The organism is Novosphingobium sp. BL-S-24 (assembly GCF_055521575.1).
Genome location: NZ_CM145488.1, coordinates 1,636,177 through 1,840,000 on the forward strand (window position 1 = coordinate 1,636,177; position 203,824 = coordinate 1,840,000).

Here is a 203,824-nt window from a genome sequence, read left to right on the forward strand (position 1 = left end):
ATGCTGGAGCGCGCTCAGGCCGCTGGTGATCTGCGCGGCGCTCGTATCCTTAAGCGAATCCTTGACGATGAAATTCGGCATGTTCGATTCGGCGCAAATCATTTCGCCGTGGTTGCGCAAACGAGTGTTCAGGACACTGCAGACCTGTGGAAATCGCTAGTTTTTCGTTACTATCGCAGTAACTTGAAGCCACCGTTCAACGATTCAGCGCGGCTTGCTGCCGGTCTACCGCGCGATCTTTATGCGGCTCTTGCTCATCAGGAACCAAAAAGCATAAGCCTTTTGCAGCGAGAAGGCGGGGGGTTCCGACCATCTCCATAACCTAGGCACGGCGCTCGATAGAGGTTGCCGCGCTCAAACAACGTCGCGCTCCTCGGGTTGCACTGGGCGCAGCGGCGGATAGTAAGGTATTGCGAGTGGTCGTAACGAAATTCTTCGCCAAGTTCCGCGCAGTGACTGGTCTCTTCGTCGCAGCAGGTCTTACCGTGGCCGCCCATCCTGCCATGGCCAACAGCAGCGCCGCCGCCGATATTTCAGGTACTCTTCGTTCGCAGACGGCGAACCAGTCGGTCACTGGCGGTGAGGACGAGCAGTTCCGTCAGCTTTTCAGCTCATGGCAGAATTTCGAAGAAACCGGCCTTGCCGCCGCCAAGCCGAAGCCCGCCGTAGCCGGTAGCTTCGCATCCATCGCAATCCCTTCGCGCAACCCGCTCGCCATGGAGCGTATGACCAGCACGTTCGGCATGCGGGATCACCCCATTCTCGGCGGCCGTCGCGCTCACAAAGGCGTCGATCTTGCTGCCCCCACCGGAACCCCGATCTACGCTACTGCAGACGGCACCGTCAGCCGCGCATCGTGGTTCAGCGGTTACGGTCTCTACATCGCCCTCGAGCATGGCGGTGACATGCAGACCCGCTACGGTCACATGTCGCGCCTGAACGTCGCCGAAGGGCAGCACGTTCGCAAGGGCGACGTCATCGGCTTCGTCGGCAGCACCGGCAATTCCACCGGTCCGCATCTCCACTATGAAGTGCGTGTAAGCGGTGAAGCGGTAAACCCCATTCCTTACATGCAGACCGGCATCGCCGTTGCTGATGGCAGCGCCAAGGGCGGCTGATCTACCGGACTTGAGTTTGAGAGGGGAAGGGGCGGCTTGCGGGCCGCCTTTTCTTTGCCTGTTTTAATTCCTCACGCCACTATGCCCAACGATGGCACACCAGCGAGAGGCGCGTTCCAAATCGGGCCGTGCTCACCTATACCGCGCGTCCAAACATCCGCATTGGTTGAGCATGACAAAGACCGGCTTTCGCCCCACTCCGAATTTGCGTGAACGCCGCAGCAAGCGGTGCGCCCGGTTCGCTCTGACGGATTCGCGGGATGTGGAAATCCCGGTGATCGTGCGCGATGTCTCCGCAAAAGGCATCAGCGCCGCCGCCCTCGGGTCACCGCCGTCAATCAACGAGGTAGTCCGCGCCAACCTTGAAGATGGCCGTGAGTTGTGGGGTCTGGTTCGCTGGCAGGACGGCAACTTGTTCGGCGTGGAATTCGATACGCGACCCGAAACCTGACGCCCTATACCTCGTGGAAGTTCAGCGTTGCGTTGAGGATGAAGACGATTGTCCCTGCACACATGGAAACAACCACCCGCGCGACCAGATAGTGAAGTTCGATAGGACCGGTCAGCAGAGCGAAACCGCCCAGGATGATCGCCAGCCCGATAAGCGCGTTGCCAAGAAACAGGACATAGCCGCTGAAAAGGCCGCGATCGCTGTCCTTGAAAACCCACAGCCGCGCGAGAACGTAATTGAGCGCGTTGGCGGTCAGGAAGCCGATGGTCACGGCTACGTACTTGTCCACGCCCAGCTTTGAAACCATGGCCCAGATCAATGCCATGTCGATCAAAAAACAAAAGGTAGAGGCAACCGCGTTGCGCAGGAACAGCACTGCTCCGTGACGACTGAAAAGGCCCGGGTGGTCACGACCGTCCGGGTGCCGGTGCAGGGAACGCGAAATGAGCATTGCTTGGCCAACTCTGACGATGGAAACTTGTTTCCCCTAAGCGACATCAACATTACCGCAGTGCGGCAAGACGTGACGGGTGTCAGTTGCCCGGACAGGGGTCAGAGCTGTCGTTTTTCCAGCTTGCGGGCAAGCGTGCGGCGATGCAGCCCCAGCCGCCGGGCGGTTTCCGATATGTTGAAATCGCATTCGACCAACGTCTGGTGGATGTATTCCCATTCCAGCGTCTTGATCGAACTTTTGCGCCCTTCGAGGGGCACACTAGCATCCCCGCGCAAACTGATGAACGCGGCTTCTATGTCATCGGTATTCGACGGTTTGGCGAGATAGTGCGCCGCGCCCAGCTTGATCGCCTCCACCGCCGTGGCGATGCTGGCATATCCGGTGAGCACGACAATCCGCGTCTGCGGCGCATGGGCGTGAAGCGCTTCGACCACTGACAGGCCCGATGCCCCGCCCAGTTTCAGATCGACTACCGCAAAGTCGAAGCTGTCCGCCCTATACAGCGCCTCCGCTTCTTCGGGACTGCCAGCGGAGGCCACGCGGTATCCCCGGCGTTCGAAAGAGCGGCGCAAGGTCCGTGCGAACGTGGGGTCATCCTCAACGATGAGCAGGCTCGATCCGGGGCCAATGGCCTGGTCTTGCGCAGCGTCTGTATCGCTCATGCGTTGCGGTCCAATGCGGGCGCGGAAGGGCCCGACATGGCCAATGTAGCAAGCGGGATCGACAGTTGCACGCTCGCTCCCCCGTCACGCCTGTTCTCGACCGAAACCGACCCGCCCAGCTTGCGGATCACGTTCACCACCAGGAACAGGCCAAGACCACCGCCGTCCCTGCCCTTGGTCGAGGCATAAGGCTGACCGATGCGGTCCTGCATCTCCGGCGCGAACCCGGGGCCGCGATCGTTGATGGTCAGGACCAGGCTAGCCCCATCAACGCCGTGATCCAGCCACGCCTCGATCACCACGAGTTCCGAGGACACTTCCATGGCGTTGTCGATGACGTTGCCGATGACCTGTCGTAGGCCCGGATCGGCGATGATGGTGAGATCACCCTCGTCCGTGCCGAGGCGATCCAACAGCCGCAGCTCGCCCGGAATGCGCGCCCGCCATTCGTTGGCGATGTCCTCCACGAAGGCCCGCACGCCGGTGACGGCAGGATCCACGCCGCGTACCTCACCGGCCGACATCAGGATGCCGGAGACGATCGTCTTGCAGCGTTCCAGTTCGCGGCGCACGTCGGTCAGGTCAGCGGCCATGTCGGGGTCGCTGGCGATCGCGGGTTCGCGGCTCCAGTCGCCCAGGATCACGGAGATCGAAGACAGCGGCGTGCCCAGTTCGTGCGCCGCCCCCGATGCGAGCAGGCCCATGCGGATGATGTGGTCCTCCTCTGCCGCCTGCTGGCGGAATGCAGCCAGTTCAGCGTCGCTCTGCCGCCGGTTGCGATCCAGCCGGACGACGAAAACGATCAGCAGCACCGCCGCAAGCACAAAGCAGAATAGGCTGCCCAGGATGTAAAGGCGAAAGGGATCGTCGGCATGCAGCGGCGGCAGTCGCAGGGGCACATAGCGCCACGTCAGCAATGCCATGCAAAGGCAGGCGTTCAGCGCGACCAGCCAGCTCCAGCGCGCCTCAAGGATGATCGCTCCGATGACGATCTGCAGCAGGAACAGGAACGTAAAGGGGTTGGTCGCCCCGCCGGAATGATACAGCTGCCAGCACAGCGCGACCACATCGACCATCAGTGCGGAGAACAGTTCCCGTTGGGAGAAAGAGCGGCGGCGTTTAACCAAGCTGGTGGCGACAAAATTGAACACCATCAGCAGGAGAGGCGCGATCAGCAACGGCGCAAGAGGAAGCTTCACCTCCAGCGCCGCCGACACGATGATGATTGTCGCCAGCTGACCGAAGACCGCGATCCAGCGGAGCTGAGTGAGAAGGACGACGCTGGATCGGCTCGGCGAACTTCCCGCCATTCCCGGCGGCGCGACGAACGCCGCGATCCGGTCGATCATGCGCGCCGCCAGACGTAGACGAGCGCACCGGCTGACAGCAGCGCCATCGCAAACCAGGTGATCGCATACGTCAGGTGGCTGTCGGGAAAGCGGATCTGGGTGAGACCCCCCACGGGCCTGACGCCAGCAGGCCCAGACTGCTCCGCCCGTTCCGTCTGCGCATCGATGAAAGCGGGGGTGACCTTGCCGATGCGCCGCGCGGAGGCCAGGCCATCGACGTCGCGCGAATACCAGCGATCGTCGACAGGGCGATTGGATTGCAGAAAGCTGCCGCCCGGCTCGGTGGCGCGCAGCAGGCCGGTCAAGGTCACGCGAGTTTGGGGAGTTGAACCGGCGACCGCGCTGACCTTCGTCCCCTCCGGCACGAACCCCCGGTTGATCCAGACCTTCCTGCCATCATCGAGCCGCAGGGGCGTCATCGTCCAGTACCCGGTTCCAAGTTCGGTCAGCGCGCGCACCAGTGCGGTCGCCTGGGGATCGTAGCGCCCCGATACGCGAACGCGAAGATATTCAAGGCCCCCCGCTGCGGGAGCGCCCAGCCGATCGTCCGTGGGAAGCGCCACCGGATCGGCGCGTACGCGTGCTTCCACCCTGGCGATCAGCGCATGCTTCCAGTGCATGCGCTGGACCTGCCATGTCCCCAGCGCCACAAAAGCGGCAATCGCCACAACCAGAAGCGCGGCAAGCCCGATGGGCCGCCGCGCTTTGGAAGACGTCTGGGATTGGCCCACGGTCAGGGCATCTGGCTCATGTCATGGGTCATCGGCATCATGTTGTGATTCAAGTGATACATGACCCACAGCGATCCCGACAGCGCGATCACGACGACGACGATGGTGAAGATCAGCGCCATCACCGTCCATCCGTTCTCAGACTTGGTGTTCATGTGCAGGAAGTAGATCATGTGGACCACGATCTGCACGATCGCGAACGCCATGATCACGAGCGCAGTCGCCTGCTTATCTCCGATCGCGCCGGTCATCACCAGCCAGAAGGGGATGGCGGTCAGCACCACCGACAGCAGGAAGCCGATGACGTATTCACGCAGCGAGCCGTGCCCGCCTTGCTCCATCGTATCATGCTCATCTGCTTCGGGATGCGGATGCGCGGCGGCCTGGTTGTGATTGTCGGGGTGGGCCATCACAGCATTCCCATCAGGTAGACGAAGGTGAAGACGCCGATCCAGATGACGTCGAGGAAGTGCCAGAACAGTGAAAGGCACATCAGTCGGCGCTGGTTCGCGGGGATCAGGCCCCTCGTACCGATCTGGGCGACCAGCGTGAACAGCCATATCAGGCCGAACGTGACGTGCAGTCCGTGCGTGCCGACCAAGGAGAAAAAGGCGGTGAGGAAGCCCGAACGCATCGGCGTCGCGCCTTCATGGATCAGATGATAGAACTCGTACAGTTCGATCCCCAGGAACGCCATGCCAAACACCGCCGTCACCAGCAGCCACGCCTGCGTGCCGCCCTTGCTGCCCTTTTCCATCGCCAGCATGGCAAAGCCGTATGTGATGGACGAGAACAGCAGCATCGCGGTGTTGAGCGCCACCAGCGGCAGTTCGAACAGGTCCTTCGGTCCCGGCCCGGCGGCGTAGCTGGAGCCCAGCACGCCATAGGCCGCGAACAGCATCGCGAAGATGAGGCAGTCGCTCATCAGGTACATCCAGAAGCCCAGCATGGTACTGCCGCCTTCGGGATGGTCGTGCTCGTTCAAGTCATAGAACGCGGCCTGCAGCTGTTCCTGGCTCAGGTCGTGGGACTTGGCCGATGCGGGTATCGTTGCGCTCATGGCTCAGGCTCCCGCAGCGGCCAGCTGGCGGGTCCGCGCCGCCTCGGTCTGCTCGACCGTCTCGACGGGGATGTGATAGTCCCGCTTGTAGTTGAAGGTGTGGACAATCGAATAGCCGATGATCCCGGCGAACGAGATCGCAGCAAGCCACCAGATATACCAGATCATCGCAAAGCCGCAGGCAATCGACAGCGCCGCCAGGATCAGCCCGGTGCCCGTGCTCTTGGGCATGTGGATCGGGCGGAAGCCGGTGGTCGGACGCTCCACGCCGCAGCGCTTCATGTCGTCCCACGCGTCGATGTCATGGATGATCGGCGTGAAGGCGAAGTTGTATTCCGGCGGGGGAGAGGACGTCGCCCATTCCAGCGTGCGGCCGTCCCAGGGATCGCCCGTTTCATCCTTCAGCTCCTCACGCTTCCAGATGGACACCGCGAACTGGACGAGCATGGCGCCGATGCCGCCCGCAATCATCAGGGCGCCGAACGCCGCGACGAGGAAGTAGGGCTGCAGCGATCCGTCGTCGAACACCCGCATGCGCCGGGTCACGCCCATCAGGCCAAGGATGTAGAGCGGCATGAAGGCGAACCAGAAGCCAGGAACCCACAGCCAGAAGCTGACCTTGCCCCAGAACTGGTTGAGCTTGAAGCCGAACGCCTTGGGCCACCAGTAGTTGATCGCCGCGAAGATGCCGAACAGCACGCCGCCGATGATCACGTTATGGAAGTGGGCGATCAGGAACAGCGAGTTGTGCAGCACGAAGTCCGCTGGCGGCACGGCGAGCAACACGCCGGTCATCCCGCCGACGGTGAACGTCAGCATGAAGGCGACAGTCCACATCATCGGCAGTTCGTACCGGATGCGCGCGCGGTACATCGTGAACAGCCAGTTGAACAGCTTGGCCCCGGTGGGGATCGAGATCACCATCGTGGTGATGCCGAAGAACGAGTTGACGCTGGCGCCGGACCCCATCGTGAAGAAGTGGTGCAGCCACACGAGGTAGGACAGGATGGTGATGACCAGCGTCGCATAGACCATCGACGAATAGCCAAAGAGACGCTTGCCGCAGAAGGTCGCGGTCACTTCCGAGAATACGCCGAACAGCGGAAGGATCAGGATGTAAACCTCAGGGTGGCCCCAGATCCAGATCAGGTTGACGTACATCATCGGCGATCCGCCGAAGTCGTTCGAGAAGAAGTTGAAGCCCAGATAACGATCGACCGAGAGCATCGTCATCACCGCCGTCAACACCGGGAAAGCGGCGACGATCAGGATGTTAGTGCACAGCGCGGTCCAGGTGAAGATCGGCATGCGCATCATGGTCATGCCGGGCGCGCGCATCTTGACGATGGTGGCGATCAGATTGACGCCTGACAGCAAGGTCCCGACGCCCGCTATCTGCAGGGACCATATGTAATAGTCCACGCCGACCCACGGGCTGTAGGCAAGGTTCGACAGCGGCGGATAGGCCAGCCAGCCGGTCTGCGCGAATTCGCCGATGAACAGGCTCATCATGACCAGCACCGCGCCGGCGGTGGTCATCCAGAAGCTGAAGTTGTTCAGGAACGGGAAGCTGACGTCGCGCGCACCGATCTGCAGCGGCACGATGTAGTTCATCAGGCCGGTGACGAAGGGCATCGCCACGAAGAAGATCATGATCACCCCGTGCGCGGTGAAAATCTGGTCATAGTGGTGCGCGTTGAGGTATCCCTCGTTCCCGTTGAACGCCATCGATTGCTGGATGCGCATCATCACCGCGTCGGCGAAGCCGCGCAAGAACATGATCAGGCCCAGCACCATATACATGATGCCGATCTTCTTGTGGTCCACGCTGGTGAACCATTCCTTCCACAGGTAGCCCCACAGCTTGAAGTAGGTGAGCCCTGCGACGAGCGCCGCGCCGCCCAGCGCCACGACCACAAACGTCGCGAGCACGATCGGCTCCTGCGGAAGGGCGTCAAGCCACAGGCGGCCCAGCAGCGGGCTCCAGTGCGAATGGTCTACGGCTTCGATTGCCATGATAGTGTCAGTTCCGGGTATTCAGGGAAACATGGGCGGGCTTGTCGGTCGAAACGCGCGCGGGCATCTCGTCGCGGTTACCCAGTCCGATCGATTGCGGTGCGGTCAGGCCCGCGCCGTTGAGCGAGCGCATGTCGCTCGGCGCGTAGACCGTACCGTCGGGCGCAGTGCCCGGGATCTGGCGGCAGAGCGCCCGCACCCAGGCGAGTTCACGGCGCACGGCGTCGGTCGGCGCGGCATTGGCCTCGACACTCGCCTGTCGGCCGTTTTTGTCGTATTCCAGCATCGAGACGTTCCGGATGCCGGCTTTGCCAAGGCCACCGCGGGCGTCGATCGCTATCATCTCGCTCATGCACATCTTGCCCGGCTCGACACACATGTCGACGATCGCCTTGTAGAGATCGGGCTCGACGCCAGAGAAGCGGATGGCGGGCACCTTTTCGCTGGGCTTTTCCAGTTCGAGGTACGTGACGCGGTTGAGCATGCCGCCCATGGGCTTGCCGCTCGGCGCGTCGGGCAGCGGGGTATCCGCCGTTTCGCCCGGGGTGCGGTGCTGCTCGGGCGCAGCCTTCACTTGCGCCACCCACTTGTCGAAGTCAGCGTCGGAGACGGAATTGGCCGCGAAACGCATGTTGGAGAAGCCGGCGCCGGAATAATTGGCCGAGAAACCTTCGAACTTTCCGGTCTTGTTCATCACCGCATGCAAGCGCGTTTCCATCCCCGGCATGGCGTAGATCTGGCCCGCCATCGCCGGGACGTAGAACGAATTCATCACGCTCGACGACGTGATCTTGAACTGGAGCGGGCGGTTCGTCGGTACGACCAATTCGTTGACCGTGGCGATGCCCTGCTCGGGGTAAATGAACAGCCATTTCCAGTCGAGCGCCACCACGTTCACTTCCAGCGGCTTCGCATCCTTGGCGACCGGCGTTTCACCATCGATCCGGCCCACCGTGCGATAAGGGTCCAGCAGGTGGGTGCTCACCCAGGTCACTGCGCCAAGGCAGATGATGATCAGCAGCGGCGCGGTCCAGATCAGCAGTTCCAGCTGCGTAGAGTGGTCCCAGTCCGGCTCGTACTTCGCGTCCGTGTTCGACGCACGGTACTTCCACGCGAAGATCACCACCGCCGCCATGACCGGAATGACGATCAGCAGCATCAGCAAGGTCGAGATGACGACAAGGTCGCCCTGCTGACGCGCCACGTCGCCCGCCGGGTTCAAGACGACCGTATTGCAGGCGCCAAGCGCACCGATCAGGCCAATGGCTGAAAGGCAGCGCACGTTGAGGATGCGACGCAAGCCGATGCCAGAAGCGAATCGGCGGCGGTTCAGACGGAACTGGAGCGGGTGCATGACGCTGCGCCTAGGCTCGTGCTGCGATTGCGAACATAGGACATTTTGTCCAATCCCCTTCAGCTGCGGCAAAGTCGATAGGCAACCGCTGTAAAGCAAAGGCGCATGTTGCGCCGCAAAGCGATTCGCGGACGCGTGGAGACTTTCGCCCGACCGCGTGTTAGTACCAGACAAAGGCTGCGAGACGCCAGATGAGCACTGCCCCGATTCCCACCCGCGAGGACCTCGGCCTGCCGACGTTCAAGGCGCTGCATAAAATCTCTCCGGCAGAGATCGCGATCGGTGTGATCATCGGGCGCACGTCCGAATTCTTCGACTTTTTCGTGTATGCCATCGCCTCGGTGCTGGTATTCCCCAAGCTGTTCTTCCCGTTCGTCGATCCGCTGACGGGAACGCTCTATTCCTTCGCCATCTTCGCCCTGGCATTCATCGCCCGTCCGATCGGATCACTGGTCTTCATGGCCGTCGACCGGGCCTACGGGCGGGGGGTGAAGCTGACGATCGCTCTGTTCGGGCTGGGCGGATCGACCGCCGCCGTCGCGTTCCTTCCCTCGTACGAAACGATGGGCATGACCTCGGTCTGGCTGCTGGCGCTGTGCCGCATTGGTCAGGGCTTTGCGCTGGGCGGGACGTGGGATGGGCTGGCATCGCTGCTGGCCCTCAACGCGCCGGAAAATCGCCGCGGCTGGTACGCGATGATCCCGCAGCTTGGCGCACCATTCGGGCTGATCGTGTCGAGCCTCTTGTTCGCGTTCATGATCTACACGCTGCCCGCGGCGGACTTCCTCGACTGGGGCTGGCGCTATCCGTTCTTCGTGGCGTTCGCGATCAACGTCGTTGCGCTGTTCGCTCGGCTACGCATCGTGGTGACCGAGGAATTCCAGAACCTTTTCGAAAGCAAGGACCTTCAGCCGGTCAGCGTTACCGGCACGGTATCGCGCGAATGGCGCACGATCGTCATCGGCGCGTTCGCGCCGCTGGCAAGCTTCGCGCTGTTCCACATGGTCACCGTGTTTCCGTTGTCCTGGGTGTTCCTGTTCACCAGCGAAGCACCCACCGGCTTCCTCCTGATTGAGGCGCTGGCCGCTGCCTTCGGCGTGGTCGCCATGATCTTCTCGGGCCGCCTTGCCGATCGTTACGGCCGACGGACCCTGCTTGGCGCGTGCGCCGTGGGCATCGCGGTGTTCAGCGGCTTTGCTCCGCAGTTGCTGGACGGCGGCGCGGCGGGCGAAATCGTCTTCATGATCTCCGGCTTCATCCTGCTTGGTCTAGCGTTCGGGCAGTCCTCGGGCGTCGTTTCCTCCGCCTTCGCGACGGAGCACCGCTATACCGGCTCGGCCCTGACCAGCGACCTTGCCTGGCTGTTCGGAGCGGGCTTCGCGCCGTTGGCCGCGCTGTTGCTGTCGGTAAAGTTCGGCCTCATCGCTTCGGGCGGCTATCTGCTGTCCGGCGCTTTGGCGACGCTGATCGCGCTGTGGTTCAACAAGGAACTGGCCAGCCGCTGATCCCGGCGGCCGAACTCCGGCAAAGCCACTTGGCAGGGCGCGGATCGGACGCCTAACACCGACGCGATGATCCGCACTCGCTTCGCCCCCAGCCCTAATGGCCCGCTGCATCTGGGCCACGCCTATGCCGCGCTCGTCGCCCACGACACGGCGCGCCAGCATGGGGGCGCATTCATTCTGCGGATCGAGGATATCGACGGCGAGCGCAGCCGCCCCGAACTGGTCGATGAATTCCTTGCCGATCTGCGCTGGATGGGCCTCGGATGGGATGAGGAGGTCGTCTTCCAGTCCCACCGCCTGAGTCGCTATGCCAAGGCATCCGAGCGGCTGAAAGCATCAGGCCTGCTCTATCCCTGCATCTGTACCCGAGCGGAAATCGCCGCCGCCGCGACCCAGGTCGGGCCGGATGGACCGATCTACCCCGGCACCTGCCGCCACCGTGCGGTCGATCCCGAGCGGGCAGCATGGCGGCTGGATGTTCCCCGCGCGATGGCGCAAACCGGGCCCCTCACCTGGCACGACGAAGTGGCGGGACTGCAAACCGCCACCCCGCAGATTTTTGGTGATGTGGTGCTGGTGCGCAAGGACCTTCCCGCAAGCTACCACCTCGCCGCCACGCTGGACGATGCGGCGGACGGCATCACCCTCGTCACCCGCGGGATGGACCTGTTCGCCTCCACCCACATTCACCGTTTGCTGCAGGCGCTGCTGGATCTGCCGGTCCCCGAGTGGCTGCATCACCCGCTGCTGATCGAGCCAGACGGGCGCAAACTAGCGAAGCGGAGAGGGGCGCCGTCACTGACCGACAGACGCTATGCGGGCGAGGACGGTTTAGCCATCGCACAGATGCTACGGGATGGACGCTTGCCCGCTGGCATTTCCCTGTCACAAGGCTTACATCATAGCCCATGAACTATATCCTCATCCCCATCATCGTCGTGCTGGTGATCATGGTCGTGATCAGCCTGGTTCGCGGGATCGTCGCCTTCCTGAACAGCACCAAGGAAGACCTCAATCGCGACCCCGCCGCCACGGGTCCCTCCGCCAACCAGCTGCTGCAGAACAAGATGATGTTCAACCGCATCAAATATCAGGCGGCGGCGGTGCTGGTCTGCGCCCTGTTGATGGCGATGGCCCGCTAAGCGCACGTCTGGCGATTGATCCACTGGCCCGCTGAGCCGGGCAGGCGCGGCGTGGTGGCAACTGCCCCGCCCGAACGACGATGGGAAATGATGTGGTCCGGCTCAACAAGATCTACACGCGCACCGGTGACGACGGATCGACCGGCCTGGTCGATGGTTCGCGCCTGCCCAAGCACGCCGCCCGGATGGAAGCCATCGGCGCGGTGGACGAAGCGAACAGCGCGATCGGTCTGGCCGTGTGCTCGCTTGTCGCGACCCCCCATGCCGCCAGCCTCACCCGCATTCAAAACGATCTGTTCGACCTTGGCGCGGACCTCGCCACGCCGGGGGACGACTTCACGCCGGGCGAGATGACCCTGCGCATCGTGCCGGAGCAGGTCGAATGGCTGGAATCGGCTATCGATGCGGTGAACGAACACCTCGATCCGCTGCGCAGCTTCATCCTGCCCGGCGGCAGCGAGGCAGCCGCGCGCGTCCACATCGCCCGCGCGTCGACGCGCACGGCGGAACGACGCGCAACGGCATTGGCGGCGGTCGATCCCGTCAATCCTGCCGCGCTGGCCTACATCAACCGGTTGAGCGATTACCTTTTCGTCCTGGCCCGGGCGGTCAATTCGGGCGGGGCTGACGATGTCCTGTGGGTTCCGGGGCAAAATCGCTAGGTTCCCTCAACGCGTGCAAGCCGCTACCGAGCGCCTGCATCATTTGAGAGGAGTTTGGCAGTGCAGACAGTCGGCATCATCGGCGCAGGCATCATGGGCGCGGGCATTGCCCAGACCGTGGCGAGCAAGGGCATGGACGTCGTCCTTACCGACGTGAGCCTGGAAAACGCTGAAAAAGGTAAGGCCGGCATCGCCAAGAACCTGTCCAAACTCGTCGCCAAGGAAAAGCTGACTCAGGCCGATGCCGATGCGCTGCTGGCCCGGATCACCCCGGTGGCCGACTATGCCGCGATGTCGAACTGCGATCTCATCATCGAAGCCGCGACCGAGCGCGAGGACATCAAGCACAAGATCTTCGAGGCCGCCGGCAAGGTGCTGGGTGCCAACTCGATCATGGCATCGAACACCAGCTCCATCCCCATTACCCGCATGGCCGCCAGCTCGCCCGACGCCACGCGCTTTTGCGGCCTGCATTTCTTCAACCCGGTGCCGGTAATGGGTCTGGTCGAAGTGATTCCCGGCCTCGCCACGTCGCAGGACACCATTGATCGCATGAAGGCGTTCGGTGAGAAGCTGGGCAAGACGGTGGTTCTTGCCGGGGACGAACCCGGCTTCGTCGTCAACCGCATCCTGTGCCCGATGCTGAACGAGGCGATCTTCGTGCTCGGCGCCGGGATCGGCTCGGTGGAAGACATCGATGCCGGGTGCAAGATCGGCCTCAACCATCCGATGGGCCCGCTGACGCTGGCAGACTTCGTGGGCCTCGACACGCTGTACGAGATCATGAAGGTGTTCCACTCGACCACCGGCGATCCGAAGTACCGCCCCGCCCCGCTTCTGCAGAAGTACGTGGAAGCAGGCTGGTATGGCCGCAAGTCGGGCAAGGGCTTCTACGACTATTCTGGCGAGACGCCCGTACCGTCGCGGTGATGGTTGAGCGGTGGGCGCTGATGGGCGCCCACCGTTAGACAGCCATTTGCCCATCGAGGGGGCGCGAGAAATACCCCCTCGCCTCCCCGCAATTGATCAATCCGCGATGCCGGCCGCAGCGAGGACCGCGCTGGTCAGCACTTCCGGCGCAATGGCGGTCATCGGTACGATCTGCACCGGCTTCTCCATCCCCAGCAGCATCGGCCCGATGGTGGTGGTCCCACCGATTTCGCGCAGCAGCTTGGCCGAGATGTTGGCTGACTGCAGCCCCGGCATGATCAGCACGTTGGCCGGTGCCGACAAGCGACTGAACGGATAGAGCGCCATCACCTTGCGGTTGAGCGCGGCATCCGGTGCCAGTTCGCCTTCATATTCGAAGTCGGGCTGTTGCTGATCCAGGATCTGGATCGCCCCGCGTGTCGTATCCAGCCACTTGCCTGCCGGATTGCCGAACGTGGAATAGCTCAGGAAAGCTACGCGCGGTTCGTGGCCCAGCTTGCGCGCAACCGATGCGGTTTCCGTGGCGATGACGGCCAGTTCTTCTGCGGTCGGGCGCTCGTTGATCGTGGTGTCGGCCATGAACACGGTGTGGTTCTTGCCCACCAGCATGTGGATGCCGAACGGCAGCTTGCCCGGCGCCGGGTCCAGCACGCGGCGCACTTCCTTCATCGACTGGGCGAAGGGGCGCGTCATGCCGGTGATCATTGCATCGCCGACGCCCAGCTTGAGCAGGCCGGACGCGAAGATGTTGCGGTCCGTGTTGACCATGCGCTGTACGTCGCGATGAAGGAATCCGCGCCGCTTCAGCCGTTCGTAGATCATATCGACCATGGGCGAGACGTGCTCGGACACCATGGAGTTTTCGATGTGGAAACTGTCCGGGTTGGGCACGCCCAGCTCGGCCATCTTGTCCAGGATGACCTGGGTACGACCAACCAGCACCGGCTCGCCATAACCGAAATCGCGGTACTGGATCGCCGCGCGCAGGACCACTTCGTTGTCCGCCTCGGCAAAGATGACGCGCTTGGGGTTGGCCTTCACCTGCTCGTAAACGCGGGTCAGCACCGACGTGGTCGGGTTGAGGCGCGCCTTGAGCTGATGGCGATAGGCTTCGAAATCCTCGATCGGCTTCTGCGCGACGCCCGATTCCATGGCCGCACGAGCGACCGCCATCGGCACCACTTCCATGAGGCGCGGATCGAACGGCGCGGGGATGATGTAATCGCGTCCAAAGACCTGGGTCTCGCCGCCGTAGGCCGCCGCGACGTCTTCGTGCACCTGCTCGCGCGCCAGTTCGGCAATCGCCTGCGCGGCGGCGATCTTCATCTCTTCGTTGATCGCGGTCGCCCGTACATCAAGTGCGCCGCGGAAGATGAAGGGGAAGCCCAAGACATTGTTGACCTGGTTGGGATAGTCCGAACGCCCGGTAGCGACGATCGCATCGGGGCGCACCGCTTTGGCTTCCGGCGGCGTAATTTCGGGGTCCGGGTTCGCCATCGCAAAGATGATCGGCTCGGGCGCCATCTGCTTGACCATGTCCGGCGTGATTGCGCCCTTGGCCGACAGGCCCAGCACCACGTCCGCGCCGACGATAGCTTCGGCCAGAGTACGCCGATCGGTGGTGACCGCATGCGCGGACTTGAACTGATCGACCCGCTCACGTCCAGGATAGATCACGCCCTTGGTATCGCAGACCAGCACGTTTTCGTGGCGCACGCCCATCGACTTGATCAGTGAAGTGCAGGCAAGCGCCGATGCGCCCGCGCCGTTCACCACGACCTTGACCTCATCCAGCTTGCGCCCGGTGATGAGGCAGGCGTTGATCAGGCCTGCCGCCGCAATAATGGCGGTGCCGTGCTGATCGTCGTGCATGACGGGAATGTTCATGCGCTCGCGCAGAGCCTGCTCGATGATGAAGCATTCCGGCGCCTTGATATCTTCCAGATTGATGCCGCCGAAGCTCGGCTCCATCATGGCGATGGCCTCGATCAGGGCCTCGGTGTCCTCGCTCGCGAGTTCGATGTCGATCGAATCGACGTCGGCAAAGCGCTTGAACAGCACGGCCTTGCCTTCCATCACCGGCTTGGATGCCAGCGCGCCGAGGTTGCCCATGCCAAGGATCGCGGTGCCGTTGGAAATCACCGCGACGAGGTTGCCCTTGGCGGTATAGTCGTACGCCGTGCCGGGATCGTCGGCGATGGCCTGCACCGGAACGGCGACGCCGGGCGAATAGGCAAGGCTGAGGTCACGCTGCGTGGCCATCGGTTTCGACGCGATGATCTCGATCTTACCGGGACGAATCGTCTGGTGGTAAAACAGCGCTTCACGGTCGGTGAACTGCACCTTGCTCTTTTCGGACAAACGTAAATCTCCCGGTTGCGCCTGGCCCACTACCGAAAGTTGACGCGACGCGATAGGGGAAAGGCGCGGTGGGACGCTTCCCTTACCAATGCCCGCCCCGCTAACGCGGAAGCCATGACTGCCAGCGCGACTCCGATGATGGCCCAGTACCTCGCCTTGCGCGAGCAGGCCGACGACTGCCTGCTGTTCTACCGCATGGGCGACTTTTTCGAACTGTTCTTTGATGATGCCAAGGCAGCCGCGCAAATTCTCGACATCGCGCTGACGACACGTGGCGAACATCAGGGCCAGCCGATCCCGATGTGCGGCGTCCCGGTCCATGCGGCCGAAGGATACCTGGCGCGATTGATCAAGGCAGGATGCCGGGTCGCCATTGCGGAACAGACGGAAACCCCGGCGCAGGCCAAGAAGCGCGGCGGGTCCAAGGCACTGGTTGCGCGCGACATCGTGCGGTTCGTCACCGCCGGTACGCTGACCGAGGAAGCGTTGCTGGAGCCGAGGCGCGCGAACGTGCTGGCCGCCGCCTGCGAGGTGCGCGGCGTGATCGGTATCGCCGCCTGCGACATTTCTACAGGGCGAATGGAACTGGAGGAGTGCGCGCCGGACCGTCTTTCGGCAGCATTGGCCCGGCTTGGCGCGAGCGAGCTGGTGGTGCCTGATGGCTGGGGCGATGCCCCGGAAAGAGGGATCGCGCGATCCGCACATGAATTTTCGTCGGACGGTGGCGAAGCTCGGTTGAAGCTGATTCACGGGGTCGCCACGCTGGACGGGTTCGGCGCGTTCTCGCGTCCCATGCTGGCGGCGGTCGGCGGTCTTATCGCCTATCTCGACCACGTCGGGCGCGGCAATCTGCCGCTGCTGCTCCCGCCCGAAGCGCGCGCCGGGGACGCGACGCTGGCGATGGACGAGGCGACCCGGGCCAGTCTGGAAATCCTTGAATCGGCGCAAGGTGGCCGCAAAGGCAGCTTGATCGACGCCATAGACCGCTGCGTCACCGGCGCCGGCGCGCGTCAGCTGGCGGACGACCTGTCCGCGCCGCTTACCGATCGCATCGCCATTGCCGAACGGCTGGAGCTAGTCGAGTGGCTGCACGATAACGCGCTGTTGCGTGACGATCTGCGTAGCGCCTTGCGCGCCCTGCCCGATGTCGGTCGAGCCTTGGGCCGGATCGTTGCCGGGCGCGGATCACCGCGCGATCTGGGGCAGTTACGCGACGGACTTTCGGGCGCGCGCCGCATCGCGGACCGACTGGCGACGCTGAATGGCGTGCCGGTGCTCCTGGATCGGCTGACGCCCGATCTTGGCGGCCACTCTTCGCTGATCGACCACCTCACCCGCGCGCTGGTGGAAACGCCGCCGACCGAGCGTGGACAGGGCGGATACATCGCCAGCGGATACGATGCCGCGCTGGACGAACTGCGGGTCATGTCCGGCAACGCCCGCCGCGCCATCGCTGCGCTGGAAGCCCGCTATCGCGAGGAAACTGCGACCCCTTCGCTCAAGATCAAGCACAACAACGTGCTGGGATACTTCATCGAAGTGCCGCAGCGCCATGCCGACAAGCTGATGGAGCCGCAATGCGGCTTCACCCATCGCCAGACGATGGCCGGGGCCATGCGTTTCAACGCGCTGGCCCTGCACGAGGAGGCGGCCCGGATCACCGAGGCGGGCGGCCATGCGCTGGCGGCCGAGGAATCGCATTTCGAGGAACTGGTGGCTCTGGCTGTCGCCGCCCGCCAGTCGATTGCCCGCACCGCCGCCGCACTTGCCCGAATCGACGTGGCGGCCGGACAGGCGGAACGGGCGGCGGAAGGCGGTTGGACCCGCCCGCAAGTAGTGGACGGCATCTCTCTCGACATCGAGGGCGGGCGTCACCCCGTGGTGGAAGCGGCGCTGAAGGCGCAGGGCGAGAGGTTCGTCTCCAACGACTGCCGCCTTGCGACTCATGATCGGCTGTGGCTGATCGGCGGCCCCAACATGGGCGGCAAATCCACCTTTCTGCGCCAGAATGCGCTGATCGTGCTGCTGGCTCAGGCCGGGGGATTCGTGCCGGCAAAGTCGGCGCGGATCGGGATGGTCGATCGCCTGTTCAGCCGGGTCGGTGCGTCGGACAACCTTGCGCGCGGGCGCTCCACCTTCATGGTCGAGATGGTGGAGACCGCCGCCATTCTCGCCCAGGCCACGGCACGCAGCTTCGTGATTCTCGACGAAGTGGGGCGTGGCACATCGACCTACGACGGACTGGCGCTCGCCTGGGCGGTGGCTGAGGCAGTGCACGAAACCAATCGCTGCCGATGCCTGTTCGCCACGCACTACCACGAACTCGCACGGTTGGCCGAAACCTGCGAAGCGCTGTCGCTTCATCATGTCCGGGCGCGGGAGTGGAAAGGCGATCTGGTCCTGTTGCATGAACTTGCCGACGGTCCAGCCGATCGCAGTTATGGGCTTGCCGTTGCGCGCCTAGCCGGGGTTCCTCCCAAAGTTATCAGCCGGGCGAAGTCGGTGCTGGATAAGCTGGAGAAAGGCCGGGCGGAAACCGGAGGGCTGGCAGCGGGATTGGGCGACTTGCCGCTGTTTGCCGCCGCTCAGGAAACCCGCGAAACGCAGTGCGATAGCTTGAGGGACAAACTTCGCGAGATGGATGTCGATGCCCTTGCCCCGCGCGACGCGCTGGAAATGCTGTACGATCTGAAGCGTGAGGCGGGTAACGAACCTTAAGGATCGGCGCGTATCATGGCGCAATGATCGGACCCAAAATCTCAACCGTATTCCGCAGCCGATGGAATGCGCTGTTCTGGTCGGCGGGCGTACTCCTTACCGCCTATTGCTCGGTCCCCTCTCCCGATGAAAAGGACGATCCGGCGGTGAATGTCGATGCTGCCCGGCAGGTAGCGCAACTGCTGAACGCGGGGGCGGATACCAAGTAGCACCGCCCCGCCCGCTCATCAGCTATCGTCGTCGGCGAACTCGTCATCAGCGGCATTGCGCTTGCCATAGCGCCCTTCCAGATCGTCCATCGTCTCTTCGCCGTCGTAGGCGGACATGTCGATGGCGCCGCTGGTTTCCATCTGGTTCATGTGATCGACGATGTCGGTGATGTCATCCTCGTCCTGGATGCCACCCTTCACCTTTTCGGTGTCGCCCAGGCCGGCATTGCTGGTGGAACGACCATTCGCGCCATCGGCTACCGACTGTGCCTGAGTGTCTTCCTCTTCCTGCTCGTCATTGAAAGTCTCGGGCGCGAGGTCGTCGGGACGTTCGGTCATGGGAATTCTCCTTCGCAGGAGATAACGGCGCGGCGAACCCGGCGGTTCCTTGCCCGCGCAGCTTACTTGCGTCGATAGCGGAAGTACCACACCTCGTGGCCGTAGACCGTGCGCGCCTTGTTCTCGTACCGCGTTTCAGGCCAGCCGCCAGGGCGCACCTGAAAATCGCGGGGCTTGTCGCATAGCCACTCGAACTGGTCGGTGTGGCGCTGCATCACCATCAGCGCATGGCGAACGTAGACGGCATGGTCGGTGCCAAAGCGGAACTCGCCGCCAGGCTTCAGCTTGGCGGCGAACATGTTCACCGGGCCATCGTTCATCATCCGCCGCTTGGCATGGCGCGCCTTCGGCCAGGGATCCGGGTGGAGAAGATAGAGGAATGACAGCGACCCGTCTGGAATGCGCGACAGCACTTCGAGCGCATCGCCATGATGGATCCGCACGTTGCCGATGGGCGGGTGCGCGCCGTTATCGCCGCTGACGTGAAGCAGCGCCTGCGCCACGCCGTTGAGGAACGGCTCGGCACCGATGAAACCGTGATCCGGCAGCAGATCAGCGCGGAACGCCATGTGCTCCCCGCCGCCGAAGCCGATCTCGAAATGCAACGGGCGATTGTCGCCGAACAGCACGTCCGTCGTGACCGCACCCTCGGCAGGCACGGCAATGCGGGGGAGCAGGTCATCGACCAACCCCTGCTGTCCGGCGCGCAGGGGCTTGCCCTTGGCGCGGCCATAGAGGCGGTTGAGCGTGGTCGGATCGCCGGGTTTGTGTGCCGTCATGGCGCGCGCCACTGGCATTGGCAGGCGCTCAGGTCAATCCGCGCGGGAGGCGAAGGTGGAGAAGTTGCGCAGCGCAACTGTCTAGCCGAACCAACCACATCCAGAATGTCATCAGAAAACCAAACGGCCCGCCCCGGTGGGGGCAGGCCGCCTGATCCTGCAAGGGGTGCAGGGTATCTGAAAGGGGATCAGGCCGCTTCGGCAGCCTCGTCTGGATCGCGCAGGACATAGCCGCGGCCCCAGACGGTTTCGATGTAATTCGCGCCGCCGCAGGCATGGGCCAGCTTTTTGCGCAGCTTGCAGATGAACACGTCGATGATCTTGAGTTCCGGTTCGTCCATCCCGCCGTACAGGTGGTTGAGGAACATTTCCTTGGTCAGCGTGGTGCCCTTGCGCAAGCTGAGCAGTTCCAGCATCGCGTATTCCTTGCCGGTCAGGTGGACGCGGGCGCCATCGACTTCGACCGTCTTGGCATCAAGGTTGACGACCAGCTTGCCGGTGCGGATGACCGACTGCGAGTGACCCTTCGAGCGGCGCACCACGGCGTGGATGCGGGCGATCAGTTCTTCGCGGTGGAACGGCTTGGTCACGTAATCGTCGGCGCCAAAGCCGAACGAGCGGACCTTGCTGTCCATTTCCGAAATGCCCGACAGGATCAGCACCGGCGTCTGCACTTTGGCGACGCGCAGTTTCTTGAGCACGTCATACCCGTGCATGTCGGGAAGGTTCAGGTCGAGCAGGATGATGTCGTAATCGTACAGCTTGCCCAGATCGAGGCCTTCCTCGCCCAGGTCGGTAGAATAGACATTAAAGCCTTCCGCCGTCAGCATGAGCTCGATAGCCCGGGCCGTGGTCGGTTCATCCTCGATCAGCAGCACTCGCATTGGGTCTTTTCCTTCTAGCCCCATGTCCCCGGCGCTTGCGCGGGCTTGGCGGACATTGCCGTGTATTAACCATATGACCTATGAAGGTTAAAGGTTAATTTGCCGTAAACGCAGGTGCCACCCGTAAAATGTTGCATAGATAACTCGGCGGGCAAGTCACTGCGTGTGGCGCACCTTTTGCGCCATTGCAGTCGATAACGACCAAGTCTGGTTAATGTTAAGGATGGCTGCAAAGAATTGGCAAAGTACTTCGCGCTGCTTTTGCTACGCGGCGGTTTGCGCGGGCACCTGCATCGTCTGCCGCGCCTTGCGGGGCTGCGGCAAAGGCTGCGAAATGCGCTTGAGGTAACTCCACAAGCCGCACTGCAGGCCGATCAGCATCAGGATGAACGGCTGGAATGCGATGCCGACGAACAGCGAGCCGATCAGATAGACCACCTGCGCCAGTTGCAGGGCAACGGCCAGCGGGGCCACCCATGATTCGTCGGGATCGGTCCGATTCTTCCAACGGCGGCGAATCAGCTCCATCTGGATCAACCCTGATACCTGCAGCAGAAGCCACAGGGCCAGGCCGGGATAACCCTGCTCTCCCAGCATCTCGAAATAGCTGGAGTGGAAAGCGCGGCCTTCCTCGACCACCTTCGTCTTCACGACGGAGACGGTATCGCCCACTTTCTGGCGCGACACGGTATCGTAAGAGACCTTGCTGGACAGGTAGACTTCAAAGCCACCGCCGAAGGGATGGTCCTTGGCGTAGGCCATCGTCCATTTCCACACCCCGATTCGGGTGCTGGCGGACTGGTCGGACTTATGATCCTCGATCGTGTTCATCCGCGCGAGGAACGATTGCGGCAGGAACGGCAGCACGACCACCACCGCCAGAGCCATCCCGGCCGAGATCAGGATGCGGTGCCGCGCCGTGCGCAAATACAGCGCACAAAGTATCGCCAGGCACACCAGCCCGGTGCGCGCCTGCGTTCCGATCGGGATCAGCGCGCAGGCGAAGATAAGGGCGGCAGTGAAACTCCACACGCGCCAGTCGGGCGGGAATATCGCCCCATGCCGCGCCAGCCAGACGGCCACGGGAATCAGCGCAATGGCCACGCATGACAGGATCGAGCCTTCGTACAGGCCGGTGTTGTTCTCCACGAAGATGCGCAGCGTGCCATAGCCGCCCCCGCCCATCGCCGTCTTGATCCCGCCGTCGATAATCAGCGCGCTGGCCGAAAGCACCATCGCCAGCGCAACCGCCTCGATCCGCAGCCGCGTACGCAAGGTGAGCGGCAGGAACAGCGCGAAAACCAGCGCTTTCCACACCCAGCCCCACTTGGTCAGCGCCTCCACCGGATAGTCGGCACGATACGTGGTCACCGCGCAGTACAGAAGCAACAGCCCGATCAGGGCCTGTCGCCAGGTGAATCGCGAATCGGTCTTGTCGTCGAACACGACCCAGCCGAGGAACGCGGCGGCGAAGGCAATCAGCGATGTCGGCAGCTGCGTAAGGAAGCCCCACGAGATGATCTGCGGCGCGACGATGTCGACATACAGATAGCACAGCACCCAGATAAACGGGCGGCGGAACCCCAGCAGGATCAGGCTTACGAAAAAGCCCGTCAGCCCCAGATTAAGCATCACCGTCCGATTCGGATTCGGGGCGGGACGGCAGTTTCATCGTCCTCGGAGCGCGCCGCATCGGAGGGCGATCGGTTTTCGCAGGCGGCGGCGGTTGCAGTTCGCGGCGCGGCTCCACGTCCAGTTCGGGCCGCCACAGCAGTCGCCATGCAGCCAGAAGCAGCAGTCCGTGTGACAGGGCGAGGGCGAGAATGTCGACCATGGTGGACCAGCGATAGAGAGACGGGGTTGACGGCGCGTTAAGCGTTGCAGACTAAGCAATGCGGCCATGACCCGCATCCTCCATGTACTAGACCACTCGCTGCCGATCCATAGCGGCTACACCTTTCGCACCCGCGCCATCCTGAAGGCACAGACGGCGTTGGGTCTGGACGTGCGCGGCGTTACCGGCCCACGCTACAACGTGGTGGGGGATGACCCGGCGCGCGGTCCAGAGGACCATGACGGCCTGATCTTCCACCGCTCGACCGGCAGCCCCTCCGGCCCGCCGGGCCTGCGCGAATGGCGGGAAATCGGGATGCTGGCCAAAGGCATAGAGCGCGTGGTGCGAGACTGGCGGCCGGACGTGATTCATGCCCACTCGCCGGTCCTGTGCGGGCAGGCTGCCTTGCGCGTGGCGCGCCGCCACAAGATCCCGCTGGTCTATGAAATCCGCGCTTTTTGGGAGGATGCCGCCGTAGGCAATGGGACCGGCACGCACAATTCGCTGAAGTACCGCCTTACTCGCATGATGGAGAGCCACGTCGTGCGAAACGCCGACGCGGTGGTGACGATCTGCGACGGCCTGCGCCAGGACCTGATCGCGCGCGGGACGCCCCCCGCCAAGATCACCGTCATGCCCAATGGCGTGGACCTTGAGCTGTTCGGCCAGCCCTTGCCCCGCGATCCCGAACTGGCGCGCGAACTGGGCTTCACCACGGCGGACGGCGATTCCGTCCCGGTGATCGGCTTCATCGGCAGCTTCTACGATTACGAGGGGCTGGATATCCTGATCGAGGCGATGCCGCGTTTGCTCGCTCGTCAGCCCGAAGCGCGGCTGCTGCTGGTGGGCGGCGGTCCACGGGAGGATGCGCTGCAAGCACAGGCTGCAGCCTCTCCCGCCGCCTCGGCGATCCGCTTCATCGGACGAGTGCCGCATCATGAAGTCGATCGTTATTATGCGCTGTGCGATGTCATGGCCTATCCGCGCAAACGCAGCCGCCTGACGGACCTTGTCACGCCGCTGAAACCCCTGGAAGCGATGGCGCAGGGCAAGCTCGTCGCCGCGAGCGACGTGGGCGGCCACCGCGAACTGGTGAGCGACGGCAGCACCGGAGTCCTGTTCGCTCCCGACGATGCCGACTCGTGCGCCGATGCTCTGGCCCGGCTGCTGGAACAGCGTGATTCGTGGGACGCTTACCGCCGCGAAGGGCGCAAACACGTTGAAAACAGCCACGATTGGGCGCGAAACGCGGCTCGTTATCCTCTCGTTTACCAAATGCTGGCAGCACAAGATGCTCAAAGTGGGCTAAGGGATGCAGCCTGAAGTGCTAAAGGCCTTCGCAGCGACTCACCCAGCCTGAAAGATAACACGGGGTAAGATCAGTGGCCGAGCAAGAACGCAGAAAAGCTGGCGCAGAGCCGATCAGCCGTCACCCGCTGTTCCCCGTGATCGTGGCCCTGTGGGTCGGTGCGCTGTTCGGCCTTGCCAGCATTGCCGTCAGCCCGTCAGCGATAGAAGGGCTGGTAATCGCGACCGGCATCGATAAGGTCCTGCCGATGGCAGCGCCCCCGCTAGGTTCCACGATGCGCATCATGCTGGCGCTGGGGATGACCGCGATCGGCGCGGCGATCGGCCTCGTGATCGCTCGCCGTGCCGCCGGTACGCCCCGCGCGCCCGAGCGTATCTCTATGGATGCCGCTGCCGCTATCGAGTCAGAAGCCGCGGCCGAAGCCGAAGCCGTCAGCGACGCTCCCGTGGAAGAGGAACAGGCCGAGATCTTGAAGCCAGGCGGTCGCCTTCCCGGCCGTCGCCGCGCGCTGGCGCTGGATACCCAGGAGCAGGACGAAGCGCCGGCCGCCGAAGAACGCGCGCCGATGCCCGCTGTCGATCCGCAAATCCTGAACGTCGCCGAATTCGACATCGATCATTTCGACCAGCCCGAGCCTTCGCCTGCTTTCCGCCCAGCACCCGTCGCGCGCGAAATCAGCATTGCCGACGATGATCTTGCCCTGCCCGCCTGGCTCGAAGCGGAAACGCCGCGCCACGACGCTGAAGGGCCGGCGCCATTCCAGCAGGTTTTTCAGGCCCACATCACCAACCCCGACATCGTGGCCGAACTGGACGAAGAAACGACGGAGGCCGCCGCGCCCCCGCCATTCGCCAGCCGCCTGTTCGAAGCATACTCGCGCGAAGACGATGCCGAGCCTGCCCGCCCCGGCTTCCAGTCGCTGCCGCGCCTGCATGCCGTGCCGGACTCTACGGAGCAGCGCTTCGAACCAGAGCCAGTGGCCGCTGAATGGGTAGAGCCGGTTGAAGCGGTGAACGACGATGTCGAACCGGAAACGCAGCCGGAACCCTTTGCGCAGGCCGAACCCATGCCACAGGCTGAGGACGAGGCTCCTGTCGAAGCACCCCGCCCCCGTGCCTCCAACTGGATCGCCGACGCCGATCTTGACGATCTGTCGCCTGTCGAACTGCTCGAACGCCTGGCCCATGCGATGGCGATGCGCCGCGAGGAAGCCCGCCGCGCAACCGAAGCCGCTGCAGCGGCGGCGTATATGCCAGAACCTATCGTCGCCGAATTCACGCCACTGCGCGAAGTGGCGCCGCGCTCCGAAGACGATGCGCCATCATCGTTCGAAACGCTGACACCCCCGCCATTCGCCGCACCCGCGCCGTTCCTCACTCCGTTAATCGACAGCGTCGTGGCGCCGGAGGCAACGATCGAGACAATCGTCGAGGCCGAGGAAGACGAGGCAACAGATCAACCCGCCGTGGTCCCTGCAGCCCTGCGTCCGGTCGGCTTCGGTGCCGCCGATGAGGCGGAGTTCCACGACGAGGCGCTGCCGGGCTACCTGCCGCCGCGCCACATCGGCCTGACCGCCGTCGATACCACGTTCGAATCGGATAAAGAGGGCGACGTGCATGCCGCCTTCAACCCCGCTCCCTTCCCGCTCAGCCCGTTCACGGTGCAGGACTCCGGCGATGACGAGGACGATGGTGTTCTGGAACAGGGCTACTCCTCCCTCCTGAACCTGTCGCGCCAGTCGTCGGCCCACTTCGTCCGCGCCGATGAAGCGCACGACGACACCGTCGATCACGAACCCGCGCAGGACATGCTCGGAACCGACACCTCCACCGCCCTTCCATTCGCCCGCCCCACGCTGGCGACTCCTGTTGCGGATGAAGGCGAAACGATCCAGGCTGCGCCCGAACCGGCAGAGCGCCTGTTCGATGCCCCCGCCTCCACCGCGCAGGAAGCGAACGAGCGCGCCCTTCGTGACGCGCTTGCCACGCTCCAGCGGATGAGCGGCGCCGCCTGATCTAACCAACCTGATCGCAGCGCACACGCGGCCACAAACACCTTGAACCCCGTCCGGCGATTGCCCGGGCGGGGTTTCGCCATAATAAAATGCCTCAAATTTCGGCATTCAGGCATTCATTCCTGCGCAACTCCCCTCATCGCAGTTGCAAAACCGTCCCTCAATCGTCATGGGGACCGTGGGGTCACTTTGTCGCGTGGGGTCGTCGCACGATTCGTACGCGCCAGCGGGTATGTCCGGTGAACCTCGGCCAAAAAAACGACAGGATGGGTTGATATCGATGGGATTTCCTAAGCCCCAGGGCCTTTATGACGCGCGCAATGAACATGACGCCTGTGGCGTGGGCTTCGTCGCCCATATCAAAGGCCAGAAAAACCACGCGATCATTACCCAGGCGCTGGAAATTTTGAAAAACATCGACCACCGCGGGGCGGTGGGCGCCGACCCGTTGCTGGGTGACGGCGCAGGTATCCTTACCCAGATTCCCGACCAGCTTTTCCGCACCTGGGCCAATGGCGCCAGCGTGGAACTGCCGGCTGCGGGCGACTATGCCGTCGCCATGTGCTTCCTGCCGCAGGACAAGGCGGCGCAGGACTTCATTGTCGCCACCTTCGAAAAGTTCATCAACAAGGAAGGCCAGCATCTGATCGGCTGGCGTGATGTGCCGGTGACGATCGACGGCCTTGGCAAGACCGTGCTCGAATCGATGCCGGTCATCCGCCAGTGCTTCGTCGGACGCGGCGAGAACTGCGCCGATCAGGACGCGTTCGAGCGCAAGATCCTGGCGATCCGCAAGCAGACCCAGAACCCGCTTCAGGCCTTGGCCGTCAAGCATGACCTGCCCGGCCTGACCGAACTGTACATGCCCAGCTTCTCCAGCCGCACGATCGTGTACAAGGGGCTGCTGCTGGCAACGCAGGTCGGCTCGTTCTACGACGATCTGCGCAACCCGGAATTCGTGTCAGCGCTCGGACTTGTCCACCAGCGGTTCTCGACCAACACGTTCCCAAGCTGGAAGCTGGCGCATCCGTTCCGCTTCATGGCGCACAACGGTGAAATCAACACCGTTCGCGGCAACGTGAACTGGATGAACGCCCGCCGCCGCACCATGGAAAGCGAGCTGCTCGGCGCCGATCTGGACAAGATGTGGCCGCTGATCCCGCATGGCCAGTCGGACACCGCCTGCCTCGACAACGCGTTCGAACTGCTGCTTGCCGGCGGCTATTCGCTCGCCCACGCGATGATGATCCTCATACCCGAGGCATGGTCCGGCAACCCGCTGATGACGGCGGAACGCCGCGCGTTCTACGAATACCACGCCGCGCTGATGGAGCCGTGGGACGGCCCTGCCGCCGTCGCCTTCACCGACGGCCGCCAGATCGGCGCCACGCTGGATCGCAACGGCTTGCGGCCTGCGCGCTTCCTCGTCACGGACGACGACTTGTGCGTCATGGCGTCCGAAAGCGGCGTTCTTCCGATCAAGGAAGACAACATCGTGCGCAAGTGGCGCCTCCAGCCCGGCCGCATGCTGCTGATCGACTTCGAGGAAGGTCGCATCATCGAGGACGAGGAAATCAAGACCAAGCTGGCCGAGGCCGAGCCTTACGAAAAGTGGCTCGACCAGGCGCAGTACAAGCTTGCCGACCTCGACGTGATCGAGCCGGAACTGGCCGAGCTGCCGATGGCGACGGGCACCCTGCTCGATCGCCAGCAGGCCTTCGGCTATACCCAGGAAGACATCTCCCGCTTCCTGGAACCGATGGCCGTGAACGCCGACGATCCTTTGGGGTCGATGGGCACCGACACGCCGATACCGGTGCTGTCCGCCAAGTCGCGCCTGCTCTACGATTACTTCAAGCAGAACTTCGCCCAGGTCACCAACCCGCCGATCGACCCGATCCGCGAGGAACTGGTGATGAGCCTGGTGACGATGGTCGGCCCGCGCCCCAACCTGCTGGGCCACGATGCCGGCACGCACAAGCGCCTGGAAGTAAGCCAGCCGATCCTGACCGACCTTGGCCTGGCCAAGATCCGCTCGGTGGAAGCCGCGCTCGACGGCGCGTTCCGCACCGGCACGATCGACATGACCTGGGATGCCAAGTCCGGGGCCGAAGGTCTTGAGCAGGCCATCAAGGAAATGTGCTGGGCCGCGACCGAGGCGGTGCTGGCGGACAAGAACATCCTGATCCTGTCCGACCGTGCGCAAGGTCCGAACCGCATCCCGATGCCCGCTCTGCTGGCGACGGCGGCGGTGCACCATCACCTCGTCCGGCAGGGCCTGCGCATGCAGACCGGCCTTGTCGTCGAAACCGGCGAAGCGCGCGAAGTGCACCACTTCTGCGCTCTGGCGGGCTATGGCGCGGAAGCGATCAACCCCTACCTTGCGCTCGAGACGATCGAGGCGATCCGCGTGCGCAAGAACCTGCCCGTCTCGGCGGATCAGGCAGCGAAGAACTATGTCTACGCCATCGGCAAGGGCATCCGTAAGGTCATGTCCAAGATGGGCATCTCCACCTACCAGTCGTACTGCGGCGCGCAGATCTTCGACGCGGTGGGCCTGACCACGGCGTTCGTCGACAAGTACTTCACCGGCACGTCCACCACGATCGAGGGCGCAGGCCTGCTGGAAATCGCGGAAGAAACCGTGCGCCGCCACGTGGCTGCCTATGGTGACGACCCGATCTACAAGAACATGCTGGACGTGGGCGGCATCTACGGCGCGCGTGTGCGCGGCGAGGAACACGCCTGGACCAGCACCAACATCGGCCTGCTGCAGCACGCCGTGCGCGGTAACGTCCCTGAAAAGTACAAGGAATTCGCGCAGACCATCAACGACCAGTCGGAGCGCATGCTCACGATCCGGGGCCTGATGGAATTCGTGCCCGGCCAGTCGATCCCGCTGGAGGAAGTCGAACCGGCAAGCGACATCGTCAAGCGGTTCGCCACTGGCGCGATGAGCTACGGCTCGATCAGCTGGGAAGCACACACCACGCTGGCGCTTGCGATGAACCGCATCGGCGGCAAGTCCAACACCGGCGAAGGCGGCGAGGATCCGAAGCGGTTCAAGGCGCTGGAAAACGGCGATTCGATGCGCTCGTCGATCAAGCAGGTCGCATCGGGCCGCTTTGGCGTCACCACCGAATACCTCGTCAACGCCGACGACATCCAGATCAAGATGGCGCAGGGTGCAAAGCCCGGCGAAGGCGGCCAGTTGCCCGGTGACAAGGTGGACCGCACGATCGGCGCCACCCGCCACTCGACCCCGGGTGTCGGCCTCATCAGCCCGCCGCCGCACCATGATATCTACTCGATCGAAGACATCGCGCAGCTCATTCACGATCTGAAGAATGTGAATCCGACCAGCCGGGTCTCGGTCAAGCTGGTGTCCGAAGTGGGCGTTGGCACCGTGGCGGCAGGCGTTTCCAAAGCGCGTGCGGACCACATCACGATCTCCGGCTACGAAGGCGGCACCGGCGCGTCGCCGCTGACGTCGCTGACGCACGCGGGCTCGCCGTGGGAAATCGGTCTGGCCGAAACCCAGCAGACGCTGCTGCTCAACAACTTGCGCAGCCGCGTGGTGGTACAGGCCGACGGCGGCCTGCGCACCGGTCGCGACGTTGCCGTGGCGGCGCTGCTTGGCGCCGACGAGTTCGGTTTCGCCACCGCCCCGCTGATCGCGGCAGGCTGCATCATGATGCGCAAGTGCCACCTCAACACCTGCCCGGTGGGCGTGGCCACGCAGGACCCGGTCCTGCGCAGCCGCTTCACCGGCCAGCCTGAGCACGTGATCAACTACTTCTTCTTCGTCGCCGAAGAACTGCGCGCGATCATGGCCGAGCTGGGCTTCCGCACCATCCCCGAGATGGTCGGCCGAGTCGATCGCCTGAACATGAAGCGCGCGGTCCAGCACTGGAAGGCCAAGGGCGTCGATCTGTCGAAGCTGCTCCATCAGGTGCCGCTGGGTGACAGCCCGTCGCTCAACTGGTCGCAGACGCAGGATCACGGGTTGGAGCATGCGCTCGACAACCAGCTGATCGCCGCCTCGACCAGCGCTCTCGAACACCGCGAGGCCGTGCGCATCGAAAAGCCCATCATCAATGTCAACCGCACGGTCGGCGCGATGCTGTCGGGCGAAGTGGCGAAGCGGTATGGCCATGCGGGCCTGCCGGACAACACGATCAACGTGAAGCTGACCGGCGTCGCCGGCCAGAGCTTCGCCGCCTGGCTTGCCCATGGCGTGACGCTGGACCTGACGGGCGATGCCAACGACTATGTCGGCAAGGGCCTGTCCGGCGGCCGCGTGATCGTGCGCCAGCCCGGCCATGTCGATCGCGATCCCACCAAGAACATCATCGTCGGCAACACCGTGCTCTACGGCGCGATTTCCGGCGAAGCGTTCTTCAACGGCGTGGGCGGTGAACGGTTCGCCGTCCGCAACTCGGGCGCCATCGCGGTCGTCGAAGGCTGCGGCGATCACGGCTGCGAGTACATGACCGGCGGCGTGGTGACGGTGCTGGGCAAGACCGGCCGCAACTTTGCGGCAGGCATGTCCGGCGGCATCGCCTATGTCTATGACGAGGACGGTCAGTTCGAACAGCTGGTCAACGGATCGATGGTGGACCTCATCCGCATCGCGCCGGATGCCGAGGAGGACGAAGGCACCGGCCGTCCGCAACAGCGCACCGTCTCGGTCACCGACCTTGGCATGGGCGATCCGCTGCGTCACGACGCGGAACGCCTGCGCATCCTGCTCGAACGCCACCACCTGCACACCGGCTCCAAACGCGCACGTGCCTTGCTCGACGACTGGTCGAACACGCTGGGCAAGTTCGTCAAGGTGATGCCGCGCGATTATGCCAAGGCCCTGCGCCAGCAGGAGGCGGAACGCCTGGAAGCCGCCTCGGTCGCAGCAGAATAAGATTTAGGATCGCATTGAAATGGGTAAGGAAACCGGCTTTCTCGAGCTAGACCGCCACGATCGGACCTACGGCCCGGTCGAGGAGCGCCTCAAGAACTATAACGAGTTCGTCGTTCCGCTGTCGAAGGACGCGCTGAAGGACCAGGCGTCGCGCTGCATGAACTGCGGCGTGCCGCACTGCCACACGGGTTGCCCGGTCAACAACATCATCCCGGACTGGAACCACCTGGTCTACGAAGATGACTTCCGCAACGCGCTGGAAGTGCTGCATTCGACCAACAACTTCCCGGAATTCACCGGTCGCATCTGCCCCGCCCCGTGCGAGGCGGCCTGCACGCTCAACATCATCGACGAGCCGGTGACGATCAAGTCGATCGAATGCGCCATCATCGACAAGGGATGGGCCGAAGGGTGGGTAACGCCGCAGATCCCGGCGCGCCGCACCGGCAAGTCGGTCGCGGTCGTCGGATCGGGACCGGCGGGCATGGCCTGCGCCCAGCAGCTTGCCCGCGCCGGTCACTCGGTGACGGTGTTCGAAAAGAACGACCGCGTCGGCGGGCTGATGCGCTACGGCATCCCCGACTTCAAGATGGAGAAGCACCTCATCAATCGCCGCGCGGCGCAGATGGAAGCCGAAGGCGTGGTGTTCAAGACATCGACCGAAGTGGGCGTGACCGTCTCGGTCGCCTCGCTGAAGGAGAACTTCGACGCGGTGGTCTTCGCGGGCGGTGCCGAGGAAGCGCGCCGCCTCGACATTCCCGGCGCGGAACTGCCCGGCGTTCGTTTGGCGATGGAGTTCCTGACCCAGCAGAACAAGCGCAACGCGGGCGACGATGAACTGCGCGCCGCTCCGCGCGGCACGATCTCCGCCAAGGACAAGCACGTCATCGTCATCGGCGGCGGCGACACCGGTTCGGACTGCGTGGGCACGTCCAACCGCCAGGGCGCGGCATCGGTCACGCAGCTGGAAATCATGCCCAAGCCGCCGACCATGGAAAACAAGGCGATGTCCTGGCCGTTCTGGCCGCTCAAGCTGCGCACGTCGTCCAGCCACGAAGAAGGCGCGGATCGCGACTGGGCAGTGCTGACCAAGCGCGTGATCGGCAACAACACCGTCTCGGGCCTCGAATGCGTTCGGGTCGAGTGGGTGGACGGCAAGATGCAGGAAGTCGAAGGCAGCGAGTTCACGCTGAAGGCAGACCTCATCTTCCTGGCGATGGGCTTCACCGGACCGCGCCGTCCGGGGATGATCAACCAGTCGGGCGTCGAACTGGACCCGCGCGGCAACGTGAAGGCCAATGTTATCGAATACCAGACGAGCGATGAAAAGATCTTCGCGTGCGGCGACATGCGCCGGGGTCAGTCGCTAGTCGTCTGGGCGATCCGCGAAGGCCGCCAGTGCGCCCGCTCGGTCGATCTGGCGCTGATGGGCGAAAGCCAGCTTCCGCGCTGATCGAGACGGCATTTCAGGAAAAGGGCGTGCCGAAAGGTGCGCCCTTTTTCGTTGAGGCGCGACGTTTGCCTTACCCCTTTCCTCACCCTGAAGTTATCTCATCACCAGTCGATCGTGCCGCGGCCATGCTCCGCCAGAAACGCGTTTGCCTTGCTGAAATGGCGGCAGCCGAAAAACCCCGAATAGGCCGACAGCGGGCTGGGATGCCGGGCGGTGAGCACGAGGTGGTGGCTCTGCGCCAGCCCCGGAACACGCATCGCTTTCTTGCGGGCATGGCTGCCCCAGAGCATGAAGACGCACGGCTCAGGCTTGGCGGCGACCGCCGCGACGGCGGCATCGGTTAGCGCCTCCCACCCCTTGTTCTGGTGCGATCCGGCCTGCCCGGCCTGCACGGTCAACGCGTTGTTCAGCAGCAGGACGCCCTGCCGCGCCCAGTGCTCCAGATTGCCGTGGCCGGGCGCAATCACCCCGCAGTCGCTGGCCAACTCCTTGTAGATATTGACGAGCGACGGGGGCACGCGCACCCCGTGTTGCACCGAAAACGCGAGGCCGTGGGCCTGCCCCGGCCCATGGTAGGGGTCCTGCCCCAGGATGACGACGCGTACGTCGTCCAGCGGTGTGAGTTCGAATGCCGCCAGCCGGGAGCCGCGCGGGGGGAAGATTTCCTTACCCGCCGCCTCTTCAGCCTGCAGCCATCCGCCCAGCTTGCGGGCCTCCGGCGTTTCCAGCACCGGATCGAGCGCGGGCGCCCAACTTGGCGGGATCGTGGCAGAGGCGCTTGGCGTGAGGGGTGTTGCGGTCATGTCCTCAGCTTTCGAAAAACCGGTGGGGCAGGCTACACAAGGCGCCTGCGCCATTGCGAAACAGCGGCCCAGTCCCTAAGCATTTCCTGACTATGGCTGTCCATCTCCACGAAGAAGATCTCCCCGAAGGCGTGCTCGCGCCGGGGCCCGTCGCCGTCGACACCGAAACGATGGGGCTCATCACCCCGCGTGACCGGTTGTGCGTGGTCCAGATTTCCGACGGCAAGGGGGATGAACACCTCGTGCGGTTCGCCGCCGGCAGTGCCTATGATGCGCCGAACCTGCGCGCGGTGCTGGCCGATCCGGCACGCCTGAAATTGTACCACTTCGCCCGGTTCGACCTTGCGGCGATAGAGCACTACCTTGGCGTCACCGCCGCGCCGGTGTTCTGCACCAAGATCGCGAGCAAGCTGGTGCGCACCTATACCGACCGCCACGGCCTAAAGGATCTGGTGCGTGAACTGCTGGGCAAGGAAGTGTCCAAGCAGCAGCAGTCGAGCGACTGGGGCGCCCCGGAATTGACCGACGCGCAAAAGGACTATGCCGCGTCTGACGTGCGGTATCTCCATGCAATGCACACCATTCTGGTCGAGCGGTTGGCGCGCGAAAAGCGTACCGAGATCGCGCAGGCATGCTTCGATTTCCTGCCTGCCCGCGCCCGGCTCGATCTGGCGGGATGGCCCGACCACGACATCTTCAGCCACGAAGCAGCCTGACCCCCTCCTGAGAGTTTCCTGAACCGCCATGTCCCAAGAAGCCGTCCAGATCCGCAACCGCCGCCGGCACTTCGCCGCGCCCGGCGGCTCGCACGATCGGCTGATCGGCTTTCTGGCAAAGGCGCTTCCGGCGGCGATCGGCGTCGTGGCGGCAGTCATGATCCTTGTCCCGCTTTCCCCGCGCGGAGAGATCAGCTTTCTGCTGGACCGCAACAAGGTGGCGATCACCAAAGAGCGGTTGCGCGTCGCCGATGCCGCCTATCGCGGCAAGGACGACAAGGATCGCGGCTTCGTGGTGACGGCGGGGACGGCAGTGCAGCGCGCCGCGGCGATACCGGTGGTGCAGATGCAGAGCCTGAAGGCACTGATGAATTTGAACGACGGGCCGGCGCAAATCGTCGCCCCCAACGGCGTCTATAACTACGACACCGAGAAGATCGACGTCTCCGGCCCGGTCAACTTTTCCGCCCCCGACAACTATCGCATGACGACGCGCAACGTCACCATCGATGTGCGCAACAAGCAAGCGGTGGGTACTGGCGGCGTGGACGGCACGGTAAGCACCGGGACGTTCCGCGCCGATTCGATGAAAGCGGATCTGGAAGACCGCACCGTTGTACTGGAAGGCAATGCCCGGCTGCGCATGACCCCCGGTAAGCTGAGGATACCTGAATGACGCCCGCCGCCCGTTTCCTCACGCCCCCCCGTGCTGCTTTAATGACACGTGCTGCCCTGATGACATCGGTGATGGTGCTGTCCGCGCTGGCCGGATCGCAGCAGCTTGGGGCGCAGGTGCTCTCCGGCCATAACTCGAACGCGCCGGTGGACTATTCCGCCGATCGCATCGAACTGCAGGACAAGCAGAACCGCGTGATCCTGTCGGGCAATGTCGATGTAAAGCAGGCCGAACTACGGCTACGCGCGGCCCGCACGGTGGTGAACTTCACCAATGCCGGGTCGATGCAGATTCAGCGCATCACGGCCAGCGGCGGCGTCACCGTCAACCGCACGGACGAGACGGCGACGGGCGATGTCGGCGTCTACGACTTCAACCAGCGCATCATCACGATGACCGGCAACGCCACGATCAAGCGCACCAATGGCGATACCTTGCGAGGCGCCCGGCTGGTGGTCGATCTGAAGAGCGGCGTGTCGTCGGCTTCGGGTGGGCCGGGCGGCCGCGTGTCGGGCACGTTCTCGGTGCCCAAGCAGAACAGCAACTGACGGCGCGATCGGCAGCGACGCCCGTGTTCAAAAGGCCCTGTCGTGCACCAGCACGCGCAGGGTCAGCAGCACGATCTGAATGTCGCGCATGACGGTCCAGCCTTCCAGGTATTCCAGATCGGCCTGAAGGCGGTTCACCAGATCCGCTTCGTGATCGGTCGCCCCGCGAAATCCGCGCACTTGCGCCAGGCCCGACAGGCCGGGCTTCAGCGAATGGCGCTGCCAGTAACGCAGGTCCACTTCCCAGAACAGCTTGTCTCCGGCGAGTGAACCGGTGGCGTGCGGACGCGGGCCGACCAGGCTCATGTCGCCCATCAGCACGTTGAACAGCTGCGGCAGTTCGTCGATGCTGGTGCGCCGGATAAAGCGCCCGAGCGGGGTAATCCGCTGGTCATTGCGCGATGCCGAAACGCAGCCGTCGCGATCGCACAGGGCCTGGGTCATCGACCGGAACTTGTACATCGAGAAGAAGCGGTTGCCCCGGCCCATCCGGCGCTGGGTGAAGAACACCGGCCCGCCGTCCTGCAGCTTGATCGCCAGCGCCACGGCCAGCAGCAGCGGCGCAAGGGCGACGACCGCGCCGCCCGCCAGCAGAAGGTCGAACCCGCGCTTCATCGCGCGCTGGCGCAGGCCCAGCGGCCCCGCCGACACCATCAGCAGGCCATGCCCGGCATTCACCCGCGCGCCCTGAGCGCCCAGCCGGGCCACTTCATCGTCCAGCACTTCGCCATCGACGTTCGCGCCTTTCAGCATCATCGCCCAAGCCGCGCGCTGCGCCACCGGGCAACTGACGATCACCCGGTCGATATTGCGCAGCACCAGCCCCAGCCGGTCGAGTGCGTTGGGATCGTTGAGGTTCGGCCGCAGGCCCATCGCCTTGGCGGATACCCGCAGCACCCCGTGCAGCATCACCGTGGGGCCGCCATCGTCGATCACCAGTTCATTGAGCACGTTGTCACCGCAGCGCCAGCGCACCAGGGCGCGCATCTGCAGCCGCGCGCCGATCATCACCAGGGCGGCGCACATCGTGCCACCGACGAGCCCCATGTGCGATATGCCGGTCTCTACGCGGATCATGGCCTCGATGAACATCACCGCAGCCACCGCGATCAGCAGCGCCGTGAGTGCGCGCAGGATACCGGACCAGGCTTGTTGCAGTGAAACGGTGGAATAGGAACCGTTATACAGGGCCAGCGCCAGGAACAGCGGCATCACCAATTGCAGATGCAACGCGGTAGTGCCCAGCGGCATATGACCGCCCCACAGGACGTAACCGATCGCGCCATAGCCGATCAGGACCGCCACCACATCGACCATCACGAGCATGAGGTAACACTGCAAGCGTCGCCGTTCGCGCGAGGGGGCCATCAGCAGATCGTCATAACCAGTGCGCTCGGCAAAGAGCGGCCCCGTGGCGAATGGCGCGTTCATCGGCCCCCGTACTCCTGGCCGCGCCGATCCCGCACCTGAGGCGTGCTCTCATCGGCAATCATGGCGGTTCCATGCTGCGGCAGGCTCAGTATATCGCCCTAAAAAACGGCCCGGCAATCGAAAACGCCGGTTTTAGCGCCGCGTGGTATTTGTACGTTCTCTTAATTCAGGACGGGCGGTTCGGGCTATCGCAAGTAGACCGTCAGACAACAGAAGTTCTGCATCCTGACTATTCATAAGGAGTAATTGGTGCAGGGAAATAAGCCTTGCCACCAAACGTTCCAGCTTATGCCCGCGCCACACCTGAAGTTGTGCGGTCAAGGCCGCCTGATCTTTCCAGAAGATGCGCCGGGCGCCCGCTTCCGCCTTGACGAAACCGGCGACGTCGCGCCCGTCCCCCAGGCGCGCGGCCATCCCCGCCAGTTGCGCGGCGCGGCGTTCGAACGCCAGCAGCAGGCCCACCGGATTGATGCCCTGTTCGCGCAGGCGACGCAGTTCCGGGCCAACGGCGTTGCGCTGTCCGCCCAGCACCACGTCCACCATCGCTCCGAACCCGTCATCCTCGGTAGAAGCGCCTACCGCGTCGAAATCAGCCATCGAGACGGGACGCGGCGTTTCGGGCGATGCATCGAGGTACAACGCCAGCTTGGTCACTTCCGACCGGGCGATGCGCGTGTCCAGCCCCGCGCCGCGACCGATCTTCTCGGCAATCTCACTGCCCATCTTGAGCCCGGCGGCGTTGGCCATTGCTCGCACTGCTGCCGTGACGGAAGCAATGTCCGGCGGATAGAACATCGTGACCAGCCCGTCGGGCCGCGGCGCCAGCAGCTTCGCGGTGCGCGACTTGTCGGTCGCCCCGGTGGCCACGATCAGGACCGGGCAACCGTCCACGTCGTTGTCCAGCAGGGTCTGCACCGCGTCGTGGGCGTCATCGCCCTGCGCGCGCACCCAGATGTGGCGCGCGCCGCCGAACAGCGAGGTGGAGCGCGCCTCGTCCCCCAGCTTCACCGGATCGCGTTTCAGTTCCGCACCGGTCATCTCGACCCGCTCGCCGGGATCGGGGAGCAGCGAAACGATCCGCAGCGCCGCGTCGATCGCGCTCGATTCGTCCGGCCCGCAGAAAAAGAACACGCGCGCCTCGCGGGCGGCGCGGCCCGCCAGAGTGATGAATTCCTTCTGGTTGGCCTTCATGGCCGCCGTCCCCGCGCGCGCTTACTGCCGGGTATCGCCGCGCAGGCGCAGCGCGACATTGGTGACGATGCGGTTGGCCACGTCCTTGGCCATGTTTTCAAGTGCGGTCTGTTCCGCCGCGATCGTCGCATAGTCGGAAGAGACGACGTCGATACCGGCATCCGATCCGGCCGTGGCGTCCAGCACGATTTCCCCGCTGCCCACGTCCACCAGCTGATACCGCGCGCGCAAGGTGCGCCGTTCGCGGCCCACGGTATCATCGGAGAGCAGCGCGAAGCTTTCCAGCTTGTCATCCAGGCGAATGTCCAGGCGATAACGCGGCGCGGTCTTGCCGGACGCGCTCAGCTGATCGACCAGCGCGTTGCGCACCAGCCACCCGGCCCGCCCTTCGATCGCGGAAACCTCGATCCCGGACAGCCCGCGCGCGACGGCGGCATTGCCACCGCCCGCGTACATCGGCTGCAACCCGCAGCCGGACAGCGTCAGGCCAGCGATCGCGAGAGCGACAAGAGCGGTTGGCCCCTTCACGCGCGCCACTTTATGCAACGAGATTGACCAGACGGTCGGGCACCACGATCACCTTGCGCACTTGAGCTCCATCCAGGGCACGCTGCACCTTCTCGCTGGCAAGGGCAAGCGCCTCCAACGTTTCCTTGGGCGTACCCTTGGCGACGGTGACGGTGTCGCGCAGCTTGCCCTTCACCTGAATCGCAACGGTGACTTCATCATCGACGAGCAGCGCGGGATCGACCGGCGGCCATTCCGCATCAGCGATCAACCCGTCGCCGATCGCGGCCCAAGCCTCTTCCGCCAAATGCGGCATCATCGGCGAGACCAACAGCAGCAGGGTTCGGATCGCGTTGGAGCGGCTGGCCGAAGGAGCCGCCTTTTCCGTCGCACCGGTCAGTTCGTAGATGCGCGCGACGGCTTTGTTGAAGCCCAGCGCCTCGATGTCGCGGGCGGCGGCATCGACGGTCTGGTGGACCTTGCGATCGAGTGCCTTATCGTCGCCGGTTGCGGCGGCATCGTACTGGCCGAACAGCCGCCACAGGCGCTGCACGAACCGGCCGCAGCCTTCGATCCCGGCTTCGGACCATGGCAGGTCGCGTTCCGGCGGGCTGTCGGACAGCATGAACCAGCGAATCGCGTCGGCGCCGTATGTCGCGACGATCTCGTCCGGATCGACCACGTTCTTCTTCGACTTCGACATCTTGATCACGCGGCCGACGTCGATCGGCGCGCCATCGGCCTTCAGCGTCGCGCCATCGGCGGTGCGATCCACCTCGCCCGGGGCGAAATAGACGGGCTGGCCGTTGGCATCGTTGATGCGGAAGTACGTTTCGTGCGTGACCATGCCCTGCGTGAACAGGCTGGCGAACGGTTCCTTCACCTCGATCTCGCCGATGCGGGCCAGCGCACGGGTCCAGAAACGGGCGTAGAGCAAGTGCAGGATCGCATGCTCGATCCCGCCGATGTACTGCTCTACCGGCAGCCATTCCGCGATCTTGGCCGGATCGAACGGACGGTCGCCGGGCTGGCTGGCGAAGCGCAGGAAATACCACGAAGAATCGACGAACGTGTCCAGCGTGTCCGTCTCGCGCCGGGCGGGATGGCCGCACTGGGGGCAATCGACATGCTTCCAGGTCGGGTGGCGCACCAGCGGGTTGCCGGGCGTCTGGAAATCGACGTCTTCGGGCAGGACGACGGGCAGGTGCTTCTTGGGCACCGGCACCACGCCGCAGACCTCGCAGTGGATGAACGGGATCGGCGTGCCCCAATAGCGCTGGCGCGAAACGCCCCAGTCGCGCAGGCGCCACACCGTCTTGCCCTCGCCCCAGCTCTCGGTTTCGGCGCGGGCGATGACGGCGGCCTTGGCCTCTGCCACGCTCATGCCGTCGAGGAAGCCGGAATTGACAAGCACGCCGTCGCCCGCTTCGGCCTCACCGGCAAACGGCTTGTCCGCCTCGGCCGCATCCGCCGCGACGACGCGCACGATCGGCAAATTGTACTTGGTGGCGAATTCGAAATCGCGCTGGTCGTGACCGGGGACGGCCATCACCGCGCCGGTCCCGTAGTCCATCAGCACGAAGTTCGCGATGAAGACCGGCAGCGCTTCGCCGGTGAACGGATGGCGCGCCGTGATGCCGATGTCGAAGCCCAGCTTCTCGGCCGTTTCCAGTTCGGCAGCCGTCGTCCCGCCCTGCTTGCACAGGGCGATGAAGTCCTCAACCTCGGGACGGCCGACGGCGGCAGCCTGTGCGATCGGGTGATCGGCAGCGACGGCAACGAAGCTGGCGCCGAAGATCGTATCGGGGCGGGTGGAGTAGACCTCCACCGTTCCCCCGGTCGAAAGGTCGAACTTGAACTGCAGCCCCTGCGACTTGCCGATCCAGTTCTCCTGCATCGTGCGGACCTTTTCAGGCCACTTGTCGAGGGTGGACAGACCGTCCAGCAGCTCGTCCGCGAAGTCGGTGATCTTGAGGAACCACTGCGAAAGCTTGCGCTTTTCCACCAGCGCGCCCGAGCGCCAGCCGCGCCCGTCGATCACCTGTTCGTTGGCCAGCACCGTCTGGTCGACCGGGTCCCAGTTGACCGCCGATTCCTTGCGATAGACCAGATCGTGCTCATAAAGGTCGAGGAACAGCGCCTGTTCGTGGCCGTAGTATTCCGGCTCGCACGTCGCGATTTCGCGGCTCCAGTCGAGCGCGAAGCCAAGGCGCTTCAACTGCGCCTTCATGTTGGCGATGTTCTCGCGCGTCCAGCCGCCGGGGTGGACGCCCTTTTCCATGGCCGCGTTTTCCGCCGGCATGCCGAACGCATCCCAGCCCATCGGGTGAAGAACTTCGTGCCCCCGCATCCGCTTGTAGCGGGCCAGCACGTCGCCCATCGTGTAGTTGCGCACGTGACCGATGTGGATGCGGCCCGACGGATAGGGGAACATCTCCAGCACATAGCTGCGCGGCTTGGAGGACGTATCGTCGGCGCGGAAGCTTTGCGCTTCGTCCCACGCGGCTTGCCACCGCGTGTCGGCCTGAGCCGGATCGAACCGCTCGGTCATGGGGTATTCTCTCCTACCGCTCCGAAACGACGCGGCGCGTGATCAAACAAAAATCAGCCGACCGAATCGCGGCGCAGATCGCGGGCGCGGGTCAGGATGATGTCTTCCAGCTTCTGCACGGTAGCCGCTTGCACCGGAGCAGGAGCCCAGCCGCCGCCTTGCGCCACTTCACGCACGGCGGTGACTTTCAGCGCATCGGCACGCAGATCCTGATCGAGGATCATGATCGATACCTTCACGCGCTCGGTCGGGGTTTTCGGGTTCACGTACCAGTCGGTGATGATGACGCCGCCCGCGCTGTCCGACTGGAGCAGCGGCATGAACGACACCGAATCAAGGCTGGCGCGCCACAGGTAGCTGTTCACGCCGATCGTGGTGACCTGCGAAGGGGCCAGCGTGGCCTGCTCCTTCTTTCGGCCGCCGCCGCACCCGGACAGGGCCAGCGCCGCCACGGCGCACACGCCCGCGATCACGACATTACGCACGGTAGGAAGGCGGGTATCGGTGCTGCCTGTCATTGTCATTCCCAATTTCATGCCAGATTCGGATGCTGAACCCAGATTCGCACAAGCAAAGCAGGTCGCACCGAACCTTCGTCAATGGTCTCTATAGCCGCCGCTGGCCGGGCGGCAAGAGCGCCCGAAACCTTTGCGCCCCTGGCGACTTGACCTAAGCTATCGACACACTGAGCGCTGGCTGAACGGCGCGGCAGGCTTCACCGTTTCTCGGATGCTCAGGACGTGTTAATACGCGATTGTCGACAAGCATCGCGGCAGACACCGAAAAAGCCGCACGGGACAGGGATTTGAAAGAGGTTACGGGGCGTTACGATGAGCAATGAGCGGAGCAGCAGCGCGACAAGCGGCATGGCAGGCAGCATGCTGCTGGCCGGGTGTGTCGGCCTTCTTGCCCTGCCCAGCGCCGTCCTTGCCTTCTCCACCAACTTTTCGGACGCGGGCAGTCATATCGGCCAGATCGATTCGGCTTCACCGGAATCGACCGCCGAAAACCTCAGCCTCGCCATCGCCATGCGTTCGCTTGCCAAAGGGCAGTCCTTCCCCTTCACGCCCGCCGGCACGCCCAATCGCAAGGATCGCGCCGTGACGGTCGCCGTGCGCGTGGGACCGGAAGCGGCACAGGCCATCATCGTTCGCGGCCGCGTTCCCGCCGCGCCGGACACCAGCGACAGCGGCGGCCTGCGGATCGCCTCCACCACGTTCAACCTGGGCGTATCGCGCGGGTACCAGAACTTCGCCCAGACCTTCGTGCCGCAACCCTCGGCACGCCCCATGGCCGAATTGCCGGACCTCAAGAAGTTCAGCCTTTCCCCCGGCACCAACGCCAAGGACGAACCGCGCTTTTCCCGCCGCGTCTCGGTTGACGACAAACGCCCGACCGGGCGGGCACCGCGCACGTTCTCGGGTGACAACAGCGACGTCGATGTCGGCGGCGCCTACCGGGTGACGGACCATATCGATGTCACCGCCGGGGTGCGTTATTCGCAGGACCGGGAGCGGTTGGTGCCTCTGACCGATGGACGTCAGGACAATCAGGCAGTTTACGTAGGCACGCAGTTCAAGTTCTGACGTGAGCAACGCGAGTTGCGCTTTGCGCATGTATGACAAAGGGTTGTAACCCGATATTCTTGGTTTTGCGGTCTTGCCGCCGTCATATTCAGCCCATAGCACTGTGTTTGGTTGAGGTTTGAACAGCGAAAGGCTTGATATGGCACGCGTTGCGATTGTTACCGGCGGAACTCGCGGGATTGGTAAAGCCGTATCACTGGCGTTGCAGGAAAAAGGGCATACCGTCGTCGCCAATTATGCGGGCAACGATGAAAAGGCCCGGGCCTTCACGGAAGAGACCGGCATCGTCGCCTATCGCTGGGACGTGGGCGACCACGAAGCCACCCAGGAAAGCTGCGACCGGATCGCCGCCGAAGTCGGCCCCATCGATATCGTCATCAACAACGCGGGCATCACCCGCGATGGCGTGCTCCACCGGATGAGCTTCGATGACTGGAACGATGTCATGCGCATCAACCTTGGCGGGTGCTTCAACACGGCGAAGGCGACGTTCCCCGGCATGCGCGACCGCGGTTGGGGACGCATCGTCAACATCGGGTCGATCAACGGCCAGGCCGGGCAGTATGGGCAAGTGAACTATGCCGCCGCCAAGTCCGGCATCCACGGCTTTACCAAGGCGCTGGCTCAGGAAGGCGCCAAGTACGGCGTCACCGTGAACGCCATCGCGCCGGGCTACATCGATACGGACATGGTCGCCGCCGTGCCTGCGCCGGTTCTGGAAAAGATCGTTGCCAAGATCCCAGTCGGTCGCCTTGGCAATGCCTATGAAATCGCGCGCGGCTGCGCGTTCCTGTGCTCGGAGAATGCCGCGTTCGTCACCGGCTCGACGCTGAGCATCAACGGCGGCCAGCATATGTACTAAGGATGTGCAGGCGCCGGGGTGTCCGGCGCCTGCCACTACGCGCGAGCCGTCAGAAGGAGCGTTTCTTCACGCGTCCTCGCCGAACATTTCGCCGATCACGCAGACCGGGCAGTTTTCATCCGCTTCCCCCGCAATGGCATCGACCATTCGGGTGATCACGGGCGCTCGCGACGTGACGATGGCCTCTGCCGGACGGGGCTGGCGCTTTGCCAGATCAGCGGCCCGTTTCGCCGCCTCTGCCAACGGGTTGACGATGGGAACCGGTGCTTGTGCCGAAATACTCGCGGCCATGGGCGACATGCAGGTGCAGCCGAGCAGGATGGCTTCCGCCCCCTTGGCCACGGCCTGATCGATGGCAGCAAGTACGCGGCCAAGGATCGTAGCATCGACGCCGTTGACGCGGGCAAGGTAGCCGTCCGGCCCCGAAACCTGTTCCACGTCGCCTTCTTCACCCGCATTGTAGATGCCGACGCAGCGATGCGTCTGTCCTTGCTCCACCAGTAGTTCTTCGGGCACGAAGTTCATCGAACGGGGCCAGACCGTCACGATCGCGAAGCGGCCATGGCGCGCGGCCGCGCTGATACCGGCCTCTCCCGCCCCGACCACCGGGATCGCCAGACCACTGCGCAGAGCATCAAGGCCGTAGTCGCCAAGGCTGTCGATCGCGAGGGCGTCAACCCCGGCGGCGGCGGCGCGCAGACCCGCTTCCAGATGGCCGATGGCCTGCATCGTGCGCTCGAGCGGGGTGGATGGAAACGCGCCCACCCGCGATGGCCAGGCCGACAATTCCGCGCCGACCGGCAGATCGGAATGAAGTTCAGGCCGCACCCGAGGGTTGATCCCCGGCACTGTACCGAGCAAGCCCAGCCGCATGTCATCCTCCTCACCAAAACGAAGCCGCTTGGTAGGGCACTGCAGGTGACGGAGACAATGATTTTCGGGACCGGAGCCGGTTCGACGGCCCACGAGGGGACCGGCCGACCGCCGATTTTCCTACATTGGGGCCAGTCGCTATACTCCCGTCCGCTCTTTCACACCGTCGATTCGATCGCTTACGGACGACCCCGCGCGCGGTTGTGTTTCATCAACTAAACCCCGGCGCATCCGTCCGCCGGTGCCGCTTGGCGGCGGGCACAAAAAAGGGCCGCGGTTTCCCGCGACCCCTTTTGCAAGCCGAAGTTCTGGAAGCGATTAGCGCTTCGAGAACTGGAAGCTACGACGTGCCTTGGCGCGGCCGTACTTCTTACGCTCGACGACGCGCGGATCGCGAGTAAGGAAGCCGGCAGCCTTCACGGCGGCACGCAGGGCAGGCTCGTACTTCGACAGGGCCTGGGCGATACCGTGCTTCACAGCGCCGGCCTGGCCCGAAAGGCCACCACCCTTGACGGTGGCGATCACGTCGTACTGATCTTCACGGCCAGCGACCTGGAACGTCTGGTTGATCACCAGGCGCAGGGTCGGACGAGCGAAGTACACTTCCTGGTCGCGGCCGTTGACGGTGACCTTGCCCGAACCGGGCTTGATCCACACGCGAGCCACGGCGTCCTTGCGGCGACCGGTGGCGTAGGCACGGCCCTGGGCATCGATCTGCTGCTCGCGCAGCGGAGCGTTCGACACCTTGGGAGTGGGAGCAGAGGTTTCGTCAGCGTTTACAGCAACGTCGCCGGTGATGTCCTTGAGGTCGGACAGGCTCTGAACGGAATCGGTATCAGACATTACGCGCCCACCTTGTTCTTGCGGTTCATGGAAGCGACGTCGAGCGCTTCGGGCTGGGTGCCGCCATGGGGATGTTCGGTGCCGGCATAGAGGTGCAGAGCGCGCATCTGGGCGCGGCCCAGCGGACCACGGGGGATCATGCGCTCAACCGCCTTCTCAAGCACGCGCTCGGGGAAGCGACCTGCAAGGACCTTGTCCGCGGTAACTTCCTTGATGCCGCCGGCATAACCGGTGTGCTTGTAGTAGGTCTGCTGCTTGAGCTTGTTGCCGGTGAAGCGCACCTTCTCGGCGTTGATGACGACGACGTGATCGCCGCAATCAACGTGCGGGGTGAAGCTCGGCTTGTGCTTGCCGCGCAGGAGGTCTGCAATGACGACCGCGAGACGGCCAACCACCAGACCCTCGGCATCGATAAGATGCCACTTCTTTTCCACCTCGGCCGGCTTGATCGACCGGGTGACCTTCGTAAGCGCCTTCATGGCTGGTCTATCCCTATGTATTTCGAGCGCCAGCCGTCAGAACGAATCTGCAAGGTTGCGCGGAAGGCGGCCAATTCGTCCAAAACCCCTCGTAAGTCAAGCAGACTGCCGGTTTGCAGAGAGGTATAATGATACCGTTAGGTTTGCGGCAGGTGGTTTCCGGTCGCAGGCCGACGCCCAACCCCATGCGCGCCCCATGCCGTCGCCGCGACCAGAAGCGCGCCGCACAGCTGATGGGCGACGGCCAGCCACAGCGCTACGCCGGACCAGACCGTGACGATTCCGAGCAACACCTGGACGCCGAATGCACTGTGCAGGGCGATCGACGCCTTGCGGTCGTTGCGTGCCCGCAACCGGCGTCCCATCATGACCAGCAGGACCACCACTACCCAGGCCCACCAGCGGTGGACGAAGTGAGTAAGGTAGGGATCGTTGACGAGGGCGTGGAAGAAGCCTCTCGCCCACTCGACACCCTCAGGGAAAAAGCGCCCCTGCATCAACGGCCATGCATCCCAGTTGTGCCACCCAGCGCCGGCCACAACGCCCGATCGCAACCCCGCGACCATCGCGCCCATGAACAATTGGAAGACCAGAGCGCCCAGCACGATCAGTCCGAAGCGGGTGAGCCTGGCCGGCGGCTCGCCGCGCTTCAAGGCCTTCAGGTCGAGCGCGGTCCACACCAGTCCGCCCAATGTCAGCAAGGCGACGAGCAAGTGCGCGGCAAGACGGAAATGGCTTACCCGGTCCAGCGCCTCGGCGCTGAGGCCGGAGGATACCATCCACCAACCGACCACGCCCTGCAGCCCGCCCAATGCCAACAGCGCCAGAAGCCGGGGCTTGTATCCGCCCGGGATCGTGCGCCTGAACCAGAACCATGCCAAAGGCAGCGCGAAGACCAGCCCGATCACCCGGGCAATCAGCCGGTGCGCCCACTCCCAGAAGTAGATGAACTTGTAGTCCGCCAGCGTCATCCCGGCCGGGCCGTTCACGTCGATATATTGGGGGATACGCTTGTACGCTGCAAATTCCGCCTGCCACTGCGCATCGGTCAACGGCGGAATTGCGCCGGTCAGCGGCTTCCACTGCGTGATCGACAGCCCTGATTCGGTCAGCCGAGTTATCCCGCCAATCGCCACGATAAGCACGACCAGCGCCGCCACGCTCAGCAGCCAGCGCACCATGGGATCGATGTCGTCGCTCGTACCGATCAGCGGGCGTCCGTCGTTCACTCTCATGCGTCAGCGTCTCTCACCATGGAGCATCCCTGCGATCTTGAGGCGGTTTAAGCAATACCCCCTCTAGAGTTCGGATCGCGACAGCATCAAGTCTTGCGCAATGATACAACATAACATAGATGGCAGAAATGCGCACCGCCATCATAGCGATTCGAAACCGATTGGATCGGGCCGGCATCATTCTGAGCGGCCTGTGTGCCGTGCATTGCGTTTTAGGTGTCGTCCTTGTCGGGATATTGGGCTTTGGCGGCGAAGCGCTGCTTTCGCCAGAGATCCACCGTATCGGTCTTGGCATCGCGCTGGTTGTCGGCATTGTTTCGCTTGGCTTCGGGGTCGCCCGTCATGGCCGGGTCGCCCCTCTGGTGATCGGCGCGATCGGTCTTGCGCTGATGGGAGCGGCCATCCTTGTCGGCCACGGCCTGCCCGAAGCAATCCTGACGATCCTTGGCGTGACCCTTGTCGGCCTTGCCCACATTCGGAACTTGCACGCCGCGCACTGAGCGTTATGGCGCAACCGCATGGCTGACGAACTTCTGCTTACCGTGAATGGTGAGCCCCGCAGAATTGCGCGAGGCTCGAGCATTACCGATCTCGTCACCAGCCTTGGGCTGGATCCAAAAAAGGTCGCGGTGGAACGCAACGCTGAAATCGCTCCCCGCTCAACATTGGGCGACGTGATCCTGGCGGATGGCGATGTACTGGAAATCGTGCATTTCGTCGGCGGCGGCTGACTTTCCGTTTCCACGCCCCATATCCAACGCTCCTGAAAGGATGCGCCCCGTGATTGATACCCCTGCCGATATTTCGACTGCCGACACCTGGACTGTGGCAGGCCGCACGTTCACGTCGCGATTGATCGTGGGAACCGGCAAGTACAAGGACTTTCAGCAGAACGCCGCTGCCGTGGAAGCCAGTGGGGCCGAAATCGTCACCGTCGCCGTCCGCCGGGTCAACGTATCCGATCCCTCGGCACCGATGCTGACAGACTATATCGATCCCAAGAAGATCACGTATCTGCCCAACACCGCCGGCTGCTTCACGGCCGACGATGCGATCCGCACCCTGCGTCTGGCTCGCGAAGCCGGAGGATGGGATCTCGTAAAGCTGGAAGTGCTGGGCGAGGCGCGCACGCTCTACCCCGATATGCGCGAGACGCTGAAGGCAACGGAAGTGCTGGCCAAGGAAGGCTTCCAGCCGATGGTCTATTGCGTCGATGATCCTATCGCCGCGCGCCAGCTGGAAGAAGTGGGCGCCGTCGCGGTTATGCCTCTGGGCGCTCCGATCGGTTCGGGCTTGGGGATCCAGAACAAGGTCACGGTCCGCCTGATCGTTGAAGGCGCTAAGGTTCCGGTGCTGGTGGACGCAGGCGTGGGAACTGCATCGGAAGCGGCTGTGGCTATGGAACTTGGGTGCGACGGTGTACTGATGAACACCGCCATTGCCGAAGCCAAAGACCCGATCCGCATGGCCCGCGCGATGAAGCTGGCGGTTCAGGCGGGGCGCGATGCCTATCTCGCGGGCAGGATGCAGACCCGCCGCTACGCCGATCCGTCCAGCCCGCTTGCTGGCCTTATCTGACGTCCAGCGGACCAGCGTTTGTGCGAAAGCGGTACATTTCGTGCTTTTCGTCTGCGATGGTAAACTTGTCAGTAAGAAAACTCGTGCTTTAATCGGTCATGTGGAGGGAAAGGCTTTCACGGCACGGGGACCACGATGATGACCCAACCAGGTTCTGCTACGCTAGCGATCAATGAATTGCGCGAATTCGCAAGCTTTTCGGCGTGCGAGCAGCGGTACATCCGCCGCAGTCTGGATATCGGCCTAGGCCGCCAGGATGCGCTCACATTATGGGCACGCGATTCGGACGAAGCCGATTCGATACGCGGCCAGCATATGGCCTACGAATTGCTGGCGGACCTTCGCGACATGCGGCCGGACGATATCGGGTTTGACGATATCGAAGTGTTCATGGGAAAGCTGATGACCGTCGCAGCCTACGATCTGGCCCAGGAAAAGATCACCTGCTTCTCGGCATTTCGGTTCTTGTACGAACGCCTTCTGGGGGCTTGGGTTCGCCCGTGGCTGCCCGCTGCGTTCTGCGGTGCGGGCGCCTTGCCGCATATCCTGCCTGACCGTCGGCGCGATTTGCTTCACTCCATCAGCGAAGCCGCGGCCACCGCGCCCGGCTGGTCGGATCGCGAACCCAGCTTCTTTCCTGAGTTCATCGAAAAGGAAATCGCCTGAGCGCTGGTGCTCAGGCGGCGACCTGCGCGTCGGGAGACTGGCAAGCGATAGAGCTGCCTCTGGCGTTTGCGACCATGTTGCGGACGTAGTCCAGTTTGACCACGATCGCGTCCGACAGATGAAAGGGGTAAAGGTCCGGCAGGCCCATCGATCGATTGATCGCGTTCATGGCGAATGACAGCGGCCCCATTGCTTCCACCAAGGCATGCGTCGTTGCGGTGTAGGGATCAAAGTTCGGCCTTACCTGCCGGCCTTTACGCTGTCCGGGCATCGCCAGCGACAAATCGAACCCGGTAGCTGCAGCGGTGACGTCAACGATGTGGAGGTAATGAGCGAACGTTTCCGCGAAATCCTCCCAGGGGTGTGACGTCGCGTAGAAACTGACGTAGGCGTCGGTCCAGACTTTCGACTTCCCGTTTCCGTAGTGAGCCTTCAGGCTTGCCTGATAATCAACCCGCTCGTCACCGAAGACCCCGCGAAACGCTTCCAGGGCAGCGACATCCGGCTCTACCAGACGCGACCAGTAATGATGGCCGACCTCATGGCGAAAGTGCCCAAGCAGCGTGCGATAGGGTTCTCCCATCGCGTTACGCATACGCTCGCGTTTGGCGTCATCTGCTTCGATCAGGTTGAGGGTTATCAGGCCCCCATCATGACCGGTTGTGATTTTGGGCGTTCCAGCCTTTTCCGCCACCGGATCATACAGAAAATCGAATGCCAGACCCTGCGTTCCTGCTTTTGCCGTTGCTTTGGTTTCGAGCGGAAGCCCCAGCTTGATCAGCGAATGGAAAAGCCGCCGTTTGGCTTCTTCGATCTTCGCCCAGCGCTTTGGCACCGAGGGTTCGGACAGATCGGGGATGGTGCGATTATGGCGGCATGCCCGGCACATCGACGTATGATCATGCGTATCGACCAACCAATTGCAGATCTGATAGGCATTGTTGTTGCCGCATACGACGACGTCGGCAGTCTTGCCCTCCGCATCACGCCACACCGTCGCATTGTCCGCCAGAAAGCGGAATCCATCGATAGCGGGGTCATACCCGAGGGTCGCGTTACAGCCGGGGCAGACCCGAACTTCGAAATGATTCAATCGGCTGCAATTGGGACAGGCAAAGGCGCGCATTCGGCAATTTTCCGGCAATAATTAGCATCTGTTTGCTGTCCCAACTCCGCGAGGGCCCATGCCGTTGCCAATTTTTATTATGTTATTCGCCGCACAACCCATTCCAGTGTGGGCCGCGGAGCCGCTTTGGACCGCGCTCACACTTTGTATAATGCGTCCAACCTTGCGCCGTAACGCTCCTTCAATTTGTGGCGGCGGATCTTCAGGCTAGGCGTCATCTCTTCGTTCTCGATCGAGAAAGGCTCGTCCGCGAAGGCGAACTGACGAACCTTTTCGATGACCGATATGTCCGCATTCACGCGATCGATCGCGGCACGAAGTGCAGCGCGAAAAGTCGGCAGATCCTGCAATTTGCGAAAATCGAACGTGTCGCCGTTGTCTCGCGCCCATTGCAACGCCCAGTCGGCATCCGGCACGATCAGTCCGACGATATAGGGGCGGCGATCTCCCGAAACCAAAGCCTGCGCTATCTCGGGCTGCAGGGTCAGCATGGACTCGATTTTTTGCGGAGAGACATTGTCGCCCTTGTCGTTGACGATCATGTCCTTCTTGCGATCGGTGATGGCGATCCGGCCCTTGTCGTCGAAATGGCCCACGTCCCCGGTATGAAGCCAGCCGTCCTTCAGCACATTGGCACTGGCAGCCTCGTTCTGCCAATAGCCGTCCATTACCAGTTCGCCACGAACGAGGATTTCTCCATCCTCGGCAATGCGAACCTCCGCTCCGCGCAGCGGTGGACCGACCGTGTCAAACTTGACGCCCGCTGAAGGTCGGTTGCAGCTGATGATCGGGCCAGCTTCGGTCTGGCCATAGCCCTGCAACAAGGTCAGCCCCATCGCATCGAAGAACACCCCGATCTCAGGATTGAGCGGCGCGCCACCCGAAACCATGGCCTTGATCCTGCCACCAAAGCGCGCCCTGACTTTGGGACGCAAGGTGCGCTCGATCAGCAGATCTATGGGATAATCCATGATCTTGCGCTTTCCGGCCTGACGGCGTGCTCCCCCCGCGACCGCCCAATCCATCAGTCGGTTCGCGACCACGCCCTGCTTTTCGATCTGGCGCATGATTCGTGTCCGCAGAACTTCGAACAGGCGAGGCACCACCACCATCACGGTGGGGCGAACTTCTTCGATATTGGCAGCGAGTTTGTCGAGACCTTCCGAATAATAGATCTGCCCGCCTAGGCCGATCGGCAGAAGCTGTCCCCCGGTATGCTCGTAAGCATGGCTCAGGGGCAGGAACGACAGGAAAATTTCCCGGTTTTCCGGCCCTTGGTCCCATCCGAAATCCTGATCGATGACCTGAGCAGCGCCGGCCACATTGGAAAGCAGCATCCCATGATGCTGGCGCACCCCACGCGGCGCTCCGCCTGTGCCACTGGTGTAGATAATGCAGGCGAGATCACGGCGACCGATCTTGGCGATACGCTCATTCACTTCTGCCCGAGCCGCTGACGCATCGCCGTCGAGCAGGCTGGCCCACTCACGTGTGTCGAAGGTGCCACCCTGTAATGATACAAGCGGTTCAATACCGATTACATGGCGGCACATGTCGGTCTGGACGATGGCGGGCAACAAGATGCGTCCCAGCTTTGCCGTCGAGACTATTGCCGCCCGCGCGCCGGAATTCTCCAGGATATGAATATGATCGCGGGTCGTGTTGGTGGTGTACGTCGGCACGGTGACGCACCCTGCCGCCATGATCGCCAGATCGGCAATGCACCACTCCGGCCGGTTTTCCGATACGATCACCACACGCTCGCCCGCCTGAAGCCCCAGACGGCGCAGTGACGATGCCAGCAGGCAGACCCGTCGGGCAGCCTCGGCCCAGCTTATCGCGACCCAGTTTCCATCCCGTTTCGCCCAAAGCATGGGCACGTCGCCCAAAGCATCGGCGCGAGCGAGGAACAGCGAGACGACGTTTGCGCTCCTGTCGAAGTCGGCGATTTCCAAGGCGGCCCCCATCTCAGCGTTCTGTGCGTGCAACGTCTAGGGTCGGTTGCAGGTTGCGGCAACCGGCCCGTGGGATTGCGTCCGAGCCGGCCTTACTCCGAAAGTGCTACACCTTCGCTTCGTGGATCGCCTGCACCCGAAAGTCTCCCGTTCACCACTTCGACCGCGTTGGTCTTCAACGGCATGTCTGCACTTTTGACCGAAGCATGCCCCAGATTGACCAGCGCCGGGATCATTGCCTCCAGCTTAGATCCTTTTTCCACGGTCACGGTGTCGGTCGGTGCATATAGCACGGGGAGATCGAGTGCCTTTGCGACTGGCAGCTTCCAGTCCAGCACCCCGATCAGGGCGCGTATGACCTGCACCGGGATCGTCGCACCACCGGCCGCGCCGACCACGAAGAGCAGCTTCCCATCGGCCCCATAGACGAGCGTCGGCGCCATTGAACTGCGCGGGCGTTTCCCGCCTTCGACCCGATTGGCGACGATCACGCCATCCTTGCTCGGCACGAAGCTGAAGTCGGTCAGTTCATTGTTCAGATAAAAACCGCCGACCATCAGACCCGAACCAAAGGCGCTTTCGATGGTCGATGTCCAAGACGCGGCGTTACCCTGTCGATCGACGACGACGAAATGCGAGGTTCCACGCTCTGGCGGCCCCTCACCGGCCGCCAGATGTGGGGCGGGCAGACCCGCTGACACCGCAGCCATTGTCCGGTCCGCCGAAATAAGCGCCCCGCGCTGGCGCAGATAGGCGCGGTCGAGAAGCGCATTGACTGGAACCGAAACGAAGTCCGGATCGGCCAGAAACAGTTCGCGGTCGGCGTAGGCAAGCCGCTGCGATTCCGCGATCAGGTGCCAGGCAACCGGCGAATCCGGACCCAGCGCCGATAGATCGAAACCCTCCAGCTGCACCAGGGTCGCCAGTACCGTCGTTGCCCCGGACGATGGCGGCCCCATGCTACAGATCCGGTAGACGCGGTATTTCGCGCAAACTTCGGGCCGGGTCTTGGCCGTGAACCCGGCGATGTCCGCCCGCGTCATCTTGCCATCGGATGGAGTTTCCGCCGCAACCTTAGCCGCGATCTGCGTCGTCAGATCGCTGGCATAAAAGCCATCTGCACCTCGACGCGAAAGCATCGTCAGGGTTTTGGCCAGCGCCGGATTGTGAATAACGGAACCGATGGGGACCGGCTCACCATTTGGGCCATAATAAAGGGCACGCGCTTCGGAGGCATGGGCACCGGAATCCGGACTGCGCGCCAGCGAATCGTACCCGCGCTTACTCAGGCGATAGCCATCACGAGCCAGCTTGATCGCCGGCTCGAACAGTTCTGCCCACGATAGCTTTCCGTACGCGGCATGAAGCTTGGCAGCGAGTGCGATATTGCCGGGGACGCCCACACTCAATCCGCCGACTACGGCCTGCCTGAACGGCAAAGGTTGTCCGGACTGGTCGAGGAACCTCGAAGGGGTAGCCGCCTTTGGTGCCGCCTCTCGTCCATCCCAGGATTGGACATGACCCTGCTCGTCGCCCAGCATGACAAAACCGCCGCCGCCAATCCCCGAGCTTTGCGGCTCCACCACCGTCAGCGCCAGCATCGTTGCGATCGCGGCGTCCGTGGCACTGCCGCCACGCCGAAGAATGTCCACGCCGGCCTGAGCTGCCCTTGGGTCGGCGGCGCTCACCATGCCGGCATCGAAGACGGCAGGGGCGCTCGCGGTTATGGGAGGGCGAGTGACGGACGTCGCACAGCTAGCGAGCGCCAGAGCGAACGGGGCAAGGATCCCCAAGGTCAGACTTCTGGACATTGCAGGAGTGGTTATTCGTTTCCTACCGCTTCTGCAATCGACGCAAAGCCATCCCGCTTCATCAAGTCGACCAAACCCTTGCAAATTGCACGGGCAATCGTCGGGCCTTCATAGACCATCGCACTGTAGAGCTGCACCAAGCTGGCCCCTGCCCGGATACGGTCCCATGCGTCGTGAGCCGTAGCGATACCGCCGACGCCGATCAGCGGGACCGCACCCCCCGTCGCCTTGCGGAAATCGCGCAGGCGCTGCTGGGCAAGATCACGCAGCGGCGCGCCGGACAGCCCCCCGCTCTCGTCACGATGCATGGACGATAGCGTCGGCCGCGATATGGTGGTGTTGGAAACAATCAGAGCGCCCAGTTGCCTGTCGATGGCAATCCTGGCGATGGCATCGATATCGGCCGGCTCCAGATCGGGAGCGACCTTGAGGAAGATCGGCGGACGACGGCTATCGCCGCATGCGTTGTCGCGCGCCTCGATGACCGCGTCCAACAAACCGGTGAGCGCCGATTCGTCCTGCAGGGCACGAAGGCCGGGCGTGTTGGGACTGGAAATGTTGACTGCCAGATAGCTCGCCAACGGGGCCATCAGCTTTGCCATAATGGCGTAATCCGCCACCCGATCGGTCGAGTCCTTGTTTGCCCCGATATTGATGCCGACCACGCCGGATTGGCCGGCCCGGGCTTCCAAACGATCGATAGCAGCCTTGGCGCCGGCATTGTTGAATCCCATTCGGTTGATGACGGCACGATCTTCTACCAGCCGGAACAGCCGGGGCTTGGGATTGCCGGACTGCGGCAGTGGCGTGATCGACCCAACCTCCGCGAATCCGAACCCGAGGCCCAGCAATGCGTCGGGCGCATCCGCATTCTTGTCGAACCCGGCGGCCATGCCAACCGGATTGGGGAAGGAGACACCCGCCACTGTCGTATTCAAGGATGCCGGAACCGAAGGCGGCGCGGAGGGGGACAACCTCAACGCGGACAAGGCTAGACCATGAGCCTTTTCTGCATCGATTCGAAAAAGGGCGGGCTTGATCAGTGAGTACAGCACGGTGTGGCGCATAAACACGGAAGCACTGTTGCTCAAATGCTTCTTTGACGGCCAAACGACTTTCGGAGTGCCACGGGGGACGAAATGCCGCCGCGAGTTGTCGCGTTTATACAATGAATTGCGTCAGCCGCCGCATACACGAATATCGCGACCCGAAGGGCTCGTCACGCTACGCGTTCGAGTTCTTTATAACTTCAAGCGGCTATCGACCTTGCGCCGGTAGCCGCTTTTTTTCGTCCGTGGCAGCAACAACAACGCGGTCGCGGGCGATGGAACAATCCGCAACCTTTATGCCATGATCAGGGCATGACATAAGATGGACAGCCGCCCATCTCGGCTGAAATCCGCCATTGAAACTGAGCGTCCAAGCCATTAGGTGAAATCGGAGCGAATTGCTCGCATTCAGAATCGCCTTGGAAATTTCATTTATGCGCCTGTCCAGTATGGCAGATTATGCTGTCATCATCATGTCTGCTGCTGCGAAGCATTGCGGCACGTGCGCGGTAATGGAACTTGCAGGCCCAACGGCGTTGCGCACCCGCGGGCGCGTTTCCGCCGCCCAACTGGCTGAGGAAACGCATTTACCGGTGCCAACGGTGCAGAAGATCGTCAGCAAGCTGACCGCCGCAGGGCTGATGCGCTCGTCGCGAGGCGCCGGGGGCGGCCTCAAGCTGGCGCGTCCACCTGCAGCAATTTCGCTTGCCGACATTGTCGAGGCAGTGGATGGGCCGATCGCGCTGACGGCCTGCCTCGATCCGGTGCGGAACGATTGCACGCTGGAAGACAATTGTAACGTGAAGGGTCACTGGCCGCAGGTGAACGCCGCTGTGCGCGGCGCGCTTGCCCAAGTTGCGTTGACCCAACTCGTCAAGGAAGTTTGAATGACCGAGGATACGACACGCATCGCCGAGCTGGACGCTCCCCTGCGCGATCAGGCCGCGCATGACGCGGCCGCGCGCGTGGCTGATTACGAACACGGCTGGTCATCGGACATCGAGCAGGAATACGGGCCCAAGGGTCTGTCAGAGGATACGATCCGCTTCATCTCGGCCAAGAAGGACGAGCCGGAGTGGATGCTGGACTGGCGGCTGAAGGCATACGCTCGGTGGCTGGAAATGACACCACCGGACTGGGCGAAGCTGAACGTCCCGCCGATCGACTACCAGGAATCCTACTACTGGGCTGCTCCCAAGAAGAAGGACACGCTGGCCAGCCTGGATGAAGTCGATCCGGAAATCCTTCGCGTCTACGAAAAGCTTGGCATTCCGCTGGAGGAGCAGAAAGTGCTCGCCGGGGTTGAAGGCGCGCGCAAGGTCGCTGTGGACGCAGTGTTCGATTCGGTGTCGGTAGCCACCACGTTCCGCAAGGAACTGGAGCAGGCAGGTGTCATCTTCCGCTCCATCTCTGAAGCGATCCGCGAATTTCCCGAAATGGTGAAGAAGTGGCTCGGCCGCGTCGTGCCGGTGAACGACAACTATTTCGCGACGCTCAACTGTGCGGTCTTTTCGGACGGGACATTCGTCTACATTCCCGAAGGCGTCCGCTGTCCGATGGAACTGAGCACGTATTTCCGCATCAACGCGGAAAATACCGGCCAGTTCGAACGCACGCTGATTGTCGCCGAAAAGGGCAGCTACGTATCCTATCTGGAAGGCTGCACCGCCCCGATGCGCGACGAAAACCAGCTTCACGCCGCCGTGGTCGAACTGGTCGCGATGGAAGATGCGGAGATCAAGTATTCAACCGTCCAGAACTGGTATCCCGGCAATGCCGAGGGCAAGGGCGGCATCTACAACTTCGTGACCAAGCGAGGCCTGTGTCAGGGCGCCCGCAGCAAGATCAGCTGGACTCAGGTGGAAACCGGCTCTGCGATCACGTGGAAGTACCCTAGCTGCGTCCTTAACGGAGAGGATTCGGTCGGCGAGTTCTATTCGGTCGCCGTGACCAACAACTACCAGCAGGCCGATACCGGCACGAAGATGATCCATAACGGCAAAGGCAGCCGTTCGACGATCATCTCGAAAGGCATCTCTGCGGGCAAATCCAACAACACTTATCGCGGATTGGTCCGCGTGGCCGCCAATGCCGAAGGCGTGCGCAACTTCACGCAATGCGATTCGCTGCTGCTCGGCAAGGAATGCGGCGCGCACACGGTGCCGTATATCGAAGTGCGCAATCCCAGCGCCCAGATCGAGCATGAGGCAACGACCAGCAAGATCAGCGACGATCAGCTGTTCTATGCCATGCAGCGCGGCCTCGACACTGAAAGCGCCGTGGCGTTGATCGTCAACGGGTTCGCCAAGGAAGTGCTGCAGCAACTGCCGATGGAGTTCGCGGTCGAAGCGCAGAAACTGCTCGGAATCAGCCTGGAAGGAAGCGTGGGTTGATCACCCTCGCCCCGGCCACATCCATGAATGACACAAGGACTTCTACCATGACCGCCGCCCGCAAGACTTTGGGCATAAGCCTCGCCTCGGGCGCTCCGAAGGCCGACGTGAAAGCCAACTTCGCGGCGACCGGTGCGCGCTTGGAAACGCTGAAGGAGCGCGCGCGCGATCAGCGGCGCAATCCCACCGAAGCGCAAAAGGCCCTGTGGTCACAGCTTTCCGGCTCGAAGCAGGCAGGCGTAAAATTCATTCGCCAGTCGGTCGTCGGATCGGCCATCGTCGATTTCGCCTGCCCGTCGCGCTGGATCGTGATCCAGTTGAGCGCTGAGGAATCAAACCCCGACGTCAACGAGCTTCAGGACCGGAAGCTGACCGAAGTCGGCATCCGCGTGCTGCGCTTTTCCGAAGACGAAGTGCTGGCCGGTGTCGATGCCGTCATGCGCGAGATCAACGTCGAACTGGCCGTGCCTTTTGACAAACGCAATGCCCGCAAGAAAGTCGCTGCGCATTCCGGCGCGAACTTCATGAGCGACGAAGGATGACCATGCTCGAAATCAACAACCTCCAGGCCACCGTCGCCGACAAGCCGATTCTCAAGGGTCTCTCGCTGACGATCAATCCCGGTGAAATCCATGCAATCATGGGTCCGAACGGTGCCGGCAAGTCGACTCTGGGCTACACCCTCGGCGGGCGTCCTGGCTACGAAGTGACCGGGGGATCCGCCACGTTCGAAGGGCAGGACCTTTTCGAGCTGGAGCCGCATGAGCGCGCTGCCGCAGGCCTGTTCCTTGGATTCCAGTATCCAGTTGAGATTCCGGGCGTGTCGTTCGTCCAGTTCCTGCGCGAAGCAGCCAACGCTCAGCGCAAAGGGCGGGGCGAGGAGCCACTGTCCGGCGGCGAGTTCCTGAAGCTGGCGCGCGAGAAGGCCGCGTTGTTGCGCATGGACATGGACATGCTCAAGCGCCCGGTGAACGTTGGCTTTTCGGGCGGCGAGAAGAAGCGCGCCGAGATGGTCCAGATGGGCATCCTCGATCCCAAGCTGGCGATCCTGGATGAAACCGATTCCGGTCTCGACATCGACGCATTGCGCATCTGCGGTGAAGGCATAAACGCAATCATGCGCAAGCCCGACAAAGCGGTGTTGCTGATCACTCACTACCAGCGCCTGCTCGATTACGTGAAGCCTGACTTCGTCCATGTCCTGGCCGCCGGACGCATCGTCAAGTCCGGCAACGCGGACCTTGCTTTGCGCCTTGAGGAAGAAGGCTACGAGGCGGTGGTGCAAGAGACGGCGGCATGAACGTCGAGATGACCCTGCCTTCCCGCAAGGACGAGGATTTCCGGTATTCGGACATCGGTCGCCTGGGAGATCTGTGGCCGATCGTGCCTGAGACGATCGAGATCGGCGAAGGGCAGGAAGGATCGCACCAGATCGTCGAGACCGGCGAAAGCGCGGTAGCCCGTCATCTTACGATCACCCTTGGCAAAGGCGCCAAATTCGACTGTCGCATCCTGACCGCTGGCCCCGTTTACGGTCGTATCGCGATTGACGTGCGACTTGGCGAAGGGGCGGACTTCATGCTGGGCGCCGCACAGCTCGCCACGGGCGAGGAAACGCTGGAGATTGTCACTGAAGTTACTCACACGGCGCTGAATGCCACCTCCGCGCAAATCATCCGCACCGTGCTGGCTGGCCATTCCACTGGCACCTACCTCGGCCGCATTGCCGTGGAACGTGGCGCGGATGGCACGGATGCGGAACAGTCGGTGCGAGCGATGTTACTTGAACGGACCGCCACGGCAAACGCCCGGCCCGAGCTGGAAATCTATGCGGACGACGTCAAGGCGGCCCACGGTTGCGCGGTTGGCGAACTCGATGCGCAAGGCCTGTTCTATCTGATGAGCCGTGGCCTGACACCCGCACAGGCCAAGCGCCTTATGCTGCAGGCGTTCATTGCCGAGGCGTTTACCGGCGCTCCCGGCGAAGAAGCGCTGAGCGAAGCAGCGCTTAACCGGCTGGAGGCGATTCTGTGACGACCGACACACTCGAAACCGGCGAGCTGGTGTTGAAGGACCAGTTCCCCGGCCTCGCCCCGCGCGCTGATGGTCGCGAATGGCACTATCTTGATACGGCGGCCACGTCGCAAAAGCCGTTGGCCGTCATCGAGGCCACCGTGCGCGCGATGGGGGAGGACTATGCTACCGTCCATCGCGGCGTCTATGCCCGCTCCGCCGACATGACCCTTGCGTTCGAGGCAGCGCGCCGCCGCGTCGCTACCTTCATGAACGCGCACGAGGACGAGATCGTCTACACCCGCGGCGCGACGGAATCGCTCAACCTCGTCGCGCAGACTTGGGGCGTCGCCAACCTGAAGGCCGGTGATCGCATTCTGTTGTCGATGCTGGAGCACCATTCCAACATCGTCCCGTGGCAATTGTTGCGGGACAAGACGGGCGTCGAAATTGACGTCTGCCCACTGACCGACGATGGCCGCATCGATCTGGAAGCAGCCGAGCGGATGCTTACACCGGCGCACAAGCTGGTTGCGTTTGCGCATGTGTCGAACGTGCTCGGTTCCGTGCTCCACGTGGAACACGCTGCGAAGCTCGCTCATGCGGTGGGGGCCAAGCTGTTGATCGATGGTTGCCAGGCAGCGCCGCGCCTGGCGCTCGACATGGCGGCATTCGATTGCGACTTCTATGCGTTCTCGGCGCACAAGCTTTATGGCCCGACCGGTATCGGCGTGTTGTGGGCGCGCAAGGAAATCCTGGACGCGATGCAACCCTGGCAGGGTGGTGGAGCCATGATCGATCGTGTCACGTTCGATCAGACCACTTACGCCCCTGCCCCCCAGCGGTTCGAAGCGGGGACGCCTAACATCATCGAGGCGCTCGGCATGGCGGCGGCGATGGACTGGCTTACAGATGTCGGCCTCGATCGCGCCGAAAAGCACGAGCGTGATCTGGCTACATTGCTTCGCGGCGAATTGCGCAAGCGGAACGATGTGACCCTGTTCGGACCGGAAGACTCGCTGGGCATCGTAAGTTTCGCGCTGGACGGGGTGCATCCGCACGACCTCGGCACCATATTAGACGAGGAAGGCGTCGCGATCCGCGCCGGGCATCACTGCGCACAACCGCTGATGGAGCACCTTGGCGTACCCGCCACCGCCCGCGCCAGCTTTGGCCTCTACAGCGACGAAACCGACATCGAGGCGCTCCTGAAAGGGATCGAGCGCACACGGAGAATTTTCGGATGAGTGAAGACGACACCCGCTCTGCCCCTGCCTTCAATGTAGAGGAAGTGGACACCGCGCCCGTACCGCCCCGCGCACGCGTGGACGACGCAGAGGCACCGGCGGCGAAGCTGGAACGCAAGCGCGACTATCTTGACGGGTTCCTCGCGGAAAAGCCGCATAGCCCCGACCCAGCAGCACCCGGCGGCGAAATCTATGACGGCGTGATTTTTGCACTCAAAGAGATTTTTGACCCGGAAATCCCAGTTAATATCTACGACCTGGGGCTTATCTATGGCGTCGACGTATCGCCCGACGCTTCCGTCGCAGTGACGATGACGTTGACGACACCGCATTGCCCGGTCGCCGAATCGATGCCGGGTGAAGTTGAAATGCGTGTCGCCGCCGTCCCGGGCGTCCGCGACTGCGAGGTGAACCTTGTGTGGGATCCGCCGTGGGACATGGCAAAGATGACTGACGAGGCGAAGCTCGAACTGGGGATGCTCTGACATGACCGAGACGACGACCACCACTCGCCCTGCCCGCGCACGGCCCGCCGCCGTCGTGCTCACGCCCAATGCCGAGGCGCGCATCGCCAAACTCATGGGCGAAGCACCCGCTGGCGCCATCGGCGTGAAGCTGTCCACCCCGCGTCGGGGGTGTTCGGGGCTGGCCTATTCGGTCGATTACGTTAGCGAGGAAGCCAAGTTCGACGAGAAGATCGAAACGCCGGGCGGCGTCTTCTACATCGATGGATCGTCGGTCCTCTATCTCGTCGGCAGCGTGATGGACTGGAAGGAAGACGACTTCACTGCAGGCTTCGTCTTCGACAACCCCAATGCCAAAGGCGCGTGCGGCTGCGGTGAGAGCTTTACGGTCTAAGCCTGACGGTCACAGTTTCCCGCCGGGGAACAGCGCCATCAGTTTGCCGAGCCGATCGTGGACCGCTTCTTCCTGCGCCGCGCTGCTGTGACCAATCCGAACTACCGTCATCAACTGATCGGGTGATCCGATCACGTACTGCCCATGTTCGCCGATGCAGGCGAACATGGTGCGCGGGGCTGATCCCGGATAGAGCCTTGAATTGTCGCTGGCTCGGTTCAACCACACCCCCGCGCCGTACCCGGCTTCGCGCGGAGATGGCGTCAGCATGAATTGAATCCAGCGACGGGGCAGGATCTGTGCGCCGCCGATCGATCCGGTGTGGCGCAGGAACTCACCCAGCTTTGCCCAGTCTCTCGCGGTGGATTGGATCATGCCCGATCCGATCATCGTCCCGGCCCGATCATATCCCACCACCGTGGAGCCCATGCCAATCGGGATCAGGACGCGGTTCTTGAGATAGTCACCCACAGCTACCCGTCGCCGCGAAGGATCACGATCCGGCGATAACACCCGCGCGGCAAGGTCGGACAGAATAACCGCGCTGCCGGTCGACGGTTCGAACAGCTTCCCCGCCGGTGCTTCGAGCGGCTGGGCTTCCGCATAGGCGGCCATATCGTCCCGGCCATCGAGGAACAGCATCCGCATGCGGTCGGATTCGCCGGAAAGCCTGCCCGTTCCGATGGATCCGCCTTCCGAATGACGCAGGCCGGAGCGCATTTGCAACAGTTGCTTGAGCGTCACCATCCCGCGCGGATCGCCGGGGCGCTGCCATTCGGGAACAGGCGCCGATTCGTTCAGGCGCAACCGGCCATCGCTCACCAGCTGGCCGATCATCAGTGCCGTGACGCACTGCCCGGCGCTCCACCCTGCCAAAGGAGTTTGGGCGGTGATCCCCTCGCCGTAGGTTTCAACGATCACCGAACCGCGCTTCATGATCAGCAACGCGTCGGTGCGGCCTACTGCTTCCTCGTCCAGCACGGCGTCGATCGCCCGGCCCAGCGCGGTTCGGGGCGCGCCGCCAGCATCGCGGATGGCGGCCTGGGCTTTGTCGCTGGGCGGCGGTGGCCCCTCAGTCTCCGACTTTCCACAGCTTGTCAGGCTCGTCAGGGCGAGGACTGGAAGCGCAAGCATGGCGAGGATATGGGAGAGGCGGCGCACCGGCATGACGCGCGGTGTGATGTGCGAGGCGCTGAAGAATGGCAACAGCCGGGAAATCCGGAATCGGGGACAAGGCAGACGCCGGATGGTCTACGACCACTCCCGGCAGCTACCCGACTCGCCAACCGTCTCGCTGGAAGCGCAATCTGGTGATCGTGTTGTTGCTTGCGCTTGGAGCATGGGTCGCCTGGGCATGGCAGGGACTGCGCGAGGAAGCCACGGTTGGCGCGGCCTACGGTGCGCAGGTGGGTTGCATCTGCCGTTATGTATCCGGGCGATCGCTTGCCGCGTGCGAAGGCGACGCAAAAGTCGCGGGCCTTGGCGGGATAGGAGCACGGGTCTCGCTAACAGAGGATCCGGCCCGTCGCACGATTACCGGTTCAATTCCCCTGTTGGCCCGTCAGACGGCAGATTTTCAGCCTGAACGGGGCTGTCAGCTCGAACCCTGGACCGACTGACGGTCAGGTAAACCGATCTCAGATCGCGCTCTGCGTCGAATCGATCCAGCCGCCGCCTATAACCCGCTCGCCAGCGTAGATCACTGCCGCCTGCCCCGGGGCGACACCGTATTCCGGGGTATCGAACCTGATCGTCGTGGCAACGCCATCGCCAAGCGCACCTTCCAGCGTGACGGGCACAGGCTTGGCCAGTGAGCGCACTTTGGCCGTCAGCGGCCCATCGGGCAGCGGACCGATGCGATTGGTTTCCACCACCCGCGCCGATGCCGTCGCCAGAAGCCGCCTTGGCCCAACCCGGACCTGGCGGGTGTCCGCATCGATGCCGGTAACGTACAGCGGTTCGGGTTGGCCGCCGATCTCCAGACCACGCCGCTGTCCTACGGTGTAGTGAATGACGCCGCGATGAGCGCCAAGCACTGCCCCGCTCTCGGCGTGGACGATGTCACCGGGCGCCTCGCCTTCGGGCCGCACGGCGCGGATGACCTTGGCGTAGTCCCCATCGGGCACAAAACAGATGTCCTGGCTATCAGGCTTGGCCGCGTTGCGCAGTCCGGCCGCCTCGGCCAGCCGACGTGTCTCGGTCTTGGGCAAGCCACCCAGCGGAAAGCGCAGGAAGTCCAGCTGCGCTTCGGTGGTGCCATACAAGAAATAGCTCTGGTCGCGGGCGGGGTCGGCGGCGCGATGCAGTTCGGCCCCCGCCACGCCCATCACCCGGCGAACGTAATGCCCGGTCGCCAGGCAATCGGCGCCGAGTTCGCGGGCCATAGCCAGCAGGTCGGTGAATTTCGGACCCATGTTGCAGCGGATGCATGGAATCGGGGTTCGTCCTGCCAGATAGTCATCGGCAAAGCGCTCGACCACGTCTTCGCGAAATGCGCTTTCGTGATCGAAGACGTAGTGTGCGATGCCCAGACGATCGGCGACCGCCCGGGCATCCCGGATGTCGTCGCCAGCACAGCAGGCGCCCTTACGGCCCGTCGCAGCGCCATAGTCGTAAAGCTGGAGCGTGACCCCGATCACTTCCGCGCCGCTGGCAGCCGCCAGCGCGGCTACCACGGAGCTGTCCACCCCGCCCGACATGGCGACCACGATGCGCCGCGCACTGAGCGGGCCGGAAAGCTGGAACAGGTCGGCAGCATCGAGGCCGGACAGGAGATCGGTGGAAACAGTCATTACCTGCGCGCCATACAGCTTTCAGCCCCGGATTCCTACCGGCAGTCTTTTCGGCCGGGGAACTGCGTCCCTCTCCGTTCATGAAGAATCGGTAAACCGCGCCTTTACGATCCCTTGACCATGATCAGGTATAGACCGTTCATGGACATCGCACGAAACTATATAGCCCCGGAAACAGGGGATGCGCCGGGTCGCGCAAGTGACGAGGTCGCGAACCTGGAATTGCCGACCGATCTTCAGCAGATCGACTGGCAAGCGCTTCGTTCGCGCCTCTTCGCTGCGCAAGGTTCGGCGGGTACGCAAGGCGCGGATCTGGCGGCCACTCGGTTACGGTTGAGGGGCAGCTTCGATGGCTGCGCAGCGTCGACCCTCGATACTTACCAAACTTCCTTAAACGCCATTAACCCTGATAGTTCAAGCAATGGCAAGCCGCTTCAGGGCAATACGAAGCCTGTCGCTGACGTAAACGCCAGCGATGAGCGAGGGTGACATGATCGAGAACCAGAAAATCCGTCCAGCACAGGTCATTGGCCCTCTCGGTGAACCGCTGACGGTCGATTCCTTGCCGCCACCAAATACCACTCGGTGGGTTGTGCGTCGAAAAGCGGAAGTCGTTGCAGCGGTTAACGGCGGCCTGCTTTCGATCGACGAAGTGTGCGATCGCTATTGCCTAACCTTGGAAGAATTCGCTTCATGGCAACGGGCTGTGGATCGCTCCGGGATGCAGGGATTGCGTGTGACCAGAATTCAACATTATCGCGATTTGTACGAACGCCAACAAAAGTTCTGAAAACGCGAACGCGCACCGACATCGACTATGCGGTCGTGAGCACAAGTTCACGGCCGCTTTTCTATTCCAATCAGCAATAAAATAATGGTGAAAGTCGCTAACGCGCAATCATGTCGTTGGTCGATGCAGAACGCCCGTGGGCTGACGGACGATTGCCACTTATTGGCCCCGGGTCTATGGATTGTCGCGGTTGGGCCACATTGATGCACCGCTTCTCGATGAACGGCGCATTCCGTGCGGCGGGAGGAAAACGCGCCGCCCAAGACGTGCGTGTGTGCTGCGGTGACTGATGAACTACGACGGCAAAATTGAGCGAGGCCAGACCCATAGCAGCGAGCCTGTGGTTGTCGATGCAGAGGGTGACCCGGTGATCCCGGAGGCGCTACAGGGCGCGGCATCGCGTCGCCGGCTCGCCGTGATCGGTCTGATCGTGTTTGCCATCGTCGTTGTGGTCTGGTTCTTCATTCGCAGCGAAGAAGCGACTCCGGCAAACACCGGTGACGCCCAGGTCCCGGTTGTTTCCGTAGTGGTGCCCGGACGTTCGACGGTGGCCGGGGAAATTTCCACGACCGGAGCGCTTGCTGCAAGGCGGCCGATGCCAGTGGGATCGGTCGGCGAAGGCGGCGAAGTGCGCGAGATACGCGTCGATGCCGGCGACTGGGTTGAACAGGGCCAGGTTCTGGCGGTGATCGATCGGTCGGTGCAGACCCAGTCCGCCGCGAGCCAGGCCGCCCAGGTGGAAGTGGCTCGCGCCGACGCGCGCATCGCCCAATCCAATCTCGATCGCGGACTGAAGCTGGTGGATCGGGGATTCATCTCCAAGGCGGACATCGATCAACTCACGGCCACACGCGATGCCGCCGTGGCACGAGTGAAAGTGGCGCAAGCGACGCTTGGGCAATTACGGGCGCAGAATGCCCGCCTCAATATCATCGCGCCCGCCGCCGGGTTAGTACTGGAACGCGCTGTTGAGCTTGGGCAGGTCGTTGGATCGGGCAGCGGTGTTCTGTTTCGACTGGCCAAAGGCGGGGAGATGGAATTGCTCGCCACTCTTTCGGAAGGCGATTTGGCTGCGCTGTCGATCGGCGTCGAGGCGAAAGTCACGCCGGTCGGGCAACCAAGAACCTTCATCGGTCAGCTCTGGCAGCTGTCGCCCGTCATCGATCCAAACACCCGCCAGGGCACGGCCCGGATAGCGCTCCCGTACGACAAGGCGCTGCGTCCTGGTGGCTTCGCCAGCGCAGTGATCAAAAGTGGCGCGGTTGTGGCGCCCATGCTGCCGGAATCTGCGATCCAGAGCGATGCGAAGGGCTCGTTCGTCTACGTCATCGATGCCAGGAACATCGCCCATCGCAAAGCCGTGAAGACAGGCATGGTCACCGACAAGGGCATCACTGTCGCCTCCGGCCTGACTGGCACCGAAAAGGTCGTGCTGCGGGCAGGTGGTTTTCTCAACGATGGTGACACGGTCAAGGCGCGACTTGTCACTGCCGGCAACTGACGGACGGCTTCAGCCCCATGCGTAACATCTCGGCCTGGTCGATCCGCAACCCGATCATCCCGATCGTTTTCTTCATCGGTTTGATGATTGCGGGCATCGTTTCGTTCATCCGTATGGACGTGAACAACATGCCGGATGTCGAACTTCCGGCAGTGCGGGTCAGTGTATCCCAGCCCGGCGCTGCTCCGACAGAAATCGAAACCCAGATCACGCAAATCATCGAGGGCTCTGTTCGCTCCATACCGGGCGTAGATGAGTTGCAATCCACTGCATCGGAAGGGCGATCGACCACCATCGTTTCCTTTACTGTCGGCACCAACCCGGATGTGGCGACCAATCAGGTCAAGAACGCAATTGATCAGGTCCGCGGCGAACTGCCCGATGGCATCCTGGAACCACAGGTTGCCAAGATTGAAGCGGGCGGTGGTGGGTCGCTCGCGTATTTCGCGGTCGCTGCCGACGATATGACGATCGAGCAGCTGAGCTGGTTTGTCGATGACACCATCTCAAAGTCCCTACTGTCCGTCCCTGGCATGGCGACGGTGAGCCGTGACGGAGGCGTCACGCGTGAAATCCGCGTTGTCGTCGATCCCCATCGCATGATTTCGCTTGGGGTGAGTGCCGCTGAGGTCAACAATATCCTGCGTCAGGTGAACGTGGACGCGGCGGGTGGCCAGGCGGAAATCGCTGGGTCCCGTCAGTCGGTCCGTGTACTGGGCAACGCGCAGGATGCCTACGCCCTGTCGCAGACACGGATCAATCTTGGAAACGGTCGCCAGATCAAGCTGGCGGACATCGCCAACGTCTTCGACGGTTACAGCGACCGCACCGACGTGGCGCGTGTTGAAGGGCGCGAGGTCGTGACGTTCGGCTTCGAACGCGCTCGCGGCGCTTCGGACGTGACCGTCTATGACGAGGCTGCCAAGAAGCTCGACGAAATTCGCAAGGCCAATCCCAACGTTCACATCACCCGATTATTCTCTCAGGTCGATTACACGCGCGGTCAGTACACCAGTTCGATGGAGGCCTTGGTCGAGGGTGCGGTATTGGCGATCGTCATCGTCTACCTTTTCCTGAGGGACTGGCGCGCCACGATGATTTCCGCCTTGGCTATCCCCCTTTCGGCGATCCCCACGTTCTGGTTCATGGACCTGTTGGGCTTTTCGCTGAACTTCCTATCGCTGCTCGCCCTTAGCTTGGTTGCCGGCGTTCTTGTCGATGACGCCATTGTCGAGATCGAGAACATCGTCCGACATATGCGAATGGGCAAATCCGCCTATCAGGCATCGATCGACGCCGCAGACGAGATCGGCCTGGCGGTCGTTGCCACCACGTTCTCGATTGTCGCGGTGTTCCTGCCGGTAGGTCTTATGCCGGGCATCCCCGGGCAGTTCTTCAAGGCGTTCGGCCTTACTGTAGTTGCTGCCGTCCTGATGAGCCTTGCCGTGGCGCGTATCATCACGCCGATGGTCGCCGCATACTTCCTCAAAGCCCACGGACATGCCGAACATGGCGGTGGCCGAGCGATGGATTTCTACATGAAAATCCTCGCCTGGACGCTCGATAGCCGCGAAGCTCAACACCGCAAGGCCGCTCTCGTGCCCCAACCGCGCGCGTGGTGGTACGCCATCGCTGCCGCCGTGGCATTCATCGCCTGCATTGCAGCGGGGCTTGCTTCAGCCACGCTCCTCTTTTCGATCATTCAGGGCTTCCTGACCAAGGTGGGGCTGGCCAAGTCTGCCTTCGTACTGGCGGCAGTGCTGGCGCCGCTTGGAATTCCCGTTGCGATATGGGCTCTCGGCAAGGGCCTGCGCGTTGTGTCGGCTGGGGCGTTCGGTCGCTGGTACCGCTATTTTACCGACCGCGTGATCGCGCGCATGCATGACCACCGCTTCTATGCCTTCTGCGCCAGTATCTACGCGCTTATAGTAACGTTCGCGCTGCTTGCCGGGCTGCCTCAGCAGTTCCAGCCCAATACGAACAACGATACCAGCGAGGTGAAGATCGAGATGGTGCCGGGCACCACGCTCGAACAAAGCGCCGATGTCACGGGGCGCGTCACCCGCATGCTGGAGAAGCAGCCGGAAGTCGACCGGGTGCTTGAGTTTTCCGGAGAAGGCTCTGGCACCCTTTATATCGCGTTGAAGCCCGCGAAAGAGCGTGAAGCCACCAGCATCGAGTTTGAACGGCGCCTCGCGCCCAGCTTGCAAGACATTCCCGATGCGCGCGTGACATTTGCCACGCAGTCGGGCGGTTTCGGTAGCGGGCGCGATATTTCCGTGATGCTTTCCGGCAGCGATTCGGAATTGCTCAACAAGACAGCGCAAACGCTGGTCGAACAGATGCGCTCGGTCCCCGGAGTCGTCGCCCCTCGCATCGCCGCGGATCTGCAGCGTCCGGAACTCGTCATCGTTCCCCGGCTCGATCTGGCAGCGCAGCTGGGCGTGACGACGGGCGCGCTGAGCCAGACGATCCGCATCGCCACCTTGGGCGAAATTGATCAGAACACCGCCAAGTTCTCCCTCAGCGATCGCCAGATCCCGATCCGCGTCCTGCTGGACCGCACCTCACGCCGGGATTTTTCGACGATCGAGAACTTGCCGGTCGCCACCGCGAATGGCGGATCGGTTCCGCTAAGCCGAGTGGCGGAAATTCGTTTTGGCGCAGGCCCCACCCAGATCCAGCGCTATAACCAGTCCCGCCGCATTTTCGTGGGTGCAGACCTTGGCGAAGGCCAGATCAAAGGCCCAGCGATGGCCGCGATCCAGAAGCTGCCCATCATGAGAAACCTGCCAACTGGGGTCTCGAACGCTCCGGTGGGTGAAGATAAGTGGCAAGGCGAGATGATCGCCAACTTCATGATCGCTGTCGTCAGTGGCATCTTCCTGGTGTTTGCGGTGCTTGTGCTGCTCTACAAGCGGTTCGTGTCCCCACTGGTGAACATGGCTTCTCTGCTGTTGGCACCGTTGGGCGGGATGCTTGCATTGACCGTGGCAGGGCAGCCGATTTCGATGCCCGTGTACATCGGCATCCTCATGTTGCTCGGCATTGTCGCCAAGAACTCGATCCTCCTCATCGATTTCGCGATCGAGGAAATGGCGAAAGGGGTGAACAAGCTCGACGCCATCATGGACGCAGGCCACAAACGCGCCCAGCCGATTGTCATGACCACAGTGGCCATGACCGCAGGCATGGTGCCCACCGCGCTCTCCCTGTCCGGTGACGGCGCATTCCGTGCGCCCATGGGCGTGACGGTGATCGGGGGGCTAGTGCTATCCACCCTGCTCACTTTGGTCATCGTCCCGGCAGCCTTCAGCCTTGCCGATGGTTTCGAGAAACGGATCGGGCCTAAACTGCGCAAATCCTTGCTTACCTACGACCCGAGCCACGCCGAAGACGATCGTAAGGGGCCTGAACATCGAGGCGAAAGCCCGTATCCGGCCGAGTAAGGAAAGGGATACGTTGCCGCCAGCAGGACCCGGTTCGCCACCCGTCGTGCTGAATGGCCCGGTGCAGGATAAGGCGCGTCGCATGCGGCTCTTTGCCACCGGGCTGCTGCTGGCGATGGCGATCGCCTTCATACTGCTGCGCCGCTTCGGCGGCGATAGCGTGGGTTGGGGCTATGCCATCGCGTTTACCGAAGCGGCCATGGTCGGCGGCTTGGCGGACTGGTTTGCGGTGACCGCCCTGTTTCGTCGCCCCTTGGGCCTGCCGATACCACACACCGCGATCATCCCCGAAAACAAAAACCGCATAGCTGACTCGATGGCAGCGTTTTTGCGCGACAATTTCCTGACTCCGCAAGTGGTCGCCCGGCGCGTGAATGCCTTCAATTTCGCGGGCGCCGCTGGCGGTTTTCTGTCCGATCCCGGGCGTGGGGGCGAATCGCGCCTCAGAGCCGGGGCGGCAAACCTGCTGGCTGACGTGCTAGAATCGCTTGATCCCGAACGGCTGGGAAATCAGGTCCGCGCCGGACTTGCCCGACAGCTTGAGCGGATCGAGATCGCACCGCTGCTTGGCCAGATCCTGTCATCCGCCATTGCCGATCGCCGCCACCTGCCGCTGATCGACAGCGCGATCCGTTGGGCCGGTGAAGCGCTGGAGGCAAACGAAGACTTGGTCAGAAACATGATTCGCGAACGCGCAAACGGCCTGTTGCGCTTCACCGGTCTGGATAGCCGCATCGCCAATTCGGTGCTGGACGGTCTGTACAAGCTGCTTGCCGAGATGATCGTCCAGCCCGACCACCCCCTGAAAGCCAAAGTCGAACAGATGCTGGAGAGCCTGGCCTACGACCTTGTGCATGACGAAGTGCTGCGCTCTCGAGTTGAGAACGCCAAACGGGACCTTATCGCCAACCCCGCGGTGAGCCGGTGGTGGCAGGGTGTATGGGAACACCTCCGCCACAAACTGATCGCTGCTGCCCGCGATCCAAATACCGCGCTGGGCGGGCAACTGACCACGATGCTGGCCGAACTTGGCGACGCTTTGCGGCTCGACACAAGGCTGCAGGCCCAGATCAATCGCTTTGCGCGTCGCACTATGGTGGGGGTGACCGCCCGCTATGGCGGGGAAATCGTCCGCCTCGTATCTGAGACGGTAAAGCGCTGGGATGCCCGTACGGTAAGCGATCGGATCGAGGGAGCGGTCGGACGCGACCTTCAATTCATTCGCATCAACGGGACACTCGTCGGCGGCTTGTTCGGTTTGTGCATCCATACTATCGACCGCCTGCTGTGAATGATGCTCCCTTCCTCCAGACCGATAGGTTCGACTTGTGGCGTCCCGCTGCGACTGACCTGGACGGGATGTGCCGGCTTTTGTCTGACATGGAAACCCGGCGTTATCTGGGTTCTTTTCGCGCAGGTCCTCAGCGCCAGTTCGAGCGCCTTATGCGCAATGCCGGATCCTGGATGCTTCATGGATATGGCAATTTCGCTGTTCGTGAACGCGGCGCAAGCGCGCTGATCGCGAGTTGCGGGGTGTTTCATTCGTGGCGGGGATTTGGCGCAGACCTGGGCATGGACGACGTTCCCGAGGCAGGCTGGATCGTCCGCCGCGACTGGGTTGGCAAAGGCGTCGCAAAGGAAGTCATGGACGCGGTATTTAACTGGTTCGACCGCACCCACGGCCCTTGTCGCATTGCCTGCATGATCGAAGAAGGAAACACCGCGTCACAGCGGGTAGCCGCGATATTCGGCTTCAAACACTACGCACACCATTGCGACGATGACGGCATCAAGCTCAATCTGCTCGAGCGGTTACCAGCGTTGCGCTGACACCTCTTGCGCCACCCGGCCGATGGTTCATAACGGACTGTAGATCACACGAAAAACCCCCGGACTCTCATCCGGGGGCCATTTCTTCGCCCGATCAATAACTGATCAGAGTTTGCCAGTCAGTTCAGGCACAGCCGTGAACAAATCGGCCACAAGCCCAAGGTCGGCAACCTGGAAAATCGGCGCGTCTTCGTCCTTGTTGATCGCGATGATCGTCTTGGAGTCCTTCATCCCGGCCAAGTGCTGGATCGCGCCTGAAATGCCGACGGCAATGTACACTTCCGGAGCAACGATCTTGCCGGTCTGGCCCACCTGGTAGTCGTTCGGCACGTAACCCGCATCAACCGCTGCGCGGCTGGCACCGACAGCTGCACCGAGCTTGTCTGCAAGCGGCAGGATCGTGGCTTCGAACGTTTCCGAATCCTTGAGCGCGCGCCCGCCGGAAACGATGATCTTCGCGCTTGTCAGTTCCGGGCGCTCCGACTTAGCGAGTTCGGCGCCGACGAAGCTGGACAGTCCGGCATCACCCGCACCTGAAACGTCCTCGACTACGCCCGAACCACCGGTTGCTGCGGCCTTTTCGAACGCAGTGCCGCGAACCGTCAGCACCAGCTTGGCATCGCTCGATTCGACCGTGGCGATGGCATTGCCCGCGTAGATCGGACGCGTGAAGGTCTTCTCGCCCTCGATCGAAAGAATATCCGAGATCTGCATCACGTCCAGCAGAGCAGCAACGCGCGGAGCGATGTTCTTGCCGGTCGTGGTCGCCGGGGCGACGAATGCATCGTGATCGCCCATCAGATCAACGATCAAGGGAGCAACGTTCTCCGGCAGCCCGTGCTCGAAGGCGTCGTCATCAGCCAAGTGGACTTTGCCCACCCCCGAAATCTGCGCCGCAGCATCGGCTACGGCACGGCAGCCCGAACCGGCGACCAGCAGGTGCACTTCGCCCAGCTTTGCCGCTGCGGTAACAACGGCCAGGGTAGCGTCCTTGACCGACGCATTGTCGTGTTCAACCCAAACAAGCGTCTTCATCAGGCGACTCCCATTTCCTTGAGCTTGGCCACCAGCGCATCGACGTCGGCCACCTTGACACCGGCCGAGCGCACAGGCGGTTCAGACACCTTCAGCGTCTTGAGGCGCGGCGCGATTTCTACACCGTAGTCAGCGGGCGACTTCACATCGAGCTGCTTCTTCTTGGCCTTCATGATGTTCGGCAGCGAGGCATAGCGCGGCTCGTTCAGCCGAAGATCGGTGGTGACGATTGCGGGGAGCGACAGCTTCACCGTCTCCAGTCCGCCATCGACTTCACGGGTCACTGCCACGCTTTCGCCATCGATCTCCACCTTGCTGGCGAACGTCCCCTGGGGACGGCCAAGCAATGCGGCAAGCATCTGGCCGGTCTGGTTGGAATCGTCGTCGATCGCCTGCTTGCCCAGAATGACCAGGCCAGGGTTTTCTTCGCCCACGATAGCCTTGAGAATCTTGGCGACGGCCAGAGGTTCGACTTCGGCATCGGTTTCGACCAGGATTGCTCGGTCCGCACCCATTGCAAGGGCGGTGCGCAGCGTTTCCTGTGCTTTCGTCGGTCCAACCGAGATCGCGATGATCTCTTCTGCCTTGCCCGCTTCCTTCAGGCGGATAGCTTCCTCGACCGCAATTTCATCGAAGGGATTCATGCTCATCTTGACGTTGGCAAGGTCAACACCGGTGCCATCCGCCTTGACGCGCGGCTTTACGTTGTAATCGATAACCCGCTTAACGGGCACGAGGATCTTCATTGATCTGTCCTCTCAACTCAGCACGGAAAAATTTAACCGCGCGATTAAACTCTAGCGATTGCTATCGCGGTCGCTGCCCATCCCGTCAAGCCCTGCCGCGATTTGACAGGCTTCAGCGTATGGCGGGAAGATTACATGCACAAACGGCGAAGGTCGCGAAACCTCCGCCGTTTGATTATCTCATCAAATCATCCACGCGATGGTGTTCCCGATGATCAGGCCGCGTTCTTGACCTCGGCGACGATCTTCTTGGCGGCATCGCCCAGATCGTTGGCGGGGACGATCGGCAGGCCCGAGTTGGCCAGGATGTCCTTGCCCTGCTGGACGTTGGTGCCTTCGAGGCGGACGACGAGAGGAACCTGCAGGTTCACTTCCTTTGCCGCAGCAACGATGCCCTCAGCGATGACGTCACACTTCATGATGCCGCCGAAGATGTTGACCAGGATGCCCTTCACGGCTGGGTCGGCAAGAATGATCTTGAACGCTGCAGTGACCTTTTCCTTGTTGGCGCCGCCGCCAACGTCGAGGAAGTTGGCCGGGAACATGCCGTTCAGCTTGATGATGTCCATTGTGGCCATGGCCAGGCCCGCGCCGTTGACCATGCAGCCGATGTCGCCATCGAGCTTGATGTAGGCAAGGTCGTACTTCGATGCCTCGACTTCGGCAGGATCTTCCTCGGTCTCGTCGCGCAGTTCCTGGACGTCGGGGTGACGGTAGAGCGCGTTCGAATCGAAGCTCATCTTGGTGTCGAGGACGAGCAGGTTGCCGTCCTTGGTTTCCACCAAAGGATTGATTTCGAGCATATCGCAGTCGAGCGCGACGAACGCCTCGTACAACTGCTTGGAGACCTTCTGCGCCTGCTTATTGAGATCGCCCGTCAGCTTGAGAGCGAAGGCGACCGCGCGGCCATGGTGCGGCTGGAAGCCCGATGCGGTGTCGACGGTGATCGTCGTGATCCGCTCCGGCGTCGAGTGGGCAACTTCCTCGATGTCCATGCCACCCTCAGTCGACACGATCATCGCGACTCGGCTCGTGGCGCGATCGACGACCATCGAAAGGTAGTATTCCTTGGCGATATCAACGCCGTCGGTCACGTACAGGCGGTTCACCTGCTTGCCGGCATCGCCTGTCTGGATGGTGACGAGCGTATTGCCGAGCATCTCCTTAGCGAAGGATTCGACTTCCTCGATCGACTTGGCGAGACGCACACCGCCCTTGGCATCGGTGCCCAGTTCCTTGAACTTGCCCTTGCCACGGCCACCGGCGTGGATCTGCGCCTTCACGACATAAAGCGGCCCGGGGAGCTGCTTGGCGGCGGCGACCGCTTCCTCTACAGTCAGCGCTGCAATCCCGGCTGGGATACCCACGCCATACTTTGCGAGCAGTTCCTTGGCCTGATATTCGTGAATGTTCATCGCTCAAATCGCTTTCTGCTGGAGGTCCCGGGAAGGCGCCGTAGCCATACGTTCGCCTGCCGCCTAAGCACATCCGGCCTCGCTTGAAAAGGGCCGTATCCTGCCCAAACTGATAGCAGCAGAACAAATTGCACTTGGGTAATTGATAAGAAGACGCAATATCAATGATTGATCGTGATAAGCTGAGCAATATCGTCCGCGAGGCCGGGCGCATCGCCCTAGCGGGCTGGCCGGGCGATGGGCACGCATTGGAGTCGTGGGAGAAGACCCCCGGCAGTCCGGTATGCACTGCGGATCTGGCGGTGGATGAATATCTGAAGCGGGAACTGCATGCCCTGCTCCCTGCGGCGGGCTGGCTTTCCGAAGAGACGATCGACACGCGCCATCGCCAGACCACCGATCTGGTCTGGCTGGTTGATCCGATCGACGGCACCCGGGACTTCATTCGTGGTCGCACGGGCTGGGCCGTATCGGTGGCTCTGGTGAACACCGGGCGCCCGCTTCTAGGTTATCTTTTCGCCCCTGTCCGGCGGCGCGAGGAAGGGGGAGAGTTCTGGTTTGCCGAGGCAGGCAAGGGCGCTTGGCTCAACGATCGCCCGCTGATCGCCAGCCGACGCGAATCGCTGTCGGGCGCGCGAGTGCCTGCGCAGAAGCTGGCGAAGGAAGATGCCGACCTTCTTTTGGTCGATCAGCCGAACTCAATCGCCCTTCGCATGGCGATGGTCGCCGACAATCAGGCTGACCTGCTGACTACCCTGCGCTGGGGCTATGAGTGGGACATCGCCGCTGCCGGGCTGATCGCTCGCGAAGCAGGCGCAGTGGTGACGGACGCGTTCGGCCAGCCGCTGAACTATAACAAGCATGATCCGCGCGCATTCGGTGTGATGGTGGCCTCAGCGGGAATTCATGCCGCCGCCGTGGAGCGGCTGGCCGAACGGGCGGTACGCTTCTCGGCATAGATCACTGACGCAACGCCTCTTTAATTCAAGATGCCGCATCGCCTTCGTCAGCCGCGTAGTCGAAGTTCAGATTCTCACCCTTCCATGACGGGTTCTTTTCAATCTGTTCAATGGCCGTTCGAGCGAATTCGCTCGTCTTGCCTCCGTGCGGATTAAACGCAACGGGAAGCAGCACAGTTCGCGCTTCCTTTTGTCGATCCACCTGAATTAGCGCCTGGGCGAGGTTCATCCGCAAGCCAAGATCGAAAGGCGCCAGTTGTACCGCGCGGACCATGCCATCCATCGCCAGGGATGGCGGCTTGATCCCCTGCTCGGCAAAGCTGCGATAGAAATAGATCAGCGGCAGCGGGTGATCGTTCTCGATCTTATTGAGCGCGATGAACGGCTCTCTCGCTTTGCGGTACGCCAGTTTTTGATCATCGGCCGCAGCGGCAATGCGAAACAGCGACAGACCTTTCTGGACATAGGCGTTGGTCTGAGTGGGATCTGCTGAGATGGCTTTATCTGCAGCGGCGACGGCTTCCTTATCGTTGCCGGCGTCGTGCTCGCATTCCGCTAGCGCTGCCAGCACTGCGGGATCCGCAGGATAACGCGACGCAACCGCCCGCGCTTCCACCAACAGCGTGTTCGCCTGTTCGACAGAGCCAATTCCGTTCTTGGACCGGATGCGGACGGGCATCATCGCTGCCTCTCCCACGGGGAGAGTCCTGATCCGCACTGCCCCGACCGGGACGACTTCCGCGGATAGTCGCAGCGCATTGATCCTACGTTTCACCAGATAGCGATCAAGGTCCTTCTCCAGCACGCCGAAGTCCCCAAACGCCTCTGCGCCTGCCTCGCGCTGCCCTTTGCCGGTGCGCAGCAGATCGACGTAGCGGGCGAGCTGCCCTTTGCGCGCCGTGTCAAACGTCAGATAGTGGTACAGGAGCCAGCTTTTCCCGTAGAACGCGTCGTACGATTTTTGCTTGTGTTTCTCATACTCGGCCGGGTCGAGAAGGTCCGCCGCCTTCACATCGCGCTCGGCAAACAATTCGTAGGCGCGATGCTGCGCGGGACGACCCAGCCACAACCCACCATCGGCCTCGAACTTGGCCGATGCGAAGAATTCTGCCGCTCCTTCGCTGAACCAGCGCGGCATGGGAGCTGCACTGGCCGAAATCAGGAAGTGGTGTGCATACTCATGCAAAAGCACCACCATCGACCAGTTGTCTTCTCCGCCGCCACTATTGATGGTCGGCACGATCGCCAGCGAGCCTCCGGCGCGCGGGACATAATATCCGCCGATGTACTTGTTGTCCCCGCCGTGCAACGTGCGCACCTCACGCTGATTGCGCACGACATAGACAGTCATCCGATTGGACGGGCTGGGCGCCGCAGACTTTGAGTTGAGCAGCATAGCCATACCGGCATGAAAGCGTTCAAGCTGCTGAGCGAAGCGGGTGACATCGCGCTCCGTATCGTCGGCATAAATGACGAAGTGCTCGCTCGATGCCTCTAGCCAAGCCGCCTGCGCAACGCCCGGCCACACCAGCGCAAGCAGAACCGCTGCTAATCTGAAACGCATCATACCCCCCGATATGTTCGAGCAAACATTATCGCAGATCAAGGGCGATGCAAGTCGGATCCTCGCTTGTTTTCAAACAGAAAGGGCCGATGCATGTCGCACCGGCCCTCCCCTAAGTACAAAATCGAATTGGAGACCGTTACCGGGCGGAGTTCACATCGTCCTTGGTGACCGGAGTGATCTTGATTTCCACGCGACGGTTGAGAGCGCGGCCTTCTGCAGTGTTGTTATCCGCAACCGGATAATTCTTACCCATCCCCTGAGTCTGGATGCGCGAGGAGGAAACTCCGCGCGAAATCAGATAGCGGCCCACGGCGTCGGCCCGGCGCTTGGACAAGTCCTGGTTGTACGCTGCAGAGCCGGTGGAATCGGTATGACCGTACACGTCGATCAGGCTGTCCGGATACTGGATCATCGACTGCGAAACTTTGTCGAGCGCGGCCTGGAACGAAGGGCTGACAACCGTCGAATCCACCGCGAACGTCACGTCGGGCAGGTTCAGAAGAATGCCGTCGCCCTGCTGGCTGACATCGATGCCCGACCCGGCGGTCTGTTCCTTCAGTTCCTTGATCTGCTTGTCCATCTGGTAACCGACGACGCCGCCGGCCACGCCGCCGATGCCCGCACCGACGATCCGCGCAGTCTTGCCGCCGATCACGCTGCCCAGAAGATAGCCGAGGCCCGCACCGCCCGCACCGCCGATTGCCGTGCGAGAAACCTTGCGTTCACCGGTGTTCGGGTCCGTGACGCACGCAGAAACGGTGACCAATGCAAGCACGGCTGCCGCCGATGTGACGAGGCGCGACTTCTTCATCTTGAACCCTCCTATTGATGTGCCCTTGGGAACTGGCAGGCATCTGTGTGCGATAGTGATCGTGAATGCACAATGTCCGATGCCCGCTCAACCCATGTCCCCCGCCGAGGTTCCCCGACGATGTCCTTGATGACATTGCATTGCGATGCGTCACAGGCGCTTCGCTATTGCCGCAATCTCTGCTAGCGATCAGCCATTGTGACGCCCTTTCCCTGGACTGACCTCCTCATCATCGCCGGCCTGATCCTGATCAATGGCCTGTTCTCGATGTCCGAACTGGCCATCGTCTCCGCCCGCGCGCCTAGGCTTCGTGCTTTGGCCGACAAGGGAGGCAAGGCGGCCAAGACCGCACTTGAACTTGCCGCAGACCCGGGCCGATTCCTCTCCACCGTCCAGATCGGCATCACCCTGATCGGCATCATCGCGGGCGCTTACTCGGGCTCGAGCCTGGGCGGCCCGGTGGGTGAGCGTCTGGCCGCGTTGGGCCTGCCGACCCGCTTCGCGGCGGAAGTCGGCTTCGCGCTGGTCATCATGGCGACGACGTATTTCAGCGTAGTGGTCGGCGAACTGGTGCCAAAGCAACTGGCGCTGCGCATGGCCGAGCCGGTTGCCCTGATCATGGCCCGCCCGATGAGCCTGCTCGCCACGATCATGGGCCCGTTCGTGTGGTTGCTGGATAACTCCTCGGCCCTGATCCTGCGCCTGTTCTCGATACGGCGCGGCGATTCGGAGCAGCTTACCGCCGAGGAACTCCACATGATCTTCGCCGAGGCCACGCGGTCGGGGGTGATCGAGGAAGAAGAACGGGCGATGATGACCGGCATCATGCGGCTTGCCGACCGCCCGGTCCGCGAACTGATGACCCCGCGTAACCAGATCGACTGGATCGACGTGGACGCTGACGAGGCGCAGCTTCGCGCCAAGATCGAGGCGTCGCCTCACTCGCTGCTGCCGGTGGCGGGCGAAGGCGCGCCGGACAATGTGGTCGGCATCCTCAAGGTACGCGAAGTGCTGGCATGCCTGGTCGCCGGTCGCCCTGTCGATGTGCGTGCGATGATGCGCAAGGCCGAAGTCATCCCCGATCAGCTCGATGCGATGGATGCACTGCGCAAACTGCAGACCGCCGAAGTGGCGATGGCGGTCGTCCATGATGAATATGGCCATCTGGAAGGTCTGGTCACGCCGTCCGATGTGCTGTCGGCGCTCGCGGGCAATTTCGTCGCGCATCAGGATGAAGGTGACGAGCCACTGATAGTCGAGCGGGACGATGGGTCGCTGTTGGTGTCTGGCGCGATGCCCGCTGATTCGCTGGCCGATCGTCTGGGCATCACCCTGCCCGACGACCGCGAGTTTGCGACCCTGGCGGGTTACGTCCTGGCCGTACTCCGCAAGGTCCCGCGCGAGGGTGAGCATTTCGATGAACAGGGCTGGCGCTTCGAGGTCATCGACATGGACGGCCTGAAGATCGACAAGATCCTGGTCAGCGTGCTCGATGATCCCGACGCGGACGACGGCGTCACCGGCGACGGCTAAGGCCTAGTCCTGTGCGAGCAGCAGGCTGACCATCAGCGCCAGACGGCTCGCATCGTCGCGGGCGTGATGCTGTTGCGGGAGGCGGCGCTTCGCCTCATCCAGTGCGATCACGACCTGCGGGCGGGTGAAGCCCTGCTGCTCCAAAAACTCGCCCAGATAGCGAACGGGAAAAGGGAGAGCCGCGCCTGCCGCCTGACAGAGGACTTCCAGCCAGTGCTCGTCCAGATCGGCATCGGCATAGACGTCGCACCCGGCGACGAACGCTGCCATCTCGGTCACGACCTGCGCCGCCGGAGCGCCATGCCTTTCCAGCATGTCGCGACTGATCCCGTGCAGCGCTTCCGCTTCCGGGGACCAGTCCCAATGCCGCCACGCGTCAGCGGGGCGGATCAGCCAGGACCGGCTTGACCCATCGATCCGCGCCACTGCGACCTCGATGGGAAATGACTGTCCGTACTCGGGCAGACAGCTCGCTTCGAAGTCGATCAGCGCAGGGCAGTTCAAGCCGGTATCCTTGTCTATATTCAGCTCATGCGCTGGGCGACGAAGTCAGCCAGATCGCATTCGGGCCGCGCGCCGTAGTGAGAGATGATCTCACTGGCGCAGATTGACCCCATCAGCAGCGAATCCTGCAGGCTCTTGCCCCGGACATGGCCATAGAGGAAACCGGCGGCGAACAGATCGCCCGCCCCCGTAGTGTCCATCACCCGGTCGATAGGCTGTGCGGCCACCTCCGCACGCTCCGCCCCCGCGATCGCCACCGCGCCATCGGCGCCGCGCGTTACCACCAGCACCGGAACCTTGGCGCTCAGCATGGTGATGCCGTCTTCGAACGACGATTTGCCAGTCAGCGAGGCCATTTCATGTTCGTTGCAGAACAGCAGGTCGATCGCCCCGTCATTGATCAACGTCAGGAAATCGGGGCGGTGCCGGTCGATGATGAACGATTCCGAAGGGCTGAAGGCGATCTTGCGGCCGGCGGCGCGTGCGGCGGCGATGGCTTTGCGCATCGCCTCGCGCGGTTCTTCCGGATCCCACAGATAGCCTTCGAGATACAGCACGGCGGCATCGGCGATCGCGGATTCGTCCACCATGTCGGCTGAAAGCAGGTGCGACGCGCCGAGGAAGGTGTTCATCGTGCGCTGGCCGTCCGGCGTCACAAAGATCAGGCAACGCGCAGTCGGCGTCTCACCCGCGCGCGGTGGCACCGTGAAAGTAATGCCTGCGGCCTGGATGTCATGAGTGAAAACCTCGCCCAGCTGATCGTCCGCGACCTGTCCGACGAAGCCACATTTCGCGCCCAGTGCGGCAAGCCCCGCCAGCGTGTTGGCCGCCGAACCACCGGATACTTCGCGGGCAGGCCCCATCGCGGCGTAGAGGCTGGTTGCCTGATCAGCGTCGATCAGCTGCATGCCGCCATGGGTCAGACCCAGTTCGTCGATCAGTGTATCGGGGCAGTTCGCGATAACGTCGATGATGGCATTGCCGATGGCGATGACGTCCAGACTGGGTTGCGTCATGGAAGCGGGAGATCCTTGCAAGATGTTCGAGGAATAAGCGGTATCCCCCGCGCCTAGCGTGCGCCCTGCCGCTCGGCAAGCGCCGCCCGGATGAAGGGCGTTGACTCCGCCGATGCGCCGGGCAATGCCTCGCGCCGATCATGACACCCAATTCACTGATGCACGTCACCCGCCGGATCCGCTCACCGCTTGTCGCCATGGCTCTGGCGCTTGGTCTTTCCGCTTGCGCCAGCACCGGCGGCGGGGTTGCCAGCGCCCCTTCCACCGTAAAGCGCGGTACGGGTATCCCTGCGGTGCGCCAGCCGATGCGCGCCGCACCGCGCGAAGCGCAGCTGCAGATGGCGCCTGGTCTGGAAGGTGTGATCGGCGCGAACCAGGGGCAGCTGGTGCGCCTGTTTGGGGAGCCCAGGCTGGACGTCTGGGAAGGCGATGCGCGCAAGCTGCAGTTTACCGGCACCGCGTGCGTGCTGGATGTGTTCCTCTACCCTAGCGCATCGTCCAAGGAGCCGCACGCCAGCTACGTCGATGCTCGCCGTTCGTCGGATGGGCAGAATGTGGATCGAGGGGCCTGCGTGAAAGCGCTGAAGGCCCGGCAGTAGGCGTCGACCTAGTCCGTTACCCTGATCGGCGGCAGCACGTCCTTGCCGGCCGCCCCGGCCTCATCCACCAGCCCTTCCGGATCGGTGTGGATCAGGATTTCGGTATCCGGGAAATCCCGGTGCAGCGCAGCTTCCAGATCGTCGATCACCCGGTGTGCCTGCCGCACGGTCATGTCGGCATCCACCCAAATGTGAAACTGCACGAAATCCCGGTTACCCGACGTCCGGGTGCGAAAATCGTGTGCGCCGGTGATCTCCGGGTGGCTTGCGACCACTTCAAGAAAACGCTGCTTCTTTTCCGCTGGCCATTCATGATCCATCAGCTGGTCAAGCACCTGGCGTGACGCGCCCCATGCTCCCCATGCCAGCCAGCCGGCGATGATCAGGCCGAACAAGGGGTCCGCCCCGTGCACGCCAAGGTACTGGTCCAGCACCAAGGCAGCAATCACTGCCAGATTCAGCATCAGGTCCGACTGGTAATGAACGCTGTCGGTAGAGATCGCGAGACTGCCGGTCCGGCGAATCACATAGCGCTGCCAGCCGATCAGTGCGAACGTGACTGCGATTGCGGCGACGGACACCCAGATGCCCTCTTGCGCCGCCCGTACCCGTTGGCCGACCGCATACTGCTCTATCGCCCGCCCGGCGATGCCGATGGCGGAGATGGAGATCAGGACGATCTGGAATAGCGCGGCAATCGCCTCTGCCTTGCCATGGCCAAAGCGGTGCTTGTCATCCGCAGGCTGGGCGGCGATCCACACGCCCACCAGCGTGCCGACGCTGGCGACAAGGTCCAGGGCGGTGTCGGCAAGGCTGCCCAGCATCGCCGTGGAGCCGGTCATCCACGCGGCGTAACCCTTGATCGCCAGCAACAGCGTCGCCGCCGCGATGCTTGCAAACGCAGCGTGGCGGTTAAGCCGCCCGGCATCGGTGACGGCGCTGGTGCTCACGGATAGAGCAGGCAACTGGCCCAGCCATTGGCGTCGCGTTCGAACCGACGACGTTCGTGGAGACGATAGGGCCGATCCTGCCAGAACTCGATCGCCAACGGCCGTACTCGCCAGCCGCCCCAATGGGCAGGGCGCTCCACTTCGCCGCCGTCGAACCTGTCCCGCATCTCTTCATAGCGGGCGAGAAAGGTCGCGCGCGAATCGAGCGGTGCGGATTGATCAGAGGCCACCGCGCCCAATTGCGAGTCACGGGCGCGCGAATGGAAATAAGCATCCGCCTCAGCATCGCTGACGGGCGACAGCAAGCCTTCGATGCGAATCTGGCGGCGCAGGCTCTTCCAGTGAAACAGCAGCGAAACCTGCGGGTTGGCCGCGATCTCTCGACCCTTGCGACTGCGGCCGTTGGTATAGAACACAAAACCTTCCGGGCCATAGTCCTTCAACAGCACCATGCGGACGGACGGAATGCCATCGGGCGTGGCGGTTGCCAGTGCCATGGCATTGGAATCGTTGATTTCCGTTCCACGCGCTTCGTCGTACCACGCGGTAAACAGTGCAATGGGATCGCCGTGAGGGATCACGTCTTGAGAATGCTCAACATCGAAGGCGCTGGAGTCGGTCACGATCGGCATGGTCCTGTGTGTTGAAACCCCGGTGTGCGGGGCGGCATACGAACGTAACGCGCGACGTACGAAAGGATTGCATGACCCGCAAGCGATCTGACGCTTGTCCAAAAGCGAGTCGCAACCTAGCTAGGCATGCATCATGGCAGCAGATCCTTACACAACACTCGGCGTATCACGCGGTGCGAGCGAAAAAGACATCAAGTCCGCGTATCGCAAGCTGGCAAAGGAACTCCATCCCGACACCAATAAAGACAACCCGCAGGCCGCTGCGCGCTTCAGCGATGTGACCCGCGCGTATGACCTGCTTTCGGACAAGGCGAAGCGCGCCCAGTTCGATCGGGGTGAGATCGATGCGGAGGGAAACCCCGCGCACCCGTTTGGCGGAGCGGGCGGGTTCGGTGGCGGCAGCTATGGTGGTGGTCCGGGTGGCCAGCGCGGCTTCGGCGGCGGTTTCGGGAATGACGAGGGCATCGACCTGGAAGACCTGTTCGGCGGGATCTTCGGCGGTGGCGGTCGCGGCGGTCCCGGAATGGGCGGAGGCATGGGTGGAGGCCGTTCGCGCGCCGCGCCGCGTGGAGCCAGCGTGAACTATCGCCTTGCCGTGCCGCTGCCGGATGCAGCGGAACTCAAGGCGCAGCGCATCACCCTGTCCGATGGCAAGACCATCGACCTGAAACTTCCGGCCGGGCTTGAGGATGGCACTCAGATGCGCCTGTCCGGCAAGGGAGACGCAGGGCCGGGCGGCGCTGGCGATGCCCTAGTGACGATCCAGATCATGCCGCACGCCTTTTTCCGGCAGGACGGGGATGACTTGCGGCTCGACTTGCCGATCACCCTGGACGAGGCGCTGAACGGCGCGAAAGTCAAAGCGCCCACCGCCTCTGGCGCCGTCATGCTCTCCGTTCCAGCCAGCGCCAGTTCGGGCAAGGTTCTGCGTCTGAAAGGACGCGGGATGACGCGCAAGGACGGCAGCCGTGGCGATCAGCTGATCACACTCCAGATCGTGTTGCCCGAAGCGGACGAGGACTTGGCCGCTCGCCTGTCAGACTGGCGGGATGAACGCGACGTGCGCGGTAAACTTGGCGTCTGACGCGGGTGCCACGCCCGCCGTTCCATCCGGAACGAGCCGCAGGATCGTGAACGGCGGCGCCCATCAGCACGAGGCGCTGCGCCACCGGATCAAGCGCAAGGCCGGCCCGGGCACACGGTTTTTCCGCGTGCTGATGCGGGTGATGGGCGGCACGTGGGACGATGGCTTCATTCACGCGGGCAATCTGGCCTACATGACGCTGCTCGCGCTTTTCCCGTTTTTCATCGCGCTCGCCGCAATCCTGTCGGTTCTGGGTGAGCAGGACCAAATGGGCGCATCGATCGAAGCGATCCTCCGCTCTCTACCCTCTCGCGTAGGCGATGTGCTGCGGCCGGTTGCGCATGACGTCGCCGCTGCCCGTCATGGCTGGCTGTTGTGGATCGGCGGTTTTCTGGGCGTCTGGACCGCAGGCAGCCTGGTTGAGACGATCCGGGATATTCTTCACCGGGCCTATGATGTGAAGAAGCGCCCTCGATTCTGGAGATCCCGTCTGGTTTCCAGCGCGACGATCTTTGGGTCGGTGCTGTTGCTCCTCATTTCCTTGTCGTCGCAGGTGCTGATTTCCGCCGCGCAGACGATCATCTCGGCGCTGTTTCCGGGCTTGAACACGATGTCGGAGCAGATCGCCCTTTCCAGTGCAATGAGCGCGGGAGGCATTTTCCTGTCGATCTATCTGCTGTTCTATCTGCTCACGCCGTCGGAATACCAGAAGCGGCGCTACCGCAAATGGCCCGGCCCGGCCTTAGTGACAGTATGGTGGCTGCTGGTTGCCTATTCGCTTCCCAAGGTCCTGCAGAGCTTTCTCAACTACGATCTTACGTACGGCAGCCTGGCCGGGGTGATGATCGCGCTTTTCTTTTTCTGGCTTGTCGGACTAGGGATGGTCGTAGGCGCCGAACTCAACGCGGCGTTGGCGGTGGCACCCGAAGCGCCGGACACGCCCGATACCCCCGCCACGGCCCCCGGGCCTAACGACAAAAATGTTACAGGAAGAAACGAATGACCGGTCTGATGCACGGTAAACGCGGCCTGATCATGGGCCTTGCAAATGACAAGTCGCTGGCCTGGGGAATTGCCAAGAAACTGCACGAGCAGGGCGCGGAGCTTGCCTTTTCCTATCAGGGGGAAGCATTGGCCAAGCGGGTAAGGCCGCTGGCGGAAAGCCTGGGCAGCGATTTCCTGATCGATTGCGACGTATCGAACATGGAAGCGCTGGACACCGCGTTCGCCCAGATCGAGCAGCGCTGGGGCAAGATCGATTTTCTGGTCCACGCCATCGGCTTTTCGGACAAGAACGAATTGCGCGGAAAGTATGTCGACACCAGCCTCGACAACTTCCTGATGACCATGAACATCTCCGCTTATTCGCTGGTCGCCGTCACCCGGCGCGCCCTGCCGATGATGTCGGAAGGCGGATCAATCGTCACGCTGACGTACTACGGCGCTGAAAAGGTCGTGCCGCACTACAACGTCATGGGCGTGGCGAAGGCGGCGCTGGAAGCCTCGGTGAAGTACCTGGCCAACGATCTGGGTCCGCAAGGCATCCGCGTGAATGCGATCTCCGCCGGGCCTATCAAAACACTGGCCGCCAGCGGCATCGGCGACTTCCGCTACATCCTGAAGTGGAACGAGCTGAACGCCCCGCTGCGCCGCAACGTGTCGATCGAGGATGTGGGCGGCGCTGGGCTGTACCTGCTGTCCGACCTCTCGTCAGGCGTGACCGGCGAAACCCATCATGTGGACTGCGGCTATCACGTCGTCGGCATGAAGCAGGAAGACGCGCCGGACATTGCGCTGACCTGATTCGCTCCGATTAGAAATAAAACAGCCGGGGTGGTGACGCCCCGGCGTTTTTGTGACCGGAACCCTATGCCTTGTTTGGCGCGATCACTTCAACCTTCACCTTTTCCGGGGTGTAGGCTTTGACGAACAGCTGCCAGGACGACAGCGCCAAAACCCCTGCCAGCAGCGGTTGCAGCACCCGGTCCGGGGCGCGAGAGGATAGATAGCTTCCCACCACCACACCGGGGATCGAGCCGATCAGGAGATTGGTCAGCAGTCGCCCGTTCACGTCCCCCATGATCCAGTGCCCTGTTCCGGCAATCAGCGCCAGAGGCACGGCATGGGCGATGTCCGATCCGACGATCCGGGACATCTGCAGCTTCGGATACAGCATCAGCAGCACCGTCACTCCGATCGCCCCCGCACCGACGGACGAGATCGAAACCGCGACCCCGATGAGCGCGCCAAGCGCGATGGTGCCGCCGGTGATCTGGGCCGCCGAACGGACCTGGGCGAAATCACTGGCATGACGAAACAGCCACTTACGACCAATTACCGCCAGCGATGTCAGCGCCAGCAGGGTGGCGAGCGAGACGAGGATGACATGCTCCGTCGACTTTCCGACTTTGCCGACGGCTGCCATCACGGCCAAGGTTATCAAGGCAGACGGGATACTGCCAAGGGCCAGCCGTTTGACGATGGGCCATTCCACCGTTTCGCGCGATCCGTGGACGGCAGACCCGGCAATCTTGGTGATCGCCGCAAACAGGAGGTCGGTGCCGACCGCCGTCTTGGCACTAACGCCGAACAGCAGCACCAGCAGCGGCGTCATCAGCGATCCGCCGCCAACCCCCGTCAGCCCCACCAGTGTCCCGACCAGCAGACCAGCTATGGCGTGAAAAATATCGATCGATCCCGTCACGCCCATCGCGCGTACTCGTCCCCGCTAAACCCGATGGGACCGTGTGCGGTTAATTGCCCGATCAACGCAAGAGCATTACCGATTTCAACCGATGAAGTCGGGCTTCGTGGGCCTGGTCGTGCGTCTACTTGGCAGGCGGCTGGGTGCTGGCTCCGGCGGCCTTGTCCTGTGCCGCTTCCTGGCGCTGGCGCTGGTCGAAATAGGCCTTTTCCGCCTCTTCGACCCGGGCCTGCTGGGCAGCGGCATCCTCGTCGATTGTAGACAGCCGCTTTTCGCGCTCAGCCGCAATCAATTCGCCGAAACGGACGTCGGACCCTTCCTTGCGTTCGGCGGCCGCGCGGTCGATCAGCTGCTGCGTACAGCCCAGCGATCCACCCGCGCCGACTGGTGAACAGCTGAGGTTGCCGAAGGCGCCCACCGTTTCATACGCCTGGACCTTGTTCGCCCACGCTTCCGACTGGGGGGAATCGATGCCGCGCAGCGGTTCGGGGATGCGGTAACGCTCGCCTTCATTCCTACGCACGCAAATCACCAGTTCGCTGTCGCTGGAGGGGGGGCACGCATCGTCGCCATAGATGATCAGCTGGTTCACCTTTTCGCCGTCCGTGTTCACGCCTTCTGGCAGCGGGATGCTCTGCTGGGCAAACGCAGGCGTTGCGGCCAGCGCCAGGGCGGCCAGAGCGGATGCGGTGAAAAGGCGGATCATCACGGTGACTCCAATGGTCGATATTCGTCTTGCTACGTCGCTGTCGCTAGGTGGCGCGGTCACGCCGCACATAAAAAGCTAACCCGCGAACATTCAGATACGTTCCGAAAGCTTGATCGCCACTCGGCAGCCCATGCGGATTGCCTGAAACAGCAGCGGATAGGCGGGTGCTTTTTCCGCCCCTGCCGCCAATGCGGCATCGCGATGTTCGCGCTCGTCATCACGAAACTCGCGGATCACCGCGCCCAGTTCGGGATCGTCATCACCCAGATCGTCGATCTGCTGAGTGTAGTGCCGGTCGATCTCCGTCTCGATGGCGGCGGTGCAGGCCATTGCGGCTTCCGGGCCGATCAGCGCGGTTGCCGCGCCCAGCGCATAGCCCGCTGCCGACCACACCGGTTGCAACAGGGTAGGCCGCACGCCCCGCTGCGCCATCATCGCATCGAACTTGGCGCGATGATCCGCCTCCTGCGCCGCCATCCCGGCAATCTCGGTAGAGTGCGGTGCGCGCGTGCCCATGACCGCCAATTGCCCGGCATAGATCCGCGTGGCACCATACTCACCCGCCTGATCGACGCGAAGAAACCGATCACTGCGGCGCGATACCGATGTGCTCATCGTGCGATCCTTTCAGGGGAATTGCCTTTGCGGGCCACAAGGCCGAGGACGATCAACGCACCCACGGTCGATACGATGAAATTCCAGCCCGCCAGCGAAATCCCGAAAAGGCTCCACGGCGCGACGTCACAGCGGATGACCGGAGCGCGCATGATCGCGTCCAGCGGATCGCCCCCCGCGGCGAGCGGGCTGGCGGTGCAGGCGGTGATGCCTTCCCACCAGCCATATTCGACCCCGGCGTGGAACCCGCCGATCAGCCCCGACACCAGTATCGCGAAGGCCGCCACCGCCACCAGCGGGCGCACCGGCCGCCAGAAGAAGGATAGCGCCGCCAGCACGATCGCGATCATGTGCGGATAGCGCTGCCACCAGCACATTTCGCACGGATACAGCCCGAAGCCGTACTGGCTGATCCAGGCGCCCCCCAGCAACGCCACCGGAATGACAAGGGCAAGCCATCGGGCGGTACGCAATGCCGCCGTCACCGCAACCGCCATGGCCCGGCCCTATCGCTTGGCCGCAGCGGCTAGCGCGGGTTTGCCGGCGGTGCGCTGCAACGTGCTGATCGCGTAATGCAGCTGGAAGTCCTTGATGCCCTGCTTCTCCAGTTCGGCAGCCGTCATCTTGAAGCGCGGATCGTCCTTCTTGTCGGTTTCCAGATCCTTGTCCTTCAACGACGCCTCGTTGATCAGATGGCCACGCAAATCCGATTCACGCACCGCCCGTTCGGCGCGGGCACGGGCATCCGGGTCGGACAGCTGCGGCACCTTGATGTCGGGGACGATGCCGCCTTCCTGCACCGAATGGCCCGAAGGGGTGAAGTACCGCGCGGTGGTCAGCTTCACTGCGCTGTTGTTGTCCAGCGGCAGGAACGTCTGGACCGAACCCTTGCCGAACGTGCGTTCGCCCATAATCACTGCGCGATGCTGATCCTGCAGCGCGCCGGCGACGATCTCGGACGCCGACGCGGAACCGGCATCGACCAGCACGACGATCGGCAGGCCCTTCGCGGCGTCTCCCTTGAAGATCGATTCGGCGTGATAGAACTGGTTCTCGTTGGCATTGCGCCCACGCTGCGAGACGATATCCCCCTTGTCCAGGAACAGGTCCGACAGCGCCACCGCTTCATCCAGCGAGCCACCGGGATTGGAGCGCAGATCAAGCACGAGGCCGGACAGCTTTCCACCCGTCAGCGCGGCTTTCTTCTTAAGATCAGCCAGCGCGGTGTTCACATCGTTGCCGACATCGCGCGAGAATTCGTTGACGGAGATAACGCCGACGTTGTCCTTCAGCTCCGACGTCACCGGCTCAAGCTCGATCACGCCCCGCGTCACGGTGACGTCGAACGGCGCGTCGCGACCCTGTCGGAAGATCGTCAGACGGATCGACGTTCCCGCCGCGCCGCGCATCTTCGACACGGCTTCATCCAGATCACGCTCGTAATACAGCACGCCGTCCAGATGGGTGATGTAGTCACCCGCCTTCAGGCCCGCCTTTTCAGCCGGGCTGCCCTTGAACGGCGAGATGATCTTCACTGCGCCTTCATCCTCGATCACCGAGAGGCCGAGGCCGGTGTACTTCCCGTCGATCATCGTCTCCAACCGCTGCAGCGATGGGCCGTCGAGGTAGTTGGAGTGCGGGTCGAGACTGGCCAGCATGCCGTCGATCGCGCCCTTCAGCAGCTTGTCGTCATCTACCTTGTCGACATAGTTGTCCTTGACGATCTGGTAGATAGTGAAAAGCTTGTCGAATTCGTGGCTTGCGCGGGTATCAACCGCGGAGAGGCCCGACGTCGCGACGGGCAGCACCGCAACGGCGGATACCAGCAGCGCAGCGCGAAGGAACGGGACGATCTTCATCGGGCAGTAAGCCTCTTTCAGCAGTTGCCGGCTCATGAGCCGGGTGAGTGTGGGCATAGTATCGCCCGAATGCGGTGAATGCCAGCATAACGGCGATGGATTGCTGTAGAAGTAAGCGGTTGAGGCGAAGTTCCGCACCCGACGACAGTTCAGCTACAGGGAGCGGACATAGGGCAGCGGGTTGACCGGCTTTCCGTCCCGCCGCAGCTCCACCATCACCCGGGGATCGCGCGCACCGGCAACGCCGATGGGCGAACCGGCAACTACCGTGGCGCCGACCCGAACATCCAGCCGCGCAAGGCCGGTGACCAGCGAGGTCCATCCGCCATCATGCTCGATGATGATGATCCGGTCATAGCCCTGATACGGCCCGGCAAAGGCAATGCGTCCCGCCGCGGGGGCGACTGCCTGGGCTGTCGGCCGCGGGGCCAGCACCAGACCGATGGACCGCGCCTGACCCGTCGCCTGTTCCCCAAACCCGGTGACGAGACGCCCGCTGACGGGCAGCATGTATGTCGCCAGACCCCTAGGCGCTTGGGCAGGTCGGGACGTATCGGCCACCCGCGCATCTTCAGGCCGGGCCGGGCGCGCGATGGGGCCGGGCAAAGCGGCCAGTTGCTTGCGCAGTTGGCCCTGTCGTCCCACTTCGACCACCAGATCACCCAGATCGCGGGCCTTTTCCGCCAGCGCCAGCGCCCGGTCGTTTTCCCGCGCGGCGATGCCGGTCGCTTCCCGGCTATCCAGCCGCTGCTGCGTTTCCAGAGCGGCGAGCAGGCGCCGCCTTTCCCGCAAGTCCTGCTCCTCGCTCGCCAATCCCGTTGCAGCGGTCTGCGCCTGCCCCTCCAGCTCCCGCGCTCGTCCAATGGCGGTGCGCAGCGAAGCGGTCCGCTTTTCGACCTCGGGCAGCATCGTATCCAGCATCGCCCGCATGTAGACGGCATCGCGCACCGATCCCGGGCGCAGCAGCGCCAGCAGCAGGGGGCGGCGTGACAGACGCTGTAGCGATCCGATCAGACGCGCCAGAGGCCCCTGCCGCTCGGCCAGATCGGCACGCAGGCTGTTTTGCAGCGAGGAGATCAGCCGCAACTGGGCGCGGCGGGCGGCGATCGCCGCTTCGGTTTCCTGAATGCGCGCTGCCACGGCGGCGGCGTCTCGCGCCGTGCGATCCGCCTGCTGGCTGACCTGCCGGGCCCGCTGTTCGAGCTTCTCCGCCCTTCCCCGCGCCGCTGCTCCTTCGCGCCGGGCCGCCAGCATATCGTCCCGTGCCTTTCGCGCGTCGACACCCGGATCGATGACCGCGATCGGATCGGCCTGCGTCATCGCCTGAGTGGCCAGCACGGCAGCACCTGACGCGGCGATGATCAAAAGGGAGCGAGCCGTGGATTTCACAGGCAGAGTGCCTAGGCGAACGCGGTCATGGCGGAAAGCCCCGAGATGCCGCTCGTCAGCCGAAGTCAGCCGGATCGGTGATAGGGATGCCCCGCCAGGATCGCGGTCGCGCGCCACAGCTGCTCCGCCAGCATCGCGCGGGCCATCAGGTGCGGCCAGGTCATCCGACCAAAGCACAGGAGGTGATCGGCCTCAGCGCGGGCTTCCTCTCCGTGCCCGTCAGCAGCGCCGATCAGGAACCGGCATTCGCGAACGCCATCGTCCCGCCAGCGACCGAGCAGAGCGGCGAACTCTTCCGATGTCATGGGTTTGCCCCGCTCGTCCAGCAAGACCTCCCGGCTGGGGGTCTGCGACGGCGGCGGGATCTTGCCGCCGATGTCAGGCAGCTCGGAATGGCGGAACGGCCAGGTGATCCGCTTGGCATAGCGATCCAGCAGCTCACCCTCGGGCGAGCGGGCGATCTTGCCGCGCGCGATGATATGAAGCAGCATGATCGCTTGACGCCAGAGCCCGTTACGCGCCCCGGCGCATGATTCCTTTCGCAAGGCGCCCGACCGCCGTCGCGACCGGGGCTGATCCTCTCACTCTATCGCGTGCGCTGATCCAGATGGATCAGGCGGCGCCGGAAGGCCCGTCGAAGCCCCACATCCGCTCGAGATTGTAGAAGCTGCGCACTTCGGGGCGGAACAGGTGGACCACCACGCTGCCGGCATCCACCAGCACCCAGTCCGCTGCGGGCAGACCTTCGATGCGCGGGCTGCCGTGGCCGCCCTGCTTGAGCCGTTCACCCAGCTTCTGCGCCATGGCGGCGACCTGACGGGTGGAACGGCCGGAACCGATCACCATGAAATCGGCGATGCTGGATTTGCCATCGAGGTCGATGGTCACGAGTTCCTGCACCTGATCGTCTTCCAGAGACTGGAGGACGAGCGCCAGCAACGGATCGTCGCTCTGTACCGCTGGCGGGGGCGTGGCGCCGGTTGAGGCCGGCTGTATCTGTGCCTGTGGCATCTTAGTTGGTGTCTGCTCCTTTCAGGGATCGGCCGAACGTGATGGAAACCACCACGCCTGAACCGATCATATGCTTGGTAAGCCGGGTGTGCAGGATAAGGGCCGCTCGGCCTGTCACGCTGCAATTCCGGGAATGGGGCGGTACGTGACTGCATCCCGCGAAAGTCCCGTGCCGAACTTTCGTGCCCAGTCCGGATCGGCCTGGCGTATCGCCGTTGCCGACCGCGTATCGGGGTCGAATCGCAATGTCACCAGCGCGGGTGCGCTCCACCTTTCCGGACTGCGAAGGCTGGCGATGGGCTTCCGGTAGCGGCCCAGCCAGGCCATCGCGGGGCTCGCGAGGGCAGCGCCATCATACCCCGGACGGGCGATTACCGCAATCGGCATGAGTCGCGCCATCGTCCGCCAGTCTTTCCAGCGGTGCAACTGGGCGAGATTGTCCGCTCCCATCAGCCAGACGAAGCGCCGGGCGGGGTAGCGGCGCAGCAACTGGCGCAGGGTATCGACGGTATAGCGCGTCCCCAGTTCGCGCTCGATCGCCGTGGGCCGGATACGCGCTCGCCTGGCCATGCGCAGGGCCGATGCCACTCTTGCCGGAAGGGGTGCCATGCCTGCGGTGGGCTTCAGGGGATTGCCGGGCGAAACCAGCCACCACACTTCGTCCAGCGCCAGCGCGTCCAGCGCGAACAGGGTGATTCGCCGATGGCCGCCATGCGCCGGGTTGAAGCTGCCGCCAAGCAACCCGGTAACCGGGCCGCGACGGGCATTGCCGCTTTCGTAGATCAGGGCCGCGCCTGCCCGGAACCGCGCACCTGCCACTTGTAGGTCGTCAGCCCCTCAAGCGCGACGGGGCCACGCGCGTGCAGACGACCCGTGGCGATCCCGATTTCCGCGCCAAGGCCGAACTCGCCTCCGTCGGCAAACTGGCTCGAAGCGTTCACCATGACGATCGCGCTGTCCACTTCGTCGAGGAAACGTTCGGCTACCGTGGCGTCCTCCGTCACGATCGCGTCGGTGTGGTGCGACGAGTGCGCAGCGATATGGTCAAGCGCGCGCTCAATGCCGTCCACGACCGCGACGGACAGCACCGCATCGAGGTATTCGGTGTCCCAGTCCTCGTCAGCCGCTGCGCCTATGCGGGGATCGAGCGCCTGGGCGCGGGCATCGCCGCGCAACTCGCACCCGGCATCCAGCAGTGCCGCCACGACCGATTCGCTGCCCGCGAACTGCGTGTCGAGCAGCAGGGTTTCCATCGCGCCGCAGATCCCCGTGCGCCGCATCTTGGCGTTGAGCGCCAGATCGCGCGCCATGTCCGGGTCGGCGGCAGCATGAACATAAGTATGGCAAATGCCGTCCAGATGAGCGAGCACCGGCACGCGCGCATCCGCTTGAACGCGCGCAACAAGGCTTTTGCCCCCCCGCGGCACGATCATGTCGATCAACCCTGCCGCCGTCAGCATCGCCCCCACTACGGCGCGGTCCTGCGTGGGAATCAGCTGGATGGCGCTGGACGGAATGCCCTTGCTTTCCAGCCCCGTCGAGAAGGCGGCGCGGATCGCGCGATTGGAATGGAGCGCCTCGCTGCCGCCACGCAGCAACACCGCATTGCCTGAACGCAAGCATAGCGCCGCTGCATCGGCCGTTACGTTGGGGCGGCTTTCATAGATGATGCCGATCAGCCCAATGGGAATCCGAACGCGCGACAGCTTCAGGCCATTGGGACGCTCGCTTGATGAAATGACGTCCCCGACCGGATCGGGAAGGTCCGCCACCTGATCCACCGCGTCCGCCATGGCGGCAAGGCGCTTGTCGTCCAGCCGCAGCCGATCGAGCAGCGCGCCGGAAAGGCCCTTCGCCTCGCCCGCCGCAATGTCCTGCGCGTTGGCCGACAGGATCGCGTCCTTTGAATCGCGCAGGGCGGCAGCGGCGGCGTGCAACGCGTCCGCCTTGGCAGCATCGCTCAGGCGCGCAAGGATAAGCTGCGCCGCCCGGCCGTCGATCGCCATCTGCTCTACCAGGGCATCTGGCGTCAGGGTCTGCACATCGGGGGACAGGGTGCTTTGGATGTTCATGATGCTGCGCCTAGCATCGAAGCGCTGCGCTGTCACCGATGCCCCAGATGCTCGTCATGCAAATGTATCCCTCAATTCATCTTATTGAAATTACGCCCTACCCCGAATCGGCAAGCGTTTGCGGCAAGCGGATTCGCGTAGTCGTCATGCCACTGCTAGCTGCCCGCCTCGGGACAAAGACAAAGACTTTTTAGCGGGGTCGTTTTGCTATCTAATTCTGCCGGGGTGCTTTTGAAGCGCCTACGGACTGCGTTTCCCGATCGCGAATTCATGATGCGGTCGCGGGGGGAAGTCCGAACCGTTCGCGTATCATCGCGTCATCAGAAAATTGCTGCCGGTATCGTTCTGGGCGTCATGGGGGGATGGTGCGCGTCGATCGCCGCCCTGACCGTGTCTCAAGTATCCTCTGGTGAGACGCGAGCCGAACTGGCTCAGCGCGAAGCGAAGGTCGCCCACGCCGAGGCACGTGTGGAGCGCTATCACCAGCGCGTCGACGATCTTGCGTCCAAGCTGGCCCGGCGGCAGGAATTCATCGAGCAGATGGTGGATGCGCATATCCGCGATGATGCCGAACAGCCTGATGCCGGTGGTCGGGGGCAGAAGATCAGCGCCGCCACCCTGCCCGCCAATGACCTGCGTTCCATCGAATCGGCACAACTTGCGCTGGTCGAAAGGCTGACAGCCTATGCGGACCACCGTAGCAAGTCCGCGACCGAAGCCATTCGCAAGCTGGGTCTCAACCCCCGCGCCATCGCGTCATCCTCACGAATGGCGGAAGGTGGTCCGCTCGTTAAGCTGGCGACCGCGGGAGACGGCAGCGTCGATCCCCGCTTCCGCCGCATGGGCCAGAGCCTGGCGCGGATGGATGCGCTGGAAAACGGCCTCTCCTCGATTCCGCAGGTCAGCCCGGCCCATGTCGCCTACGTATCGTCCAGCTATGGCTACCGGTCGGACCCGTTCACCGGCGCTGCGGCGTTTCATGCCGGGCTTGATTTTCCCGGCCCGATGGGATCGCCTATCTACGCCGCCGCCAAAGGCAAAGTGACGTTCGTCGGCCAGAAGCCCGGATACGGCAACTGCGTGGAGATCACGCACGGCAACGGCCTGATGACCCGATATGGCCACTTGTCCGGTTTCCACGCCCGCGTCGGCGAAGAAGTCGATGCTGGTGCGCGGATCGCCGCCATGGGCAGCACGGGCCGATCAACCGGCTCGCACCTCCACTTCGAAGTTCGGGTGAACGATCGCCCGGTCAACCCGCGCCCGTTCCTCGAAGCTGCGAGCGCCGCAATGCGTGACAATCACGCACATTCGGCCCATTGATGTCCCACAAGAAGGAAAGATGCTGACATGGCCAAGGCCTTCATTAGCTCCCGCGCTGTAAACAGCGGCTCCAGCTTTTCGATGCTCGGCGCCGACACGTCGGTCACCGGCAACATTCAGGCGAACACCGACCTGCATGTCGATGGCAGCGTCGATGGAGACATCACCTGCAAGTCGCTCGTCCAGGGCGAAAGCAGCGAAATAGCCGGAGCGGTTCGCGCCGAATCGGTACGGATTGCCGGCCTCGTTCGCGGATCGGTCACGGCGCGCGAGGTCGTGATCCTCAAGACCGCCCGTATCGAAGGCGACGTGTCCTACGACGCGCTGACCATCGAACAGGGTGCGCGGCTTGACGGACGCCTCAGCCCAAGCGGCAGCCACACCGCCCCCTCCATCGCCCGTCTCCCCTCGGCAGGGACCGAGCTGATCGCTTCCGCCGCAGAATAACCTGCGGCCAAAAGCAAGAAAAAGGCGCTGCGGCATCGAGCCGAAGCGCCTTTTTCTTTGTCTGTTTGACCGAAGCCGACCGGACGCTCAGCTGGCGAGCGTCCGGTATCTCGCGCTTACTGGCCGCGCTCTTGCGCTTCAGCAGCGCGCTTGGCTTCGAGCCAGGCTGCCACTTCAGCCTCCTGCGCCGCTTCGCTGGCAGCCTGCACGGCAGCCTGGCGCTCGGCACGCAGTTCCTCGATCAGCGCGTCACGATCGTCGGTCAGGCGCTCATCCTGACGGCCATCGTCTTCGATGCCGGCCTTCTTGGCCGCCTTGGCGACGAGGGCGTCCAGCTCGCGCTGCGAACATAGGCCAAGTGTGACCGGGTCCTTCGGCGTGATGCTGTTGATGTTCCAATGCGAGCGATCACGAATCGCCGCGATCGTGTTGCGCGTGGTGCCGATCAGCTTACCGATCTGCGCGTCCGACACTTCCGGGTGGTTGCGCAGGATCCAGGCGATGCCGTCCGGCTTGTCCTGACGCTTGGACACCGGGGTATAGCGCGGGCCTTTGGTGCGATTGGTGGTAACCGGCACCTTGTGCATCCGCAGCTTGTATTCGGGGTTGGCCTGACCCTTCTCGATCTCTTCCATGGTCAGCTCGCCCGAGCGGACGGGATCGCGGCCCGTGTATTTGCTGGACGCAAGATCGTCGGCCATGGCCTGAACTTCGAGCATGTGCAGGCCGCAGAACTCGGCGATCTGCTCAAACGTCAGGGCGGTGGTGTCGACCAACCAGGAAGCGGTAGCGTGAGGCATCAGCGGAGTGGGCTGACTCATGTCTTATCTCCGGCACAAACAATAAGGGCCGCCCCTGCGGGACGGCCGTACCGTTCGGATTTAGGCGATCTTGACGGGTTCGGCAAGTAAAAGCGTCCACCCTATGTTCAGACGTTTCACGTGGAACCTTACAGCGTTTTGCGGGTCAGACCTCAAGGACGATCTTGCCGATATGATCGCCCGCTTCCATGCGCTCATGCGCAGCCGATGCCTGAGCCAGCGGAAACCGCGCGTCCATTATCGGACGCAATTGCCCGTGCTCCACCAAGGGCCATGCGCAATCGAGGATTTCCTGCGCGAGCAGCGTCTTGAACTCGTTCGAGCGTGGGCGCAGCGTCGATCCGGTCAGCGTAAGGCGGCGAGTCATGATCACGGCCATGTTGATCTCTGCTTTGGTTCCGCCCTGCACGGCAATGGTCACGTGCCGCCCGTTGAGCGCGAGGCACTTCATGTTGCGGGCGACATAATCCCCCGCGACCATGTCGAGCAGGACATCGACACCCTTGCCATCGGTGATCCGGGCGATTTCTTCGACGAAATCGGTAGCACGATAGTCGATGGCGTGGTGGGCGCCGATCCGTAGCGCCGCCTCGCATTTGTCGGGCGACCCGCACGTGACGATCACCGTCAGCCCGAAATGTCGGCCCAGCATCGTCGCCATCGTGCCGATGCCGCTGGTGCCGCCATGGACAAGGATCGTCTCCCCCTCTCGCGCATGGCCGCGTTCGAAGACGTTGTGCCATACGGTGAACAGCGTCTCCGGCAAGGCAGCCGCCTGATCCAGCGGCAGCCCCTCCGGCACCGGCAGGCAGTGCCCGGCCATCGCCAAGCAATACTGCGCATAGCCGCCACCCGAAACCAGCGCGCAGACCTGCTGGCCCACAACCAGCTCGCTGACGCCCTCCCCCAACGCCACGATCGTGCCGGAAATCTCCAGCCCCGGAATGGGCGAGGCACCCGGCGGCGGCGGATAATTGCCCTTGCGCTGCACCACGTCGGGACGGTTGACTCCCGCGAACGCCACTTTCACCAGCACCTGCCCCGGACCGGGACTGGGCACGTCGACCGTTTCCGGGCGGAGAACTTCTGGCCCGCCGGGTTCGTCGAAGCCGACGGCCGTCATGGTGGCGGGCAATGTGGCGTGAATACCGTCAGCTAACATGGCTGCAGTGTTGCCACACCGCCGGAGGTTAAGGAACACACTTTCTTGCCCCGCGCACGGCCCATTGACAGCAACGGTTTCGAGTCCGATGCTGCACCGCAATGGACGATGATGATCGACCTTCGCTGCGTCCGTCCGAAGGAAACTTCGGCGCCGCCAGCCTTCTCGCCAGCGAAAGCCTGGAACGCTATTCGCTGGACGAACTCGATGCACGGGTAAGTCTGCTGGAGGCCGAGATCATCAGGGTGCGCGACCATCGCGACAAGTCCTCGGCCCACCGATTGGCGGCCGACGCATCGTTCAGGCCGCGATCATCTTGAGCCGCGCAGCTTCGATCCGGCCCCGATGGCGGCAACCGAATCCAAGCAACCTCGCAAGGCTCCTGATCGTTCCTATATCAAAGCTAAACCAATCGATGCCAAGCTCCTCACAGGCCAAGCTCCCCACAGGAGAGTCGTCCCTCACAATGAAGGTCGCATAAATGCCCAGTTTCGCCCAAAGCCTTGAAAAGACCTTGCACTCGGCTCTCTCTCACGCGTCTGAGCGGAGCCACGAGTATGCGACGCTCGAGCATCTCCTGCTCGCGCTGATCGATGATACCGACGCGGCCCAGGTCATGCAGGCTTGCGGCGTCGATCTGGGAGACCTTGGCGACGTGGTGCGCCAGTACCTCGACCAGGAATACCAGTCGCTCAAGACCGAGGAAAAAGGCGATCCCGCCCCCACCGCCGGGTTCCAGCGGGTGATCCAGCGCGCCATTCTGCACGTCCAGTCGTCGGGCAAGGACACCGTTACCGGCGCGAACGTGCTTGTCGCCCTGTTCTCCGAGCGGGACAGCTACGCCGTCTACTTCCTGCAGCAGCAGGATATGAGCCGCCTCGATGCCGTCAGCTTCATCAGCCACGGTATCGGCAAGGGTGGCAAGCGGATCGAGGATCGCAGCCCGAAGGGTTCGTCCGAAGACAGCGCGCCCACGCCCGAGGACAAGAACGACGCGAAAGCCAACGCCGGCAACAAGAAGGATTCGGCGCTTGACCAGTTCACCGTCAACCTCAACGAAAAGGCGCTGGGCGGTAAAGTCGATCCGCTGATTGGGCGCGGCCCGGAAGTGGATCGTACGATCCAGATCCTGTGCCGCCGGTCCAAGAACAACCCGCTTTATGTCGGTGATCCCGGCGTCGGAAAGACCGCGATCGCCGAAGGTCTGGCCCGCAAGATCGTCGAGGGCGAAGTCCCCGAAGTGCTGGCCGAAGCGGTGATCTATTCGCTCGACATGGGCAGTCTGCTGGCGGGCACTCGCTATCGCGGCGATTTCGAGGAACGCCTGAAGCAGGTTGTCTCCGAACTCGAAAAGATGCCGCACGCGGTCCTGTTCATCGACGAGATCCACACCGTGATCGGTGCCGGCGCGACCAGCGGCGGGGCGATGGACGCGTCCAACCTGCTCAAGCCTGCGCTGTCTGGCGGCACCATCCGCTGCATCGGGTCGACCACTTACAAGGAGTTCCGCAACCACTTCGAAAAGGACCGCGCCCTGCTGCGCCGGTTCCAGAAGATCGACGTGAACGAGCCGACCATCGAGGATACGATCAAGATCCTGCGTGGCCTGCGCACCGCGTTCGAGGAACACCACAAGGTCAAGTACACGCCCGACGCGATCAAGACCGCGGTCGAACTCTCGGCCCGGTACATCAACGACCGCAAGCTGCCCGACAAGGCGATCGACGTGATCGACGAAGTGGGCGCAATGCAGATGCTGGTGCCGCCCAGCCGCCGCAAGAAGACGATCACCGCGCGCGAGATCGAGCAGGTCATCGCGACGATGGCGCGCATCCCGCCCAAGTCCGTCAGCTCCGACGACAAGAAGGCGCTCGGCAATCTTGAGCGTGATCTCAAGCGGGTGGTCTTCGGTCAGGACAAGGCGATCGAGCTGCTGTCCACCGCGATGAAGCTCAGCCGCGCGGGCCTGCGCGATCCGGACAAGCCGATCGGCTCGTTCCTGTTCAGCGGCCCCACCGGCGTTGGCAAGACCGAAGTCGCCCGCCAGCTCGCCACCATCATGGGCATCGAGCTGAAGCGCTTCGACATGTCCGAGTATATGGAGCGTCACTCGATCAGCCGTCTGATCGGTGCCCCTCCGGGCTATGTCGGGTTCGACCAGGGCGGCCTGCTGACCGACGCGATCGACCAGAACCCGCACTGCGTCCTCCTTCTCGACGAGATCGAAAAGGCGCATCCCGATCTGTTCAACATCCTGCTGCAGGTGATGGACAACGGCCGCCTGACCGATCACCACGGCAAGACGGTGGACTTCCGCAACGTGGTCCTGATCATGACCACTAACGCGGGCGCGTCGGACATGGCCAAGCAGGGCATCGGCTTTGGCGACACCTCAAAGGCCGACGCTGGCGAGGAAGCCGTGAAGCAGATGTTCACGCCGGAATTCCGCAACCGTCTGGATGCGATCGTGCCCTTCGCCTATCTCGCCAAGGACACCATCAGCCGCGTGGTCGACAAGTTCATCCTCCAGCTGGAACTGCAGCTGGCCGACCAGAACGTCCACATCCAGTTCGATTCGGATGCCCGCACCTGGCTGGGCGATCGCGGCTACGACAAGCTCTATGGCGCCCGTCCGATGGGCCGCGTCATTCAGGAGAAGGTCAAGCAGCCGCTCGCCGAAGAACTGCTGTTCGGCAAGCTGGCTCATGGCGGCGAGGTCCATGTCTCGGTCAAGGAAGACGCGCTCAATTTCGAATTGACGCCGTCTGCCCCCAAGATGCCCAAGTCGAAGAAAAAGGAACCGGCCAAGCGGGCAAGGAAGCCCGGTACCCAGCCGGAAACCAGCTCGGACGACTGACGCCTTGAACTAATGGGCGCAGTGGGGCGGGAACCGCAGGGTTTCCGCCCCATTGTGTTGTGATGGCCCGTGATTTCTCCTGGATACGACCCGAACCATGGGGGATTCACGTCGTTCCGGCAGACTGCTGGATAGATCCCTCCCGACCGGTCGATCGTGCGCTTGTGACCCACGGCCATGCCGACCATGCTCGCGGCGGCCATGGGGAAACGTTCGCTACCCCTGAAACGCTGGCGATCATGAAACTGCGCTATTCCACGGAGGAAGGCGCGACGCCGGTTCCTTATGGCGATCGGGTCGCCCTGCCCGGTGACGTTTACGCAACGTGGATCCCGGCGGGCCATGTACTCGGCTCCGCGCAGATCCTGCTGGAACACGCGGGCGAGCGGATTATCGTCACGGGGGATTTCAAGCGCCGCGCTGATCCCACCTGCCCGCCGTTCGAAGTGACGCCTTGCGACGTGCTGATCACTGAAGCCACGTTCGGGCTTCCCGTATTTCGGCATCCACCGGTCGAGCAGGAAATCGGCAAGCTTCTTACCGCGCTGGCTGCCAATCCCGAGCGCAGCGTGCTCGTCGGCGCCTACGCCCTAGGCAAAGCGCAGCGGCTGATCGCGGAACTGCGACGCGCCGGACACACCGACACTATCTGGCTGCATGGCGCGATGGAGCGCATGTGCCGCCTCTACGAAGATTGGGGCATCGATCTGGGCGACCTTCGCCTGGTTTCCGAAGCGGCCAAGGGCGAGATCGCCGGCAGCATCGTGGTGGCGCCGCCGTCCGCCCTCAACGATCGCTGGAGCCGCCGATTGCCTGAACCGATCACGGCGATGGCGTCGGGATGGATGCGCGTTCGCCAGCGGGCGCGCCAGCGGATGGTGGAACTGCCGCTGATCATCTCCGACCACGCGGACTGGGATGAACTGACCCAAACGGTGCAGGACGTGAACCCGGCGGAAACGTGGATCACGCACGGTCGGGAAGAGGCGATGCTGCGCTGGTGCGAACTGAACCAGCGCAAGGCGCGGGCGTTGGCGCTGGTTGGGTATGAGGACGAGGATGACTAAGCGGAATCACGCGGAGGCGCAAAGGGATCGCTTTGCGCCGCAGGCACATCCTTTATTCAAGCCATCCGCTTCGTCGCGGCTCTTGATGGACAAAGCGGCTTCGACGCAGGCACGACCCCTTCGCGCCTTTGCGCCTTTGCGCGAATCTCCTGCCTGTCTCCTGCCCTTCTCCGCATCCCCGCGCCTTCGCGTGACCCCCTGAATGGAAGAATTCGCCGCCCTCATCGACGCGCTTGTCTATACCCGCAGCCGCAATGCCAAGCTGAAACTGCTGGCCGACTATTTGCGCGATACGCCCGACCCCGATCGCGGCTGGGCATTGGCGGCGCTTACCGATGGGCTGGATTTTCCGGCGGTCAAAAGCTCCACGATCCGCAATCTGCTAATCGAACGGGTCGATCCTGTGCTTTGGACGCTAAGCCGGGATTACGTCGGCGATTCGGCGGAAACGGCCAGTCTGCTGTGGCCCGAGCCGCCCCATCCCCCTTCTCCGCGGACGGTTTCCGAAGCGGTCGATGCCCTGTCTCGCATGACCCGCGCCAACGTGATGACGGACCTTCCCCGGATGCTCGACCGGCTCGATGCCGAAGGGCGCTATGCCCTGCTCAAGCTGGCGACCGGGGCGATGCGGATCGGCATTTCCGCCCGGCTGGCGAAGACGGCGTTTGCACAAGCCTTCGACGTCGCGGTGGAAGACGTGGAGGAACACTGGCACGGCCAGACGCCTCCGTATGCCGCCCTGTTCGACTGGGCAGCGAATGGCGCGGAGGCCCCGAGTTCGGAGAATCTGCCGCTCTTCCGTCCCTTCATGCTGGCGCACGGACTGGAGGAGACAGTCGTCGATCTTGCCGACTACGCGGCCGAGTGGAAATGGGACGGTATCCGCGTGCAAGTCGTCCGCGCAGGCGGCGAGACGCGGGTCTATTCGCGATCGGGGGACGACATATCGGCGACCTTCCCCGAAATCGCCGAAGCCCTGACGATCGATGCCGTGCTGGATGGGGAATTGCTGGTGCGTGGCGTCCATCAAGGTGGTGAGACGGGCGGCGCAGCCAGCTTCAATGCCCTGCAACAGAGGCTGGGCCGCAAGACCGTCAGCAAGAAGATGCGGGAGGAATACCCGGCATTCGTGCGACTGTACGACGCGTTGATCATAGAGAGTGCCGATCTGCGGGCTTTACCATGGACGGATCGACGCGAGCGGTTGGAGGCGCTGATGGCCCGCCTCGACCCCGTGCGGTTCGACATCAGCGCCGTCATTCCCGCCGCCGACTTTGCCGAGTTGTCCGAGATACGCGGCCGGGCGCGCGATGATGCGATCGAGGGCGTGATGCTCAAGCGTCGCGACAGCCCTTATGTCGCCGGGCGCAAGACGGGGCTGTGGTACAAGTGGAAACGCGATCCACTCGTGATCGATTGCGTGTTGATGTACGCCCAGCGCGGGTCTGGAAAGCGCAGTTCGTTCTACTCGGATTACACCTTCGGCTGTTGGGACGGCGATCCCGATGCCGGGGCGGAGTTGCTACCAGTGGGGAAAGCGTACTTCGGCTTCACGGATGAAGAGCTGAAGTGGCTGGATCGTTACGTGCGTAACCATACCACCAACCGTTTCGGCCCGGTGCGGGAGACGGACCGGACGCTGGTTTTCGAGGTGGCGTTCGATTCCGTGCATTCCAGCAAGCGCCACAAGTCCGGGGTCGCAATGCGCTTCCCCCGCATCAGCCGCATCCGTGCCGACAAGCCTGCGCATGAGGCAGATCGCATCGATGCCCTGCGCGCGCTGATCAGGGATTGATTGCAAAGGTTCCACGTGGAACTTTTGCGATCCTACGTGTTCTGCGCGAGCACTTGCGCATGCCTGCGACCGTTCTCGACGTAACTGCGTACGCCAGCCTGATTGGCCGCCACCGCCGCGTCGTCGAGATCGCGCATATATTTCGCGGGCCGACCGATCCATAGCTGGCGCGCGCCGATGCGTTTGCCGGTCAGTTGAGCGCCAGCCGCCAGCATTCCATCAGATTCGATATAGCTGCCATCCATCACGATGGCCCCCAAGCCGACGAAGGCGCGGTCTTCCAAAATGCAGCCGTGCACCATGGCTATATGCCCGATCAGAACGTCTTCTCCGATGATCGTCGGGTATCCTTCCGGTCGCGACGGTTTGGGGCTGTCACAATGGACGATACTGCCGTCTTGGATGTTGCTGCGCGCGCCGATGACGATGCGGTTCACGTCGGCCCGGATCACGCAGTTATACCAGATGCTGACGTCTGGACCGATCTCCACGTCGCCGATGATTCGGCACCCCGGCGCGATGAAGGCGCTGGAATGGATGCGGGGGGCCTTGCCGTTGATGGCGGCGATGGTGATGTCGGTGCGTTGGTCGATCATGGGTTTCCCGTCAGCTTGCTCCAGCGCACGTAAGGGAGAATGGACGAGTGATCGTCCGTCCAAGGCGCCGCCGCGCGTTCCTGCAGCACCTCCCATGGCGTATCCGGCGTGCGGCGCGCAAGAGCGTCGAGCATCGTGCGGTCACGCGAAAGCGCAATCCAACGGGACGGTGTGTACCGGGTTTCATCGTCCGGCACGTCCAGCCGCGATACCGCCGCCAAGCCGCCAGCCTGCGCGTTGGAGCCGATCACCGGGCCGAGGTCGATGTAGCGGTTTGAGATATGCAGCAGCATGATCCCGCGCGGCGTCAACGCCCGCTTGTACACCGCCATCGCCTCGGTTGTCAGCAGGTGCATCGGGATCGCGTCGGAGGTGAAAGCGTCAATCACCAGCACGTCGAACGACTGCGCGGGCAGTTCCGCCAGCTTGATGCGCGCGTCGCCGATGATGACGGGAGCGCCCGGCGTGCAGTCGCGCAGGAACGTGAACTTTCCGCTGGTCGAAAATTGCAGGACCAGCGGGTCGATCTCGAAGAAAGTCCACCGCTGCCCGGGCTGCGCGCGGCAGGCGAGCGAGCCGGTGCCCAGCCCTACTACGCCGATTCGCGCCTTTGGCCCCAGAAGTGCGGGCGTAGCGGCCAGGGCAAGGCCCACACCAGACGTCGGGCCGTAATACGTCAGCGCATCGTGGGCGTGCGCGGGGTCGAGCGACTGCTGGCCGTGCAACGTCGTGCCATGTGCCAGCGTGCGCAGCTTCTCATCCGGTCGGTCGCGCAGGGTGTACACGCCGAAATAGCTGCGGGTCCGCTCGCCCGCCAGGCTGACCCTGATCGTGCCATAGCCCCCCTGCCCGATCATGCCGATGACCAGAACCGCGACGAACGCCCAGCGCCACGCCATGACGACGATGCCCACGCCGACGAGGAACACCGTCAGCATCACCCCGGCCAGGTCCGAGCCGTATCCCAATGACACCTCGGTCAATTTCCAGCCGAGCAGCAGGGCAAACAGCACCAGCAGGATCAGCGCGAGGCGCGCCATGCCCGGCTCCACGCCATCCGAACTGCTCCAGTTCAGCAGCGGTCGCAGCGGGATCAGCATCGCAGCGGCGAGAACCAGCAGCGGATGCTCCCACGCCCAATCGAACACAATCGGCGCGACTAGCGCAGTGAACAGGCCGCCCAGCGCCCCGCCCGCCGACATGACTAGGTAGAACCGCGTCAGCTGCGATGCTCCGGGGCGCAGATCGTACAGCCGCCCATGCAGCGCCGTCGCCACGCAGAACAGCATCAGGCACGTGCCGCCGCCAAGCCACGCGGTGGCTGACCCGTTTGACAGCATCGCGTAGCTGCCGGCAAAAAGCAGGACCACGGGCGTGACCCGCGTGACCGCCCCGACCGCCCCCCGCCGATTGGCGAAGGCAACCACGAAGCTCAGCAGATACAGCCCCAGCGGGATCACCCAGAGCAGCGGCATCGCGAAGATATCAGTGGTCAGATGCGTCGTGGTGGACAGCATGAGGCCGGACGGCACCGCCGATAACAGCAGCCACAGCACGATAGTCCGCCAGCCGATCGGCTCCGCCTCCGCCGGGTCCGCGATGGCCACGCGATCGGGCGCAGCGCGGCGGCTTAGCCCCGCGAGCGCCACCAGCACGACGAGCAGGACAAAGCCGCCACTCCACAGCCAGCTTTGCTGTCGCAGGCTAAGCCACGGTTCCACCAGCAGCGGATAAGCCAGCAATCCGGCAAAACTGCCGAGGTTCGATGCGGCGTAGAGCGCCCACGGTGCCCCCGCCTGCGGATCGGCGGCGAACCAGCGCTGCATCAGCGGCGCCTGCGCCGATACTACGAAGAAGATCGGGCCAATGCTCAGGCCCAGGAACAGCGGCACCCATAGTGCTTCGGACACTCCGGGCATCGCGTGCAGCGAAACCAGGCCAACTGGCAGCGTCAGCCCGGCCAGCACCAGCAGGCCCAGATGCACCGCCGCCTGCCGCCGCAAGGTGAACCGCCCGAGCGCGTGCGCGTAGGCATATCCGGCCAGTAGCAGCGCCTGATAGACCAGCATCGCGCTGTTCCAGACGTTGGGCGCACCGCCAAGCTGCGGCAGCGCCATGCGCGCCACCATGGGCTGGACCATGAACAGCAGGAAACTGCCGACCAGGATCGTCGCCACGAACAGGCCGCGACGGACGGGCATGGCCCCGGCGACATGCCCTGCGGCGGTGTCAGCCATTGAGAAGGCGCGCGGCGTGCGCGGCGTGATAGGTCAGCACGCCGGAACAGCCCGCCCGCTTGAACGCCATCAGCGTTTCCAGGACCATCGTATCGCGATCGGCAGCCCCAGCCGCGACCGCATGTTCGATCATCGCGTACTCGCCCGACACCTGATAGGCGAATACCGGCACTTCGAAGCGTTCCTTCACCCGGCGCACGATGTCGAGGTACGGCAGGCCCGGCTTCACCATCACGGTGTCCGCACCCTCGGCCAGATCCATCGCCACTTCGCGCAGGGCTTCTTCACTATTGCCGGGGTCCATCTGATAGGACTTCTTGTCCCCCTTCAGCAGCCCGCGCGAACCTACCGCATCGCGGAACGGGCCGTAGAAGGCAGAGGCATACTTGGCGGCGTAGCTCATGATCTGGACATTGACGTGCCCGGCATCCTCCAGCGCATCGCGGATCGCGCCGATCCGGCCGTCCATCATGTCGGACGGGGCGATGATGTCGGCCCCCGCCGCTGCCTGGTTGAGCGACTGACCGACCAATGCCTCCACGGTCTGGTCGTTGAGGACATAGCCCCCCTCGTCGATCAGACCGTCCTGCCCGTGGCTGGTGTAAGGATCGAGCGCCACGTCCGTCAGCAAGCCGATCCGATCGCCCAACGCATCGCGTACGGCGCGGATGGCTCGGCACATCAGGTTGTCGGGGTTAACAGCTTCTGCCCCATCCTCGCTACGGCGATCGGCCTGGGTATGCGGAAAAAGCGCGAGGCAGGGGATGCCAAGGTCCACCGCCTCGCGCGCACGGGCGACGATGCCGTCCACCGACCAGCGTGATACCCCCGGCAGCGCGGCGATAGGCTGCTCCACCCCGTCACCGTCGGTCACGAACAGCGGCCAGATCAGGTCGGCAGGCGTCAGCACGGTTTCGCGGTGGAGCGCCCGGCTCCAGGCAGTGGCGCGCACGCGGCGCAGGCGGGTATGGGGGTAAGTGCCGGTCATGCCCGGCTGCTTGCCGGAAAAAGGGCGCCTGTTCAATGACGGCCCGCGTCCGACACCGACCGGTCAGACGATCAGGAGGGGGCGGGAGCCAGTTTGTCGATCTCATGGATCACCGCCGCCGTCTCTGCAGTGTCGGGCGCGATGGCGCCCAGCGCTGCACCCGGAGTGATCCCCATGAGCGACCGCAAGCGCGCCTGAAACGCGTCGCGCTCCTGCCCGTCGATCTGCGGTCGGGAGACGATGGCGATCCCGGCGGGATTGACTGTGCGTCCGCCGCGGTAGGCCTCGAAATGCAGGTGCGGCCCGGTCGACAGACCAGTGGACCCGACATAGCCGATCACCTGCCCCGCGCGGACGCGCGTGCCGTTGCTGACGGCGATGCGGCTCATGTGGCCATAGCCGGTATCAAGCCCGCCACCGTGCTGCAGCCGTACATAATTGCCGTGACCCCCGTGTCGCCCGGCGAACGCTACCGTGCCGTCCGCCACCGCATAGATGGGGGAGCCATAAGGCGCGCCGAAATCGATGCCTGCGTGCATCCGCACATAGCCCAGGATGGGATGCCTCCGCGCGCCGTAGCCCGACGTGATGTGTCCGGCCACCGGCTGCCCGATCGGCACGCTGCGCGCCTGACCGATCGCCCCGGCGGCGAACATCTGGCCGTCACTGCCCCAGCGCACCAGTTGCAGGGCGGGCTTGCCGCCGCGTTCGACCCCCGCGTAAAGCAGGTCGCCCACCTGACGCTCCCCCTTGGCGGAGCGTTTGTAGGATACGATCATGTCGAACCGGTCGTTCGCGCCAAGATCGCTTTCCAGGCTGACGTATTTATCCAGCGCGCGAAGATAGGACTGGATCGCCGCGATCGGCGCACCGGCGTTGCGGGCCGAGCGGTAGAGGCTGGACCCCACTGTGCCGCGAATGCGCAAGGGGGTATCGTCCACCCGGATCGGGCGGCGCACCAGCCCCAGCCCGCCACCGCTGCGCGCGATCGACAGGTCCAGGTCGAACCGGGCGCGGAAATCGAGCGATTCGAGGGTGCGGGATTCGCCAGCGGCGGCCCGCTTGCCCAGCGTGATGTCAAATTCGGTGCCCGGACGGATCGCGCTGACCGGCACCGCCTGGCTGATCAGCTGCGCCACGCGGGCGACGTCGCCCGTGCCCAGACCTGCCCGTTCGAGCATATGCGCCAGCGTATCACCTTCCCCCAACGTAGAGACGAGCTGGATCGAAGGGCGTTCCGGCACGCCGGTCAGGCGGCGGACAAGCGGCGTTGCGCCCATCTGCCTGCCGCTATGCGCGCCCATGGTCAGCGGGGCGATCTGCTGGCTGCGGAATTCGTCGCGCGCCTGTGCGTCCAGCGGCATTCCGGTGGCAGCCTCCAGCGCGGCGAAATCGGGGCACAGCGCCAGCGCAGCAACGCCAAGGCCCAGCATCGTCGCCAGCCCGCGCAGCCATTTGCCACTGCCGATGTCGGTGGCCAGATCGGGCTCGAGATCGACCCGCGCGCACCAGGTCTCGATGACCCCGCGAATCTGCTGCCAGCGCCCCTCGGGCTGCGGGGAAAGTTCGAGCGGTGCTCTGAACGGGGCCGGAAACGCGACGACCACTGACGATTCGCGCCGCTCGCCATCCGGCCTTGCGCGGCCGAACGACGCTGGCACCTTTGCCGGCACATGGTCGAAATTGTCGGCACGATCGTGGAGATCGCGCTTCAGCGTCCTGATCAAGCGGCCCGTTCCTTTGGCAACCCTGTCCACACCTTCGATTTGCCCCGGAGGTCGGGGCGCTGGACATTTCCTTGCCATCTCAAGGTTAAAGCCAGCCTAAGATTGTGGATTAGAGCCCGTAGTTTCGCCTCCCCGTCTCTTGCGAGCGGCGGGATGCGGTGCCACATTCATCAATGTAATGGTCCACCATCGTCACGACCCGGCCCGCAACGACGCCCACGACGGGGTGAAGGCCGTTCTGGGGCCGACGAACACCGGCAAGACCCACCTCGCCATCGAACGGCTTTGCGCGCACTCCAGCGGCATGATCGGCTTCCCGCTGCGGCTGCTGGCGCGGGAGGTTTATGATCGCGTCGTCAAGATCAAGGGTGAGAAGAGCGTCGCCCTCATCACCGGCGAGGAGCGGATCGAACCAAAGGACGCGCGCTACCTGCTGTGCACCGCCGAAGCGATGCCGGTGACCGAGCGATCAATGGCCTTCGTCGCCATCGACGAAGCGCAACTGGCCGCGGACCGTGAACGCGGGCACGTCTTTACCGACCGTTTGCTGCACGCACGCGGCCGGGAGGAGACGATGATCCTCGGTTCCTCCACCATCGAACCGCTTGTGCGCGCGCTGGTGCCCAAGGCGGAGATCGTCACCCGCCCGCGCTTTTCGACGCTGACCCACGCTGGCGCCAAGAAACTCAGCCGCATCCCCCCGCGCAGCGCGATCGTCGCGTTTTCGGCCGAGCAGGTCTACGCCATTGCCGAAATGCTGCGCCGTTTCCGGGGCGGCGCGGCGGTGGTGATGGGCGCGCTTTCCCCACAGACGCGCAACGCGCAGGTGGCGCTGTACCAGTCCGGCGAGGTGGACTATCTCGTCGCCACCGACGCGATCGGCATGGGCCTGAACCTCGATGTCGAGCATGTCGCCTTTGCCGGCCTCTCCAAGTACGACGGCCAGCGCCATCGCCGCCTGACGACAGCCGAAATGGCCCAGATCGCCGGTCGCGCCGGTCGCCACCAGAAGGACGGCACTTTCGGCACGCTGACCGGCTCCGGCGGCCACGATTCCGAATTCGACGACGAGGAAGTTTACGCGATCGAGGAGCATCGCTTCGCTCCGCTGACCAAGCTGTTCTGGCGCGAACCGGAACCCCGCTTCGACAATCTCGGCACCCTGATCGCCGATCTGGAAACGCGGCCCGATCGCCCGGAACTCGCGCCCGCCCCCGAAGCGATCGACCTTGCCGTGCTGAAACGGCTGACCGACGATGCCGCAATCGCCGATACCGTGCGCGGCATGGGCCAGGTCCGCCGTTTCTGGGAAGTGTGCCGCCTGCCCGACTTCCGCCAGCAGGGCGTGGAAACGCATTCCCGCTTCATCGCGCGGCTGTGGCAGGATCTCAAGCAGGGTGAACTCGGCGCCGATTTCGTCGCTGCGCAGATCGCCCAGCTCGACCGGACCGGCGGCGATATCGACACGCTGCAGGGTCGCATCGCGGCGATCCGGTCGTGGGCCTACATCGCCCAGCGGCCCGACTGGGTGCTGGCGCGGGACGAGATGGCCGCCCGCGCCCGCGCCGTCGAAGCCCGCCTGTCGGACGCGCTGCACGGCAAACTGACCGAACGCTTCATCAATCGCCGCACCGCCGTGCTGATGAAGAAACTGGGGCCGGACGCTGCGCTTCTTTCGGTCCGCCTCGAAGACGAGGAAGTGCTGGTCGAGGGCGAGCATATCGGCTCGCTGCGCGGCTTTGCCTTCCAGGTCGATCCCGGCGCTAGATTGTCGGACCGCAAGCTGCTGCTGGCCGCAGCCGAGCGCCACTTGTCCGCGCTGCTGCAACGGCGCGCCGACGGTCTGGTGGAGGACATTCACACCGGCGCGGCGGAAATCGCGCTGGAGGACGGTGCGCTGGTGTGGGACGGGCATCGCCTGGCGACCCTCGCGCCCGGGCGTTCGCTCCTCACGCCGCTGCTGATTCCCGATCGCACGCTGGACGGTGTTCCGGCCGCGTCCCGCAAAGTGCTGGTCGCCGCTTTGGAGGCGTGGTTGGAAACCGCTCTCGCCCCGCTCGCACCGCTGCTCAAGCTGGACGAGGCGAGCCGCGCGCCCGATGCCGGGCCGGACCTTCGTGCCCTACTGATCCATCTGGTTGATCGCGGCGGAATGGTCGCGCGGGATGGGACGGCAGTTGACAGGCTGGACAAAGGGCGGCGCACGATGCTGGCGCGTCTCGGGGTCCGCGTCGGCGCGCTGGACCTGTTCGTCCCGGCGATGTTGCGGCCCCAGGCCATCGATCTATGGCGCCAGCTGGCGGCCATCGCCGGAAAACCTGCCGCCGAACCCGCCGATCCCAAAATGGCCCCCGCCCTTCCCGCCGGAAACCGCCGATCGCCGCCGGGGTATCGCCACCTTGGCAAGCAACTGCTCCGTGTCGACATGGCGGAAAAGCTGCTGCGTGAGGCGCATGACGAACGCGGCCGGCAGCGGGCCGCCGCGCGCGCCGGCTTTGCGCTCAGCCCGGCTCGCGCTGTGTCGATGGGACTGACGACATCCAGCTACGCCCGGCTGCTGCGGTTGGGCGGATTCCAGCCGATCCTGCCCCGCGCCCTTTCCGAGGAAGCGCATGGCCCCCCCGCCCCGGTGCGCTGGCGCTGGCGTCCACCCCGGCGCATGGCCGAAGCGGAAGTTGCCGCACCGGTACGCCGCGATGGCGCCTTCGCCGTGCTTGCAGACATGGTGCGGTGATGCGGGTGGAATCTTGGCCGTGAGAGTGGACAAGCTCCTGTGGTTCCTGCGCCTCGCCAAGACGCGCCGCGTGGCGCAGGCGATGGCGGAAGAGGGCCATATCCGGCTTAACGGCAGACGCATCGACCGCGCGCATCAAAAGATCAGTCCCGGCGATATCCTCACCGTTCCGATCGCGGCGGGCGTCAAAGTGATCGAGGTTCTGGCGCTTCCGGTGCGCCGCGGTCCGGCCAGCGAAGCGCAAGGCTGTTACAGAGTGCTTGACGGCAGGCCAGTCGATCCCATAGCAGCGAACCATGCCAACGGTGCCTGAAGGAAGGATTGCACACTCATGACGTACGTCGTTACCGACGCCTGCATCAGGTGCAAGTATATGGATTGCGTGGAAGTCTGCCCAGTGGACTGCTTCTACGAGGGCGAGAACATGCTCGTCATCAATCCCAGCGAATGCATCGACTGCGGCGTGTGCGAACCGGAATGCCCGGCCGAAGCGATCCTGCCCGATACGGACAGCGGACTGGAGCAGTGGCTGGAACTGAACACGAAGTTCTCTGCCGAATGGCCGAACATCACCTCCAAGAAGGACGCGCCCGATGACGCGGACGACATGAAGGGTGTTGAGGGTAAGTTCGACAAGTACTTCTCGCCGGAGCCCGGCGAAGGAGACTGATCCATTGATCACGCCAGCCGTGATCGAGCCCCTTCCCGAATGATCGCAAAACAAGCGCCAAGGGCACGAAACGAAAAGGTTTCAGTGCCTCTGGCGTTTTTTGCGTTTAGGTGCTATATAATCGGATAACTGCCCGGGTCTTCTGCCCGTTCGGCAGGCATTTTCATTGCGAGGCAGGGTTCGAAACAGACGGCTGGGAGAGAAATCTAACCGGGCGGTGGTTGCTTTCACGCACTCCTCAGTCGCATCCCGCGTTCTCTCGCACACCGTCGCTCCGAACCCTTGCAGGTGAAAGGATTATACATGGCAACCAGGGCCGATGCCTTCGATGTGGGTGATTACGTTGTTTATCCCAAGCACGGTGTAGGCCGTGTCATCGAGCTGCAGAAGCAGGAAATTGCCGGGATGCAACTCGAGCTTTATGTTCTGCGCTTCGAAAAAGAGCGCATGACTCTGCGCGTTCCCGTCAACAAGGTCGAATCGATCGGCATGCGTAAGCTGTCGTCGGACAAGACCCTGCGCGAAGCTCTCGATACGCTTAAGGGCAAGCCCAAGGTGAAGCGCACCATGTGGTCGCGCCGTGCGCAGGAATACGAAGCGAAGATCAATTCCGGCGATCTTGTCTCGATCGCCGAAGTGACGCGCGACCTGTTCCGCGCTGATGACCAGCCCGAGCAGAGCTATTCCGAGCGCCAGATTTTTGAGGCTGCTTCCTCGCGTCTTGCGCGCGAATTGGCCGCGATGGAAAAGACTGACGAGCCTGGCGCATTGAAGAAGATCCTTGCGATCCTCAACGAGCATGCGCCCAAGTATTACGACGCGCCGGAAACGGCAGCCTGACCTGTTCCACGTGAAACAGTGCCGGGCGTCAGCTTGGTTTGAAAGGCCGCTTCCTCCCGGGGGAGCGGCCTTTTTCACAACTGGGTGCGAAGGGTTTGACCAAGGCCGTTCACGCCATCGTCATTCCGATCATGTGAGATCGCCATCATGAACAAACGCCTTTCCCTGACGCTGGCACTAGCGGCGATGCCGCTGTTATCCGGCTGCCTTAGCACTGCCGCAAGTGTGATCACCGCTCCGGTTCGGGTCGCGGGCAAGGCCGTCGACTGGACAACGACCAGCCAGTCCGAAGCCGACGAAAAGCGCGGGCGGCGAGTCCGCAAGCAGGAAGAGCAACTCGGCAAGCTGGACCGCCAATACCAAAAGCATCTTCGCAACTGCCGTGGCGGCGATGAGCGCGCCTGCGATCAGGCGCGCGACGTCTACAACCAGATGCAGGACATCAACCCGGGTATGCGCTACCGGGAACCGTAGGCAGCGCTACGCCGCCGCGCGTCGCAACCGGTCGTTGATCGCTGCGCCCACATCGGTGTCGGGCAACGGCGCCACCGCGATGCGCGACTGCGGCGCGGCGGCGGCTTCATGCAACAATGCATAGAGCCGCGCCGCTGCTTCGGCGAGATCGCCCACGGCCGACAATGTCACATGCCCCGCGACATCGCCGAAACCAATGTGAAATTCGTCGTCATCAGCCTTCAGCGCATTCAGCCGGACCGGCTTTCCCGGTGCATAATGACTGGCCGACTGTCCTGGCGCCTCGATTGCTCGCGATAAAACAGGATCGCTGGGGACGCCCAACACCGCCTCGATCCGCGCCTCGGCAATCGGTCCGGGCCGCAGTATCTGCCAGCGCCCATCATCACGCAACGCAACGATCGTCGATTCCAGACCCGCGTCGCACGCGCCGCCATCAATTACCGCATGCACTTTATCAACAAGCGATGCGACAACATGCTCGGCTGTGGTGGGACTGACCCCCCCACTGCGATTTGCTGACGGTGCCGCGAGCGACAATCCGCTAGCCCGTAGCACCGCCTGCATCACCGGATGCGCCGGACACCGCAAGGCCACCGTCGATAAGCCAGCGGTCACCGCCGGCGCCAGCTTCGCCCCTGCCTTTAGCGGTAATACGAGTGTCAGCGCACCGGGCCAGAATGCCTCGGCCAATGTGATTGCCCGGGCATCAAACTCCGCCAGTTCCTGCGCTTGCGTCAAGCTGGCGACGTGCACGATCAGCGGATTGAAACTGGGCCGCCCCTTCGCCCGATAGATGGCGGCCACCGCAGCATCGCTGTCCGATCGCGCCGCCAGACCGTAGACCGTTTCGGTCGGCACCGCGACAACCGCGCCATCAGTGAGCAGTGCCGCCGCAGACGCAATCCCATCCGGTGTGGCGGTCAGCATGGAAGGGCGACTGGCATGGTCCATCCCCCGCCGCTATAGCGCCCGGCAATGAAAGCCAAGAGAGATCACCGTTGACCGCCGCAGACGCAAACGCTGGAGACCAGGTAGCCACCTTGAATCGCATCGCCGAGGCCCTGGAAAGGCTCGTCCCTAACTCGGCAGCCCCCACCGATTGGCTGGCCCATCCGGCGTACGTCTGGACCGGCAGGGAAGCCCGCCCCGTACACCGTCTGGATGCCCCGTCGCTGGATCTTCTGCGCGGCATCGATCCGCAAAAGGAACGGATCGTCACCAACGTCCAGCGCCTGGCGGCAGGCCACGCCGCCCACGACATGCTCTTGTGGGGATCACGTGGCATGGGCAAGTCCGCCGTCCTGCGCGCTGCAGTCAAGGCCGCCGACCAGGGTCTCCCCGGACGCATCGCTTTGGTTCAGGTCGCGCAAGAGGCCCTTTCCGGCGTGACCAGCCTTTTCGCCACGCTAGGCCTGATTAATCGCAGCTTTCTGGTGTTCATCGACGATCTTGGGTTCGAAGACAGCGACGGTGCCGGTCCACGTATCCTGCGGTCCTGGCTCGAAGGAGGCGTGGAAGCGCGCCCTGCCAATGTCCGCCTTGCCGTGACTTCCAATCGGCGGGCCATCGTCAGTCGCTCGATGTCGGAGCAGGACGATCCCATCAACACGCGGGACATCGTTGACGAAAAGCTGGCACTTGCCGACCGGTTCGGCCTCTCGATCGGCTTTCACAACTGCGATCAGGACGCTTACTTGGCAATCATCGCCGGTTACGCCAAGGAATTCGGTCTGCCTTGGGAAGCCTCCGACGCGCTGGAATGGTCGCGCAGGCGTGGCGCTCGATCCGGCCGCGTGGCGTGGCAATATGTCACCGAACTCGCCGGGCGCGCCGGGAAAGCAATCTGAGCCACTTACGGCAGCAGCTTGTCATCCTCCTTGCGGAAACCGCCGGTCATCGTTGGCGGGAGCGCCCCAGGCTGCGTCGGATCCTTGATTTCCTCAAGCGGTTTCATGTGCTCCGTCACGACCGGCTTGATCGCTGCTGAAGGTTGAGAGCCCGGCGCATTGATACGCCAGATAATGCCTGCCGTATCATCACTGACCAGCAGCGATCCGGTCTTGTCCCAGGCGAGCCATGTCGGCCTGCCATGGGTGTCGCCATCAGCCTTCAGGAAGCCTGACAGCACCGGCTGGGGCTTGACGTCCTTGGGGTTGCCGTTCGCGTCGAAGGGGACGAACACCACGTCGTATCCCGCAGCAGGACGGCGGTTCCACGACCCGTGCCGAGCGATGAACACACCGTTTTCGAAGCCCTTCCCCATCCGGTTGCCGCCGTTGGCGAAGGTCAAGCCAAGCACCGCAGTATGCGCGCCCATCGCGTATTCAGGCTTGCGGGTATATTCGAGCATGTACGTCTGCATCGGCCACTGCACGCGCTCGTCAAAGGTCGTTTTCCAGTAGACCCACGGCCAGCCGTACTGCGCCCCAACCGGCACGTTGGTCAGGTAATCGGGCACCAGGTCCGGTCCCAGCATATCGCGTTCCTGCACGGTCGCCCACATTTCGCCGGTCGACGGATTCCACCCCATCCCGTTGGGATTGCGCATGCCGACAGCGTACTGACGACGCCGCGCCGTCTTGGTGTCGATCTCCCAGATCATCGCGCGACCTGTCTCAGCCTCAAGGCCATTGTCGGCAATGTTGCTGGCCGAACCAACCGCGACGTAGAGATGAGCGCCATCGTCGCTGAGCAGCAGGTTGCGCATCCAGTGATTGCCGCCCGCCGGCAGGTCCATCATGGTGCGCAGAGGCTTGCCTTCCAGCGTCGTCTGGCCGGGCGTGAACGCGAATTCCAGGACTTTGTCGTGATTGGCGATGTACAGTTTGCCATCGCGATAGGCCATTCCAGACGGCGAATGCATGTCGGCGGAGCGGAACGTCTGCTTGATCTCAGCTTTGCCATCTCCATCGGCATCTCGCAGCAGCACGATGCGATCCGGCGAAGGTTCGCCGGCCCCCACACGGCTCATCATCATGCCCATTATGGTGCCGACGATGCCGCTGGGCTTATTGCCAGCCGGAGCATTGGTTTCGGCGACCAGCACATCGCCGTTTGGCAGTGTGAGCATCGTCCGGGGATGATCGAGGCCTTCAGCAAACCGGACCACGGCCAGTCCCGGCGCAGCCTTGGGCGCTTCGCTAGACGCCCAGCCGACAGGTTTTGCCAACGCGATGCTCGGTATCCACTGCGAGTCGGGCTCGACCAGAACCGGGTTTTTGCCTGTGGTGGCGTCGCTCGGCAGATCGGACGAATTGGCGTGCAGGCCCCAATAAATCAGTCCGGCACCGGCCAGGACGACGATGGTGGAAGCGATGGCGGTTTTCTTGAGAATAGGGTGCATGGAGACGAGATAAGCTGACGCTGCCTAGCCGACAACCGGCAGTTGAGCTATTGCGCTCCAATGTATGATTTTGCTGCTGATACGAACCTCTCCAAATCCGAATTGTATGGGGAACTCGCTCGTGCCGGACAGGCTCTCGTTGACGGGGAACCGGACGCGGTAGCCAACATGGCCAACATCGCTGCTGTGATCTGGCAACTATTGCCGGATCTTAATTGGGCGGGCTTCTACCGGGTTATCGAGGATGAACTCGTCCTTGGACCCTTCGTCGGAAAGCCGGCCTGCATCCGCATCCCCATGGGCGTTGGAGTGTGTGGAACCGCTGCAGCGACAGGCGAGCCGCAGATCGTTGCAGACGTGCATGCGTTCCCGGGTCACATCGCCTGCGACGCGGCCAGTCGTTCGGAACTGGTGATCCCCATCTTCAAGGGTGGCAAAGTGATCGCCGTCATCGATCTCGATAGCCCCATCCCCGCTCGCTTCAACCATGAGGATGCAGAAGGAATGCGCAACTTGGCCGAGATCGTCGCCTCCGCGATCTGAGACGGGATCGGCGGCCTGCCTCGATTCGGGACGCTGCTGCTTACGGTAGTATGAGGCTTGGTATTTCGCGCAACACGATGCTAAATTTCGCGTTAACTGACGGGGCTAACACGCCTCTTCGCGAAAGGTTCTTCGTTCATGCGCCGCCATTTGTGTATTGCTTCCGCCGCTGTGATTCTGTTGTCGGCAGCACCGGCCTTCGCGCAGGCGGACTATTCGGCCCCTGACTACGACTCTCAGGACTATGATAACGGCGCACCGGACGATTACCGCGACTATAACGATGATGCGAGGCAGGCTTGGCTACAGGACTGCCGAGAGCGAGTTGCTCAGCGCGACAACGGCGTAGGCGGCGCGCTTATTGGTGGTGCGGTAGGTGGCTTAGCTGGAAATCGTATAGCTGGTCGCGGCAATAGAGCCGTAGGCACGATCGGTGGCGCGGCCGTCGGGGCGGTAGCCGGAGCTGCAATCGATCAGGCGGAGGATCGCGGGCAAGACCGGGATGAGTGCGAGGCTTATCTCGACGATTATTACGCCCGGTATTACTCATCGGACGCCCAGGCAGGATATGATGGCTATCGCCAATACCCCTCTCAGGGGTACTATCCCCCGGACGGGTACGCCCCGGCTTACCCCTACGGATACGCTGGCCAAGCCGTGACATCTGCTGAACCACGGTGCACCGAGACGGTCGAATACGTGTACGAAGACGTTCCGGTGCGACCGGCACGGCGTGTCATCCCACGCCGCCCGACCGATAAGCGGGTCAGGATCGCTCCCGACAAGCGCGTTCCGCTGAACTGAACCTAATTGTATCTGAGCGCGTCAGGACGTCAGATAGCGCCACCCGTCAACCGCTGACAAATGAGGTCAAGCTGATCGAGCGTGGCATAGCGAACGGTGACCGATCCTGTTGTCGGATCGACATCAGCGTTGATTCGTACCGGCATGCCCAGAAATTCTTCAAGCTGGCCCTGCACCGCCAGAATGTCGGCATCCTCGGCTGCATTGCGCGCGATCCGGGCGCGACGAGGGGCGGAGTCCCCACGTTGCCGCTTGCGCACGAGCTTCTCGATCTCGCGCACCGACATCTGTTTGCCAACGGCGGCCTCTGCAATGGTCTCGGCATCATCGCACCCGATCAATGCGCGGGCGTGTCCCATTGAGAGCTGGCCCTTCTCCACGCGCGTAATCACGCCTTCGGGCAACGAAAGCAATCGCTGGAAGTTGGCGACGTGGCTGCGGCTCTTGTCGACCATGCGGGCAATCTCGGCCTGCGTCATGCCCTCCAGTTCGGAGAGACGATTGTACGCTCTTGCTTCTTCGATTGGGTTCAGGTCTTCCCGCTGCAGGTTTTCGATCAGCGCCAGTGCCATGACTTCGCGGTCCGACAATTCGCGAACCAGCGCCGGGATTTCATGCAGCTGCGCCTTCTGCGCAGCGCGCCAGCGGCGTTCGCCAGCAACCAACTGATACCGCCCGTTGTCCAAAGGACGCACGATGATCGGCTGTATGACCCCGCGCTGCCCAATCGACGCAGCGAGTTCATCCAGCGCAGCCTCGTCGAAAACTCGCCTTGGTTGCTGAGGATCGGGTTGGATTTCGGCGATGTTCAAGACAGCCAGCCCGCCAGATCGCGACACCTTGCCTTGCCCCCCGCCCGGCTGAGCTACAGGTTCTTCGCGCCGTGTTTCGCCAAGCAGTGCTCCGAGGCCGCGTCCCAACCCCTTCGGCTTTTGCTTGTTCCCAGCTGCCAGACTGGCGGACGGAACACTAAAGCGGATGATGGGATCGTCGTTCATGCCGCTATCCTTTTTTCGGGCAGGCGGGTGATCAGTTCGCGCGACAAGGCCATGTAGGCACGACTACCGGCGCAGGCATGATCATAGATAAGAGCCGGCACACCGTGGCTCGGCGCTTCGGATAGGCGAACATTGCGCGGAATGACAGTCTCGAAGACCAGGTTGCCCAGAACCGAACGGACGTCGTCTGATACCTGTTCGGTAAGTCGATTACGTCGATCGAACATGGTAAGGGCTATGCCGATGATGCCAAGATCGGGATTGAAGCGTTGCTGTACCCGCTCAACAGTCTGCAACAATTGGCTGAGCCCTTCGAGCGCGAAGAATTCGCACTGCAGTGGAACCAAAAGCGTATCGGCCGCCGTGAGCGCATTGAGAGTCAGAAGCCCCAGCGAGGGCGGGCAATCGATCAGGCAAACATCGTAGCCCAATTCAGGTCCCAACGTCCGCTGCAGCCGATGAGCACGATCGTCCGCGTTGACGAGTTCAACCTCCGCGCCCGATAGATCGACAGTGGCAGGCAGGAGATCCAGTCCCGGAATTTTTGTGGGCATGACACATTGGGCGACGGGGACCCGATCGACCAGCACATCATAGGACGACGCCTCCCGATCGGACGCCGATACCCCTATCCCGGTCGACGCATTGCCCTGAGGGTCTATGTCGATCAGCAGGGTCTTCCACCCGGTAGCCGCCAAGGCAGTGGCCACATTGATCGCCGTCGTCGTCTTGCCGACGCCGCCCTTTTGATTGGCAATGGCGATGCGAATCACCTGGCTTTACCTTTCCTGTCGATCAGCGTTCCGACGATGATGCCCGCTTCTTGGTCGGTCATCGATTGTTCCACGTGGAACGTGTGCCGCCACTGAGTAACCGCTGCCAATTCTTGACGTGCAGACCGGCCTTTCGGCAACAGCCAGACGGTGTCACCTGTGGAAAATCGGGCAGAAAGATCTAAAAGTTTGTCCAAAGGCGCAAAAGCACGCGCTGATATAACTGACGCGGAGATGTCTTCCACGTGCTCGAGCCGCTTGCCGATCACTCTGGCATTAGCAAGCCGGAGCTCCTCGGATGCCCGCGTCAGCCACTCGATACGACGACCTCGCGACTCAATCAGCAGCACCTCAGTATCTGGGCGCAATGCCGCGACCACGAGACCGGGAAAGCCTGCGCCGGTGCCAAGATCAATCCAAGGCCGCGGTGTTTCACGTGGAACAAATTGGAGGAGCTGCGCACTATCAAGAATGTGGCGGGTCCAAACATGCTCGATACTGGCGGCCGCAACCAGGTTCTGCCGTTGATTTTCTTCCGCCAAAAGACGCACGAGAAGCTCTAGTCGAGAAATACCATCGGTGTTCTGGCCTTCAATTGAGGCTATCCATGCGCGTGCGGCTTCTGCTTCATCGATCACAACTCCGGTCATCAGGCGGCCTTTCGGCGCGCATGAATCAGGAGTGCCGCCAGAGCCGCCGGGGTAATGCCAGGTAGACGTCCAGCAGCCGCAAGAGTGGCAGGCTTGGCCTTGATCAGTCGCTCAGTCATTTCACGTGATAAGCCGGGAATAGCCGCATAAGGAAACGAGTCACCGAGCGGAAGCTTCTCTCCTGCCCGCAGATCGCGCAACTCCCGATCCTGGCGATCGAGATAAGGCGCATACGCAGCGTCCTCGGCAAGTTCCTCGACCAGCGCGTTATCATTCAAGAGTTCAGACGGCATCCATGGTGCGATGGCGTCCACGTCCACACCGCTGAAACGCAGCCAATCGCGCAGAGGCAATTTGCCGGCATCATGGCGGACCGGCAAACCTGCCGAGCACAGTTCGGTGGCGGACACCACGGAATCGAGCGCTGCGTCGAGTTCCCGTTTGCGATCTTCTCGGCGCGCAAACCAATCGTGACGGAGCTTACTCACCGCACCCACCTCTATGGCGATCGGAGTCAGCCGCGTTGACGAATTGTTTGCTCGCAGACGGAGGCGATATTCAGCCCGCGCCGTTAGCATTCGGTACGGCTCGCTCACTCCATGCAGCGTCAGGTCGTCGATCATGACCGCCATGTAGCTATTGGCACGATCGAGCTCGGGCGCCGGTCGTCCAAGGACGTTCGACGCAGCGTAAAGACCGGCCATCAGCCCCTGCGCAGCCGCCTCTTCATAGCCAGTGGTGCCATTAATCTGACCTGCACAGTATAGGCCAGGGATATCCCGCAGTTCGAGCGATGTGCGTAATGCGCGAGGATCAACGTAATCGTACTCCACCGCATAACCTGGAACGACCATCTCCACCTGTTCAAGGCCATCCATCGTGCGGAGCATATCCAATTGCACGTCGGCAGGTAGCGAGGTGCTTATGCCGTTGGGATAGACGAGGTGGGTGCTCAGCCCTTCCGGCTCGAGAAAGACCTGATGCCCATCGCGATCCGCAAAGCGATGGATCTTGTCTTCGATCGACGGGCAATAGCGAGGACCTTGAGCCCCAATGGCACCTGAAAACAGAGGCGAGCGATGGAGGTTTGCCCGGATCACATCGTGACTGCGAAAGTTGGTCCGCGTTATCGCGCAAAAGACCTGAGGCACCACCCTGCCCTCGCCCATGGCCGACATGGTCCAGTTCTCAGCATCGGAAGGCTGTTGATCAAGTCGACACCAATCGATGGTTCGTCCATCGAGCCTGGGCGGTGTTCCGGTCTTTAATCGCGCCATCGGCAGCGCGGCATGACGCATCTGGCCCGCTAGCTTCTGTGCTGAGGCCTCGCCGATCCTACCGCCCGTCAGGCGTTCTTCGCCACGAAACAGCGTGCCCCCAAGGAACGTGCCGGTGCACAGAACGATCGCTCGTGCAGACAGGCGAGTGCCATCCGCCAGATCAACGCCCACTGCTCTGCCACCCTCTAGGACAAGTGCAGCAGCTTCGCCGGCTATTTGGGTTAGGTCACCCTGCTCTTGAAGCAAACGCTGCACGGCAGCTTTGAAAAGCTGACGATCCGCCTGAACACGCGGGCCTTGGACTGCACTTCCTTTGGACCGGTTCAGCATCCGGTAATGGATGGCTGCAGCATCGGCAGCTCGTGCAATGAGGCCATCGAATGCATCCACTTCACGGACCAAGTGGCCTTTACCGAGTCCGCCGATCGCGGGATTGCAACTCATTGCGCCGATCGCATCGAGGTCAAAGCTTATGAGGCCGACCTTGGCGCCCATCCGAGCGGCGACAGCAGCCGCTTCACAGCCAGCGTGACCGCCGCCGATGACAATTACATCATATGAATGCATTGCTGCGCTTTATCGCGAAATTCGCCAACGGTCAAAGAGGCTGAGATGTTGTTACACGTGGAACATCCACTCACTTGCCGATGCAGAACCGGCCAAAAAGGGCATCAAGCATATGTTCTGTTGTCGAACGACCGACGAGAGTGTCGAACGCCACGCGTGATCGTCGGAGGCACTCCGCCGCCAGCAACGGATCGGTGACAATTCGCATGTCGTCCAAAGCTTCGTACGCTTGCGCAATCTGACTGCGCTGACGGTGATTAAGCGCGGCAATTCCAGGGCGCGGCATAGCACTGCGAGCCGTCTGCACTAAATCCAGCCTAAGATCGGACATCCCTTCCCCGTTGATGGCCGACACCCGGTGCCGGGAATCCCCGTTTGGTATTTCACGTCGATCACTTTGCGCAGCGATCACCCAAGTCAGTGTCGCTTGGTGGTCCCACTCCTCGCCACCAAGCCACAGGACGAGATCGGCATCGTCAACCGCACCACGTGCCCTCTCGATCCCGATTGCCTCGATCATATCATCGGTGCCTGATCGCAAACCGGCAGTGTCCACGAACACGAAAGGAATACCTTCGATCGCGACCGCCCGGGTGAGGAGGTCGCGTGTCGTGCCTGCGACCGACGCTGTAATAGCAGCTTCGTCTTCTACCAAGGCATTGAACAAAGTGCTTTTGCCCGCATTGGGAGGCCCTGCCAGCACCACCCGAAAGCCGTCCTTCAGCATTTCCGCTCGGGGACGAGCCAGCCATTCCTCCAGCTCGCCGATCAATTCTTCGATGGTTGGGAGGAAGTCGTGCGGGAGATCAGACACGTCATCTTCGTCTCCGAAATCAAGCACAGCTTCAACGGAGGCAGAGGCGGTGAGCACGCGGTCACGCCAGCTCTCCACTTGTTTGGAAAAGGCCCCGCCCGCCATGGCGATGGCACTGCGGCGCTGCAGTTCCGTTTCCGCCGATAGGAGATCGGCGAGCCCTTCTGCCTCTGCCAGATCAATCCGTCCGTTGACGAAAGCGCGTCGGGTAAATTCCCCGGCCTCCGCACGGCGAAGTCCATCCATGCCAGAAATTGCGACTTCCACCGCGGATACCACGGCGCGCCCACCGTGCAGGTGAAGCTCTACCAAATCCTCGCCCGTCGCCGTATTCGGGCCTGGAAACCAAAGCACCAACGCCTGATCCAGAACGACATTCGACGTTGATCTCAACGTGCGAAAACTGGCGCGACGAGGTTCCGGCAAGGCACCGGCCAGCAATTTCAGGACATCGCCAGCCTTGCGACCGCTGATGCGCATGACGGCAATGGCCGCAGGAGGCGCACCGCTGGAGACGGCAAAAATAGTGTCGATCATGATCAGTCGGCGATAGTCGATATCATCGAATTCAGTCGACTCAGTCTCCGGCCTTCTTGGGTTTAGTCGCGCCGCTCATCGCCATCGCGGCCCCATTCTCGAGGAACTGCTGAAACATCTTCAGACCGATCTGGCCCATCGGGGCGATCTGCTTGGTGAGTTCGTTCAGTTGATCGAAATTGCCTGTGCCCTTCAGCGCGTTTGTAAGGGCATCCACGTAAACATCGTTCGCTTTGGTGACGTCCGGAAGGCCGAGAAATCTGCGCGCTTCCTCCGGGGTGCATTCGACTTCGACATTGACCTTCATCGCGGCCTCCCGTTGGAATTTTCTCTTCGAGACTGACACATGCGCTTGGCAAAGTCCATTGCAAGTGCCTAACTCCCCCCACACCCGACCCCTTCCTGGAGAGCATGCGATGTCGACCAACACACAGATCACTACCCTGGATGGGGAAGGCACGATCCCGGCGTATGTAGTCAAACCCCAAGGGACACCGCGCGGGGCGATCATCGTGCAGCAGGAGATTTTCGGGGTCGATGAAGGCATCCGCAAAAAAGCGCAGGACTGGGCAGACAAAGGCTACCTCGCCGTTGCCCCCGATACCTTCTGGCGGCAGCAACCCGGCGTCGAACTGAGTCCGTACAAGGACGAGGATTTCCAGAAAGCCGTCACCTTCATGTCGCACCATGATTTCGATCTCGGCATTCGCGATCTCGAGGCGGTGATCCATTGGATCCGTCGGGAGCAAGGCGTCCCAAAAGTTGGGCTGGTCGGTTTTTGCATGGGCGGCCGCATCGCGTACATGACAGCCACCCGCACCGATATCGATGCGTCAGTGGGCTACTACGGCGTCATGATCGACCAGATGCTGGGCGAAAAGAACGCTATCGCCCGTCCACTGATGCTGCACATTCCTACCGCTGATCACTTCGTCGATGAAGCCGCTCAGAAGGCCATCCATGACGGGCTGGACGATCATCCACGTGTGACCCTCCACGATTATGTCGGTCTGGATCACGGATTTGCGGCGGAGATAGGCGAACGTCGCGATGAGGCCGGAGCACAGCTTGCAGACGGCCGCACCGAGGCGTTCTTTGCCCAGCATGTCGGCTGATCGCTGATGACCAGCGGATATCGAATGATCGTGCGCCAGCATGGCGGGCCAGAGGTGATCGAACGGGAGGACCTTGTCGTCCCATCTCCCGGCCCCGGCGAAGTTGTCATCGAAACAGAAGCGATTGGCCTCAACTTCATCGACACCTATTATCGCAAGGGGCTGTATCCCGATGCCTTGCCGATCACTTTGGGGTCGGAGTCGGTGGGACGGATTATCGCTGTCGGAGCGGACGTCGGCGATTTTTCCATCGGTGACCGGATAGGCACGACCCAGAACGGTGGAGCTTATGCTACGCACCGGGCCATCGACACCACCAAGGCTATCCGCATCCCGGAAAGCGTCACCCCTGAAATCGCTGCGGCGAGCATGCTTAAGGGGCTGACCGCTTGTTACCTCGCCGAAGAGACCTATCCGGCCAAGGCAGGCGACGTCGCCTTGGTTCATTCTGCCGCTGGTGGAGTTGGATCGTTCCTCGTTCCCTGGCTCCTCGACAAGGGGGTTACGGTGATTGCTCATTCAGGATCGCCGGAAAAGGCAGCGCACGTTCCGGGTGACCATTCCCTGTCCTGTCCATTGGAGGAGCTGCCTGGGAAAGTGCGCGAGATAACCGACGGCGCGATGTGCGATGTTGTTTACGACGGTGTCGGGGCGTCTGCCTGGAGCGCCTCGCTCGCTTGCCTCGCCAAGCGTGGGCTTATGGTCAGCTACGGTAACGCCTCCGGTCCGGTGCCTCCTGTCGGGGTGCTCGACCTGATGCGCGCTGGGTCGATATTTCTGACCCGTCCGACATTGGCTGACTACATCGCCAAGCCTGAAGATCTGACGAGAAACGCCAGCAAACTGTTCGACAGGATCAGCTCCGGCATCCTGACGCCAAAGATCGGGCAAAGGTTTGCGCTGTCCGATGCAGCGGCAGCACATGAGGCATTGGAAGCCCGCAAAACGACGGGATCGACGGTGCTGATCCCTTAACGAAAAAGGGCGCCAAGGCTGTATGCCTCGGCGCCCTTTTTCTGCAGTCCCTTAGAAGAGGGAGACGATCCCCAGTTGAGGATCGACCCAACCCTCGTAGATCATCTTACCGGCGACGTAGACGATCACCGCCAAACCAACCCAGCCAATCCATTTGAATCGCTCGATGTAGCGAGCGATAAAGTTGGCCGCCAAACCCATCATCGCGACGGCCACGATCAGCCCGACAATGAGAATACCGGGATGGTCGCGCGCTGCTCCGGCGACACCAAGCACGTTGTCGATCGACATCGAAACATCCGCCACCGCGACCGAGATGGCCGCCGACGCGAACGACTTGGAGGGCTTCAGGCCTGAATTCTCATCGCCCTCGACCTCTGGTGAGCCAGGGGAATTGGGAACAGGACTGTGATGCAGCTCGCGGTACATCTTCCAGGCGACCCACAGCAGCAGAAGGCCGCCTGCGAAGACCAGGCCTACGATGCCCAACAACCAGGTGACGACCAGCGCGAAGCCGATGCGCAGCACCAGCGCTGCGATCACCCCGATGGCGATCACCTTCTTGCGCTGATCGGCCGGAAGACCTGCAGCCAGAGCGCCGACGACAATCGCATTGTCGCCCGCCAGAACCACGTCGATCATCAGGACCTGCAGGAACGCAGACATCGCCGCCGGCGTCCCGATGTTCGAGAAATCGGTGACGATATGGTCCCAAATCACCGCCGGGCTCTGAATGGCAGGAGCCGCGGCGGCAAGTATCGATAGGATATCCAAGGTAGGTGCCCCCTGCCCTTCTTACTGGTTCATCGTCGAGAAGAAGTCCTCGTTCGTCTTGGAGTCTTTCATCTTGTCGAGTAGGAACTCCATCGCATCGACGGTGCCCATCTGCATGAGGATGCGGCGCAGGACCCACATCTTCGAAAGCTGATCGCGCGGGACCAGCAATTCTTCCTTGCGGGTGCCCGACTTGCCGACATCCAGCGCTGGGAAGATGCGCTTGTCCGCGACCTTGCGATCAAGGACGATTTCCGAGTTACCGGTGCCCTTGAACTCTTCAAAAATTACTTCGTCCATGCGGCTGCCGGTATCGATCAGGGCCGTCGCGATGATCGACAGCGATCCGCCTTCCTCGATGTTGCGCGCCGCGCCGAAGAAGCGCTTGGGACGCTGCAGAGCGTTGGCATCGACGCCGCCGGTGAGGACCTTGCCCGAGCTTGGCACCACGGTGTTGTAGGCGCGGCCCAGGCGGGTGATGGAATCGAGCAGGATCACGACATCGCGCTTGTGCTCGACCAGACGCTTTGCCTTTTCGATCACCATTTCGGCGACCTGGACGTGGCGCTGTGCAGGCTCGTCGAAAGTCGAGGAAATAACCTCGCCTTTCACGCTGCGCTGCATGTCGGTGACTTCTTCCGGACGCTCGTCGACGAGCAGCACCAGCAGGAACACCTCGGGATGATTGTCGGTGATGGCTTTGGCCATGTTCTGCAGCAGCACCGTCTTACCGGTGCGGGGCGGCGCGACGATCAGCGCGCGCTGGCCCTTGCCCTGCGGTGAGATCAGATCGATCACGCGGGCCGACTTATCCTTGACGGTGGGGTCCAGGCAATCGAGCTTGAGGCGGCTGTCCGGGTAGAGCGGCGTCAGGTTATCGAAGTTCACGCGGTGGCGCACGACGTCGGGATCGTCAAAATTGACGCTGATCAGCTTGGTGATGGCAAAGTACCGCTCACCATCCTTGGGAGCGCGAATTTCGCCTTCGACGGTGTCACCTGTGCGCAGACCCCATTTGCGGACCTGATTGGGCGAGACGTAAATGTCGTCTGGTCCAGCAAGATAGTTGGCTTCCGGGCTGCGCAGGAAGCCAAAGCCATCGGTCAGTACTTCGATCGTGCCCTGCCCGACGATTTCCTCGCCATCCTCGGCCACTTCCTTGAGGATTGCGAACATGAGGTCCTGCCGGCGCATGGTGGACGCGCCTTCGACGCCGAGTTCCTCGGCCATTTCGACCAGTTCGGCCGATGATTTCTTCTTGAGTTCTTTAAGATGCATTGTGTCGTGTTTCCGAATGGAACGAGGGTGTCGGCCGGCGGATCGATGGGCTTGGGGAAAGCAAATCCGGGCACGCGAACGAACGTCGCGTCCCTGTGCCGGAACGCTGCTGGAATAATCGCTGTATGCGCGCTGGTCAACGGATCAATCCATGGAGTGGATCAAGCCAACGTCCAGCCGTTGTGGCAGCGTTAGAACGGTTTGATGACGACCAGCACCACGATGATCGCGGCGGCGATGCCGGGAACCTCGTTCAGGAGGCGCAGCTTCTTGCCGGTCAGCGGGCGCTCACCTCGTGCCAGCTTTTTCGAATAGGCGACCATCCAGCCATGATAGCCGGAAAGGCCCAGCACGAAGAGTAGCTTGGCGTGCAGCCAGCCCTCGCTCCATGCGCCGATCGCCGTCGCGGTAAGGATGCCCAGGACCCATGTCAGGATCATCGCCGGGGTCAGGATGATCTTGCGCAGCTTGGCCTCACGCTCGATCCAGCGCGCTTCCTCTAGCGAACCGCCCTCCGCCTCCTGATGGTAAACGAAATAGCGCGGCAGCATGAACAGCCCGGCCATCCAGAAGATCACGAAGATGATGTGGCCGGCTTTCAGCCACAGGTACGTGGTGGACAATATCTGCTCCATGAAACCTCTTGAGCGTCCTTATCGCTGCCTTCAGGTCGTTACCGCGACCATCCCCGCACCGTCGCCAGCAGGCGCTCGACATTGGGGATCGGCGTGTGCTGGCCGATACCATGACCCAGGTTGAATACGTGCGGCCGATCCGCGAAAGCATCAAGCACTCTCAACGCATCTCGTTCCAGCGCCTCGCCGCCAGCTAACAGCAGAAGAGGGTCGAGGTTACCCTGTACCGGCATTCCCTGCGGAAGTTCACGCGCAGCCCATAGGGGGTCTATCGTCTCATCCACCCCGACTGCATCGACTCCGGTTTCCCGGGCATAGGCGGGCAATTTCTCTCCCGATCCCTTGGGAAAGCCGATGATCGGGGTGTCCGGATGACGCGCTTTTACCGCTGCGACGATCGCCGCGTTGGGCGCGATGACCCACCGTTCGAACTGAGCGGGGCTAAGCGTGCCGGCCCATGAATCGAACAACTGCACGGCCTCTGCGCCCGCCTCCATCTGACCGCACAAGTATTCCACAGTCACCGACGTCACGGCATCGATGATCGCCTGGAACGCCGCCGGGTCGCGGTAGGCCATTGCCCGAGTGTCGTGCTGGTCGCGGCTACCCTCACCCGCGACCATGTACGTCGCCACGGTCCACGGGGAGCCTGCGAAACCGAGCATGGTTTTATCCACAGCCAGCCCAGCGCGCACTTTCCGCACTGTATCATAGATCGGCGACAGGCGTTCGGGGACAGCGGACAAACCGGAAAGCGCGTGGTCGACAAGGCGCGGCGAAAGCTTTGGCCCCTCACCGGCGGTAAATTGAAGATCCTGGCCCATGGCAAAAGGCACGATCAGAATGTCCGAGAACAGGATCGCGCCATCGAAGCCGAAACGTCTGATCGGCTGGAGCGTTATCTCCGCAGCGGCATCGGTATCGTACACGAGCGCAAGGAATCCACCCTTCTCGGCCCGAAGTTCGCGATACTCGGGCAGATAGCGGCCAGCCTGACGCATGAGCCAGATCGGGCGGCTGGCAGAGTTGGTGCCGCGCAGGGTGTCGAGAAGCAGTCCGGGCATCGCGTTTTTCGGTCCGATCAAAAAAATATAGAAATTTTATATAAGGATGATGGAGTCTGTTGGTCCTGTGGATATCGGGGACGAGCGCGCCTTGCCCGATTTGTACCCGGTTGAACAGAGCGGACCTTGCGATGCGACTCTGCGGACCGAGTGAGTCAACGAAAGCTTGTTCGCCTTGTCCACAGGGTGTGGAGGGAGGCAGTCGCCCTGTCCAGAAGCTGACTCGTTGAAAGCCGGTAGTGGGCAGCGTTTGGGGGTTACGAGTTGTCACCGGGGCAGTCCCGTGGTTTATGCCGGAACATATCCACAAGCGGTGCCGCCGAACGCAGGGGGCCGAACAAGGGCCGGGCAAAGCCGAACATGGCACGATTTCACTTGCATCTGTTGTCCGATTCCACCGGCGAGACCCTGGAGATGATCGCCAAGGCAGCGCTTGCGCAGTTCGACGATTCCGATGTCCTGCGCCACTTCTGGCCGATGGTCCGGTCACAGCAGCATCTCGACCGGATCATGGGCGAAATTGCGGCCAATCCCGGACTGGTGTTCTTCACCCTCGTCAACGAAGAAACCCGCGGACGGCTTGAAGAGCGCTGCCAGGCACTGGGTCTTCCGGCGATCGCAGTCCTCGATGGGGTAACCGATGCGCTGGAGGCGTTGCTGGGGCAGGAAGCCAAGGGTCGTCCTGGTCGCCAGCACCGCCTCGACGATGCCTACTTCGCCCGTGTTGATGCCATCCAGTTCACCATCGCTCATGATGACGGCATCTTGTGGGAAGAATGGGAGGAGGCCGATATCCTGCTGGCCGGGGTATCGCGGACCAGCAAGACGCCAACCTCGATCTATCTGGCGAACCGGGGGTATAAAGTCGCCAACATCCCCATCGTGGTCGAAAGTCCGCCGCCGCCCGGCCTGTTTGGCTTAAGGAGACCATTGGTGGTTGGGCTCACAACCGCCCCTGATCGCTTGATTCAGATACGCCGCAATCGGCTGTTGTCGCTGAGCCAGTCGCCGGACACGGACTATGTCGATAACGACAAGGTGGAGCGCGAACTGAAATACGCCCGGCGGATGTTCGCCGATAACTCGTGGCCGGTGATCGACGTTACCCGTAGATCCATTGAGGAAACGGCGGCGGCCATCATCAATCTATACAATGAGCGCAAGGCCTCCGGCACCACAGGTCAGGTCGGCCCCAAACCTATCTGATGTACCGGATCAAAGGATCTCGTCGACACTATGATTATCCTGGCTTCCAAAAGCGCTTCACGCTGCGCCATGCTCGAAGCGGCAGGCATCGAATTCAGGGCTAAGCCAGCTGACATTGACGAGCGATCAATAGAGGCGATGATGGCAGGCACCGACCCATCGCAAATAGCAGCGACGCTGGCAGTCGAAAAAGCAGTGAATGTTTCACGTGAAACACCTGACCACCTCGTGCTCGGTAGTGACTCGTTAGTGGTCTGCGACGGGCGGCGCTTCGACAAACCAGGTAGTCGCGATCAAGCGCATGAGCACCTTCGCTTCTTTTCGGGTAAGGTAATGGAATTGCACAGCGCCGCAGCCCTGGTTCAGGACGGCCAAATGCTGTGGTCGGATAGCGACGTCGCGCGTTTGTCGGTTACCTCACTGTCAGACGCTTTTATCGAAAGTTATCTCGATGCCGAATGGCCCGAAGTCGCGGGATGTGTCGGTGTATTTCGGATCGAAGGACGTGGCGTGCAATTGTTTGATCGGATTGAGGGCGATTATTTCACGATCCTTGGAATGCCATTGCTCAAGGTCCAGTCTGCCCTGCGTCATCATGGGATGATGGCACGATGAGCGTTCCTTACGCGGAAGTGATCGGCGATCCGATCGCCCAGTCGAAATCACCCGCGATCCATAATTTCTGGCTGGCGGCTCTGGGCATCGAAGGGCGGTACGATCATCGACAAGTCACGATAGAAAGCCTGCCGGAATACGTCGCTGACCGCCGCAGCGATCCGGATTGGCAAGGTTGCAACGTCACCATGCCGCACAAACTGGCGGTGATTCCCTTGCTTGACCGGATCGATCCCCTTGCTGCCCGCATCGGAGCGGTAAACACGGTTGTGCGCGAAATTGATGGCACGCTAACCGGCTACAATACCGATGCGCCCGGGTTTCTCGAACCTCTTCGCGATGAACTGGACAATGTGCACTTATTCCGAATGGCGCGCGTGCTTGGCACCGGGGGAGCCGCGCGAGCGATCATAGCTGCTTTGGCGGACGCGAAGTTCGTCATTGTGCTGGCGGGTCGAGATCCCGCCAAGGCGCGTGCGATGCTGGATGAACTGGCCCCTGATGGCGAGCACCATGCGATCGGTTCGGATTACTTCGTGGAACCGACGGATTTTGCTTTTGACGATCGTGAACAGTGTCTGGATCTGGTGGTGAACGCCAGCCCACTGGGTATGGTCGGTAACCCAGACCTTCTTTTCGATTTCAGCCACGCACCACCCCGCAGCGTTGTCTATGACATCGTGACCAACCCGCTCGACACTGACTTTCTGAAACGCGCACGAGCAAACGGGTTCGACACGGTCGATGGTCTTTCGATGCTGATCGGTCAGGCCGACGAAGCATTTTTCCGGTTCTTTGGTGCTAAGCCGCCACGGGATCAGGATCGGGCTTTGCGCACCTTGATAACCTCATGAGCGCTCGACCATCGATACTTGGACTTACCGGCTCGATCGGCATGGGGAAGTCCGCTGTCGCCGAAATGTTGCGGAATCTGGGCGTCCCTGTGTTCGATGCGGATGCCGCGGTGCATCTTTTGCAGGGGCCGGGCGGCGACCTGCTCCCCGAAATCGAGGCGGCTTTTCCCGGCACGACGGGGCCGCAGGGAGTCGACCGACCCAAGCTCGGCGCTGCCGTATTCGGGGACAAGGATAAGCTGGCCCGGCTCGAGCAGATCGTCCATCCTGCAGTCGCTAGAATGCGGGCGGACTTTCTGGAGGACCATCGCGCTGCGCCATTGGTCGTCTTCGACATACCTCTTTTGTTTGAGCGAGGCGGCGAGCACGCCTTGGATGCAGTCGCCGTGGTATCGGCGCCAGCTGATGTCCAGCGGACACGAGTGCTCGCGCGGCCCGGTATGACCGCCGAGAAGTTCGAACAGATCCTGGCGCTTCAGTTGCCCGACGCGGATAAGCGCGCCCGAGCGGACTTCATCATCAATACGGGGACGACGCTGGACGAAACGCGGGAACAGGTAGCCGGGATTGTGCGGACGTTGACCCGTTTGTAATATTGCATGTCGAGGCCTTGCGCTTGTCCGCAGGCAGGCAGATATGGATAGGAATGCGAGAGATTATCTTCGACACCGAGACCACCGGATTTGATCCCAGGAACGGAGATCGGATGGTCGAAATCGGTTGTATCGAGATGGTCAATCGGGTGGTGACCGGTCGTACGTACCACGCTTATTTCAATCCCGAGCGGTTCATGCCCGCAGAGGCTGAAGCGGTTCACGGATTGTCGGACGCGTTCCTGGCGGACAAGCCACTCTTTTCGGCGCACGCGCACGAATTCCTCGAATTTATCGCCGACAGTCCGATGGTGGCCCATAACGCCGGGTTCGACTTCAACTTCATCAATCATGAGTTGTCGGCATGCGGGCACCCGATCGTCACGCTCGACCGGATGGTAGATACTGTGGCCTTGGCCAAGGCCCGTCATCCCGGTACAAAGCTTTCGCTCGATGCGTTGTGCACTCGCTACGGCATCGATCGCAGCCATCGAACCAAGCACGGCGCATTGTTGGATGCCGAATTGCTCGCACAGGTTTACGTCGAATTACGTGGTGGTCGCCAGATTGGTCTCGAATTGGTCGCCGAAACCACAGCAATCGTGACGGAAATCAAGGTCCTCAGTACGAAGGACCGTATCTTCCGTCAGCCGCGTCCCCACGCGGCCACCGAAGAGGAACTTGTAGCTCACGCAGCGTTTCTCAAATCGGTCGATACCCCGCTCTGGGGTGCTTGAACTCAAAACAAAGGAGAATACGCCCATGGATATTCGCGTCTCCGGTCACCAGGTCGATACTGGCGAGGCCCTTCAGGCCCATGCCAACGAACGATTGACGGCGATCATCGAGAAGTATTTCAGCCGGGCGCTGTCCTCGCATGTCACCTTCAGCAAGGCTCCCGCAGGCGCCTTCCGTTGCGACATCATCACCCATGTGATGCAGAATTTGGTTCTCAAGGGCACCGGCGTTGCGCAGGATGCGCATGTATCGTTCGATCAGTCCGCCGAGAAGATCGACAAGCAGCTGCGTCGTTACAAGCGCCGGCTGAATGATCGCCACGAGCAGGCCGCTCACGCCAGTGCGGTGGAAGAAGCGGCTTATGTCATCTTCGAAGAATCGCAGGTGGACCGCGAGGACGAGGCCGAAATCGACGCACCTGTGGTGATCGCCGAGACCCGGGTGGATGTGCCGGAAGCTACCGTGTCCGACGCGGTGATGATGCTGGATCTTCGCAACACGACGGCTCTGCTTTTCAAAAACGCTGGCACCGGCCGACATAATATGGTCTACCGCCGCGGCGATGGGTCGATTGGCTGGGTCGAGCCCCACTGACGCGCGCTGGCGCACCGCTTCCTATCGTTGGAGAGGAAGAAAGCCCCCGGTCTATCCGGGGGTTTTATGGTTTTTCAACATTGGAAATTGAGCAAATCTTGACGTTAGACGTGACATGACCAGTCTGTTTGCACTGCTCCCTGACGCGGTTGTTACTGTGTCCGCCGATAGCAAAGCGCTTATCCTCGATCGCTTGGCGCGGCAGTTTGCCGACGTCTACGGGCTTGATCACAAGACTGTCTTGACCCGCGTTGAAGAGCGCGAACAGCTGGGCAGCACGGGTTTTGGGCGGCGTATCGCCATTCCACATGCCCGGATTACCGGTCTCGCGCGCCCGGTCGCCGTTTTTCTGCGGCTTGAAGCACCCGTTGATTTTGATTCGGCAGATGGAATGCCGGTTGATCTGGTTTTTGGGCTGTTGTCTCCGGATGGCGCTGGTGCGACGCATCTGCACGCCTTGGCCGCCATCTCCAGAATGATGCGCGATGAACGCATGCGCGAAGCCTTGCTGGCCGCGCCGGGATCAGAAGCTCTCTATGGATTGCTAAGCAACGTCATAGACCGCGATGCCGCATGACCGTGTGACGCCAGATGCGACGGCGGGTGCGTCCCTCCACTGGCGGGCTTTGGAAAGCCTTTATACGTCCGCGCCGATCAATCAGTTGTTCCAGTCCCGCATGGAAATAACGGGCGAAGGGCTATCGCGAATAACATTCGATGTCGCTCCGAACAGTTTTCACGCTGCGGGCGCCGCTCACGGCACGATCTATTTCAAGATGCTGGACGACGCCGCCTTTTACGCCGCCAACACCCACGTCACCGACCGATTTCTGCTGACGACATCCTTCAACATGCACCTCAGCAAACCAATCAAAGGTGGTCGGATCGTGGCGGAAGGACGTTGGGTGAGCGGTCGCCGCCGAGTCCTCGTCGCCGAATCATGGCTAATTGACGAGGAGGGTGACGAATGCGGTCGAGGAACTGGCACCTTCATGCGGTCACGAATCGCGCTCTCCAGTTTGCCGGGCTATTCCTTCGAGACTGGCGGGAACTGATCGGATGGACGAGCGCCTGCCCGCGCACCTCGAAGTTTCTGCAATGCTGCGGCGCGTCAATTCCGCGGGAGGGTTCGGCGTCATTGCATCCAAGGGCGAAGCGGACGCAGGGACTATCCTGCTGGTATTGAACCATAATGGGGCAGACTTGCGCTTGGTGGAACGGATGCCGCAAAGCGATGGAATCAGGTGCTGGCAGGTATCAAAACGCGAAAACGTCGACGAACCTGGCGTTTTCCAGGAATATTTACAGCGTCGGAAGGCTCAGGACCCCGATCTGTGGATCGTGGAACTCGACATCGCGAACGCCGAACGCTTCATCTGAAGACGGCGGGAGTCCGCTTGACTTGCAAGCTATGCAAGGTAAACGCGCCTTCGCAAGCGCGAAAGCGGCTAGGGCAACGCTACGGTTGGCCAGCTAGCACGCAGACGGGGAATCGTCGGCAGGCTCTAACGGAATAAGAACGCCCCTCAGGGGATTTCCGTTCCAGCCTGTGTCGGATCGGTTAACCGCCCTTGATATGATTTGATGCGAAGCAAGTTTCAGCTGGCTAGCGCCACAGCGCTGGCCGCAACGGTATTGACCGTACTATTGAGCGCCAACGGATCAGGTGCTGCAGCGTCGGATTGGGTTCCGACCCTGACCGTACCAGCTCCAGCGGAGCCGCACTTCGTATCGAACCCCGTCGTGCAAGCCATCCCGCAAGATGATGTCAATGACGACGACGGCGACGAGGCCCCCGATGCCGAGACGCTGAAGGAACTGGTTTCCCTGCAGGACATTCCATCGGAAATGACCCAGGAAATGCGTTGCCTAGCCGGAGCAGTTTACTTCGAGGCTCGTGGTGAAACCCTTGAAGGCCAACTTGCGGTCGGGCGCGTAATCGTCAATCGCACCAAGTCCGGCCGTTTCCCCAGCAGCTACTGCGGGGTTGTTTACCAGCCGTCCCAGTTCTCGTTTGTACGCGGTAAGTCGATGCCGTTCGTGCGCGAGGCATCAGACAGCTGGCGACAGGCAGTCGCCATCGCCAAGATCGCTGATGAAGGAAGCTGGAAAAGCAAGGCCAAGGGCGCCCTGTTCTTCCACGCAACGCGCGTTTCGCCCAAATGGCGTCTTACCCGCCTCGCTCGGGTTGATAACCACGTCTTCTATCGCTGATATTGCCTGCTGATCGCCGCCAGCGGCGTCTCAGGGGGCCAGCTCTACCCAAACCGGCGCGTGATCGCTGGCTTTTTCACGACCACGATGCTCCTTATCGACCCCGCAAGCGACCAAGCGGTCCGCCAGTTCTGGCGATAGCAGTGAATGGTCAATCCGGAACCCGTGATCCCGCTGCCAGGCACCGGCCTGGTAATCCCAGAACGTCCACACGCCCCCCCTTGGATTGTGCGTGGCTAGGGCATCGGTCCAGCCATCACCGAGCAGCCGGAAATAGGCATCGCGCGATGACGGTTGCATCAGCGCATCGGCAGCCATTGCAGGAGGCGACCAAACGTCGCGATCAGTGGGGACGACGTTGTAGTCTCCCGTTACGATCGCAGGCACCTCTTCGGCTCTGATCGCTGCCATGCGCTTGCGTAGCCGCTCCATCCAGCGCAGCTTGTAATCGAACTTCGGCCCCGGCACTGGATTGCCGTTAGGCAGGTAGATACACACTACCCTCACCCCAAAGACCTGCGCTTCCAGATAGCGCGAGTGCTCGTCTTCAGGCTCCCCCTCAAGGCCGCGCTGGACCTCTATGGGCTGCTCACCATCGGCAAGGATAGCGACGCCGTTGAAGCCCTTCTGCCCGTGCCACAGTCCCCTGTAGCCCAGCTTTTCGAACTCGGCGATCGGGAAGCCCTCGTCCTGGCTTTTGATTTCCTGCAGGCAGGCAACGGCAGGGCGCGTTTCATCGAGCCATTCAAGCAGCCTCGGCAGCCGCGCCTTCACGCCGTTAATATTGAACGTCGAAATTCTCATACCGAGAAGCTGGACCCACAGCCGCATCCCGCCGCTGCGTTGGGATTTTCCACCTTGAAAGCGGCTCCGCCCAACGACTCGACAAAATCGACGACACAGCCGGAAACTAGGTCCAGGCTGACAGCGTCGACAATCAGTTGAACGCCGTCCGTCTCCGTCACGCTGTCTTCCGCGTCGGGCGCATCAGCCAAACCGAATTTGTATTGGAAGCCCGAACAGCCACCGCCCTCCACTGCGAGGCGCAGGATTGCGGGCTTGCTTTGCTTGCTGGCGATGGCCGCAACGCGCGCGGCGGCAGATGGGCTGAGTGTCAGGCTGTTGTGGTCCATGCACCCGATGTAGGCGCACGTGCCGGTCGCGGCAAGGCGCTCGCCGGACCGGCTTGGCCTCCGATTAGGCCATTTGAATGTAGTCGCGCATTGCCGCCGCTTCATGCTCAATCTTGTCGATGCGGTATTTCACCAGATCGCCGATCGACACGAAGGCCACCATCCTTCCATTTTCGACCACTGGCAGGTGGCGGATGCGACGCCGGGTGATGAGGGAAAGCGCCGCCATCACCGAGGTGCCCGGCTCTACGGTGACCGGTGGGGCGGTCATGATCTGGCCTACTTCGGTATCCAGGATGCTCTCCCCGGAATCATGGAGGCGGTAGATAACGTCTCGTTCGGAAAAGATGCCGACGATCTGGCCATCCTGCATGACCGGGACGGCACCGATCCTCCGATCAGCGAGGAGAGCGACGGCGTCGCGCACCTTGGTGGCGACATCGCACGTAACAACGCTATCCCGGCCTTCGATAATTCGACCAATCGTCATGACCCTGCTCTCCCTCTTGTCGCGGCATCCTGCTGTTCGAACAATGAGATCAGAGGATATCACAGGGCAAAACGAAGCGCCACTTGGGTCGCGATCCGGCCATCGAACGGAAATATCGGCGATGACGCTTGCGGGCGAAGCGCCGGGGCATCAGATAGGGCGCATGATACCCAGGTCTCCCCTTGATGATCCTGAAAAGGCGTCCCACGCTTGGGCGCGCTTTCTTCGGATCATGCGCTGGATGATGTCGATCACGATCGGTCTGGTGATCGGGTCCGTGTTGTTGCTCTATCGATCCAACGGAATGGTATCGATCCATTTCTATATCGCCACCGCTCTGGGTGTCGGCTTTACGATGTTGCTGGCGTCAGCGTTGATGGGCCTGGTTTTCTTGTCCAGCGGGACCGGACATGACGAATCAATTATTGATCCGCTGGAAGATGATGACGCTTAGTTCTTACCGCCGCTGAAGGCGAAAAGCCTCGACCGGTTGCCCGCCGATCAGGTGTTGCTGGATAATGCTCTCCAGTACTTCTTCCGTGCACGAATGATACCAGACATCATCCGGCCATACGACGGCGATCGGACCCGCATGGCAGATGCGCAGGCAATCCGCCTTGGTCCGGGCCACGCCGCCGCCTTTCGAAGTCTTAGGTCCATCGAGACCCAATTGTTTGAGGCGCTTCTTTAGATATTTCCAGGCGGCCTGTCCCTGCTCGAGGGAGCAGCATTCGCCCTTCTGCGGCTCGGCGCACAGAAAGATGTGCCGCTCAACCGCATCACTGCCGTTTTTGACGAAAGCGTCCTGGGCTTTTTCAACCGCTCGGCTCACGCGGGAGTGCTCGATGATGGAGCAATGACCGGAAGTGTTTCTTGGATCGGTTCGTGCATGCGCTGGAAAGTAGGAAGCGACGCTCGGTTGTCCAGCACCGACGCCTGACGCGTTACACTTTCTTGCCGACGATCCGGGCGATTTCCGCTGCCACCAATCTTTCGACCATGGGCGGCAGATTTTTGTCCAGCCATTCCGCTAGCGCTGGGCGCAGCAATTCGCGGGTCATCGCCTCCAGCGAGGTTTCGCCGGAGCGCACGATCTGGGGTTGAGCGCCGGGTTCGGAGATCATGGCCAGCGCCGCCAGCGATTCGCGCATCGAATTGCGGACCTGTGACTGCACGAGCGGGCTTTCGTCCGGTTCTGCGCTCTCGTCTTCGTTCTGCGGGGGCAATTGGGCTGCCTCTGCAAGATCGAACACGTCGTCATCGTCGATCGCGGACCTATCTTCCGGCAACGGATCGGATTTGGCGGTACGGGTGAAACCACGAACGTCCAGACGGGCGTCGCGGGCAATGACCTGCTTGATCGACTGCAGGATTTCCTCGACCGAAGGTTCACCGTTCTGACGCATCTTGACCAAATCCCCCTGAGCGCGCCCTGTTCCCGCGCCGATCCTTACCGCCTTATTCATCAAGCACGCCGGTTTCCATCCCGAATCGAGATCAAGGCTGCTGAGATGGCGAAATCTCACCATTCTGCACGGGGGTGTCAACGGTTCGGGTAGACCGCGCGACCGGGTCAGGGTCGTCGTCGAAGTCGAAAAATTTGCCTTTGACCCGGCGATAATTTACGTCCGGATCGTACAGGATACCCCCATCCAGATTTAGGTCGCGAGCCTCGGCCCTTCCCATCGCGGCAAGCAGAGTGAAGCCGGCGACGTAGGAGTTACGCCGGGCCGTCACCAGCTGCACCTGTGCGTTGAGAAGCTCCTGCTCGGCATTCAGGATATCAAGGATCGTGCGGTTGCCGACTGAGTTTTCGGCGCGCACGCCTTCCAAGCTCAAGGACGCGGCATCGACCGCCACTTGTGAGGAGCGGATCAGATCGTTGGAGGCTATCCACGATGTGTAGGCGGAGCGGACTTGCGCGATGACATCGCGTTCGGTGGCGATTTCCTGCTCCAGCGACGCGGAAGCCGTTGCCTGAGCCTGTCTGCGCTGGGCTGCGGGCAAACCACCCTGAAAAAGCGGGATCGAAAGCTGGGCTCCTGCCTGAGCGGCTGAGTCCTGCTGAGATACGCCGGCACCTGGGATGCCGCGCGCCAAGGTGTTAAAATAGTTGTTGTAGCTACCTTGCCCGAACAATCGGACGGTGGGCAATCGGCTGGAGCCGGCAACGTCAATATCCTTTTCCGCCGCGCGCGTTCTTTCTCTCGCGCCGATAAGATCGGGATTTGAATCGAGCGCGATTGATGCCGCTTCTTCAGCGCTGGCCGGAAGATTGGGCAATGGCGGCGGTGCTTCCAGCGTTTGCGGTGCTCTGCCGACAAGCCGGATGTACGTTTCCCGCGCAGCTGCCAGATTGGCTTCAGCCGTCCGCAGGTCGCTCTGAGCGATCGCAAGGCGCGATTGCGACTGGGCTACGTCCGTGCGGGTCAGGTTGCCAATCTCGAAACGGTCTCCGGTCGCCTGCAGGTTGGTCTGCAACACGCTGACATTCTTGCGGTTGAGGCCGACGATTGCTTCGGTCCGGATCACATCCATGTAGGCGGCGACGACATTCGAAAACAGCGAACTCTCGGTGCCGCGCAGGTCCGCCTGCCCGGCTTCGACGCGGATCTTGGCGGCTTTGACCCGGTTCTTCACCCCGCCGCCCGAGTAGATCGGCACACCGAGATCCGCCCCGCCGCTGAACACGCGCGATGGAGCGTTGAACGAATTCTCGCTCTGCTTGAGATATTCCGTGTACGTTCCGGTCACGCTGGCAGATGGCAGCCCGGGCGCGCGAGCAATCGGCACGCCCTCGTCCGTCGCCCGTTGCTGCGCGCGGGCAGCTTCCAGCGTCGGGTTGGTCTGATAGGCCATGACCAGCGCGTCACGCAGAGTGTCAGCCGATACAGGCTGACCGATCGTCCAAAGCAGACTTCCCCCCACGAACAACCCGGCACGCAGCGCGAACCGGGACATGCTCAGAAACTCCAGCGTTTGGGTGCTGCAAATTCCGGAAGGACGGGTACTCCCATTTCGGCGAGCGGCAGCAGAGAAACCTTGCCGGCAGCCTTGGTGCCAACGGCAAGCCGGGCGACGCCGCGCACGATTAAGCCCGCGACGATGTGTCCGCCATCCTGCAGGCGCTCTGCAAGTGCGTCCGGCAAAACTTCGATCGCGCCGTCGATGACGATCAGGGTGTAGTCGCCTTCTCCCGCTTCGTTTGCATCAGCGGGAGCTACCGAATCGACCGATCGGCTAAGCTGGCGGAGCAGGGCAGCGAGATAGCCGTTGCCATCGCCAACGAGCAGCACACGGTCCGCATCAGAAGGCGCAGCCTCGGCGAGCATGCGCCCGTGGACCAAGGGTGCGGCCAGGAAACGACCGCCGCCCAGTGCAATCGCGCGATCGATATACGCCGCGTCGCGCATTGCGGCGGGGACGAAGTCTTCGCGCGCAACCGTGGACATCGCTTCAAGAACCCATGGTTCATTGACGCCGCTGGTGCGCAGCTGGCTGGTGATCATCGCGCGGCGCGCATCAGAGATAGCGGCGTTGGCAGCATTGGAGCCGGCAGGCGCCGACCGATCCTCGGTCAAGGTCATCAGGTGCAGTTCCCTCACTCGTTCGCGGCGGTTCATCATCGAACCCACTCACGAAGGCGGCACATAAGGCGGCCTTCTAGGCGAAGCACCCGATCAGGCCAAGCCATTTGCGAATACGCTGGTCGATCAGTTCAAGCACTTTGACGATGGACGCCCCGCGCCCTATGGGACCGGCAAAATCACGTTGTCCGCCAGAACGGGAGCGCACATTCCATGACAGAAATGGTGACCATCCGCGAAGAACACCTGATCGAGTCGGTCGCCGACGCGCTTCAGTACATCAGCTATTACCACCCGATGGATTATATTCGCGCGCTGGGTGACGCCTATGAGGCGGAGCAAGGCCCTGCGGCCAAGGATGCCATCGCCCAGATCCTGACGAACAGCCGCATGTGCGCGGAAGGGCATCGCCCGATCTGTCAGGATACCGGCATCGTCAACGTGTTCATCGAGTGGGGCCAGAACTGCCGCCTCGAATCAGAGCGTTCGCTTCAGGACGTGGTCGACGACGGCGTGCGCCGGGCGTATAATCACCCGGAGAACAAGCTGCGCGCGTCGGTGCTTGCCGACCCTGCCTTCACGCGCCGCAACACCAAGGACAACACCCCCTGCGTCCTCTCGGTGACGATGGTGCCGGGATCGAAGATTTCGGTCGATGTCGCGGCCAAGGGCGGCGGCTCTGAAAACAAGTCCAAGTTCAAGATGATGAATCCCAGCGATTCCATCGTCGACTGGGTGGTCGAAATGCTGCCCCAGATGGGCGCAGGCTGGTGCCCGCCGGGCATGCTCGGCATCGGCATTGGCGGCACGGCGGAACATTGCGTCAAGCTTGCCAAGCAAAGCCTGATGGAACCGATCGACATGGCCCAGCTCAAGCAGCGTGGACCGCAGAACGATATCGAGGCGCTGCGCATCGAGATCTTCGACAAGGTCAACGCACTGGGCATCGGTGCCCAGGGCCTTGGCGGCCTTGCGACCATTCTCGACGTTAAGATCCTTGACTGGCCCTGCCACGCAGCAGGCAAGCCCGTCGCGATGATCCCGAATTGCGCGGCAACCCGGCATGCGCACTTCACGCTCGACGGTTCGGGCCCCAGCTATCTCGAAACGCCGAATCTCGACGAATGGCCGCAGGTCGAGTGGAAGCCGAGCAAGGAAGCGAAGAAGGTCAATCTGGACACGCTGACGTCCGAGGAAGTGCAAAGCTGGAAGCAAGGCGACCGCCTGCTCCTTAACGGCAAGATGCTGACCGGGCGCGACGCCGCGCACAAGCGCATTTCCGACATGCTGGCAAAGGGTGAGGAACTGCCGGTCGATTTCAAGGGGCGGGTGATCTACTACGTCGGCCCGGTCGATCCGGTGCGCGACGAAGTGGTCGGCCCCGCTGGCCCGACAACGGCAACGCGCATGGACAAGTTCTCCGACACAATGCTCGAACTTGGCCTGCTGGCCAGCGTCGGGAAGTCGGAGCGCGGACCTGCAGCCACGAAATCGATCGCCGGGCACAAGTCTGCCTATCTGATGGCAGTCGGCGGCGCGGCCTATCTGGTGGCGCGTGCGATCAAGGAAGCCAAAGTGGTCGGGTTCGCGGACCTTGGTATGGAAGCGATCTACGAGTTCACGGTGCAGGACATGCCGGTGACAGTCGCAGTGGATAGCGAGGGCAACAATGTCCACACGCTGGCGCCGCAGCATTGGAAGGACAAGATCGCCCGGGAAGGCCTCCTGGTTGACTGATCGGAAATGAAAAGGCCCGGGAGAATGTCCCGGGCCTTTTTCGCTCAATGGACCGGAGGATCGACCGGCGGAACCGTCGCTACCGGCGAAACGGGTTCTTCCGGTGAACGCGGCGGCAGGGCGTTTTCCGGCACCCGGTCTATCTGCATTCTGGGCGTTGGCACTTGCGCCAGATTGCGCGCCGTGACTTTGACCTCATCGCCATCGATCACGATTTCGTTGAAGCTGGGCGGCGTGGATCGGATGCGCAGCGACAACGTCCCTGCACCGATCATGCGCAAGGGGCCGGCCGGCGTCTGCTCGATCATGTCGAACGGATCGTGGATATGCCCGGTCATGATCCCCAGTACCTTGCGGCTGGCGAGGACTTCCATCGTCCTCGTGCCATTGATCGTCAGCAGTTTGCCGTCGGCACGACGCTCGGTCAGTGGATGGTGGGCTGCGATCAGGACGCGGGTCCCCTCCGGCAGCGCATCAATGGCCGCCAAGGTGTGCGACAGCGCTCGTTCGGTCACCCAGCCGTTAGACCACGGGAAACGCTGCCACTGGGCCCGAGTGGTGGTACGTAGGGGAACGATGGCAAGATTGGGCAGATCGAGCTGCGTTTCCAGGATTCGTTCGATCGCTTTGAAGCGTTTATAGGGCGCAAAGAACCGGGCGTAGAGGTTGAAGTACGGAATGTCGTGATTGCCGACTTCCACCGTTACAGGGACGTTCAACGCCGTAATCCACTCACAAGCAGCGCGAAATTCGGGATGGCGTGCCCGCATGGTCAGGTCGCCGGTGATAGCGACAGCGTCTGGCTTCTCCTGCTCTATGCAGGCTTTCACCCATTCAAGCGCGCGCTTGTCTTCGAGTCCGAAATGAATGTCGCTCAGTTGGAACAGCCGCAACGGACCGCCTTGCATCGATGCGGCTTTGCCATGCATTACCCGTCAAACTCCTTCGTTGTGACCAGATCGACCTCGCAGGGACCCAGTTCGAATATCTCTTCTGCGGAACCGTCGAAAGGCTCTCCGTCGATCAGCAGGCCCATAGGTTCGTTTGTCGGACAGACCAGCCGGATTTTTGGATGCAGTCCCAATTCATCATGGGGGCCGTCCCTGAAATCCCGGTTGAGCAAGGCGATGCCCTGCCCTGCGAAATCGGTTAGCGATTCAGCGTAGTAGCCGTTCGCTTCGATGCCGTTGTCCTGCGGGACAATAGTAATGGCAGAATAGCCTTCGTCCCGCCCGCAATCGGCTTCGGCGCAAACGACCTTGGGGCCGCTGGTCGACTGGCTGATCGCTTCGCGAGCGGTTGAGACGAATTCCAGGATGTTCATTTCCCGCATCGCCTCGCGGACTTCGTTCCAGACCGTTCCCGGCCCGGCCAAAGCGCCTGTCAGCCCGATACCGTGGCGTGTATGGAGAACGGAAGGGCGCGAGGTTCGCAGCGGTTGAGCCCCGACTTTGGCGATGATCTCCTCGGCGCTTACTTCACCGTGGAGACGTTTGGACAGCATGTTCATCGTGCCGCCTGGCAGCACAAGCACGGCCCCTCCCCATCCCCATGCGGTGGTGACTACCGAATGAGTAGTTCCGTCGCCCGCAAAGACGGTAAGAATATCGACGCCTCGCTGGTCCAGTTCCTCTGGTTTGGGAGCCGGATCATCGGGAAAGCGAACGATCCGGTCCAGCTTCAGCCCGGCATCCGCAAACGCATCTGTGAGTGCGTCCACCGTCGCATCGTCGTTGCTGCCGCTGGCGGGGTTGCACACCAGCCAAACAGTCCGTTCGTGGTCATTGTTCATCATGCGCCAGAAAGCCCCCGGATCGATCGCAGGTTCCCGTCAAAGTCGACGGCCAAAGATAAGCCACGCGGAAAGCCCGTTCAGTCCGGTGTAGAGCGCGTAAATCCAGGTCCACCCCATCGATCCGGCCGCCGCCATGATCATGGCGCCTAACAGCATGACGAACTCGACGATCAGGCTCAACCGGCCGCCCAGTGACTGGAAAAACCAGGGGACCTGCGAAAGCATGGGATGCCCGCTTTCGATCAACGCCTTGTGGGCGGCGAAATTGAACACACCGAAGCAGAACACGAAAATGACGGGCAGCATGGGAGGTAAACCCCAATGATGCGGACACGTTGCGCCAACCGGGCGAATCCGCGACGTTTGAAACATCCTGCTGTTTGTCGGACGGGAAAAGGCGTTCGTCCCGGCGATTATACCTTCATCGACATGAAATGAACGACAGTCGACCTTCACATGCAATGGCTGTCTGCCCGGTGCACTTCACACTCATCGAGCCGAACGGAGGACACTTCCCCAAGGCTCACACTTGAGGAGGATGTACCATGTTCAAGACCAACGCCATCATTGCCGCCGCCCTTTGCACCGTGGGCCTGTTTGCCGCCCCCACCGCGTTCGCCGGAACCATGGAAGTGCACTATAAGGACCTCGACCTGACCACGGTAGCCGGTCAGAAGGCGCTCGACCGCCGGATCACGTTCGCCGCCCGCCGGGTTTGCGGGTACGATCAGCTGACCAGCGGCTCGCGCCTGCCCGATGCCGATGCTATTCGCTGCGTCAAGCAAGCTGTTACGCAAGCCCAAGACCATGTCGCGCTGGCAATCGGCAAAGCAAGCGACAATCGCCTCGGCGGCTGATCGCTTGCCCATCCCGTTCTCATCCAGGTCCCAAAAGAGAAAAGACCCGGAAATCACCTGATGGCGGGCTTAGCGGCCCGCCATTTTCTTTACGGCCGGAAGATAGGTGCGACCGATCCGCAGGGCCTGGCCATCGACGGTCTCCGCGCACCACACCCCGAGTCCCTCATGCCGCAAACCCGAAACATGGCTGCGCTGCAGGATGCAACTGCGGTGGATGCGGATGAAACGCGCTGGATCGAGCCGTTCCTCCAAACCGGTGATCGTCTGCAACAGCAGGTAACTCTGATCACGAACATACAAGCGGACGTAGTCACGCTCAGCATCGATCCGGTGCACTTCGGCGGAGGCAATCCGCACCAGTTCTGATCGGTGCGGCACCCAGAACTCTTCAAGCCAGCGACTGGATGGTGCCACGGCGCGGTCCGTCCGGCGTGAGAGAACGCGGTCTACAGCCCGCTGCAGACGATCGGGCGCCACCGGCTTCAATACGTAGTCCACCGCATCGAGATCGAACGCCTCGACCGCGAACTCATCGTGAGCCGTGACGAAGATGACGGCGGGGGCGCTGGTTTGCGCACTCAGCCGCCGGGCGACCGTGAGCCCGTCCGTGTCCGGCATCGTCAGATCGAGCAGCACAAGGTCCGGCGTCAGCGCATCGATCAGGCGCAAGGCCGCTTGCCCGTCGCTGGCGGTTCCGACTACCGAAACGCCCTCCATTCGGGCGCAGATGACCTGCATGCGCTCTACCGCTAGCGGCTCATCGTCAACGATCAGGGTACGCAGCGGCCCGCTCGAGCCTTCAGTCACGCGGCGCCTCCAGCGGCATGCGCAGGACAGTGGCAAAGCCGCCTTCGGGCTTGCTGCCATAGCTGATCGTCCCGGCTGATCCATACCGAGCCCGGAGCCGGTCCCGCACGTTGGCAAGGCCTATGCCGCATCCGTGTGTTTTCATGCTTTGCGCATCCTCCCGTTTGCCCGGCCCGTCGTCTTCCACGGTGATGACCATCTGACCACCCTCTCTGCGTGCATCGATTGATACGGTAACCGGGCGTTGGGTGGTAGCCACGGCGTATTTTACCGAGTTTTCGACGAGCGGCTGCAAAATCATTCCGGGCACTGTCGCATGCCGCAGCGCTTCGTCGACGTCGATATGAGTGAGCAGGCGGTCAGGAAAGCGCACCGTCTCGATAGCGAAGTACAGTCGCTGAAGTTCGATCTCGTCAACCAGCGGAATGTCGTTGGTGGTGTCGCCTGAAAGGGTGCGACGATAGAATGTCGAGAGCGTCTGGATCATTTCCTCAGCCGCATCCTGTCGCCCCGTCATCACCAGTGCCGACAGTGAGTTGAGCGTATTGAACAGGAAGTGCGGGTTCACTTGATAGCGCAGTGACCGCAGTTCGGCTGCTTCCGCCGCGCGTCGATATTCACCTTCCCGACGTTCGGCAGCCCGAGCTTCCTCCGCTTTTGCCAACGCGAAATAAAGTGCCGCCCACGCAAGGACAAGGAAGTACCGGCCGAAAGCGGTATCAGCGATACCGGCCCACCGTCCCATGCCTTCGCTTTCCTCAACCGTCTTGCGTGTATGGATGGTGATGGCCGAGCGCTGTTCCGTGCGAGGCGCTATTTCCGGCGGCTCAGGGACTGACGGGGCAGAGCTGCCTGCCTGCGGAGGTTTGGGCGGCGCAGGAGGCTTTGGGAGATTGGGCAGATCGACCAGTATATTGCCTGCTTCGTCCCGCGTGATCCGCACGTTCCCGGTGTTTATCTCTGCTTCCTGACTCCCGGGTTCCTGGCCGATAGAGGTCTCGATATCGGCGAACACTGCGTCGTTGACCAGGCTCAGAACGAGAGATAACGGCAATGCCCCGGCGAGAACGGTGACCAACCGCGCCCATCCGGACTTGCGATCCAGCAACTGAAGCAACGGCCAGGCTGCTGCCATGACCAGCATCGATACGATGCAGATGGTAAGTCTGCGCGAGATAATGGGCCATGCGAGATCGAACCCCATCACAACGCCGCGAAGCGTGGCAACGATGAAATAGCACGCCCATAACGCCGCCAGAGACAGCAATACCAGATGAGGCGGAACGCGAGGGCGGGAAATGGGGGCAGTCATTGGTGACAACCTACCCCAGTTCCTCCCCCCTACGCCAGTTTGTCTGTCGGCAATTGTATGCCGTTGATCGAGCACACCTCAGCGTTTCACGTGGAACACCTGCCTTGTAGCGCGCCCAATCAACTGCCGCCCATCAATAGTCGTGATCGACATTCCCGATGCCGTTCAGCTTCGTACGCAAAACGGCTGGCTTGCGTACAAGCGTCACATTGCCCGCGCCATTGATCTCGACATCGACAGTTCCAGTCGCGCCCAGTGTCACGTCACCCACGCCATCCAACCGGACAGTCGCATCCCGGCCTTCCAGCTTGCCCAGATCGAGGCTTCCTGCGCCGGCAGAGGTAACCGCGATGCGGTTGACCTTGCCCGAAGCGTCAAGATCAATCGCCCCTCGGGAATTGAGCTTCAGGGCTTCCTGATCCAGCCCGGTCATCGTCACGTCACCGGGTGCGTCCAGATCGAGTCCGGCAATCTCCGGTGCGGTGATGCGTACCTTAACCCCATGACGAATATTTCGTGACCCAGAGACGGACAGCCTGCCGTTTTCCCACGTTAGCCGATCGACGACATCGGACGGGCCAGTGACGGTCATCTCGGTCTTGTCTCCGCGCGTAAATACGAGTTCCACCGGGATTTCCATAGCAAGCTGGCTACCCGAGACGATGGCGAAATTGCGGGTCTTGCGGGGACCATTGCCCTCGTCATCGTCGAAATGCCAATTCCATCCGTCCCGCTCGTGAATCTCCCGGCTGAAGCGTTCCCCGCCGATGATCCACGCCGTTCCGAACGCGACGATCGAGAGGATCACGCCGCTGGCGAATACGATGAGCAGTTTCCTGAGCATCTTGTCTTCCTTCCTCTTCGAATGTTTCAGTTATCGGTGTGAATAGCCGGTTGGATCACGCGATAATGCAAGCGGCCGAACCACATCAGGGCATTGACGATCCAGATGCTGACCAGCGTCAGCAATGCACCTGCCGCGACTGCCGCGCTCATCAAGCCAAGTCCTCCCAGGATCGCGACGAGGACGCCCCCCGGGAAGCCGCTGAACGGCCCGGCAATTAGAATGAACCCGCCAGCGATGAAGACGCCGATCGTCGCAATGAAAAGACCTAGCATGACACCAAGCACCGGCAGGACGATCGGAAGCAGAATGAGGATGTCGATTGTCGCGAGGCCCATGAAAGCAAGGATGGCGCTCCATGCTGACGACGGCGTACCTTCGCTCTTCCAGTTACGAAAACCGGCCTCGAAGCGAAGTTCGCGGGCAAGGCGTGACGGGTTGCCCAAGGCGTCTGCCACCTCCTCCTCGTTGCGACCCTCGGCGATGCCAGCGGCGAAATGCTCCTCATAATCGGAGACGATATCGTCCACGTCGCTTTGTGGCATGCCCTTGAGGCCCGCTCTCAGGCGCTTGATGAATTCGTTACGCTTCATGGCGGGGTTCCCCTTCCTGCACTGGCGCTTTATCTGTGGATGCGGTGTCGGCGGCGTCGATCAGCCCGTCGACAGCGGCGGTGAAGCCGCGCCATTCGCTGACCTGGTCAGCCAGGCGGGCACGTCCGGTTTCGGTGATCTTGTAATACTTGCGTGAAGGACCGGATGGCGACTCCTCAAGATAGGTCGCCACCAATCCCTCAGACTGCATGCGTCGCATCAGAGGGTAGATGGTGCCCTCACCCATATCGACGGCGTCGGCCAGTCGGCTGGCTATTTCGTATGCGTAACTGTCTCCTCGAGACAGCAGGGCAAGGACGCACAGTCCCAGCACCCCTTTTTTCAACTGGATTTCGATTTCGGACATCGAATCATCTCTCCTGCGAATGATGATGATCTAACGCATGGTACTGTTCAATGCAAGATAGCTTGTAGAGGAAGATACTGCTCGGTGCATGCTACCTGTTTATGTGTGGTTAAGCGCAATAGGCGTGCATCATGCCGAACTGCGCGGACAACGGTGCGCCTCTGTCGCGCCTTGAGTACGTTTCACCGTCTGTGGGTGTTTTTTCGAGTTCAATTCAGATGCGAGAAAGGGTTCGGTGCGCTTCATCCGCATCTGCCCACTGAGTTGCACTCGGCCAGCTATGAAACCCGCCGGAGTTCTCAGGCGTTACGAGAAGCAAATAGACAGGAACGAATAATGGCAAGCGAATGCACGGCCTATCGCGATATCAAGGGCGGCCTTCACAGCAGTCCAGAGAAGGCTACCCTCGAAGATCTCGCTGGTGTTCTCGGGCGGGTCGGTGATGAAGGCGGGATGACCGCTGGCGTAGCACGCATGATCTTCGATAAACGTGCTGAGATCGAACGCGTTTTTGCCGAGCACGATGCCATGATCACGGCCCGTGGCGAAGATCCCGTCCATCATGACGGCGATCAAAACGGTCCGCCCATCCACGTTGTACGGTGATTAAACCAAGATAATTTCTGCGTGAAAGCCGGTTGGATGCCTCGGCTACATCCTCGCATGGTTACTTGACCAACATGCACGTATTGGGGGCCGTCGCTCCAGCCACACAGGGGGATGGTGGTAAGCGACCCTCGTGATCAATGGTGGTGCACCCGACAGGATTCGAACCTGTGGCCTCTGCCTTCGGAGGGCAGCGCTCTATCCAGCTGAGCTACGGGTGCAGACGAGCGCCGGTTAGCAGAGGGTGGCAGACCTTGCCAGCGCCAATTTTTCACAATCTGGTCTGACGTGATTTCCTGAACCAGGATCGGATTGTCCGTTCGACGCAAACACCTCACAAACAGATTGATAGTTCCCTGTATGTTCTTATGGTGGTGGCATGCTGGACGTCGATTCTCGCCCTCTGCTTCGGACCGCGCCGGACGTGGCCCGGGGAATATCTCGGCTTTTCGCCCGTAATGACATCTGGTGTATTCCGGAAATGTCGCTGCGGTGTGGACGGCGGGCAGACCTTATGGGCGTGGATGCCAAAGGTCATGTCATCATCGTAGAGATAAAGGTGTCGCGCGCCGACTTACTCGGCGATGGCAAGTGGACCGACTATCTTGATTATTGCGATCGCTTCTATTGGGGGCTGGCTCCATCACTGGATCTTGCGCCTCTCGAAAGTGATGCATTTCTTCCCGATCGGTGCGGCATCATCGTGGCCGATGGGTATGATGCGGAAATTCTTCGTCCCGCCCCTTTGCACCAATTAGCCCCGGCCCGCAGAAAGGTCGAAACGGAGCGCCTCGCTCGCGCTTCATTGCGCCGCTTGGTGACAATGGCGGATCCCTATACGCAGCAATGGGGTGCTGAATGCTGATTTCGAATTCGGTTGGGCAGCGGAAGCAAGTCACCGATACGTAATTATCTTGCGCTTTGCTGCAATGCACACTATCTGGCGTGTCAGCAATCGGCGCGTGGGGTCTGATCTCCACCGCAATCCGTGAGCAGCGTGAGGCTAAGGCACGTGTGTGCCAAAGCCGGCCCGGATGAACGATTGTCACCAATTCCAAGCTTCCTTCCTCACGCAGGGTCGCCCGTAACGACACCTTGCCGTGCGCGCGCTCCTGATCGAAAGCCATGTCTTTTCGAAGGTGCTCGCCCCCGTGCACTTTTGAAAGTGACTTGATGTCCTATTTCTCTGAACTTGGCCTTGCCGAGCCCATTCTCCGCGCGCTCGAGGTCAAGGGCTACACCGATCCGTCGCCTATCCAGCGCAAGGCGATCCCCTCGCTGCTCGAAGGGCGCGATCTGCTTGGCATCGCGCAGACCGGCACCGGCAAGACCGCCGCATTCTCCCTCCCCTCGCTGCACCGCCTTTCCAGCGATCCGAAGCCGCGCCAGAACGCCGGATGCCGGATGCTGGTGCTGTCGCCCACGCGTGAACTGGCGGCGCAGATCGCCGACAACATGCGCGGCTATGCCAAGTTCCTGAACCTTACCGTTCAGTGCATCTTCGGCGGCGTTCCGGTTGGCAAGCAGGCCCGTGCGCTTGAGCGCGGCTGTGACATTCTGGTGGCAACGCCGGGCCGTCTTCTGGATTTGATCGATCAGCGCGCGCTGACACTCAAGCATGTCGAGATCTTCGTGCTCGACGAAGCCGACCAGATGATGGACCTTGGCTTCATCGTTCCGCTGAAGCGCGTAGCCGCATTGCTGCCCAATGGTCGCCAGAGCCTGTTCTTCTCGGCAACCATGCCGCAGGCCATCGCTGAGTTGGGTCGGCAGTTCATCAACAACCCGGTCAAAGTTGAAGTCGCGCCGCAATCGACGACGGCGGAGCGCGTCGAACAGTATGCGACGATGATCAACCAAGCTGAAAAGCAGGCCTTGCTGACGCTGAGCCTGCGCGCCGGACTGGCAGACGATGCTGCCGAGAACGCCGATCATGGCGCGATTGATCGTGCTCTGGTGTTTACCCGTACCAAGCACGGGGCCGACCGCGTCGTGCGCCATCTGGTGGCTGCCGGTATCCCTGCCGCAGCGATCCACGGCAACAAGAGCCAGGCGCAGCGCACCGCCGCTCTCGGCGGCTTCCGCCAGGGCAACATCCGGGTTTTGGTCGCCACCGACATCGCCGCTCGCGGCATCGATGTCAGCGGTGTGAGCCACGTCTACAACTTCGAAATTCCGAACGTCGCCGAGCAGTATGTGCACCGCATCGGTCGCACGGCCCGTGCCGGTGCCGATGGTGTGGCAATCAGCTACGTCGCGCCGGACGAGAAGCCTTATATCCGCGATATTGAGCGGCTTACGCGGATCAAGCTGGAGCCTCTGGCGCTGCCGGAAGATTTCCAGAAGCAGGCGGCGCGTCTGCCCGCCCCCGCCCGCGTCGCACCTGCTCAGCCGCAGGGCGATCGTCGTCAAGGCGGCGGTCGCAGTGGCCAAGGCGGCGGCAATCGTGATCGCCAACCCCGTCGCGACGGCCAGCGCAGCGAAGGTCCGCGCGATGCCGCTGCAACCGGTGAAGGCGGAGAGCGCAAGCGCCGCTTCCGTCCGCGTGGTCCCAAAGGTTTGGGCGCGCACAAAGGTGCGGTTCGCCGCGCGGGCTGATACCAGCATCATCCGTTAGCAGGAGCGCCCGGGCCAGTGGTCCGGGCGTTTGTGTATGCGCCATGCTGTCTGCTTCGTTTTCTCTTCCCCTGACGCTTCGCAAGGCTTAGTTGGGCGCCCATGGCGTTTGGCGCTCCTTTTCTTGCGGTACTAGCGTCAGCGCTGGCGATGGCTGCAATTGTTGCTGTACGCTATTTGGCTACATCGGGACTGTTTGCCTGGATCACTGGCAAAGTACGGCCTGGCCATTATGTCGGCCTGGACCGCCAGATTCGTCAGGAGATCGGCTGGTCGCTGCTCTCTGCCCTGATTTACGGCCTTCCGGCTGGCGTCGTTGCGTGGGGATGGCGCGAACATGGCTGGACGCGCATCTACACCGATACGGCGGAATGGCCGCTATGGTGGTTGCCTGCCTCCGTCCTGGTCTATCTCCTGCTTCACGATACCTGGTTTTACTGGACGCACCGCTGGATGCATCGACCCAGGATATTCCGTATGGCCCACGCGGTGCACCATGCCAGCAAGCCGCCAACGGCCTGGGCGGCAATGAGCTTTCATCCGATTGAAGCCGTTACCGGCGCGGTCGTCATTCCGGCGCTGGTTTTTGTTGTCCCCGTTCATGTAGCCGCATTGGGCGTGGTGCTACTGACGATGACGATTATGGGCATCACCAATCACATGGGATGGGAAATGTTTCCGAAGGCTCTGGTCAAATCACGACTGGGGCGCTGGCTGATCACCGCCAGCCATCACAACCGGCACCACGAAAGTTACAAATGCAACTACGGCCTCTACTTCCGGCACTGGGATCGTCTCTGCGGCACCGACCGTGGGTTGTCTTCGTTCTGATGGCGGGTCTGTTGTCTACGGGGCCAGTGGACGCCCAGCCCACGGACGGCACGCCGGTCACCGTGGAGGTTACCGGACTGCGATCGGAAAAAGGCCAGGTGCTGGCTTGCCTGACGACGCGCGCGGACGCTTTTCCGGATTGCGACAAGGATCCTCAGGCTCGCAAACTGAAAGTGCCGGCGGCAAGTGAAGTCCATCTGGATTTTGGCGTCGTCCCGCCCGGACACTATGCGGTGTCGCTGGTGCATGATGAAAACGGCAACGGAAAGCTAGATACCCGCCTCATGATCCCGCGAGAGGGTTATGGATTTTCCCGTGATGCCGCCGTCCGCATGGGGCCGCCGAAGTTCGAGCATGCCGCTTTTGCAGTCGCCAGTGAGGCCGTGCATCTGACGATACGGATGCGCTACCTGCTGTAGCGGTCTTGCCACGGTCATTGCCGCCCCCTACCCCGGTGGCGTGAAAAGGGCAGAGGACGGCACCGAGAGCACCACGCAAAAGATGGTGGAGGCCACGACGGCCGGGCTGGTGGCGCAGCCGCGTAACGGCGCGTTCTCGCCGTTTCGATACCCGATCTTTCGGGCGATCTGGATCGCCAACCTGTTTTCCAATCTTGGCGGAACGATGCAGGGCGTCGGCGCGGCCTGGTTGATGACCGAACTGACCCCGTCGCACCAGTTGGTCGCCCTGGTGCAGGCATCGGCCACAGTGCCGATCATGCTGTTCGGGGTGTTCGCCGGGGCGATTGCCGATAACTATGACCGTCGGCTTGTCATGCTGACCGCGCAAGTGGGAATGCTGGTCGTTTCGGCCGCTTTGGCCGCCCTCGCCTACGCTCATATGCTCACGCCCGGACTGCTGCTGGCTTTCACGCTCAGCGTCGGGATCGGCACGGCGCTCAATTCTCCGGCATGGCAGGCTTCCGTGCGGCAGCAGGTCGATCCGGCCGAGCTGCCACAGGCGATTGCGCTGAATTCCATTTCGTTCAACATCGCGCGCTCCATCGGTCCGGCTCTGGGCGGTATCCTCATTTCGGTATGGGATGTGTCGTTCGCATTCGCCGTCAATGCGATCAGTTACGTCGGCTTGATCGGCGTTCTGCTCTGGTGGAAACCGCCGGTGCGACCGGTCGAGCGGCGGCCGATCCTGCCCGCCGTCGCGGTGGGACTTCGCTATTGCGCAGGCAACCGTCCTTTGCGTCGGTTGCTGATCCGCGGACTGGCTCTGGGCTTTAGCCTTGCTGCATACCAATCCCTGCTGCCGGCGGTGGTAAGCGGGAAAGTGGGAGGAACCGAACTGGATTATGGCCTTATGCTTGGCCTTTTCGGGATCGGTTCGATTACAGCGGCGCCATTCACCGGTTCCTTACGGAAAAAACTCGGACTGGAGGGTATCCTGTCGCTGGGGGCGGCCATGTTCGTATTCTCTATGTCGCTGGTCGCTGAGGTGGGGAACATTCTGTATGCCTTACCGGGAGCTTTCGTCGCGGGCGTTGCCTGGGTGCTGATCCTGACCACGATCAATACCGCAGTGCAGTTGCGATCGCCCGATGCGATTCTGGGGCGGTGCCTGTCCATCTATCAGGCGGTCACCTTTGGCGGGATGGCGCTGGGTTCCTGGGTCTGGGGTGCAGTCGCCGATCACACCAGCTTGTCCGCCGCGCTCCATGCCGGTTCGGCGTTCCTTGTCGTGTCGTTTCTTCTGCTGCGTATAATTGCCCCGCTTCCCGTGCTGGGAGAAGGCGTGATCCGTCAAAAGTAAACCAGCGCTGATGCAGCCGCGCGACTTAAAGGTTAATTCACCATGTTGCGCCAGAAGGGATGTCGAACAGGGTGAGTCGGGATTTCGACATGGATACATCGCGCGGCGAAATCTTGGATCAGGACGCATCCGAATTGGACAGTGCTGCCGATACCGCGCCGAGGGTCGCGAATGACGAGCGCCGCCTGCAGGTGCGGGCGTACAATTTCTGGGCCGGCTTGCTGGGCAATCGCACCTTTCCGGACATTGCCGATCTCGAGCCTGAGTCCCTGTCCGATTTCGGACCCCGCAGTGTCCTTCTCGATTTCACGGCTGAAGACGACATCGTCAATCCGGTGATCTCGTATCTGGGTGATGTTTTGGCGAAAGAGTGTGGAGGTGGCGAAGCGATTCGGCGCGTTGCCGACGTCCCGAGCCGCTCGCTTCTTTCTCGTATAACCGACCATTACATGCAAATCCTCGGGAACGAGGCGCCGATCGGGTTTGAGGCGGAATTCGTCAACAACGCAGGCGTCACGATCCTGTATCGCGGCATTCTGCTGCCGTTCTCCCGCAGTGGTGACCGGATCGAATTCATTTACGGGGTCATCAACTGGAAGGAACGTGCCGAGCCTGCCCAGAAACCTGCAGGTGACGCCGGCCTTGCGCAGTCTGCACCTCGCGATTCCCGACCAGCGATGTTGCGCGGCCTGGATCCACTGACGGAGTGGGCGGACGGCCCGGCGGAATTTGGGCAGCCGCCGCTTCAGGGGTATTCGCCGGTCGAACTGCCGCTTCCCGGTTTTGCGATGGAGGCCGAGCCTACGTCGTTCGAGGTAGAGGAAATGGGTCTGGCCGACTGGCTGGCATCGGCGCGCGAGCTTGCGATGCAGGCCACCAGCAGCGAGGAGCGTTCGCATCAGGCGCTGTATGCCGCAATCGGTCGTGCCTATGACTTCGCTCTCGTGGCGGCAGAATATCCCGAGGATACGGCCGAACTCGTGGAAGATGCGGGCCTGAAAATGCAAAGCCGCGCGCCTTTGTTGCCGCTGGTTAAACTTGTGTTCGGCAGTGATTACGACAAGACGCGCCTCACCGAATTCGCGACCGCGATTGCTCATGGTCGCCGGATCGGCCTGACAAGCGGGATGCTGGCCGATCATCTCGACAACACGCCCGGCGGCCTCAAGGCGATTCTGCGTGAGGAACGTCGGCTTCGTCGGGAGGAAGATGGCAGAAGCAATGCCCCTGCAAAAGCGCGCGAGCGGCTGGTCGACGGATTGCGGGCGATCGAGGCGCGTCCGCTCGATGCGGTGGCGATGGACGGCGAAGAATTCTCGCTGCTGGTGGCACGTCGGACGGAAAGCGGTGAAGTGGTTCTGCTGGGCGAAGTTAGTGGTGACGATGCGCTGTTCCAACGCGCGGCCCGCCATCTGCTTGGGTGACTTCATCGTCGGGGGTTCCCACGGGCACGGCGGACCTTTAGACTGGGGCTTGTCAGACCAACGCTTCATCGCCGATTAAGCCCGCACAGTCCTCAAGGAAAGCAATGCCGAAGCTGCGAATTTCCGCGCTATTGCCGCCTTTGCTCGCCCTGCTCGGCTTGACCTTGGCGGTGCCTGCCGCTGCCCAATCCATTCTGCGCGACGCGGAAACAGAGGCGCTGCTGCACGATATCGCCGCGCCCGTGGTCAAGGCTTCGGGGCTTGGCGTGAACAATGTCGATATCGTCCTGGTCAATGACGATTCGGTGAATGCTTTCGTCGCTGGTGGGCAGGCGGTCTACGTCAATGCAGGCCTCATCAACGAGGCTGATACAGCTGCCGAAGTGCAGGGCGTTATCGCTCACGAGCTGGGCCATATCACCGGCGGACACGCGGTTCTCAACATCGGTGGGCAATCGGCGACGAACATCTCGCTCCTATCGCTCCTTCTCGGCGCTGCTGCGGCGGCCGCCGGTGGCGGTGAGGCAGCGATGGGCGTTCTGATGGCGGGTCAGCAGGCGGCGATGGGCAAATTCCTTGCCTACAACCGATCGCAGGAAGCATCGGCCGATGCGGCAGGTGCTCAGTATCTGTCTTCGGCAGGAATCAGCGGGCGCGGGTCTCTGGCCTTCTTCAAGAAATTGCAGAACCTTGAATTTCGCTACGGTTATCGCGCCAAGGACGGAGACGAGTTCTATTCCAGCCACCCGCTGACCGGCGATCGCATCACCACATTGCAGGACACCTACGAACGGGATCCGGCATGGACCAAACCGGATGACGCATCACTGCAAAAACGGTTCATGCGCGCCAAGGCCAAGCTGTATGGCTTTCTGGCGACCCCGCGTGAGGTGATGCTGAAGTATCCGCTGACGGACCAGTCCGTCCCGGCGCGCTATGCCCGCGCCTATGCCTATCACCGCGAATCCCAGTTCGATCTGGCGCGAGCCGAAACCGAAGCGCTGATCGCCAGCGATCCCAACGATCCCTACTTCCTCGAGCTCGACGGGCAGATCCTTCTGGAAGGCGGCAAGCCTGCCGAAGCCATGGTGCCGCTGCGTAAGGCGACAGAGCTTTCCGGCAATTCGCCCTTGATCGCCACCCTGTTCGGCCATGCCCTGATCGCCACCGAAGACCCTGCCAATTTCCGCGAGGCTCAGGGTGTTCTCAAGACCGCCGTTGCGCGGGATCGGGAGAATCCCTTCGCCTGGTATCAGTTGGGGGTTATCTATGCCGCCAATGGCGACATGCCGCGCGCCTATTTGGCCAGTGCGGAACAGCAGGTCCTTTCGGGACGCATGGAGGAGGCGCTGCGCAGTGCGCAGGCTGCCGTCGCCGGGCTTCCCAAAGAATCGCCCGACTGGCTGCGCGCACAGGATATCGAGATGCAGGCCCGCGCCGAACTGGAAAAGAACAAGAAGCGTCGCTAGGCGACGTGGACACGTTCCGCAGCACAATCGACAGGATAGACATGGGCAATGCCACGAAGTTCGCACTGATTGCCGGAGCCGTAGCGCTAGTCGGCGTTGGCGGCTGGTATGGCGGCCGGGCGGCGGTGGAGCATGTCGTCCATGACTACATCCTTTCTCATCCCGAAATCTTGCCGCAGGCGATGGACAACCTGCAGAAGAAGCAGTCAGCCCAGCAGTTGGCGGGCGTTCGCCAGACGGTGGAAACGCCCTTCCCCGGAGCGGTGCTGGGCAACCCGGCAGGCAAGGTCACGCTGGTGGAGTTCACGGATTTCGCGTGCGGTTACTGCCGCCAGAGCCTGGCTGACGTGGCAGGGCTGATCCAGAAGAACCCGGACCTGCGCATCGTCATCCGTGAACTGCCGATCATCAGCCCGCATAGCCCTGCTGCCGCCCGGATGGCCCTCGCTGCGGCAGAGCAGGGCAAGTACCCGGTGTTCCATGACGCAATGTTCGCCGCCGGACAGGTCGATCCTGTAGCCATAGACGCGGCTGCTTCGAAAGCCGGTCTGGACATGGACCGTGCGCGCCGCATAGCCGCCAGTCCGACCGTCGAAGCAGAACTGAGCCGTAACCTGCAACTCGCTCAGCGGCTCGGGTTTTCCGGCACGCCAAGCTGGATCGCCGGAGACCGGTTGATCGCGGGAGCCGTCGGCATCGATCAGTTGTCGGAAGCGGTGAAGGCGGCGCGCGGAAGTTGACAACTTTGCCAGGCCGCATTCCCGACATTTCGGCTTTTGAACAATATCGGCTAGGATAAGCGCATGAGCGTCCTGCCCATTCAGCCGATCCCGTTCTTCGCCGACAAGGACAAGGCCTTCTGGCGCCTGCAATTTGTGGGATGGGGCGGTGCGCTGGTCCTGCGCACGATGTCGGCGATCGCCAACGATCTGCCGCTCGCCTCGCTGGTTCTGGTCCTGATCGCCACGATCACCGGGTTCTCGGTATCGCTGGTGCTGTCGGTCATCTTCCGCGCCCTGATAAAGCGGCGGGCGCTGGTGACCTGGGGCATGACCCTGCTGATCCTGCCGCTGGCGGTGGGTTTGCATGCGTTCATCGATGCGTGGGTGGTGTCGCTGTGGCGGACAGAGGGCGACACCAGTTTTACCCTCCTGTTCCTCGGCGTTTTCTACCTCGATGCGACGCTGCTCGGGGCGTGGACTGCGCTCTACTACATGGTCAATTTCTACCTTCAGGTAGAAGAACAGAACGACCAGCTGATCCGGCTGGAAAACCAGGCGACCAGCGCACAGCTGGCGATGTTGCGCTATCAGCTCAACCCGCACTTCCTGTTCAATACCCTGAACTCGATCTCGACCCTTGTGCTGCTCAAGCAGACTGAGCCTGCCAACGCGATGCTCAGCCGGCTGTCATCGTTCCTGCGATACACGCTGGTGAACAAGCCTTCCGCTCGCGTCACCGTGGCGCAGGAGGTGGAAACCCTGCAGCTATACCTCGACATCGAGCGGATGCGATTTGAAGAGCGTTTGCGCACTACGTTCGAGATAGATCCGGCCACCGAGACGGCCCTGCTTCCTTCCCTGCTGTTGCAGCCGCTGGTCGAAAACGCGATCAAGTATGCGGTGAGCCAGCAGGAAGCCGGGGCAGAGATCAACGTGTCGTCGCAACTCGTCGGTTCGATGCTTCGGATCACCGTCTCCGATACCGGCCCCGGCTTGCAAAGCTCCACGACTGACAACAGGTTGTCGGGCATGACCTACGATGGAGGGGAACCGGTATCGACCGGTGTGGGATTGGCCAATATCCGCGATCGCCTGTCGCAGGCATACGGCGAACAACACCGCTTCGAAACTGTGGAGCCGCTGGAAGGCGGTTTCGCAGTCGTTATCGAGATCCCCGTCGAGCGCCGCGAAACCAACGAGGACATTGCCGAACCCGCGCGCCAGCCCGTTTCGCTGGCGCGATGAAACAATTTTGGGCTGCGCACGTTTGCCGGTCCGGAGATAAGCACACATGACCATCCGCACGATCCTTGTCGACGACGAAAAGCTCGCCATCCAGGGGCTGCAATTGCGGCTCGAAAAGTACCCTGATGTCGAGATCATCGATACCTGCGCAAATGGTCGTGAAGCCATCCGCAAGATCAAGACGGAAAAGCCCGACCTCGTCTTTCTCGACATCCAGATGCCCGGCTTCGACGGATTCTCGGTAGTGAAGGGCGTGATGGAGATCGAACCACCTCTGTTCGTCTTCGTCACGGCCTATCAGGAACACGCCGTCCGGGCGTTCGAAGCGAATGCCGTCAACTATCTCATGAAGCCGGTGGACGAGAGCAAGCTGGACGATACGCTTGCGCGCGTTCGTCAGCGTCTATCGGAAAAGCGATCATCGGAAGAAGCTGAGAAGCTCAAGACCGTGTTGGCCGAAGTTGCGCCCGATGCGGTCGATCACATGCCGGAAGAAGGCGATCCAAACGCCGATCGCTATGAAAAGCTGATCAACATCAAGGATCGCGGCCAGATTTTCCGCATCGATGTCGATTCGATCGAGCATATCGAGGCGGCGGGGGATTACATGTGTATCCGCACCGCCGACAATTCGCTGATCCTGCGTGAAACGATGAAGGACCTTGAGCGCCGGCTGGACCCCCGCGTGTTCCAGCGCGTCCATCGGTCCACCATCGTCAATCTCAACCAGGTCCGTCAGGTGAAGCCGCACACTAATGGCGAGTGTTTCCTGGTTCTCGACTCCGGCGCGCAGGTTAAGGTGTCGCGCTCTTATCGCGATGTGATCGCGCGGTTCGTCCACTGATTGGATGATTGTGGAGGGCGCGGAACGGCGCCCTCTCGACATTGGGTTGTGAAAGCGCAACAGACGGCGCCATGACTTCTTTCATGATCACCGGTTTCGACCTGACCGCCTTTGTCGATGCAACGCTCGACGAGGATCTTGGCGTCGGGTTGCCCGGCGGCGGTCATGACGTGACCTCGGAAAGCGTGATCGATGACACGGCGCGTTTCTCTGGCGTCATGGACTCGCGCGATGCCATCACGGTTGCGGGTCTACCAATCGCTGCGGCGTTTTTTCGCAAGCTCGATCCGGCGATGGAAATCGAGATATTGGTGGCGGAAGGCACGCAGGTCACGCCGGGTACGCATCTCATGCGCCTCACCGGCAATGCCCGCGCCATGCTTACCGCCGAACGCAGCGCGCTGAACACCGTCCAGCATCTCTCGGGCATCGCCACGATGACACGCCAGTATGTTGATGCCATGGGCGGCAATGCAACGCTGCTGGATACGCGCAAGACCATTCCCGGGCTGCGTCACCTCGAGAAGTACGCGACGCGGCAGGGCGGTGCCCGCAACCACCGAATGGGCCTGTGGGACGCGGCGATGATAAAGGACAATCACGTCCTCGTCGCCGGTGGCGTCGGCCCGGCAGTGGCCCGAGCGCGTGAGGCGGGCGTTGCCCAGATCATCTGCGAGGTCGATCGTCTCGACCAGATCGAACCGGCGATAGAGGCAGGCGCTCATCATCTGCTGCTAGACAACATGGGGCCGGATATGTTGCGCGAGGCGGTGGCAATCGTAGGCGGGCGCGTCCCGACCGAGGCGTCCGGGGGGGTCAACCTGTCGACAATCGCCGCAATCGCGGCAACCGGCGTCACCTATGTGTCGGTCGGCCGCCTTACCCAGAGCGCGCCTGCCGCCGACATTGGACTGGACTTCACGCCGCTGTGAGGATCGCGGCGCTGCTGTTCACGGGTTTGGCCGTGCTGCCCGGCCCTGCCCTCGCCCAGGCGTACCAGTGCAGAATTCCGCGTCAGATCGAGCCTGTTCGTTCTATCAGGCCCGATGGCCCGGTGCGGCGAACGCCGATTTCCGGCTATACACTGGCGGCAAGCTGGTCTCCCAACTACTGCAAGATGCAGCGTGACACGCGGTCGATGCAGTGCGCCAAGGAGAATGGCCGATTTGGCTTTATCCTGCACGGCCTGTGGCCCGAGGCGTCGGGGGGACCTTCGCCGCAGTGGTGCGCCACCCAGACGTTGCCCTCGCCAAAAATCCTTAGGGACCATCTGTGCATGACCCCCTCACCGAACCTGCTTGCACATGAATGGGCGAAGCACGGCAGTTGCATGGTCAAATCGCCCGCAAAATACTTTCGCGTCAGCGCGATTTTGTGGCGCTCCATTCAATGGCCGGATGCCGACCGCCTTTCCCGAAAGCGTGACCTGACGGCGGGGGATTTCAGAGACAATTTCGTCACCGCGAACCGGGGTTGGCCGCGTAGGGCGATCGGGCTTGATGTCAGCCGCACGGGTTGGTTGCGCGAAGTTCGGCTGTGTTACCGCAAGGATTTTCGGCCAAGTGCCTGCGATGCCCGCCAGTTCGGACCTGCAGATACCGCCTCCCTCAAGATATGGCGCGGCTTGTAAAACGGATGGGTGATCGAGGGGCGCTACCGTCGTTCGCGGAAGAATCCGCGCAGCAGGGCCGCCGATTCGGCTTCGCCCATCCCGGTATAGACCTCCGGACGGTGCAGGCATTGAGCATGATCGAAAACCCGTGCGCCGTGCTCGACCGCGCCACCCTTCGGATCGGAAGCGGCATAGTAAAGCCTTGAAATCCGGGCGTGGGCGATGGCTCCCGCACACATGGCGCAGGGTTCCAGCGTGACCCATAGTTCGCAGCCCTCCAGGCGCTCATTGCCCAGAATCCTAGCCGCCGTGCGAATCGCTTCGATCTCGGCGTGGCTGGTGGGATCGTGGCGGGCTCGGGGGGCGTTGCGTCCAGAGGCGATCAGGCGACCATCCTTCACGATCACCGCCCCGATCGGAACTTCGCCTGATTCGGCGGCTTCACGGGCTTGCGCCAGCGCCAGAGCCATGTATTCGGGAAGCGGCCAACGAGTCATGGGTTTGCGCTAGCCGCTGAAAAACCTGTGTGCAACTTGACCTTGCACAGGGGAATCGCTAATGGCGCGCCTTCCCGTTTCTACGGCAACAGATCTTTTTTCGAGCGAGAGTGAACATGTCCCGCATTTGCGAACTGACTGGCAAGGGCCGCCAGGTCGGCTGCAACGTCAGCCACGCCAACAACAAGACCAAGCGCGTCTTCCTGCCCAACCTCCAGAACGTTACGCTTCTGTCGGATGGCCTTGAGCGCAGCTTCAAGTTCCGCGTTTCGACCCACGGTCTGCGTTCCGTCGAGCACAACGGTGGTCTCGACAACTGGCTGCTTAAGACGTCGGACACCAAGCTCTCGCCGCGCGCCGTCAAGGTGAAGCGCGAGCTGAAGAAGCAGCAGGCAGCCTGATCGCGGCGCTCTCCTGACGGGGAGCGTTTCACGGCTGAGCGCTCAAAACAGCGTGCGAGGTTCTTCCTCGCGCGCTGTTTTGCGTGAAGTGCCGTAAGTCAGCGCGGCCATGGAAGGTCGTCGAGATCGGTCGTCAGCTTCCACAACAAGGTGCGTTGCAGGACGCGCATGTTGTTGTCGTCGGACATCAGCCAGACGGACACCCGTCCTTGCTTACCCGGCACGACTGCCATCGCTTCGAAGTTGTCGACCGGCAGGATCGACGCCAGCGACGCGAGTGGTGTGGAGCGCCAGACCTGTCCCGGGCGTACTTGGGCGGTATCGGCGATGACGATTCGGCCTGCAAAGCGCATCGGCAGCGGCCACAGCAAGCGTCGCATCAGGATCAGCGCGCGGCCATCGGGCAACAGAGCCATGTCGACCACCGAGAAGTGATCGGGCCCATCGAAGCGGAACGCCTGCCCCCTGCCCCCTTTTGTGGGGTCGCTCGAAAATAGCACGGCTTCGTGCTGGCGAGGCTCACGCCATGACGGGGGCATTTCCTGAATCGCGATGAAGCGGCCATCGGGCAGACGCACCATTGCCTCCGCTCCGGTGTTTGATCCCCAACCCGCCATAAGCCGGGGGGAAGCGGACTTCTCCTCTTTCAGCTTGGGTGACAGGCGCACGATCCGGTTGCTGCCTTCCAGCGCGACCCAGAAGTTCTCGGAGACAGGATCGTGCGTGACCGACTCGACATCGTGGCCGTCCTTGTCCTGCTCCCGTTCCTTGAATGCGATCGTCCTGACTTGCGGAGATGATCCGGACTTCGCGCCCGGGGGATCGAACGTCAGCACATGGCCTGCGTCATTGAACGCCATCAGTTGGCCGTCGTTACGCGCCACTATCCCGGAAAAGCCAAAGACCCGCGCAGCATCGGATTGCAGCTGCCAGGCGCCTTCCAGCGCGAATGGGCCGAGATAGCGCCGGAGCATTGCCGGCGATGGCATCGCGGTTCGCGTGAACTTTAGCTGGGGCGATGCGGGATCGGGGCGCTGCGGTACGGCATCGTGAGCGAACGTGAGCCACAGAAGCGCAGGGGCAACGAGAATGAGAGCGATGCGGCGGCGCACCGCGTCTGCATAGGTGAATTCAATGGGTTGGCAAGCGCCTGTGTCGGCTCAGTTCATTGGACCTGTGAACAGCAGGGGATCAAGCCGCGCATCGTTCCATTTGATCGACCAATGCAGATGCGGCCCGGTCGCTCGCCCGGTTGCACCGATCCGCCCGATGACCTGACCCTGCTTCACATGCTCACCCTCCTTCACGAGGATCTGCGAGCAATGGAGGAAGGCGCTGTTGAGGCCCAACCCGTGGTCCAGCATCAGCAGATTGCCTTCCAGCGTGAACGGTCTTTCCGCCGCCAGGATCACGACGCCGTCCGCCGGAGCGACAAACGGCGCGCCGCTGCCTCCGGTGCTGATGTCCAGGCCCGAGTGATAGGCGCCTGGTTCGCCCCGGTACACACGCTGAGAACCGAACAGCCCGGAAATGCGGCCTTTGGCTGGCCATATGAAACCCTGCCGCCATCCTTGCGCATCGGAGACGACGTTGCGAGCTGCAGCGATGCGAGCAAGCTCCGGTCGGCGAAGAGCCAGAAAAGCGTCGGACGGGCCGCCGGGACTGCGGGCAATATTGACGTTCTCGATCCGCCAGGCACGCGGCGCGATGGCGATGCGCTGCTCGCCGATCGAGCCGTTGGAGAGGACTGTCCGCAGTACCGCCTGAGCGCTGGCATCCCGATCGAAGGCCGCGAACCAGCTTCCGTCGGCAGCCACCTTCACCGGCGTTCCGTCGAGCGACAATGTCCGCATGCCGCGCGGCAAGGTTCCGCGTATCCAGCCGCCCTGCGTGAGTTCGCCGCTGAACGGAAGCGTCACCGGTTTCGGTGCAGCGGCCGGGGCCGATGGTGCGGTTCCGGCGCGCACAGCCGCGCGGATGACCGCAGGAGTCGCCGCTATCGCGACAGCGGCCCCAATGACCAACAGCGTCAGGCTTCGCCCACGCCCAATCATCATGGGATCAGGCTTGGCCGAGAAGGCGCTTGGTAGCAATTTCGGGCGAAGCGTAGGCTTCCTGGCGATCCACGCTCCAATAGCGGAGCGCTTCAAGCGCGATCGTCTCGCCGGTGACGGCACAGTTGACGTAGTGGCCGTTGCTCAGGACGCGAAAACCATTGGGGCCATAGGCGAGCTTGGCGGGACGATCGGCAGAAGACATCAGCATGGTGTCACCTTAGCAGAGCATCACGATCCGAACAAATCGTCCTGTCGGGGAGTAATCGCAGCTGGCCTTGCCTGTTTGCGCGGAGATGCGGTGGCGCTGGCGGGCTCGTCACCGCTGGCTGTCGTCACCGGCAGATCGCCATCACCGAACTGTACGATCAGATTCACCTCACTGCACGCAGCCGCTCGATTGGTAAGCGCGCGGCCGTCCGCCGATTTCACCAACGCATAGCCGCGTTGTAAAGGCAGATGGGGATCCAGCTGCGTCAGAACCCGCGCCCACGGCGCAAAGGTATGTTGCGCGTGATCCAGACGCTGGGTCAGGAGCCGCGCCGTCAGTCCGGTTCGCTCCAGATCCTTGGTGGCTGACTGGAGACGGTGGCGTAGCAGCGGCAGGGAAAGCTTCCCCGCGACCTGATGCAACGCCTCGCGCTTGGTCGATGCTTCGTCCCGCAGGCCGCGTCGTAGCCGTTCCGACAATTCATCCAGACGTTGGGCCTTGGCGGCAAGGATCGCATCGGGCTTGGGCAGTCGCTGGCTGCGCGCCTCAAGCCGCTCACGCCCCAACGTCACCGGACGCAGCGCGCAGCGGCGTTTGCGCAGGCCCAGCTCATCGAGTTGCGCGGCGAGTTCCGCGCGTACCGGCACGGCCATCTCGGCCGCGGCTGTAGGGGTGGGCGCACGACGGTCTGCAGCGTAATCGCACAGCGTCGTATCCGTCTCATGGCCGACTGCCGAGATGACGGGAATAGTCGATTCGGCTACGGCGCGAACGACGATTTCCTCGTTGAAGCTCCAGAGGTCTTCGATAGACCCACCGCCGCGCGCAACGATCACCAGATCCGGTCGCGGCACCGGTCCACCCGGCTGGATCGCCGAAAAACCGCGCACCGCATTCGCGACCTGCGCCGCCGCGCCTTCGCCCTGCACCAGCACAGGCCAGACGAGCACGCGACTCGGGAAGCGGTCCGCCAGACGGTGAAGTATGTCGCGAATGACCGCTCCGGTTGGCGAGGTCACGACACCGATAACACGCGGTAGAAATGGCAATGCCCGTTTGCGCTCGGGTGAAAACAACCCTTCGGTGGCCAATCTTGCCCGCAGCTTTTCCAGAAGCGCCAGCAGCGCGCCCTCACCGGCGATTTCCATCGACTCGATAACGACCTGGTACTTGGACCGGCCGGGGTAAGTCGTCAGCTTGCCCGTGGCGATCACTTCGATGCCGTCTTCGGGCCGGAAAGCCAGCCTCTGTGCGCCGCCCTTCCACATCACCCCGTCGATGACCGCCTTGTCATCCTTGAGCGCGCAATAGAGGTGGCCCGAGGCGGCGCGCTTGACGCCCGAAAGCTCTCCGCGAAGCCGCACGAAGCCGAACCGATCCTCGACCGTGCGCTTGAGCAGATTGGAAATCTCGCTGATCGAAAGCGGCGCGGCGTTGTCCCCGGCGGTGTCCTTCGCTACCAGCCCCCCCGGACGATCGTCGGCGGTCTCGTCGGCATCGAAGAACGAATTGGAAGGCACGGGTAATGAACATCCTGCTATTGGGCTCGGGCGGCCGCGAACATGCGCTGGCCTGGAAGCTGGCGCAATCCCCGCTCTGCGATACCCTGTGGGCCGCGCCCGGCAATCCCGGGATCGCAGACGTAGCGACCTGCATTGCACTCGATGCGACGGATCATGCCGCCGTGCTGGAATTCTGTGAGACCAACGTGATCGGCCTCATCGTGATCGGCCCGGAAGCGCCGCTTGTCGACGGCTTGGCCGATTCGCTTCGAGGCCAAGGCTTCGCCGTGTTCGGACCGAGCAAGGCCGCAGCGCAGCTGGAGGGGTCGAAGGGGTTCACCAAGGACCTCTGCGCCCGCGCCAACATTCCGACGGGCGGGTACGAGCGTGTGTCCAATCAGGCTGACGCGCTGGCCGCGCTGGCGAAGTTCGGCGCGCCGGTGGTCATCAAGGCGGATGGGCTGGCAGCGGGGAAGGGCGTGACCGTGGCGATGACGATGGTCGAAGCCGAAGACGCGGTGCGCGATATCTTTGCCGGACGTTTCGGCGAAGCCGGAGCCGAGGCCGTGATCGAGGAGTTCCTGGAAGGCGAGGAAGCCAGCTTCTTTGCCCTGACGGACGGCAGCACGATCGTGCCTTTCGCCTCCGCGCAGGACCACAAGCGCGTGGGCGATGGCGATACCGGCCCCAACACCGGCGGCATGGGAGCCTATAGCCCCGCCAAGGTGCTGACGCCTGAGTTGCAGGCGCAGGCGATGACCCGGATCATCGCTCCCACCGTCCGCACGCTGACTAATGAAGGCAGGCCTTATTCCGGCGTCCTGTTCCTGGGCCTGATGCTGACCGCCAAGGGACCGGAACTGATCGAATATAACTGCCGCTTTGGCGACCCGGAATGCCAGGTCATGCTGATGCGGCTGGAATCGGATCTGGTGGAACTGCTGCACGCCTGCGCCGAGAGTCGGCTGGCAGCCATCGAGCCGCCGCGCTTTTCCGATGACGTGGCGCTGACGGTGGTGATAGCGGCGGACGGTTATCCGGGAACGCCTGCAAAGGGCGGGGCGATCGGCAATCTTGCCATGGCAGAGCAGCAGGGCGCCAAGGTGTTCCACGCCGGAACCGCGATCAGCGATGGCCAGCTGGTGGCCAGTGGTGGCCGGGTGCTGAGCGTCACTGCCCGTGCTCGCACTGTGACGGAGGCGCAGTCCAAAGCGTACGCAGCCGTGGATGCCATCGACTTTCCGAGCGGGTTCAGCCGCCGTGACATCGGCTGGCGAGAGGTTGCGCGCGAAAAGGCGCTAGCCTGATTGTGCTGAAACACGCCGATCCGATCCTGAAGGTCTCGCTCGCTGTGGCTCTGCTGCTGGCGGGTGGGGGCGTTGGGTATTACTACGGCATCTACCTCCCGGCGCAGGACCTTCATCGGCAAACGCAGGAAATGACGGCGCGGCAATCGCAGGCCCAGGCGCAGGCGCGTGAACTGGCCCAGCGCGCAAGGCGCGAAGCGGCGGCGCAGGCGCAGTACCAGCAATGCGTGGATTTTGCTGAGGTCTCCTACCGACAGCGCTGGACGCAGACCTGTCAATCGATGCACGATGCCGATCAGGCTGCGTTCGAGGATTGCGCCGACGATTTCTTCAGCACGAAGCGAGGGTGCCTGACCAAGCATCCGATCCGTCCGGCCCGTGATTGCGCTTTGCCTTCGCAGGCAGCTCAAAGCCTGTCAGACGCGCGCAACCAGCGACGGGCCCAGTGTCTGGGCCAACTGGAAGCCGCTCAGCAGGGACGGCCAACGAGCCCCGCCGCGGATGCAGCGCTCTAGCTGCTCATGAAAAAGGCCGGACAATTGCCCGGCCTTCCAGCTTTTCAGGATCGGACGATCAGCCGCCGATGGCGGTCTGCGCATCGCGGCCGTCGCCTTCCGGGGCGGACAGGATCGCGCGAGTGATCTGGCCCTTGGCGACGGAATACGTTGCCGGGTCGCCTACTGTGGAACGGATCGAGGGGTCTGACGTGCCAGCAAGGCTGAGCGTCGTTTTTTCGATGTCGCTGCGGGCTTGCGGACCGCCGAACAGGGCGTCCAGCGTCTGCTGCTGCAGCGATTCGTCGGCAGGGCGCGGCTGGCCTTCCTTGGGCGGGCTGAGCGAGAAGTCTGGTGGAACCACCAGCGGCGTCTGCCGCTGAACCGCGAATTCGTCAGGACGATTGCGGTTGAACAGGCCGGTGCTGCCGCACGCGGAAAGCAGGATCGCCCCGGTCGTGACGGAAAGGAGGGCAGCCGATTTCTTCATGCGCATCAATTCAACTCGCATTCTTTTGAGCTTCTGGGGCGGAATCCGCCGCTGCATCGGGCTTGTCGCGCGAAAGCAGGGATCGGGCAAGGATAATCAGGACGCCGATGGTGATCGCCGCGTCGGCCAGATTGAAAATGAGGAACGGGCGAAAATTACCGAAGTGCAGGTCGGCATAATCGATCACGTAACCCACCGCGAAGCGATCGCGGATATTGCCTGCCGCGCCGCCAAGCACCATGCCCAGCGCCGCAATTTCAGGCAGCTTGCGTTCGCGCAGCAGCCACCCGAAGACGAACGCGGCGATCGCGCCGGTCATCGCCACCAGCCCCCAACGCGCTTCGGGAGAGCCGGCGGTAAACAGGCCGAGCGAAACCCCGAAGTTTTGCGTCCACGTCAGATTGAAGAACGGCAGGATGTAGACCTGGCCGATCCGGTCCAGATCGACGGTGTCCACGACCCAATCCTTGATCCCGACGTCGATGGCAAACACGATCGCCGCGATCAGCAGGCCAATCAGGCGCTTGCGCCATACAGTCACGCTGCGGTTTCCACGTGCGCCACGGCATCTTCGCAACGCGCGCACAAGTCACCGTCCTCCGCCACTTCGGGCAGATGGCGCCAGCAGCGGCCGCACTTGTGGTCATGGGATGGAGTGACGCTCACCGTTTCGCCCTGCTCGCGCGTGACTTTCCCGGTGATGAACAGTTCGGCCAGATCCGCTTCCGGGGCGGAAGCGGGCACGATGACTTCGGCAGCGAGGCTGGAGCCGATGACCTTTTCGCGGCGAAGCGGCTCGATCGCCTCGGTCACTTGCTGGCGCAAGCTGCGCAAGGTCGCCCAGCGATCGAGGTCGGCTTCGGCGGCAGGCACTTCCGGCCATTCCAGCAGATGCACGCTTCCGGCGTCCGGGTAGCGCGAGGCCCAGGTTTCTTCCGCCGTGAACACGATCACCGGCGCAGCGTAGCGGATCAGAGCGTGGAACAGCGTATCCAGCACGGTGCGATAGGCGCGGCGCTTGGGGTCGCCGGGTGCATCGCAATAGAGGCAGTCCTTGCGGATATCGAAGAAGAAGGCCGACAGATCCTCGTTGCAGAAATCGAGGAGGGCGCGGACATACGTATTGAAGTCGAAGCTATCGACTGCGGTGCGAAGCGTCGTGTCCAGCTTGCCCAGCAGCGCCAGAACATAGCGTTCCAGTTCCGGCATCTGCGCCACGTCGACCCGCTCGGCCTCGTCGAAACCGTCGAGTGCGCCCAGCAGATAGCGCAAGGTGTTCCGCAACTTGCGATACTGGTCGGCCACGCCTTTCAGGATCTCGTCGCCGATGCGATGGTCTTCGGTGAAATCGACCGATAGCGCCCAAAGACGGATGATGTCCGCCCCGTTGGTTTCCATCACCTTGAGCGGGCTGACCGTATTGCCCAGCGACTTGGACATCTTCATGCCCTTGGCGTCCATGGTGAAGCCGTGGGTCAGCACCGTCTTGTACGGCGCATGGCCGCGCGTGGCGCACGATTCGAGCAGCGAGGACTGGAACCAGCCGCGATGCTGGTCCGACCCCTCGAGGTACAGGTCCGCCTTGGGTCCAACGTAGCCTTCGGGCCGCAGAAGATCAGGCCAGCGGCCCGATTCCAGCACGAACGCATGGGTCGAACCGGAATCGAACCACACGTCCAGAATGTCAGCGACCCGCTCGAAATCGTCGGCATCGTAGTCCGGGCCAAGGAGATCCTGTGCCGCTTCATCCGACCAGGCATCAACACCGCGTTCCAGTACGGCGGCGACGATACGCTCGTTTACCGCTTCGTCGACGAGATATTCGCCGGTCTTGCGGTCCACGAATAGCGTGATGGGCACGCCCCATGCGCGTTGGCGGGAAAGGACCCAGTCGGGCCGACCTTCGACCATCGCACCGATGCGGTTGCGGCCCTTGTCGGGAACGAAGCGCGTTTGCGCGATCGCTTCCAGTGCGGCAGCGCGCAGGGTGGGGGCGGCGTCGAGCTGTTCCTCGACCGGGTTTACCGCGCCGCCTTCGCCTTCCCAGCGGTTCTCAGCCTTGGTCTTGGGCGAGATGTGGGTCATCGGCTTGTCCATCGGCACGAACCATTGCGGCGTGCAGCGATAGATCACCTTGGCCTTGGAGCGCCACGAGTGCGGATAGCTGTGCTTGTAGTCAGCCGACGCCGCCAGCAGCGCACCAGCTTCGCGCAAGTCGCTGCAGATCGGGCCTTCGGGTGCATTGAACTTGGGGTTGATGACCGATCCCTGTCCGGCCAGCCACTGCCAGTCCTCGCGATACTTGCCGTCAGCTTCGACCGCGAACTTGGGGTTGATGCCGTGGGCCTTGCACAGATCGAAGTCGTCCTCGCCATGATCGGGCGCCATGTGGACGAGGCCGGTGCCGCTTTCGGTCGTGACGAAATCGCCGGGCAGCAGGGGACGAGGTTCGGCAAAGAAGCCGCCGAGCGCGTGCATCGGATGGCGCGCTATGGTTCCGGCGAGGTCGAAGCCTCGAAATTCACGAATTGTATGCGGCGTGAGGACAATTGTTCCGGCACCTTCAGATGCCAAAATACTAGTCAAGTATGCTGAGACGCGCCGGGCAAACTCGTCAATGAGCTGTTTCGAAATGATGAAACGACGAGCCATCAACGACGCAAGGATCGGTAAATCCCCAGGCGACGTTTGCGGCCCCCAGCCCACGGTGCCGACACCAAACCCAATTAATTCGTACTCAACCTCCGGCCCATAAGCCAAAGCCTGGTTCACCGGAATCGTCCACGGCGTAGTCGTCCAGATCACCGCATGCGCGCCGACCAGTTCGGGGATCGGCGACTCAACGATCTCGAACGCCACGTCGATCTGGGTCGAGGTGATGTCCTCGTATTCGACTTCGGCTTCGGCAAGCGCGGTCTTTTCGACCGGGCTCCACATTACCGGCTTGGCGCCGCGATAGAGCATGCCGCTTTCAGCGAATTTCAGCAGTTCGCCAACGATGGTGGCTTCGGCTTGGAAATCCATCGTCAGGTACGGGTTATCCCAGTCCCCATTGATGCCAAGGCGCTTTAACTGTTCGCGCTGCACGTTCACCCAGTTGCGGGCATAGGCGCGGCATTCGGCGCGAAATTCCTCGGCGGGAACCTCGTCCTTGTTCTTTTTCTTCTTGCGGTATTCTTCCTCGACCTTCCACTCGATGGGCAGGCCATGGCAATCCCAGCCGGGCACATAAGGGGCGTCCTTGCCGAGCAGGATATGGGTGCGCACCACCATGTCCTTCAGGATATGGTTCAGCGCGTGGCCGATGTGCATGTCGCCATTGGCGTAGGGCGGGCCATCGTGAAGAATGAACTTTTCGCGGCCAGCGCGCGCTTCGCGGGTCTTGCGATAGATGTCGTCCGCCTGCCAGCGCGCCAGAATGCCCGGCTCCTTATGGGGCAGCCCTGCCTTCATCGGAAAATCGGTCTTCGGCAGGAAGACGGTCGATCGCCAGTCTGCCTTGGGTGATGCGTCGCGCGGTTCGGTCATAACGGGACGCGCACTAGAACAAATGCGCAAGTCTTGGAAGGGCGCGTGAGGCCTATCGGCAGCGGCGATCGCGGGCGGCTGCGGCCTACTGGCGCACCGGGTCCGTCAGCCGCGCCATGATGGACGCGACGTAAGCGCGCGTCTCGCGGATATTGGGGATGCCGCCGGCCTTGATGACACGGCCCGGCCCGGCGTTGTACGCGGCCAGCGCCCGCTCGATATCGCCGCCAAAGGCATCGAGCTGCATCCGCAGATAGCGCGCGCCGCCTTCCAGGTTGGACATTGGATCGGCGGAGTTGATGCCCATCTGCGCGGCGGTGCCCGGCATCAGCTGGGCAAGACCGCGAGCGCCGACCGGCGACACGGCCCGTTCGTTCCAGCGGCTTTCCTGCCACACCACCGCTTCGAGCAGGGCAGGGCTGATGTCGTATTTCGCGGCAAGGACAGCCACCCGCTGGCGCCAGCGGTCAGGCCCGGCGGCGTCCAGCGCATCGGTGATCGACTGCGGATGAAGATCGCCATCGACGACCAACGGCGCTTCGGCGACCTGCCCGACGGATGCAGCATCAATCGCGACCGAGCGGGCAGGGCCACCGGCGACCCATTGCGCGCCATCATCGCCGATCTGCATGACATCGGCGTGCGCGATCCCGGGCATGGCCATACCCAGCAGCGCCACGATCACGCCAGTTGCACCGATCCGCTTCACTGATTCGCTTCCCTCACCATCCGCAGATGCCCCTATCGCATCCTCGCCCTGATTTACAGTTAACGTATCGCGATGAAGGGCAGGGCGGATGCATGCTCAGTTGATCCCCAGCGCCGTGCGGATGGCGCGCCAGGACAGCAGCTTGAAGTTCTGTGCCTTGGGCGCGTTGTCGCCATCCTGCGCGACGAACAACCCTTCGGGATAGGTAGGGCCGAAATCGCCGAGCATCACTTCGATACCGTCGGTATCGCTGGTGCCGCCAAGCGCGCCGCCGTTGATGCGGAAGCGGCCGGTTGCTTGTCCGGTCGCCAGATCGAACAGGGCGTACGCGTTGTCGCCTTGGCTGGAGGCGATCAGCATGGCGCGCCCGTTCGTCTGGCAGGCGATGGCTAGACCTTCGATATCGTCCACAAGTCCATCAGCCTCACCGACTTTCTTGAACGATTGCGCGATAAGGGCGGGGGCGGAAAGCGGAACCTTCCAGATCGCCACATCCTCTTCGGCGACGTAGAGCGTGTCCGTCACGTCATCGACCACGCAGCCTTCGGACTGGGTGGCGAACTTTACGTCGCGCATATGCTGGGCGGTGACGCGACCGGCGTTTTCCACCAAGCGGCTTTCGGTGACGGTCCCGTCCTTGAGCACGACATAGGCCCGCGCCAGCTCTCCAGCAGCAAGCGGAGCGCCCATGCAGAAGCCGTAGGCCTCCGCCGGGGCGTGGCCGGGCTTCAGGAATGTCTCGGAACCCAGAGCCGTCAGTTTGCCGGTGGTCCCATCAAGCGTGAACAGGGCGATGCGTGGTTCGGCCCTGTCGGTACGATCGCTGGCGGCCACAAGGATGCGGTTCGATCCGTCCGCCATGCGTACTTCACGAAGGTCGACGTTGTTGAGCGCACCTGCTGCGGCGAAATCGCGCACCTGTCCGTCCAGCCCGTAGACGTACAGGCCGGCCTTCTTGTCGGTGCCAAGAACCAGGCTGGCCGCCGGATTGGCGGCATTGCGCCAGATCGCCGGGTCATCCGCGGCGTCGGCATTGCCGGTGCCGACGGGCACGGTTTCCCCCTCGGCCGGAATGTCGGTGGCGGCATAGCGAGGGCGGGGGGCCTCGCTGGTGCCGGTGGTGGCGCAACCGGCCAGCAGCAGAGCGGCCGACCCGGCGAGCAGGAACGTGCGCAAGGTCATCAGAACGTCACCCGCGCGCCGAACTTCACGGTCGATCCATATTCCTCGTACTGGAGCAGGCGCTGCGCTCCGGCGAAGTTCTGGTACGCGTAATACTTGGCGTTGTTGACGTTCACCCAGTCGGCGAACAGGCGGATGTTTTCAGTCAGCTTGTACTTGGCGGAAAGGTCCAGCTGGAAGTGCTGGTTGACGATGCGATCCATGTCGGCCGATTCGGCTACCTCATCGAGGTACTTATCGCGGAACGTGCCGGCGGCGCGCAGGCTGATCGGACCCTTCTCGTACCCGAGCACGACGTTGAAGGTGTTCTTTGATGCGTTGGGCAGGTTGATCCGGCGAGCGACACCGTCATCGTCCAGCACGGTGCCGCGAGCGTAGGTGTAGGTGTAGTTCAACTGGGTCAGCAAGCCGTCGAAAGGAGATGGCAGCATCGAGAAGACCTGGCTGTAGCTGAGTTCCACACCTGCGATCTCTGCCTTGCCGCCGTTCACCGGAATACGCAGTTCCGTGTAAGGCACGCCGTTGAACACGCCTTCCTCGGTCGAAAATGCGCTGTAAGTGTAGTCCTTGATCGACTTGTAGAACGTGCCGACGGTGAGCGCGCTGTTGTTGGCGAAGTAGTATTCGAACCCGGCATCCATGTTCCATGCCTGATACGGGCGCAGGGCAGGGTTGCCGAATTCTGCTTCACCATCCTCGTTGATCGAGTAGCGCGGCGCCAACTGGCCCAGCTTGGGGCGAACCACGGTCTTGTATCCGGCCAGGCGGGCCACCAGGTTCTGCTGCGGGCTGTAACGCACCGTCAGGCTGGGCAGCCAGTTGGTGTAGTTGCGGCTGTAAGTAACCGGCGACACGGCAATGTCGCCGTCTTCCGGAACGACCACGAGGTTGCCGCTCATTTCGTTATGGGTGCGCTCGACACGGACACCGGCGATCACGCGAACCGTGGCCGAATCCCACCGTCCCAGCAGATAGCCGGCGGTGATGTCTTCCCTGACCGTGTAGTCGCTCACCGAGCTATCGATAAGGCTGTCCTCGGGGTTCAATTCGAACCCTGCGGCGTTGGCGAGATAGAAATCGGCGGATCCGCGCTTGTTGGCGACCGGACCTATATCGGCCAGACGATAGGTCTGCGTGCCGAGCAAGTCAGCCAACGTGAAATCACCGTCGAAGTCGTCGAAGCGGCTCATCGTGAAGTTGTATGACTTTTTGCGCCAGCGTGCCTTCACGCCGCCCTGGATGGTAAAATCACCATCGGAGCCAGCGAATGTGCGGGCGAGGTCTGCCTTGGCGGCCCACTCGCGGTCCTGGCTGTCGGACAGCGTCGTCAGTTCAAGGCGGTCGAAGCCGTAGTTAAGCGGATTGTTCAGTGCCGCCCCGCCGCTGGCAGCGGAATAGGTCGGGAAATAGCGGCCCGAATTGTCGATATCGACAGCGACACCAGAATCGTTCTCGAATTCGGCGGCAAAGCGCATCGGATCGAGCGAGAACGTCTCTTTCTCCGTCGATTTGGCGTAGCTGGCCTGCCAGTTGAACTTCCATGTGCCGGTATCGGTATCGCTGCCGATCGAGACGGAGCGGATGCGCTGGCGCTCGAAGCGATCCTTGTGATCACGCTCGACAGTCAGATTGTCGCCGTCGTCAAGAGCGGCAGTATCGAAGCGCACGTTTGACCCGATCGACGCGCTGGCCTCCCCGAAATCGCCAAAGTCGAACGTGGTGCGGCGGCGATATTCGTGGTCGTCAAATTGCGACCAGTTGCCGCGAACATAAGCCTTGGTAGTGTCCGACACGCGCCAGTCGAACGACAGCGCTGCATTGATGCGGGTACGCTCGACATCGTAATCGCGGTATTCCAGCGTTTCGCCGTAGACCGCGCCGTTATCGTCCTGCGTCCAGTCGGCCATCTCGACGTTGTCGGTTTCGAACTTGCGCTTGTAATAGCTGACCGACCCCGCAATGCCGAAATCATCGCCCAGTTTCTGGGTGAAATCGAACGCGCCCTTGGGCGTCAGTTTGTTGGAATAATCGTTCCAGCTGCCCTCGGCACTGACGGAATAGCGGTTCTTCTTGGTATCGAACGCGCTGGTGGTGTGGATCTCCACCGACGCGCCGATGAAGTCGCCATCCATGTCAGGCGTGAAGCTCTTCTTCACTTCGATCGATTCGATGGTGTCAGATGAAATCACGTCTAGCGCGACGGAGCGGGCTTCCGATTCGGGCGCGGGCAGGCGCACGCCGTTGACCGACGTACCGTTAAGGTCGGGGTCAAGGCCGCGCACCGAAACATAGCGGCCTTCGCCCTGATCGTTCAGGATGTTGAGGCCGGGCAGGCGGCGCAGCGATTCCGCTACGTTCTGGTCGGGAAACTGGCCGACCGCGTCGCGGGTGAGCACCGATTCGACGCCGTCTGCAGCTTTCTGGCGCGACAGGGCGCTGGTGAGGTTGGCGGTCTGCCCCGTGACGAGGATGTCTCCGCCACCGATTGCGGGTAGATCGAAATCGCCGGTCACCCCGCCCTTGGCGGGAACGGTGATGCTCTGCGTGGTGATTTCCGCACCGACGTAGCGCGCTTCGATGGTGTAGGTCCCGGCGGGAACGTCGCCGATCACATAGCTGCCGCCACGGTCGGTTTCAGCCACGCGATTGAGTTCGACGATGCGAACGGCTGCGGACTGAAGCCCGCGCGATCCGGTGGCGTCGTTGACGTGACCGGTAATTTCACCGGCCTGTGCGATGGTGGCGAACGAGGCAGAGGCAAGCAGCCCCGTCAGGAGCTGGATCGAACGTGTCATGTGCGAGAGTATTCCCTGTGGCGACGTTATGTCTTGCAGGGGCCCCTACGGTCGTTTGATGACAGTCAAATGTGATTGCGAAGACAGTTTGATGACGGCCATGAATGGTGTCAGCATCGTGCTAGAGATACATGGAATAGGCCGCAAACAGCCTTGGACACTCAATCGGAACGGTGAGAAGGGAGGGGAATGGTGCTGCTAGGGAGGATTGAACTCCCGACCTCACCCTTACCAAGGGTGCGCTCTACCACTGAGCTACAGCAGCGCCGTTCCGGCCCCGGCAAGCGGGGCGCCATCGTTATGGCCCGGTCACCCGGGGCAGGGGGGCGCTATTGTCTGCGGCCGCGCCGATTGTCAAGCGCGGGTTGCGCTTTGCCATGCAAGACGGCATCTCCACCGCGATGCCCGATGACGACACGAACCCGCAAGGGGAGGCCAAACCCGCCGAAAAGCTTAGCCGTGAGGAGCGGCTGGCGTTGAAGCTGCGTGAAAACCTGCGCCGCAGGAAGGCACAGGCGCGGGCGTCGTCCACGGGAGAGAATGCGCGATCGACAATGGAGACCGACGCCGAATCAGGCAGGCTTCCCAAAACGCCCTCGGAAAGCTAGGGGCAGCGCCAGACTGCAATCGGTCCAGTCCTGTCGAATTGGGAGCTACGCCTTGCCTCGCCTGATCCTTCTCCGCCACGGCCAGAGCCAGTGGAACCTAGAGAACCGCTTCACCGGCTGGTGGGATGTGGACGTAACCGAAAAGGGCGAGGCTGAGGCCCGCGCCGCCGGTGCTCTCCTGAAAGACAAGGGCCTGCTTCCCGATGTCGCTTTTACCTCGCTCCAGACCCGCGCGATCAAGACGCTGCATTTTGCGCTGGAAGCGGCTGGTGTGCTGTGGATTCCCGAAACCAAGGACTGGCGCCTGAACGAGCGTCACTATGGCGGCCTCACCGGGCTGGACAAGGCTGAGACCGCCGCCAAGCATGGCGATGATCAGGTCAAGATCTGGCGCCGCAGCTTCGACATTCCGCCCCCGGTGCTGGAGCGCGGCAGCGAGTTCGATCTGTCGAGCGACGCGCGCTACGCCGGCATCGACGTGCCGATGACCGAGAGCCTCAAGGACACCATTGCCCGCGTCCTGCCGTATTACGAAGGCTCTATCGTCCCGCACCTGAAGACGGGCGCTACCGTTCTGGTCGCCGCGCACGGCAATTCGCTGCGCGCGCTGGTCAAGCATTTGTCCGGCATTTCGGATGACGAGATCACTGGCCTTGAAATTCCGACCGGCCAGCCGATCGTCTACGATCTGGCGGACGATCTCGCCGTGCTCGACCGATATTACCTCTCGGAGCGTTGATCGATGGCTGACGCCGTGCCCGTAGCGATCGTCATGGGCAGCCAGTCCGATTGGCCGACCATGATCAAGGCTGCCGAGATGCTCGACAAGCTTGGGGTCGCCTACGACGCGCGAATCGTCTCAGCCCACCGTACGCCCGAACGTCTGGTCGATTTCGCCAAGGGCGCTGCGGCGGAGGGCTTCAAGGTGATCATCGCCGGGGCCGGGGGCGCGGCTCACCTGCCCGGCATGGTCGCCTCGATGACGCACCTGCCGGTACTGGGCGTGCCGGTTCAATCCAAGGCGTTGTCCGGGCAGGACAGTCTGCTGTCGATCGTGCAGATGCCGGCGGGGATCCCCGTCGGTACGCTGGCCATCGGTGAAGCGGGAGCGGCCAACGCGGGCCTGTTGGCAGCCTCGATCCTGGCAACCTCGGACGATGCGCTGGCTGATCGTCTCAAGGATTTCCGCGCGGCGCAGACGGCAGGCGTGGCGGAACGCCCGGCCTGACATTTTGACACGGACCAAGGCATCATGATCCCCCCCGGCGAGACGATCGGCATTCTAGGTGGCGGCCAGTTAGGTCGAATGATTGCGATGGCGGCGGCGCAACTTGGCTATCGCTGCCACGTCTACGCGCCGGAGCCTGATTCCATCGCCGCCGACGTCTGCGCGCAGTTCACCTGCGCTGAGTGGGACAATGCCGAGGCCATGGCCCGCTTCGCTGCGGATTGCGCGGTTATCACGTACGAGTTCGAGAACGTGCCGGTAGCGCCTTTGGGGGCACTGGGGGAAACGCCGCTGCTGGCGCATGCCCGTGCGCTGGAAACCGCGCAGGATCGCCTGAACGAAAAGCGTTTCGTCACCGATCTCGGCGGTCGCCCTGCCCCTTTTGCCGCTGTGGACAGCGCTGCCGATCTGGCCTCTGCCATCGCTGGGATCGGAACGCCTGGCATCCTCAAGACGCGGCGCGACGGCTATGATGGCAAAGGTCAGTGGCGCCTCATGTCACCGCAGGATGCTGATGGCCTGGTCCTCCCGGAAACCGCGCTGATCTACGAAGGGTTCGTCACGTTCTTCGCTGAGTTTTCGGTGATCCTGTGTCGCGGTGCGGATGGCGATATCCGGTTTTTCGATTCCGCCCACAACATCCATGAGGGCGGCATTCTGTCGATGAGCACGTTGCCAGCACCCGATGCCTTGTTGGCGCAAGTGCCTGTAGCCCGCGAACTGGCGGCGAAAGTGGCCAAGAGCCTCGACTACGTCGGCGTGCTGACGCTCGAATTCTTTGCAACCGAGGACGGCCCGGTGTTCAACGAGATGGCCCCTCGCGTTCATAACTCAGGGCACTGGACCATCGAGGGCGCGATCACCAGCCAGTTTGAAAACCACGTTCGGGCGATCTGTGGTCTGCCCCTGGGCGGCACCGGACTTGCCGCACGGGGCGTGGAAATGCGCAACCTGATCGGCGATGAGGTGTACGACTGGCCAGCCATCCTCGCCGATCCGGCCAACCATCTGCACCTTTATGGCAAGGCCGCTGCGAGACCAGGCCGCAAGATGGGGCATGTCACCCGTCTGATGCTGGACTGACGGGGACAAGCCGAGTGGCGCAGGAAATTGTCCTCATCTACGCTCGCGCGGCTAACGGCGTCATTGGCCGGGACGGTGCCTTGCCTTGGCGGCTGCCTGCCGATCTGAAACGGTTCAAGGCGATGACAATGGGCAAGCCCATGATCATGGGCCGCAAGACTTTCGAAAGCTTTCCGGCGCCGCTTCCGGGCAGGCGGCACATCGTCCTGACTCGCGATCGCGATTGGGAAGCTGCGGGGGCCGAAGTAGCTCATTCGATCGAAGAGGCGCTGGCGATGGCCGGTGACGGGGAAGTGGCGATCATCGGCGGCGCACAAACGTACGCATTGCTTATGGACCGAGCCGACCGCATCGAACTTACCGAAATTCACGAGGACTTCGACGGAGATACTCGGGTGCCTGCGCTTGGACATGAATGGCACGAGGTTTCCCGCGACGAACACCCCGTCGCGGGATCATTTCCCGCGCACGCTTTCGTGACGCTCAAGCGCGCCCTATAGCCTTCCACACCCATGATTCGCCTTACCAACCAATCGCCATTTCCCGATGCGCTGCGCGGTGCCGTGCTGGCGTTGGGCAATTTCGACGGGTTCCACCAGGGCCATCAGGCCGTGGTTGGAGAAGCAATACGCTGGGCGCGCGAACTGGGTCGCCCGGCCATCGTCGCGACGTTCGATCCGCATCCGGTGCGCTATTTCAAACCGGATGCGGAGCCTTTCCGCCTGACCACTCTGGACCAGCGCGAGGAATTGTTCGCGGCGGCTGGGGCGGATGCCATGCTGCTCCTGCACTTCGATGCCGACATGGCGGCCATGCCGGCCGACGCCTGGATCGAGGAGATGCTGGTGCGGCACATCGGCGCCGTAGGCGTCGTTACCGGTGAAGATTTCACGTTTGGTCAGGCGCGCGGCGGCAACCCGCAAGTCCTGCGCGACGTAGGTGCAAGGCATGGCTTGGAAGGCCGCACCGTGGGGCCGGTCAGCGATGAGGGCGGCATCGTATCGTCCAGCCGCATCCGCTACGCGCTGAAAACCGGCGATTGCGAGACCGCAGCGCGCTTGCTTACCCGGCCTTTTGCGATCCGGGGCAAGGTCCAGCACGGCGACAAGCTGGGTCGCACGATCGGCTATCCCACCGCCAATCTTGATATGGGCCGGTATCTGCGCCCGCTCTACGGTATTTACGCTATCACGGGGCGTCTGCCCGATGGTCGCGTGGTTCAGGGGGCCGCGAACATCGGCATCCGCCCGACGTTCGATCCACCCAAGGAATTGCTCGAACCCTATTTCTTCGATTTCAGCGGTGATCTGTACGGTCAGGAAATCGAAGTGGCGTTTCATCACTTCCTGCGACCCGAAGCGAAGTTCGATTCGCTCGATGCGTTAACTGCGCAGATGGCGCTTGATTGCGATCAGGCCCGCGAGCTTCTTTCCCGCGACGCCTGAGCGCCTGCCAATGAAAAAGCGCGCCACCAGCATGGTGACGCGCTTTCGTTAGTTTGGGTGAAGGGGCTGAATCAGCCCAGCATCTTCTTCACCATTGCCCGCACGTCATCGCCAAGGTCCGGACGGTCCAGTGCAATGGCCAGTGTCGCCTCGACGAAGCCGAGCTTCGATCCGCAGTCAAACCGGCGCCCGGCAAACGTGACGGCGTGGAAAGGCTGCTCGCCGATCAGCTTGGCCATCGAATCGGTCAGCTGGATTTCACCGCCAGCGCCTTTGCCCTGGGTTTCCAGCAGGCCCATGATTTCAGGCTGCAGGATGTAGCGACCCGAAACGATCTTGTTCGATGGTGCTTCGGCGACCTTCGGCTTTTCGACCAGGCCCTTCACCTCGGTCAGGGCGCCGTTTGATGCGCCGGGGTCGATCACGCCATAGCTCGATACTTCGTCCATCGGCACTTCGAGGACCGAGACGAGGTTGCCGCCCACTTCGTTGTACGCTTCCACCATCTGCGCCATGCAGCCGGGCGAACCGTACATCAGCTCGTCCGGCAGGAAGATCGCGAAGGGCTCGTTTCCGATCACCGCCCGCGCGCACCATACTGCATGGCCGAGGCCCAGCGGCACCTGTTGACGGACAGTGACAAGATTGCCGGGCTGGATGCGTGTCGGCTCAAGCGGATCAAGCGACTTGCCCCGCCCGGTCATCGTCGCTTCCAGTTCGTAGGCAGTATCGAAATGTTCGACGATCGCGGTCTTGCCGCGTCCGGTGACGAACACGAATTCCTCGATCCCAGCCTCGCGCGCTTCGTCAACCGCGTACTGAATCAGCGGGCGGTCAACGACCGGGAGCAGTTCCTTTGGAATCGCCTTGGTGGCGGGAAGGAAGCGGGTGCCAAGACCTGCGACGGGAAATACGGCCTTGCGGACGGGCTTGCGGAAGTTCGTTTCACTCATGGAAATGGTTCGTGCCTCGCTCGTATTGCAACATCGTTAAAGCCGGTTGATCATTCTGACGCAACCCGGGCCAGGTTAACTCTTGGAAGGCCCCGATCAACTCCTGGCCGGATGGTAAATCCCCCGGCCATGCCCAAGGGTTCCCATTGGCCCCGTTGCTCGTCGCGCGATACCCGCTAAAGGACGGAAATGGACAAGATCATTATCGAGGGCGGCAAGCGCCTTTCCGGCACCATCCCCGTTTCCGGCGCCAAGAATGCCGCGCTCACTCTGGTTCCCTGCGCGTTGCTCACGGAAGAACCGCTGACCTTGCGCAATCTGCCGCGCCTCGCTGACATCGACGGTTTTCAGCACCTGATGAACCAATTCGGCATCTCGACGGCGATCGCCGGCAACCGGCCGGAGGATTTCGGCCGGGTGATGACATTGCAGGCAACGCGGATCACCAGTTCGGTCGCCCCCTATGACCTGGTGCGCAAGATGCGCGCGTCGATCCTGGTGCTTGGCCCGATGCTGGCGCGCATGGGTGAGGCCACCGTGTCGCTTCCGGGCGGCTGCGCGATCGGCAACCGACCCATCGACCTGCACCTGAAAGCGATCGAGGCGCTGGGCGCGCGGATCGAAATGGCTGCCGGTTACGTAAAGGCCGTGGCTCCCGACGGCGGATTACCGGGCGGGCGTTACTCCTTCCCGGTCGTGTCCGTCGGCGCGACAGAGAACGCGCTGATGACCGCCGTTCTGTGCAACGGTAAATCCACATTGCACAATGCCGCTCGCGAGCCTGAGATCGTTGACTTGTGCAACCTGCTCGTGGCGATGGGCGCGCAGATCGAAGGGATAGGCACGTCCGACCTGACGATCCATGGCGTGCCCCGCCTGCATGGTGCGACGTACATGGTCATGCCTGACCGCATCGAAGCCGGGTCCTATGCCTGTGCGGCGGCGATCACCGGTGGCGACGTGCTGCTGAAAGGCGCGCGGATCGAGGACATGGAGGCCACCGTTCAGGCGCTGCGCGATGCAGGCGTCCATGTTGAGCCGCGTGCCGATGGCCTGTACGTGGCGGCAGATGGCCCGCTTCGCCCGGTTACGCTGTCCACCGCGCCCTATCCGGGGTTTGCGACCGACATGCAGGCGCAGTTGATGGCGCTGCTGTGCCGGGCGGAAGGGTCCAGCGTCCTGACCGAGACGATCTTCGAGAACCGCTACATGCACGTCCCTGAACTGAATCGCATGGGCGCGCGGATCGAAACGAAGGGTCGCACCGCCATCGTTCATGGCGTGCCGGGCCTGACCGGGGCGGACGTGATGGCGACCGATCTGCGTGCATCCATGAGCCTCGTCATCGCCGGTCTTGCAGCGCAGGGGCAGACGCAAGTTCATCGCCTCTATCACCTCGATCGCGGGTACGAGCGTCTCGAAGAGAAACTGGCACTGGTCGGTGCGCAGATCGAGCGCGTGGGCGACTGATCCAAACTTAAAATAGCGGAGAGAAACCTTACGGCTTCGTGGCGCGTTGGAGTTCTGATAATTCAGAGAGGAGATCCGACATGGGCCTTATCAAGTTGGCTGCTGCCGGCGCCGTAGGATATGCGCTGTACAAATACGCGAACAAGGACAAGCTGGAGGCCGTACTGGCTGACGGGGATCGCCCTAACGTCCGTGGCTCTGGCCCGGATCATATGACGAACCCGCCGAAGTCCTGGAGCAAGACGGACGAAGCGATCGATGAAAGCTTCCCGGCCAGCGATCCGCCGTCCACTTACTAACCATCGCTCTCTTGAAAAAGGCAGGACGCCCGTTGCGGCTTCCTGCCTTTTTCATTGTGCCAACCACCCCGGTCGGCTGGAACAATCCTCGACTCAAGCCGTTGAAAGATAGGCGGAACCGGCATGATGCCGGGCAGATGGGCAAAGGAGGAACCGGTGGCGGTCCATTTCGTGGCAGACCTGCATTTCAATGGGGACTGCGCACGTCATGCCCACCCCCATGGTTTTGCGGACAGTGCCGAGATGACCCGCCGGATTTGTGACGTCTGGCGCAGCCGGGTTGACGCCGACGACGTGGTTTGGATCGTCGGCAATGTGGGCAACGCCGTCCACCTCGCTGACTTGCCCGGCATCAAGCATCTGGTTCGGGGAGGGTATGATCCACAAGCATGGAATTGCCTTTCGACCCGCCGGTACGCCAGCGTCAGCGAATACGCTCGCATAGATCTGCCGCACGGGTCACTTTACCTGACTAGCAACCCCATGATCGCGCCATTTGATGATGGGATCAGCGTGCTGCATGGGCAAACCGACCCTGAATGGGTCTATGATGGACATTACTGTGTATCGGCTTCGCTGACGGGGTGGGGGCCGATCCGTTTCGAGGATCTCACCTCACTATCGCGCGACGTGCGCCAGGCAGCCTGACCGTCATAGTCTGTCCCGGGTTGCCAGCCAGACCCGGATTGCTCCTGCCAGCCCCGGCGGATAGTCTGCTTCCAGACGCTCCGCATCGATCCGTGCGACGAGTGCATTCACGGGGACACCCTCTTTCGTCGCGTGTTGTTTCAGTAACTCCCAGAAAATCGGCTCAAGACTGATGGAAGTCTTATGACCAGCGATTTCTACCGAAATCTTGATGGGAGGGTGATAGGGTGTTTCCATTGCCCGCAATGGTACGCAAGCAGGCTCTATCGCGAAAGGCCGATCCAGACCTATTTAAGCCGCAACGGAAGTCCCGCGGCAATGAACTGCACCTCGTCCGCAATCGCCGCAACGGTCTGATTGAGGCGACCCGCCTCATCCCTGAAACGCCGGGAGAGTGCGTTGTCCGGCACGATCCCCAGGCCCACTTCGTTCGATACGAGAATGAGGGGGCGGTGGCATCGATTGATGGTATCGATCAGTCGCGATACCGCAGGGGCAATGTCCAAATCGCCTAGCATTAGGTTGGTCACCCACAGGGTCAGACAATCAACCAATATGGCATCGGAAACATCGGCCGCCCGATCAATGGCGGAGCTCAGATCAAGCGGCTCTTCGATCGTCGTCCAGCGCGGGCCACGATGTTCACGATGACGGTCGATGCGGACGACCATTTCTTCGTCGAATGCCTGCGCGGTGGCGATATATGTCAACCTTCCAAGCAGAGCCTCGGCACGTGCCTGCGCGTAGCGGCTTTTGCCCGATCGAGCGCCGCCAAGAACCAGCAGGCTGCCGGTCATCGGCTTTGTCCTGCAAGGCAGAGCAAGCCATCGATATCGAGATGGGTTTCCATCGCCTGGGCAAGCGCATCAAGCGCCGCATCGATGCGCAGATCATGATCTACGCCATCGGAACAGGTGCCCATCCAGTTCAGCAAGGATCCGCGAAGGCCTGGCTTGGAGAACAGGCCGTGGCAATAGGTCCCCAGCACATAGCCGTCAGGGCTTTGCGCGCCGTCGTTGTGTCCGCCGTCAAGGCTGGCGAAAGGGCGGGCCGCATCCGCGCCAGATGTCACGCCCATGTGCATTTCATACCCCGTGAACGATGCGCCCATGGCTGCACCCTGCACCGCGCGCAGTTCCTTGCGGCTGCCAAGAACGGTTTCAATGTCCAGCAGGCCAAGCCCCGGCACAGAACTCGGCTGCCCTTCGATCCCATCCGGGTCGGCAATTCTGCCCCCCAGCATCTGATACCCACCGCAAATCCCCAATATCCTGCCCCCCCGCCGGCGATGCGCCAGAACATCGATGTCCCAACCTTGAGCGCGCATAAATGCCAGATCGGCAATCGTCGCCTTCGATCCCGGGAGCACGATCAAGGTGGCCTCGGCAGGTATCGCGGTCCCCGGCGGGATCATAGCCACTTCGACGCCCGGCTCTTGGCGCAAGGGATCCAGATCATCGAAATTGGCGATGCGCGGCAAGATAGGACAGGCTACAAGCAGCTTTCCCGGTCTGGTGCCCAATCCCCGTTCCAGCACGACGGCATCTTCGCTTGGAAGCTGAGCAACAGCAGAAACCCAGGGCAACACCCCAAAGCCGCGCCAACCGGACATGCGCTCAATCGCGGCATAGCCATCTGCGAACAGAGTGGGATTGCCGCGAAACTTGTTGATGATGAAGCCGCGGATCATCGCCGCGTCGCCAGCGTCGATCACCGCGCGCGTTCCGACGATTGCCGCGATCACGCCGCCTCGATCGATGTCGCCCGCCAGCACGACGGGCACGTTCGCTTCGCGGGCAAAGCCCATGTTGGCGATGTCTCCATCGCGAAGGTTGATCTCTGCGGGCGAGCCGGCTCCTTCGACGATGACCAGATCGCACCGGTTTTCCAGCCGACGATAGCTGGCGAGTACTTCGGGCAAAAGCGGGCGGCGCGCCTCACGGAAATTAGCGGCGCCAATCGTTCCGCGTACTTGCCCATGGACGATCAGTTGCGAAGTACGGTCTGCCTGTGGCTTGAGAAGCACCGGATTCATGTCCACGTGCAGTGGAGCCCGCGCAGCTAGCGCCTGCAGCGCTTGTGCCCGGCCGATCTCCCCACCCTCCGGGGTCACCGCTGCATTGTTGGACATGTTCTGTGGTTTGAAGGGAAGCACCTTCATCCCGCGATTGGCAGCGGCGCGGCATAGCCCGGCTACGAGGATTGACTTGCCTACATCCGAGCCAGTACCCTGCAGCATCAAACCGGCCATGCGATTGCCACTCCCAATGCAACAGCCGCAAGTAAACCACAGGCCGCTCGATAGATATGCAGCGCTCGCCGCAAGTCGGCGGGATCGCAATCGCGCAGATCCTTGCCTATCCACGGCTTGTCATTCACGATACCCTCGTAGGCGATCGGACCAGCCAGCCTGACGCCCAATGCCCCCGCCATTGCCGCTTCTGGCCACCCGGCGTTGGGGGAGGCATGGGACGCGTGATCGCGCAGCAGAGTGCGCCATCCACCTGCTCCGGCGATGCAAAGCAGGAGCGCGGAAAGCCTGGCAGGCACCAGCATTACCAGATCGTCCATCCGTGCCGCAGCCCATCCATAAGCTCTATATGGTTCTTCACGGTGCCCGATCATGCTGTCGGCGGTATTGATGGCTTTAAGGACCCATACGCCGGGAAATCCGAAGACCACCAGCCAGAACAGCGGGGCAACCACGCCATCGCTGAAGCTTTCAGCCAGACTTTCGATTGCCGCGCGGGTGATGCCCTGCTCGTCCAAAGAGCCAGTGTCGCGGCCGACAATCATGGAAACGGATTGACGGGCGGCCCCAAGATTGCCGTTATGCAATGCTTTCCACACGGGCCTGACGTGATCGTCCAGACTCCGCGCGGCGATCGCGGGCCATGACAGGATGGCAATCGGCACCCATGCCCAATCCCCCGCCCAGCGTCGTATCACAGTTTCGATGGTCATGGTGATGAACAGGGTCAGCCCGATCAGCAGACCCATCGCCGCCAATCCGGCAAGACGCCGACGCCGGTCCGACCATTCCACGCGGTTAAATTGCCTATCATTCGCCGCGATCAGTTTGGCGAACAGTCCCACTGGATGCCCGGTGGCAGCATGCAGCCTGCTGGGCCATCCAATCGCGCTTTCGATGGCCAGCCCCAGGAACGCGATCGGATCAGCCACGACGCTTCCACTCGTCCAGCGCCCGGTTCAGGCGTTCGAGCGCAGCGGGATCGTCTGGAACTCCCAGCCGCAGGGCTGACGAATTGGCGGTAAACGGTCTTGCAAGGATGCGCGCCCGGGCAAGATGTTCGAAAAGATTGCGCGCGTGGCGAACCTTTACATAGCGAAACAACGGGCACTCGCCTTGCGCTTCAAGCCCATGCGCGTTCAGCACGGCGTCAAGGCGATCGGCTCTGGCCGGCAGTTCGACGCGGGTGCGATCAATCCACTCTTGGTCCGCGTAGGCCGCGCTGCCGATGGTCAGGGCGGCGGCATGGAGCGGCCACGCCCCCAGCTTGCCGCGTATGCCCGAAACGATCGCCGGCGGGGCAATCAGGAACCCCAGCCGCAAACCGGCGAGCCCGAAGAATTTACCAAACGACCGGAGAACAATCAGTCTGCGGCCAGGTCCAACATGGCCCGCTACGCTTATCTGTGGGTGGCAATCGGCAAAGGCTTCGTCGACGATCAACCATCCGTTTGCCGCGCCAATGCCCCGCGACCAATTCATGATCTCATCGGCGGAGTATACCTTGCCGTCCGGATTATTGAGGTTGGCAACGACGACGGTTTCACCGTCTTCCACCGAGCCACCAAACGCGATCGGGCGGGAATTCGCAAACGCTTCTGAATGGGTGCGATAGGCCGGGGTCAGTGAACGACCTCGCAGGCTGATCTCCGATGCTAGCAAACGAAGGCCGAACTCACTGCCCGGGACGGCGCACACGAAGTCCGGATCGGCGCTGAAATGACCAGCCGCTATCTGCTCCAATTTGGTCAGGGCCGTAGGAGCGGGAAGGGTGGTCCATTCCGGTGCCGGCACAATGTGCACCGGCCACGGGGTGGGGTTCAATCCGGTAGAGAGGTCCAGCCACGTGCTCGGGTCCCCGCCGAAATGCGCGGCCGCTTCGTTCAGGCGCCCGCCATGGTACTCGAACGCATCGTTCACCGGGCTATGACCAAGGCGATAAGCAGAGCCGTTTCGATCAATTCGATACCGGCGCCATGGCCGTCCCCCGAAATCCCGCCGAGCCGTGAAAGGAGCCACCACCTCCACAAAGGAACCAGCGCAAACACGACAAGCAGCGACGGCGCGAGCATGATCGCGCAGACGGTCGCCATGATCGACCAGATAACGAGATGGAAGAGGCGGATGTGGCTGCGAAAACTGCTGCCCAATCCGGCGTGCAGCGGGGGCATATACAAAGCCCAGGCAATCGGGGCGATGCGCGCCAGTATGGGAACGAGGAGAAGGGCGGACCAGCTGGATGATGGCAGAGAATGCAGCAGCAGCAGTTTGGTGAGCAATTGGATGACCAGCACTACTACCGCAAAGCTGCCGACATGCGGGTCTGCCATGACGGCAGAGAGCCGGTCTCTTCCTCGGTGCGCTGCGCCCATGCCGTCCGCCACATCTGCCAGGCCGTCCAGATGAAGTGCGCCGGTCATGGCGACCCATCCAATCAAACCAGCGAGCGCGGCAAGCCATGGATCATAAGCGTGGATGAGTGTCCATGGCAGCACGACGGCAGTACCCACTGCCACTCCGGCGACCGGGAACCATCGCATCGAGGCGGCGAACTCCTGCTCTGTCGCCTGCACGCGAGGGAACGGCAGGCGGGTCAGGAATTGCAGGGCGAGGATCACGCCCTTCATGTTCGCAGCCCTACGATCTGAGCCGCCTCGCCAGGCCAAACTCGAAGGCTGAGAACGCTGGAATAGGGGAAGTCGAAGGCCCAAGTCTGTAAATGTTCCATGTGGAACAAAACTGCGAGTGCTGCCCGCATTGCTCCACCATGCGTCAGGATCAAGGATGTGTTCGTGATGCGAGCAAGGGCACCGCCCACGCGATCGCATAGGTCGGACCAACGCTCTCCACCGGGAGGGGGACAATGCTGCGGGTCGTTCCAGAACGACGCGTGTGCCGCCGGATCGATTGCTTCGGGCGTCAGTCCTGTCCAGTTGCCAAAATCCAACTCTCGCCAGTCTGGATCGATGCGAGGAGAGATTCCGCGCTCACCGGCTATCCCATCAGCCGGTTTGGAGGCTCGGGAGAGGTCGGATGATACGACCTCGGCAAAGGTAAGATCGACACTGCGGGCAACACATAAGTCGATGCCGGCGGGCAAAGGCGGATCATCCCGATGCCCCAGCAGCAGCCCGGGATGTTGGGGGATGCCATGACGCATCAGATGGACCAGAATCCCGCTCATTGGCTGCTGGACACCGCCGCTTCTTCAAATGTCGCCATTTCGGAATGCGCCGCCAAGGCCGCGCGGACGATTGGCACCGCTAAGGCGGCACCCGTTCCTTCGCCCAGCCTGAGGCCAAGGTTCAGCAGGGGGGCGAGGGACAGGGTAGCCAGCAACCTTGCATGCCCCGCCTCCGCCGATGAATGCGCGGCCAGACAGTGGTCGGTAAATCGGGGATTATGCCGCACCAGCGGGGCAATCGCTGCACAGGCGATGAAACCGTCGAGAAGAACCGGGACCCGTGCCAACCGTGCCGCCAGAATAGCGCCAGCCATTGCCGCGATTTCACGACCGCCCAGATGGCGCAGTGTTTCGAAAGCATCGGTGCAATGGTTGCCATGCAGGTTCAACGCGGTGTCGATAGCGGCCACTTTACGTTGGAAGCCGGCATCGTCGATGCCAGTTCCGCGCCCCGCCCAGTCCGTCGCCGTCCCTCCTACCGCCTGAGCACACATCGCTGCGGCTGGGGTTGTGTTGCCTATCCCCATTTCACCGACGAGCAACAGCTGCGTGTCCGGCCGCAGGCACGCCGCGCCTTCGTTGAGCGCGGCGAGGCACTCTTCCGTCGTCATGGCCGGTGCCTGAGTGATGTCTTCGGTGGGATGATCGAGTTCCAGCGCGATGATGGACAGGTCGGCTCCGCATGCCCGCGTGAGCACGTTGATCGCTGCGCCCCCCTTCTCAAAGTTCGCGACCATCTGCGCGGTCACCTCACTGGGATAGGCGCTGACACCTTGGGCGACGACCCCATGATTTCCAGCAAACACTACCGCCTGTACCCGATCGACCCGGGGGCATTGCGCCCCCTGCCATCCGGCCATGAACACGGCGATGTCTTCCAACCGGCCGAGTGCGCCAGCCGGCTTGGTCAGTCGAGCTTGGCGCGCAAGGGCGGCCGCCCGGCTTTTCGGATCCGGCCCGGGGAGGACGGAAAGCGCGACAGAAAAGGCGGTGGCGTCGGCAAACCGGGTCATGTGCAGACAAAGCCCTCGGGCGGTGTCCGCGTGATGAAGTGCCCCTTCACGCCCTGCGGCCATTCGCGAAACGGCACTCGGCCTTCCTCGCTTGCTGCGTGCGCTACGGCGTATTCCAAGATTGCCCGAGCCGCATCGTGATCGGGGGCAAAGTCTCCGAGGACGTAACCGACTTTGCCCGGCGCCCGAATATGGACAGTGCATGATCGGGAGCAGGCGAACAGGCAGGGCATGGCCTGTACGGCCACGGCTTGCAGCGCCGGGTCCGCCTCCTGCACTTTTCGCAATGCATCGGCCAGCACCGCGCCGTCGCGGGGGGCATCGTCATTCCTGATCCTGCCATCCCCGCTGTATCGGCAGGTGCTGCAGACAACGACCGACGGCCCGGGGGCGACAGGTTCCAGCATCAAAAGCGGCTCCGCAGTCCGAGAGTTACAGTGCGGCCCAGCGTTCCGTATCCCGCTGCCGTTTCGTAATGCGTATCAGTCAGATTTTCGACGCGACCCTGGACGATCAGGCCATCGCTGACTTGCCATTGGCCACGCAAGTCGATCAGCCAGTAATCATCGAGCGTCGCCGTGCCGGTGGCGGCGTTGAAACTTTCGCCGGAGTAGCGTGCCGCGATCGAGGCGCGCAGACCTTGCGGCAGATCGATGCCCGCTTCCGCATTCGCCAGATGGCGGGGCACGCGTTGGAGCTGGCGCCCATAGGTAGCACCCGGAGTGCGATCTTCCGCCCTGATCCAGCTGTAGTTTCCGTTGGCGAACAGCACGCCAAGCCTGCCCGATGCAGACAGTTCGATGCCCTCCGCCTTGGCTGCCTTCACGTTGGCATAGTACCCCAGGCGCGAGGTCGAGGTGCCGGGTATGTAGCAGGCGGCGGGCAGTGTTCCCCGGACCGGACAGTTGGAGAAATCGATCAGATTGTCGGTATCACGATTGAACCAGGTGGCGGCGACATGAAGCACGTCGCCCAGATGCTGTTCCGCACCCACTTCCCAGCCATTGGCTTTTTCCGGAACAAGGTCCGCCGTGCCGTAAATGCTGAACGACTGATAGAGCGACGGTGCCTTGTAGCCCTCAGAATAACTGGCGCGCAGGATGGTGGCGCCGTCATTGGGCGTGAATACGGCTCCTGCGCTGACCACGGTGTTGCTGCCGAAACGGGACTGGTCGGAATACCGTGCCCCCCCATTCAGCGTCAGCCCTCGAACCGGCGACACGCGCAACTCGCCGTATAGGCTATCGGTGTCCACGCTATTGGGGGTGAGCACATACGGCGTAGTGCTGTTGGAGGGCGACGCCGTCGTCATCCGCTGTTCTTCGCGCTCGGCACCGAATACGGCCTGTATGGTGTCAGAGAAAGTGTACGTACCCTGATATTCAAAGCGACGCACCCGGCCGTGGGCATCGAAGCTGATCTGCCTGATCCTGCGCGCGGGATCGTAGTTCTCGCGATCGGTCTCGCCCTGCAGAACAGCCAGCCGGTTTAACAGTCGCCCGTCGAAGAGCGCGAAGTTCAGGCCGGCATAGCCAGACCACTCCCGAGTGAGCCCGTAGGCGCGGGTATCGCCAGATGTCCCGTCGAAATCGTTGTTGGATTTCGACCAGTAGCCACGCAGGTCAAGACTGACGCCCGGGGCGATCCGGACGGTAACGGTGCCACTTGCACCGGAACGGGTGTAGCCATCCGCCTCTGTCCCATTCGACCGGGCGGAGATCCCGTCTGTCGTGAACCGTGAACCCGCGAGACGCCAGTCTACCGCCTCGGACGTGCCGCCGATCCCGGCGCGCGCCGATACGGTGTCGTGCGTGCCTGCCTCCAGGGCGAAGCTGCCCTCCAGCGGCTGGGTGGGGCGACGGGTGCGTACATTGATGACACCGCCGATCGCGTCGCTGCCCCACAGGATGGATTGAGGGCCACGCAGAATTTCAATCCGATCGATGTCATCGAGCAGGAGGTTGGAAAATCCGTAACCACCCGCCGTCGACGAAGGATCGGACAGGCGCATGCCGTCTATCACCATTACGCTTTGCCCGGCGTCGGCTCCGCGGATGCGTAGCGATGTGGTGGTGCCATAGCCGCCATTGCGCGACAGGCTGATGCCCGGAGTGCGCAGCAAGGCATCGGTAACGGCGACTGGTTGCAGCGCGACGATCGCCGGTTCATCCAGGATGGTGACCAGCGCGGAAACTCGCTCTGCGGCCACGGGGGTGCGCAGGGCGGACACGACGATGCGTTCTTCCGCTCCCTCTCCGCTGCCAGATATGTCGACGGCCATATCAGGGGCAGTTTCCGCCAGGGCGGGGGATGAGGCGAGGGCAAGCGCAAGGAAAGCGGGAATACGGGCGTGCAATGTATGATCCTTCAGCAGACGACATCGACGGCGAAAGGCGATGAGCCTCACGCTGTCAGGCTGTCGTCACGCTAGGAGTTCACACCCCCGTCCGTCCGGCACACCCTGTCCGGTCGAAGAACGACTGCGTCAGGCAGGTCTCCTGGCTCACGGGTCAGTGCCGGTTCGGCCGCCTTCTCAGAACCCGAAGGTTCCAATGGCGTGATGGCCGATGGCTCACCGCTTACAGTTGCAGGGGCAGCCCGGGCATCACACCCGCGTTCCCTTTTGATCCCCTTGCGGGGAACCTGTCGCGGCGCGGCAACTATCGTGCGATGCCGCCACGTGCAAGTACCCGATGCTTGCGCGCAAAAGTTAACGCGCATACTCGGCAGCGATGACGAACGGCCTCCACCATGATTGCCCGGCATTGCTGGTGACGGCACCCTCTTCCGGCCAGGGCAAGACGATGCTGACGGCTGCCTTGGCGCGGCACCATCGAAACACGGGACGCCGGGTGAAGGTGTTCAAATGCGGGCCGGACTTCCTGGACCCGATGATTCTGGAAGCCGCCTGTGGCGAGCGGGTCTATCAGCTGGACCTGTTCATGTGCGGCGAAGAACAATGCCGCGATATGCTGTACACGGCGGCGGGCGAGGCTGATCTCATCCTTATCGAAGGAGCGATGGGCCTGTTCGACGGCGATCCGTGTGCGGCAGACGTCGCGCAGCGGTTTGGCCTGCCCGTGCTCGCGATACTCGACGGATCGGCGATGGCGCAAACTTTCGGTGCGCTGGTGCATGGGCTTGCGACGTATCGTTCGGGGCTGGATCTTCACGCGGTGCTCGCCAACAAGGTCGGCACGCCGCGGCATGCGGAATTGCTCCGGCAGGGAATCCCTGACACCATCAACTGGTGGGGCACTGTGGCGCGCAACACTGAGAGTTCGCTGCCATCGCGGCATCTGGGACTGGTGCAGGCGAGCGAAGTGGCCGATCTCAATCGCCGGCTGGACCACCTTGCGGAGCTACTACCGGACGAAGCGCGGCAGCTTCCGCCGCCGGTCCGGTTTGCCCCATCTGCGGTAGACCCCGATGCGCAGAAGTCTCTGGAGGGCAGGCGCATTGCGATAGCGCGTGATGAGGCATTCGCTTTCATCTACCCCGCCAACGTCGATTGCCTTGTGCAATCGGGGGCCAGGTTGGAGTTCTTTTCCCCATTGGCTGACCACCATCTGCCGCCCTGCGATGCTGTCTGGCTGCCTGGAGGGTACCCGGAACTGCATCTGGATAGGTTGAGCGCCAACGCATCGATGATTGCCGCTATACGCGAGCATCATGAGCGAAACCTGCCGATCCTCGCCGAGTGTGGCGGTATGCTGTATACCTGCGAGGCGCTCACAGACTTGAGCGGATATAGCGCTCAGTTGCCGGGCATTTTCCCGGGCCGGGCAACGATGCAGCCTCGACTGGGGGCGCTTGGGATGCAGCAGGTAGCGCTGGAGGATGGGGTCATGACCGGCCACACATTCCATTACTCCTCGTTGGATACGCCTCTCACCCCGTTGGCCCGATCGATCACACCGGATGGCCGGGACGGAGAAGCGATCTACCGGCATGGCTCGCTGACGGCGAGCTACATGCACCTGTATTTCCCATCTGCCCCGCAGACAGCGGCGAGGCTATTCGGCAGTCAGGCTTCGACCACCGCGTGATCGTTCGACGGCGCGCGCGGTTCGGGATGGGGCAGGCGGGGCGTCTCGGTGATGCCGGGCTCGGGCACCTGGAAGAAACGGGCGGCTTCCGCCTTCGCTCCAAGCGCCTCGCTTGACGTCAAGCTGATCAGCCAAGGCGACAGAAGCAGCCCGATGATAATCGGGGAGAGCCACAAGGCGGTCGACGTATCCAGGAAGGCCGTCGCCGCCAAAGCAACGCCCAGCAACAGATGCTCGCGCAAGTCTGGCAAAACTTCACGGATGGGAATCCGGCGGGCGTTGCGCGATTGAGTGTTCCACCCCGCCGAAATGCCCAGCAGCAAGCCGAGTAGCGCCTTGGTTTGGGTTACCATCGTTACTGGAGCCATCAGCATGCCCAGCACGATCTCCAGCGGAACCGTCCGCAGAATGGCACCGGTTCCGCCGAAACTGCGGCGGCGATCACGATCGGCAAGCATCCAGATGGTGCCCATCAGCTTCGGGCCGAACAGCAGAACCACCGTAAGAGCTAAAACGCTGGGCGGAGCGAGCGTAACGAATCCGCCCCCCGTTCCCTGGGTGGCCACTTGGCCGATCATGGTAAGTATCAGCAGCAGCCACCCGGGTGAGGTCAGGTAAGCGGACGCTCCGATCAGCAGATGCAGGCGGCTGGTCCAGTGCAACCCTGCGGCGTCCAGAAGCTGGATATGCTGCAGGTTGCCCTGCATCCATCGACGATCACGAATGGCGAGGTCCACGATCGTGGGGGGGAATTCTTCATAGCTGCCGCCGATCATCACCATGTGGACAGCCCATCCCCGCCGCCTCAGCAGCGCAGATTCCAGCATGTCGTGGCTCAGGATATGACCGCCGAACGGGGCCTTCCCGGGCAATTCGGGAAGACCGCAGGATTCGGCGAAGGCGCGTGTGCGGACAATCGCATTATGGCCCCAGAAGTTCGACTCCGCCCCTGACCACCAGAGCAGCCCCGCGCTCGCGATCGGGCCGTACGCCTCGCTGGCGAACTGCATCCACCGCTGGAAAAGGGTTCGCGCGTTGGTGATCATCGGCACGGTCTGCAGCAAGCCGATCGACGGGCGCTCTTCCATGATCGATGCCATGCCGACGATCGTGTCGCCGCTCATCATCGAATCCGCGTCCAAGATCAGCATGCACTCGTAGGAGGAACCGAAACGGCGGACCCACTCGGCAATGTTGCCGGGCTTGCGGGCGGTGTTCTTTTCCCTGCGGCGATAATAGACTTTGATCGGCGCTTCGGCCGCCAGTTCCCGCCACGCCGCTTCCTCGCGCTTGCCGTGGAACGGATTGGAATCGCTGAGGATGAAGAAGTCGATCCAGGGCGCACCGCCCGAAGCCGCAATCGAGTGCGCCATCGCTCGGACGCGAGCGAAGACTTCCTCGACGCCTTCGTTATAGACCGGCATCAGCACCGCAGTGCGATGCCTGAGACTGGCGGCTGGGCTTGGAAGAGCGGTGAAGCCCGGGTGCTCCCCGGTGATCAGCTTCAGAAAACCGACCGTCGACGTGACAAACCCGAAAGCGATCCAGCAAAACAGCGGCACGAAAAAGAGCAGAAGCGCCACTTCCACCAGATCCAGGCCATCGCGCGACAGTTCCATGCGGACGGCGCTCGACGCGGCAAGGCCGATCACCGCCGTCAGCGCGATGAGCAGCAACCGCTTCACCAGCATGCCGTGCGGGCTGGTCAAAACCTCGATGGCGCCGGGCGGGTTGCCATACAGGTTCTGCACCGGCATCCCCAAAGGAGCTTCCGCCGGGAGCATCGGCAAGGGGACCGCTGGCCTTACAGTCACGCGTCGTCCCCCGCGCCAATCGCTTTGATCACGGTCTCGCTTAGCGCCGTATCACCACGCTTCAGGAAGAGGCGGAACTGGGCCTGGGTCAAATCCTTGGTCCTCACATCCAGCATGACGCGCCAGCGCGCATCTTTCCGGGCCAACGGATAAGCCGTGGCAGAGGAAATGGCTCCCTTGGGCAGATCGGTTTCCGCAACGACACCGCTATTGCGATCAAGCCCGGCCAGAGCAGGACCTTCAAAATCGAATACGAACTTGCGCACGCCGGCCACCGGCGGGGCACCGGGAATGCCGCCCGGACCGTCGTACAGATCGACACATCGCGACGCACGATCAGCTGTCGGATCGTTTGAAGTCCACGTCAGCTTATAGCCCAGATCGCGCCGTTCACCTGCCTTGGCCGGTCTGTCGCTCCGCCAGAACATGGCGATGTTATCCATCGTTTCGCTTTGGGTAGGCATTTCGTAAAGGCACACCGCGCCTGTTCCCCAATCGCCTTTCGGCTCCACCCACAGTGAGGGGCGGCGATCGTAGAAAACACCATCATCCTGATAGTGATCGAATTCCTGGTCGCGCTGCAGAAGGCCGAAGCCTTTGGGCGATACGGCGCGAAATGAATTGAGCGTCGCTGCGGAAGGATTTTCCAGCGGCCGCCAGATCCGCTCACCATCGCCTGACCAGATCGCCAACCCATCCGAATCGTGGATTTCCGGCCGCCAATCCCGCCGCGCTCTTGGGGGGCTGGATTGGTCGTACCAGAACATGCTCGACGCTGCAGCTACTCCCAGCTGTCGCACATTGCGCCGCATGAACAGAGCTGCTGTTACCTGCTGTGTGACGCTGTCCGATCCCTTGCGACAATCGAAAGCATATGCTCCGGTAAGGCTTGGCCCATCTAGCAGCGCATGAACGCGTACCGTGTCAGGTCCGGTCTGCTCGATCCAGAAATGAGTAAAGGCCGGAAATTCTTCCGTGCCATCAAGCCCGGTATCGATCGCCACCGCACGCGCCGACAGCCCATATTGATCGCGCCCGCCCGACGACCGGAAATAGTTGGCACCCTGAAAAGCCAGCCAATCGCTTTTTCCGGTATTGTCCATCACTCTGAACCCGGCGGCATCGGTGTTTTGATTGCCGACGAACAGTCCATCCGTATTGACGATGTCCCGCGCTTGACCGTTTTCGACGATGGCGATCGTCACCGGTTTGGGGGCCGTTTCACGCGTCGCCGGGAACAGGCGCACATTCCCAGCGATGGATTGAGCGGCTCCGTATGTCAGCCGGACTGCCGCATCATAGTCCGCTGCGGCATGAACCGAGTCGGGTACAGCGATGAAAGGCTTACCCGCCAGCGCCTTGGCCCGGGACACGAGGCGCTGCCACGAAAACGGCGACGCCGCACCCAGGCGACCTGCGGTTGCGGCGGCAAGACCACCCGGCGCGGCGGTGGCGGCTGCCAGCATTGCGAAAATCCTGACGGCCGTGCGGCGCGACATCTGCGCGTCATTAAGCAGAACGGCGAATCCTCTGGTTGTTCAAACGAGCCTCGCTGCGGATACGCACGAGTAGTCTCATTGTTGCAGCGCAAACCTGTCAGCTACCTGACTTGTCGGTTCTGCTCGTCCCATCCCGCCAACCGATGATCGCTCGGCTCCCTGGCTCAAGGTCATTGGCGAAGACCTCGGTGCGCTTGCCATCGCTGCCACCGACAGAGACGTACACCCTCCGCGGCTCGCCATCCTCGAGCACGTAAATGCGAGGACGCCGCCGACCTTGCTGCGGCATCGGCTCGAACACCAGCGCAGCATCCGGCACCAGCAAGACATTGCGCCGTTCAGAAAGCTCGATCTCCACCGTAGCCGCCATTCCTGGCCGTACTTTGGGGTCGGGGGTCTCGATCGTGAACACGGCCCGTGGCGGCGCTGACTGCGGCGGCGGGCTTACCCTGATCAGCGTCACTTTCGCCGATTGCGGCGTATCCGGCATCTGATCGAGCCGGACCTTCGCCATGGTGCCGGGCTTGATCGAAGATCCGGACTGCATGGACATCGGAACGTCGATTGTCATGGGGGAGAGTCCCGCCGCGATCGTGTAGAGCGGCTGGTTCAGGTTCACCACCTGGCCAGCCTGCACATGCCGGGTGACCAGCGTCCCCGAAATAGGTGCGCGCACTTCGGTTTCGGCTTGTAACGCCTGATTGTCCTTCAATTGACGCTGCGCTGCCTGAACTTCTGCCTGTGCGGCTTTGGCGGCGAGGTCGGCACGGCGGGCATCCGCCCTCGCTCGTTCAATCTCGTTGAGAGCCGGCGCTCGCCCGCCCGATCGCTTCCACACGCTTTCGAACCGTGCAAGCCGCGAACCTGTGTCCTGCGCATCGATCCGCGCTGCATCCAGCGTGGCCCTGGCAGCCGTCAGGCGCGAGCGATCGACGGCTACCGCACCGGCAACCTGCCCTGCCTCGATCCGCGCCAGCACTTCGCCCTTGGTCACTTCCCCGTTAGTCTTTGCGGAAATCCAGGCGATTCGCCCGGGGATCCCCGCGACGATCGGTTCCTCGCCGGAGCCGTGGACAATCCCGCGCTCCGAAACGAGGGGGATCAGGTTTCCGCGCTCCACGGGGGCGGAATAGTATGGCGAATCCTCTCCGGTCACGAAGCGAACGAAAAATATCATTGCCCCCAACGCAGCCATCGCCAGCAGCAGCAGGCTGAGCCAGTGCCGCATTACCCCACGCGGGGCTCCGCCAAGCAACGTATCGAGCGGGCTATGAGCGGTCTGTTCAGTCACAACCAGCCGTCACCGTAATGGTACCATCCTTGGCCAACGGGCTATCCGCGACGACGGGCTCCAGCCCTTGCTTCGCCCAGTCGGCGTCCTTGCCCGACCATACGTCCAGCGTCGTGGAAATCCGGCCTGCGCGCGCGTCAACCAATGCCAGTTGCACGGCGACGGCGGCGGCTTCAGCAACATAGAGCATCGCGAAAGACCCGGCGCCTTGCCGATACGCGCTGCGAGCATCTTTCACCGTCCGCTGTGCTTCGGCCAACGCCTGTGAAAGTCTTGCTTCCCTCAAGACAGCGTCCGCGAGTGAAGCCCGGCGGGGGTCTTGTGCGTCCGCGATGGTCACTGGATCGACCGCCGGATCGGGAAGCGATCCCGGCGCCCCCAATCGCGCGACAAGATCCTGCGGCGTATCACCGACCAGTCTGGCCAGCTCTTCCACCGCCCAATCCAGGCGGCCTTGGGCAAAGCCGAGCTCACCCTGGGCCGTCTCATCCTGCGACCGAGCAAGAGCGCCGTCGATGCCGGAAACCAGCCCAGCTTCACGACGGAACTGAGCCACTTCTGCGTTGTCCTTGTACTGGTCACGCAAACCCGTACGCAGCGCGATGTCTTGCTGGAGACGCCGAACATCGACGTATGCCAATGCGATCTGTCGGGCCAGCCTTGAACGGCGAACCGATACCCGCTCGATCCGTTGGTCTCGCGCACCAGGGTCTGGCAGCGCGCTTTTGTCGCCCAACAAACGGCCCAGTTTCGTGCCGATGCGGCCAGCATTCTCGGCCACTTCGCGATCATACTCGCGTAGGCTGGTGATACGACAGGCCACCTCCTGGCTCCGATCGAGGCCTTGCTGGATCAGTGTGGCCAGCACCGGGTCCCCCGCCTGACGCCACCACGCCGGTGGGGCAGGAGCAACTGGCGCAACGGGTACTGGTGAAGACGATGCAGCCTGGACGCCTCCTGATGCTTCGTTCCGGGCTGCACATCCTGTGGCGGCCAGGATCAGGCCCAGCATCCCGACCCTCAAAGGCCAGAGCGGCGTTTTGAACTTTGTAATCACCTGCAACGCGATAGCACCTGAGCCGAGTGAAGCAATCATGCTGCGAAAGCGAACGCGGAAGTGGCCCAACGGCTGCACGATGTTCAATGAATGCGATCGACGGCGCGGCTTACTTTTCGGCAGGAACGTCGAAAGGTAGAGAGTGTGACAGCGGTTGATTACGATTTTTTGAAAATCGGTATTGACCGACTCGTGGGCCTTCCTTAGAGGGCTGTTCACCGCAGCGGAGCACGGTTTACCGCCGCTGAGGTCGCCAAGCATTGACGGGCAACATGCTCTCCGAGGTTAAAGCCGGGGATGTCTGGTTGTCCGGGTTTTGTGTCTTGGTTGTGCTTTTTGACATTGTTGGTTTTAGATGAAGGGACATGTGGGCGACGGCGCCTGCTCCTGGGGCTTCAGGGCTCGGGGTGGCAGTTATTTAGTCGTGGCCTTTTGCATGTCCTAACGTAACCATACGTTTAGATATGTGCAGGGGTTATGAACCCTGAATTGATTTTACGTCAGGAGGCGGGTCGTTTGGCTCGTCCTGTTGTGAGATTGGACGCAAACTTGAGAGTTTGATCCTGGCTCAGAACGAACGC

The 203,824-nt window shown here is 62.5% G+C and carries 206 protein-coding genes, 2 tRNA genes, 1 rRNA gene, 1 pseudogene and 1 riboswitch (2 of these 211 running past the window's edge); of the genes and pseudogenes, 99 read left to right on the plus strand and 111 right to left on the minus strand.

The annotated features are described in order from the left end of the window. The 3 genes from ACZ1JM_RS13135 to ACZ1JM_RS13145 form a co-directional block, all read left to right on the plus strand. A protein-coding gene (locus ACZ1JM_RS13135) for a ferritin-like domain-containing protein (RefSeq protein ID WP_465132835.1) crosses the window boundary here: on the plus strand, positions 1–321 show its final stretch. The gene continues 522 nt to the left of window position 1, outside the view; the window shows 321 of its 843 coding nt (coding positions 523–843); the start codon falls outside the window, past its left edge; its stop codon occupies positions 319–321. A 95-nt stretch (positions 322–416) separates the two neighbouring features. Next, positions 417–1,118 carry a M23 family metallopeptidase gene (locus ACZ1JM_RS13140; protein ID WP_465132836.1) on the plus strand — a complete coding sequence of 234 codons (702 nt, stop codon included), beginning with the start codon at positions 417–419 and terminating at the stop codon, positions 1,116–1,118. Between the two features lie 172 nt (positions 1,119–1,290). Beyond that, positions 1,291–1,569: a histidine kinase gene (locus ACZ1JM_RS13145; RefSeq protein WP_465132837.1), complete on the plus strand. Its 279-nt coding sequence runs from the start codon at positions 1,291–1,293 to the stop codon at positions 1,567–1,569. 4 nt (positions 1,570–1,573) lie between these two features. Here the strand turns inward: ACZ1JM_RS13145 and ACZ1JM_RS13150 are convergent, their stop codons facing one another. The 8 genes from ACZ1JM_RS13150 to cyoA all read right to left on the minus strand — a co-directional run bounded on the left by ACZ1JM_RS13150 (position 1,574) and on the right by cyoA (position 9,195). Continuing rightward, positions 1,574–1,894, minus strand: a complete 321-nt coding sequence (locus ACZ1JM_RS13150; protein ID WP_465132838.1) for a GtrA family protein — start codon at positions 1,892–1,894, stop codon at positions 1,574–1,576. Positions 1,895–2,121: 227 nt separating this feature from the next. Continuing rightward, positions 2,122–2,685, minus strand: a complete 564-nt coding sequence (locus tag ACZ1JM_RS13155) for a response regulator transcription factor (protein WP_465132839.1) — start codon at positions 2,683–2,685, stop codon at positions 2,122–2,124. Further along, positions 2,682–4,034, minus strand: a complete 1,353-nt coding sequence (locus ACZ1JM_RS13160; RefSeq protein WP_465132840.1) for an ATP-binding protein — start codon at positions 4,032–4,034, stop codon at positions 2,682–2,684. The genes ACZ1JM_RS13155 and ACZ1JM_RS13160 overlap by 4 nt, the downstream gene beginning before the upstream one ends. Further along, positions 4,031–4,765, minus strand: a complete 735-nt coding sequence (locus ACZ1JM_RS13165; RefSeq protein WP_465132841.1) for an SURF1 family protein — start codon at positions 4,763–4,765, stop codon at positions 4,031–4,033. Before ACZ1JM_RS13165 ends, ACZ1JM_RS13160 begins: the two co-directional genes overlap by 4 nt. 2 nt (positions 4,766–4,767) lie before the next feature. Continuing rightward, complete coding sequence (cyoD, locus tag ACZ1JM_RS13170) at positions 4,768–5,175, minus strand: cytochrome o ubiquinol oxidase subunit IV (protein ID WP_465132842.1); 408 nt, start codon at positions 5,173–5,175, stop codon at positions 4,768–4,770. Next, on the minus strand, positions 5,175–5,825 hold the full coding sequence (gene cyoC / locus ACZ1JM_RS13175; protein WP_465132843.1) for a cytochrome o ubiquinol oxidase subunit III: 651 nt from the start codon (positions 5,823–5,825) through the stop codon (positions 5,175–5,177). Before cyoC ends, cyoD begins: the two co-directional genes overlap by 1 nt. A gap of 3 nt (positions 5,826–5,828) precedes the next feature. After that, positions 5,829–7,841, minus strand: a complete 2,013-nt coding sequence (gene cyoB / locus ACZ1JM_RS13180) for a cytochrome o ubiquinol oxidase subunit I (RefSeq protein WP_465132844.1) — start codon at positions 7,839–7,841, stop codon at positions 5,829–5,831. 7 nt (positions 7,842–7,848) lie between these two features. Continuing rightward, the gene (cyoA, locus tag ACZ1JM_RS13185) at positions 7,849–9,195 is read right to left on the minus strand and encodes a ubiquinol oxidase subunit II (RefSeq protein WP_465132845.1); all 1,347 of its coding nucleotides are present in this window, start codon (positions 9,193–9,195) and stop codon (positions 7,849–7,851) included. 191 nt (positions 9,196–9,386) lie between these two features. On the opposite strand from cyoA, the gene ACZ1JM_RS13190 reads away from it, so the two are divergent. The 5 genes and pseudogenes from ACZ1JM_RS13190 to ACZ1JM_RS13210 form a co-directional block, all read left to right on the plus strand. Continuing rightward, on the plus strand, positions 9,387–10,700 hold the full coding sequence (locus ACZ1JM_RS13190) for an MFS transporter (protein ID WP_465132846.1): 1,314 nt from the start codon (positions 9,387–9,389) through the stop codon (positions 10,698–10,700). A gap of 66 nt (positions 10,701–10,766) precedes the next feature. Beyond that, positions 10,767–11,612: a tRNA glutamyl-Q(34) synthetase GluQRS gene (gluQRS, locus tag ACZ1JM_RS13195; protein ID WP_465132847.1), complete on the plus strand. Its 846-nt coding sequence runs from the start codon at positions 10,767–10,769 to the stop codon at positions 11,610–11,612. Further along, positions 11,609–11,842, plus strand: a complete 234-nt coding sequence (locus ACZ1JM_RS13200) for a hypothetical protein (protein ID WP_465132848.1) — start codon at positions 11,609–11,611, stop codon at positions 11,840–11,842. The genes gluQRS and ACZ1JM_RS13200 overlap by 4 nt, the downstream gene beginning before the upstream one ends. Before the next feature lie 92 nt (positions 11,843–11,934). Further along, on the plus strand, positions 11,935–12,504 hold the full coding sequence (locus ACZ1JM_RS13205) for a cob(I)yrinic acid a,c-diamide adenosyltransferase (RefSeq protein WP_465135068.1): 570 nt from the start codon (positions 11,935–11,937) through the stop codon (positions 12,502–12,504). Positions 12,505–12,528: 24 nt separating this feature from the next. Next, positions 12,529–13,434: pseudogene (locus ACZ1JM_RS13210) on the plus strand (3-hydroxyacyl-CoA dehydrogenase family protein); the annotation flags it as partial. A 96-nt stretch (positions 13,435–13,530) separates the two neighbouring features. Here the strand turns inward: ACZ1JM_RS13210 and ACZ1JM_RS13215 are convergent. Next, a complete protein-coding gene (locus tag ACZ1JM_RS13215) occupies positions 13,531–15,795 on the minus strand; it encodes an NADP-dependent malic enzyme (protein ID WP_465132849.1) in 2,265 nt (754 codons plus the stop codon). 114 nt (positions 15,796–15,909) lie between these two features. On the opposite strand from ACZ1JM_RS13215, the gene mutS reads away from it, so the two are divergent. Both mutS and ACZ1JM_RS13225 read left to right on the plus strand, forming a co-directional pair. Next, positions 15,910–18,513 carry a DNA mismatch repair protein MutS gene (mutS, locus tag ACZ1JM_RS13220; RefSeq protein ID WP_465132850.1) on the plus strand — a complete coding sequence of 868 codons (2,604 nt, stop codon included), beginning with the start codon at positions 15,910–15,912 and terminating at the stop codon, positions 18,511–18,513. 23 nt (positions 18,514–18,536) lie between these two features. Then, positions 18,537–18,722, plus strand: a complete 186-nt coding sequence (locus ACZ1JM_RS13225; protein ID WP_465132851.1) for a hypothetical protein — start codon at positions 18,537–18,539, stop codon at positions 18,720–18,722. A gap of 18 nt (positions 18,723–18,740) precedes the next feature. Here ACZ1JM_RS13225 and ACZ1JM_RS13230 read toward each other — a convergent pair whose 3' ends face one another. The 5 genes from ACZ1JM_RS13230 to ACZ1JM_RS13250 form a co-directional block, all read right to left on the minus strand. Next, positions 18,741–19,061: a hypothetical protein gene (locus ACZ1JM_RS13230; protein ID WP_465132852.1), complete on the minus strand. Its 321-nt coding sequence runs from the start codon at positions 19,059–19,061 to the stop codon at positions 18,741–18,743. Positions 19,062–19,123: 62 nt separating this feature from the next. Beyond that, positions 19,124–19,840 (minus strand): tRNA (guanine(46)-N(7))-methyltransferase TrmB, encoded by a 717-nt coding sequence (trmB, locus tag ACZ1JM_RS13235; protein ID WP_465132853.1) that lies wholly within the window; start codon positions 19,838–19,840, stop codon positions 19,124–19,126. A 188-nt stretch (positions 19,841–20,028) separates the two neighbouring features. Beyond that, complete coding sequence (gene ctrA / locus ACZ1JM_RS13240; protein WP_007688003.1) at positions 20,029–20,724, minus strand: response regulator transcription factor CtrA; 696 nt, start codon at positions 20,722–20,724, stop codon at positions 20,029–20,031. Positions 20,725–20,988: 264 nt separating this feature from the next. After that, complete coding sequence (locus tag ACZ1JM_RS13245) at positions 20,989–22,356, minus strand: putative O-glycosylation ligase, exosortase A system-associated (RefSeq protein ID WP_465135069.1); 1,368 nt, start codon at positions 22,354–22,356, stop codon at positions 20,989–20,991. Further along, positions 22,349–22,558 (minus strand): hypothetical protein, encoded by a 210-nt coding sequence (locus ACZ1JM_RS13250; protein ID WP_465132854.1) that lies wholly within the window; start codon positions 22,556–22,558, stop codon positions 22,349–22,351. Before ACZ1JM_RS13250 ends, ACZ1JM_RS13245 begins: the two co-directional genes overlap by 8 nt. A gap of 66 nt (positions 22,559–22,624) precedes the next feature. Between ACZ1JM_RS13250 and ACZ1JM_RS13255 the strand changes: the two genes are divergently transcribed. From ACZ1JM_RS13255 to ACZ1JM_RS13270, 4 genes are all read left to right on the plus strand, one after another. Further along, a complete protein-coding gene (locus ACZ1JM_RS13255) occupies positions 22,625–23,881 on the plus strand; it encodes a TIGR04063 family PEP-CTERM/XrtA system glycosyltransferase (RefSeq protein ID WP_465132855.1) in 1,257 nt (418 codons plus the stop codon). Positions 23,882–23,940: 59 nt separating this feature from the next. Next, positions 23,941–25,881: a hypothetical protein gene (locus ACZ1JM_RS13260; RefSeq protein WP_465132856.1), complete on the plus strand. Its 1,941-nt coding sequence runs from the start codon at positions 23,941–23,943 to the stop codon at positions 25,879–25,881. A 280-nt stretch (positions 25,882–26,161) separates the two neighbouring features. Further along, positions 26,162–30,799 carry a glutamate synthase large subunit gene (gene gltB / locus ACZ1JM_RS13265; protein ID WP_465132857.1) on the plus strand — a complete coding sequence of 1,546 codons (4,638 nt, stop codon included), beginning with the start codon at positions 26,162–26,164 and terminating at the stop codon, positions 30,797–30,799. Positions 30,800–30,818: 19 nt separating this feature from the next. Then, positions 30,819–32,252, plus strand: a complete 1,434-nt coding sequence (locus tag ACZ1JM_RS13270; protein ID WP_465132858.1) for a glutamate synthase subunit beta — start codon at positions 30,819–30,821, stop codon at positions 32,250–32,252. Positions 32,253–32,353: 101 nt separating this feature from the next. On the opposite strand, the gene ung is transcribed toward ACZ1JM_RS13270, so the two are convergent. Next, entirely contained in the window at positions 32,354–33,055 is a 702-nt protein-coding gene (gene ung, locus ACZ1JM_RS13275) for a uracil-DNA glycosylase (RefSeq protein ID WP_465132859.1), read from the minus strand. Between the two features lie 92 nt (positions 33,056–33,147). Here ung and ACZ1JM_RS13280 point away from each other — a divergent pair, with 92 nt between their 5' ends. The 3 genes from ACZ1JM_RS13280 to ACZ1JM_RS13290 are packed head-to-tail and all read left to right on the plus strand — an operon-like array spanning position 33,148 to position 34,995. After that, on the plus strand, positions 33,148–33,771 hold the full coding sequence (locus ACZ1JM_RS13280; RefSeq protein ID WP_465132860.1) for a ribonuclease D: 624 nt from the start codon (positions 33,148–33,150) through the stop codon (positions 33,769–33,771). Between the two features lie 28 nt (positions 33,772–33,799). Then, on the plus strand, positions 33,800–34,447 hold the full coding sequence (gene lptC, locus ACZ1JM_RS13285; RefSeq protein ID WP_465132861.1) for an LPS export ABC transporter periplasmic protein LptC: 648 nt from the start codon (positions 33,800–33,802) through the stop codon (positions 34,445–34,447). A gap of 41 nt (positions 34,448–34,488) precedes the next feature. Further along, positions 34,489–34,995 carry an LptA/OstA family protein gene (locus ACZ1JM_RS13290; RefSeq protein ID WP_465132862.1) on the plus strand — a complete coding sequence of 169 codons (507 nt, stop codon included), beginning with the start codon at positions 34,489–34,491 and terminating at the stop codon, positions 34,993–34,995. Between the two features lie 27 nt (positions 34,996–35,022). Here the strand turns inward: ACZ1JM_RS13290 and ACZ1JM_RS13295 are convergent, their stop codons facing one another. The 5 genes from ACZ1JM_RS13295 to ACZ1JM_RS13315 form a co-directional block, all read right to left on the minus strand. Further along, positions 35,023–36,426, minus strand: coding sequence for a sugar transferase (locus ACZ1JM_RS13295; RefSeq protein ID WP_465132863.1), 1,404 nt, complete (start codon positions 36,424–36,426; stop codon positions 35,023–35,025). A gap of 132 nt (positions 36,427–36,558) precedes the next feature. Then, positions 36,559–37,617, minus strand: coding sequence for a DNA polymerase III subunit delta (gene holA, locus ACZ1JM_RS13300; RefSeq protein ID WP_465132864.1), 1,059 nt, complete (start codon positions 37,615–37,617; stop codon positions 36,559–36,561). Positions 37,618–37,638: 21 nt separating this feature from the next. Then, positions 37,639–38,073, minus strand: a complete 435-nt coding sequence (gene lptE / locus ACZ1JM_RS13305; protein WP_465135070.1) for an LPS assembly lipoprotein LptE — start codon at positions 38,071–38,073, stop codon at positions 37,639–37,641. 82 nt (positions 38,074–38,155) lie between these two features. Next, positions 38,156–40,675 carry a leucine--tRNA ligase gene (gene leuS, locus ACZ1JM_RS13310; protein ID WP_465132865.1) on the minus strand — a complete coding sequence of 840 codons (2,520 nt, stop codon included), beginning with the start codon at positions 40,673–40,675 and terminating at the stop codon, positions 38,156–38,158. Between the two features lie 53 nt (positions 40,676–40,728). After that, complete coding sequence (locus ACZ1JM_RS13315) at positions 40,729–41,193, minus strand: DUF3576 domain-containing protein (RefSeq protein ID WP_465132866.1); 465 nt, start codon at positions 41,191–41,193, stop codon at positions 40,729–40,731. A 312-nt stretch (positions 41,194–41,505) separates the two neighbouring features. Here ACZ1JM_RS13315 and ACZ1JM_RS13320 point away from each other — a divergent pair, with 312 nt between their 5' ends. Together ACZ1JM_RS13320 and phbB are read left to right on the plus strand one after the other, a co-directional pair. Next, positions 41,506–42,261: a hypothetical protein gene (locus ACZ1JM_RS13320; RefSeq protein WP_465132867.1), complete on the plus strand. Its 756-nt coding sequence runs from the start codon at positions 41,506–41,508 to the stop codon at positions 42,259–42,261. 139 nt (positions 42,262–42,400) lie between these two features. Next, positions 42,401–43,123 carry an acetoacetyl-CoA reductase gene (gene phbB, locus ACZ1JM_RS13325; protein WP_465132868.1) on the plus strand — a complete coding sequence of 241 codons (723 nt, stop codon included), beginning with the start codon at positions 42,401–42,403 and terminating at the stop codon, positions 43,121–43,123. A 66-nt stretch (positions 43,124–43,189) separates the two neighbouring features. Here the strand turns inward: phbB and ACZ1JM_RS13330 are convergent, their stop codons facing one another. From ACZ1JM_RS13330 to ACZ1JM_RS13345, 4 genes are all read right to left on the minus strand, one after another. Beyond that, positions 43,190–43,996 (minus strand): aspartate/glutamate racemase family protein, encoded by an 807-nt coding sequence (locus ACZ1JM_RS13330; RefSeq protein ID WP_465132869.1) that lies wholly within the window; start codon positions 43,994–43,996, stop codon positions 43,190–43,192. A gap of 318 nt (positions 43,997–44,314) precedes the next feature. Next, positions 44,315–44,839 carry a 30S ribosomal protein S9 gene (gene rpsI / locus ACZ1JM_RS13335; RefSeq protein WP_465132870.1) on the minus strand — a complete coding sequence of 175 codons (525 nt, stop codon included), beginning with the start codon at positions 44,837–44,839 and terminating at the stop codon, positions 44,315–44,317. Then, complete coding sequence (gene rplM / locus ACZ1JM_RS13340; RefSeq protein ID WP_465132871.1) at positions 44,839–45,318, minus strand: 50S ribosomal protein L13; 480 nt, start codon at positions 45,316–45,318, stop codon at positions 44,839–44,841. Before rplM ends, rpsI begins: the two co-directional genes overlap by 1 nt. 137 nt (positions 45,319–45,455) lie before the next feature. Then, positions 45,456–46,553, minus strand: coding sequence for a COX15/CtaA family protein (locus ACZ1JM_RS13345; RefSeq protein ID WP_465132872.1), 1,098 nt, complete (start codon positions 46,551–46,553; stop codon positions 45,456–45,458). Between the two features lie 128 nt (positions 46,554–46,681). On the opposite strand from ACZ1JM_RS13345, the gene ACZ1JM_RS13350 reads away from it, so the two are divergent. The 4 genes from ACZ1JM_RS13350 to ACZ1JM_RS13365 all read left to right on the plus strand — a co-directional run bounded on the left by ACZ1JM_RS13350 (position 46,682) and on the right by ACZ1JM_RS13365 (position 48,797). Continuing rightward, positions 46,682–47,053 (plus strand): MerC domain-containing protein, encoded by a 372-nt coding sequence (locus tag ACZ1JM_RS13350; protein WP_465132873.1) that lies wholly within the window; start codon positions 46,682–46,684, stop codon positions 47,051–47,053. Between the two features lie 18 nt (positions 47,054–47,071). Further along, on the plus strand, positions 47,072–47,284 hold the full coding sequence (gene thiS / locus ACZ1JM_RS13355) for a sulfur carrier protein ThiS (RefSeq protein WP_465132874.1): 213 nt from the start codon (positions 47,072–47,074) through the stop codon (positions 47,282–47,284). 49 nt (positions 47,285–47,333) lie between these two features. After that, a complete protein-coding gene (locus tag ACZ1JM_RS13360) occupies positions 47,334–48,131 on the plus strand; it encodes a bifunctional sulfur carrier protein/thiazole synthase protein (protein WP_465132875.1) in 798 nt (265 codons plus the stop codon). Positions 48,132–48,269: 138 nt separating this feature from the next. Next, positions 48,270–48,797 carry a hypothetical protein gene (locus ACZ1JM_RS13365; RefSeq protein WP_465135071.1) on the plus strand — a complete coding sequence of 176 codons (528 nt, stop codon included), beginning with the start codon at positions 48,270–48,272 and terminating at the stop codon, positions 48,795–48,797. Between the two features lie 10 nt (positions 48,798–48,807). Here ACZ1JM_RS13365 and ACZ1JM_RS13370 read toward each other — a convergent pair whose 3' ends face one another. From ACZ1JM_RS13370 to ACZ1JM_RS13385, 4 genes are all read right to left on the minus strand, one after another. Then, on the minus strand, positions 48,808–49,890 hold the full coding sequence (locus ACZ1JM_RS13370) for a zinc-binding metallopeptidase family protein (RefSeq protein ID WP_465132876.1): 1,083 nt from the start codon (positions 49,888–49,890) through the stop codon (positions 48,808–48,810). Between the two features lie 170 nt (positions 49,891–50,060). Continuing rightward, positions 50,061–51,878, minus strand: a complete 1,818-nt coding sequence (locus ACZ1JM_RS13375) for an AMP-dependent synthetase/ligase (protein ID WP_465135072.1) — start codon at positions 51,876–51,878, stop codon at positions 50,061–50,063. A gap of 92 nt (positions 51,879–51,970) precedes the next feature. Then, complete coding sequence (gene ggt, locus ACZ1JM_RS13380) at positions 51,971–53,689, minus strand: gamma-glutamyltransferase (RefSeq protein ID WP_465132877.1); 1,719 nt, start codon at positions 53,687–53,689, stop codon at positions 51,971–51,973. 11 nt (positions 53,690–53,700) lie between these two features. Continuing rightward, a complete protein-coding gene (locus ACZ1JM_RS13385; RefSeq protein WP_465132878.1) occupies positions 53,701–54,756 on the minus strand; it encodes a quinone-dependent dihydroorotate dehydrogenase in 1,056 nt (351 codons plus the stop codon). Between the two features lie 416 nt (positions 54,757–55,172). Here ACZ1JM_RS13385 and ACZ1JM_RS13390 point away from each other — a divergent pair, with 416 nt between their 5' ends. Genes ACZ1JM_RS13390 through ACZ1JM_RS13425 form a run of 8 tightly spaced genes read left to right on the plus strand, consistent with a single transcriptional unit; the run spans position 55,173 to position 61,249 of the window. Further along, entirely contained in the window at positions 55,173–55,625 is a 453-nt protein-coding gene (locus ACZ1JM_RS13390; protein WP_465132879.1) for an RrF2 family transcriptional regulator, read from the plus strand. Beyond that, the gene (gene sufB / locus ACZ1JM_RS13395) at positions 55,626–57,131 is read left to right on the plus strand and encodes a Fe-S cluster assembly protein SufB (RefSeq protein ID WP_465132880.1); all 1,506 of its coding nucleotides are present in this window, start codon (positions 55,626–55,628) and stop codon (positions 57,129–57,131) included. It abuts the gene before it with no gap. A 47-nt stretch (positions 57,132–57,178) separates the two neighbouring features. Next, complete coding sequence (locus ACZ1JM_RS13400; protein WP_465132881.1) at positions 57,179–57,673, plus strand: endonuclease domain-containing protein; 495 nt, start codon at positions 57,179–57,181, stop codon at positions 57,671–57,673. Between the two features lie 2 nt (positions 57,674–57,675). Further along, complete coding sequence (gene sufC / locus ACZ1JM_RS13405; protein WP_465135073.1) at positions 57,676–58,431, plus strand: Fe-S cluster assembly ATPase SufC; 756 nt, start codon at positions 57,676–57,678, stop codon at positions 58,429–58,431. Beyond that, positions 58,428–59,165 (plus strand): SufD family Fe-S cluster assembly protein, encoded by a 738-nt coding sequence (locus tag ACZ1JM_RS13410; protein WP_465132882.1) that lies wholly within the window; start codon positions 58,428–58,430, stop codon positions 59,163–59,165. Before sufC ends, ACZ1JM_RS13410 begins: the two co-directional genes overlap by 4 nt. A gap of 26 nt (positions 59,166–59,191) precedes the next feature. Continuing rightward, positions 59,192–60,391, plus strand: coding sequence for an aminotransferase class V-fold PLP-dependent enzyme (locus ACZ1JM_RS13415; RefSeq protein ID WP_465135074.1), 1,200 nt, complete (start codon positions 59,192–59,194; stop codon positions 60,389–60,391). Then, entirely contained in the window at positions 60,388–60,876 is a 489-nt protein-coding gene (locus ACZ1JM_RS13420) for an SUF system Fe-S cluster assembly protein (RefSeq protein WP_465132883.1), read from the plus strand. The genes ACZ1JM_RS13415 and ACZ1JM_RS13420 overlap by 4 nt, the downstream gene beginning before the upstream one ends. A 1-nt stretch (position 60,877) precedes the next feature. Further along, complete coding sequence (locus ACZ1JM_RS13425; RefSeq protein ID WP_465132884.1) at positions 60,878–61,249, plus strand: HesB/IscA family protein; 372 nt, start codon at positions 60,878–60,880, stop codon at positions 61,247–61,249. A gap of 9 nt (positions 61,250–61,258) precedes the next feature. Here ACZ1JM_RS13425 and ACZ1JM_RS13430 read toward each other — a convergent pair whose 3' ends face one another. Then, positions 61,259–62,416, minus strand: coding sequence for a serine hydrolase domain-containing protein (locus ACZ1JM_RS13430; protein ID WP_465135075.1), 1,158 nt, complete (start codon positions 62,414–62,416; stop codon positions 61,259–61,261). Positions 62,417–62,448: 32 nt separating this feature from the next. Here ACZ1JM_RS13430 and ACZ1JM_RS13435 point away from each other — a divergent pair, with 32 nt between their 5' ends. Then, on the plus strand, positions 62,449–62,868 hold the full coding sequence (locus tag ACZ1JM_RS13435) for a hypothetical protein (protein WP_465132885.1): 420 nt from the start codon (positions 62,449–62,451) through the stop codon (positions 62,866–62,868). Between the two features lie 18 nt (positions 62,869–62,886). Here the strand turns inward: ACZ1JM_RS13435 and mnmA are convergent, their stop codons facing one another. Next, a complete protein-coding gene (mnmA, locus tag ACZ1JM_RS13440) occupies positions 62,887–64,041 on the minus strand; it encodes a tRNA 2-thiouridine(34) synthase MnmA (protein WP_465132886.1) in 1,155 nt (384 codons plus the stop codon). A gap of 141 nt (positions 64,042–64,182) precedes the next feature. Here mnmA and ACZ1JM_RS13445 point away from each other — a divergent pair, with 141 nt between their 5' ends. The 6 genes from ACZ1JM_RS13445 (at position 64,183) to ACZ1JM_RS13470 (ending at position 71,611) form a co-directional block, all read left to right on the plus strand. Then, positions 64,183–64,530: a hypothetical protein gene (locus ACZ1JM_RS13445; protein WP_465132887.1), complete on the plus strand. Its 348-nt coding sequence runs from the start codon at positions 64,183–64,185 to the stop codon at positions 64,528–64,530. Position 64,531: 1 nt separating this feature from the next. Further along, positions 64,532–64,831: a CtrA inhibitor SciP gene (gene sciP, locus ACZ1JM_RS13450; protein WP_465135076.1), complete on the plus strand. Its 300-nt coding sequence runs from the start codon at positions 64,532–64,534 to the stop codon at positions 64,829–64,831. Positions 64,832–65,120: 289 nt separating this feature from the next. Beyond that, on the plus strand, positions 65,121–66,332 hold the full coding sequence (locus ACZ1JM_RS13455; RefSeq protein ID WP_465132888.1) for an efflux RND transporter periplasmic adaptor subunit: 1,212 nt from the start codon (positions 65,121–65,123) through the stop codon (positions 66,330–66,332). A gap of 17 nt (positions 66,333–66,349) precedes the next feature. Then, positions 66,350–69,781 (plus strand): efflux RND transporter permease subunit, encoded by a 3,432-nt coding sequence (locus tag ACZ1JM_RS13460; protein ID WP_465132889.1) that lies wholly within the window; start codon positions 66,350–66,352, stop codon positions 69,779–69,781. A gap of 82 nt (positions 69,782–69,863) precedes the next feature. Next, positions 69,864–71,072 (plus strand): DUF445 domain-containing protein, encoded by a 1,209-nt coding sequence (locus tag ACZ1JM_RS13465; RefSeq protein WP_465132890.1) that lies wholly within the window; start codon positions 69,864–69,866, stop codon positions 71,070–71,072. Continuing rightward, complete coding sequence (locus ACZ1JM_RS13470; protein WP_465132891.1) at positions 71,069–71,611, plus strand: GNAT family N-acetyltransferase; 543 nt, start codon at positions 71,069–71,071, stop codon at positions 71,609–71,611. Before ACZ1JM_RS13465 ends, ACZ1JM_RS13470 begins: the two co-directional genes overlap by 4 nt. Positions 71,612–71,716: 105 nt before the next feature. Here ACZ1JM_RS13470 and ACZ1JM_RS13475 read toward each other — a convergent pair whose 3' ends face one another. The 3 genes from ACZ1JM_RS13475 to sucC all read right to left on the minus strand — a co-directional run bounded on the left by ACZ1JM_RS13475 (position 71,717) and on the right by sucC (position 74,807). Then, positions 71,717–72,646 (minus strand): electron transfer flavoprotein subunit alpha/FixB family protein, encoded by a 930-nt coding sequence (locus ACZ1JM_RS13475; RefSeq protein ID WP_465132892.1) that lies wholly within the window; start codon positions 72,644–72,646, stop codon positions 71,717–71,719. Then, positions 72,646–73,392 (minus strand): electron transfer flavoprotein subunit beta/FixA family protein, encoded by a 747-nt coding sequence (locus ACZ1JM_RS13480; RefSeq protein WP_465132893.1) that lies wholly within the window; start codon positions 73,390–73,392, stop codon positions 72,646–72,648. The genes ACZ1JM_RS13475 and ACZ1JM_RS13480 overlap by 1 nt, the downstream gene beginning before the upstream one ends. A 215-nt stretch (positions 73,393–73,607) precedes the next feature. Further along, entirely contained in the window at positions 73,608–74,807 is a 1,200-nt protein-coding gene (sucC, locus tag ACZ1JM_RS13485; RefSeq protein WP_465132894.1) for an ADP-forming succinate--CoA ligase subunit beta, read from the minus strand. Positions 74,808–74,971: 164 nt separating this feature from the next. On the opposite strand from sucC, the gene ACZ1JM_RS13490 reads away from it, so the two are divergent. After that, on the plus strand, positions 74,972–75,766 hold the full coding sequence (locus tag ACZ1JM_RS13490; protein WP_465132895.1) for a 3'(2'),5'-bisphosphate nucleotidase CysQ: 795 nt from the start codon (positions 74,972–74,974) through the stop codon (positions 75,764–75,766). 25 nt (positions 75,767–75,791) lie between these two features. Here the strand turns inward: ACZ1JM_RS13490 and ACZ1JM_RS13495 are convergent, their stop codons facing one another. Continuing rightward, the gene (locus ACZ1JM_RS13495; protein WP_465132896.1) at positions 75,792–77,333 is read right to left on the minus strand and encodes a DUF1570 domain-containing protein; all 1,542 of its coding nucleotides are present in this window, start codon (positions 77,331–77,333) and stop codon (positions 75,792–75,794) included. Positions 77,334–77,469: 136 nt separating this feature from the next. After that, positions 77,470–78,144, minus strand: coding sequence for a YiaD family glycine zipper/OmpA-like lipoprotein (locus tag ACZ1JM_RS13500; protein ID WP_465132897.1), 675 nt, complete (start codon positions 78,142–78,144; stop codon positions 77,470–77,472). A gap of 198 nt (positions 78,145–78,342) precedes the next feature. Here ACZ1JM_RS13500 and ACZ1JM_RS13505 point away from each other — a divergent pair, with 198 nt between their 5' ends. Further along, the gene (locus tag ACZ1JM_RS13505) at positions 78,343–79,677 is read left to right on the plus strand and encodes a hemolysin family protein (RefSeq protein WP_465132898.1); all 1,335 of its coding nucleotides are present in this window, start codon (positions 78,343–78,345) and stop codon (positions 79,675–79,677) included. A gap of 3 nt (positions 79,678–79,680) precedes the next feature. Here ACZ1JM_RS13505 and ACZ1JM_RS13510 read toward each other — a convergent pair whose 3' ends face one another. Beyond that, positions 79,681–80,181 (minus strand): 3'-5' exonuclease, encoded by a 501-nt coding sequence (locus ACZ1JM_RS13510; protein WP_465132899.1) that lies wholly within the window; start codon positions 80,179–80,181, stop codon positions 79,681–79,683. Between the two features lie 20 nt (positions 80,182–80,201). Beyond that, entirely contained in the window at positions 80,202–81,197 is a 996-nt protein-coding gene (locus ACZ1JM_RS13515) for an adenosine kinase (RefSeq protein WP_465132900.1), read from the minus strand. Between the two features lie 140 nt (positions 81,198–81,337). Here ACZ1JM_RS13515 and ACZ1JM_RS13520 point away from each other — a divergent pair, with 140 nt between their 5' ends. Continuing rightward, positions 81,338–81,796, plus strand: coding sequence for a hypothetical protein (locus ACZ1JM_RS13520; RefSeq protein ID WP_465132901.1), 459 nt, complete (start codon positions 81,338–81,340; stop codon positions 81,794–81,796). An 8-nt stretch (positions 81,797–81,804) separates the two neighbouring features. Here the strand turns inward: ACZ1JM_RS13520 and ACZ1JM_RS13525 are convergent, their stop codons facing one another. Both ACZ1JM_RS13525 and pdxH read right to left on the minus strand, forming a co-directional pair. Next, a complete protein-coding gene (locus tag ACZ1JM_RS13525; protein WP_465132902.1) occupies positions 81,805–82,746 on the minus strand; it encodes a cation diffusion facilitator family transporter in 942 nt (313 codons plus the stop codon). Beyond that, on the minus strand, positions 82,743–83,369 hold the full coding sequence (gene pdxH, locus ACZ1JM_RS13530; protein WP_465132903.1) for a pyridoxamine 5'-phosphate oxidase: 627 nt from the start codon (positions 83,367–83,369) through the stop codon (positions 82,743–82,745). The genes ACZ1JM_RS13525 and pdxH overlap by 4 nt, the downstream gene beginning before the upstream one ends. A 142-nt stretch (positions 83,370–83,511) precedes the next feature. Here pdxH and ACZ1JM_RS13535 point away from each other — a divergent pair, with 142 nt between their 5' ends. From ACZ1JM_RS13535 to fabI, 3 genes are read left to right on the plus strand one after another with little or no spacing between them, the layout of a single operon-like run. Further along, positions 83,512–84,462, plus strand: coding sequence for a DnaJ C-terminal domain-containing protein (locus tag ACZ1JM_RS13535; protein WP_465132904.1), 951 nt, complete (start codon positions 83,512–83,514; stop codon positions 84,460–84,462). 46 nt (positions 84,463–84,508) lie between these two features. Then, positions 84,509–85,465, plus strand: coding sequence for a YihY/virulence factor BrkB family protein (locus tag ACZ1JM_RS13540; RefSeq protein WP_465132905.1), 957 nt, complete (start codon positions 84,509–84,511; stop codon positions 85,463–85,465). After that, positions 85,462–86,265: an enoyl-ACP reductase FabI gene (gene fabI / locus ACZ1JM_RS13545; RefSeq protein WP_465132906.1), complete on the plus strand. Its 804-nt coding sequence runs from the start codon at positions 85,462–85,464 to the stop codon at positions 86,263–86,265. Before ACZ1JM_RS13540 ends, fabI begins: the two co-directional genes overlap by 4 nt. Positions 86,266–86,329: 64 nt before the next feature. Here the strand turns inward: fabI and ACZ1JM_RS13550 are convergent, their stop codons facing one another. The 10 genes from ACZ1JM_RS13550 to ACZ1JM_RS13595 form a co-directional block, all read right to left on the minus strand. Further along, positions 86,330–87,172, minus strand: a complete 843-nt coding sequence (locus ACZ1JM_RS13550; protein WP_465132907.1) for a sulfite exporter TauE/SafE family protein — start codon at positions 87,170–87,172, stop codon at positions 86,330–86,332. A 118-nt stretch (positions 87,173–87,290) separates the two neighbouring features. Beyond that, positions 87,291–87,872: a hypothetical protein gene (locus tag ACZ1JM_RS13555; protein ID WP_465132908.1), complete on the minus strand. Its 582-nt coding sequence runs from the start codon at positions 87,870–87,872 to the stop codon at positions 87,291–87,293. Between the two features lie 93 nt (positions 87,873–87,965). Then, positions 87,966–88,490, minus strand: a complete 525-nt coding sequence (locus ACZ1JM_RS13560; RefSeq protein WP_465132909.1) for a demethoxyubiquinone hydroxylase family protein — start codon at positions 88,488–88,490, stop codon at positions 87,966–87,968. Further along, positions 88,487–88,987, minus strand: coding sequence for a disulfide bond formation protein B (locus tag ACZ1JM_RS13565; protein ID WP_465132910.1), 501 nt, complete (start codon positions 88,985–88,987; stop codon positions 88,487–88,489). The genes ACZ1JM_RS13560 and ACZ1JM_RS13565 overlap by 4 nt, the downstream gene beginning before the upstream one ends. A 9-nt stretch (positions 88,988–88,996) precedes the next feature. After that, a complete protein-coding gene (locus ACZ1JM_RS13570; RefSeq protein WP_465135077.1) occupies positions 88,997–90,349 on the minus strand; it encodes a S41 family peptidase in 1,353 nt (450 codons plus the stop codon). 153 nt (positions 90,350–90,502) lie between these two features. Then, positions 90,503–91,738, minus strand: a complete 1,236-nt coding sequence (locus ACZ1JM_RS13575; RefSeq protein ID WP_465132911.1) for a murein hydrolase activator EnvC family protein — start codon at positions 91,736–91,738, stop codon at positions 90,503–90,505. A gap of 65 nt (positions 91,739–91,803) precedes the next feature. Continuing rightward, entirely contained in the window at positions 91,804–92,229 is a 426-nt protein-coding gene (locus tag ACZ1JM_RS13580) for a 23S rRNA (pseudouridine(1915)-N(3))-methyltransferase RlmH (protein ID WP_465132912.1), read from the minus strand. Positions 92,230–92,350: 121 nt separating this feature from the next. Next, on the minus strand, positions 92,351–92,749 hold the full coding sequence (gene rsfS / locus ACZ1JM_RS13585; RefSeq protein WP_465132913.1) for a ribosome silencing factor: 399 nt from the start codon (positions 92,747–92,749) through the stop codon (positions 92,351–92,353). Positions 92,750–92,863: 114 nt separating this feature from the next. Continuing rightward, positions 92,864–93,568, minus strand: coding sequence for a nicotinate-nucleotide adenylyltransferase (locus ACZ1JM_RS13590; protein ID WP_465132914.1), 705 nt, complete (start codon positions 93,566–93,568; stop codon positions 92,864–92,866). Then, complete coding sequence (locus ACZ1JM_RS13595; RefSeq protein WP_465132915.1) at positions 93,532–94,821, minus strand: glutamate-5-semialdehyde dehydrogenase; 1,290 nt, start codon at positions 94,819–94,821, stop codon at positions 93,532–93,534. Before ACZ1JM_RS13595 ends, ACZ1JM_RS13590 begins: the two co-directional genes overlap by 37 nt. A 270-nt stretch (positions 94,822–95,091) precedes the next feature. Here ACZ1JM_RS13595 and ACZ1JM_RS13600 point away from each other — a divergent pair, with 270 nt between their 5' ends. Beyond that, on the plus strand, positions 95,092–96,144 hold the full coding sequence (locus ACZ1JM_RS13600; protein WP_465132916.1) for a M23 family metallopeptidase: 1,053 nt from the start codon (positions 95,092–95,094) through the stop codon (positions 96,142–96,144). A 27-nt stretch (positions 96,145–96,171) separates the two neighbouring features. Next, positions 96,172–96,591: a bactofilin family protein gene (locus ACZ1JM_RS13605; RefSeq protein ID WP_465132917.1), complete on the plus strand. Its 420-nt coding sequence runs from the start codon at positions 96,172–96,174 to the stop codon at positions 96,589–96,591. A 116-nt stretch (positions 96,592–96,707) separates the two neighbouring features. Here ACZ1JM_RS13605 and ACZ1JM_RS13610 read toward each other — a convergent pair whose 3' ends face one another. Both ACZ1JM_RS13610 and ACZ1JM_RS13615 read right to left on the minus strand, forming a co-directional pair. Beyond that, positions 96,708–97,412 carry a DUF1013 domain-containing protein gene (locus tag ACZ1JM_RS13610; protein WP_465132918.1) on the minus strand — a complete coding sequence of 235 codons (705 nt, stop codon included), beginning with the start codon at positions 97,410–97,412 and terminating at the stop codon, positions 96,708–96,710. Positions 97,413–97,557: 145 nt separating this feature from the next. Further along, positions 97,558–98,535, minus strand: a complete 978-nt coding sequence (locus ACZ1JM_RS13615) for an NAD(P)H-quinone oxidoreductase (RefSeq protein WP_465132919.1) — start codon at positions 98,533–98,535, stop codon at positions 97,558–97,560. A 140-nt stretch (positions 98,536–98,675) separates the two neighbouring features. Between ACZ1JM_RS13615 and ACZ1JM_RS13620 the strand changes: the two genes are divergently transcribed. The 4 genes from ACZ1JM_RS13620 to ACZ1JM_RS13635 all read left to right on the plus strand — a co-directional run bounded on the left by ACZ1JM_RS13620 (position 98,676) and on the right by ACZ1JM_RS13635 (position 104,293). Beyond that, positions 98,676–98,894 carry a DUF1192 domain-containing protein gene (locus tag ACZ1JM_RS13620; RefSeq protein WP_465132920.1) on the plus strand — a complete coding sequence of 73 codons (219 nt, stop codon included), beginning with the start codon at positions 98,676–98,678 and terminating at the stop codon, positions 98,892–98,894. Between the two features lie 161 nt (positions 98,895–99,055). Continuing rightward, a complete protein-coding gene (gene clpA, locus ACZ1JM_RS13625) occupies positions 99,056–101,431 on the plus strand; it encodes an ATP-dependent Clp protease ATP-binding subunit ClpA (RefSeq protein WP_465132921.1) in 2,376 nt (791 codons plus the stop codon). A 62-nt stretch (positions 101,432–101,493) separates the two neighbouring features. Continuing rightward, positions 101,494–102,498, plus strand: coding sequence for a ligase-associated DNA damage response exonuclease (locus ACZ1JM_RS13630; protein WP_465132922.1), 1,005 nt, complete (start codon positions 101,494–101,496; stop codon positions 102,496–102,498). A gap of 202 nt (positions 102,499–102,700) precedes the next feature. Beyond that, the gene (locus tag ACZ1JM_RS13635) at positions 102,701–104,293 is read left to right on the plus strand and encodes a cisplatin damage response ATP-dependent DNA ligase (protein ID WP_465132923.1); all 1,593 of its coding nucleotides are present in this window, start codon (positions 102,701–102,703) and stop codon (positions 104,291–104,293) included. A 32-nt stretch (positions 104,294–104,325) separates the two neighbouring features. Here the strand turns inward: ACZ1JM_RS13635 and ACZ1JM_RS13640 are convergent, their stop codons facing one another. From ACZ1JM_RS13640 to ACZ1JM_RS13655, 4 genes are all read right to left on the minus strand, one after another. Next, positions 104,326–104,889 (minus strand): gamma carbonic anhydrase family protein, encoded by a 564-nt coding sequence (locus ACZ1JM_RS13640; RefSeq protein WP_465132924.1) that lies wholly within the window; start codon positions 104,887–104,889, stop codon positions 104,326–104,328. Further along, entirely contained in the window at positions 104,886–107,126 is a 2,241-nt protein-coding gene (locus tag ACZ1JM_RS13645; RefSeq protein ID WP_465132925.1) for a fused MFS/spermidine synthase, read from the minus strand. Before ACZ1JM_RS13645 ends, ACZ1JM_RS13640 begins: the two co-directional genes overlap by 4 nt. Continuing rightward, the gene (gene hemB / locus ACZ1JM_RS13650; RefSeq protein ID WP_465132926.1) at positions 107,119–108,114 is read right to left on the minus strand and encodes a porphobilinogen synthase; all 996 of its coding nucleotides are present in this window, start codon (positions 108,112–108,114) and stop codon (positions 107,119–107,121) included. The genes ACZ1JM_RS13645 and hemB overlap by 8 nt, the downstream gene beginning before the upstream one ends. A 71-nt stretch (positions 108,115–108,185) precedes the next feature. Then, on the minus strand, positions 108,186–109,841 hold the full coding sequence (locus ACZ1JM_RS13655) for a M23 family metallopeptidase (RefSeq protein ID WP_465132927.1): 1,656 nt from the start codon (positions 109,839–109,841) through the stop codon (positions 108,186–108,188). A 178-nt stretch (positions 109,842–110,019) separates the two neighbouring features. On the opposite strand from ACZ1JM_RS13655, the gene ACZ1JM_RS13660 reads away from it, so the two are divergent. The 5 genes from ACZ1JM_RS13660 to ACZ1JM_RS13680 all read left to right on the plus strand — a co-directional run bounded on the left by ACZ1JM_RS13660 (position 110,020) and on the right by ACZ1JM_RS13680 (position 114,559). Further along, positions 110,020–112,575, plus strand: a complete 2,556-nt coding sequence (locus ACZ1JM_RS13660) for a helicase-related protein (RefSeq protein WP_465132928.1) — start codon at positions 110,020–110,022, stop codon at positions 112,573–112,575. A 19-nt stretch (positions 112,576–112,594) separates the two neighbouring features. Beyond that, positions 112,595–112,888 carry an RNA-binding S4 domain-containing protein gene (locus tag ACZ1JM_RS13665; RefSeq protein WP_465132929.1) on the plus strand — a complete coding sequence of 98 codons (294 nt, stop codon included), beginning with the start codon at positions 112,595–112,597 and terminating at the stop codon, positions 112,886–112,888. An 18-nt stretch (positions 112,889–112,906) separates the two neighbouring features. Then, positions 112,907–113,245 (plus strand): ferredoxin FdxA, encoded by a 339-nt coding sequence (gene fdxA / locus ACZ1JM_RS13670; protein ID WP_465132930.1) that lies wholly within the window; start codon positions 112,907–112,909, stop codon positions 113,243–113,245. Positions 113,246–113,548: 303 nt separating this feature from the next. After that, entirely contained in the window at positions 113,549–114,085 is a 537-nt protein-coding gene (locus ACZ1JM_RS13675; protein WP_465132931.1) for a CarD family transcriptional regulator, read from the plus strand. Between the two features lie 147 nt (positions 114,086–114,232). Further along, positions 114,233–114,559 (plus strand): hypothetical protein, encoded by a 327-nt coding sequence (locus ACZ1JM_RS13680; RefSeq protein ID WP_465132932.1) that lies wholly within the window; start codon positions 114,233–114,235, stop codon positions 114,557–114,559. Between the two features lie 6 nt (positions 114,560–114,565). On the opposite strand, the gene ACZ1JM_RS13685 is transcribed toward ACZ1JM_RS13680, so the two are convergent. After that, entirely contained in the window at positions 114,566–115,513 is a 948-nt protein-coding gene (locus tag ACZ1JM_RS13685; protein ID WP_465132933.1) for an L-threonylcarbamoyladenylate synthase, read from the minus strand. Positions 115,514–115,602: 89 nt separating this feature from the next. On the opposite strand from ACZ1JM_RS13685, the gene ACZ1JM_RS13690 reads away from it, so the two are divergent. Continuing rightward, complete coding sequence (locus ACZ1JM_RS13690) at positions 115,603–116,409, plus strand: DUF815 domain-containing protein (protein WP_465132934.1); 807 nt, start codon at positions 115,603–115,605, stop codon at positions 116,407–116,409. A 5-nt stretch (positions 116,410–116,414) separates the two neighbouring features. Here ACZ1JM_RS13690 and ACZ1JM_RS13695 read toward each other — a convergent pair whose 3' ends face one another. Beyond that, positions 116,415–117,905, minus strand: coding sequence for a PQQ-dependent sugar dehydrogenase (locus ACZ1JM_RS13695; protein WP_465132935.1), 1,491 nt, complete (start codon positions 117,903–117,905; stop codon positions 116,415–116,417). 60 nt (positions 117,906–117,965) lie between these two features. Between ACZ1JM_RS13695 and ACZ1JM_RS13700 the strand changes: the two genes are divergently transcribed. After that, the gene (locus ACZ1JM_RS13700) at positions 117,966–118,448 is read left to right on the plus strand and encodes a GAF domain-containing protein (protein WP_465132936.1); all 483 of its coding nucleotides are present in this window, start codon (positions 117,966–117,968) and stop codon (positions 118,446–118,448) included. Between the two features lie 171 nt (positions 118,449–118,619). Continuing rightward, positions 118,620–119,252, plus strand: coding sequence for a glycine zipper 2TM domain-containing protein (locus tag ACZ1JM_RS13705; RefSeq protein ID WP_465132937.1), 633 nt, complete (start codon positions 118,620–118,622; stop codon positions 119,250–119,252). Between the two features lie 29 nt (positions 119,253–119,281). Here the strand turns inward: ACZ1JM_RS13705 and ACZ1JM_RS13710 are convergent, their stop codons facing one another. The 6 genes from ACZ1JM_RS13710 to ACZ1JM_RS13735 all read right to left on the minus strand — a co-directional run bounded on the left by ACZ1JM_RS13710 (position 119,282) and on the right by ACZ1JM_RS13735 (position 125,178). Continuing rightward, complete coding sequence (locus tag ACZ1JM_RS13710) at positions 119,282–120,250, minus strand: ParB/RepB/Spo0J family partition protein (RefSeq protein ID WP_465132938.1); 969 nt, start codon at positions 120,248–120,250, stop codon at positions 119,282–119,284. Beyond that, positions 120,247–121,023, minus strand: coding sequence for a ParA family protein (locus ACZ1JM_RS13715; RefSeq protein WP_465132939.1), 777 nt, complete (start codon positions 121,021–121,023; stop codon positions 120,247–120,249). Before ACZ1JM_RS13715 ends, ACZ1JM_RS13710 begins: the two co-directional genes overlap by 4 nt. Next, positions 121,020–121,673 carry a 16S rRNA (guanine(527)-N(7))-methyltransferase RsmG gene (rsmG, locus tag ACZ1JM_RS13720; protein ID WP_465132940.1) on the minus strand — a complete coding sequence of 218 codons (654 nt, stop codon included), beginning with the start codon at positions 121,671–121,673 and terminating at the stop codon, positions 121,020–121,022. The genes ACZ1JM_RS13715 and rsmG overlap by 4 nt, the downstream gene beginning before the upstream one ends. Beyond that, on the minus strand, positions 121,673–123,520 hold the full coding sequence (gene mnmG / locus ACZ1JM_RS13725) for a tRNA uridine-5-carboxymethylaminomethyl(34) synthesis enzyme MnmG (protein ID WP_465132941.1): 1,848 nt from the start codon (positions 123,518–123,520) through the stop codon (positions 121,673–121,675). Before mnmG ends, rsmG begins: the two co-directional genes overlap by 1 nt. A gap of 70 nt (positions 123,521–123,590) precedes the next feature. Continuing rightward, positions 123,591–124,871 carry a tRNA uridine-5-carboxymethylaminomethyl(34) synthesis GTPase MnmE gene (gene mnmE / locus ACZ1JM_RS13730; RefSeq protein WP_465132942.1) on the minus strand — a complete coding sequence of 427 codons (1,281 nt, stop codon included), beginning with the start codon at positions 124,869–124,871 and terminating at the stop codon, positions 123,591–123,593. A gap of 40 nt (positions 124,872–124,911) precedes the next feature. After that, positions 124,912–125,178 (minus strand): DUF6489 family protein, encoded by a 267-nt coding sequence (locus ACZ1JM_RS13735; RefSeq protein ID WP_465132943.1) that lies wholly within the window; start codon positions 125,176–125,178, stop codon positions 124,912–124,914. 109 nt (positions 125,179–125,287) lie between these two features. Here ACZ1JM_RS13735 and ACZ1JM_RS13740 point away from each other — a divergent pair, with 109 nt between their 5' ends. Beyond that, positions 125,288–125,986: a dienelactone hydrolase family protein gene (locus ACZ1JM_RS13740; RefSeq protein ID WP_465132944.1), complete on the plus strand. Its 699-nt coding sequence runs from the start codon at positions 125,288–125,290 to the stop codon at positions 125,984–125,986. 6 nt (positions 125,987–125,992) lie between these two features. Then, on the plus strand, positions 125,993–126,961 hold the full coding sequence (locus ACZ1JM_RS13745) for a quinone oxidoreductase family protein (RefSeq protein ID WP_465132945.1): 969 nt from the start codon (positions 125,993–125,995) through the stop codon (positions 126,959–126,961). Positions 126,962–127,012: 51 nt separating this feature from the next. Here ACZ1JM_RS13745 and ACZ1JM_RS13750 read toward each other — a convergent pair whose 3' ends face one another. From ACZ1JM_RS13750 to hemE, 4 genes are all read right to left on the minus strand, one after another. Further along, positions 127,013–127,735: a TerC family protein gene (locus ACZ1JM_RS13750; RefSeq protein WP_465132946.1), complete on the minus strand. Its 723-nt coding sequence runs from the start codon at positions 127,733–127,735 to the stop codon at positions 127,013–127,015. A 21-nt stretch (positions 127,736–127,756) separates the two neighbouring features. Further along, positions 127,757–129,013: a transcription termination factor Rho gene (gene rho / locus ACZ1JM_RS13755; RefSeq protein WP_465132947.1), complete on the minus strand. Its 1,257-nt coding sequence runs from the start codon at positions 129,011–129,013 to the stop codon at positions 127,757–127,759. A 191-nt stretch (positions 129,014–129,204) separates the two neighbouring features. After that, positions 129,205–129,648 (minus strand): CopD family protein, encoded by a 444-nt coding sequence (locus ACZ1JM_RS13760; protein WP_465132948.1) that lies wholly within the window; start codon positions 129,646–129,648, stop codon positions 129,205–129,207. 38 nt (positions 129,649–129,686) lie between these two features. Then, positions 129,687–130,712: a uroporphyrinogen decarboxylase gene (gene hemE / locus ACZ1JM_RS13765; RefSeq protein ID WP_465132949.1), complete on the minus strand. Its 1,026-nt coding sequence runs from the start codon at positions 130,710–130,712 to the stop codon at positions 129,687–129,689. 360 nt (positions 130,713–131,072) lie between these two features. On the opposite strand from hemE, the gene ACZ1JM_RS13770 reads away from it, so the two are divergent. The 10 genes from ACZ1JM_RS13770 to ACZ1JM_RS13815 all read left to right on the plus strand — a co-directional run bounded on the left by ACZ1JM_RS13770 (position 131,073) and on the right by ACZ1JM_RS13815 (position 137,526). Further along, positions 131,073–131,918 carry a pyruvate, water dikinase regulatory protein gene (locus ACZ1JM_RS13770; RefSeq protein ID WP_465132950.1) on the plus strand — a complete coding sequence of 282 codons (846 nt, stop codon included), beginning with the start codon at positions 131,073–131,075 and terminating at the stop codon, positions 131,916–131,918. Positions 131,919–131,948: 30 nt separating this feature from the next. Continuing rightward, entirely contained in the window at positions 131,949–132,533 is a 585-nt protein-coding gene (locus ACZ1JM_RS13775; protein WP_465132951.1) for a Maf family protein, read from the plus strand. Next, positions 132,530–133,387, plus strand: a complete 858-nt coding sequence (gene aroE, locus ACZ1JM_RS13780) for a shikimate dehydrogenase (RefSeq protein WP_465132952.1) — start codon at positions 132,530–132,532, stop codon at positions 133,385–133,387. Before ACZ1JM_RS13775 ends, aroE begins: the two co-directional genes overlap by 4 nt. Continuing rightward, a complete protein-coding gene (coaE, locus tag ACZ1JM_RS13785) occupies positions 133,384–133,980 on the plus strand; it encodes a dephospho-CoA kinase (protein WP_465132953.1) in 597 nt (198 codons plus the stop codon). The genes aroE and coaE overlap by 4 nt, the downstream gene beginning before the upstream one ends. A 53-nt stretch (positions 133,981–134,033) precedes the next feature. Then, on the plus strand, positions 134,034–134,717 hold the full coding sequence (dnaQ, locus tag ACZ1JM_RS13790; protein ID WP_465132954.1) for a DNA polymerase III subunit epsilon: 684 nt from the start codon (positions 134,034–134,036) through the stop codon (positions 134,715–134,717). A 25-nt stretch (positions 134,718–134,742) separates the two neighbouring features. Beyond that, complete coding sequence (gene hpf, locus ACZ1JM_RS13795; RefSeq protein ID WP_465132955.1) at positions 134,743–135,312, plus strand: ribosome hibernation-promoting factor, HPF/YfiA family; 570 nt, start codon at positions 134,743–134,745, stop codon at positions 135,310–135,312. Between the two features lie 115 nt (positions 135,313–135,427). Then, positions 135,428–135,889 carry a PTS sugar transporter subunit IIA gene (locus ACZ1JM_RS13800; protein ID WP_465132956.1) on the plus strand — a complete coding sequence of 154 codons (462 nt, stop codon included), beginning with the start codon at positions 135,428–135,430 and terminating at the stop codon, positions 135,887–135,889. Further along, a complete protein-coding gene (locus ACZ1JM_RS13805; protein WP_465132957.1) occupies positions 135,879–136,367 on the plus strand; it encodes a PaaI family thioesterase in 489 nt (162 codons plus the stop codon). The genes ACZ1JM_RS13800 and ACZ1JM_RS13805 overlap by 11 nt, the downstream gene beginning before the upstream one ends. Positions 136,368–136,371: 4 nt before the next feature. Continuing rightward, entirely contained in the window at positions 136,372–136,692 is a 321-nt protein-coding gene (locus ACZ1JM_RS13810) for a DUF1491 family protein (protein WP_465132958.1), read from the plus strand. A 204-nt stretch (positions 136,693–136,896) separates the two neighbouring features. Beyond that, on the plus strand, positions 136,897–137,526 hold the full coding sequence (locus ACZ1JM_RS13815; protein WP_465132959.1) for a cell wall hydrolase: 630 nt from the start codon (positions 136,897–136,899) through the stop codon (positions 137,524–137,526). 30 nt (positions 137,527–137,556) lie between these two features. Here the strand turns inward: ACZ1JM_RS13815 and xth are convergent, their stop codons facing one another. The 3 genes from xth to ACZ1JM_RS13830 all read right to left on the minus strand — a co-directional run bounded on the left by xth (position 137,557) and on the right by ACZ1JM_RS13830 (position 139,149). Then, on the minus strand, positions 137,557–138,330 hold the full coding sequence (xth, locus tag ACZ1JM_RS13820; RefSeq protein WP_465132960.1) for an exodeoxyribonuclease III: 774 nt from the start codon (positions 138,328–138,330) through the stop codon (positions 137,557–137,559). Then, positions 138,327–138,659: a HesB/IscA family protein gene (locus ACZ1JM_RS13825; RefSeq protein ID WP_465132961.1), complete on the minus strand. Its 333-nt coding sequence runs from the start codon at positions 138,657–138,659 to the stop codon at positions 138,327–138,329. The genes xth and ACZ1JM_RS13825 overlap by 4 nt, the downstream gene beginning before the upstream one ends. Before the next feature lie 64 nt (positions 138,660–138,723). Beyond that, entirely contained in the window at positions 138,724–139,149 is a 426-nt protein-coding gene (locus ACZ1JM_RS13830; protein WP_465132962.1) for a CBS domain-containing protein, read from the minus strand. A gap of 163 nt (positions 139,150–139,312) precedes the next feature. On the opposite strand from ACZ1JM_RS13830, the gene ACZ1JM_RS13835 reads away from it, so the two are divergent. Then, positions 139,313–139,603 (plus strand): hypothetical protein, encoded by a 291-nt coding sequence (locus ACZ1JM_RS13835; RefSeq protein WP_465135078.1) that lies wholly within the window; start codon positions 139,313–139,315, stop codon positions 139,601–139,603. A 3-nt stretch (positions 139,604–139,606) separates the two neighbouring features. Here the strand turns inward: ACZ1JM_RS13835 and ACZ1JM_RS13840 are convergent, their stop codons facing one another. From ACZ1JM_RS13840 to ACZ1JM_RS13855, 4 genes are all read right to left on the minus strand, one after another. After that, the gene (locus ACZ1JM_RS13840; RefSeq protein ID WP_465132963.1) at positions 139,607–139,981 is read right to left on the minus strand and encodes a (2Fe-2S) ferredoxin domain-containing protein; all 375 of its coding nucleotides are present in this window, start codon (positions 139,979–139,981) and stop codon (positions 139,607–139,609) included. A gap of 112 nt (positions 139,982–140,093) precedes the next feature. Next, positions 140,094–140,555, minus strand: coding sequence for a DUF2497 domain-containing protein (locus tag ACZ1JM_RS13845; protein WP_465135079.1), 462 nt, complete (start codon positions 140,553–140,555; stop codon positions 140,094–140,096). Positions 140,556–140,646: 91 nt separating this feature from the next. Then, positions 140,647–142,110 carry a TolC family outer membrane protein gene (locus ACZ1JM_RS13850; RefSeq protein WP_465132964.1) on the minus strand — a complete coding sequence of 488 codons (1,464 nt, stop codon included), beginning with the start codon at positions 142,108–142,110 and terminating at the stop codon, positions 140,647–140,649. 2 nt (positions 142,111–142,112) lie between these two features. Further along, positions 142,113–142,736 carry a protein-L-isoaspartate O-methyltransferase family protein gene (locus tag ACZ1JM_RS13855; RefSeq protein WP_465135080.1) on the minus strand — a complete coding sequence of 208 codons (624 nt, stop codon included), beginning with the start codon at positions 142,734–142,736 and terminating at the stop codon, positions 142,113–142,115. Between the two features lie 213 nt (positions 142,737–142,949). Here ACZ1JM_RS13855 and ACZ1JM_RS13860 point away from each other — a divergent pair, with 213 nt between their 5' ends. Then, positions 142,950–144,473: a fumarate hydratase gene (locus tag ACZ1JM_RS13860; protein ID WP_465132965.1), complete on the plus strand. Its 1,524-nt coding sequence runs from the start codon at positions 142,950–142,952 to the stop codon at positions 144,471–144,473. Positions 144,474–144,517: 44 nt separating this feature from the next. Here the strand turns inward: ACZ1JM_RS13860 and ACZ1JM_RS13865 are convergent, their stop codons facing one another. From ACZ1JM_RS13865 to ACZ1JM_RS13875, 3 genes are read right to left on the minus strand one after another with little or no spacing between them, the layout of a single operon-like run. Next, entirely contained in the window at positions 144,518–145,402 is an 885-nt protein-coding gene (locus ACZ1JM_RS13865) for a metallophosphoesterase family protein (RefSeq protein WP_465132966.1), read from the minus strand. Then, on the minus strand, positions 145,402–146,268 hold the full coding sequence (locus ACZ1JM_RS13870; protein WP_465132967.1) for a diacylglycerol kinase family protein: 867 nt from the start codon (positions 146,266–146,268) through the stop codon (positions 145,402–145,404). The genes ACZ1JM_RS13865 and ACZ1JM_RS13870 overlap by 1 nt, the downstream gene beginning before the upstream one ends. A 36-nt stretch (positions 146,269–146,304) precedes the next feature. Then, positions 146,305–146,574 (minus strand): hypothetical protein, encoded by a 270-nt coding sequence (locus ACZ1JM_RS13875; protein ID WP_465132968.1) that lies wholly within the window; start codon positions 146,572–146,574, stop codon positions 146,305–146,307. Positions 146,575–146,813: 239 nt separating this feature from the next. On the opposite strand from ACZ1JM_RS13875, the gene ACZ1JM_RS13880 reads away from it, so the two are divergent. Next, positions 146,814–147,125 carry a UrcA family protein gene (locus ACZ1JM_RS13880; RefSeq protein WP_465132969.1) on the plus strand — a complete coding sequence of 104 codons (312 nt, stop codon included), beginning with the start codon at positions 146,814–146,816 and terminating at the stop codon, positions 147,123–147,125. Positions 147,126–147,194: 69 nt separating this feature from the next. Here the strand turns inward: ACZ1JM_RS13880 and ACZ1JM_RS13885 are convergent, their stop codons facing one another. The 7 genes from ACZ1JM_RS13885 to ACZ1JM_RS13915 form a co-directional block, all read right to left on the minus strand. After that, positions 147,195–147,866: a LytR/AlgR family response regulator transcription factor gene (locus tag ACZ1JM_RS13885; RefSeq protein ID WP_465135081.1), complete on the minus strand. Its 672-nt coding sequence runs from the start codon at positions 147,864–147,866 to the stop codon at positions 147,195–147,197. Between the two features lie 61 nt (positions 147,867–147,927). Then, positions 147,928–149,247 (minus strand): sensor histidine kinase, encoded by a 1,320-nt coding sequence (locus ACZ1JM_RS13890; RefSeq protein ID WP_465132970.1) that lies wholly within the window; start codon positions 149,245–149,247, stop codon positions 147,928–147,930. A 133-nt stretch (positions 149,248–149,380) separates the two neighbouring features. Next, positions 149,381–150,091: a GIN domain-containing protein gene (locus ACZ1JM_RS13895; RefSeq protein WP_465132971.1), complete on the minus strand. Its 711-nt coding sequence runs from the start codon at positions 150,089–150,091 to the stop codon at positions 149,381–149,383. Positions 150,092–150,117: 26 nt separating this feature from the next. Then, entirely contained in the window at positions 150,118–150,684 is a 567-nt protein-coding gene (locus tag ACZ1JM_RS13900; RefSeq protein WP_465132972.1) for a DUF1700 domain-containing protein, read from the minus strand. Further along, positions 150,674–151,051, minus strand: a complete 378-nt coding sequence (locus ACZ1JM_RS13905) for a PadR family transcriptional regulator (protein WP_465132973.1) — start codon at positions 151,049–151,051, stop codon at positions 150,674–150,676. Before ACZ1JM_RS13905 ends, ACZ1JM_RS13900 begins: the two co-directional genes overlap by 11 nt. A gap of 306 nt (positions 151,052–151,357) precedes the next feature. Beyond that, complete coding sequence (locus ACZ1JM_RS13910; protein WP_465132974.1) at positions 151,358–151,615, minus strand: hypothetical protein; 258 nt, start codon at positions 151,613–151,615, stop codon at positions 151,358–151,360. Positions 151,616–151,801: 186 nt separating this feature from the next. Continuing rightward, positions 151,802–151,878 (minus strand) — tRNA-Arg (locus ACZ1JM_RS13915). Between the two features lie 158 nt (positions 151,879–152,036). Here ACZ1JM_RS13915 and ACZ1JM_RS13920 point away from each other — a divergent pair. The 12 genes from ACZ1JM_RS13920 to ACZ1JM_RS13975 all read left to right on the plus strand — a co-directional run bounded on the left by ACZ1JM_RS13920 (position 152,037) and on the right by ACZ1JM_RS13975 (position 164,199). Then, positions 152,037–152,522: an MmcB family DNA repair protein gene (locus ACZ1JM_RS13920; protein ID WP_465132975.1), complete on the plus strand. Its 486-nt coding sequence runs from the start codon at positions 152,037–152,039 to the stop codon at positions 152,520–152,522. A gap of 308 nt (positions 152,523–152,830) precedes the next feature. Continuing rightward, entirely contained in the window at positions 152,831–154,255 is a 1,425-nt protein-coding gene (locus ACZ1JM_RS13925) for a DEAD/DEAH box helicase (RefSeq protein WP_465132976.1), read from the plus strand. A 120-nt stretch (positions 154,256–154,375) separates the two neighbouring features. Then, a complete protein-coding gene (locus ACZ1JM_RS13930; protein ID WP_465132977.1) occupies positions 154,376–155,104 on the plus strand; it encodes a sterol desaturase family protein in 729 nt (242 codons plus the stop codon). Next, positions 155,104–155,523, plus strand: coding sequence for a DUF2141 domain-containing protein (locus ACZ1JM_RS13935; RefSeq protein WP_465132978.1), 420 nt, complete (start codon positions 155,104–155,106; stop codon positions 155,521–155,523). The genes ACZ1JM_RS13930 and ACZ1JM_RS13935 overlap by 1 nt, the downstream gene beginning before the upstream one ends. 82 nt (positions 155,524–155,605) lie before the next feature. Continuing rightward, positions 155,606–156,865, plus strand: coding sequence for an MFS transporter (locus ACZ1JM_RS13940; protein WP_465135082.1), 1,260 nt, complete (start codon positions 155,606–155,608; stop codon positions 156,863–156,865). An 89-nt stretch (positions 156,866–156,954) separates the two neighbouring features. Next, positions 156,955–158,289, plus strand: coding sequence for a PAS domain-containing protein (locus ACZ1JM_RS13945; protein WP_465132979.1), 1,335 nt, complete (start codon positions 156,955–156,957; stop codon positions 158,287–158,289). A 104-nt stretch (positions 158,290–158,393) separates the two neighbouring features. Continuing rightward, complete coding sequence (locus tag ACZ1JM_RS13950; RefSeq protein WP_465132980.1) at positions 158,394–159,758, plus strand: M48 family metalloprotease; 1,365 nt, start codon at positions 158,394–158,396, stop codon at positions 159,756–159,758. A 41-nt stretch (positions 159,759–159,799) separates the two neighbouring features. After that, complete coding sequence (locus tag ACZ1JM_RS13955) at positions 159,800–160,498, plus strand: DsbA family protein (protein WP_465132981.1); 699 nt, start codon at positions 159,800–159,802, stop codon at positions 160,496–160,498. A gap of 63 nt (positions 160,499–160,561) precedes the next feature. Further along, complete coding sequence (locus ACZ1JM_RS13960) at positions 160,562–161,725, plus strand: sensor histidine kinase (protein WP_465132982.1); 1,164 nt, start codon at positions 160,562–160,564, stop codon at positions 161,723–161,725. A 46-nt stretch (positions 161,726–161,771) separates the two neighbouring features. Beyond that, the gene (locus ACZ1JM_RS13965) at positions 161,772–162,569 is read left to right on the plus strand and encodes a LytR/AlgR family response regulator transcription factor (protein WP_465132983.1); all 798 of its coding nucleotides are present in this window, start codon (positions 161,772–161,774) and stop codon (positions 162,567–162,569) included. Positions 162,570–162,640: 71 nt separating this feature from the next. Further along, the gene (nadC, locus tag ACZ1JM_RS13970; protein ID WP_465132984.1) at positions 162,641–163,501 is read left to right on the plus strand and encodes a carboxylating nicotinate-nucleotide diphosphorylase; all 861 of its coding nucleotides are present in this window, start codon (positions 162,641–162,643) and stop codon (positions 163,499–163,501) included. After that, positions 163,498–164,199, plus strand: coding sequence for a ribonuclease T2 family protein (locus ACZ1JM_RS13975; protein WP_465132985.1), 702 nt, complete (start codon positions 163,498–163,500; stop codon positions 164,197–164,199). Before nadC ends, ACZ1JM_RS13975 begins: the two co-directional genes overlap by 4 nt. 23 nt (positions 164,200–164,222) lie before the next feature. Here ACZ1JM_RS13975 and ACZ1JM_RS13980 read toward each other — a convergent pair whose 3' ends face one another. Continuing rightward, positions 164,223–164,678 (minus strand): nucleoside deaminase, encoded by a 456-nt coding sequence (locus ACZ1JM_RS13980; protein ID WP_465132986.1) that lies wholly within the window; start codon positions 164,676–164,678, stop codon positions 164,223–164,225. A gap of 116 nt (positions 164,679–164,794) precedes the next feature. On the opposite strand from ACZ1JM_RS13980, the gene rpmB reads away from it, so the two are divergent. Then, positions 164,795–165,079: a 50S ribosomal protein L28 gene (gene rpmB, locus ACZ1JM_RS13985; protein WP_465132987.1), complete on the plus strand. Its 285-nt coding sequence runs from the start codon at positions 164,795–164,797 to the stop codon at positions 165,077–165,079. 98 nt (positions 165,080–165,177) lie between these two features. Here rpmB and ACZ1JM_RS13990 read toward each other — a convergent pair whose 3' ends face one another. From ACZ1JM_RS13990 to xseA, 4 genes are read right to left on the minus strand one after another with little or no spacing between them, the layout of a single operon-like run. After that, on the minus strand, positions 165,178–166,191 hold the full coding sequence (locus ACZ1JM_RS13990) for an esterase-like activity of phytase family protein (RefSeq protein WP_465132988.1): 1,014 nt from the start codon (positions 166,189–166,191) through the stop codon (positions 165,178–165,180). 48 nt (positions 166,192–166,239) lie between these two features. After that, on the minus strand, positions 166,240–167,133 hold the full coding sequence (locus ACZ1JM_RS13995; RefSeq protein WP_465135083.1) for a M23 family metallopeptidase: 894 nt from the start codon (positions 167,131–167,133) through the stop codon (positions 166,240–166,242). Between the two features lie 7 nt (positions 167,134–167,140). Continuing rightward, the gene (locus ACZ1JM_RS14000; protein WP_465132989.1) at positions 167,141–167,344 is read right to left on the minus strand and encodes a DUF2093 domain-containing protein; all 204 of its coding nucleotides are present in this window, start codon (positions 167,342–167,344) and stop codon (positions 167,141–167,143) included. Positions 167,345–167,364: 20 nt separating this feature from the next. Then, positions 167,365–168,864, minus strand: coding sequence for an exodeoxyribonuclease VII large subunit (gene xseA / locus ACZ1JM_RS14005; RefSeq protein WP_465132990.1), 1,500 nt, complete (start codon positions 168,862–168,864; stop codon positions 167,365–167,367). A 5-nt stretch (positions 168,865–168,869) separates the two neighbouring features. Between xseA and purD the strand changes: the two genes are divergently transcribed. Then, entirely contained in the window at positions 168,870–170,153 is a 1,284-nt protein-coding gene (purD, locus tag ACZ1JM_RS14010) for a phosphoribosylamine--glycine ligase (RefSeq protein WP_465132991.1), read from the plus strand. A 2-nt stretch (positions 170,154–170,155) separates the two neighbouring features. Continuing rightward, positions 170,156–170,668 carry a hypothetical protein gene (locus ACZ1JM_RS14015; protein ID WP_465132992.1) on the plus strand — a complete coding sequence of 171 codons (513 nt, stop codon included), beginning with the start codon at positions 170,156–170,158 and terminating at the stop codon, positions 170,666–170,668. Positions 170,669–170,726: 58 nt separating this feature from the next. On the opposite strand, the gene ACZ1JM_RS14020 is transcribed toward ACZ1JM_RS14015, so the two are convergent. The 7 genes from ACZ1JM_RS14020 to ACZ1JM_RS14050 form a co-directional block, all read right to left on the minus strand. Then, positions 170,727–171,143, minus strand: coding sequence for a DUF3035 domain-containing protein (locus ACZ1JM_RS14020; protein ID WP_465132993.1), 417 nt, complete (start codon positions 171,141–171,143; stop codon positions 170,727–170,729). Between the two features lie 4 nt (positions 171,144–171,147). Then, positions 171,148–171,678, minus strand: a complete 531-nt coding sequence (gene lspA, locus ACZ1JM_RS14025; RefSeq protein WP_465132994.1) for a signal peptidase II — start codon at positions 171,676–171,678, stop codon at positions 171,148–171,150. Further along, positions 171,675–174,665, minus strand: a complete 2,991-nt coding sequence (locus ACZ1JM_RS14030; RefSeq protein ID WP_465132995.1) for an isoleucine--tRNA ligase — start codon at positions 174,663–174,665, stop codon at positions 171,675–171,677. Before ACZ1JM_RS14030 ends, lspA begins: the two co-directional genes overlap by 4 nt. An 85-nt stretch (positions 174,666–174,750) precedes the next feature. Further along, positions 174,751–175,374, minus strand: coding sequence for a lytic transglycosylase domain-containing protein (locus ACZ1JM_RS14035; RefSeq protein WP_465132996.1), 624 nt, complete (start codon positions 175,372–175,374; stop codon positions 174,751–174,753). Positions 175,375–175,470: 96 nt separating this feature from the next. Further along, positions 175,471–176,556, minus strand: coding sequence for a phytase (locus ACZ1JM_RS14040; RefSeq protein ID WP_465132997.1), 1,086 nt, complete (start codon positions 176,554–176,556; stop codon positions 175,471–175,473). After that, positions 176,556–179,351 (minus strand): TonB-dependent receptor, encoded by a 2,796-nt coding sequence (locus ACZ1JM_RS14045; RefSeq protein WP_465132998.1) that lies wholly within the window; start codon positions 179,349–179,351, stop codon positions 176,556–176,558. The genes ACZ1JM_RS14040 and ACZ1JM_RS14045 overlap by 1 nt, the downstream gene beginning before the upstream one ends. A gap of 190 nt (positions 179,352–179,541) precedes the next feature. After that, positions 179,542–179,616, minus strand: a tRNA-Thr gene (locus ACZ1JM_RS14050). A gap of 112 nt (positions 179,617–179,728) precedes the next feature. On the opposite strand from ACZ1JM_RS14050, the gene ACZ1JM_RS14055 reads away from it, so the two are divergent. The 6 genes from ACZ1JM_RS14055 to ACZ1JM_RS14080 are packed head-to-tail and all read left to right on the plus strand — an operon-like array spanning position 179,729 to position 183,715. Further along, entirely contained in the window at positions 179,729–179,959 is a 231-nt protein-coding gene (locus ACZ1JM_RS14055; protein WP_465132999.1) for a hypothetical protein, read from the plus strand. A gap of 52 nt (positions 179,960–180,011) precedes the next feature. Beyond that, complete coding sequence (gpmA, locus tag ACZ1JM_RS14060; RefSeq protein WP_465133000.1) at positions 180,012–180,698, plus strand: 2,3-diphosphoglycerate-dependent phosphoglycerate mutase; 687 nt, start codon at positions 180,012–180,014, stop codon at positions 180,696–180,698. A 3-nt stretch (positions 180,699–180,701) separates the two neighbouring features. Then, entirely contained in the window at positions 180,702–181,187 is a 486-nt protein-coding gene (gene purE / locus ACZ1JM_RS14065) for a 5-(carboxyamino)imidazole ribonucleotide mutase (protein WP_465133001.1), read from the plus strand. 24 nt (positions 181,188–181,211) lie between these two features. Beyond that, entirely contained in the window at positions 181,212–182,270 is a 1,059-nt protein-coding gene (locus ACZ1JM_RS14070) for a 5-(carboxyamino)imidazole ribonucleotide synthase (RefSeq protein ID WP_465133002.1), read from the plus strand. A gap of 14 nt (positions 182,271–182,284) precedes the next feature. Next, positions 182,285–182,770 (plus strand): dihydrofolate reductase, encoded by a 486-nt coding sequence (locus ACZ1JM_RS14075; RefSeq protein ID WP_465133003.1) that lies wholly within the window; start codon positions 182,285–182,287, stop codon positions 182,768–182,770. A 12-nt stretch (positions 182,771–182,782) separates the two neighbouring features. Then, positions 182,783–183,715 carry a bifunctional riboflavin kinase/FAD synthetase gene (locus tag ACZ1JM_RS14080; protein ID WP_465133004.1) on the plus strand — a complete coding sequence of 311 codons (933 nt, stop codon included), beginning with the start codon at positions 182,783–182,785 and terminating at the stop codon, positions 183,713–183,715. Between the two features lie 71 nt (positions 183,716–183,786). On the opposite strand, the gene ACZ1JM_RS14085 is transcribed toward ACZ1JM_RS14080, so the two are convergent. Next, positions 183,787–184,668 (minus strand): UTP--glucose-1-phosphate uridylyltransferase, encoded by an 882-nt coding sequence (locus tag ACZ1JM_RS14085; RefSeq protein WP_465133005.1) that lies wholly within the window; start codon positions 184,666–184,668, stop codon positions 183,787–183,789. 189 nt (positions 184,669–184,857) lie between these two features. Here ACZ1JM_RS14085 and murA point away from each other — a divergent pair, with 189 nt between their 5' ends. The 3 genes from murA (at position 184,858) to ACZ1JM_RS14100 (ending at position 187,085) form a co-directional block, all read left to right on the plus strand. Then, positions 184,858–186,138, plus strand: coding sequence for a UDP-N-acetylglucosamine 1-carboxyvinyltransferase (murA, locus tag ACZ1JM_RS14090; protein ID WP_465133006.1), 1,281 nt, complete (start codon positions 184,858–184,860; stop codon positions 186,136–186,138). An 80-nt stretch (positions 186,139–186,218) separates the two neighbouring features. After that, entirely contained in the window at positions 186,219–186,437 is a 219-nt protein-coding gene (locus tag ACZ1JM_RS14095) for a hypothetical protein (protein ID WP_465133007.1), read from the plus strand. 156 nt (positions 186,438–186,593) lie between these two features. Beyond that, positions 186,594–187,085: a metallophosphoesterase family protein gene (locus tag ACZ1JM_RS14100; RefSeq protein WP_465133008.1), complete on the plus strand. Its 492-nt coding sequence runs from the start codon at positions 186,594–186,596 to the stop codon at positions 187,083–187,085. 3 nt (positions 187,086–187,088) lie between these two features. On the opposite strand, the gene ACZ1JM_RS14105 is transcribed toward ACZ1JM_RS14100, so the two are convergent. From ACZ1JM_RS14105 to ACZ1JM_RS14150, 10 genes are read right to left on the minus strand one after another with little or no spacing between them, the layout of a single operon-like run. Then, the gene (locus ACZ1JM_RS14105; protein WP_465133009.1) at positions 187,089–187,322 is read right to left on the minus strand and encodes a ribbon-helix-helix domain-containing protein; all 234 of its coding nucleotides are present in this window, start codon (positions 187,320–187,322) and stop codon (positions 187,089–187,091) included. Between the two features lie 50 nt (positions 187,323–187,372). Further along, positions 187,373–187,882 (minus strand): bifunctional adenosylcobinamide kinase/adenosylcobinamide-phosphate guanylyltransferase, encoded by a 510-nt coding sequence (gene cobU / locus ACZ1JM_RS14110; RefSeq protein WP_465133010.1) that lies wholly within the window; start codon positions 187,880–187,882, stop codon positions 187,373–187,375. Further along, the gene (locus ACZ1JM_RS14115; RefSeq protein ID WP_465133011.1) at positions 187,879–189,336 is read right to left on the minus strand and encodes a cobyric acid synthase; all 1,458 of its coding nucleotides are present in this window, start codon (positions 189,334–189,336) and stop codon (positions 187,879–187,881) included. The genes cobU and ACZ1JM_RS14115 overlap by 4 nt, the downstream gene beginning before the upstream one ends. Next, entirely contained in the window at positions 189,324–190,268 is a 945-nt protein-coding gene (cbiB, locus tag ACZ1JM_RS14120) for an adenosylcobinamide-phosphate synthase CbiB (RefSeq protein WP_465133012.1), read from the minus strand. Before cbiB ends, ACZ1JM_RS14115 begins: the two co-directional genes overlap by 13 nt. Then, a complete protein-coding gene (locus tag ACZ1JM_RS14125; RefSeq protein ID WP_465133013.1) occupies positions 190,261–191,256 on the minus strand; it encodes a threonine-phosphate decarboxylase in 996 nt (331 codons plus the stop codon). Before ACZ1JM_RS14125 ends, cbiB begins: the two co-directional genes overlap by 8 nt. Continuing rightward, positions 191,253–191,963, minus strand: coding sequence for an adenosylcobinamide-GDP ribazoletransferase (locus ACZ1JM_RS14130; RefSeq protein WP_465133014.1), 711 nt, complete (start codon positions 191,961–191,963; stop codon positions 191,253–191,255). Before ACZ1JM_RS14130 ends, ACZ1JM_RS14125 begins: the two co-directional genes overlap by 4 nt. Next, on the minus strand, positions 191,960–192,520 hold the full coding sequence (locus ACZ1JM_RS14135; protein WP_465133015.1) for a histidine phosphatase family protein: 561 nt from the start codon (positions 192,518–192,520) through the stop codon (positions 191,960–191,962). The genes ACZ1JM_RS14130 and ACZ1JM_RS14135 overlap by 4 nt, the downstream gene beginning before the upstream one ends. Further along, positions 192,517–193,533 (minus strand): nicotinate-nucleotide--dimethylbenzimidazole phosphoribosyltransferase, encoded by a 1,017-nt coding sequence (cobT, locus tag ACZ1JM_RS14140; protein ID WP_465133016.1) that lies wholly within the window; start codon positions 193,531–193,533, stop codon positions 192,517–192,519. The genes ACZ1JM_RS14135 and cobT overlap by 4 nt, the downstream gene beginning before the upstream one ends. Continuing rightward, the gene (locus ACZ1JM_RS14145; RefSeq protein WP_465133017.1) at positions 193,530–193,940 is read right to left on the minus strand and encodes a DUF1636 domain-containing protein; all 411 of its coding nucleotides are present in this window, start codon (positions 193,938–193,940) and stop codon (positions 193,530–193,532) included. Before ACZ1JM_RS14145 ends, cobT begins: the two co-directional genes overlap by 4 nt. Continuing rightward, positions 193,940–195,814 carry a TonB-dependent receptor plug domain-containing protein gene (locus tag ACZ1JM_RS14150; protein WP_465133018.1) on the minus strand — a complete coding sequence of 625 codons (1,875 nt, stop codon included), beginning with the start codon at positions 195,812–195,814 and terminating at the stop codon, positions 193,940–193,942. Before ACZ1JM_RS14150 ends, ACZ1JM_RS14145 begins: the two co-directional genes overlap by 1 nt. A gap of 190 nt (positions 195,815–196,004) precedes the next feature. Further along, positions 196,005–196,195: riboswitch (cobalamin riboswitch) on the minus strand. A gap of 70 nt (positions 196,196–196,265) precedes the next feature. On the opposite strand from ACZ1JM_RS14150, the gene ACZ1JM_RS14155 reads away from it, so the two are divergent. Then, complete coding sequence (locus tag ACZ1JM_RS14155; protein ID WP_465133019.1) at positions 196,266–197,582, plus strand: cobyrinate a,c-diamide synthase; 1,317 nt, start codon at positions 196,266–196,268, stop codon at positions 197,580–197,582. On the opposite strand, the gene mdoH is transcribed toward ACZ1JM_RS14155, so the two are convergent. From mdoH to ACZ1JM_RS14175, 4 genes are all read right to left on the minus strand, one after another. Next, complete coding sequence (mdoH, locus tag ACZ1JM_RS14160; protein WP_465135084.1) at positions 197,561–199,366, minus strand: glucans biosynthesis glucosyltransferase MdoH; 1,806 nt, start codon at positions 199,364–199,366, stop codon at positions 197,561–197,563. The genes ACZ1JM_RS14155 and mdoH overlap by 22 nt on opposite strands. Positions 199,367–199,392: 26 nt before the next feature. After that, complete coding sequence (locus tag ACZ1JM_RS14165; RefSeq protein ID WP_465133020.1) at positions 199,393–200,895, minus strand: OpgD/OpgG family glucan biosynthesis protein; 1,503 nt, start codon at positions 200,893–200,895, stop codon at positions 199,393–199,395. A gap of 97 nt (positions 200,896–200,992) precedes the next feature. Continuing rightward, positions 200,993–202,186, minus strand: a complete 1,194-nt coding sequence (locus ACZ1JM_RS14170; RefSeq protein WP_465133021.1) for an efflux RND transporter periplasmic adaptor subunit — start codon at positions 202,184–202,186, stop codon at positions 200,993–200,995. Further along, positions 202,179–203,243, minus strand: a complete 1,065-nt coding sequence (locus ACZ1JM_RS14175; protein ID WP_465133022.1) for a TolC family protein — start codon at positions 203,241–203,243, stop codon at positions 202,179–202,181. The genes ACZ1JM_RS14170 and ACZ1JM_RS14175 overlap by 8 nt, the downstream gene beginning before the upstream one ends. 545 nt (positions 203,244–203,788) lie before the next feature. On the opposite strand from ACZ1JM_RS14175, the gene ACZ1JM_RS14180 reads away from it, so the two are divergent. Next, a 16S ribosomal RNA gene (locus ACZ1JM_RS14180) occupies positions 203,789–203,824 on the plus strand (it continues 1,453 nt past the right edge of the window).

What these genes read in the sequence shown, in the direction of transcription:
- hemB (WP_465132926.1), bottom strand. Translation starts at nt 108,114, where the DNA reads ATGACCGGCACTTACCCCCATACCCGCCTGCGCCGCGTGCGCGCCACT.
- ACZ1JM_RS13520 (WP_465132901.1), top strand. Translation starts at nt 81,338, where the DNA reads ATGACACCCAATTCACTGATGCACGTCACCCGCCGGATCCGCTCACCG.
- ACZ1JM_RS13775 (WP_465132951.1), top strand. Translation starts at nt 131,949, where the DNA reads ATGATTATCCTGGCTTCCAAAAGCGCTTCACGCTGCGCCATGCTCGAA.
- ACZ1JM_RS13250 (WP_465132854.1), bottom strand. Translation starts at nt 22,558, where the DNA reads ATGGTCGACATTCTCGCCCTCGCCCTGTCACACGGACTGCTGCTTCTG.
- ACZ1JM_RS13685 (WP_465132933.1), bottom strand. Translation starts at nt 115,513, where the DNA reads ATGGACCATGCCAGTCGCCCTTCCATGCTGACCGCCACACCGGATGGG.
- ACZ1JM_RS14150 (WP_465133018.1), bottom strand. Translation starts at nt 195,814, where the DNA reads ATGGCCGTCGACATATCTGGCAGCGGAGAGGGAGCGGAAGAACGCATC.
- ACZ1JM_RS13620 (WP_465132920.1), top strand. Translation starts at nt 98,676, where the DNA reads ATGGACGATGATGATCGACCTTCGCTGCGTCCGTCCGAAGGAAACTTC.
- ACZ1JM_RS14020 (WP_465132993.1), bottom strand. Translation starts at nt 171,143, where the DNA reads ATGCGCATGAAGAAATCGGCTGCCCTCCTTTCCGTCACGACCGGGGCG.
- ACZ1JM_RS13855 (WP_465135080.1), bottom strand. Translation starts at nt 142,736, where the DNA reads ATGACCTTGACCGAGGATCGGTCGGCGCCTGCCGGCTCCAATGCTGCC.
- ACZ1JM_RS14130 (WP_465133014.1), bottom strand. Translation starts at nt 191,963, where the DNA reads ATGAAGGGCGTGATCCTCGCCCTGCAATTCCTGACCCGCCTGCCGTTC.
- ACZ1JM_RS13935 (WP_465132978.1), top strand. Translation starts at nt 155,104, where the DNA reads ATGGCGGGTCTGTTGTCTACGGGGCCAGTGGACGCCCAGCCCACGGAC.
- ung (WP_465132859.1), bottom strand. Translation starts at nt 33,055, where the DNA reads ATGACCGCAACACCCCTCACGCCAAGCGCCTCTGCCACGATCCCGCCA.
- ACZ1JM_RS13900 (WP_465132972.1), bottom strand. Translation starts at nt 150,684, where the DNA reads ATGAAGCGTAACGAATTCATCAAGCGCCTGAGAGCGGGCCTCAAGGGC.
- ACZ1JM_RS14045 (WP_465132998.1), bottom strand. Translation starts at nt 179,351, where the DNA reads ATGACACGTTCGATCCAGCTCCTGACGGGGCTGCTTGCCTCTGCCTCG.
- ACZ1JM_RS13860 (WP_465132965.1), top strand. Translation starts at nt 142,950, where the DNA reads ATGACAGAAATGGTGACCATCCGCGAAGAACACCTGATCGAGTCGGTC.
- ACZ1JM_RS13920 (WP_465132975.1), top strand. Translation starts at nt 152,037, where the DNA reads ATGCTGGACGTCGATTCTCGCCCTCTGCTTCGGACCGCGCCGGACGTG.
- ACZ1JM_RS13885 (WP_465135081.1), bottom strand. Translation starts at nt 147,866, where the DNA reads ATGCAGGTCATCTGCGCCCGAATGGAGGGCGTTTCGGTAGTCGGAACC.
- ACZ1JM_RS14155 (WP_465133019.1), top strand. Translation starts at nt 196,266, where the DNA reads ATGACGAACGGCCTCCACCATGATTGCCCGGCATTGCTGGTGACGGCA.
- hemE (WP_465132949.1), bottom strand. Translation starts at nt 130,712, where the DNA reads ATGCCCGGACTGCTTCTCGACACCCTGCGCGGCACCAACTCTGCCAGC.
- ACZ1JM_RS13875 (WP_465132968.1), bottom strand. Translation starts at nt 146,574, where the DNA reads ATGCTGCCCGTCATTTTCGTGTTCTGCTTCGGTGTGTTCAATTTCGCC.
- cyoB (WP_465132844.1), bottom strand. Translation starts at nt 7,841, where the DNA reads ATGGCAATCGAAGCCGTAGACCATTCGCACTGGAGCCCGCTGCTGGGC.
- ACZ1JM_RS14030 (WP_465132995.1), bottom strand. Translation starts at nt 174,665, where the DNA reads ATGACCGAACCGCGCGACGCATCACCCAAGGCAGACTGGCGATCGACC.
- ACZ1JM_RS13660 (WP_465132928.1), top strand. Translation starts at nt 110,020, where the DNA reads ATGGTCCACCATCGTCACGACCCGGCCCGCAACGACGCCCACGACGGG.
- coaE (WP_465132953.1), top strand. Translation starts at nt 133,384, where the DNA reads ATGAGCGCTCGACCATCGATACTTGGACTTACCGGCTCGATCGGCATG.
- ACZ1JM_RS13145 (WP_465132837.1), top strand. Translation starts at nt 1,291, where the DNA reads ATGACAAAGACCGGCTTTCGCCCCACTCCGAATTTGCGTGAACGCCGC.
- ACZ1JM_RS13735 (WP_465132943.1), bottom strand. Translation starts at nt 125,178, where the DNA reads ATGAAGGTCAATGTCGAAGTCGAATGCACCCCGGAGGAAGCGCGCAGA.
- ACZ1JM_RS13385 (WP_465132878.1), bottom strand. Translation starts at nt 54,756, where the DNA reads ATGCGCCACACCGTGCTGTACTCACTGATCAAGCCCGCCCTTTTTCGA.
- ACZ1JM_RS13465 (WP_465132890.1), top strand. Translation starts at nt 69,864, where the DNA reads ATGCGGCTCTTTGCCACCGGGCTGCTGCTGGCGATGGCGATCGCCTTC.
- ACZ1JM_RS13560 (WP_465132909.1), bottom strand. Translation starts at nt 88,490, where the DNA reads ATGAGCACATCGGTATCGCGCCGCAGTGATCGGTTTCTTCGCGTCGAT.
- purE (WP_465133001.1), top strand. Translation starts at nt 180,702, where the DNA reads ATGGCTGACGCCGTGCCCGTAGCGATCGTCATGGGCAGCCAGTCCGAT.
- phbB (WP_465132868.1), top strand. Translation starts at nt 42,401, where the DNA reads ATGGCACGCGTTGCGATTGTTACCGGCGGAACTCGCGGGATTGGTAAA.
- ACZ1JM_RS13635 (WP_465132923.1), top strand. Translation starts at nt 102,701, where the DNA reads ATGGAAGAATTCGCCGCCCTCATCGACGCGCTTGTCTATACCCGCAGC.
- ACZ1JM_RS13230 (WP_465132852.1), bottom strand. Translation starts at nt 19,061, where the DNA reads ATGACCGAACGTCCCGACGACCTCGCGCCCGAGACTTTCAATGACGAG.
- ACZ1JM_RS13480 (WP_465132893.1), bottom strand. Translation starts at nt 73,392, where the DNA reads ATGAAGATCCTCGTGCCCGTTAAGCGGGTTATCGATTACAACGTAAAG.
- ACZ1JM_RS13200 (WP_465132848.1), top strand. Translation starts at nt 11,609, where the DNA reads ATGAACTATATCCTCATCCCCATCATCGTCGTGCTGGTGATCATGGTC.
- ACZ1JM_RS13865 (WP_465132966.1), bottom strand. Translation starts at nt 145,402, where the DNA reads ATGCATGGCAAAGCCGCATCGATGCAAGGCGGTCCGTTGCGGCTGTTC.
- ACZ1JM_RS13830 (WP_465132962.1), bottom strand. Translation starts at nt 139,149, where the DNA reads ATGACGATTGGTCGAATTATCGAAGGCCGGGATAGCGTTGTTACGTGC.
- ACZ1JM_RS13600 (WP_465132916.1), top strand. Translation starts at nt 95,092, where the DNA reads ATGATGCGGTCGCGGGGGGAAGTCCGAACCGTTCGCGTATCATCGCGT.
- ACZ1JM_RS13410 (WP_465132882.1), top strand. Translation starts at nt 58,428, where the DNA reads ATGAACGTCGAGATGACCCTGCCTTCCCGCAAGGACGAGGATTTCCGG.
- ACZ1JM_RS13155 (WP_465132839.1), bottom strand. Translation starts at nt 2,685, where the DNA reads ATGAGCGATACAGACGCTGCGCAAGACCAGGCCATTGGCCCCGGATCG.
- ACZ1JM_RS13845 (WP_465135079.1), bottom strand. Translation starts at nt 140,555, where the DNA reads ATGCGTCAGAACGGTGAACCTTCGGTCGAGGAAATCCTGCAGTCGATC.
- ACZ1JM_RS13290 (WP_465132862.1), top strand. Translation starts at nt 34,489, where the DNA reads ATGACACGTGCTGCCCTGATGACATCGGTGATGGTGCTGTCCGCGCTG.
- ACZ1JM_RS13350 (WP_465132873.1), top strand. Translation starts at nt 46,682, where the DNA reads ATGCGCACCGCCATCATAGCGATTCGAAACCGATTGGATCGGGCCGGC.
- ACZ1JM_RS14000 (WP_465132989.1), bottom strand. Translation starts at nt 167,344, where the DNA reads ATGCTGATGTCTTCTGCCGATCGTCCCGCCAAGCTCGCCTATGGCCCC.
- ACZ1JM_RS13930 (WP_465132977.1), top strand. Translation starts at nt 154,376, where the DNA reads ATGGCGTTTGGCGCTCCTTTTCTTGCGGTACTAGCGTCAGCGCTGGCG.
- ACZ1JM_RS13160 (WP_465132840.1), bottom strand. Translation starts at nt 4,034, where the DNA reads ATGATCGACCGGATCGCGGCGTTCGTCGCGCCGCCGGGAATGGCGGGA.
- ACZ1JM_RS13710 (WP_465132938.1), bottom strand. Translation starts at nt 120,250, where the DNA reads ATGAACGACGATCCCATCATCCGCTTTAGTGTTCCGTCCGCCAGTCTG.
- sciP (WP_465135076.1), top strand. Translation starts at nt 64,532, where the DNA reads ATGATCGAGAACCAGAAAATCCGTCCAGCACAGGTCATTGGCCCTCTC.
- ctrA (WP_007688003.1), bottom strand. Translation starts at nt 20,724, where the DNA reads ATGCGAGTGCTGCTGATCGAGGATGAACCGACCACGGCCCGGGCTATC.
- lptE (WP_465135070.1), bottom strand. Translation starts at nt 38,073, where the DNA reads ATGTACGCGGGCGGTGGCAATGCCGCCGTCGCGCGCGGGCTGTCCGGG.
- ACZ1JM_RS13640 (WP_465132924.1), bottom strand. Translation starts at nt 104,889, where the DNA reads ATGATCGACCAACGCACCGACATCACCATCGCCGCCATCAACGGCAAG.
- ACZ1JM_RS13500 (WP_465132897.1), bottom strand. Translation starts at nt 78,144, where the DNA reads ATGAAGAAGTCGCGCCTCGTCACATCGGCGGCAGCCGTGCTTGCATTG.
- hpf (WP_465132955.1), top strand. Translation starts at nt 134,743, where the DNA reads ATGGATATTCGCGTCTCCGGTCACCAGGTCGATACTGGCGAGGCCCTT.
- ACZ1JM_RS14085 (WP_465133005.1), bottom strand. Translation starts at nt 184,668, where the DNA reads ATGAGTGAAACGAACTTCCGCAAGCCCGTCCGCAAGGCCGTATTTCCC.
- dnaQ (WP_465132954.1), top strand. Translation starts at nt 134,034, where the DNA reads ATGCGAGAGATTATCTTCGACACCGAGACCACCGGATTTGATCCCAGG.
- fabI (WP_465132906.1), top strand. Translation starts at nt 85,462, where the DNA reads ATGACCGGTCTGATGCACGGTAAACGCGGCCTGATCATGGGCCTTGCA.
- rplM (WP_465132871.1), bottom strand. Translation starts at nt 45,318, where the DNA reads ATGAAGGCGCTTACGAAGGTCACCCGGTCGATCAAGCCGGCCGAGGTG.
- ACZ1JM_RS13550 (WP_465132907.1), bottom strand. Translation starts at nt 87,172, where the DNA reads ATGGGCGTGACGGGATCGATCGATATTTTTCACGCCATAGCTGGTCTG.
- ACZ1JM_RS13945 (WP_465132979.1), top strand. Translation starts at nt 156,955, where the DNA reads ATGGATACATCGCGCGGCGAAATCTTGGATCAGGACGCATCCGAATTG.
- trmB (WP_465132853.1), bottom strand. Translation starts at nt 19,840, where the DNA reads ATGACGGCACACAAACCCGGCGATCCGACCACGCTCAACCGCCTCTAT.
- ACZ1JM_RS13770 (WP_465132950.1), top strand. Translation starts at nt 131,073, where the DNA reads ATGGCACGATTTCACTTGCATCTGTTGTCCGATTCCACCGGCGAGACC.
- ACZ1JM_RS13895 (WP_465132971.1), bottom strand. Translation starts at nt 150,091, where the DNA reads ATGCTCAGGAAACTGCTCATCGTATTCGCCAGCGGCGTGATCCTCTCG.
- ACZ1JM_RS13940 (WP_465135082.1), top strand. Translation starts at nt 155,606, where the DNA reads ATGGTGGAGGCCACGACGGCCGGGCTGGTGGCGCAGCCGCGTAACGGC.
- cyoA (WP_465132845.1), bottom strand. Translation starts at nt 9,195, where the DNA reads ATGCACCCGCTCCAGTTCCGTCTGAACCGCCGCCGATTCGCTTCTGGC.
- ACZ1JM_RS13680 (WP_465132932.1), top strand. Translation starts at nt 114,233, where the DNA reads ATGAACAAACGCCTTTCCCTGACGCTGGCACTAGCGGCGATGCCGCTG.
- ACZ1JM_RS13255 (WP_465132855.1), top strand. Translation starts at nt 22,625, where the DNA reads ATGACCCGCATCCTCCATGTACTAGACCACTCGCTGCCGATCCATAGC.
- ACZ1JM_RS13495 (WP_465132896.1), bottom strand. Translation starts at nt 77,333, where the DNA reads ATGATGCGTTTCAGATTAGCAGCGGTTCTGCTTGCGCTGGTGTGGCCG.
- ACZ1JM_RS13745 (WP_465132945.1), top strand. Translation starts at nt 125,993, where the DNA reads ATGACCAGCGGATATCGAATGATCGTGCGCCAGCATGGCGGGCCAGAG.
- rpsI (WP_465132870.1), bottom strand. Translation starts at nt 44,839, where the DNA reads ATGTCTGATACCGATTCCGTTCAGAGCCTGTCCGACCTCAAGGACATC.
- ACZ1JM_RS13760 (WP_465132948.1), bottom strand. Translation starts at nt 129,648, where the DNA reads ATGGAGCAGATATTGTCCACCACGTACCTGTGGCTGAAAGCCGGCCAC.
- ACZ1JM_RS13460 (WP_465132889.1), top strand. Translation starts at nt 66,350, where the DNA reads ATGCGTAACATCTCGGCCTGGTCGATCCGCAACCCGATCATCCCGATC.
- cyoC (WP_465132843.1), bottom strand. Translation starts at nt 5,825, where the DNA reads ATGAGCGCAACGATACCCGCATCGGCCAAGTCCCACGACCTGAGCCAG.
- ACZ1JM_RS13905 (WP_465132973.1), bottom strand. Translation starts at nt 151,051, where the DNA reads ATGTCCGAAATCGAAATCCAGTTGAAAAAAGGGGTGCTGGGACTGTGC.
- mdoH (WP_465135084.1), bottom strand. Translation starts at nt 199,366, where the DNA reads ATGCTCCCGGCGGAAGCTCCTTTGGGGATGCCGGTGCAGAACCTGTAT.
- ACZ1JM_RS13555 (WP_465132908.1), bottom strand. Translation starts at nt 87,872, where the DNA reads ATGATCCGCCTTTTCACCGCATCCGCTCTGGCCGCCCTGGCGCTGGCC.
- ACZ1JM_RS13870 (WP_465132967.1), bottom strand. Translation starts at nt 146,268, where the DNA reads ATGATGAACAATGACCACGAACGGACTGTTTGGCTGGTGTGCAACCCC.
- ACZ1JM_RS13245 (WP_465135069.1), bottom strand. Translation starts at nt 22,356, where the DNA reads ATGCTTAATCTGGGGCTGACGGGCTTTTTCGTAAGCCTGATCCTGCTG.
- rpmB (WP_465132987.1), top strand. Translation starts at nt 164,795, where the DNA reads ATGTCCCGCATTTGCGAACTGACTGGCAAGGGCCGCCAGGTCGGCTGC.
- rsmG (WP_465132940.1), bottom strand. Translation starts at nt 121,673, where the DNA reads ATGACCGGAGTTGTGATCGATGAAGCAGAAGCCGCACGCGCATGGATA.
- fdxA (WP_465132930.1), top strand. Translation starts at nt 112,907, where the DNA reads ATGACGTACGTCGTTACCGACGCCTGCATCAGGTGCAAGTATATGGAT.
- ACZ1JM_RS13330 (WP_465132869.1), bottom strand. Translation starts at nt 43,996, where the DNA reads ATGCGGCTGGGCTTGCTCGGTACAGTGCCGGGGATCAACCCTCGGGTG.
- cyoD (WP_465132842.1), bottom strand. Translation starts at nt 5,175, where the DNA reads ATGGCCCACCCCGACAATCACAACCAGGCCGCCGCGCATCCGCATCCC.
- ACZ1JM_RS13295 (WP_465132863.1), bottom strand. Translation starts at nt 36,426, where the DNA reads ATGAACGCGCCATTCGCCACGGGGCCGCTCTTTGCCGAGCGCACTGGT.
- ACZ1JM_RS14165 (WP_465133020.1), bottom strand. Translation starts at nt 200,895, where the DNA reads ATGTCGCGCCGCACGGCCGTCAGGATTTTCGCAATGCTGGCAGCCGCC.
- holA (WP_465132864.1), bottom strand. Translation starts at nt 37,617, where the DNA reads ATGAAGGCCAACCAGAAGGAATTCATCACTCTGGCGGGCCGCGCCGCC.
- ACZ1JM_RS13675 (WP_465132931.1), top strand. Translation starts at nt 113,549, where the DNA reads ATGGCAACCAGGGCCGATGCCTTCGATGTGGGTGATTACGTTGTTTAT.
- ACZ1JM_RS13630 (WP_465132922.1), top strand. Translation starts at nt 101,494, where the DNA reads ATGGCCCGTGATTTCTCCTGGATACGACCCGAACCATGGGGGATTCAC.
- ACZ1JM_RS13890 (WP_465132970.1), bottom strand. Translation starts at nt 149,247, where the DNA reads ATGACTGCCCCCATTTCCCGCCCTCGCGTTCCGCCTCATCTGGTATTG.
- ACZ1JM_RS13515 (WP_465132900.1), bottom strand. Translation starts at nt 81,197, where the DNA reads ATGACGCAACCCAGTCTGGACGTCATCGCCATCGGCAATGCCATCATC.
- thiS (WP_465132874.1), top strand. Translation starts at nt 47,072, where the DNA reads ATGGCTGACGAACTTCTGCTTACCGTGAATGGTGAGCCCCGCAGAATT.
- ACZ1JM_RS13490 (WP_465132895.1), top strand. Translation starts at nt 74,972, where the DNA reads ATGATTGATCGTGATAAGCTGAGCAATATCGTCCGCGAGGCCGGGCGC.
- ACZ1JM_RS13580 (WP_465132912.1), bottom strand. Translation starts at nt 92,229, where the DNA reads ATGCTGCTTCATATCATCGCGCGCGGCAAGATCGCCCGCTCGCCCGAG.
- sufB (WP_465132880.1), top strand. Translation starts at nt 55,626, where the DNA reads ATGACCGAGGATACGACACGCATCGCCGAGCTGGACGCTCCCCTGCGC.
- ggt (WP_465132877.1), bottom strand. Translation starts at nt 53,689, where the DNA reads ATGTCCAGAAGTCTGACCTTGGGGATCCTTGCCCCGTTCGCTCTGGCG.
- clpA (WP_465132921.1), top strand. Translation starts at nt 99,056, where the DNA reads ATGCCCAGTTTCGCCCAAAGCCTTGAAAAGACCTTGCACTCGGCTCTC.
- rho (WP_465132947.1), bottom strand. Translation starts at nt 129,013, where the DNA reads ATGCATCTTAAAGAACTCAAGAAGAAATCATCGGCCGAACTGGTCGAA.
- ACZ1JM_RS13960 (WP_465132982.1), top strand. Translation starts at nt 160,562, where the DNA reads ATGAGCGTCCTGCCCATTCAGCCGATCCCGTTCTTCGCCGACAAGGAC.
- ACZ1JM_RS13190 (WP_465132846.1), top strand. Translation starts at nt 9,387, where the DNA reads ATGAGCACTGCCCCGATTCCCACCCGCGAGGACCTCGGCCTGCCGACG.
- ACZ1JM_RS14135 (WP_465133015.1), bottom strand. Translation starts at nt 192,520, where the DNA reads ATGAGCGGGATTCTGGTCCATCTGATGCGTCATGGCATCCCCCAACAT.
- ACZ1JM_RS13225 (WP_465132851.1), top strand. Translation starts at nt 18,537, where the DNA reads ATGATCGGACCCAAAATCTCAACCGTATTCCGCAGCCGATGGAATGCG.
- mutS (WP_465132850.1), top strand. Translation starts at nt 15,910, where the DNA reads ATGACTGCCAGCGCGACTCCGATGATGGCCCAGTACCTCGCCTTGCGC.
- ACZ1JM_RS14055 (WP_465132999.1), top strand. Translation starts at nt 179,729, where the DNA reads ATGCAAGACGGCATCTCCACCGCGATGCCCGATGACGACACGAACCCG.
- ACZ1JM_RS13315 (WP_465132866.1), bottom strand. Translation starts at nt 41,193, where the DNA reads ATGACAGGCAGCACCGATACCCGCCTTCCTACCGTGCGTAATGTCGTG.
- ACZ1JM_RS13615 (WP_465132919.1), bottom strand. Translation starts at nt 98,535, where the DNA reads ATGACGGCCGTCGGCTTCGACGAACCCGGCGGGCCAGAAGTTCTCCGC.
- ACZ1JM_RS13955 (WP_465132981.1), top strand. Translation starts at nt 159,800, where the DNA reads ATGGGCAATGCCACGAAGTTCGCACTGATTGCCGGAGCCGTAGCGCTA.
- ACZ1JM_RS14080 (WP_465133004.1), top strand. Translation starts at nt 182,783, where the DNA reads ATGATTCGCCTTACCAACCAATCGCCATTTCCCGATGCGCTGCGCGGT.
- ACZ1JM_RS13455 (WP_465132888.1), top strand. Translation starts at nt 65,121, where the DNA reads ATGAACTACGACGGCAAAATTGAGCGAGGCCAGACCCATAGCAGCGAG.
- cobT (WP_465133016.1), bottom strand. Translation starts at nt 193,533, where the DNA reads ATGACCCGGTTTGCCGACGCCACCGCCTTTTCTGTCGCGCTTTCCGTC.
- ACZ1JM_RS14040 (WP_465132997.1), bottom strand. Translation starts at nt 176,556, where the DNA reads ATGACCTTGCGCACGTTCCTGCTCGCCGGGTCGGCCGCTCTGCTGCTG.
- ACZ1JM_RS13570 (WP_465135077.1), bottom strand. Translation starts at nt 90,349, where the DNA reads ATGAAGATCGTCCCGTTCCTTCGCGCTGCGCTGCTGGTATCCGCCGTT.
- ACZ1JM_RS13815 (WP_465132959.1), top strand. Translation starts at nt 136,897, where the DNA reads ATGCGAAGCAAGTTTCAGCTGGCTAGCGCCACAGCGCTGGCCGCAACG.
- purD (WP_465132991.1), top strand. Translation starts at nt 168,870, where the DNA reads ATGAACATCCTGCTATTGGGCTCGGGCGGCCGCGAACATGCGCTGGCC.
- ACZ1JM_RS13700 (WP_465132936.1), top strand. Translation starts at nt 117,966, where the DNA reads ATGTATGATTTTGCTGCTGATACGAACCTCTCCAAATCCGAATTGTAT.
- ACZ1JM_RS13565 (WP_465132910.1), bottom strand. Translation starts at nt 88,987, where the DNA reads ATGGCGGTTGCGGTGACGGCGGCATTGCGTACCGCCCGATGGCTTGCC.
- ACZ1JM_RS14115 (WP_465133011.1), bottom strand. Translation starts at nt 189,336, where the DNA reads ATGGCCGGTTTGATGCTGCAGGGTACTGGCTCGGATGTAGGCAAGTCA.
- mnmG (WP_465132941.1), bottom strand. Translation starts at nt 123,520, where the DNA reads ATGCATTCATATGATGTAATTGTCATCGGCGGCGGTCACGCTGGCTGT.
- ACZ1JM_RS13610 (WP_465132918.1), bottom strand. Translation starts at nt 97,412, where the DNA reads ATGAGTCAGCCCACTCCGCTGATGCCTCACGCTACCGCTTCCTGGTTG.
- lptC (WP_465132861.1), top strand. Translation starts at nt 33,800, where the DNA reads ATGTCCCAAGAAGCCGTCCAGATCCGCAACCGCCGCCGGCACTTCGCC.
- ACZ1JM_RS13740 (WP_465132944.1), top strand. Translation starts at nt 125,288, where the DNA reads ATGTCGACCAACACACAGATCACTACCCTGGATGGGGAAGGCACGATC.
- gltB (WP_465132857.1), top strand. Translation starts at nt 26,162, where the DNA reads ATGGGATTTCCTAAGCCCCAGGGCCTTTATGACGCGCGCAATGAACAT.
- ACZ1JM_RS13810 (WP_465132958.1), top strand. Translation starts at nt 136,372, where the DNA reads ATGGACGAGCGCCTGCCCGCGCACCTCGAAGTTTCTGCAATGCTGCGG.
- ACZ1JM_RS13420 (WP_465132883.1), top strand. Translation starts at nt 60,388, where the DNA reads ATGAGTGAAGACGACACCCGCTCTGCCCCTGCCTTCAATGTAGAGGAA.
- ACZ1JM_RS13595 (WP_465132915.1), bottom strand. Translation starts at nt 94,821, where the DNA reads ATGAACATCCAAAGCACCCTGTCCCCCGATGTGCAGACCCTGACGCCA.
- sufC (WP_465135073.1), top strand. Translation starts at nt 57,676, where the DNA reads ATGCTCGAAATCAACAACCTCCAGGCCACCGTCGCCGACAAGCCGATT.
- ACZ1JM_RS14145 (WP_465133017.1), bottom strand. Translation starts at nt 193,940, where the DNA reads ATGCTGGAACCTGTCGCCCCCGGGCCGTCGGTCGTTGTCTGCAGCACC.
- xth (WP_465132960.1), bottom strand. Translation starts at nt 138,330, where the DNA reads ATGAGAATTTCGACGTTCAATATTAACGGCGTGAAGGCGCGGCTGCCG.
- ACZ1JM_RS13270 (WP_465132858.1), top strand. Translation starts at nt 30,819, where the DNA reads ATGGGTAAGGAAACCGGCTTTCTCGAGCTAGACCGCCACGATCGGACC.
- cobU (WP_465133010.1), bottom strand. Translation starts at nt 187,882, where the DNA reads ATGACCGGCAGCCTGCTGGTTCTTGGCGGCGCTCGATCGGGCAAAAGC.
- ACZ1JM_RS13535 (WP_465132904.1), top strand. Translation starts at nt 83,512, where the DNA reads ATGGCAGCAGATCCTTACACAACACTCGGCGTATCACGCGGTGCGAGC.
- ACZ1JM_RS13345 (WP_465132872.1), bottom strand. Translation starts at nt 46,553, where the DNA reads ATGAGAGTGAACGACGGACGCCCGCTGATCGGTACGAGCGACGACATC.
- ACZ1JM_RS13925 (WP_465132976.1), top strand. Translation starts at nt 152,831, where the DNA reads ATGTCCTATTTCTCTGAACTTGGCCTTGCCGAGCCCATTCTCCGCGCG.
- ACZ1JM_RS13390 (WP_465132879.1), top strand. Translation starts at nt 55,173, where the DNA reads ATGCGCCTGTCCAGTATGGCAGATTATGCTGTCATCATCATGTCTGCT.
- ACZ1JM_RS13995 (WP_465135083.1), bottom strand. Translation starts at nt 167,133, where the DNA reads ATGATTGGGCGTGGGCGAAGCCTGACGCTGTTGGTCATTGGGGCCGCT.
- ACZ1JM_RS13800 (WP_465132956.1), top strand. Translation starts at nt 135,428, where the DNA reads ATGACCAGTCTGTTTGCACTGCTCCCTGACGCGGTTGTTACTGTGTCC.
- ACZ1JM_RS13435 (WP_465132885.1), top strand. Translation starts at nt 62,449, where the DNA reads ATGGCAACAGCCGGGAAATCCGGAATCGGGGACAAGGCAGACGCCGGA.
- ACZ1JM_RS13965 (WP_465132983.1), top strand. Translation starts at nt 161,772, where the DNA reads ATGACCATCCGCACGATCCTTGTCGACGACGAAAAGCTCGCCATCCAG.
- ACZ1JM_RS13605 (WP_465132917.1), top strand. Translation starts at nt 96,172, where the DNA reads ATGGCCAAGGCCTTCATTAGCTCCCGCGCTGTAAACAGCGGCTCCAGC.
- leuS (WP_465132865.1), bottom strand. Translation starts at nt 40,675, where the DNA reads ATGACCGAGCGGTTCGATCCGGCTCAGGCCGACACGCGGTGGCAAGCC.
- ACZ1JM_RS13400 (WP_465132881.1), top strand. Translation starts at nt 57,179, where the DNA reads ATGACCGCCGCCCGCAAGACTTTGGGCATAAGCCTCGCCTCGGGCGCT.
- ACZ1JM_RS13365 (WP_465135071.1), top strand. Translation starts at nt 48,270, where the DNA reads ATGACCCAACCAGGTTCTGCTACGCTAGCGATCAATGAATTGCGCGAA.
- ACZ1JM_RS13695 (WP_465132935.1), bottom strand. Translation starts at nt 117,905, where the DNA reads ATGCACCCTATTCTCAAGAAAACCGCCATCGCTTCCACCATCGTCGTC.
- ACZ1JM_RS13835 (WP_465135078.1), top strand. Translation starts at nt 139,313, where the DNA reads ATGATACCCAGGTCTCCCCTTGATGATCCTGAAAAGGCGTCCCACGCT.
- murA (WP_465133006.1), top strand. Translation starts at nt 184,858, where the DNA reads ATGGACAAGATCATTATCGAGGGCGGCAAGCGCCTTTCCGGCACCATC.
- ACZ1JM_RS13320 (WP_465132867.1), top strand. Translation starts at nt 41,506, where the DNA reads ATGAGCAATGAGCGGAGCAGCAGCGCGACAAGCGGCATGGCAGGCAGC.
- ACZ1JM_RS14070 (WP_465133002.1), top strand. Translation starts at nt 181,212, where the DNA reads ATGATCCCCCCCGGCGAGACGATCGGCATTCTAGGTGGCGGCCAGTTA.
- mnmE (WP_465132942.1), bottom strand. Translation starts at nt 124,871, where the DNA reads ATGATCGACACTATTTTTGCCGTCTCCAGCGGTGCGCCTCCTGCGGCC.
- ACZ1JM_RS13445 (WP_465132887.1), top strand. Translation starts at nt 64,183, where the DNA reads ATGGACATCGCACGAAACTATATAGCCCCGGAAACAGGGGATGCGCCG.
- gluQRS (WP_465132847.1), top strand. Translation starts at nt 10,767, where the DNA reads ATGATCCGCACTCGCTTCGCCCCCAGCCCTAATGGCCCGCTGCATCTG.
- aroE (WP_465132952.1), top strand. Translation starts at nt 132,530, where the DNA reads ATGAGCGTTCCTTACGCGGAAGTGATCGGCGATCCGATCGCCCAGTCG.
- ACZ1JM_RS13850 (WP_465132964.1), bottom strand. Translation starts at nt 142,110, where the DNA reads ATGTCCCGGTTCGCGCTGCGTGCCGGGTTGTTCGTGGGGGGAAGTCTG.
- ACZ1JM_RS13825 (WP_465132961.1), bottom strand. Translation starts at nt 138,659, where the DNA reads ATGGACCACAACAGCCTGACACTCAGCCCATCTGCCGCCGCGCGCGTT.
- ACZ1JM_RS14105 (WP_465133009.1), bottom strand. Translation starts at nt 187,322, where the DNA reads ATGGAAACACCCTATCACCCTCCCATCAAGATTTCGGTAGAAATCGCT.
- mnmA (WP_465132886.1), bottom strand. Translation starts at nt 64,041, where the DNA reads ATGACTGTTTCCACCGATCTCCTGTCCGGCCTCGATGCTGCCGACCTG.
- nadC (WP_465132984.1), top strand. Translation starts at nt 162,641, where the DNA reads ATGACTTCTTTCATGATCACCGGTTTCGACCTGACCGCCTTTGTCGAT.
- ACZ1JM_RS13150 (WP_465132838.1), bottom strand. Translation starts at nt 1,894, where the DNA reads ATGGCATTGATCTGGGCCATGGTTTCAAAGCTGGGCGTGGACAAGTAC.
- ACZ1JM_RS13880 (WP_465132969.1), top strand. Translation starts at nt 146,814, where the DNA reads ATGTTCAAGACCAACGCCATCATTGCCGCCGCCCTTTGCACCGTGGGC.
- ACZ1JM_RS14095 (WP_465133007.1), top strand. Translation starts at nt 186,219, where the DNA reads ATGGGCCTTATCAAGTTGGCTGCTGCCGGCGCCGTAGGATATGCGCTG.
- ACZ1JM_RS13430 (WP_465135075.1), bottom strand. Translation starts at nt 62,416, where the DNA reads ATGCCGGTGCGCCGCCTCTCCCATATCCTCGCCATGCTTGCGCTTCCA.
- ACZ1JM_RS13645 (WP_465132925.1), bottom strand. Translation starts at nt 107,126, where the DNA reads ATGGCTGACACCGCCGCAGGGCATGTCGCCGGGGCCATGCCCGTCCGT.
- ACZ1JM_RS13280 (WP_465132860.1), top strand. Translation starts at nt 33,148, where the DNA reads ATGGCTGTCCATCTCCACGAAGAAGATCTCCCCGAAGGCGTGCTCGCG.
- ACZ1JM_RS13980 (WP_465132986.1), bottom strand. Translation starts at nt 164,678, where the DNA reads ATGACTCGTTGGCCGCTTCCCGAATACATGGCTCTGGCGCTGGCGCAA.
- rsfS (WP_465132913.1), bottom strand. Translation starts at nt 92,749, where the DNA reads ATGCCACAGGCACAGATACAGCCGGCCTCAACCGGCGCCACGCCCCCG.
- ACZ1JM_RS13805 (WP_465132957.1), top strand. Translation starts at nt 135,879, where the DNA reads ATGCCGCATGACCGTGTGACGCCAGATGCGACGGCGGGTGCGTCCCTC.
- sucC (WP_465132894.1), bottom strand. Translation starts at nt 74,807, where the DNA reads ATGAACATTCACGAATATCAGGCCAAGGAACTGCTCGCAAAGTATGGC.
- ACZ1JM_RS13910 (WP_465132974.1), bottom strand. Translation starts at nt 151,615, where the DNA reads ATGATGGACGGGATCTTCGCCACGGGCCGTGATCATGGCATCGTGCTC.
- ACZ1JM_RS13425 (WP_465132884.1), top strand. Translation starts at nt 60,878, where the DNA reads ATGACCGAGACGACGACCACCACTCGCCCTGCCCGCGCACGGCCCGCC.
- ACZ1JM_RS13950 (WP_465132980.1), top strand. Translation starts at nt 158,394, where the DNA reads ATGCCGAAGCTGCGAATTTCCGCGCTATTGCCGCCTTTGCTCGCCCTG.
- ACZ1JM_RS13475 (WP_465132892.1), bottom strand. Translation starts at nt 72,646, where the DNA reads ATGAAGACGCTTGTTTGGGTTGAACACGACAATGCGTCGGTCAAGGAC.